At 62.7% G+C, this 230,686-nt stretch carries 193 protein-coding genes, 9 pseudogenes and 2 riboswitches (2 of these 204 only partly in view); of the genes and pseudogenes, 98 read left to right on the plus strand and 104 right to left on the minus strand.

The features are described 5' to 3' along the window. Positions 1-765 carry the 5' portion of a zinc-dependent alcohol dehydrogenase family protein gene (locus IEC33019_RS08795; protein ID WP_070094455.1) on the minus strand. 252 nt of this gene lie to the left of the window's left edge, so 765 of the gene's 1,017 nt are visible here — the first part of the coding sequence; it begins with the start codon at positions 763-765; its stop codon lies beyond the left edge, outside the window. Positions 766-971: 206 nt separating this feature from the next. Here IEC33019_RS08795 and IEC33019_RS08800 point away from each other — a divergent pair, with 206 nt between their 5' ends. From IEC33019_RS08800 to IEC33019_RS08810, 3 genes and pseudogenes are all read left to right on the plus strand, one after another. Continuing rightward, positions 972-1,886, plus strand: a complete 915-nt coding sequence (locus IEC33019_RS08800) for a LysR family transcriptional regulator (RefSeq protein WP_043211831.1) — start codon at positions 972-974, stop codon at positions 1,884-1,886. Positions 1,887-2,041: 155 nt separating this feature from the next. Then, positions 2,042-2,465: pseudogene (locus tag IEC33019_RS08805) on the plus strand (Arm DNA-binding domain-containing protein); the annotation flags it as partial. 69 nt (positions 2,466-2,534) lie between these two features. Beyond that, a pseudogene (locus IEC33019_RS08810) lies at positions 2,535-3,365 on the plus strand (IS5 family transposase); the annotation flags it as partial. 118 nt (positions 3,366-3,483) lie between these two features. Here IEC33019_RS08810 and IEC33019_RS08815 read toward each other — a convergent pair. After that, entirely contained in the window at positions 3,484-4,659 is a 1,176-nt protein-coding gene (locus tag IEC33019_RS08815; protein ID WP_081337533.1) for a CynX/NimT family MFS transporter, read from the minus strand. A gap of 71 nt (positions 4,660-4,730) precedes the next feature. Between IEC33019_RS08815 and IEC33019_RS08820 the strand changes: the two genes are divergently transcribed. Then, a protein-coding gene (locus IEC33019_RS08820) for an IS3 family transposase (RefSeq protein ID WP_437436776.1) occupies positions 4,731-6,259 on the plus strand; the annotation gives its coding sequence in 2 pieces (ribosomal slippage) (positions 4,731-5,187 and positions 5,187-6,259; 1,530 coding nt in all). 162 nt (positions 6,260-6,421) lie between these two features. On the opposite strand, the gene IEC33019_RS08825 is transcribed toward IEC33019_RS08820, so the two are convergent. From IEC33019_RS08825 to IEC33019_RS08850, 6 genes are all read right to left on the minus strand, one after another. After that, positions 6,422-7,633: a M24 family metallopeptidase gene (locus IEC33019_RS08825; protein WP_070094684.1), complete on the minus strand. Its 1,212-nt coding sequence runs from the start codon at positions 7,631-7,633 to the stop codon at positions 6,422-6,424. Between the two features lie 315 nt (positions 7,634-7,948). Beyond that, positions 7,949-8,341, minus strand: coding sequence for a hypothetical protein (locus IEC33019_RS08830; protein WP_070094685.1), 393 nt, complete (start codon positions 8,339-8,341; stop codon positions 7,949-7,951). Positions 8,342-8,427: 86 nt separating this feature from the next. Continuing rightward, positions 8,428-9,516, minus strand: coding sequence for an ABC transporter ATP-binding protein (locus IEC33019_RS08835; RefSeq protein WP_099593343.1), 1,089 nt, complete (start codon positions 9,514-9,516; stop codon positions 8,428-8,430). A 28-nt stretch (positions 9,517-9,544) separates the two neighbouring features. Next, positions 9,545-10,354 carry an ABC transporter permease gene (locus tag IEC33019_RS08840; RefSeq protein ID WP_070094687.1) on the minus strand — a complete coding sequence of 270 codons (810 nt, stop codon included), beginning with the start codon at positions 10,352-10,354 and terminating at the stop codon, positions 9,545-9,547. Then, entirely contained in the window at positions 10,351-11,268 is a 918-nt protein-coding gene (locus IEC33019_RS08845; protein ID WP_070094688.1) for an ABC transporter permease, read from the minus strand. The genes IEC33019_RS08840 and IEC33019_RS08845 overlap by 4 nt, the downstream gene beginning before the upstream one ends. A 24-nt stretch (positions 11,269-11,292) precedes the next feature. Further along, on the minus strand, positions 11,293-12,420 hold the full coding sequence (locus tag IEC33019_RS08850; RefSeq protein ID WP_070094689.1) for a polyamine ABC transporter substrate-binding protein: 1,128 nt from the start codon (positions 12,418-12,420) through the stop codon (positions 11,293-11,295). 316 nt (positions 12,421-12,736) lie between these two features. Here IEC33019_RS08850 and IEC33019_RS08855 point away from each other — a divergent pair, with 316 nt between their 5' ends. The 3 genes from IEC33019_RS08855 (at position 12,737) to IEC33019_RS08865 (ending at position 16,193) form a co-directional block, all read left to right on the plus strand. Next, on the plus strand, positions 12,737-13,519 hold the full coding sequence (locus IEC33019_RS08855) for a creatininase (RefSeq protein ID WP_070094690.1): 783 nt from the start codon (positions 12,737-12,739) through the stop codon (positions 13,517-13,519). Between the two features lie 73 nt (positions 13,520-13,592). Next, entirely contained in the window at positions 13,593-14,978 is a 1,386-nt protein-coding gene (gene gabP / locus IEC33019_RS08860; RefSeq protein WP_070094691.1) for a GABA permease, read from the plus strand. 195 nt (positions 14,979-15,173) lie between these two features. Next, positions 15,174-16,193 carry a GlxA family transcriptional regulator gene (locus IEC33019_RS08865; RefSeq protein ID WP_070094692.1) on the plus strand — a complete coding sequence of 340 codons (1,020 nt, stop codon included), beginning with the start codon at positions 15,174-15,176 and terminating at the stop codon, positions 16,191-16,193. A gap of 233 nt (positions 16,194-16,426) precedes the next feature. Here IEC33019_RS08865 and IEC33019_RS08870 read toward each other — a convergent pair. Both IEC33019_RS08870 and IEC33019_RS08875 read right to left on the minus strand, forming a co-directional pair. After that, positions 16,427-16,840 (minus strand): annotated as a pseudogene (locus tag IEC33019_RS08870) (PucR family transcriptional regulator ligand-binding domain-containing protein); the annotation flags it as partial. Between the two features lie 423 nt (positions 16,841-17,263). Further along, positions 17,264-18,120 (minus strand): IS5 family transposase gene (locus tag IEC33019_RS08875; RefSeq protein ID WP_099593345.1). Its coding sequence is split into 2 segments (ribosomal slippage): positions 17,264-17,766 and positions 17,766-18,120, totalling 858 coding nucleotides; the frame shifts between segments, so codons are not numbered across the junction. A gap of 561 nt (positions 18,121-18,681) precedes the next feature. On the opposite strand from IEC33019_RS08875, the gene IEC33019_RS08880 reads away from it, so the two are divergent. The 5 genes from IEC33019_RS08880 to IEC33019_RS08900 all read left to right on the plus strand — a co-directional run bounded on the left by IEC33019_RS08880 (position 18,682) and on the right by IEC33019_RS08900 (position 23,617). Next, positions 18,682-19,350, plus strand: a complete 669-nt coding sequence (locus IEC33019_RS08880) for a glycine betaine ABC transporter substrate-binding protein (RefSeq protein WP_244509674.1) — start codon at positions 18,682-18,684, stop codon at positions 19,348-19,350. 347 nt (positions 19,351-19,697) lie between these two features. Further along, positions 19,698-20,528, plus strand: a complete 831-nt coding sequence (locus IEC33019_RS08885; protein WP_070091058.1) for an ABC transporter substrate-binding protein — start codon at positions 19,698-19,700, stop codon at positions 20,526-20,528. A 15-nt stretch (positions 20,529-20,543) separates the two neighbouring features. After that, complete coding sequence (locus tag IEC33019_RS27975; protein WP_070091059.1) at positions 20,544-22,043, plus strand: amino acid ABC transporter permease/ATP-binding protein; 1,500 nt, start codon at positions 20,544-20,546, stop codon at positions 22,041-22,043. Next, positions 22,040-22,711, plus strand: coding sequence for a GntR family transcriptional regulator (locus IEC33019_RS08895; protein WP_070091060.1), 672 nt, complete (start codon positions 22,040-22,042; stop codon positions 22,709-22,711). The genes IEC33019_RS27975 and IEC33019_RS08895 overlap by 4 nt, the downstream gene beginning before the upstream one ends. A gap of 39 nt (positions 22,712-22,750) precedes the next feature. Then, positions 22,751-23,617, plus strand: coding sequence for an urea carboxylase-associated family protein (locus tag IEC33019_RS08900; RefSeq protein WP_070091061.1), 867 nt, complete (start codon positions 22,751-22,753; stop codon positions 23,615-23,617). 297 nt (positions 23,618-23,914) lie between these two features. Here the strand turns inward: IEC33019_RS08900 and IEC33019_RS28165 are convergent. Beyond that, positions 23,915-24,187: pseudogene (locus tag IEC33019_RS28165) on the minus strand (methyl-accepting chemotaxis protein); the annotation flags it as partial. After that, positions 24,161-24,970 (minus strand): annotated as a pseudogene (locus IEC33019_RS27980) (PAS domain-containing protein); the annotation flags it as partial. The pseudogenes IEC33019_RS27980 and IEC33019_RS28165, both read right to left, overlap by 27 nt. A gap of 328 nt (positions 24,971-25,298) precedes the next feature. On the opposite strand from IEC33019_RS27980, the gene IEC33019_RS08910 reads away from it, so the two are divergent. Continuing rightward, a complete protein-coding gene (locus IEC33019_RS08910; protein ID WP_070091063.1) occupies positions 25,299-28,646 on the plus strand; it encodes a trypsin-like peptidase domain-containing protein in 3,348 nt (1,115 codons plus the stop codon). A gap of 364 nt (positions 28,647-29,010) precedes the next feature. On the opposite strand, the gene IEC33019_RS08915 is transcribed toward IEC33019_RS08910, so the two are convergent. The 4 genes from IEC33019_RS08915 to IEC33019_RS08930 form a co-directional block, all read right to left on the minus strand. Beyond that, positions 29,011-29,748 (minus strand): HvfC family RiPP maturation protein, encoded by a 738-nt coding sequence (locus tag IEC33019_RS08915; RefSeq protein WP_070091064.1) that lies wholly within the window; start codon positions 29,746-29,748, stop codon positions 29,011-29,013. Further along, positions 29,741-30,586 carry an HvfB family MNIO-type RiPP peptide maturase gene (locus IEC33019_RS08920; protein WP_070091065.1) on the minus strand — a complete coding sequence of 282 codons (846 nt, stop codon included), beginning with the start codon at positions 30,584-30,586 and terminating at the stop codon, positions 29,741-29,743. The genes IEC33019_RS08915 and IEC33019_RS08920 overlap by 8 nt, the downstream gene beginning before the upstream one ends. Before the next feature lie 64 nt (positions 30,587-30,650). Further along, the gene (locus tag IEC33019_RS08925; protein WP_070091066.1) at positions 30,651-31,241 is read right to left on the minus strand and encodes an HvfA family oxazolone/thioamide-modified RiPP metallophore; all 591 of its coding nucleotides are present in this window, start codon (positions 31,239-31,241) and stop codon (positions 30,651-30,653) included. 218 nt (positions 31,242-31,459) lie between these two features. Beyond that, complete coding sequence (locus tag IEC33019_RS08930; RefSeq protein WP_070091067.1) at positions 31,460-34,309, minus strand: HD domain-containing phosphohydrolase; 2,850 nt, start codon at positions 34,307-34,309, stop codon at positions 31,460-31,462. Positions 34,310-34,510: 201 nt separating this feature from the next. Between IEC33019_RS08930 and IEC33019_RS27335 the strand changes: the two genes are divergently transcribed. Then, positions 34,511-34,666 carry a TonB-dependent receptor gene (locus IEC33019_RS27335; protein ID WP_139139857.1) on the plus strand — a complete coding sequence of 52 codons (156 nt, stop codon included), beginning with the start codon at positions 34,511-34,513 and terminating at the stop codon, positions 34,664-34,666. A gap of 53 nt (positions 34,667-34,719) precedes the next feature. Here the strand turns inward: IEC33019_RS27335 and IEC33019_RS08935 are convergent, their stop codons facing one another. From IEC33019_RS08935 to moaB, 5 genes are all read right to left on the minus strand, one after another. Next, complete coding sequence (locus IEC33019_RS08935) at positions 34,720-35,658, minus strand: Dyp-type peroxidase (protein WP_070091068.1); 939 nt, start codon at positions 35,656-35,658, stop codon at positions 34,720-34,722. A 151-nt stretch (positions 35,659-35,809) separates the two neighbouring features. Beyond that, positions 35,810-36,826, minus strand: a complete 1,017-nt coding sequence (gene cydB / locus IEC33019_RS08940; protein WP_070091069.1) for a cytochrome d ubiquinol oxidase subunit II — start codon at positions 36,824-36,826, stop codon at positions 35,810-35,812. Positions 36,827-36,840: 14 nt separating this feature from the next. Further along, positions 36,841-38,232 (minus strand): cytochrome ubiquinol oxidase subunit I, encoded by a 1,392-nt coding sequence (locus IEC33019_RS08945; RefSeq protein WP_070091070.1) that lies wholly within the window; start codon positions 38,230-38,232, stop codon positions 36,841-36,843. A 66-nt stretch (positions 38,233-38,298) separates the two neighbouring features. Further along, positions 38,299-40,623, minus strand: coding sequence for an FdhF/YdeP family oxidoreductase (locus tag IEC33019_RS08950; RefSeq protein WP_099593347.1), 2,325 nt, complete (start codon positions 40,621-40,623; stop codon positions 38,299-38,301). A 465-nt stretch (positions 40,624-41,088) separates the two neighbouring features. Continuing rightward, complete coding sequence (moaB, locus tag IEC33019_RS08955; RefSeq protein WP_070091072.1) at positions 41,089-41,628, minus strand: molybdenum cofactor biosynthesis protein B; 540 nt, start codon at positions 41,626-41,628, stop codon at positions 41,089-41,091. A 295-nt stretch (positions 41,629-41,923) separates the two neighbouring features. On the opposite strand from moaB, the gene IEC33019_RS08960 reads away from it, so the two are divergent. From IEC33019_RS08960 to IEC33019_RS08970, 3 genes are all read left to right on the plus strand, one after another. Next, entirely contained in the window at positions 41,924-42,838 is a 915-nt protein-coding gene (locus IEC33019_RS08960; protein ID WP_070091073.1) for a LysR family transcriptional regulator, read from the plus strand. Between the two features lie 67 nt (positions 42,839-42,905). Continuing rightward, positions 42,906-43,409: a cyclic pyranopterin monophosphate synthase MoaC gene (moaC, locus tag IEC33019_RS08965; protein ID WP_070091074.1), complete on the plus strand. Its 504-nt coding sequence runs from the start codon at positions 42,906-42,908 to the stop codon at positions 43,407-43,409. After that, complete coding sequence (locus IEC33019_RS08970; protein WP_070091075.1) at positions 43,406-43,657, plus strand: MoaD/ThiS family protein; 252 nt, start codon at positions 43,406-43,408, stop codon at positions 43,655-43,657. Before moaC ends, IEC33019_RS08970 begins: the two co-directional genes overlap by 4 nt. A gap of 58 nt (positions 43,658-43,715) precedes the next feature. Here IEC33019_RS08970 and IEC33019_RS08975 read toward each other — a convergent pair whose 3' ends face one another. The 4 genes from IEC33019_RS08975 to IEC33019_RS08990 all read right to left on the minus strand — a co-directional run bounded on the left by IEC33019_RS08975 (position 43,716) and on the right by IEC33019_RS08990 (position 48,487). Then, on the minus strand, positions 43,716-45,989 hold the full coding sequence (locus IEC33019_RS08975) for an FdhF/YdeP family oxidoreductase (protein WP_070091076.1): 2,274 nt from the start codon (positions 45,987-45,989) through the stop codon (positions 43,716-43,718). A 180-nt stretch (positions 45,990-46,169) separates the two neighbouring features. Beyond that, the gene (locus tag IEC33019_RS08980) at positions 46,170-47,396 is read right to left on the minus strand and encodes an NADH:flavin oxidoreductase/NADH oxidase family protein (protein WP_070091077.1); all 1,227 of its coding nucleotides are present in this window, start codon (positions 47,394-47,396) and stop codon (positions 46,170-46,172) included. 112 nt (positions 47,397-47,508) lie between these two features. Continuing rightward, the gene (locus tag IEC33019_RS08985; protein ID WP_070091078.1) at positions 47,509-47,943 is read right to left on the minus strand and encodes a MerR family transcriptional regulator; all 435 of its coding nucleotides are present in this window, start codon (positions 47,941-47,943) and stop codon (positions 47,509-47,511) included. Positions 47,944-47,995: 52 nt separating this feature from the next. Then, positions 47,996-48,487, minus strand: a complete 492-nt coding sequence (locus tag IEC33019_RS08990; RefSeq protein ID WP_070091079.1) for an isochorismatase family protein — start codon at positions 48,485-48,487, stop codon at positions 47,996-47,998. 285 nt (positions 48,488-48,772) lie between these two features. On the opposite strand from IEC33019_RS08990, the gene mrdA reads away from it, so the two are divergent. Then, a complete protein-coding gene (gene mrdA, locus IEC33019_RS08995) occupies positions 48,773-50,665 on the plus strand; it encodes a penicillin-binding protein 2 (RefSeq protein WP_070091080.1) in 1,893 nt (630 codons plus the stop codon). A 4-nt stretch (positions 50,666-50,669) separates the two neighbouring features. On the opposite strand, the gene IEC33019_RS09000 is transcribed toward mrdA, so the two are convergent. Next, positions 50,670-51,995, minus strand: coding sequence for a sigma-54 dependent transcriptional regulator (locus IEC33019_RS09000; protein ID WP_070091081.1), 1,326 nt, complete (start codon positions 51,993-51,995; stop codon positions 50,670-50,672). 334 nt (positions 51,996-52,329) lie between these two features. On the opposite strand from IEC33019_RS09000, the gene IEC33019_RS09005 reads away from it, so the two are divergent. Then, a complete protein-coding gene (locus IEC33019_RS09005) occupies positions 52,330-52,596 on the plus strand; it encodes a hypothetical protein (RefSeq protein ID WP_013972506.1) in 267 nt (88 codons plus the stop codon). Between the two features lie 114 nt (positions 52,597-52,710). On the opposite strand, the gene IEC33019_RS09010 is transcribed toward IEC33019_RS09005, so the two are convergent. The 4 genes from IEC33019_RS09010 to cobW are packed head-to-tail and all read right to left on the minus strand — an operon-like array spanning position 52,711 to position 59,229. Then, positions 52,711-53,325 carry a vWA domain-containing protein gene (locus IEC33019_RS09010; protein WP_070091229.1) on the minus strand — a complete coding sequence of 205 codons (615 nt, stop codon included), beginning with the start codon at positions 53,323-53,325 and terminating at the stop codon, positions 52,711-52,713. A gap of 53 nt (positions 53,326-53,378) precedes the next feature. Then, entirely contained in the window at positions 53,379-54,395 is a 1,017-nt protein-coding gene (locus IEC33019_RS09015) for an ATP-binding protein (protein ID WP_070091082.1), read from the minus strand. Between the two features lies 1 nt (position 54,396). Further along, on the minus strand, positions 54,397-58,158 hold the full coding sequence (cobN, locus tag IEC33019_RS09020; RefSeq protein WP_099593349.1) for a cobaltochelatase subunit CobN: 3,762 nt from the start codon (positions 58,156-58,158) through the stop codon (positions 54,397-54,399). Between the two features lie 3 nt (positions 58,159-58,161). Continuing rightward, positions 58,162-59,229, minus strand: coding sequence for a cobalamin biosynthesis protein CobW (gene cobW / locus IEC33019_RS09025; RefSeq protein ID WP_070091084.1), 1,068 nt, complete (start codon positions 59,227-59,229; stop codon positions 58,162-58,164). 100 nt (positions 59,230-59,329) lie between these two features. Further along, positions 59,330-59,528: riboswitch (cobalamin riboswitch) on the minus strand. A gap of 106 nt (positions 59,529-59,634) precedes the next feature. Next, positions 59,635-59,832, plus strand: a riboswitch (cobalamin riboswitch). A gap of 93 nt (positions 59,833-59,925) precedes the next feature. Here cobW and IEC33019_RS09030 point away from each other — a divergent pair. The 7 genes from IEC33019_RS09030 (at position 59,926) to IEC33019_RS09060 (ending at position 66,430) form a co-directional block, all read left to right on the plus strand. Next, a complete protein-coding gene (locus IEC33019_RS09030) occupies positions 59,926-60,111 on the plus strand; it encodes a CbtB domain-containing protein (RefSeq protein ID WP_070091085.1) in 186 nt (61 codons plus the stop codon). Between the two features lie 10 nt (positions 60,112-60,121). Further along, positions 60,122-60,805, plus strand: coding sequence for a CbtA family protein (locus IEC33019_RS09035; protein WP_070091086.1), 684 nt, complete (start codon positions 60,122-60,124; stop codon positions 60,803-60,805). Beyond that, positions 60,805-61,215: a cobalamin biosynthesis protein gene (locus IEC33019_RS09040; RefSeq protein WP_099593351.1), complete on the plus strand. Its 411-nt coding sequence runs from the start codon at positions 60,805-60,807 to the stop codon at positions 61,213-61,215. The genes IEC33019_RS09035 and IEC33019_RS09040 overlap by 1 nt, the downstream gene beginning before the upstream one ends. 36 nt (positions 61,216-61,251) lie before the next feature. After that, positions 61,252-62,004 (plus strand): precorrin-4 C(11)-methyltransferase, encoded by a 753-nt coding sequence (cobM, locus tag IEC33019_RS09045; protein ID WP_070091088.1) that lies wholly within the window; start codon positions 61,252-61,254, stop codon positions 62,002-62,004. Between the two features lie 34 nt (positions 62,005-62,038). Further along, on the plus strand, positions 62,039-62,281 hold the full coding sequence (locus tag IEC33019_RS09050) for a DUF1272 domain-containing protein (protein WP_081337390.1): 243 nt from the start codon (positions 62,039-62,041) through the stop codon (positions 62,279-62,281). A gap of 224 nt (positions 62,282-62,505) precedes the next feature. Next, positions 62,506-63,120, plus strand: a complete 615-nt coding sequence (locus tag IEC33019_RS09055) for a response regulator transcription factor (protein WP_070091090.1) — start codon at positions 62,506-62,508, stop codon at positions 63,118-63,120. A gap of 13 nt (positions 63,121-63,133) precedes the next feature. Next, on the plus strand, positions 63,134-66,430 hold the full coding sequence (locus tag IEC33019_RS09060; RefSeq protein ID WP_070091091.1) for a transporter substrate-binding domain-containing protein: 3,297 nt from the start codon (positions 63,134-63,136) through the stop codon (positions 66,428-66,430). 26 nt (positions 66,431-66,456) lie between these two features. Here IEC33019_RS09060 and IEC33019_RS09065 read toward each other — a convergent pair whose 3' ends face one another. Beyond that, positions 66,457-67,476, minus strand: coding sequence for a LacI family DNA-binding transcriptional regulator (locus IEC33019_RS09065; protein ID WP_070091092.1), 1,020 nt, complete (start codon positions 67,474-67,476; stop codon positions 66,457-66,459). Between the two features lie 208 nt (positions 67,477-67,684). Here IEC33019_RS09065 and IEC33019_RS09070 point away from each other — a divergent pair, with 208 nt between their 5' ends. The 3 genes from IEC33019_RS09070 (at position 67,685) to IEC33019_RS09080 (ending at position 70,072) form a co-directional block, all read left to right on the plus strand. Further along, positions 67,685-68,224 carry a gluconokinase gene (locus IEC33019_RS09070; RefSeq protein ID WP_070091093.1) on the plus strand — a complete coding sequence of 180 codons (540 nt, stop codon included), beginning with the start codon at positions 67,685-67,687 and terminating at the stop codon, positions 68,222-68,224. Positions 68,225-68,322: 98 nt separating this feature from the next. Beyond that, positions 68,323-69,675, plus strand: a complete 1,353-nt coding sequence (locus IEC33019_RS09075; RefSeq protein ID WP_070091094.1) for a GntP family permease — start codon at positions 68,323-68,325, stop codon at positions 69,673-69,675. An 88-nt stretch (positions 69,676-69,763) separates the two neighbouring features. Continuing rightward, positions 69,764-70,072 (plus strand): hypothetical protein, encoded by a 309-nt coding sequence (locus tag IEC33019_RS09080; RefSeq protein WP_070091095.1) that lies wholly within the window; start codon positions 69,764-69,766, stop codon positions 70,070-70,072. Positions 70,073-70,186: 114 nt separating this feature from the next. Here the strand turns inward: IEC33019_RS09080 and IEC33019_RS09085 are convergent, their stop codons facing one another. The 4 genes from IEC33019_RS09085 to IEC33019_RS09100 form a co-directional block, all read right to left on the minus strand. Further along, entirely contained in the window at positions 70,187-71,611 is a 1,425-nt protein-coding gene (locus tag IEC33019_RS09085) for a sigma-54-dependent transcriptional regulator (protein ID WP_099593353.1), read from the minus strand. Next, positions 71,580-73,073, minus strand: coding sequence for a sensor histidine kinase (locus IEC33019_RS09090; RefSeq protein ID WP_070091096.1), 1,494 nt, complete (start codon positions 73,071-73,073; stop codon positions 71,580-71,582). Before IEC33019_RS09090 ends, IEC33019_RS09085 begins: the two co-directional genes overlap by 32 nt. A gap of 294 nt (positions 73,074-73,367) precedes the next feature. After that, positions 73,368-74,822, minus strand: a complete 1,455-nt coding sequence (locus IEC33019_RS09095; RefSeq protein ID WP_070091097.1) for a sensor histidine kinase — start codon at positions 74,820-74,822, stop codon at positions 73,368-73,370. A gap of 101 nt (positions 74,823-74,923) precedes the next feature. Further along, entirely contained in the window at positions 74,924-75,520 is a 597-nt protein-coding gene (locus IEC33019_RS09100) for a lytic transglycosylase domain-containing protein (protein ID WP_070091098.1), read from the minus strand. A 182-nt stretch (positions 75,521-75,702) separates the two neighbouring features. Here IEC33019_RS09100 and gspG point away from each other — a divergent pair, with 182 nt between their 5' ends. Next, on the plus strand, positions 75,703-76,128 hold the full coding sequence (gspG, locus tag IEC33019_RS09105; protein WP_070091099.1) for a type II secretion system major pseudopilin GspG: 426 nt from the start codon (positions 75,703-75,705) through the stop codon (positions 76,126-76,128). An 11-nt stretch (positions 76,129-76,139) separates the two neighbouring features. Next, the gene (locus IEC33019_RS09110) at positions 76,140-77,330 is read left to right on the plus strand and encodes a type II secretion system F family protein (protein ID WP_099593356.1); all 1,191 of its coding nucleotides are present in this window, start codon (positions 76,140-76,142) and stop codon (positions 77,328-77,330) included. A gap of 288 nt (positions 77,331-77,618) precedes the next feature. On the opposite strand, the gene IEC33019_RS09115 is transcribed toward IEC33019_RS09110, so the two are convergent. Continuing rightward, positions 77,619-78,533, minus strand: coding sequence for a site-specific integrase (locus IEC33019_RS09115; RefSeq protein WP_070091101.1), 915 nt, complete (start codon positions 78,531-78,533; stop codon positions 77,619-77,621). 316 nt (positions 78,534-78,849) lie between these two features. Here IEC33019_RS09115 and IEC33019_RS09120 point away from each other — a divergent pair, with 316 nt between their 5' ends. Together IEC33019_RS09120 and IEC33019_RS09125 are read left to right on the plus strand one after the other, a co-directional pair. Continuing rightward, on the plus strand, positions 78,850-79,497 hold the full coding sequence (locus IEC33019_RS09120) for a DUF1345 domain-containing protein (protein WP_070091102.1): 648 nt from the start codon (positions 78,850-78,852) through the stop codon (positions 79,495-79,497). A 266-nt stretch (positions 79,498-79,763) separates the two neighbouring features. Further along, positions 79,764-80,024 (plus strand): DUF1652 domain-containing protein, encoded by a 261-nt coding sequence (locus IEC33019_RS09125; RefSeq protein ID WP_070091103.1) that lies wholly within the window; start codon positions 79,764-79,766, stop codon positions 80,022-80,024. Here the strand turns inward: IEC33019_RS09125 and IEC33019_RS09130 are convergent, their stop codons facing one another. From IEC33019_RS09130 to IEC33019_RS09180, 11 genes are all read right to left on the minus strand, one after another. Then, positions 80,025-82,106, minus strand: coding sequence for a putative bifunctional diguanylate cyclase/phosphodiesterase (locus IEC33019_RS09130; protein WP_070091104.1), 2,082 nt, complete (start codon positions 82,104-82,106; stop codon positions 80,025-80,027). It abuts the gene before it with no gap. 145 nt (positions 82,107-82,251) lie between these two features. Then, positions 82,252-86,598: a SpvB/TcaC N-terminal domain-containing protein gene (locus tag IEC33019_RS09135; protein ID WP_070091105.1), complete on the minus strand. Its 4,347-nt coding sequence runs from the start codon at positions 86,596-86,598 to the stop codon at positions 82,252-82,254. A 245-nt stretch (positions 86,599-86,843) separates the two neighbouring features. After that, a complete protein-coding gene (locus tag IEC33019_RS09140; protein ID WP_070091106.1) occupies positions 86,844-88,340 on the minus strand; it encodes an efflux transporter outer membrane subunit in 1,497 nt (498 codons plus the stop codon). Continuing rightward, positions 88,337-91,444: an efflux RND transporter permease subunit gene (locus IEC33019_RS09145; RefSeq protein ID WP_070091107.1), complete on the minus strand. Its 3,108-nt coding sequence runs from the start codon at positions 91,442-91,444 to the stop codon at positions 88,337-88,339. Before IEC33019_RS09145 ends, IEC33019_RS09140 begins: the two co-directional genes overlap by 4 nt. Next, positions 91,441-94,539 (minus strand): MdtB/MuxB family multidrug efflux RND transporter permease subunit, encoded by a 3,099-nt coding sequence (locus IEC33019_RS09150; RefSeq protein WP_070091108.1) that lies wholly within the window; start codon positions 94,537-94,539, stop codon positions 91,441-91,443. Before IEC33019_RS09150 ends, IEC33019_RS09145 begins: the two co-directional genes overlap by 4 nt. Further along, entirely contained in the window at positions 94,536-95,822 is a 1,287-nt protein-coding gene (locus IEC33019_RS09155) for an MdtA/MuxA family multidrug efflux RND transporter periplasmic adaptor subunit (RefSeq protein WP_070091109.1), read from the minus strand. Before IEC33019_RS09155 ends, IEC33019_RS09150 begins: the two co-directional genes overlap by 4 nt. Positions 95,823-96,026: 204 nt before the next feature. After that, the gene (gene tpx / locus IEC33019_RS09160; protein WP_070091110.1) at positions 96,027-96,527 is read right to left on the minus strand and encodes a thiol peroxidase; all 501 of its coding nucleotides are present in this window, start codon (positions 96,525-96,527) and stop codon (positions 96,027-96,029) included. Between the two features lie 172 nt (positions 96,528-96,699). Continuing rightward, on the minus strand, positions 96,700-97,989 hold the full coding sequence (locus tag IEC33019_RS09165) for a serine/threonine transporter (protein ID WP_070091111.1): 1,290 nt from the start codon (positions 97,987-97,989) through the stop codon (positions 96,700-96,702). A gap of 355 nt (positions 97,990-98,344) precedes the next feature. Further along, the gene (locus IEC33019_RS09170; RefSeq protein ID WP_070091112.1) at positions 98,345-99,850 is read right to left on the minus strand and encodes an MFS transporter; all 1,506 of its coding nucleotides are present in this window, start codon (positions 99,848-99,850) and stop codon (positions 98,345-98,347) included. Positions 99,851-100,669: 819 nt separating this feature from the next. Then, complete coding sequence (locus IEC33019_RS09175; RefSeq protein ID WP_070091113.1) at positions 100,670-101,869, minus strand: aromatic amino acid transaminase; 1,200 nt, start codon at positions 101,867-101,869, stop codon at positions 100,670-100,672. A 237-nt stretch (positions 101,870-102,106) separates the two neighbouring features. Continuing rightward, positions 102,107-103,132 (minus strand): Ldh family oxidoreductase, encoded by a 1,026-nt coding sequence (locus IEC33019_RS09180; protein WP_070091114.1) that lies wholly within the window; start codon positions 103,130-103,132, stop codon positions 102,107-102,109. A gap of 156 nt (positions 103,133-103,288) precedes the next feature. Here IEC33019_RS09180 and IEC33019_RS09185 point away from each other — a divergent pair, with 156 nt between their 5' ends. The 7 genes from IEC33019_RS09185 (at position 103,289) to IEC33019_RS09215 (ending at position 109,787) form a co-directional block, all read left to right on the plus strand. Next, positions 103,289-104,161 (plus strand): MurR/RpiR family transcriptional regulator, encoded by an 873-nt coding sequence (locus IEC33019_RS09185; RefSeq protein ID WP_070091115.1) that lies wholly within the window; start codon positions 103,289-103,291, stop codon positions 104,159-104,161. A gap of 26 nt (positions 104,162-104,187) precedes the next feature. After that, complete coding sequence (locus IEC33019_RS09190; protein WP_070091116.1) at positions 104,188-104,940, plus strand: transporter substrate-binding domain-containing protein; 753 nt, start codon at positions 104,188-104,190, stop codon at positions 104,938-104,940. A gap of 84 nt (positions 104,941-105,024) precedes the next feature. Further along, positions 105,025-105,744 (plus strand): ABC transporter permease, encoded by a 720-nt coding sequence (locus IEC33019_RS09195; protein WP_070091117.1) that lies wholly within the window; start codon positions 105,025-105,027, stop codon positions 105,742-105,744. Next, positions 105,741-106,451 (plus strand): ABC transporter permease, encoded by a 711-nt coding sequence (locus IEC33019_RS09200; protein WP_070091118.1) that lies wholly within the window; start codon positions 105,741-105,743, stop codon positions 106,449-106,451. Before IEC33019_RS09195 ends, IEC33019_RS09200 begins: the two co-directional genes overlap by 4 nt. A 16-nt stretch (positions 106,452-106,467) precedes the next feature. After that, complete coding sequence (locus IEC33019_RS09205) at positions 106,468-107,712, plus strand: NAD(P)/FAD-dependent oxidoreductase (protein ID WP_070091119.1); 1,245 nt, start codon at positions 106,468-106,470, stop codon at positions 107,710-107,712. A 22-nt stretch (positions 107,713-107,734) separates the two neighbouring features. Continuing rightward, a complete protein-coding gene (locus tag IEC33019_RS09210) occupies positions 107,735-108,520 on the plus strand; it encodes an amino acid ABC transporter ATP-binding protein (protein WP_070091120.1) in 786 nt (261 codons plus the stop codon). A 457-nt stretch (positions 108,521-108,977) separates the two neighbouring features. Continuing rightward, positions 108,978-109,787 carry a gamma-glutamyl-gamma-aminobutyrate hydrolase family protein gene (locus tag IEC33019_RS09215; RefSeq protein WP_070091121.1) on the plus strand — a complete coding sequence of 270 codons (810 nt, stop codon included), beginning with the start codon at positions 108,978-108,980 and terminating at the stop codon, positions 109,785-109,787. Positions 109,788-109,923: 136 nt separating this feature from the next. Here IEC33019_RS09215 and IEC33019_RS09220 read toward each other — a convergent pair whose 3' ends face one another. After that, complete coding sequence (locus IEC33019_RS09220) at positions 109,924-110,694, minus strand: AraC family transcriptional regulator (RefSeq protein ID WP_070091230.1); 771 nt, start codon at positions 110,692-110,694, stop codon at positions 109,924-109,926. 105 nt (positions 110,695-110,799) lie between these two features. Between IEC33019_RS09220 and IEC33019_RS09225 the strand changes: the two genes are divergently transcribed. Together IEC33019_RS09225 and IEC33019_RS09230 are read left to right on the plus strand one after the other, a co-directional pair. Further along, a complete protein-coding gene (locus tag IEC33019_RS09225; RefSeq protein WP_070091122.1) occupies positions 110,800-111,615 on the plus strand; it encodes a sulfite exporter TauE/SafE family protein in 816 nt (271 codons plus the stop codon). Positions 111,616-111,689: 74 nt separating this feature from the next. Next, positions 111,690-112,019 (plus strand): hypothetical protein, encoded by a 330-nt coding sequence (locus IEC33019_RS09230; protein ID WP_070091123.1) that lies wholly within the window; start codon positions 111,690-111,692, stop codon positions 112,017-112,019. A gap of 102 nt (positions 112,020-112,121) precedes the next feature. On the opposite strand, the gene IEC33019_RS09235 is transcribed toward IEC33019_RS09230, so the two are convergent. Next, a complete protein-coding gene (locus IEC33019_RS09235) occupies positions 112,122-113,282 on the minus strand; it encodes an MFS transporter (RefSeq protein WP_070091124.1) in 1,161 nt (386 codons plus the stop codon). A 388-nt stretch (positions 113,283-113,670) separates the two neighbouring features. Between IEC33019_RS09235 and IEC33019_RS09240 the strand changes: the two genes are divergently transcribed. After that, positions 113,671-114,888: an amidohydrolase family protein gene (locus tag IEC33019_RS09240; protein ID WP_070091125.1), complete on the plus strand. Its 1,218-nt coding sequence runs from the start codon at positions 113,671-113,673 to the stop codon at positions 114,886-114,888. 36 nt (positions 114,889-114,924) lie between these two features. Here IEC33019_RS09240 and IEC33019_RS09245 read toward each other — a convergent pair whose 3' ends face one another. After that, positions 114,925-115,812, minus strand: coding sequence for a LysR substrate-binding domain-containing protein (locus tag IEC33019_RS09245; protein ID WP_070091126.1), 888 nt, complete (start codon positions 115,810-115,812; stop codon positions 114,925-114,927). Between the two features lie 117 nt (positions 115,813-115,929). On the opposite strand from IEC33019_RS09245, the gene IEC33019_RS09250 reads away from it, so the two are divergent. Both IEC33019_RS09250 and IEC33019_RS09255 read left to right on the plus strand, forming a co-directional pair. Further along, positions 115,930-116,604, plus strand: coding sequence for a class I SAM-dependent methyltransferase (locus IEC33019_RS09250; RefSeq protein ID WP_070091127.1), 675 nt, complete (start codon positions 115,930-115,932; stop codon positions 116,602-116,604). 224 nt (positions 116,605-116,828) lie between these two features. Next, entirely contained in the window at positions 116,829-117,713 is an 885-nt protein-coding gene (locus IEC33019_RS09255; protein WP_099593358.1) for a DMT family transporter, read from the plus strand. Here the strand turns inward: IEC33019_RS09255 and IEC33019_RS09260 are convergent, their stop codons facing one another. After that, complete coding sequence (locus tag IEC33019_RS09260) at positions 117,714-118,625, minus strand: hypothetical protein (RefSeq protein ID WP_070091129.1); 912 nt, start codon at positions 118,623-118,625, stop codon at positions 117,714-117,716. A gap of 205 nt (positions 118,626-118,830) precedes the next feature. On the opposite strand from IEC33019_RS09260, the gene IEC33019_RS09265 reads away from it, so the two are divergent. The 7 genes from IEC33019_RS09265 to IEC33019_RS09295 all read left to right on the plus strand — a co-directional run bounded on the left by IEC33019_RS09265 (position 118,831) and on the right by IEC33019_RS09295 (position 129,040). Next, positions 118,831-119,811, plus strand: coding sequence for an aliphatic sulfonate ABC transporter substrate-binding protein (locus IEC33019_RS09265; RefSeq protein WP_070091130.1), 981 nt, complete (start codon positions 118,831-118,833; stop codon positions 119,809-119,811). A 16-nt stretch (positions 119,812-119,827) separates the two neighbouring features. Beyond that, complete coding sequence (locus IEC33019_RS09270; RefSeq protein ID WP_070091131.1) at positions 119,828-121,192, plus strand: LLM class flavin-dependent oxidoreductase; 1,365 nt, start codon at positions 119,828-119,830, stop codon at positions 121,190-121,192. Between the two features lie 134 nt (positions 121,193-121,326). Next, the gene (locus IEC33019_RS09275) at positions 121,327-122,163 is read left to right on the plus strand and encodes a bifunctional allantoicase/(S)-ureidoglycine aminohydrolase (protein ID WP_070091132.1); all 837 of its coding nucleotides are present in this window, start codon (positions 121,327-121,329) and stop codon (positions 122,161-122,163) included. Between the two features lie 95 nt (positions 122,164-122,258). Beyond that, on the plus strand, positions 122,259-122,858 hold the full coding sequence (locus IEC33019_RS09280) for an START domain-containing protein (protein WP_070091231.1): 600 nt from the start codon (positions 122,259-122,261) through the stop codon (positions 122,856-122,858). A 327-nt stretch (positions 122,859-123,185) separates the two neighbouring features. Further along, the gene (gene mexE, locus IEC33019_RS09285; RefSeq protein WP_070091133.1) at positions 123,186-124,430 is read left to right on the plus strand and encodes a multidrug efflux RND transporter periplasmic adaptor subunit MexE; all 1,245 of its coding nucleotides are present in this window, start codon (positions 123,186-123,188) and stop codon (positions 124,428-124,430) included. Positions 124,431-124,442: 12 nt separating this feature from the next. Next, entirely contained in the window at positions 124,443-127,622 is a 3,180-nt protein-coding gene (locus tag IEC33019_RS09290) for an efflux RND transporter permease subunit (protein WP_070091134.1), read from the plus strand. Next, entirely contained in the window at positions 127,619-129,040 is a 1,422-nt protein-coding gene (locus IEC33019_RS09295; RefSeq protein WP_070091135.1) for an efflux transporter outer membrane subunit, read from the plus strand. The genes IEC33019_RS09290 and IEC33019_RS09295 overlap by 4 nt, the downstream gene beginning before the upstream one ends. A 229-nt stretch (positions 129,041-129,269) precedes the next feature. Here IEC33019_RS09295 and IEC33019_RS09300 read toward each other — a convergent pair whose 3' ends face one another. Next, the gene (locus tag IEC33019_RS09300) at positions 129,270-130,256 is read right to left on the minus strand and encodes a bile acid:sodium symporter family protein (protein WP_099593362.1); all 987 of its coding nucleotides are present in this window, start codon (positions 130,254-130,256) and stop codon (positions 129,270-129,272) included. Positions 130,257-130,336: 80 nt separating this feature from the next. On the opposite strand from IEC33019_RS09300, the gene IEC33019_RS09305 reads away from it, so the two are divergent. From IEC33019_RS09305 to IEC33019_RS09320, 4 genes are all read left to right on the plus strand, one after another. Beyond that, positions 130,337-131,131 carry an AraC family transcriptional regulator gene (locus IEC33019_RS09305; protein ID WP_070091137.1) on the plus strand — a complete coding sequence of 265 codons (795 nt, stop codon included), beginning with the start codon at positions 130,337-130,339 and terminating at the stop codon, positions 131,129-131,131. A 20-nt stretch (positions 131,132-131,151) separates the two neighbouring features. Beyond that, positions 131,152-132,297, plus strand: a complete 1,146-nt coding sequence (gene ampC, locus IEC33019_RS09310) for a class C beta-lactamase (protein WP_070091138.1) — start codon at positions 131,152-131,154, stop codon at positions 132,295-132,297. A 335-nt stretch (positions 132,298-132,632) separates the two neighbouring features. Then, complete coding sequence (locus IEC33019_RS09315; RefSeq protein WP_070091139.1) at positions 132,633-132,965, plus strand: hypothetical protein; 333 nt, start codon at positions 132,633-132,635, stop codon at positions 132,963-132,965. A gap of 87 nt (positions 132,966-133,052) precedes the next feature. Next, positions 133,053-133,475: a group II truncated hemoglobin gene (locus IEC33019_RS09320; protein ID WP_070091140.1), complete on the plus strand. Its 423-nt coding sequence runs from the start codon at positions 133,053-133,055 to the stop codon at positions 133,473-133,475. Here IEC33019_RS09320 and IEC33019_RS09325 read toward each other — a convergent pair. The 3 genes from IEC33019_RS09325 to IEC33019_RS09335 form a co-directional block, all read right to left on the minus strand. Then, positions 133,466-133,771 (minus strand): hypothetical protein, encoded by a 306-nt coding sequence (locus tag IEC33019_RS09325; RefSeq protein ID WP_070091141.1) that lies wholly within the window; start codon positions 133,769-133,771, stop codon positions 133,466-133,468. The genes IEC33019_RS09320 and IEC33019_RS09325 overlap by 10 nt on opposite strands. Positions 133,772-134,005: 234 nt before the next feature. Next, positions 134,006-134,194, minus strand: coding sequence for a hypothetical protein (locus IEC33019_RS09330; RefSeq protein ID WP_070091142.1), 189 nt, complete (start codon positions 134,192-134,194; stop codon positions 134,006-134,008). A 138-nt stretch (positions 134,195-134,332) separates the two neighbouring features. Continuing rightward, a complete protein-coding gene (locus tag IEC33019_RS09335) occupies positions 134,333-134,653 on the minus strand; it encodes a YbjQ family protein (RefSeq protein WP_099593364.1) in 321 nt (106 codons plus the stop codon). A gap of 145 nt (positions 134,654-134,798) precedes the next feature. Between IEC33019_RS09335 and IEC33019_RS09340 the strand changes: the two genes are divergently transcribed. Together IEC33019_RS09340 and IEC33019_RS09345 are read left to right on the plus strand one after the other, a co-directional pair. Then, entirely contained in the window at positions 134,799-135,854 is a 1,056-nt protein-coding gene (locus IEC33019_RS09340; protein ID WP_070091144.1) for a tetratricopeptide repeat protein, read from the plus strand. Between the two features lie 84 nt (positions 135,855-135,938). Next, positions 135,939-137,543 (plus strand): ATP-binding protein, encoded by a 1,605-nt coding sequence (locus IEC33019_RS09345; protein WP_070091145.1) that lies wholly within the window; start codon positions 135,939-135,941, stop codon positions 137,541-137,543. Here the strand turns inward: IEC33019_RS09345 and IEC33019_RS09350 are convergent, their stop codons facing one another. Continuing rightward, positions 137,544-137,981 (minus strand): nucleoside deaminase, encoded by a 438-nt coding sequence (locus tag IEC33019_RS09350; protein WP_070091146.1) that lies wholly within the window; start codon positions 137,979-137,981, stop codon positions 137,544-137,546. It abuts the gene before it with no gap. Between the two features lie 153 nt (positions 137,982-138,134). Between IEC33019_RS09350 and IEC33019_RS09355 the strand changes: the two genes are divergently transcribed. Together IEC33019_RS09355 and IEC33019_RS09360 are read left to right on the plus strand one after the other, a co-directional pair. Then, complete coding sequence (locus tag IEC33019_RS09355) at positions 138,135-138,824, plus strand: type 1 glutamine amidotransferase domain-containing protein (protein ID WP_070091147.1); 690 nt, start codon at positions 138,135-138,137, stop codon at positions 138,822-138,824. 129 nt (positions 138,825-138,953) lie between these two features. Next, on the plus strand, positions 138,954-139,760 hold the full coding sequence (locus IEC33019_RS09360) for a CSS-motif domain-containing protein (RefSeq protein ID WP_070091148.1): 807 nt from the start codon (positions 138,954-138,956) through the stop codon (positions 139,758-139,760). An 18-nt stretch (positions 139,761-139,778) separates the two neighbouring features. Here IEC33019_RS09360 and hppD read toward each other — a convergent pair whose 3' ends face one another. Then, positions 139,779-140,855 (minus strand): 4-hydroxyphenylpyruvate dioxygenase, encoded by a 1,077-nt coding sequence (hppD, locus tag IEC33019_RS09365; RefSeq protein ID WP_070091149.1) that lies wholly within the window; start codon positions 140,853-140,855, stop codon positions 139,779-139,781. A 308-nt stretch (positions 140,856-141,163) separates the two neighbouring features. Here hppD and IEC33019_RS09375 point away from each other — a divergent pair, with 308 nt between their 5' ends. Then, positions 141,164-142,750, plus strand: coding sequence for an EAL domain-containing protein (locus IEC33019_RS09375; protein ID WP_070091151.1), 1,587 nt, complete (start codon positions 141,164-141,166; stop codon positions 142,748-142,750). A gap of 34 nt (positions 142,751-142,784) precedes the next feature. Then, positions 142,785-143,672: an EamA family transporter RarD gene (rarD, locus tag IEC33019_RS09380; protein WP_070091152.1), complete on the plus strand. Its 888-nt coding sequence runs from the start codon at positions 142,785-142,787 to the stop codon at positions 143,670-143,672. Here the strand turns inward: rarD and IEC33019_RS09385 are convergent. Then, positions 143,635-145,206 (minus strand): TerC family protein, encoded by a 1,572-nt coding sequence (locus IEC33019_RS09385; protein WP_070091153.1) that lies wholly within the window; start codon positions 145,204-145,206, stop codon positions 143,635-143,637. The genes rarD and IEC33019_RS09385 overlap by 38 nt on opposite strands. Before the next feature lie 257 nt (positions 145,207-145,463). Between IEC33019_RS09385 and IEC33019_RS09390 the strand changes: the two genes are divergently transcribed. Further along, positions 145,464-146,048 carry a LysE family translocator gene (locus IEC33019_RS09390; RefSeq protein ID WP_070091154.1) on the plus strand — a complete coding sequence of 195 codons (585 nt, stop codon included), beginning with the start codon at positions 145,464-145,466 and terminating at the stop codon, positions 146,046-146,048. Between the two features lie 3 nt (positions 146,049-146,051). Here IEC33019_RS09390 and IEC33019_RS09395 read toward each other — a convergent pair whose 3' ends face one another. The 5 genes from IEC33019_RS09395 to IEC33019_RS09420 all read right to left on the minus strand — a co-directional run bounded on the left by IEC33019_RS09395 (position 146,052) and on the right by IEC33019_RS09420 (position 151,022). After that, positions 146,052-146,831 (minus strand): AraC family transcriptional regulator, encoded by a 780-nt coding sequence (locus IEC33019_RS09395; RefSeq protein WP_070091155.1) that lies wholly within the window; start codon positions 146,829-146,831, stop codon positions 146,052-146,054. A gap of 30 nt (positions 146,832-146,861) precedes the next feature. Then, positions 146,862-147,899, minus strand: a complete 1,038-nt coding sequence (locus IEC33019_RS09400; RefSeq protein ID WP_070091156.1) for a lectin MOA-related protein — start codon at positions 147,897-147,899, stop codon at positions 146,862-146,864. 155 nt (positions 147,900-148,054) lie between these two features. Further along, entirely contained in the window at positions 148,055-149,473 is a 1,419-nt protein-coding gene (locus tag IEC33019_RS09410) for a short-chain fatty acid transporter (protein ID WP_070091157.1), read from the minus strand. 158 nt (positions 149,474-149,631) lie between these two features. Then, positions 149,632-150,288 carry a CoA transferase subunit B gene (locus tag IEC33019_RS09415; RefSeq protein WP_070091158.1) on the minus strand — a complete coding sequence of 219 codons (657 nt, stop codon included), beginning with the start codon at positions 150,286-150,288 and terminating at the stop codon, positions 149,632-149,634. Positions 150,289-150,323: 35 nt separating this feature from the next. Next, a complete protein-coding gene (locus IEC33019_RS09420; RefSeq protein ID WP_099593372.1) occupies positions 150,324-151,022 on the minus strand; it encodes a CoA transferase subunit A in 699 nt (232 codons plus the stop codon). A gap of 119 nt (positions 151,023-151,141) precedes the next feature. On the opposite strand from IEC33019_RS09420, the gene IEC33019_RS09425 reads away from it, so the two are divergent. Further along, entirely contained in the window at positions 151,142-152,047 is a 906-nt protein-coding gene (locus IEC33019_RS09425) for a LysR family transcriptional regulator (RefSeq protein ID WP_070091160.1), read from the plus strand. Continuing rightward, positions 152,035-152,856 (plus strand): aldo/keto reductase, encoded by an 822-nt coding sequence (locus IEC33019_RS09430; RefSeq protein WP_070091161.1) that lies wholly within the window; start codon positions 152,035-152,037, stop codon positions 152,854-152,856. Before IEC33019_RS09425 ends, IEC33019_RS09430 begins: the two co-directional genes overlap by 13 nt. 46 nt (positions 152,857-152,902) lie before the next feature. On the opposite strand, the gene IEC33019_RS09435 is transcribed toward IEC33019_RS09430, so the two are convergent. The 4 genes from IEC33019_RS09435 to lexA are packed head-to-tail and all read right to left on the minus strand — an operon-like array spanning position 152,903 to position 158,642. Continuing rightward, positions 152,903-156,004 (minus strand): error-prone DNA polymerase, encoded by a 3,102-nt coding sequence (locus tag IEC33019_RS09435; protein ID WP_212632828.1) that lies wholly within the window; start codon positions 156,002-156,004, stop codon positions 152,903-152,905. Beyond that, positions 155,980-157,398 (minus strand): Y-family DNA polymerase, encoded by a 1,419-nt coding sequence (locus IEC33019_RS09440; protein ID WP_070091163.1) that lies wholly within the window; start codon positions 157,396-157,398, stop codon positions 155,980-155,982. The genes IEC33019_RS09435 and IEC33019_RS09440 overlap by 25 nt, the downstream gene beginning before the upstream one ends. Positions 157,399-157,404: 6 nt before the next feature. Next, complete coding sequence (gene imuA, locus IEC33019_RS09445; RefSeq protein ID WP_070091164.1) at positions 157,405-158,025, minus strand: translesion DNA synthesis-associated protein ImuA; 621 nt, start codon at positions 158,023-158,025, stop codon at positions 157,405-157,407. Continuing rightward, positions 158,025-158,642, minus strand: coding sequence for a transcriptional repressor LexA (lexA, locus tag IEC33019_RS09450; RefSeq protein WP_070091165.1), 618 nt, complete (start codon positions 158,640-158,642; stop codon positions 158,025-158,027). Before lexA ends, imuA begins: the two co-directional genes overlap by 1 nt. 91 nt (positions 158,643-158,733) lie before the next feature. On the opposite strand from lexA, the pseudogene IEC33019_RS09455 reads away from it, so the two are divergent. Next, a pseudogene (locus IEC33019_RS09455) lies at positions 158,734-159,097 on the plus strand (hypothetical protein). 110 nt (positions 159,098-159,207) lie between these two features. Then, positions 159,208-159,935: pseudogene (locus IEC33019_RS09460) on the plus strand (DUF899 domain-containing protein). A gap of 91 nt (positions 159,936-160,026) precedes the next feature. Here IEC33019_RS09460 and IEC33019_RS09465 read toward each other — a convergent pair. The 3 genes from IEC33019_RS09465 to ggt all read right to left on the minus strand — a co-directional run bounded on the left by IEC33019_RS09465 (position 160,027) and on the right by ggt (position 165,086). Further along, positions 160,027-161,582 (minus strand): IS3 family transposase gene (locus IEC33019_RS09465; RefSeq protein WP_099593264.1). Its coding sequence is split into 2 segments (ribosomal slippage): positions 160,027-161,117 and positions 161,117-161,582, totalling 1,557 coding nucleotides; the frame shifts between segments, so codons are not numbered across the junction. A gap of 712 nt (positions 161,583-162,294) precedes the next feature. Continuing rightward, the gene (locus IEC33019_RS09470; RefSeq protein WP_070091167.1) at positions 162,295-163,176 is read right to left on the minus strand and encodes a LysR family transcriptional regulator; all 882 of its coding nucleotides are present in this window, start codon (positions 163,174-163,176) and stop codon (positions 162,295-162,297) included. Positions 163,177-163,256: 80 nt separating this feature from the next. Then, positions 163,257-165,086 carry a gamma-glutamyltransferase gene (ggt, locus tag IEC33019_RS09475; protein ID WP_170831714.1) on the minus strand — a complete coding sequence of 610 codons (1,830 nt, stop codon included), beginning with the start codon at positions 165,084-165,086 and terminating at the stop codon, positions 163,257-163,259. A 176-nt stretch (positions 165,087-165,262) separates the two neighbouring features. Here ggt and IEC33019_RS09480 point away from each other — a divergent pair, with 176 nt between their 5' ends. Beyond that, entirely contained in the window at positions 165,263-165,910 is a 648-nt protein-coding gene (locus IEC33019_RS09480) for an ankyrin repeat domain-containing protein (RefSeq protein WP_070091169.1), read from the plus strand. 33 nt (positions 165,911-165,943) lie between these two features. Here IEC33019_RS09480 and pobA read toward each other — a convergent pair whose 3' ends face one another. Then, on the minus strand, positions 165,944-167,131 hold the full coding sequence (pobA, locus tag IEC33019_RS09485; protein ID WP_070091170.1) for a 4-hydroxybenzoate 3-monooxygenase: 1,188 nt from the start codon (positions 167,129-167,131) through the stop codon (positions 165,944-165,946). Positions 167,132-167,300: 169 nt separating this feature from the next. Between pobA and IEC33019_RS09490 the strand changes: the two genes are divergently transcribed. From IEC33019_RS09490 to IEC33019_RS09500, 3 genes are read left to right on the plus strand one after another with little or no spacing between them, the layout of a single operon-like run. Continuing rightward, the gene (locus tag IEC33019_RS09490) at positions 167,301-168,197 is read left to right on the plus strand and encodes a helix-turn-helix domain-containing protein (RefSeq protein WP_070091171.1); all 897 of its coding nucleotides are present in this window, start codon (positions 167,301-167,303) and stop codon (positions 168,195-168,197) included. A gap of 54 nt (positions 168,198-168,251) precedes the next feature. Next, a complete protein-coding gene (locus tag IEC33019_RS09495; RefSeq protein ID WP_070091172.1) occupies positions 168,252-168,656 on the plus strand; it encodes a MerR family transcriptional regulator in 405 nt (134 codons plus the stop codon). A 20-nt stretch (positions 168,657-168,676) separates the two neighbouring features. Then, the gene (locus IEC33019_RS09500) at positions 168,677-169,576 is read left to right on the plus strand and encodes a hydroxymethylglutaryl-CoA lyase (RefSeq protein ID WP_070091173.1); all 900 of its coding nucleotides are present in this window, start codon (positions 168,677-168,679) and stop codon (positions 169,574-169,576) included. A gap of 538 nt (positions 169,577-170,114) precedes the next feature. On the opposite strand, the gene IEC33019_RS09505 is transcribed toward IEC33019_RS09500, so the two are convergent. Next, on the minus strand, positions 170,115-170,645 hold the full coding sequence (locus IEC33019_RS09505) for an MgtC/SapB family protein (protein WP_070091174.1): 531 nt from the start codon (positions 170,643-170,645) through the stop codon (positions 170,115-170,117). A 190-nt stretch (positions 170,646-170,835) separates the two neighbouring features. Here IEC33019_RS09505 and IEC33019_RS09510 point away from each other — a divergent pair, with 190 nt between their 5' ends. The 3 genes from IEC33019_RS09510 to mapR all read left to right on the plus strand — a co-directional run bounded on the left by IEC33019_RS09510 (position 170,836) and on the right by mapR (position 174,050). Continuing rightward, a complete protein-coding gene (locus IEC33019_RS09510; protein ID WP_070091232.1) occupies positions 170,836-171,075 on the plus strand; it encodes a DUF3203 family protein in 240 nt (79 codons plus the stop codon). A gap of 119 nt (positions 171,076-171,194) precedes the next feature. Next, a complete protein-coding gene (gene ccoG, locus IEC33019_RS09515; protein ID WP_070091175.1) occupies positions 171,195-172,601 on the plus strand; it encodes a cytochrome c oxidase accessory protein CcoG in 1,407 nt (468 codons plus the stop codon). A gap of 39 nt (positions 172,602-172,640) precedes the next feature. Then, positions 172,641-174,050, plus strand: a complete 1,410-nt coding sequence (gene mapR / locus IEC33019_RS09520) for a GntR family transcriptional regulator MpaR (RefSeq protein WP_070091176.1) — start codon at positions 172,641-172,643, stop codon at positions 174,048-174,050. Between the two features lie 135 nt (positions 174,051-174,185). On the opposite strand, the gene IEC33019_RS09525 is transcribed toward mapR, so the two are convergent. The 6 genes from IEC33019_RS09525 to IEC33019_RS09550 all read right to left on the minus strand — a co-directional run bounded on the left by IEC33019_RS09525 (position 174,186) and on the right by IEC33019_RS09550 (position 180,443). Continuing rightward, on the minus strand, positions 174,186-174,932 hold the full coding sequence (locus IEC33019_RS09525; protein WP_070091177.1) for an SDR family oxidoreductase: 747 nt from the start codon (positions 174,930-174,932) through the stop codon (positions 174,186-174,188). A gap of 142 nt (positions 174,933-175,074) precedes the next feature. Then, the gene (locus IEC33019_RS09530) at positions 175,075-176,610 is read right to left on the minus strand and encodes a DHA2 family efflux MFS transporter permease subunit (protein ID WP_070091178.1); all 1,536 of its coding nucleotides are present in this window, start codon (positions 176,608-176,610) and stop codon (positions 175,075-175,077) included. Next, positions 176,607-177,800, minus strand: a complete 1,194-nt coding sequence (locus IEC33019_RS09535) for an HlyD family secretion protein (RefSeq protein WP_070091179.1) — start codon at positions 177,798-177,800, stop codon at positions 176,607-176,609. Before IEC33019_RS09535 ends, IEC33019_RS09530 begins: the two co-directional genes overlap by 4 nt. A 28-nt stretch (positions 177,801-177,828) precedes the next feature. Continuing rightward, entirely contained in the window at positions 177,829-178,302 is a 474-nt protein-coding gene (locus IEC33019_RS09540; protein ID WP_070091180.1) for a MarR family winged helix-turn-helix transcriptional regulator, read from the minus strand. A gap of 98 nt (positions 178,303-178,400) precedes the next feature. Next, the gene (locus tag IEC33019_RS09545) at positions 178,401-179,033 is read right to left on the minus strand and encodes a response regulator transcription factor (RefSeq protein WP_070091181.1); all 633 of its coding nucleotides are present in this window, start codon (positions 179,031-179,033) and stop codon (positions 178,401-178,403) included. Positions 179,034-179,045: 12 nt separating this feature from the next. Continuing rightward, on the minus strand, positions 179,046-180,443 hold the full coding sequence (locus IEC33019_RS09550; protein WP_070091182.1) for a sensor histidine kinase: 1,398 nt from the start codon (positions 180,441-180,443) through the stop codon (positions 179,046-179,048). Between the two features lie 189 nt (positions 180,444-180,632). On the opposite strand from IEC33019_RS09550, the gene IEC33019_RS09555 reads away from it, so the two are divergent. The 3 genes from IEC33019_RS09555 to IEC33019_RS09565 all read left to right on the plus strand — a co-directional run bounded on the left by IEC33019_RS09555 (position 180,633) and on the right by IEC33019_RS09565 (position 185,197). After that, a complete protein-coding gene (locus IEC33019_RS09555) occupies positions 180,633-182,255 on the plus strand; it encodes an acyl-CoA synthetase (RefSeq protein WP_070091183.1) in 1,623 nt (540 codons plus the stop codon). Between the two features lie 19 nt (positions 182,256-182,274). Continuing rightward, entirely contained in the window at positions 182,275-184,044 is a 1,770-nt protein-coding gene (locus IEC33019_RS09560) for an acyl-CoA dehydrogenase C-terminal domain-containing protein (protein WP_070091184.1), read from the plus strand. Between the two features lie 151 nt (positions 184,045-184,195). Continuing rightward, positions 184,196-185,197, plus strand: a complete 1,002-nt coding sequence (locus tag IEC33019_RS09565) for a FecR family protein (protein WP_070091185.1) — start codon at positions 184,196-184,198, stop codon at positions 185,195-185,197. A 59-nt stretch (positions 185,198-185,256) separates the two neighbouring features. Here the strand turns inward: IEC33019_RS09565 and IEC33019_RS09570 are convergent, their stop codons facing one another. Continuing rightward, a complete protein-coding gene (locus IEC33019_RS09570; RefSeq protein WP_070091186.1) occupies positions 185,257-186,576 on the minus strand; it encodes a Na+/H+ antiporter family protein in 1,320 nt (439 codons plus the stop codon). Positions 186,577-187,162: 586 nt separating this feature from the next. Here IEC33019_RS09570 and IEC33019_RS28170 point away from each other — a divergent pair. The 4 genes and pseudogenes from IEC33019_RS28170 to IEC33019_RS09585 form a co-directional block, all read left to right on the plus strand. Then, positions 187,163-188,128: pseudogene (locus tag IEC33019_RS28170) on the plus strand (PDC sensor domain-containing protein); the annotation flags it as partial. Between the two features lie 102 nt (positions 188,129-188,230). Continuing rightward, positions 188,231-188,986, plus strand: a complete 756-nt coding sequence (locus IEC33019_RS28175) for a methyl-accepting chemotaxis protein (protein WP_372340661.1) — start codon at positions 188,231-188,233, stop codon at positions 188,984-188,986. Between the two features lie 200 nt (positions 188,987-189,186). Further along, a complete protein-coding gene (locus IEC33019_RS09580; RefSeq protein WP_070091188.1) occupies positions 189,187-190,200 on the plus strand; it encodes an ABC transporter substrate-binding protein in 1,014 nt (337 codons plus the stop codon). After that, a complete protein-coding gene (locus IEC33019_RS09585) occupies positions 190,197-191,045 on the plus strand; it encodes an ABC transporter permease (protein WP_070091189.1) in 849 nt (282 codons plus the stop codon). The genes IEC33019_RS09580 and IEC33019_RS09585 overlap by 4 nt, the downstream gene beginning before the upstream one ends. 36 nt (positions 191,046-191,081) lie before the next feature. Here the strand turns inward: IEC33019_RS09585 and IEC33019_RS09590 are convergent, their stop codons facing one another. From IEC33019_RS09590 to IEC33019_RS09605, 4 genes are all read right to left on the minus strand, one after another. Then, positions 191,082-192,185 carry a DUF1615 domain-containing protein gene (locus tag IEC33019_RS09590; RefSeq protein WP_437436777.1) on the minus strand — a complete coding sequence of 368 codons (1,104 nt, stop codon included), beginning with the start codon at positions 192,183-192,185 and terminating at the stop codon, positions 191,082-191,084. Beyond that, the gene (locus tag IEC33019_RS09595; RefSeq protein WP_070091190.1) at positions 192,182-192,733 is read right to left on the minus strand and encodes a hydrolase; all 552 of its coding nucleotides are present in this window, start codon (positions 192,731-192,733) and stop codon (positions 192,182-192,184) included. Before IEC33019_RS09595 ends, IEC33019_RS09590 begins: the two co-directional genes overlap by 4 nt. Positions 192,734-192,817: 84 nt before the next feature. Next, positions 192,818-193,537, minus strand: a complete 720-nt coding sequence (locus tag IEC33019_RS09600) for a thioesterase II family protein (RefSeq protein WP_081337392.1) — start codon at positions 193,535-193,537, stop codon at positions 192,818-192,820. A gap of 10 nt (positions 193,538-193,547) precedes the next feature. Then, positions 193,548-193,769, minus strand: a complete 222-nt coding sequence (locus tag IEC33019_RS09605; protein ID WP_070091191.1) for an MbtH family protein — start codon at positions 193,767-193,769, stop codon at positions 193,548-193,550. A 165-nt stretch (positions 193,770-193,934) separates the two neighbouring features. Here IEC33019_RS09605 and IEC33019_RS09610 point away from each other — a divergent pair, with 165 nt between their 5' ends. Then, the gene (locus IEC33019_RS09610) at positions 193,935-194,552 is read left to right on the plus strand and encodes a LysE family transporter (protein WP_070091192.1); all 618 of its coding nucleotides are present in this window, start codon (positions 193,935-193,937) and stop codon (positions 194,550-194,552) included. Between the two features lie 3 nt (positions 194,553-194,555). On the opposite strand, the gene IEC33019_RS09615 is transcribed toward IEC33019_RS09610, so the two are convergent. Continuing rightward, positions 194,556-194,960: a hypothetical protein gene (locus IEC33019_RS09615; protein ID WP_070091193.1), complete on the minus strand. Its 405-nt coding sequence runs from the start codon at positions 194,958-194,960 to the stop codon at positions 194,556-194,558. A 220-nt stretch (positions 194,961-195,180) separates the two neighbouring features. Here IEC33019_RS09615 and IEC33019_RS09620 point away from each other — a divergent pair, with 220 nt between their 5' ends. After that, entirely contained in the window at positions 195,181-196,041 is an 861-nt protein-coding gene (locus tag IEC33019_RS09620) for a CAP domain-containing protein (protein WP_070091194.1), read from the plus strand. Positions 196,042-196,075: 34 nt separating this feature from the next. Here the strand turns inward: IEC33019_RS09620 and IEC33019_RS09625 are convergent, their stop codons facing one another. After that, positions 196,076-197,053: a GlxA family transcriptional regulator gene (locus tag IEC33019_RS09625; RefSeq protein WP_070091195.1), complete on the minus strand. Its 978-nt coding sequence runs from the start codon at positions 197,051-197,053 to the stop codon at positions 196,076-196,078. A gap of 101 nt (positions 197,054-197,154) precedes the next feature. Here IEC33019_RS09625 and IEC33019_RS09630 point away from each other — a divergent pair, with 101 nt between their 5' ends. Next, entirely contained in the window at positions 197,155-197,766 is a 612-nt protein-coding gene (locus IEC33019_RS09630; RefSeq protein ID WP_070091196.1) for a LysE family translocator, read from the plus strand. Positions 197,767-197,814: 48 nt separating this feature from the next. After that, positions 197,815-198,144, plus strand: coding sequence for a cupin (locus IEC33019_RS09635; RefSeq protein ID WP_070091197.1), 330 nt, complete (start codon positions 197,815-197,817; stop codon positions 198,142-198,144). On the opposite strand, the gene IEC33019_RS09640 is transcribed toward IEC33019_RS09635, so the two are convergent. Continuing rightward, positions 198,132-199,502 carry an MATE family efflux transporter gene (locus IEC33019_RS09640; protein ID WP_070091198.1) on the minus strand — a complete coding sequence of 457 codons (1,371 nt, stop codon included), beginning with the start codon at positions 199,500-199,502 and terminating at the stop codon, positions 198,132-198,134. The genes IEC33019_RS09635 and IEC33019_RS09640 overlap by 13 nt on opposite strands. A 103-nt stretch (positions 199,503-199,605) precedes the next feature. Here IEC33019_RS09640 and IEC33019_RS09645 point away from each other — a divergent pair, with 103 nt between their 5' ends. The 3 genes from IEC33019_RS09645 to IEC33019_RS09655 all read left to right on the plus strand — a co-directional run bounded on the left by IEC33019_RS09645 (position 199,606) and on the right by IEC33019_RS09655 (position 204,240). Beyond that, positions 199,606-200,214 carry a TetR/AcrR family transcriptional regulator gene (locus IEC33019_RS09645; RefSeq protein WP_070091199.1) on the plus strand — a complete coding sequence of 203 codons (609 nt, stop codon included), beginning with the start codon at positions 199,606-199,608 and terminating at the stop codon, positions 200,212-200,214. A gap of 188 nt (positions 200,215-200,402) precedes the next feature. Then, entirely contained in the window at positions 200,403-202,820 is a 2,418-nt protein-coding gene (locus IEC33019_RS09650) for a glucose/quinate/shikimate family membrane-bound PQQ-dependent dehydrogenase (protein WP_070091200.1), read from the plus strand. 151 nt (positions 202,821-202,971) lie between these two features. Beyond that, positions 202,972-204,240, plus strand: a complete 1,269-nt coding sequence (locus tag IEC33019_RS09655) for a carbohydrate porin (RefSeq protein WP_070091201.1) — start codon at positions 202,972-202,974, stop codon at positions 204,238-204,240. A gap of 47 nt (positions 204,241-204,287) precedes the next feature. Here the strand turns inward: IEC33019_RS09655 and argE are convergent, their stop codons facing one another. Both argE and IEC33019_RS09665 read right to left on the minus strand, forming a co-directional pair. Beyond that, positions 204,288-205,451 (minus strand): acetylornithine deacetylase, encoded by a 1,164-nt coding sequence (gene argE / locus IEC33019_RS09660; RefSeq protein WP_070091202.1) that lies wholly within the window; start codon positions 205,449-205,451, stop codon positions 204,288-204,290. Further along, a complete protein-coding gene (locus tag IEC33019_RS09665) occupies positions 205,444-206,118 on the minus strand; it encodes a DUF1028 domain-containing protein (RefSeq protein ID WP_070091203.1) in 675 nt (224 codons plus the stop codon). The genes argE and IEC33019_RS09665 overlap by 8 nt, the downstream gene beginning before the upstream one ends. 302 nt (positions 206,119-206,420) lie before the next feature. Here IEC33019_RS09665 and IEC33019_RS09670 point away from each other — a divergent pair. Both IEC33019_RS09670 and IEC33019_RS09675 read left to right on the plus strand, forming a co-directional pair. Then, positions 206,421-207,777: pseudogene (locus IEC33019_RS09670) on the plus strand (flavin-containing monooxygenase). Then, a complete protein-coding gene (locus IEC33019_RS09675) occupies positions 207,778-208,194 on the plus strand; it encodes a RidA family protein (RefSeq protein ID WP_070091205.1) in 417 nt (138 codons plus the stop codon). A gap of 106 nt (positions 208,195-208,300) precedes the next feature. Here IEC33019_RS09675 and IEC33019_RS09680 read toward each other — a convergent pair whose 3' ends face one another. Next, positions 208,301-209,206, minus strand: a complete 906-nt coding sequence (locus IEC33019_RS09680; protein ID WP_070091235.1) for a LysR substrate-binding domain-containing protein — start codon at positions 209,204-209,206, stop codon at positions 208,301-208,303. Between the two features lie 209 nt (positions 209,207-209,415). Beyond that, the gene (sodC, locus tag IEC33019_RS09685) at positions 209,416-209,931 is read right to left on the minus strand and encodes a superoxide dismutase family protein (RefSeq protein ID WP_070091206.1); all 516 of its coding nucleotides are present in this window, start codon (positions 209,929-209,931) and stop codon (positions 209,416-209,418) included. A gap of 182 nt (positions 209,932-210,113) precedes the next feature. Between sodC and IEC33019_RS09690 the strand changes: the two genes are divergently transcribed. Beyond that, the gene (locus IEC33019_RS09690) at positions 210,114-210,425 is read left to right on the plus strand and encodes a hypothetical protein (protein ID WP_070091207.1); all 312 of its coding nucleotides are present in this window, start codon (positions 210,114-210,116) and stop codon (positions 210,423-210,425) included. 238 nt (positions 210,426-210,663) lie between these two features. Here the strand turns inward: IEC33019_RS09690 and IEC33019_RS09695 are convergent, their stop codons facing one another. The 9 genes from IEC33019_RS09695 to IEC33019_RS09735 form a co-directional block, all read right to left on the minus strand. Beyond that, positions 210,664-210,882, minus strand: coding sequence for a hypothetical protein (locus tag IEC33019_RS09695; RefSeq protein ID WP_070091208.1), 219 nt, complete (start codon positions 210,880-210,882; stop codon positions 210,664-210,666). Between the two features lie 217 nt (positions 210,883-211,099). Further along, positions 211,100-211,759, minus strand: a complete 660-nt coding sequence (gene ureG, locus IEC33019_RS09700; protein ID WP_070091209.1) for an urease accessory protein UreG — start codon at positions 211,757-211,759, stop codon at positions 211,100-211,102. An 11-nt stretch (positions 211,760-211,770) separates the two neighbouring features. Next, complete coding sequence (locus IEC33019_RS09705) at positions 211,771-212,445, minus strand: urease accessory protein UreF (protein WP_070091210.1); 675 nt, start codon at positions 212,443-212,445, stop codon at positions 211,771-211,773. Then, the gene (locus tag IEC33019_RS09710) at positions 212,445-212,990 is read right to left on the minus strand and encodes a HupE/UreJ family protein (RefSeq protein WP_070091211.1); all 546 of its coding nucleotides are present in this window, start codon (positions 212,988-212,990) and stop codon (positions 212,445-212,447) included. The genes IEC33019_RS09705 and IEC33019_RS09710 overlap by 1 nt, the downstream gene beginning before the upstream one ends. Positions 212,991-213,009: 19 nt before the next feature. Continuing rightward, entirely contained in the window at positions 213,010-213,489 is a 480-nt protein-coding gene (ureE, locus tag IEC33019_RS09715) for an urease accessory protein UreE (RefSeq protein WP_070091212.1), read from the minus strand. Positions 213,490-213,498: 9 nt separating this feature from the next. Beyond that, positions 213,499-215,202: an urease subunit alpha gene (ureC, locus tag IEC33019_RS09720; protein WP_070091213.1), complete on the minus strand. Its 1,704-nt coding sequence runs from the start codon at positions 215,200-215,202 to the stop codon at positions 213,499-213,501. Beyond that, a complete protein-coding gene (locus tag IEC33019_RS09725; RefSeq protein ID WP_070091214.1) occupies positions 215,199-215,516 on the minus strand; it encodes an urease subunit beta in 318 nt (105 codons plus the stop codon). The genes ureC and IEC33019_RS09725 overlap by 4 nt, the downstream gene beginning before the upstream one ends. A 10-nt stretch (positions 215,517-215,526) precedes the next feature. Next, positions 215,527-215,829: an urease subunit gamma gene (locus IEC33019_RS09730; protein ID WP_070091215.1), complete on the minus strand. Its 303-nt coding sequence runs from the start codon at positions 215,827-215,829 to the stop codon at positions 215,527-215,529. 11 nt (positions 215,830-215,840) lie between these two features. Next, positions 215,841-216,674: an urease accessory protein UreD gene (locus IEC33019_RS09735; protein ID WP_070091216.1), complete on the minus strand. Its 834-nt coding sequence runs from the start codon at positions 216,672-216,674 to the stop codon at positions 215,841-215,843. Positions 216,675-216,985: 311 nt separating this feature from the next. On the opposite strand from IEC33019_RS09735, the gene IEC33019_RS09740 reads away from it, so the two are divergent. The 3 genes from IEC33019_RS09740 (at position 216,986) to IEC33019_RS09750 (ending at position 220,356) form a co-directional block, all read left to right on the plus strand. Further along, entirely contained in the window at positions 216,986-218,005 is a 1,020-nt protein-coding gene (locus tag IEC33019_RS09740; protein ID WP_070091217.1) for a branched-chain amino acid aminotransferase, read from the plus strand. Between the two features lie 301 nt (positions 218,006-218,306). After that, complete coding sequence (locus IEC33019_RS09745) at positions 218,307-218,987, plus strand: response regulator transcription factor (protein WP_070091218.1); 681 nt, start codon at positions 218,307-218,309, stop codon at positions 218,985-218,987. Next, complete coding sequence (locus IEC33019_RS09750) at positions 218,965-220,356, plus strand: sensor histidine kinase (protein ID WP_070091219.1); 1,392 nt, start codon at positions 218,965-218,967, stop codon at positions 220,354-220,356. The genes IEC33019_RS09745 and IEC33019_RS09750 overlap by 23 nt, the downstream gene beginning before the upstream one ends. Before the next feature lie 129 nt (positions 220,357-220,485). On the opposite strand, the gene cysS is transcribed toward IEC33019_RS09750, so the two are convergent. Together cysS and IEC33019_RS09760 are read right to left on the minus strand one after the other, a co-directional pair. Further along, the gene (gene cysS, locus IEC33019_RS09755; RefSeq protein ID WP_070091220.1) at positions 220,486-221,868 is read right to left on the minus strand and encodes a cysteine--tRNA ligase; all 1,383 of its coding nucleotides are present in this window, start codon (positions 221,866-221,868) and stop codon (positions 220,486-220,488) included. A 9-nt stretch (positions 221,869-221,877) separates the two neighbouring features. Further along, the gene (locus IEC33019_RS09760) at positions 221,878-223,581 is read right to left on the minus strand and encodes a glutamine--tRNA ligase/YqeY domain fusion protein (RefSeq protein ID WP_070091221.1); all 1,704 of its coding nucleotides are present in this window, start codon (positions 223,579-223,581) and stop codon (positions 221,878-221,880) included. 236 nt (positions 223,582-223,817) lie between these two features. On the opposite strand from IEC33019_RS09760, the gene IEC33019_RS09765 reads away from it, so the two are divergent. After that, positions 223,818-224,318, plus strand: a complete 501-nt coding sequence (locus IEC33019_RS09765) for a peptidylprolyl isomerase (protein ID WP_099593377.1) — start codon at positions 223,818-223,820, stop codon at positions 224,316-224,318. Continuing rightward, entirely contained in the window at positions 224,315-225,037 is a 723-nt protein-coding gene (locus IEC33019_RS09770) for a UDP-2,3-diacylglucosamine diphosphatase (RefSeq protein ID WP_070091223.1), read from the plus strand. The genes IEC33019_RS09765 and IEC33019_RS09770 overlap by 4 nt, the downstream gene beginning before the upstream one ends. Positions 225,038-225,080: 43 nt before the next feature. Here the strand turns inward: IEC33019_RS09770 and pvdQ are convergent, their stop codons facing one another. Beyond that, positions 225,081-227,375, minus strand: a complete 2,295-nt coding sequence (pvdQ, locus tag IEC33019_RS09775; protein WP_070091224.1) for a bifunctional acylase PvdQ — start codon at positions 227,373-227,375, stop codon at positions 225,081-225,083. A gap of 219 nt (positions 227,376-227,594) precedes the next feature. On the opposite strand from pvdQ, the gene IEC33019_RS09780 reads away from it, so the two are divergent. Then, positions 227,595-227,969, plus strand: coding sequence for a fe2+ zn2+ uptake regulation protein (locus tag IEC33019_RS09780; protein ID WP_070091225.1), 375 nt, complete (start codon positions 227,595-227,597; stop codon positions 227,967-227,969). A 36-nt stretch (positions 227,970-228,005) separates the two neighbouring features. Here the strand turns inward: IEC33019_RS09780 and IEC33019_RS09785 are convergent, their stop codons facing one another. After that, positions 228,006-228,200 (minus strand): hypothetical protein, encoded by a 195-nt coding sequence (locus IEC33019_RS09785; RefSeq protein WP_070091226.1) that lies wholly within the window; start codon positions 228,198-228,200, stop codon positions 228,006-228,008. Between the two features lie 409 nt (positions 228,201-228,609). On the opposite strand from IEC33019_RS09785, the gene IEC33019_RS09790 reads away from it, so the two are divergent. Beyond that, complete coding sequence (locus IEC33019_RS09790) at positions 228,610-228,990, plus strand: Mor transcription activator family protein (RefSeq protein WP_070091227.1); 381 nt, start codon at positions 228,610-228,612, stop codon at positions 228,988-228,990. Positions 228,991-229,079: 89 nt separating this feature from the next. Here IEC33019_RS09790 and IEC33019_RS09795 read toward each other — a convergent pair whose 3' ends face one another. Continuing rightward, positions 229,080-230,686, minus strand: partial view of a translocation/assembly module TamB domain-containing protein gene (locus IEC33019_RS09795; protein ID WP_070091228.1) — the final stretch only. Its footprint extends 2,068 nt past the window's final position; only the last 1,607 of its 3,675 coding nucleotides appear in the window; the start codon falls outside the window, past its right edge; its stop codon occupies positions 229,080-229,082.

Here is a 230,686-nt window from a genome sequence, read left to right on the forward strand (position 1 = left end):
GGCCGGGAATGGCGTCTGGTTGCCGCCCTGCAAACCGTACAGCACTAGGCTGCCGCGCGGTGCCAGGACATCGCCCAGCAGTGACATCTGCGGCCCGCCCATACCATCCAGTACCATGTCGACACCGCGGCCATCGGTGTACTTGGCCACCTGCATGACCAGGTCCTGCTCTTCGGTGACGATCACCTTTTCGGCACCAAGGCTCAACAGGTACTCGCGCTGCTCTGGGTCCTTGGTGGCCGCGAACACCTTCAAACCCAAAGCTTTGCCCAGCTGCACGAAGGCAGGCCCCGCGCAATGGCTCGCATCAGTGACCAATGCGGTCTGGCCGGCCTTCGCACGGGCCAGGTCGACATAGGCAAAGTAGGCAATCAGAAGCGGCGTGTAATGCACACTGGCTTCGATCGGCGTCAGGATGTCTGGGTAGCGGGTGATCGCGGTGCGCGGCAGGACGATGACATCGCCATAGACCGGGTGTTCGTTGGCGCTGGTGGCGGGGAAGCTGGCTACTCGATCGCCCACGGCGATGTCCTCGACGCCCTCGCCGACCGCTGTCACCACCCCGGCCATTTCATGGCCGATGCCTGCTGGCAGGCGTGCCTGGGATGGCGCCAGGTTCTGCCGCCAGAGCACATCGTACCAACTGACGCCGATGGCCTCGACGCGGATCTGCACCTCGCCCATCGCAGGGGATGGCTCGGTCTGCTCTTCGCAGCGCAGAACGTCGGCAGCGCCGAACTTGTGGAAACGAATCATGCGGGACATCACATACCTCGCCTTCGTGAATCTCGTATTACCACGGACTTTATCCGGGCTTTTGCCGTTAGACCATCAGTGGCTATTAATAGTTGACATGCCTGTCATCGATTGGGCTCCTGGCAAATCCGTGCATTGGCCCCCGGAAATCGGTGCAGGGTACCAGCCTTTGGCCTTAAGATTCATCCCTGACCTACTTTAGGCCGAGCACTTCGATGAACCGTAACGACCTGCGCCGCGTAGACCTCAACCTGCTGATCGTGTTCGAGACACTCATGCACGAACGCAGCGTGACCCGTGCCGCCGAGAAGCTGTTCCTCGGCCAGCCGGCGATCAGTGCCGCCCTGTCGCGTCTGCGCACCCTCTTCGATGACCCGCTGTTCGTGCGTACCGGGCGCAGCATGGAGCCCTCGGCTCGAGCCCATGAGATCTTCGCTCTGCTCTCGCCGGCCCTGGACTCGATCTCCACGGCCGTCAGCCGCGCCGCCGACTTCGATCCGGCCACCAGTACCTCGGTGTTTCGCATAGGCCTCTCCGACGACGCCGAATTCGCGCTGCTGCCGCTGTTGCTCAAGCGAATTCGCGCCGAAGCGCCGGGCATCGTGCTGGTGGTGCGTCGGGTGAACTACCTGCTGATGCCTACGTTGCTCGCCTCCGGTGAGATCTCGGTGGGTGTGAGCTACACCAATGAATTGCCCGCCAACGCCAAACGCAAGATCCTGCGCCGCAGCCAACCCAAATTGCTGCGCGCCGACAGCATGCCGGGCAGCCTGAGCCTCGACGATTTCTGCGCACGGCCCCATGCCCTGGTGTCGTTCGCAGGCGATCTGTCCGGATTCATCGACGAAGCCCTCGAGCAGATCGGCCGCAAGCGTCATGTGGTCCTGGCCGTACCGCAGTTCAACGGCCTCGGCAGCCTGCTTGCCGGCACCGATATCGTCGCCACGGTCCCCGACTACACCGCCGACGCCCTGACCGCCGCCGGCGGCCTGCGCGCCGAAGACCTGCCTCTGGACGTGCGCACCTTCGAGCTGCACATGGCCTGGCGCGGCGCACAGGACAACGACCCAGCCGAGCGGTGGTTAAGGTCGCGGATACAGATGTTCTTCGGAGACCCAGATAGCCTGTGAGCGACTTCCACTCAGCTCCAATAAATCCAGCAAATTCAGCTAGATAGTCGAATTTTCAGTCCGTTGCCATCCGTCGCATTCCACTCATTTCCAACGTACCTGGGGGTATCGTTTGGGGTACTTTTCATTTGACTGAAAAACGATACCCCCAGATTATGCCTATCGATCCTGCGCCAGCCTTCCGGCGAAAACTCAGCGATGCCTTCCTCCGCACCGTGAGCGAACCTGGCAAGTATGCCGACGGCGAAGTGCCCGGCCTCTACTTGCAGGTCCAGGCCTCGCTCAAGCCGCACAAGCCCGCTTCCAAGTACTGGCGGATGAAGTACCGCCTGCACGGCAAAGAAAACGTGTACGCGATTGGCCGCTATCCCGACATCGGGTTGAAGGACGCGCGCGAACTGGCCCGCGCTGCACGCCGCGACGTGGCCAATCACACGGCCCCCCCTAAAGACGAAACGGGCCAAACTTCAGGCTCAGTTACTCAATGAAGAACGCACCTTCAGCTACGTCGCCGAACAATGGCTGGCCTTCAAATCCCCTGACCTGGTGAGCAAGTCCCTAAGGATTCTCCGGTCAAGTCAGCACAGGCCGTCTGACCTGTGCTGAAATAGCCCCCCGTACCACTGCCCTCTACAAGCCCTCCATCCCATGAGTCAGATGAGCTTTTCCGATTTCGAGTACGCCGGTAAGCGCAAGCAAACCCGTCGCGAGCGTTTCCTGGCCGAGATGGAACAGGTGGTGCAGTGGAGCGGTTTGGTGGCATTGATCGAGCCGCATTACCCAAAGGCCGGCGGTGGCCGCAGGCCGTACCCACTGGAAACTATGCTGCGTGTTCACCTGCTGCATAACTGGTTCTCGTTGAGCGACCCCGCCATGGAAGAGGCGCTGTACGAGATCACTTCGATGCGCCAGTTTGCTCACCTTACGCTCAGCGCTCCGATCCCCGAAGACACCACCATCATGAATTTCCGGCACCTGCTGGAGAAGCACCAACTGGCGTCGGGCATTCTGGAAACCATCAACAACTACCTGCGAGACAAGGGCCTGTCTTTGCGCCAGGGCACCATCGTCGACGCCACCATCATCCACGCGCCCAGTTCGACCAAGAACAAGGAAGGCAAGCGCGATCCTGAAATGCATCAAACGAAGAAGGGCAACCAATACTATTTCGGCATGAAGGCCCACATCGGCGCGGATGCTGAATCGGGTCTGGTGCATCACGTTCATGGCACCGCCGCGAACGTGGCCGACGTAACGGAAGTTGCACAACTGCTGCATGGCGCAGAGAACGTCGTCTGTGCCGACGCGGGCTACACCGGCGTTGAGAAAAGGCCAGAGCATGAAGGGCGGTCAGTGATCTGGCAGATTGCTGCGCGACGCAGCACCTACACGCACTTGAGCAAACGCAGCGTGCTTTACAAAGCCAAGCGCAAGATCGAAAAGGCCAAGGCGCAAGTGCGTGCGAAGGTGGAGCACCCGTGAGGGCAGAAAACCAAGGCTTTGCCTTGGTCATCCAATAATCAGCGGCTGGAAATCGGGCTTTTCGGCATCCCTAACCGCCCATTTCCGGTTGGTGAGCAACTTATTCGGAGTTTCCCTAATGGCGGGCTGCCACGAGTCGGCGTCGACCTGAGGCATATCCGAAATACAGCATCGCTACGCCTACCCCGCTAAGAAATATCTCAACGTGCGCATAGCCAATGACCGGCGTATAAAGCACCCCGACCAGCAACGGCCCGAGTGCGCCCAGGCCATAGCCGACGCCTTGCACCATGCTCGAAAGTTCTGCCGCAACCTGTGCGTTTGCCGAGCGCAGCACAATCATGGTGATGGCAATGGAAGTCAAGGCACCTTGCCCGATGCCTTGTACCCCGCCCCACAGCCATACCGTGTCGAGCGGCGCGGACAGGCAGCCGAGAAAACCGACCGTGGTGAGCACCACCACAACCACATTGAACCAGGATTGATTCGGCAAGCGTGTGGCTATCAGCGGCCCGAACAGACAAGCGACCATTTGTAGCAGGATTGAACTGGAGACGATAACGCTGGACTCCAGCGGTGTCATCCCCCGCCCATTCAGAAACGGGGCGAGCCAGCCGAACACGGTAAACGAATACATCGATTGCAGCACCATGAACAGCGTGAGTTGCCAGGCCAGCGCGCAGCGCCACACCCCTCGTACGCGCGGCGCAGCCTTGGGTGCCAGCGCACTGCCCTTGGGCAGTTGGAAAAGCCAGCAGGCACAGGCTGCCGCTGCCGGCACTGACCACAGCGCCAACGCCGTCGTCCAGCCACCGCCCAAGGTGCTTTGCAGCGCCAGGGTGAACCCTGCGGCAGTCGCCGCACCGCTCAACAGCGCCATGGAGTAGAGGCCGGCCATCAGCCCGGTGATCTTGGCGAAGTCGCGTTTGATAAGCCCAGGGAGCAATACGTTGATGATGGCGATGGCGCTGCCAATGACGATCGAACCGACCACCAGGCCGCTGACGTTCCCGGCGCCACGTATCAATAGCCCTACGGACAACGCCACCATCAATACCAATATCGTGCGCTCTGTGCCTATTTTGCGGGCAAGCCAGGGCGCCACGGGCGCGAACAACCCCAGGCAAAGTACAGGCAGCGTGGTAATTGCACTGGCGACGGCAGGCGTCAGGCCTAGGTCGCTGGATATATCGGCAAGCACAGCGCCGAGGCTTGGGTATGCAGTGCGAAGGTTGAAGGCTACGAGAATGATGCTGCAGGCGAAATAAAAAAGCCGCGAACCTTTGGCAATTTTGCCAGGTTGCCCTCCATGTCAGGATAGTTGTCGCCCGTCTCATTCGATGGAGGGCGTAGGACTGTCTCATGAAACAACGCCGTTATACCGCTGAGGAGAAAGCCTGGGCGTTGCAGCAAATGTCGGCGCCTTTCAGCCGTCCGGTCACAGAGTTGGCTAAGCAAACAGGCATTACTACTGTCACACTTCGGGCTTGGCGTAATGAAGCCAAGACCCAGGGAGTGCAAATGGCAGGAACAGGTAAACGCAATGGGCGCTGGAGCAGCGCTGACAAGTTCAGAGCTGTGCTTCAGACGGCTGCAATGAGCGAAGCAGAGATTTCAGAATACTGCCGAAGTGCAGGAATTCTGCCGTCGGATCTGGTGCTGTGGCGTACAGCTTGTGAGCAGGCGAATACTCCAACCCAGCAAGAACCCGTCAAAGATATCGCGTCGGTCAAGCGTATCGAGCAACTGGAGCGTGAGTTACGGCGTAAAGAAGCGGCTTTGGCAGAAACGGCGGCGTTGTTGGTACTGCGAAAAAAGGCCGATGCGATCTGGGGCAAGGACGAGGACGAATGACCAGTGCTGCAGATCGCACAACTGCCCTTCAGTTGATTGACGCCGCTGTAAGAGCAGGCGCTCGTCAAAGTGCTGCCTGTGAAGAGTTGGGACTCACTGAGCGCACGGTGCAACGATGGCGCCATCAACCTGAAGATGGGCGGCCTGGCGCAGCCCGCCCTGAGCCAGCCAACAAGCTCAGCGAACGTGAGCGCTTGGCCCTTTTGGATGCAGCCAATCGCCCTGATTGCGCCGACCTCACACCGCATGAAATCGTGCCGAAGTTGGCAGATGAAGGCCTCTACCTAGCCTCGGAATCGACATTTTACCGAGTGCTCAAGTCAGCGGGCCAAGCACACAGGCGTGGGCGTAGTCGAAGACCAAAGGCCAGACCACTCACGACCCATAGGGCGAGTGGGCCCAATCAGGTTTGGTGTTGGGACATCACTTGGTTACCGAGTACTGTCAAAGGACGTTTTTTCTATTGGTATATGGTCAAAGATATCTACAGCCGCAAGCTGGTCATGAATGAAGTACACGAGGCAGAAAGTGCTGAACATGCCAGTATCCTGCTGGAGCGCGCCTGCCTACGTGAAGGGATTCGCCCGGATACATTAGTGCTTCATTCAGACAATGGCAGTGCGATGAAGGGCGCGACAATGCTCGCTGCGCTACGTGACCTTGGTGTTCTGCCATCTTTCAGCCGCCCGCGGGTCAGCAACGACAACGCCTATGCCGAGGCTCTATTTCGAACAGCTAAGTACTGCTCACGGTGGCCCAGCGTGCCTTTTGGATCGCTCGATGAAGCTCGTATGTGGGTAATGCGGTTTGCTGCCTGGTACAACAATGAACATCGCCATAGCGCGCTCAAATATGTCACCCCCTCGCAGCGACATCATGGTCAAGATGGCGCTTCGCTGAGGCAGCGTGAACAGTTATACGAAGCAGCGCGGCGTCAGAATCCAGGACGATGGGCCCGAGATGTCCGTAACTGGAAATTGCCTAACCATGTGTACTTGAATCGCGAGCGAGATCCAGAGCAAAAGCGCACCGGTTAAACCAGGCACGACAACTACCTTGACGCGCACCGGTTGCGGCAGCCCCCGTTCATTGCGAGCGTGCGCTGTAGTGTACTCCACACATGTCCTCCTTGAACCTTGGGCATGGACAACGACATACTGATAAAAAAAGCCGCACAGTTTCCTGTGCGGCTTGCTCGGTTACTTCTTGATGATGTTGTGTTCTGGGCCGTATGGGAACTTGGTAATGTTTTCAGCGCCGTTTTCGTTGACGATCAGAATATCATGCTCGCGGTAACCACCCGCACCCGGCAGCCCTTCGGGCAGCATGATCATCGGCTCGATGGACACGACCATGCCAGGTTCCAGCACGGTGTCGATGTCTTCGCGCAGCTCAAGACCAGCTTCACGGCCGTAATAATGGCTCAGGGTGCCGAACGAATGGCCATAACCGAAGGTGCGGTATTGCAGCAGGTCGTGCTCGAGGAAAATCTCGTTCAACTGATGGGCAATATCGCTGCAACGCATGCCTGGCTTGATAAGCTTCAGGCCGGCCTCGTGGACCTTGACGTTGACCTCCCACAGGCGCAGGTGCTCATCGGAGCAATGGTCGAGGAACAACGTGCGCTCCAGCGCGGTGTAGTAACCGGCGATCATCGGGAAGCAGTTGAGGCTCAGAATGTCGCCCTTATTGACCTTGCGAGAGGTTACCGGGTTATGCGCGCCATCGGTGTTGATACCAGACTGGAACCAGGTCCAGGTGTCCATCAGTTCGGAATCGGGGAAAGTGCGGGCAATTTCACGGACCATGGCCTGGGTGGCATGCAGCGCCACTTCGTACTCAGGCACCTGGTCACGCAGAGCCTCAACCACCGCAGCACCACCGATATCGGCAACGCGGGCACCGTGACGAATGATGGCGTGTTCTTCAGCCGACTTGATCATGCGCATGCGCATGCATGGCGCGGCGACGTCCACCAGCTCGGCCTGGGGATAACGGCTGCCCAATTTGTCGCGGTTGGCCAGGTTCAAGTGGTCGAACTCGATCCCGATACGTCCGGCCTTGGGCAAGGCTTGTTGAATCGCGACAAAGTAGTTATCGCGCTGCCAGTCAGTGTAAATGATGTTTTCGGTGCCCACGGTACGCCGCCATGGCTGGCCACCGTCGATGTTAGCGCTGATCGACACCACGGCGTCCTGAGTCACCACCAGGGCATAAGGACGGCCAAACGAGCAATACAGGAAATCGCTGTAGTAGTTGATGTTGTGATAAGACGTGAAGACGGCGGCGTCGATATTGTTCTGGGCCAGATAGCTGCGCAACTTGGATTGGCGGTTGGCGTATTCCTGGTGCGAGAACGTCGGCTTAACTTTTTCGCCGTTTTGAATCTGTATTGTTTTCGGCATTTGCATGTCTTCACTCCTTGGTAGGTGATCAGTAGAGAGGCCCTGTTTTGGGTGCCACTGGAGATCATTCGAACAGATAAAAGGCGGCCTTTTTTGCGCGATTCCGACCCCTAGATGATCAGATCCGCCTTGCTGTAAACGCCGCTGTGGAAAGGACAATATTGCCCGCCACTGCCGTACAGGCCTCGCTGCGGCAAGAACAGGCAGCGGTATAGATGAGGGGGAATGAAGGAGAGGAAACGCGCGATGTCGCGCCCATTGCAGGCGCGGATCAAGATAATTATCGAGGCAGGTTCAGCTCTGGTAGCGGCTGAACACGCGCTACGGGGACAACCGGGCAACGCCGATCAATTCGGCCAATTCGCCGAAATCGAGCGTGCGGCAGGTCGGTTTGGTCAGCAGCGCCAGCGATTCGCGGACACTGTCGTCGGTACACAACTGCAATTCACTGCCAAGGCACAGAATCAGCACATCGAGGGGCTTGGCCTGGCTCAGTTGCACGGTGGCCGCCACGATGCCATTGTTGGCCTTCAGCGGCCGGCCCTCAAGGCTCAGTATCTGCCACTCGCAGACCACGCAGCGGGCCACGTCGTTGGCTTGGCGCAAGGGTTCCAGCGCAGCGGCCAAGGCATAGAAATCGAACCCTTCGGCCAGCAGGAAGCCAATACGCACGGCGCTGGCCAGGTTTTCGCTGGTTTCAGTCAATTGCTGCATATACTGCCTCCTTCGGGTCAACTGGGCGTGGGTACGTCTACAATTGTCCACGCTGCCGCCCCTGCGCAGATGTCAGATATCGACCTCTAATTGCCACGTAAAATCAGCGCCCGCGCATCGTCCCACCCGACATGCACCGTCTGCCCGCTCTTGAGCCCAAGTAGGTCGTAATCCTCGTACGGCTTCTGCACTTGCAGTTCCAGCCCGTTGGCGGCTTCCAGGTATATGTTGACCATTGACCCAATGAACTCCTCCCCCATCACGGCACACGCCAGGCGGCTGGCTGTGGTCGGTTGCGCGGCGAGGTTGATATGTTCGGCACTGATGCACAGGGTGACCTCTTCCCCTACCGCAACAGATCGGTCTTCGGGCAAGCGTGCCAGAAAGCGACCATGCGCCGAGTCCAGTTGCACCAGCCCGGTGTCGTCGAAGCCAAGCACAACGCCGCCAAGCATGTTCTTGCCGCCAATGAATTCAGCGACAAAACGGTTGTGCGGTTCGAAGAAAATATCCTTGGGCGTGCCAATCTGCTCAACCCGGCCACGGCTCATGATCACCACGCGGTCAGCCATGGCGAAGGCTTCGGATTGGCTGTGGGTAACATAGACGAAGGTGATGCCAAGGTCCTTCTGCAACCCAGTCAACACCGCCTGCATGCGCACGCTCAAGTGCGCATCGAGGGCACTGAGCGGTTCGTCCAGCAGCAGTATCGGGGGCTCGGTGACCAGTGAACGCGCCAGCGCCACCCGCTGCCGTTGCCCGCCAGAAAGCATGCTGATATCACGGTTGGAAAACTCGCCCAGGTCCAGGCGCTCTAGCCAGTGCAGGGCTTTTTTGCGCCGTTCAGCTTTGCCCATGCCGCGCATGCGCAAACCAAACTCGACGTTTTCAAGCACGCTCAGAAAGGGGAACAGCGCCAGGTTCTGCCACACCAGCGGGGTGTCCCTTTGCCAGGAATACAGGTCGTTGATGCGCTCGCCGTTCAAGCGAATTTCACCGCTGCTGGGCTTGTCGAGCCCGGCAAGCATGCGCAGCGTGGTGGTTTTACCACAGCCACTAGAGCCCATGATCGCGACGAACTCGCCCTTGTAGATTTCCAGGTTCATCGGTTCGACAGCGACGTAACTGCCGAAGTGTTTGGTCACGTTATCAAATACCACTAACGGTTGAGTCATGGGGAGCTCCTGCGTCGGCATGGGATGTTCAGCTTTTTTTGCCGTCAGCCGGTTTCTTCTGCCGGCGCATGAGCAAAACCTGGGCAACGATCGTCAGCGTGATCGTGGTGATGAAAACGATCGTGCCTATCGCATTGATGGTCGGGCTGACCTGCCCTTGCAAAGTATTGAGGATGCGTACCGGGACTGTTTCGTTAAGGCCCGAAACGAACCAGGCCACCGCGAACTCGTCGAACGACACGGCCATGGTCACGAACAGTGCGGCGAAAATGCTCGGGGCGGTGAACGGCAGGATCACGTAGCGCATGGCCTGCCATTGGCTGGCGCTCAGGTTCCAGGCGGCGGCCTCCAGTTGCGGGTCCATCTGCGCCAGGCGCATGCGAATCACCGCCATGGCGAAGGGTGAGCACATGACGATGTGGCAGATCATGACGGCATACAGCTCGCCGGACAGGCCGATTCGCGACAAGAAAGCTAGCATCGCCAGGCCCAGAATCACCACCGGAATGGTAGGAGGCAGCAGTGCCAATGCCATGTACACCGACTTGCCAAAAAAGTGATAACGAAAGTCGGTATAGGCGGCAGTGAAGCCCAGCAGCGTGGAAACCAGCGATACCACCACACCGACGACCAGGCTGTTGTTGAAGGCTTGCCAGACTTGCGGGTCGACGGCAATCGCTTCGTACCAGCGCAAACTGAAGCCACCCAGGGGCAAGGATGGGAAGCGGTCGACGTTGAAGGAAAACACGAAGCTGCCAATGATCGGCGTGAGGATGAACAAGAACACCAGCACGACAAAGCTGCGCAACATGAAGTTGATGACACGGTGTTCGTTCATGCGCGCCTCCTGTAGGCGTAGCGAACCATCAGGAACGCCGTGGCCAGTAAGGTCACGATCATCGTCGTGGCAATAACCGCCGCGCGTGGCCATTGCTGCCCCGATTTGGTCGTGTCGGTAATCAGGGTGCTCAAGGTTGGTGGTTGGCCGCCCCCCAGATAGAGCGGGCTGACAAAGTCACCGAAGGTCATGATGAAACAGAACAGTGCGGCGATGACGATGCCGACCCGCGCCGATGGAATCACCACCCCAAATACCGTGCGCAGACGGCCCGCGCGCAAGTTGTGGGCAGCTTCGATCAGCGTGCGGTCGATGTACATGAGGCTGAACAACTGCAGCAACACCACCAGCGGCAGGCACAGGGTGAAGTAACCCACATAGCTACCAAAGCTGGTATTGAGCAAGGGCAACGGCCCAATCCCCAGCAACGCCAGGGCGCTATTGAGCAGCCCCTGGTCACTGAGAAAGACTTGCCAGGAATAGGTGCGCACCAGGTAACTGGTAAAAAATGGCGTGATCAACAACAGCACCAACCATTGCCGGGTCGATTCGCGGAACTTGAAGGCAATGGTATAGGCGCACGGAAAGGCTACGGCACTGATCAGCACACTGGCCCCCGCCGCCATCGCCCAGGTGTGCAAGTAGGCATCCCAGAAGTACTCGCGGCTGAACAGGTACTTCCAGTTCAGCCACTCGAACGCAGGGACCATGCGAAAGTTGCGCACCAGCCAAAAACTGATGGTCAGGAGAAACAGCAAGGGCGCTACAAAAAACAGTAACTGCCAGACCAGTATCGGCAGCGACAGGATCAGCCCATACCCCGGTAAGCGCCAGGTGCGCTTGCCGAGCTGCCCACGCGTGCGTGCAGGCTCCTCACTGGCGGGTAGTGGGGGCGATAGCTTGTTCGAAATCATTACGCCGCTCCTGTGTTGGCGCCATCAAGCGCCCTTGTACTGCGACCAGAAGTCGTTCCAGTCCTCCAGGCTCTGCTGCACGGGGAGCGCGCGATACTGAATACGCCCCTCGCGGATGTCGTCCATGACATTGCGCTGGCCTAGTACCATGCCTTGGCGTCTGGCTTCGGCAAGGTCGGTCTTGTTCAGCAACTCCCAGCCGCGCTTATTGGGAATCAGCGCCGGGTAAGCCTCCATCTTCGCCGACTTCACCTGGCCTTCAGGGGAGGTGATGTATTGAATGAACTTCTTCGCAAGTTCCGGGCTGCGGGCTTTCTTGGCGATGCAATACGACTCGGTCCATTGCAGGCCGCCCTCCTCGGGTATCACTGTTTTTACCGGTGCCCCGGCACGCTGCAAGACCCCGGTAATCCAGTCGCCAATGCCACACATCGCGTGGATCTGGCCGTTTTTCAGGGAGGAGAAGGTACCGCCATAATCGAAGAACCCGGCCACTTGTCCGCGTAGGCTCATGGTTTTGTCCTGGAGCCTCTTCCAGTGCGCCGCGTCGATGTCGTAGGGCAGCCTGTTGCCATTGAGCAAACTGATCTGCCCCAGGTTTGGCAGGTGCCAGTCGAAGTGGCCGACCTTGCCCTTGAGGCTATCGTCCCAGAACACCTGGTAGCTTTTCGCCTTGGACTCCGGCAGCAACTGGGTATTGAAGGCGATACCGAGAAAGCCGAAGCGGACCATGACCGAATACAGTTCATCGCCCTGCCAGTGCCCTGGAAAGTGCTGAAACTCTGGGTAGAAGTCATCGAAGGGATAATCGGCAGGGTCCAGTCGCTCGATATAGTTGGCGGCGTTGAGTTGTTGCACATACTCGGCATCCGACAGGATCAGGTCGAAGGTGCCCGGTGGTGACTGCGAAATGAGCCCCAGCATGTTATCGCCGCCGGTGTAGTACTTGGCCCGCACCTTGACCCCATGCTCGCGCTCGAAATCCGCGACGATGTCGGGCGCGGCGTGGCCTGCCCACGCCAGTATCACCAGTTCTTTTTCGGCTGCGCCAAAGGTTCTGTTCGGAAGTACCCCGGAGAGCGCTGCCACACCGGCCAAAATGCTGCTGTTCTTGATGAATGTACGGCGTGAAAAATCGGCGCGACGCGTCATGAAGATACCCTCGGTAATCAAAAGTGCCTTGGCTCAGCCGCGCTTTCGCCTCGCTTCCCCAAGGTTTTCACCGCCTGTGTGATTACCGATTGCAGCAGATTGCCATCAGGGCAAGTTGCGTTTTTCCGACCTGTAATTTGTCAAATTCGCCCCCTGCCCCAGCCGACCCACCTGGATCGCAGGTCCGTCAGCATTTGTCAAATTCAGGTCGGGAACTGACAAGTGAATGTCGTTGTGATCTGATCAAATCGTTGCAGGTATTGGCTCACTGCAAACGGACTACTTCAACGAATACAAGAATATAGAGAGATAACCGATGAACGAAAGCGTAGTGGTTGGCGAACTCACCTGGCCTGAGTACGCACAGAAGGTAGCTTCCGGCAGCACGATTTTCTTGCCGGTGGGCGCCTTGGAGCAGCACGGTCATCACATGTGCATGGAGGTGGATGTGCTATTGCCTACCGCCCTGTGCAAGGCAGTAGCGCGAGAAGTCGACGGCTTGGTGTTGCCCGCCTTGGCCTATGGCTACAAGTCACAGCAGAAGTCGGGAGGCGGTAACCACTTTCCCGGCACCACCAGCCTGGATGGCGCAACGCTGACCCATACCATCCAGGACATCATCCGCGAACTCGCTCGGCATGGGGCGCGCAAGCTGGTCTTGATGAATGGCCATTATGAAAACTCGATGTTCATCGTCGAAGGCATCGACCTGGCGCTGCGCGAACTGCGTTATGGCGGTATCACCGATTTCAAGGTGGTCGTTCTGTCCTACTGGGACTTCGTCAATGCGCCGGCGGTCATCCAAGAGCTCTACCCCGAAGGTTTCCTAGGCTGGGACATCGAACACGGTGGCGTTTTCGAAACTTCACTGATGCTGGCCTTGCACCCTGAAAAGGTCGACCTGAGCCGCGCCGTCGACCACCCTCCGGCAAAATTCCCACCTTACGATGTCTTCCCCATCATCCCTGAACGCACTCCCACCTGCGGAACGCTTTCCTCACCCAAGGGCGCCAGCCGAGAAAAAGGCGAGTTGATTCTGCGGGTTTGCGTTGAGGGCATCAGCAGCGCTGTGCGGGAGGCCTTCGACCTGCAGAAATAGCACCAGCCTCCAGCCCAGAGCACCACCGCCGTTCGCAGTTCACCCTCCTTCAAGAATAAAAAGGGTAATTAGCATGTCCAGCAACTCAACTCTGGCCCCCGGCCTCAAGCAGCGCCACGTCACCATGTTGTCAATCGCCGGCGCTATTGGCGCCGGCCTCTTCATCGGCTCGGGGCATGCCATTGCTGCAGCCGGTCCTGCGGCAATTCTCGCGTACATCATGTCTGGCACACTGGTCGTTCTGGTCATGCGCATGCTCGGAGAAATGGCGGTGGCCTCGCCCGATACGGGCTCATTCTCCACCTACGCCGAGCGGGCAATGGGACGTACGGCAGGCTTTACCATCGGTTGGCTGTACTGGTGGTTCTGGGTGCTGGTCATTCCAATCGAAGCCATTGCGGCAGCGGCCATTCTGCATGCCTGGTTCCCCGCGATAGAAACCTGGGAATTCGCACTGGCGGTGACCGGTTTGCTGACCGTGACCAACCTGTTCAGTGTGGCGCGCTACGGTGAATTCGAGTTCTGGTTTGCGATGCTCAAGGTTATCGCGGTGCTGGGGTTCATTGCTCTGGGTGCATTGGCACTGACAGGCGCGTTGCCCGATGTTTCAGTCAGCGGCGTGGTCAACCTGAGCAATGAGTTCGGTGGTTTCATGCCCAACGGCATGACCGCTGTCATCGGTGCCATGCTCACCACCGTGTTCAGTTTCATGGGAACCGAAATTGTCACCATTGCCGCCGCCGAGTCGAAAAACCCCTCCAAGCAAATCACCCGTGCCACCAATTCCGTGGTGTGGCGAATGGGGATCTTCTACATCATCTCGGTGTTCCTGATCATCTCCATCGTGCCCTGGAACGACCCCATGCTGGTGCAGGTCGGCTCCTATCAACGGGCCCTTGAGCTGATGAACATCCCGCACGCCAAGATGATCGTCGATATCGTCGTGCTGATTGCCGTTGCCAGTTGCCTCAACTCGGCCATCTACACCGCATCGCGCATGGTCTATTCGCTGAGCAAGCGCGGCGACGGCCCTCGCGTTCTGCAGCGCACCTCAGCGGCGGGCGTGCCAGTGATTGCAGTGCTGGCCAGTACCGCAGTGGGCTTCTTGACCACAGCACTCAATTACTTTGCTCCCGACGAGGTGTTTTCCTTCCTGCTGGCAAGTTCGGGGGCGGTAGCGCTTCTGGTCTATCTGGCAATCGCTGTTTCGCAATTGGTTCTGCGTAAACGGATGGATAGCCAAGGTACTGCGCTGGACTTCAAGATGTGGCTGTTCCCCTGGCTCAGCTACCTGGTCATCTTCTCCATCATCAGTATCTTGACGATGATGCTGATGATGCCAGGGCATCGAATGGAAGTGGTGGCAACCGGTGCGCTGGCGTTGTCCATCGTCTGCATGAGCGCCATTTTCTCGTCTAGAAAGAGCACTTCGGCCACGGTGGCGAGCAAGCCTGCCTGACCAGGCCAACTCATTACCTACCCTGCGAAGGCGTTACTTTCGCAGGGTTTTTTGCTTTTCGCCGGGCACCTCCCAATGCTAAGGCACTGCGTGTACTATCACTCGGATAAATGCATCAACCTAAACATAATGAATTGCCGATTTACGACAAACAGACGCAGAGCACGTCATTTTTGCATTCAAGGAGTCATATTGATGGGTACGTTGAAATCCTCGCCGTCGGCACCGGCATACCCTGTCAATGATGCCCCGCCGCTGAAGGTCGTCGGTTTCCTGGTCATTCCCAATTTCACCACCATTGGCTTCGCCTCGGCGGTGGAAACCTTGCGCATGGCCAACCTGGCAGCACGCAAAACCATGTTCCAGACCCTGATCATTGCAGCCGACATGGAGCCAGTGAGTGCCAGCAACGGCATGCGAATCCTGCCCGATTTCAGTATCAAGGATGCCCCAAAGCTGGACATGCTGTTCGTGGTGGGCCCAAACCCGATAGTCTCCGACCACAATACCCGCCCCATCCTCAACTGGCTTCGCAAGTTGGCACATGACCAGGTACCATTGGGCGGAATTTGCACAGGCAGCCATTTGCTAGCGCGCGCCAATCTGCTCACGGGTTATCGATGCACCATCCACTGGGAAGATATCGAGGCGCTAAAAGAGCGATTTCCCGGCATTATCATTTCCAACCAACTGTTCGAGCTTGACCGTGACCGTTTCACGAGCTCCGGCGGCGTGGCCTCCATGGACATGATCCTACAACTGATTGCCCGAGAACCTGGCGGACGGGACATTGCCAGTCATGCGGCTGAACTGCTGTTATGTGATCGAGTACGTGGTTCGCAAGAGCGCCAGCGCGTGCCTTTGCGGCAAAAGCTCGGCACTTCTCAGCCAAAACTCAGTCAGATTGTTACAATCATGGAAGCCAACCTTGAAGACCCGATGACCTTGGAAGAGCTTGCAGAACTGAATGAGATCTCGGTTCGGCAAATGGAGCGTTTATTCCACAAGCATCTTCAAAACACACCGAGTCAGTATTACTTGGAACTACGCCTGACACGGGCTAGGCAACTATTGCTACACAGTGAATCCCAAGTGCGTGATATCGCCCTCGCCTGTGGTTTCATTTCGCCAGCACACTTCTCAAAGTGCTACAGTCGTTTCTTTGGTGTCTCACCAATCGGCGAACGGAAAAAGGTAGTCTCTTCACTTCACTGAACAACCCTGTCGTTAGTTTTCGTGGCGCGGTCCAGGATTTCCTCGCCATGCTCCCCTCAGCTAGCCCGCAATGTGAGGGCATCCAAGTGTATGTGCGCTCCACGAGGGCGCCACCACAATTCTGCAGGGGAATCTCGGTCATTCCGCACAGTTTTGGACCATCACTTGGATCTGGCTAGATGTCATGCCATTCAGGACGAAGCGGACTACGCTTGCTACGCAGGCGCGCATTGATTACGTGAGCGCCGCACTTGAGTCATATGCATCAGGGCCGTGTCGATCAGGTGGGTCACAAACACCAACTTCAGCGGAGAGGGCTGCTCGATCAGCGACAAGCCTAACTGTTCAGCACGAGCGATCACTGCAGACGAGATGCACTGGGGAAACGGGCCTCCAGTAAGAACCACCATCCCGGCAATACCCAACACAGCACCAGTCTCGACTAAAGTGAGTAGCTTGCGTTCGTCACATAGGTAATTGATTTCCGAAATAAATACTAGTTCGCCGCCCATTTTACACGCGGTGATACCCTCATTTCCCGCCACGTAGGACCAGCATACTCGCCGTTGCAAGTAAAGCTCGCCTGCGCGGACCCTCATGTCTTCCAAGCCGGGCAGGTTCAAGACCTCACTCAGAGTCAAGCTCATGGCTCGACACCCGCCAGGCTCTGCATCTGACGCCCTCTAACTGGCTCGCACATGAGAATGTCGGGCTGTACCACGGCGTCACTGCTCGCCGAAGATATCAACTTTAGAAATTGAAAGGACATGCCAGTACTGCTCCTACGCCATGACCGAATTGCGCATGCGGTTAAGTCTCAGCAAGTTCATCGACGACCATGCCGGGGACTGGTAATAGAGATGCTACCTGAAATCGTTCATGATCACTCCCTCAAACGGCGAGATGACTGCGATCAACAGCACCAAGTATCGAGATGCCCTCCCGTACATTCCATCTACTCTCACGACTTTGGAGATAATCCCATCAAGCTTCATGCACTCGACGACCACGCGGACGTATGACCAAGTTTCCGGTGGAGTGATGCTCACCCCCTATCCAAACGTTACAGCTTAGGTTCTGTCTGAAAAAAGGTGTCGTAGACACCGCATGACACAAGCCAGCGACACCATCGCGCTATAGCTTTTTGCGAGCTTGTCGAAACGAGTCACGACTCGGCGGTTCTCTTTCAACCAACCGAACATGCGCTCGATCACATTACGCTGGCGGTACTTGGGACGATCAAACAGTCGGGATAGTCCAGGCTTGGGTTTACGCTTCATTGAACGCAAAGGAATAACCGGTCGCATGCGATACCGGTCACAAAAACGTCGCAGCGCATCAGCGTCGTAGCCCTTGTCGGCCAAAAGCCAGCGGCAGCGCTTGCGAGGTCGCCCACGTTTGCTCGTCGGGATGCAGACATCGTCCAGCAATGGCTGCGCGTAGCTAATATCGCTGGCTTGACCGCCAGAAAGGAGAAAGCGCAGTGGTACGCCGTTGGCGTCGCAGAGCATATGAATCTTGGTGGTGAGGCCACCACGACTGCGGCCTAGAGCGTGATCGGCGGGTTCATCATGGCCCCTTTTTTACCTGCACCTGCTGAAGCGCGGGTAGCACGAACAGCAGCCGAATCGATCATCCAGGTCTGTAGGTCAATGGGCCCTTGATCATTGAGTTTGAGATGTAACCGCTTGAGCATCTGATCAAATGTTCCCCGATTTCGCCAAACTCGGAATCGGTGATACACCGTCCGCCAAGGCCCAAAACACTCGGGCATGTCACGCCAGGCAGCGCCTGAGCGCAACAACCACAGCACGCCATCGAGCATCAGGCGATCACTTGCTCGCGGTCTGCCTCTGGTGTGGGTTGGGGTGAAGAGATCCGCAACCACATCCCATGCTTCATCCGAAAGTTCGTAGCGCTTGGCCATCACAGGATTCCTTTCCATAGATGGCTGAAAACCTTACAAAATCTCAGCGTTCGTGGCTCGGGAGTTGGGTTTCTCCGAATTTCAGACAGAACCTAGTACGCGAATAGATCATTTGTCCGCCCCCGCCAGGCCGCAGTCTTGGTCTGCACTCGGCCTGGGCCGAGTGCCCTTTATGGACGGTCAGGTTTCATTTCCAACGATGCTCTTAAGCACAGAGACCCGGTGACTGCCAGCTGGGTCGTGATCAGCACACCCGCCACACCCTAAACTTTCCGAGATCACAACAATGAAAAGAAAGAATCGTATTGCTTTGGTGGCTCTTGCATTGACACTCGGCACCACCTCGTCCTGGGCCAAGGAAGCACCGTCATGCCAGACCCTGCGCATGGCTGACGTCGGCTGGGTGGACAATGCTGCGGTCAACGGCCTGTCCATGGCGGTGGCCAAGGGGCTGGGCTACCAGACGAAGGTCTCCACCCTGAGTCTGCCGATCATCCTGGCTTCCTGCAGGATAAGAGTATCGATGTCTTCCTTGACTACTGGTCGCCGGCTTCTGATCCGATGTTCCAGCCGGCGATCACCAAGAAAAGCGTCACCCTGGTGGAGGAACCCAACCTGGTCGGCGCCAAGTTCACCCTGGCGGTGCCGAGCTACCTGGCCGCAGACGGTCTCAAGGACATGAGCGACGTCGCCCGCTACAAGAGTCAGCTCAAGGGCAAGATCTACGGCATCGAGTCCGGCGCTGGCGGCAACAAGTTGATCAAGACCATGATCAAAGAGAACCGCTACAACCTCGGTGACTTCGAACTGGTGGAGTCCAGCGAGGCGGCCATGCGCCTGCAAGTCGCGCGGGCGATCCGTAATAAGGATCCGATCATTTTCCTCGGCTGGGCGCCGCACCCGATGAACCTGCAGTTCGAGATGACCTACCTCAGCGGTGCCGACGACCTGTGGGGCCCGAATGGGGGCGCAGCCAAGGTGTACACGGTGATGGCCAACGACTACCAGACGCGCTGCCCGAACGCCGCCAAGCTGGTGAGCAATATGAGGTTCGACATCGAGATGGCGTCTCACATGATGGAGAAGATTATGGACAAGGAGCTGGCCGTGGACGCGGCCAAGGAGCTGATCGCCAAGAACCTGCAGTGGCTGGACACCTGGCTGGAGGGCGTGACCACTTTTGACGGTAAAGATGCCAAGGCTGCGGTCATGAGCTACCTGCAGCAGTGACCGGCTGAGCGCCACTGATCTTGCAATCGAAAACGCCGGCGCACTCGGCGCCGGTTTTCCATACCCCAAGATCTTATTGCCCATAGAGGCCCCCTCTATTGATTGAGGCACGGTGACAGGTCGGTGGGGGGGCAGTGGCGCAGCTGGAAATAGAAGGCCGCCTTTTCATAGGCCTCTGCGAAACGACACGCGCCCCACTTTGTTTCTGCACGTAACACCTCTGGGCTTTTTTTGGTGCAGGTCGTAAGGCGAAGCAGGTTTACGCGCCACAAATTACGATATTGGCACGGATATTGTAATAACCACTTGCATCGATTGTTGAACAATCATCAGTGGAGCGTCCCCCTATGTCACGCGCAGCAGCCTTCACCCTCGCCCTCGTTCTTGTCACTACCGCACACGCCGCCGACGGCACCTTGCAGCCCGAGCACCTGAGTATCGGCTCGGACTTGACCTACCCACCTTACACGTACCTTGCCCAGGGTAAGCCAGCCGGCTTCGACCCTGAGTTCATGACCCTGCTCGGTCGGCAGCTCAAGCTCACGCCGCAATTCCATGACACCCGCTTCGCCAACCTTGTAATGGGTGTGAATGCACGCCGTTTCGATGTGGTCGCCTCAGCCCTGTACGTCACCCCCGAGCGCGCCGCCCAAGTTGACTTCGTGCCCTACCTGAAAAGTGGCGCCTCGCTGATGGTGCGTACCGACGATAGTTTCCGCCCGCAAAGCCCCGAAGACCTGTGCGGCAAACGCGTCGGCTCGATCAAGGGCGGTTCGTGGATTCCCAAGCTGATGGCTCTGTCCAAAAACTACTGCCAAGCCAACGGCCAGGCGCCGATCGACTCCCGCGAGTTCCCGACCTCCCCTGAAGCCGCTCAGGCTCTGCTAGCTAAGGCCGTGGACGTGCAGTTCGAAGACGCCGCCGTGGCCGCCATCACCGCTGACAAACTCAAGGGCCGTGTCACCCTCAGCTCACAGACGCTGATCTACCCAGTGGTCATCGGCCTTGCCGTACGTAAGGGCAACGACGCGCTGCTCAAGCAAATCGATCACGGCCTGGCCGCCATGAAAGCAAGCGGCGACTACCAGGCTTTGCTCAGCCGGTACAACCTGGGCGAACCCACCCCAACCGACATTGCCCAAGCCCTGGGCAAAGCCCCTGAAGCGGTTTCGCAGTAATCCGGAGTACACAGCATGCAATTTGATTGGCATTACACCGCAAGCCTGCTGGTCAACGGTGACTTCTGGAAGGCGGTCGGCACGGTCGTCGAACTGAGCGTCGAAACCTGGCTGGCAGGCATCGTGCTTGGCTTTATCCTGGCCCTGGCCCGACAGTCGCGCCACCGCGCCGTCAACCGCGCCGCAGCGCTGTACATCTGGTTCTTCCGCAGCCTTCCGCTGTTGGTGCTGTTGATCTTCGTCTACAACCTGCCCCAGGTTTTCCCAGCGACCAGCGTGCTGCTCTCCAATCCCTATGCGGCAGGCCTTATCGCCTTGGTGCTGAGCGAAGCGGCGTATATCGCGGAAATTCATCGGGGCGGACTGATGGCCGTGGCCAAAGGCCAACTCGAGGCTGGAAAGGCACTGGGTATTGGCTACACAGGCACTCAGCGATTGATCGTGATCCCTCAGGCGCTTCGGGTGGCGCTGCCGACCCTGGCCAATGAATACATCACCATCGTCAAGCTGACGTCACTGGTATCGGTGATCTCGCTGTCGGAGATCCTGCTGGTGGGCCAACAGCTCTATACCCAGAATTTTCTGGTAATGGAAACCATGCTGGCGGTCGCGTTCTACTACGTGCTGATCGTTACGGTGTTCAGCTACCTGCTCAAACGCCTGGAACGCCACTTGGACGTCAGCCAGCGTACCCCTCGCCCCGTCCCGGACAGCCACGCCCTCCTGCCGTCCACCCCTACAGCCCCGTGCCAAGGCGATTTCGCACTGCGCGTATTGGGAGCACGCAAGCACTACGGCGAGCTGGAGGTGCTCAAGGGTATCGACCTGGACATCCGCTTCGGCGAGGTAGTGTCTATCATCGGCCCGTCAGGCTCCGGCAAGACCACTCTCATCCGCACCCTCAACGGCTTGGAAAGCCTCGACCGCGGCCAGGTCGAACTGTGCGGTGCGCCGTTCCTGCGCGGTCGCCTGGAAGACGGCGGCAGCTTGTCCAGCCGCTTGCACTTGGAAGGCATCGTCCAGGTCGGAATGGTGTTCCAGGGGTTCAACCTGTTCCCGCACAAGACGGTACTTGAGAATGTCGTGCTCGCGCCCCGCCATCACGGCCACGCCAATGAGGCCGAACTGCGCACCCTGGGCCTCTCGCTGCTCGCCAAGGTGGGATTGCGGGATCACGCTGGCAAGTACCCACACCAACTCTCCGGCGGCCAGCAACAGCGCGTGGCCATTGCACGGGCGCTGGCCATGCGCCCGCGAGTGATGCTGTTCGACGAGCCCACCTCGGCCCTCGATCCGGAACTGGTAGGCGACGTGCTCAAGGTGATCGAAGAGCTGGCCCGCGAAGGCATGACCATGGTTATCGTCACTCACGAAATGAAGTTTGCCTTCCAAGTCTCCGACCGCGTGGTGTTCATGGAGCGCGGGCAAATCGTCCAGGCCGGTGCCCCGCGCGACCTGCTCGACAACCGCAGCGAACGCATGGGTCGCTTCTTGAAGGACGTACAGCTGGCATGAACAACAAACTCCCCACAGAGCAAGTACTTTCGCTGGCGGACCAGGTGGCCTGCGAACTGCGCGAGGACATCATCGGTGGGCGCTTGCTGCCCGGTATGGCCCTGATTGAGGCCGATCTGACTCACCGTTACAGCGCTTCGCGTAACACCGTGCGAGAGGCCCTGCACCAACTCGGCAGGGAGGGACTGACTAGCTACGTGCGCAACAAGGGCGTGATGGTCCGCCGCATGGGTCTGGCTGAAGTGCGCGACCTGTTCCTGGTGCGCCGCACTCTGGAGATCCAGGCCATCCTGGGCAGCAAGCCGCTGCGGGAGTACCAGTCCGACTCGATGCTCGGCGCTATCGAGGCAGCCGAGCTGGCCCGCGACCGCGAAGATTGGCAGGCTTTTGGCACCCACAGCCTGCGCTTTCACCAGCACATCGTCGGGCTGTTACGCAGCCCGCTGCTGGACGCTTTCTTCACCAACATCGCCGCACAGATGCGCCTGGTATTCGCCGTCGCCCCTAACGAAGAAAACTTCCAGCGCCCATGGCTGGAACGAGACTGCGAGATCCACGACCTACTTGCTGCTGGCCGCCGCCATGAGGCAGCCGAAGCCATGACTCGTTACTTAGACGATTCCGAGCATGCCCTGCTCGACCTACTGAGCCACCCTGCCCGTGACTAACCCGCGGACATGGCCACGCACACCCCAAAGGAGAAGCGCATGAAGCCCACACCTCTATCCAAAGCCCCGAATGACGCTGCACAGCGCAAGTCAATCAAGCCGGTACTCTGCTACCCGGTCGAGACGTTACCCCGTCCGGACATTAGTACTTATCGCGCGTTGCGCGACGGACTCAAGCATGTCAGAACCGTCATCGTGCCGGCCCGCGATGCAGCGACCTTCACCGTTCCAGCAGGATGTTTTTTCCGCATTGTCTCGACCGAGGGGCCGCAGGTCGGCGACCTGAACCTCTTTAACCAACATGACCTCACAGAGCGGTTTTATACAGGCAAGACCCGAGCATTGAATGGCACACACTTGGGCGTCGGCGATCAATTGTTCTCCAGCTTTCCCTATCTGCGCCCCATGGCGACAATCACCCATGACACGCTCGACTGGTATGGGTTTGATGAATATGGCGGTTCAGTCCACGACGTGATCGGTACCCGCTGCGATCCTTACACCCACAATCTGCTCAGTCATGGAGGCCAGTATCACCACTGCTGCCATTCCAACCTGACCCGCGCACTCTCTGCATCAACAGGACTGGCGCCGCATGACGCCGAGCCACATGTGCATGATGTTCTGAACGTGTTCATGTGCACCGGCTTCACCCGAGACACGGGCCAATACTTCATGAAGGCCAGCCCAGTGCAGCCTGGCGATTATCTCGAGTTTTTTGCAGAAATCGACCTGCTCGGCTGCCTCTCGGCCTGTCCAGGCGGCGACTGCTCAGCCGAACACTCGTCAGACACCGCGAAATGCTATCCACTACTGGTGGAAATCTACGAAGCAGAGCAGCGGCCTGAAGGGTGGATCGCGCCAGAAGTCAGTGGATACGATCGAACCCATGGGATCGGTCAATAGCGACAAGTTATCCTCCACGAGGAGAGCAGATCTAACTCAGTGGGCCATGCGTGGCCTGTGCTATCTGGGCCGCGGCAGCGGCCCAGAAGGCTCATCTCGGGACTTACCCTCGGTAGGGTTTTGGCATGCTCCAATCGGTGTAGATGACGTCCTGCTTGCCGAATCTGCCTTCCGCTTTGCTGCTTGATGTCAGCGGCTTCGGGACAAAAGTGGTGATCCCGGCCTGCCCGCAAGCAAGGGTTCCCGAGCCTGTGTGATCGCTCGGTCAGCGACTCAACGCCGCAGCGCTCTTCATGCCAGTCCATCCAGCATCGATTGAATTTGCTGTGTTGCTTGTCGCGTGCTCTGGGCAAGCTTCTTTACTTCGTCAGCGACGACAGAAAATCCTCGCCCCACCTCGCCAGCCCTGGCAGCTTCTATGGCCGCATTCAATGCCAGCAAATTGGTCTGATCGGCTATCGAGCGGATCACACTCACCATTTGAGCAATCTGGTTGTAGATCGCCTGGTTCTGCTGCCGCATCTGCTCGTGATTTTCCTGGACGCTGCGTTCATCGCTGATGTCCCGCACCGCACCGAGCACCCGCATCAGCTCCCCTCGCCCATCGCGCACCGCCCGTCCCCGCTCGCGACACCAGATGTAGCCGCGAGCCTTATGACGCATGCGGTACTCAAACACGTACTCGCCTCGGCCGGTCGGTACCAGAATCTCTGAGTCGAAAGCTGCCATGATGCCGGGCAGATCGTCTGGATGCGTGATGTCGACCTGGGATTGCCAGCCGTCAGGCAACTCCTCGGCGCTATAACCCATCAGTGTTCTGAACTGATCGGAAAACCGCAGAAGGCTCTCTCGATGACGGATGTCGCCCTGGACAACCTCAATGTCCCACGTCCCTTCTGTCAGGGTGGTCTGCAATAGCGCCCAGACCTGATGCTGACTCGAAAGTGACGCTGCCCGCTGTTTAAGGGTGAGCAGGCAAGTCTCCAACTCACGGTTACATTCCAGAAGTTGTGCCTCGTGCGTCTCCATTTTCGCCAAGCGCACTTGAGCCGCGTGCAACTCTGACTCCCGAGCCTCCAATAGCTCCCGCACCCTCTGCGACTCCCGCGCATCGCGGTGTTGGTTGGCGACCAGCTCATTCAAGACGCACTGCACCTTGGGGTGGCGCTTGAGGACAGGAAGCTCCAGCGCCTGATGCATTTGATTGGCGAGTACCAGTTCCAGAACCCGCACGACCTCATGGGCCCAGTGATCTTTTTTGAACAACATGCTCCCACCGCCTGAACTTCTTCTCCAGCCAGTGAGTTGACGCCAATTGCAAAACCGCGTCTTGCTTTGCGCTGACAGGTTCATTGACGCTCACTGCCATGCAAGCTGGCGGATAACGTCCTGGTGCTGCCCGATGGGCGCATTAGCGCATGGCGGAGTTGGGCCCTGTGACTATGATGGATAGGTACAGACCTTGCCCTATTCGCGGAAGTCATCACACTCAAGACATAGGCTCTGTACGGAAAGCTTTGTTACTCGGTGATGCTGCGTTGAAAACAGCCTCGGAATGCTCATTTACAACCCATGAAGTCGAGCGCGACTCCGACCGTTCCTCGGCTGTTTTCGCCTTGCCTGACCTTCGTCTCAAGACTTTTCATACAGACCCTAAGGCACTCGTTAGGGAAGCCTGAACATGTCCGCCACGAAATCCCGACTTCAGCACTTTCGGCCGTCAGGTGTGGCTACCGTCTTTTTCCTACTTACGTTATGGGCCTTTTTTCCATTCGCTCCCGCCTATGCCGGCTTGGAGGAAGGGATAGAGGCATACGACGCCGATCGTTACAGCGAGGCGTTCCAGCAATTGCTGCCCTTGGCCGAACAGGGCAACGCGACAGCGCAACGCTACATTGGCGACATGTATCGGTACGGATCGGGCACCCCATCCGATATTCCGCAGGCTGTGCAATGGCTGAAGAAGGCCGCGACGCAAGGTGATGCCCAGGCCCAAACCGATCTTGGCCTGTTGCAGACAGGAATGTCCTCCGATTCAAGCCCGAAGTTACTTGAGAAGAAACAAGGGGTGAAGTGGCTGGAAACGGCCGCGCAGGCTGGCGATTCAAAGGCCCAATATGCCCTGGGTTTGATTTACTTGGGCGAGACCAAAGACACCCATATCGTCGCGCTCGATAAGCAGCGAGGCATCGAATGGATAAGCCGTGCGGCGCAGTCGTCCGACCCTCAATACCGGACGAAGGCTGCCATGCTGCTGCGCATTCTTTATTCGGATGTCGGCGAACAGTCTTACGATTTCAATAAAGCACTGCATTGGCTGCAGGTGCAATTCGATCTGCTCGAAACCCGAAAAGCTGCAGAGGCAGGCGACGCCATGGCGGCGAAGACGCTCGCCTACGCACTGTCGCAAAAGGGCTGGAACCCCCATGACGTCAATCTGCAAACCGAAATTCTCAAATGGTATGAGCAAGCGATAGCCGGCGGGGCGCTGGAGGGCAAGGCCGCCGAGGATTATGGTTGTCTGTTCATCTATGGGAATGGCGGCGTTACCAAGGATTATGACAAGGCCAGGCATTGGGTAGAGATCGGCAATCAAGCCTCGAAATTGCAAGCGGCCGCCGATGCCGGTGATCGGGAAGCCATGGCGAAAATGGGCGATATCTACGCAACGACCTGCCTGAAGGACTCGGAGGAGACCTTTGAAAAGGCGCGTGCGCAAGCCGCGCAATGGTACGAGAAAGCCGTGGCCAAGGGTGACACCGCTAAAGCCTGGGAACTGTACGATTTCGCGTCCACGCCCGAACAAGAAATGCACTGGGCACAAATCGCCGCCGGCATCACCACGGCGGACGGCAAACCCATCAATACCCGCTATGGGGGCGATGTGCTGTTTGAAAACCTGCCTCGGCGTGACCTGCCCGTGGAGTTCCGGCATGCACCCGGCGCGTCCTGGCTCTCCCTCCATCCGATGAGCGTGCATGCCAAGCCCGATGCATCCTCCCCGGTGACTGCCGAAATAGGGCGCTTCTACCAGATTTACGCAAGACCCTCGCCGACACCCGGCTGGGCCGCCCTGATTGCCGTGAGTCGAGGCCCCTATCCCGATCCTTTTCAGTACCTGAGCCCTAGCTCGGTCAAGGATGGCAAGTTCGTACCGAGAAGAGGCATGAACCGGCAATCTTTCGATCCTTATGTCGGTTATGTGCCACTGGAGCTGCTGGGCAACCTGGATGAAGTACCCGCCCCCTTGCCACTGTCCCAGCAGGGCCTGGTGCCAGTCCCGGCCTATTGGGCACCGATCGGCATTGAGGAAAACCGACGTTTCGTCACGGACTTCAGCCAGCCTCCCTATGACGCGCTAGTGCGGGTCGCTCACAGCTTTGGAAGCTGTTCCGGCGCCATCGTGCTCAAACCCACTATCGTCGTGACGTCCGGGCACTGCTTCAAGAACGATAAGGACGACGCACTTGTCATCATCGAGCGTGGCCCGAACCAGGTCGAAAAAATCCCCGCTCGAATCGTGCGTCGGGCGCTGAGTCGGGGCAATTACCAAGATTGGGCGGTGCTACGGCTCAAGCATGCCCCGCAATCAGCAGTGACACCGCTGAATTTCGCCGACAGTGTCGATTGGTCGCGCGTGACCCGTTTCCGCGCGGTGCTGGCGGGCTATCCAGGTGACCTGCTGCACACTGCCTCGACAAAGGCGCTTGGCTTCGATGCACCCTCCATCAGCGAATGCGTGGTGGATGTGGCACGTCATGACCATGACAAGGATGCATTCCAGATTGGCCATTCGTGCAACCAATGGTTCGGAGCCTCAGGGGGACCGTTCATGGTTTGGAATCCCGAGACCAGACGCTTTGAACTGTTAGCGCTCAATACCTTCCTGGCGCAAGGCTTCACAACCGCTGACGAAGTCCTGAAGGACCTTTTCGCCGAGAAAATCTTCAAGGACCAGGCCGCCCGAGTGGTGCAACCATTCGAAATGAAAAATACACCCGCATTGCTGGATGTAAAAAAAGACGCATACAAATCGATACCTGGCTTGGCCAGTGTGTTCGAGGCTTATCAGAACTGGACGAGCAGCCTGTTCAGTGAAAAGGCTACGTTGAGTGCGAAGATGATTGAAGTGGCGCGCGCCGAGGCAGGCCTCAAGCCGGCAGCTAGCCCCTACCTGGATGATCCGCAGCGTCTCGGATTCTGGCTTTACGACGAGGTCGAGTGGAGCAGCAGGCTGCCCACCACTGAGGCACGCGCGAACTGTGCGCAACAATGCGATGAAAGCATCGTCCGGCCTCATGGCTGGACTCTGCAGTTGGGGCAAAAAATCCATTGGGATGAATTGGCCGGTCGTGACGACACCCTGGCCAACAGGAGGGCTGGCTGGATAGTGGTGGGGGGCGATCTTTTCTATATCAATAAAGACAGTGGGACAGTCACCGGCGTCGTGCGCCACTTCCTCAACCTGAAAGACTATGGCACTGCCTTCAACCGGCAATTCGAGCTTTGGCAACGGTACAAGCACTTGACGGACGAATACAGCGACGCGTTTGTCTGGAACGAAGAGGCCGACTCCAGCGCGCTCCCGACAACTCAGTTGCGCCGCGACAACTTCGGCGATGACACACCCCGGCAAATACCCGGCGGCACTGTCATCAAGGCAGACGACCTGGCTCTTGAGCTGGGCTCTGAGCACCCTCCTGTTGTCATCGCTTCAATCGGCGGCCCATTGGGGTTACCCGGTTCGGTGGATCTTTCCTATTCAGCGAAAGGCGCAAGCTACAGCGACGCGGTCCAGCAGCGATTCGAGCATGACCTGATCAAACTCACAGACAACGATAAATCCCGTGAACTGGTGTTTTACTGCCATCACTCCAGATGCTGGCTGTCGTACAACAGCGCACTCAGAGCCATTAAACTTGGTTATTCAAATGTGCATTGGTTCCGGGGCGGGCTCAATACGTGGGCCATGCTCGGATTGCCCATGGATTGGGTGAAGAGGTTGGAGAGCCAGACGGTCACGCAGTGAGCCGTGCTTCAGACTTTGCATGAAGCCTTCGATTCGCAAGGCTGTCATGGCGTGAACCCGATGAACCGGGATGGTTCATTCACCCCGGTGCCGGTGAAGGCAAATCAGCGGTTCTGGCCACCTTGTCGACCGGCTCCGGTTGTTGTGCCGCCTTGGTCGCCACGGTTGTCTTGATTGTTAGCCATGATCGCTTACCTCAAGTCGAACACAGGAAGATCTGTGTTCAGTTATGAGTGAGCGGCACGATCCGGGGAGGCATTTTTTGCGGCCATTTCGGACCAAACGCCTTAACAGCCGCAGGCCAGCATTTATGGCTCAAAACGCCACGGCCCTCTGCCCCACAGCCCGCCGGCGAATACCAGGCCTAACCGCGAACGGTGCCGAGTACTACACCTTGGGCTTTGAGGCCGCTCAACAAGGCACTGCCTTGGGGTTCCAAGGCACTTCGTTCGACGCCTGCCCTCTCTGCCAGCACGTCGAGGTGTTCGCGGCCGGTGAGCAGCTGTTGCTGCAGCGACACCAACAGGGCGTGGGCCAAGGGCGCCAATCGCGCGAAGTGGATTTTTTGGTCCGCGCCGCGGCGGGCCAGCAGCAGCGTGGGCTCGAGGGGGGCTTCCAGCGGCAGGTGATCCGGCCCGATATGACTGACCGGCCAGGTGTAGGCCAAGGGCATGGCGAGACTCGACAGCAGCGGTACGCCATCAAGCAAATCGCCTTCTGGGTCATGGGCCGGGTCGGTGCTGTCGCTGAGCAGCAACACGGTCTCGATCCATTCATAGTGGGCAAGCTCAGCCACCCAGCCTGGCAGGTCGCCGCGGGTTTCCAGGTAGCTGACCCACTCCCCGGCCACTTCGGTGAACAACGGTGTCTTGCAGCGGTGGGAGGCGTAGAACTCCGTGGTCAGTGACTGCCACTGGGTCTGGGCCAAGGTGGCGCTCAGTACGGGGAAACTACCGGCCAGCAACGACTGCATGTTGCCCAGAAACAGCCGTCTGTACACCGCCAGACGTCGCGCCTCGATGCCGGGCGGCGCCGGGTTGTTGTGCGGATCGCGAATGAAGCGGCTCAGACACAGCTGCTGCTCACGCAAGGTTTCAGCCATGGCGCACCTGCGGCGCTTGCGCGCGGGCCTGCAGCGCCCGAATGTAGCCCACCTCGCCGAGCAGCTCGTCAAGGGGCGGGAAATTGAAGTCGCGCTCCAGCAAGGTCGGCACCGCCCCGAAGTACTGGTAGGTACTGCGCAACAGTTGCCAGACGTCCTGCTGCACCGCCGCACCGTGGGTATCGATCTTCAGGTCCGGCGCTTCATCGTAGTGTCCGGCCACGTGCAGGCAAGCCACCCGTTGGGCCGGTACGCGGGCAAGGAAAGCGTCAGCGTCGTAGCCGTGGTTGCAGGCATTGACGATCAGGTTGTTGACGTCCAACAACAGATCGCAGTCGGCCTCGTCCAAGACCGCGCACAAGAAATCGATCTCGCTCATCGCCTGGTACGGCGCCGCGTAGTAGGAAATGTTCTCCACCGCGATGCGTCGGCCAAGCGCATCCTGGACCTGACGGATACGCCGGGCGGTATGGCGCACAGCTTCGGTGGTGAACGGCATGGGCATCAGGTCATACAGGTGGCCGTCATCGCTGCAGTAGCTCAAGTGCTCGCTGAATAGCGGGACATCGTACCGGTCGAGAAAAGCGCGGATACGCCGAAGGAACACATGATCCAGCGGTTCGGGGCCGCCAAGGGACAGCGAAAGGCCGTGACACGACAGCGGGAACCGCTCGGCCAGGCGCGCCAGGCTCTCACCGTAGGCGCCGCCGACGCCGATCCAGTTGTCCGGCGCACACTCGAGAAAGTCCACCGCATCGGCATCCATGCTCAGCAGCTCAGGCAACAGCGACCGACGCAGACCAAGCCCGGCACCGTGCAAGTCAAACGAAGTACTCATGGTGATCTCCTGTGAGTCCTGCTCCCTCCCCCGGCCAAAGGCCCGGGGAGGCGATCAGCGAAGGTCAGTTGCTGGCCTGACTCAACTTGCTGTACAGATCGGCGGGAAATGGCTTGCCGTTGGCGTCGAACTGGTTTTTGCGGAATTGGTACACCTCGCCTTCGGAAAGGAAGCTGTCGTGGTTGGCGTCGATGGCGTCGAACTCGGCATTGGCCTTGGGCGCGACCGCCAACAGTTCAGCGCGCGAGACACGGCCATCATGGTCGGCGTCGGTACGGGCGAAGGACGCATCGCCGCACTTGCCCTCCCCGCACTTGCCTTCGGCCTGGGCCGCTTTGGCCTTGGCATCCTCGGCACCGCATTTGCCTTCGCCGCACTTGCCTTCAGCATGGGTCGCCTTGGCCTTGGCACCCTCGGCACCACACTTGCCCTCGCCGCATTTGCCTTCAGCCTGGGCCGCCTTGGCCTTGGCACCACTGGCGCCGCATTTGCCTTCGCCACATTTGCCCTCGCCGGCCTTTTGCGCGGAAGCAAGCTGGTAGCCCTGGGGTAAAGCGTCCACGGCAAAGGCAGCGGACGTCATGTTGATACCACCAATCAAGGCGATGCTGAGCAGGCCAAGGCGGGTCTTGCTGGGGAACTGGGAACGGGTCATGGAGATTCTCCGAAATGTCTATGCGAGTGGGCCGCTAGGGCGAACGAGCCGGGGAACTTGGCCTAGGGCCGTTTCGTTCAGGCAGGTTCATTTGGCCTGAGGCTTGTATCGCGCACGTATCCGGAGGCCGTGGCATTTGTAAGCGAAGCCGTGCAAACGGGCGTTGTGATACACAGAGATACATTCAACCCTGGCACAGCCGACCCGCTTCGGCGCAGCTAAAGCTGCGCCACCCAGTACGCCACATCCACCTCGTCGATCTGCTCGGGTCGCAAGAACTGCTGCGCATAGTCCCGATACACCCCGCTGCTCAGGAACAACCGCAACAGTTGCCCATCGAGGTGATTGTCGCGGGCCATCATGACCAGGATCTTCACCGACTCGGACAGGGTCTTGGCCGGTTTGTACGGTCGGTCGGCAGCGGTCAAGGCCTCGAAGACATCGGCAATGGCCATGACGCGCTCAGGAATACCCAGGTCATCCTTGCCCTGCCGACGCGGATAACCCGCGCCGTCCATCCGCTCGTGATGGCTGCCGGCAATGGCTGACACACGCTTGAGGTGACGCGGGAACGGCAATGAGTCGAGCATGATGATGGTCTGCACGATGTGCTCGTTGATCTTGAAACGTTCCTCCTCATTGAGCGTGCCGCGCCGGATCGACAGGTTGTACAACTCGCCGGCATTGCTGGCATGGGCCGGCAGGCGCATGTCGAAGCCCCAGATGTTGCGCGGGTCATCCTTGGCCACAGGCGGCTTGCGCGCGCCCCAGGCCACCCGTTGATCGTCGCGGTCGGCCAGCAGTGGTTCATCGGCGGGCAACGGCACTGGGGGGACGCCCGCCAAACGCTCCTCCTCGTCGCGCGAGAGCCCCAGACGGTTGTCGAAGTGCCGCTGCCAACGACGCTGGCCGATACGCTGCAGCTGCGCGATGTCCTGCTCCTGCATGAACTCGCCCCCGATGTTGGCCTTGGCAACGAAGGCAAACGCCTCCTGCAGCTCGGCCTTTGCGCTCTGGAGCGTGCGCTGCAGCGCCGACGGGTCCGCACCGCTGGCAAGCCCCTGCCAGTAGTCGAGCTCGGCATCGCGCCAGAGCACTTCGAAGCGCATGCGTACTTCGTGGATGCGGTTGTAAAGGGTTTCCAGCTTGGTCGCCTTGTCCACCACATATTCGGGGCTGGTGACCTTGCCACAGTCGTGCAACCAGGCGGCGACATGGAACTCATAGCGCTCGGCATCGCTCATGGTGAAATCGGCATAGGGGCCGCTGTCGGCCTGCACGGCTTTGTCCAGCAGCATCTGGGCCAGTTGCGGCACCCGCTCGCAATGGCCGCCCGTGTAGGGGCTCTTGGCGTCGATGGCATCGGCCAGCAGCTTGATCATCGCATCGAGCAGGCGTTGCTGGGCCTCGACCAACTGACGCGTCTCGATGGCCACCGCCGCAGCGCCAGACAGCTCTTCGACGAAGCGCCGGAACGGCTGCCCCACCCCTTCGTCCGCTTGCTCAGCCTCCAATTGCAGCACCAGGATGCCGAGCAGCGCCTGACTGCGGTCATTGAGCACCACCGCCAGGCTGCGCCCGCGCAGTTCAAGGGCGTGGGTGACGACTGCCGCCAAGTCCAGGTGCTCGTCGTGGTGAATCTCGAGCTGTCCCGGATAGCCATCGCTTCCACAGCAAGTGGCCAGGCGCAATTGTGCGTGGTCTACGTCGAACAGGTACACCGCGCCAGCATGCACCCCGGCGGCATTGACCAAATGGGTCAACACCCCCTCGAGCATCCGCTCAAGCTGGCTCTCGCGGCTGAGCGTGAGGGTGATCGCCTGAAAGCTGCGGATCGTCCCGGACATGCGACTGAGCACCTGGCTGAGCTCACTTACCTCCGACACCCGCGAGCTGACCCCCACCTCGCGGCTGAAATCAAAACCTGCCAGGCCTCGCACCTGATCGGCCAGCAGGCGCAACGGGCGGCCGATACGCTGGCCGAGCAAGCCGCCAAGCACCAGCAGCACGGCCATCAGCGCCGCGGCCCAGAGCAGTTGCTCGAACAATACCTGACGCGCTCCCGCCAACAGTTCGCGGGCAGGGACGGCGATCAGCACCTGTAACTCCTGCCCGGCCAAACTACTGAGCGGAACACGCATGCCGTACCACGCGTCCCCGTCCACCTGGTAACGCATGGGCCGAGCTCCCTGGGGCAAGTCGGCATAGAGCTGCGCAAGGCTGGGAATGCCGAGCTCGGTGATGCGCGACAGGCGCACCGTATCGCCCTCGTGCACGATGAGCCGCTCAAGGTCCGGATACGCCACCACGTTGCCTTGACCGTCGATCACCGCAAGCTCGGTGCCAGGCGTCATGCGTAGGTCTCGGCTTTCACTGGCCAGATCGTCGACCGAGACATCCATGCCGATCACCGATCCACCCTGGATACTGCGCTGGGCCATGGTCATGCCGACCTCCCGGGTGGTGAAGAACACATACGGGCGGGTCAGCACGGTAGTGCCCTGCCCCGCGGCATCGACGAACCAGGGACGCTCGCGCGGATCGAAGCGGTAGTCCGGCTTGGCCTGGATCTGGAGCAGGTTGAGTTGGCGATCGTAGAAGCGCCATTGGCCCGACATTGCCCCACCCGCCTGCTGACTGACGCTCTGCACCAGGAAGACCGTGCCAGGTGGCGCCGCAAAACGTTCGAGCAACTGTGGATCCCTAAGCCTGCGCACGAGCAGGAACTCACCGTTGGCGTAACCAACGTAGGCTGCACTGAGCATCTTGTTGGCGTTCAGGCTCTCGACCAGTTGCGGGAGCCGTTCCAGGCGTTGGGCCAAGTCGCCGGCGAGCGGATCGGAGGCCAGCAGCCGCAGACTGCTCTGCACCGGATCGACCAAACGGCGGGCGCGCTCATCGATCGTCTTGCCCGCCTGCTGGGCGGTATCTCCTGCGGCAGCCACCAGGGTCTGTCGGACTGCGCTGTAGCCCTGCCAGGCCAGCCCCGTGCCCAGCAGCAGCATGCCCAGCATGATCGCCAGCGCCACCAACAGTTGCAAAGAGATGCCACGTCCGGGGCTGTTCATCGCCGCACGCTCCCTGAACGCCTGGCTACACAGACCCCGAACACACAGCCCGCCGACAGGCGAGCGACAACAATCAGCACACAGCCCATCCCAGGTACTCCATGTGTGGCGTTTCCAACAGTGTAATCAGCCAACGCATGACCTGTTGCTCAGTGCAGGCCGCGTGCGGGCGGTCGCGGCAACGGCCCGCGTGTCAGCGCGGTGGACCTGCCGGCCCGTTACCCGATCACCCGGCAGCTGAGCGCCACGGTCAAGGTCAATAACCTGTTCGACAAGGCGTACTACACCAATACCGCCGGCAACAGCTACTACGGCGCGCCGCGTAATGCCACCGTTGGCTTGAAGTACGACTTCTAAGCAGCCCCGGATACGACAGCGCCCACGTCTTCACGTGGGCGCTGTCGTTTCGGTTAGTCCTCGCAAGCCGCCAGGAAAGTGGCCGACGGCACGTAGAACAACCCGCCCGTCACCGCCCGGCTGTAGTCGAGCAACCGGTCGTAGTTACCGGGCGGCTTGCCGATGAACATGTTCTGGAGCATTTCCTCGATCGGTGCCGGCGAGCGGGCATACCCGATGAAATAGGTGCCGAACTCCCCTGCCCCGGGACGCCCAAAGGGCATGTTGTCGCGCAGGATCTTCACCTCTTGGCCATTCTTTTCCAGGGTGGTCAGCGAGCTGTGCGAACAACTGGGCTTTACCGACTCGTCCAGTTCGATGTCCGACAGCTTGGTGCGCCCGATGATGTTTTCCTGCTCCGACGTGGACAGCCCGTTCCAGCCGGTCATGTCGTGCAGGTACTTCTGCACCAGGACGTAGCTTCCCCCCGTGAACGACGGGTCCTCGTCGCCGACGAGTGTGAACTTGCCGACCTCGCGGCCAGTGGGGTTCTCGGTGCCGTCGACGAAACCGATGATGCTGCGCATGTCGAAGTAACGGAAACCCTGGACCTCGTCGACCACCGTCACTGCGGCTTCCAGGCGCTTCATGACCTGCGCGGCCAACTCGAAGCACAGGTCCATCTGTTCGGCGCGGATGTGCAGCAGGATGTCTCCAGGGGTGGCCACCGCCATACGATCGCCACTGCCGATCTCCCGGAAAGGATGCAACGACGCCGGACGCGGCGCGCCAAACAGCGTCTCCCACACGCCAGCGCCAAAGCCCACCACGCAGGAAAGATTGCCCGACGGCACGCGCTTGCCGACTGACCGGACCAGCCCGGCGAGGTCGCCACAGAGCGCACGAACGCGATCGCGGCTGTCGTCACCGGGGCTCAAAGTGGCCACGATGAAAATGGCGCTGCGGGTAATCGGGGTATCGACAGCCTGGGGCTCGATCTCGGAAATGTTCATGTTCACGGGCTTCGCCTTATAGACAGTCAGCAATTACGAGCCCGCGCCAGCACGCCAGCGGGGCTCGGTTTAAGGGTATAGCACACTGCAAACCCACGAACGGGCCGCAGGCGATGACGCCCGGCTCACACCGGGCGTCATCCAGGCAGCCTCAATGGTAGGCGTCCCCGGCTTTGACCTTGCCGCGGAACACGTGGTAGCTCCAGAAGGTGTAGCCCAGGATGATCGGGATGATGAACAGCGCGCCGATCAAGGCGAACAGCTGGCTCGTCAGCGGCGCGGCGGCCTGCCACAGATCGATCGAAGGCGGCACGATGTTCGGCCAGATGCTGATCGCAAGGGCCAGGTAACCGAGGAACACCAACGCGACCACGCCCATGAACGGCAGGTGCGAATGGCGCTTGCGCAGGCTCTTCTGGATCACCACCACCGCCAGTACCGCCAACCCGGCGATCAGCGCGCAGCGGATCCAGTGGCTACCGGCGAACCAGCGCTGGGCGATGTCGGCGTGTAGCCAGGCCGTCCAGGCACAGATCACCGCGATCACCACCGCCAGCAGGTACAGCAGCGGACGGCTGTAGTGACGCATGCGCGCCTCCAGCATGCCGTCGGTCTTGATCAGCAACCAGGTGCTGCCCAGCAGCGCATAGGCCAGGATCAACCCCACACCACAGAACAGCGGAAACGGCGCCAGCCAATCCAGCGCGCTGCCGGCAAACTGGCGGTTCTGCACAGGGATGCCCGAGATATAGGTGCCAATGGCTACACCCTGGAAGAACGTGGCCAGCACCGAGCCACCGATGAACGCCTTGTCCCAGAGATGGCGCTTGCGCGGGTGCGCCTTGAAGCGGAATTCGAACGCGACGCCGCGGAAGATCAGTCCGGCCAACACCAGCACCAGCGGCAAGTACAGCGCTTCGAGAATCACCGAGTAGGCCAGCGGGAACGCGCCATACAGCGCCGCCGCACCCAATACCGCCCAGGTCTCGTTGCCATCCCAGACCGGCGCGACGGTATTCATCATCACATCACGCTCGCTGGAGTCGCTGATCAGGGGAAACAGAATCCCCAAGCCTAAGTCGAAACCATCCATGATCACGTACATCATCAGGCCAAAAGCGATGATCACGCCCCAGATGATCGACAAGTCGATACCTTGAATTGCCATGGTTCAGTCCCCTTTCAATCCGCTACCGACAGCGGACGACGCGCTGTCGCAAGTTGGCCCGGTTGCTCAGGCGATACGTGCTCCTCATGTGCCTTCGGCCCCTTGCGCACCAGGCGCATCATGTAGCCGATACCCACCGTGAACACCGAGAAGTAGATCAGGACGAACAGCGCCAGGGTCACGCTCATCTGCGTCGCGCTGTGATTGGACGCCGCCTGCGTGGTGCGCAACATGCCGTAGACCACCCACGGCTGGCGGCCGACCTCGGTGGTGAACCAACCCGCGAGCAAGGCGATCAGGCCCGAGGGCCCCATGAGCAGCGCAAACCACAGGAAGAGTCGGTTGCGGTAAAGGGCGCCGCCTCGGCGCAATACCAGCGCCAGCAGTGCACAGGCCAGCATCAACATGCCCAGGCCCGCCATGACCCGGAAGCTCCAGAAGATGATCGTGGAATTGGGCCGGTCCTCTTTGGCGAAGCTCTTGAGCGCCGGGATCTGCTTGTCCAGGCTGTGGGTCAGGATCAGGCTGCCCAGGCAAGGCACCTCCAGGCTGTAGCGGGTCTTCTCGGCGTCCATGTCCGGCAGGCCGAACAGCACCAGCGGCGAGGCCTCACCGGGCACGTTCTCCCAATGGCCCTCGATGGCCGCGATCTTCGCCGGTTGATGTTCCAGGGTGTTCAGGCCATGGGCATCACCCACCACGACTTGCACGGGCGTGGCCACCAAAATCATCCACATGGCCATCGACAGCATCTTGCGCACCTGTGGCGTGTTGCGACCCCGTAGCAAGTGCCAGGCAGCGCAGGCCCCCACGAACAGGGCGGTCGACAGGAATGCGGCCAGCGCCATGTGCGCCAGGCGGTAAGGGAACGACGGATTGAAGACGATCTTGAACCAGTCCATCGGCGCGACACGACCATCGATGATCTCGATGCCTTGTGGCGTCTGCATCCAGCTGTTGGACGAGAGGATCCAGAACATCGAGATGAGCGTGCCGATGGCGACCATGATGGTGGCGAAAAAGTGCAGCTTGCGCCCTACCCGGTCCCAGCCGAACAGCATCACACCCAAGAAGCCTGCTTCCAGGAAGAACGCCGTCAGCACCTCGTACGTGAGCAAGGGCCCGGTCACGCTACCGGCGAAATCGGAGAAGCGCGCCCAGTTGGTGCCAAACTCATAGGCCATGACCAGGCCCGAGACGACGCCCATGCCGAAGTTGACCGCGAAGATCTTCGACCAGAAGTGGTACAGGTCCTTGTAGACCACGTTGCTGGTCTTGAGCCAGCAGCCTTCGAGCACCGCAAGAAAGCTTGCCAGGCCAATGGTGATGGCCGGGAAGATGATGTGAAACGAGACCGTGAAGGCGAACTGAATCCGCGCCAGGTCCAACGCACCTAGATTCGACATGACAATTTCCTTGTAGGCCGTAGCCGGTTGCCCGGCCAGGGCCTACCCACAGAGGGAACGTGAGGGTTATTCGGCGACGGTGTGGATCAGGTTGTCGGGACGTGCCTTTTCCAGCTTGATGGCGACGAACTTCGACGTAGGTGTGTAGGTCCGGTCGCCGTAGCTTTCCAAAGGCACCAGCGGGTTGGTTTCCGGGTAGTACGCCGCGGCCTGGCCCTCGGGCAGGTCGTAGGGCACCAACTGAAAGCCCGATACGCGCCGCTCACGACCGTCCTCCCAGAGCGACACCATGTCCACGCGCTCGCCAGGTTCGAAGCCCAGGCGGCGGATGTCCGCTTCGTTGACGAACACCACCTCGCGCAGACCGAACACGCCCCGGTAGCGGTCGTCCAGGCCGTACAGGGTGGTGTTGTACTGATCGTGCGAACGCAGGGTCTGCAGGATCAGGTCTGGCCGCTCGCCGCGCTCCAGAACGGTCTCGTTGACCAGTTGCGCCGGCAGCTCGCTGGGCGTGAACTGCGCCTTGCCGGTGGCGGTATTCCATTCGCGCTCGGCTGCGGCGTTGCCCAGATGGAAGCCACCCGGTTGCTGCAGACGGACATTGAAGTTCTCGAAGCCTGCAATGGTATCGGCGATCAGATCACGGATACGGGCGTAGTCGCCGATCACCCATTCCCAATCGATGGGATGGTTGCCCAGGGTCGCCTTGGCCATGCCGGCAATGATCGCCGGCTCCGAGCGCAGGTGCGGCGAGCGGGGTTTGAGCTGGCCGTGGGAGAGATGCACCATGCTGAAGGTGTCCTCGACCGTGACGCCTTGCGGGCCTTCGGCTTGCAGGTCGATCTCGGTACGGCCCAGGCACGGCAGGATCAGCGCATCGCGACCGGTCACCAGGTGCGAGCGGTTGAGCTTGGTGGCGATGTGCACGGTCAGTTCACACTTGCGCAGCGCGGCATGGGTGCGCGGGGTGTCGGGTGTGGCCTGGGCGAAGTTGCCGCCCAGTGCGATGAACACCTTGGCGCGCGCTTCTTCCATGGCCTTGATGGCGAGGACCGCGTTATGCCCGTGCTCGCGCGGCACTTCGAGCTGAAAGCGCCACTCGATCGCATCGAGCAGGCGTGCCGGTGGCTGCTCGTCGATGCCCATGGTGCGGTCGCCCTGCACGTTGCTGTGGCCACGCACCGGTGACAGGCCCGCGCCTGGCTTGCCGACGTTGCCGCGCAGCAGTTGCAGGTTGATGATCTCCTGCACGGTCGGCACCGAATGGCGATGCTGGGTCACGCCCATGGCCCAGCACATGATCACCCGCTCGGCCTTGCGGTACATCCGCGCGGCCAATTCGATCTCGGCCAGGCTCAGGCCGGACTGCTCGACGATATGTTCCCAGGACGTGGCATCCAAGGACGCCAAATAGGCCTCCACACCCGAGGTGTGCGCCTCGATGAAGGCATGGTCGAACACCGCCGGCTCGCCCTTGGCCTGGGCCTCGCGCTCCCACAGCAGCAGGAACTTGGCAATGCCGCGCATGGCCGCCATGTCACCGCCCAAGGCCGGGCGGAAATACGCGGTGTTGGTCGGCTCCGAGCCGTTGCTGAGCATCTCGAACGGGTGCTGAGGGTGTTGGAAACGCTCAAGGCCCCGCTCCTTGAGCGGGTTGAAGCACACCACCTGGGCGCCACGCTTGACCGCCTCGCGCAGCGGTTCGAGCATGCGCGGGTGGTTGGTGCCAGGGTTCTGGCCGATGACGAAGATCGCGTCAGCTTCTTCCAGGTCGTGGAAGACCACGGTGCCCTTGCCCACGCCGAGGGATTCGCCCATGCCCACGCCACTGGCTTCGTGACACATGTTCGAGCAGTCGGGGAAGTTGTTGGTGCCGAAGGCGCGCACGAACAGCTGGTACAGGAACGCCGCCTCATTGCTCGCCCGGCCGGAGGTATAGAACTCGGCCTGGTTGGGCGACTCGAGTGCGTGCAGGTGCTGGGCGATCAACGCGAAGGCCTCGTCCCAGGAGGTTTCCACGTAGTGGTCGGTCGCCTCGTCGTAGCGCATGGGGTGGGTCAGGCGACCTTGGTACTCAAGCCAGTAGTCACTTTGCTCGGCCAGGGCGCTGACGCTGTACTGGGCGAAGAACGCAGGGTCCACCGAACGCCCGGTGGCCTCCCAGTTGACGGCCTTGGCGCCGTTCTCGCAGAACTTGACCATGTCGCTTTCCGGCGACTCGCCCCAGGCGCAACCGGGGCAGTCAAAACCACTGTTCTGATTGGTCTTGAGCATCATGCGCAGGTTCTTGAAGGCGTTCTCGCTACCCAGCCAGGCCTTGGTCACGCTCTTGAGCGCGCCCCAACCCGCGGCCGGCCCATTGTAACTTCTAATATGTTCTTCTTCGCTCATCGGGGGACCCTTTGATTGATACTCGGCGGGAGATCAAATTGAAACGCCAACTTCCAACACACGTACAGACGTTGAAGAACACGCTTCAAACTTTTACAGCGGCAGACTATTTTTGCCGCCACCCTCCGTCAAATCAAAAGTAATGACGATGTGATCGGTATTATCTATCACACCGCCAAGCTCTTTATTTCAGCGCACTTCTCCGCCGTGATCGACCACACTTATCAAGTATTAACAAAAAACAATTGGACAACATGAGCCCTTGTCTTTCGTTCAAGAATGACTCATTAATCCCGAGCGCATGCCATCTTGAAAGCACTGGTTGCTGTGTTGCTTGTCCAGGCCTATTCGCGGGTAGCGCTACGGTTAAGCCTGTACCCAACCTGTGACCCGCGAACACCGTCGCAGCCGGTGACATACACCTTATTGCCCGGTTGGTGGGCAAACCGTTCTACAGGCTCGAACTTACTGCCGCGACCCGCAGCGCTCGATGGCTTTGAGGTGCGGCACGAAATTGCACGGTCGATGCCGTGAATCCAGTTGCTCCACCAAAATGCCCTCCCAGGCCGTGCGACAGGCGCCGGTCGAACCCGGCAGGCAACACACCAGCGTGCCATTGGCCAACCCGGCCAGTGCGCGGCTTTGCACCGTCGAGGTGCCGATATCCAGGATGGACAAGGCCCTGAACAGCTCGCCAAAGCCCTCGATGTGTTTGTCCAGCAAGCAGGCCACCGCCTCTGGCGTGCTGTCACGCCCGGTGAACCCAGTACCACCGGTGATCAGCACGACCTGTACTTCATCGTCGGCAATCCAGCCTGCGACCTGGGCACGAATCCGATAGAGATCGTCCTTGAGCAAGGCACGAGCCACCAGGCGATGCCCCATTTCCACGGCGCGAGAGGCCAACAACTCGCCTGACGTGTCTGTTTCGAAAGTCCGGGTATCGCTGACCGTCAACACGGCGACGTTCAGGGGTATGAATTGCACAGCGGGTTTTGAACTCATCTTCAACGCTCTACATAAACAGGGACGGTTATTCGCGAGAATCTAAAGCGCCCTGCCCTGTACGTCCAATCGATAATACATACCCCGTTATCGATATCGCCTATCACGATTGCTTGATCAGCGAAATCTATCAGGTGTTCGTAAATTCCCATTGGACACTGTTGCTCTTTCACTTTACGTTTCGCCGCCACAGGGTTTCGACTCTCTCAATACACTTACTGCCGGCGTCAGCATGTAAACGATCGGTTCAATGCAGCACACCTCCGATACGACTCATGTGTTTGCAGGGCGAGCGATGGATATCAAACAACTTAAGTTTCTGATTGCGTTGGACCAGACCCGGCACTTTGGCCAGGCTGCCGCGTTGTGCCATATCACCCAACCGACCCTCTCGATGCGCCTGCGCAACCTGGAGGACGAGCTTGGCCTGATGCTGGTGACCCGTAGCCAGCGATTCGAAGGGTTCACCGAGGCGGGTGAACGGATCCTGGCCTGGACGCGCACACTGCTGGCCGCCTATGACGGCCTGCAGTCCGAAGCCGCCAATTGCCGCGGGCAGACCGTCGGCAGCTTGCGCATCGGCATGGTGCCGCTGTCGAGCTTCAACGCCATGCAGTTGCTCAAGCCACTGCTCACGCAGTACACGGAACTCACCGTACAGCTGTCATCGCTCAGTTCCGAACAGGTGATCGACGGCCTGAGCCGTAACCAGATTGACCTGGGCATCTGCTACCTCGATCGGGTCAACAGCAGCTATTTCGAGATCATCGAGCTGGGCGCCACCCGCATGGGCCTGCTGTACGACACCCGGCACTTTCGCTTCGACGAGACCGAACTGCCTTGGGAAACGCTCGCCGAGCTGCCGCTGGGCCTGCTCTCCCAAGGCATGCACTACCGCCAGTCGCTGGACCTGAGCCTGCGCAGCCGCGGCCTGCATCCCACACCGGTACTCGAAAGCGATTCGACCTACCAGTTGATCCAGGCCGTCTGCGCCGGGATGTGCTGCGCCATCATGCCGCTCGACGATGGGCTGGAAGAGCTCAGCGAACATATCAGCATCCTGCCCATCGCCAGCGCCAATATCCACGCACCGGTTGGCCTGCTGCTGCGCCGCAACGAACCACGTTCGGCACTGGCAGAAAAATGCTTCGCCCAAGCCCGCGCCTTGCTCACGCCAGGCCCGCACCCGGTCGTGGGCCAGACCGCCTGAGCACCCGACAGACAGCGCCCTTTTGAACCCGCACTCAGCCGGCATGACGCCATGCCCTGGAGCCCCCATGACCTCCTCCGTCGACTCGCCCTCCCCCTTGACCCACCTGGACATACGCGGCAACGCCCAGATGGTCGATGTCACCGACAAAGCCGAAACACACCGCCAGGCAACCGCCGAAGCCTGGGTGCGGATGAAGCCTGAAACCCTCAACCTGATCGTTACTGCCGGTCATCCCAAGGGCGATGTCTTCGCGGTATCGCGCATTGCCGGCATCATGGCCGCCAAACGCACCCATGAGTTGATCCCGCTGTGCCACCCACTGCTGTTGACGGCAATCAACGTGGAGATGAAGGCGGTCACCCCGGACTCTGTGCGCATCATCGCCACCTGCAGCCTCAAGGGCGTGACCGGCGTTGAGATGGAAGCCCTCACCGCAGCGAGCGTCGCGGCGCTCACCCTGTATGACATGTGCAAGGCCGTCGATCGCAGCATGCAGATCGACTGGGTGCGCCTGCTCAGAAAATCCGGCGGACGCTCCGGCGCCTATCGCCTGGGGGAACTGCCGTGATCCGACTTCAGTACTTCGCAAGCTTCAGGGAGCGACTGGGCCTGGACGCCGAATCGCTGCCCTGGACGCCCGCGCTCATCAGCCTGCGGGCAGTGCGGGACCTGCTGGCCGAGCGCGGTGAGCCCTGGGCGACCACGCTGAGCCATTCAGGCCTGATGTGCGCACGCAACGAGGTGCTGTGCGACCTGGACGAACCGCTGCACGACGGCGACGATATCGCGTTCTTCCCACCAGTCACTGGGGGCTAGGCCCTGCCACCAGAGCCCGGCCATGCTCGTTTTGTTCAGGCCCTGAGAACGCGACGACTCAGCTGAACTCCGAGCGCATCACCCGCACCGGCACGGATTTGTAGGACGGCGTACCGCTGTCCACATCGATGTAGTCCAGTGGCACCAACTGGTTCGCCTCCGGGTAGTACGCCCCCACCGAGCCAGGGGAGATCTTGTACTCGATGGCCGTGATCCGCTCATAGCGCATCTTCCTGCCATGGGAGACCGTCTCGATGTCCACCAGATCGCCATGGGCCAGACCGCGCGCCTTGAGGTCCATCGGGTTCATGAACAGGACATCGCGTCTACCGAACACACCGCGATAGCGGTCGTCCAGGGCATAGATGGTGGTGTTGTATTGATCGTGGCTGCGCAGGGTGATCAGGCGCAGCACGTCATCTCCGTCCACCTCTTTGTCTTCATGCAGCCCAGGGAAGACGAAGAATTCAGCCTTGCCGGACGGCGTCATCCAGATACGTTCGGTCGCCGGTAATGGCATACGGAACCCGCCGGGGACACGGATGCGCGCGTTGTAGTCGTCAAAACCTGGAATGGTCTTCTCGATCAGGTCACGGATCTTGTCGTAGTCAGCGGCAAGCTCCAGCCAGGGCACCGGGCTGCCCGGCAAGGTCGCATGGGCCATGCCAGCGACAATGGCCGGCTCCGAGCGCAGGAACTGCGACGCCGGGGTCAGCTTGCCGGCCGATGCATGGACCATCGACATGGAATCCTCGACGGTGATCGACTGACGCACGCCCGCTTGCTCATCCAGTTCGGTACGGCCCAGGCATGGGAACAGGAATGTTTCCTTGGCCACCAGCAGGTGAGTCCGGTTGAGCTTGGTGCCGATGTGTACGCCCAGCTCCAGCGTGCCCATCGCGGGGAAGCATTGACCGGGGTCGGGCAATGCCACGGCGAAGTTGCCGCCCAGGCAGAGAAGCGCCTTGGCGGTGCCAGCAATCATCGCCTGCATGGCCTGTACGGCGTCGTGGCCATGGTCGGTCGGCGGCTTGAAGCCCAGCACCTCTTCGATCTTCTGCAAGAAGCTGGCAGACGGTTTTTCGGTGATACCCACGGTCCGGTTGCCCTGGACGTTGGAGTGGCCACGCAGCGGGCAAATCCCCGCACCCGGCTTGCCAAGGTTGCCCCGCAACATCAACAAGTCGCAGATCAGCCGTACGTTGGACGTGCCTTCATTATGCTGGGTGATGCCCATGCCATAGGTGACGATGGTCGCATTGGACTTGGCATAGGCTCCGGCCACCTGCTCGATCTGGGCCTTGCTCAAGCCACTGGCATGCTCGATGTCTGGCCATGCGGTGGCCAGCAGATCGGCTTTCAGCGCGTCGAAACCATTGGTGTGTTCTGCGATGAACGCGTGGTCGAGTACCTGCCCAACGGACTCTTCGAGCTCCAGCAACGATTTCATCACGCCCTTGATCGCTGCCGCGTCGCCGCCCGCCTTCACCTGCAGGTAGGTAGAGGCGATACGCGTGGAGCCATACGTCGCCATCTCGACCATGTTCTGCGGGTCGGCGAAACGCTCCAGCGCCCGCTCGCGCAGTGGATTGAAGACCATGATCGGGACCTTGCGCCGCGATACCTCATGCAAGGTCCCCATCATGCGTGGATGGTTCGTTCCAGGGTTGTGGCCGATCGAGATCACCAACTCGCAGGACTCGAAATCGTCCAGCGACACCGACCCCTTGCCCATGCCAATGGAGCGTGGCAAGCCCACGCTGGTAGGCTCATGACACATGTTGGAGCAGTCAGGGAAATTGTTGGTGCCCAGGGACCTGGCAAACAACTGGTAGAGATAGGCTGCCTCGTTGGAGGCCCTGCCGGAGGTGTAGAACTCGACCTGGTTGGGTTCCAGGTTGCGCAGGATCTCGCCGATCCTGGCAAATGCAGCCTCCCACTCGATCGGCTGGTAGGTATCGCTGGCTCGGTCGTAGACCATCGGGTGGGTCAGTCGCCCGAGGTCTTCGAGTTCGTAATCCGAGCGGTGGAGCAAGGTCGCCACCGGATGGCTGGCGAAAAACTCAGGCGTCACCCGCTTGTTGGTCGCCTCCCAAGTCACGGCCTTGGCGCCGTTTTCGCAGAACTGGAACGTCGAGCGGTGCTCTTTGTCCGGCCAGGCACACCCAGGGCAATCGAAGCCGTCGGGCTGGTTGGTGCGCATCAGCGTGACGGGCGCCTTCAAGGTGTCCATCTGCTCTCGCACCGCCGTCGCCGTTGCCTTCAGTGCACCCCAGCCTCCTGCCGGGCCATCATAGTTACGAACACCTGGAACCTTGCGTCGATTGGCCATGGTCGCTCCATACACGATTCATGTTCATCGCCATGAACCGAGGGTTGCGTAATGGGCCGCTGCTGTAGCGGGCCGTGGGGAACGTTGTGCTTCAGGGCTACGGCAAAGCGTAATTCGCCTTTGACGATTGCTCAATGCAGGTCCGGCCCACACCTGCTGTTGTGCCCAAGACAGCCCCCATCAACGCCTCGCCATCCTGCGCCGATACTGGCGAGCGCGCAGGGCATCGGCCAACTGCTGCACGACCAATGCCCATCCCGGCGCGACCGTGGGTCGGGACGCCTTGCCTCGGGCAAGCTTGTTCAACTGGTACTTGACCACCGCCATGTTGGCGAGCGAGGCGAGCGCTTTGTTCTTCCAGGTGATCGCCGGCAGTTGCGCAGCGTTGAGCTGTCCCGCCTGCCAGTCACAGGGCAACGCGGGATTGATCGCCAGCGCGGTGCCAATGCCGACCATTTCCACACCACTGTCGATCACCTGCTCGGCCACCGGCAACCGCCGGATACCACCGGTCACCATGACTGGCATGGTCGCCACTTCGCGAATCTCTCGGGCAAACGCTAAAAAATAGGCCTCCCGCGCCAAAGTGCGGCCATCCCGCGCCTGGCCTTGCATGGCGGGCGCTTCATAGCTGCCGCCAGAAAGCTCGACGAGATCGATGCCCAGTGGGTTGAGCAGCCCCACGACCTCTTTGGCATCGTCAGCACTGAAGCCGCCCCGCTGGAAGTCAGCCGAATTGAGCTTTACCGCGACGGCAAAGGCTGGCGACACAGCCGCTCGCACAGCCTTGACGATCTCCAGCAGCAGGCGCGCGCGGTTCTCCAGGGAGCCGCCCCAATGGTCGGTGCGCAGGTTGGTCAACGGCGAAAGGAACTGGCTGAGCAGATAGCCATGGGCTGCATGGATCTGCACGCCGGTAAAGCCCGCCTGCTCTGCCAACTGCGCGCTTCGGGCAAAACGCCGGATGACGTCCTCGATGACCTGCGTCGTCATGGCCTGTGGCGTCCTGAAATGCCGGGACATCGAGCCCAGCTCCAGAGACACCGCCGACGGCGCCCACGTCGCCTGGCCAAGATTGGCCGGCATCTGTCTGCCGGGGTGGTTGATCTGCAGCCAGAACTGCGCGCCCTGCGCACGCCCGACCTGAGCCCACTGCCGGAACCGCTCCAAGTGCAGGGCATCTTCCAGAACGATACCGCCCGGGCCGGTCATGGCGCGGGCGTCGACCATCACATTGCCGCTGATGAGCAACCCCGCGCCGCCCTGCGCCCACGCCTTATAAAGGCGCATCAATCGAGCAGATGGCGCATGGTCGGCGTCGGCCATGTTTTCTTCCATGGCCGCCTTGGCAATGCGGTTTACGAGGGTGGAACCGTTTGGCAGTACAAGGGGGGTGAAGGGGTTCATGGCGGCACCTCATTGAACGGTGCCAGCGACGATATCCTTAAAGTCAACTTGAAGGTCAACACCCGCTTCGCGATGTTCTGGCGACCTCCCGTTTGCGCGACCTACGTGGATGCTAGCGGTCGACGTCCGTCTTGTTCGCGGCCATGTCTTCACGTAACTGATTCAGTACACGCTGCGTATTGTCTGCGCATGGCATGCCTTCGGGCTTGCTCTGGATGCCATCGATCACCAGCAGCAGTTGCTCCTTGTTGCGCGCCAGCCGTTGCTGCAGCGCGTCGATTTCCTCGACCTTGCGTTTGAGCCCATCGAGCAGTTCATCATGGCGCCAGCCGTTGGCGTTGACGGGCAGCAGATGGCGGATCTGCTCCAAGGTGAAGCCCGCCGCCTGGGCACTGGTGATCATCTCCAGTACCCAGACGGCGTCATCGGCGTAGTCGCGGTAACCGTTGGCCTTGCGTTCGACCGAGTGGATCAACCCGCTCGCCTCGTAGAAACGAATGCGCGACGGCGCCAGGCCGGTGATCTTCGCCAGCTCGCCAATTTTCATGAATCACCTTGTGATGAATTGACCTTGAAGGTCACTTTAATCCTCAGGCGGGTCACCGGCCAGCCGTACCTTCGAGGCCGGCGATCACCTCGGCTGCGGTAATCACCTTACCAAAGTGGTGCTTCCAGAGATCGATGCCCAGTTGGCCGGATCTGTCGAGGGAGGAGCCAACGGTCAGATCGGTGATCAAGGTGGGGTTCAGCCCTGCGTCGAACAGCGCGAAGCCTGCGGCCAGCACGCAGGTTTCGGTCTGCAGGCCGCAGACCAGCACCCGGTCGACGCCCAGGCGCTTGAGGTAGTCGATCGTGGCGGGCGTCTGCCCGTAGCCGTGCTTGACGAAGACCTCATCGGCCTCGATCAGGTTTTCGTCCTCCGCTGCGGGGTGCCAGCCGAGCTGGCGGTGAAACGGCGTGACCCGCTCGTCATGCAGCTCGATGGAGGCAACCGTGGGAATCTTCGCAGACAGATGCCGGACGCGGTCGATAAGCCATTCCGGCGGGTTGAAGGTGGACTGGACGTCGACGATGAGCAGCACCTGCTCCATGGGCATTTCCTAGCGCGATGTGAAAGGTGCGGAGTATATCGTCCGAAGGTGCTCGGGGGCTGTCCTGCAGCCAGTGGTGACTGCGCCAACGTATCAGCATCTGGTTCGGCCAGGGCACCACCGGTCATGTGAAGGAATCTTCATGTTCCGCGCAGGCGCCTGACACTGGGGGGATCAGCGGTTTCGTCGCGGTTCGGCCCCCGTGGGTGTCTTGAGCGTCCGTCCCCCCTTTGCGTAGCATCGCCGGCCCTCGGCGCAGCCCTCCCCTCATCACCAGAGCTTCCGATGCCCCAACCAATTCCCTTGAAGGACCACGAAAAGGAAAAGCACCTGGTCAATCGCAGGCTGCTCGCCTGCGCGGCCCTGGTGATGAGCCTGGTAGTGGTGCTGGTGGGCCGGCTCTATGTGCTGCAGGTGGTGCAACATGAACAGCAGAGCGCGGTGTCGGAAAACAACCGCGTGCACGTGCTGCCCATCCCGCCCGAGCGCGGACTGATCTACGACCGCAATGGCGTCGTGCTGGCCGACAACAAACCCAGCTTCAACCTCACCATGACCCGCGAGCGCGCCGGCGACAGCGCCCAGGTGCTCGACACCCTGGCCCAGGTGCTGGGCCTGGGCGAGGACGAGCGCAAGCAATTCGACAAGGACCTGCGTCGGGGGCGCAAACCGTTCGAGCCGGTGACGTTGATGTTCGGCCTGTCCGAAGAGCAGATCGCGCTGATCGCGGTCAACCAGTTCCGCCTGCCGGGGCTGGATGTCGAGGCGCAGTTCATCCGCGAGTATCCGTTGGGCGAGCATTTCGCCCATTCGGTGGGTTATGTCGGGCGCATCAACGAAAAAGAAGCCAAGACCCTCGACAACACCGAGTACCGGGGCACCCAGTCAATCGGCAAGACCGGCATCGAGCGCTTCTACGAAGACCAGCTCCATGGCCATGTGGGCTACGAAGAGGTCGAGACCAACGCCCAGGGCCGGGTCATGCGGGTGCTGCGCCACCAGGATCCGATACCCGGCAAGGACCTGGTGCTGACCTTGGATGCTCATCTGCAGCAAGCTGCCGAAAAAGCACTGGGCGAGCGTCGTGGCGCCGTGGTGGCGCTGGACCCGGCCACGGGCGATGTCCTGGCGATGGTCAGCAACCCCGCCTTCGACCCCAACCTGTTCGTCAAGGGCATCAGCTTCAAGCAGTATGCCGCGCTGCGCGACTCGATCGACCGACCGCTGTTCAACCGGGTGCTGCGCGGCCTCTATGCGCCGGGCTCCACCGTCAAGCCGGAGGTGGCCATCGCCGGCCTGGACAGCGGCGTGATCACCCCCGGCAGCCGGGTCTTCGACCCGGGCTACTACACCCTGCCCAACTACGACCACAAGTACCGCAACTGGAACCACAGCGGCGATGGCTGGGTGGACATGTACAGCGCGATCATGCGCTCCAACGACACCTACTTCTACGACCTGGCACACAAGCTGGGCATCGAGCGGCTGCATGACTACATGGCCGAGTTCGGCCTGGGCCAGAAGGTCTCCCTGGACATGTTCGAGGAGGCGCCGGGCCTGATGCCTTCCCCGGCCTGGAAGCGCGCCACCCGCCGCCAGGCCTGGTTTCCTGGCGAGACGTTGATCCTCGGGATCGGCCAGGGCTACATGCAGGTCACCCCGCTGCAACTGGCACAGGCCACCAGCCTGCTGGCCAGCAAAGGCGTCTGGCATCGTCCGCACCTGGCGCTCAGCGTCGGTGGCCAGGCGCCCGTGGACCCGCACCCGATGCCAGACATCGTGTTGCACGACAAGCACGCCTGGGACCAGGTCAACGTCGGCATGCAGATGGTCATGCACGACCCGCGCGGAATCGCCCGCGCCGCAGCGGCCGGGGCCCAGTACCGCATCGCGGGCAAAAGCGGCACCGCGCAGGTGGTGGCCATCCGTCAGGGCGAGCGCTACAACCGCGACAAGACCCTCGAACGGCACCGCGACAATGCCTTGTTCGTCGGTTTCGCCCCGGCCGATCACCCAAGCATCGTGGTGGCGGTGATGATCGAGAACGGCGAAGCCGGCGGCCGAGTGGCCGGGCCTGTGGTGCGCGACGTCATGGACGCCTGGCTGCTCGACGACCAGGGGCATCTGAAGACGCAATATGCGGGCGGCACAGGCCAGGCAGCGGTGCCCCACGCCTGAAGGGTCAGCGGATCTGATGCTTGTGCAGCAAGCGGTAGAACGTAGGCCGGGAAATCCCCAGCACTTTGGCCGCGACACTGAGGTTGTCGCTGTGCCGGTCGAGCACATCGGAAAGCGCCTGGCGCTCGGCCCGGTGCTTGTAGTCCTCCAGGGTGCCCAATAGCTGCTCGTCCTGCTCGATCATCTGCAGCCCCAGATCCTGCGCTTCGATCTGACGGCCTTCGGCCAGCACCAGGCCGCGACGCACCCGATTGGCCAGTTCCCGGACGTTCCCCGGCCAGTCGTGCCGCCCCATGGCCGCCAGGGCGCGGTCGCTGAACGAGCGAGGCCTGCGCCCGGTCTCCAGGCTGTAGAAATGTGCGAAATGACTGGCCAGCATCGACAAGTCGCCATGGCGGTCACGCAGGGGCGCGGTGATCACTTGCAGGACGTTGAGCCGGTAATAGAGATCCTCGCGAAAACGCCCCTGCACGATGGCCTTTTCCAGGTCCACGTGAGTTGCAGCCAGTACGCGCACATCCACCGGGATCGGTTGGTCGCCCCCGACCCGCTCGATGTGCTTTTCCTGCAGAAAGCGCAGCAGGTTGGCCTGCAGCTCCAATGGCAGATCGCCGATTTCGTCGAGGAACAACGTCCCGCCGTTGGCAGCCTCGATACGTCCCACCTTGCGTTGGTGGGCACCGGTGAAAGCGCCTTTTTCATGGCCGAACAGTTCGGATTGGATCAAATGCTCAGGGATCGCGCCGCAATTGATCGCGACGAACGGTTTGTCGCAGCGCTGGGACTGCCGGTGCAGGGTACGCGCCACCAACTCCTTGCCCGTACCGCTTTCGCCACGGATCAGCACCGGCGACTCGGTGGGCGCCAGCTTGCCCAGCAACTTGCGCAGTTCGCGGATCGGCCGGCTCTCGCCCAGCAGCTCATGGGCGGGCTCATCCACCCGCACAGGGCCCTTGCCGCGCAAGCGCGCCATGCCGAAGGCCCGCCCGAGCGTGACCTGCACGCGGGACACGTCGAACGGCAGGGTGTGGAAATCGAAGAACCACTCACAGACGAAGTCACCGACGTTCTGCATGCGCAGCTCCTGAGGGCTGAGCACGGCGATCCATTCGGTATTGCTGCGGGCGATCAGATCCTTGACGGCATCCGGATGGCGCAAATGCGTGGCCTGCAAGCGCAACAGGCCGACATCGCACGGATACTCCAGCGCCGAGGCAAGCAAGCAGCTATGCACATCCCAGCCGACGCTACGCAGGCCTGGTAGTAGACGGTGGCAATCGTCGCAGGGGTCGACGATCAGCAGACGGCGTTGGGTGGTCGGTTCGAGCATGACTGTTCCTTGGCGCCAAAAGTTGGTTTTTCATGTAGAAACAGTAAGTTGCAACGTCCGAATTAACAGTAGCAATGAACCTGAATTGGCCCAGTACCGTTTGTCCGCCAATTGCGTTCGACGCGGGGGCACTCGGGAATCTTTCAAAGTTTCAAGCGTCACAGGCCGCACAGGTCGCGGTAATACTTTTTTGCCGACTTGAAAAAAATTCGACGCCCGTGTGACTTCCCCCATGACTTGGAGCATCAGTACGAATAACCCCGCGCTGCGCCTCCTTGAATATGAAGCAACGCGGACATCATTTCGCTGTTTGGGACCATAGAGAGACCGAACCATGAACGCCCCGCTCCGTGTCAACGAAGCACTGCTGATTGCCGACCACGCCTTCGAACCTTTCCAGTGCGTAGCCTGGGATGCACCCAACGGCACCGGTGAGCTAAGCCTGGCAGTGATCGACCGGACCAGCACGCGTATCGGCAGCAAGCAAGTATCCTCGCGTATCTATTCCGACCCTGCGCAATGGGCCAGCCTGATCGAGGAAGTGCGTGCCGAACTTTGCGAAAAAGGTTACGACCTGCAACCCTGGTCGATGCCGAAATAAAATCGGTGCCCTGCAAGTGCGTGCCAAGCCACGCACTTGTACAACTTCCTTTTTGCCCTGCTGACAACTTTTGTCATTGCGACATATCGTCGCAGCATGGACTTTCAGCGTTGATCAATTCAATTCCCTGAACTGCTGGATATGCCGATATTCGGCCTGCAGCTGTTCGGCCAATTGCCATCCTCGCCCTAGGCGCACCGCCGCCAGCTCCATATCCACCAGCAACGTCGCACAAGGCATCGGACGCAGTGCGTTCCAGCGCTGCAGGCGACCATCGGTCAGCACCAGGCACCGCTGTGTTTCATGGGGGTAACGCTTGGCGCGCGCCAGCAACCAGTGCCGCGCCTCTTCGAGCGCCGCGATCAACGGCGTACCGCCCCCCGCCCCCAGTGTCTGCAACCAAGGTTGCAGGGCCGCCGATGCCTTGAGCCCGTGGCGTTGCCAACGTGGAGCCCCGCCACTGGCAGTGAGCAGCGCCAGGCGTGCGCGTTGGCGATAGGCTTGATCGAACAATTCCGCCAGCAGCCCTTTGGCCTGGGCCAGCGCCTGATGGCGACGGGTCGAGGCCGAGGCGTCAACGATCACCAGCCATAATTCCGACGCCTGGGCCTGGCGCTGCTGCCAGCACAGGTCATTGCGATGCCTTGGCCGCCCTTTGAGCAACGTCGCCAGCCAGGCAACGCGCGCAGCGCCTCCCGCTCGCGCGCGACCACGGGGCGTACCGCTCAAGGTGCCTGCCTGGGGCTTGGCATCCGCCGCCAAGGCGGCGGGCTTGCGGATGCTCAGGGCTTTTTTGCCCAGTTCGGCACCTCGCGTCGTGCCCCGGTAGCGACCGTGTGCGGGGGCAATGCGCCCCAATCACCCTGCCCGCCTTTGGCGTCAGTGTGTGCTTCGGAGTGAGGCAGTGGTGGCGTGGAAGGGGCGCTGACCGGGGGCATCTCCCTGCGTCGATGGCGCAAGGCGAACTCCGCCACGGCCTGCACGTCAGCCTCTTCTATCGCATTACCGCCGCGCCAGGCGGCATGGGCGCGGGCAGCCCGCAACCAGACCAGGTCGGCGCGCATGCCATCGACCCCAGCGCTGAAACAACCCTCGGTGATCCAGGTCAGGGCGCGATCATCCAGCGGGATGCTGTCCAAGCGCTGACGTGCAGCCTGGCAACGTTCGCGCAAGCGTGCCTGGGCTTCGGCCCACTGGGCGCAGAACGCCTGCGGATCGCTGTCGAAGGCCAGGCGCCGGCGAATGATCTGCTGCCGCGCCTGCGGCGGCGGCAGCCCTTCAAGCAGCACGTTGAGGCCGAAACGGTCGAGCAATTGCGGACGCAGCTCGCCCTCTTCCGGGTTCATGGTACCGATCAGTACGAATCGGGCATCGTGGCGGTGGGAAATACCGTCGCGCTCGATGCGGTTGGTGCCACTGGCGGCCACATCCAGCAGCAGATCCACCAGTGGATCAGGCAGCAGGTTGACCTCATCCACATAAAGCACGCCGCCATTGGCCTGGGCCAGTACGCCGGGGGAGAACTGGGCCTTGCCCTGCCCCAGCGCGGCATCCAGGTCGAGGGTGCCGACCAGGCGCTCCTCGGTGGCGCCCAGCGGCAGGGTCACGAAAGGTGGTGTATGCCCGGGCGCGCCCAGCAGGTCGGCCAGCCCACGGGCCAAGGTGCTCTTGGCCATGCCTCTCGGGCCTTCGATCAGCACGCCGCCGATCTTCGGGTCGATGGCAGTCAGGCACAAGGCCAGCTTGAGGTCGTCGGCACCGACTACGGCAGCCAGGGGGAATTGCACGGGTTCGCTCATTTCAGGCCTGTTCCTCGCCGTCGAGCAGTTGCTCTTCAAGGGCTTCCCGGTACGTCCCTGGCGACGCCCAGAGGCCGCGCTGCTGAGCCTCCAGCAGGCGTTCGGTAAGGTCGCGCAGGGCTTCGGGGTTGTGCTGTTGTAGAAAGTCTCGGGTCGCCGGGTCCAGTACATAGGCATCGGCCAGCGACTCGTAGTGGTGATCGTCGATCAGGTGCGTGGTGGCGTCGAAGGCGAACAGGTTGTCGACCGTCGCCGCCAGCTCGAAGGCACCTTTGTAGCCATGGCGCTTGGCCCCCTCGATCCACTTTGGGTTAAGGGCGCGGGCGCGGATCACCCGGTTGAGCTCTTCCTTGAGGGTGCGGATGCGTGGCCGGTCGGTCTGGCTGTGATCGCCGTGATAACTGGCTCGGGTTGTGCCGGCCAGGGTTTCGGCCGCTGCCAGCATGCCGCCTTGGAACTGGTAGTAGTCGTTGGAATCGAGCAGGTCATGCTCGTGATTGTCCTGGTTTTGCAGCACCGCCTGGACCTGGCCCAAGCGCCGGGCGAACGCGGCGCGGGCCGGTGTGCCCTCGTCGCTGCCACCGTAGGCGTAACCGCCATGGTTGAGGTAGACATCGGCCAGGTCGTCGCGGCTGTGCCACAAACGCCCGTCGATCGCATTCTGCACCCCGGCCCCGTAGCTCCCGGGCTTGGCCCCGAAGACACGCCAGCCAGCATGACGCGCCGCCTGGTCGGCATCCATGCCCTCGGCCAGCAAGGTCTCGCGCTCGGCACGCACGCGGGCGGCCAGCGGGTTGAGGTCGTCGGGCTCATCCAGAGCCGCCACCGCTTGTACCGCTGCATCGAACAGTCGAATGAGATTGCCGAAGGCATCCCGGAAAAAGCCCGAGACCCGCAAGGTGACGTCGACCCTTGGGCGATCGAGCAGGCTCAGGGGCAGGATCTCGAAATCATCGACCCGCTGACTGCCGGTGGCCCATACCGGTCTCACGCCCATCAGCGCCATGGCCTGGGCGATGTCGTCGCCGCCGGTGCGCATGGTCGCGGTGCCCCAGACCGACAGCCCCAGCTGACGCAGGTGGTCGCCATGGTCCTGCAGGTGACGCTCGAGGATCAGGTTGGCCGAAGCGAACCCCAGGCGCCAGGCGGTGGTGGTCGGCAGGTTGCGTACATCCACGGTATAGAAGTTGCGCCCAGTGGGCAGCACGTCCAGGCGCCCCCGGCTGGGGGCGCCGCTGGGGCCGGCCGGAACGAAGCGCCCGGCCAGCGCCGCCAGCAGGCCTTCCGTTTCAGCCGCGCCGCAGGCGTCCAGGCTCGGGGCGATGGTCTCGACCAATGCCTGCAGCACCATGGCAACCGGTTGCCAGGCGCTATCCTCGGGCAACGCCAGGCGGCCCGTCAGCGCATGCTCGATCAGGTCCAAAGCCAGGTGTTCCAGGCGCTCGCGGGTATCACCCTGATTACGCCACGGCGAGGTATCGAGTGCTTGCAGCAGCGCCGGGCGCGGCCCTTGCCAAGGCTCGCCGAACTCACAGTCCAGCGGGTCGAAGCCCAATGCCAAGGCTTTGGCCAGCGCACGGATCAGGCTGGCATTGGCGCCTTTACCATCCCCACGCTCCACACGCAACAAGGCCAGCAAGGTGTCGCTACGCAGGCGCCCTTCGGGGGACTGGCCGAATACATGCAGGCCGTCGCGGATCTGCGATTCCTTGAGGTCGCACAGGTAGGTGTCCAGGCGTGGCAGCCAGATGGCCGCATCGTCCAGCTGGCCTTCGAGCTGCAGTTCACGGTCGATGTGGTTGGCCTTGACCAATTCGAGAATGTCGCGCTGCAACTCGCGTGCCCGACGCGGGTCGAGCAGTTGCGCTTCGTAGTACTCGTCGGCCAGGCGCTCCAGGTGACGCAGCGGGCCGTAGGTTTCGGCGCGGGTCAAAGGCGGCATCAGGTGATCGATGATCACCGCCTGCGTGCGACGCTTGGCCTGGGCACCTTCGCCGGGGTCATTGACGATAAAGGGGTAGATATTGGGTAACGGGCCAAGCAGTGCGTCTGGCCAGCATTGCTCAGACAACCCGACACCTTTGCCAGGCAGCCATTCGAGGTTGCCATGCTTGCCCACATGGATCACCGCGTCGGCGGCAAAGCCGTTGCGCAACCAGAAGTGAAACGCCAGATAGCCGTGGGGCGGCACCAGGTCCGGGTCGTGATAGACCGCGCTGGGGTCCACCTGGTACCCCCGGGCCGGCTGGATACCGACGAAGGTCAGGCCGTAGCGCAGGCCGGCGATCATCATCCGCCCACTGCGGAACATCGGGTCTTGCTCGGGTGGGCCCCAACGCTCGAGTACCGCGCGCTGGTTGGCTGCGGGCAGCGTGGCGAAGGCTTGATGGTAATCGGCCAGGCTCAGGCTCTGGGCGCACGGGCGCTGATCGAGATGATCGAGGTCGTTGGTCACCCCTCCCAACAGTTGATGGATCAGCGCGGTACCGCTGTCAGGCAGGCCCTGCACCGGATACCCCTGCCCTTGCAGTGCCCGGAGAATGTTCAGCGCTGCACCTGGGGTGTCCAGGCCTACACCGTTGCCGATGCGCCCATCGCGGGTCGGGTAGTTGGCCAGCACCAGGGCCACGCGTTTCTGGGCGTTGGGCAGGCGCGCCAACTCCACCCAACGGCGAGCGAGTTCGGCGACGAAATCCATGCGTTCAGGGTGGGCGCGATAGCAAACCACGTCGGACTGGCTGCGCTCGCTGCGCCAAGCCAGGTCCTTGAAGCTCACGGGCCGAGTGATGATGCGCCCGTCCAGCTCCGGCAGGACGATGTGCATGGCCAGATCCCGGGCGCCCAGGCCTTGCTCATTGGCCTCCCAGGCCGGTTGATTGTCCTGGGCGCAGATCGCCTGCAACACCGGGATGTCTCGGCGCAGCGGGCGCAGGTTGGGTTGTTCCGGGCTGGACAAGGCAAAACCGGTGGTATTGAGCACCACTTCGGCCTCGACTTCGTCCAGCCAGGCCTCGACCTGAGCCAGACAGGCCGCCTCCTTGAGGCTGGCCACGGCGATCGGCAGCGGATTGAGCCCCGCTGCCTGCAAGCGCAGACAAAAGGTATCGATAAAGGCCGTGTTTGCCGCCTGCAGGTGCGAGCGGTAGAACAGAATGGGGGCCACAGGCCAGTCGGCCTGCCATTCGGGGTACCACTCCTGCAGCACCGCGCTGGGCTTGGCCGGGTGGTACACCGTGGTGCGCGGCAAAGGCTGTGGTTCTTCCCAAGGGTAATCGCGCCCGAGCCACAGGCTGGCCAGGCAATTGAACAGGTTCGCGGCATTGGCCTTGCCGCCCTGGCGCAGGTAGTGCCAAAGGCGCTCGGCCTGGGCGCCGGTCACCGTGCCCAACTGGGTCAGCTCCGGGTCCGGGCGGTCATCGCCAGGCACCAGGATCAACTGCACACCCCGGGCACTCAGCTCGACCAGTTGCTCGACGCCATAGCGCCAGTAATCGACGCCGCCATGCAAGGACAGCAGGATCACCTTGGCGTGGCGCAACACCTGATCGACATACAGATCGACCGAGGCGTGGTTCTGCACCTGCATGGGGTTGGCCAGGCGCAGGCTCGGAAAACCCTCTGGCAACTGCTCGGCGGTTTCGGCGAGCAATGCCAGGTGCGAATCACCGCTGCAGAGGATCACCAGCTCGGCGGGAGTTTGGCCGAGGTCGGCAATGCTGTCGTCCGGCACGAAGCCGCCGGGCTGGGTCCGCAGCAGGTGCATGGGTCAGGCGCCCAAGGCCTGGCGCAGGCGCGCTTCAAGCTGAACAGCGTCCAGCGCCTGGCCGATCAGCACCAAGCGGGTGATGCGCGGCTCGTCGGCGCGCCAGGCGCGATCGAAGTGCTTGTCGAAACGGGTGCCCACACCTTGGATCAGCAGGCGCATCGGCTTGCCAGGGATGGCGGCGAAGCCCTTGGCACGCAGGATGCCGAATTCGACCACCAGTTGGGTGAGCGCATCGAGCAGCAGGCTTTCGTCCGCTTCTGGCAGGTCGATGGAAATGGAGTCGAAGGCGTCATGGTCATGATCGTCGTGGTCATCGCCGTCATGGTGCGCATCGTGGTGGGTGCGCCGACCATCAATGTGCACCTCGGCCTCGGCGCCCACGCCCAGCAATACGTCCAACGGCAGACGCCCGCTGCTGGCTTCGATCACCTTGACCGCCGGCGGCAGCTCTTCGGTGACTTCGGCGCGGACCTTGGCCAGGCCCTGAGCATCGATCAGATCAGCTTTGTTCAGCACAACCAAGTCGGCGCTGGCCAGTTGGTCGGCAAACAGCTCGTGCAGGGGCGACTCGTGGTCAAGGTTAGGGTCGAGCTTGCGCTGGGCATCCACCTGGTCCGGGTACGCCGCGAAGGTGCCCGCGGCCACAGCCGGGCTGTCAACCACGGTGATGACCGCATCCACGGTGCAGGCATTGCGGATTTCCGGCCACTGGAAGGCCTGCACCAACGGTTTGGGCAGCGCCAGGCCGCTGGTCTCGATGAGGATGTGGTCCAGGTCGCCACGGCGAGCCACCAGTTCGCGCATCACCGGGAAGAACTCTTCCTGCACGGTGCAGCACAGGCAACCGTTGGCCAGTTCGTAGACGCGGCCACTGGCTTCTTCCTCGGTGCAGCCGATGCTGCACTGCTTGAGGATTTCGCCATCGATGCCCAGTTCACCGAATTCGTTGACGATCACCGCGATGCGGCGGCCTTGGGCGTTGTCCAGCATGTGGCGCAGCAAGGTAGTCTTGCCCGAGCCGAGAAAGCCAGTGACGATGGTGACGGGGAGCTTGGCCAGTGTTTTCATGTCGCGATGCCCTTGGCAGGATGGCGCGGGCATGCAGGACGAGTGCCGCGAGCCTTGCTGCTCGGGCCTGTTCGCCACCGGATCACCCCGCCCGGTTGAAAGTCGAAAACGTCACGAGGCAGGTCTCCTGGCTTGCACCTTACCGACCGGGGCCGGTGGAGCGACGCCTTCCCGCGCCTGGACGCAGTGGCTGTGTCGATCCTGTTCGGTGCCTACAGTTGCGGGGGCAGCCGTGGCTTGGACCACGTTCCCGTCTTAGCTCCGGCCAACGCCGGAGAACCTCGAAGCGGCAAGGCTACGCAGTGGTTGGCGGGCGGTCAACCGTGGCGCATCAGTGTTTGGGGGCAGGCTCCCCGGAACGGCGCCGCCACCTTGCCGATTGACGCCACGTCGCCCCCATGCTTTGCTTGCACCTTGCGTTCAGGTGCCCCATCAAGGGGTGAAACGGGAAATCGGTAACCAAGCCGATGCTGCCCCCGCAACGGTAAGCGAGCGAAGCGTCTTGACCACTGTGCCGCGTCGTATGGCATGGGAAGGTGATGCTTTCCAGGAGCCCTGCTCCTCCTCGTAAGCCCGGAGACCGGCCTGGCGTCAACAGAACACCCCGCGGTGGGCGGGCGCTGTCATCTCTCCTGGGTCAATCGTGCTCGGGATGACGCGCGTGTCCACCGCCTATAAAAAGCAGAGGAACGCACCATGCCGATTACCAGCGCCAAACACAGCATCGCCACCCCTGTCAGCCTCAGCCAGCGCGTCGTCATTGCGGTCGGCGCCAGCCTGCTGGGCCTGTGCCTGGTCTATTTCGCAGGTTTCTCGCACATCGAGGCGGTGCACAACGCCGCCCACGACACCCGCCACAGCGCCGCCTTCCCTTGCCACTGAGTAAGCCTGCATGATCAAGCGCATCGCCCGTACCGCAGGCTTCAGCGGGCTGCTCGCCGCCCTGTTGCTGACCTTGTTGCAAAGCCTGTGGGTCAGCCCATTGATCCTTCAGGCCGAAACCTTCGAGAGCGCCGTCCCCGAGCATCATGAACACGACGGTGCCGTCGCTGCGCACACCCATGACGCAGAGGCCTGGGCACCTGAGGATGGCTGGCAGCGCCTGCTCGCCACCACCGGCGGCAACCTCGTGGTGGCGGTCGGTTTCGCGCTGATCCTCGCGGCGCTGTACAGCCTGCGCGAGCCGAACCGAGTGACGACCGGCGCCTTGTGGGGGTTGGCGGGCTTTGCCGTATTCTGCCTTGCGCCGACACTGGGACTGCCACCGGAGCTGCCAGGTACGGCCGCCGCCGACTTGGAGCAACGCCAGAGCTGGTGGATCGGCACAGCGGCCGCCACAGGCACAGGCTTGGCCTTGCTGGTGTTTGCCCACCATTGGCTGCTCAAGGTGCTGGGCGTTGCCTTGCTGGTGGTTCCGCACCTGATCGGCGCGCCACAACCAGCGGTGCATGAAAGCCTGGCTCCCGAAGCCCTGGTGACCCAGTTCAAACTCGCCTCCTGGCTGACCAACGCTACATTCTGGCTCGCTCTCGGCCTGCTCAGCGCGTGGCTTTACCGTCGCGCCAGCCAGGCCTGATGCGCGACGCCCCCGCCGAGCCGGTGTTCTATGCCGGCTTCGGCTGCCGCAAGGGTTGCCCGGTCGATGCCTTGGAGCAACTGTTGCGCAAGACCCTGGCCACACACGGTCTGTCCGTCGATCAACTGGGCGGCCTCGCGAGCATCGACCTCAAAATGGATGAGCCCGGGCTGCGCACCCTGGCCGACCGGCTGGGTGTCCCTCTGATGATGTTCTCGGCCACTCACCTGCACCCCTTCGAGCCGCAGCTCAGCCACCGCTCTACCGTTGCCTACGCGCACAGCGGCTGCTGGGGCGTCGCCGAAAGTGCGGCCTTGGCCTTGGCTGCACGCGCGCAGGGCGCCTCGCGTTTGTTGGTGACACGCCAGGTGCTCGGCCAGGCTACCCTCGCCCTGGCCCTTGGCCGATAATCGCGTCCAATTACTGCCTATCTGCGAGGATTTCCCATGACGGTCTATTTCATCGGTGCCGGGCCCGGCGACCCGGAGCTGATCACAGTCAAGGGCCAACGCCTGATCCGCCAATGCCCGGTGATCATCTACGCCGGCTCCCTGGTACCGCCGGCCGTGCTGGAAGGGCACACCGCCAAGACGGTGATCAACAGTGCCGAACTGAACCTCGGGCAGATCATCGAGGCCCTGCGCAGCGCCCACGAAAACGGCCAGGATGTAGCCCGCGTCCACAGTGGCGATCCCAGCCTTTATGGCGCCATTGGCGAACAGATTCGCCACTTGCGCGAACTGGGCATCGACTATCAGATCATTCCGGGCGTCACTGCCACCGCGGCCAGTGCCGCCTTGCTCGGCTGCGAGCTGACCCTGCCGGAACTCGCCCAGACAGTGATCCTCACCCGCTACGGCGACAGCTCGCCCATGCCGGCTGGCGAACAACTGGCAGACCTGGCCCGTCACCGCAGCACCTTGGCGATTCACCTGGGCGTGAAGCACCTCGAGCGTATCGTCACCGAACTGTTGCCGCACTATGGGCCAGACTGCCCGATCGCCGTCATTCATCGCGCCACCTGGCCGAACCAGGACTGGGTGCGTGGTACCTTGCGGGACATCGTTGAACTCACGGCGGCCAAAGACTTCCGACGCACTGCGCTGATCCTGGTGGGCCACGTGCTGGGCGATGCACCTTTCGCTGAATCGGCGCTGTACCGAGCAGGGCACGCCCATCTCTACCGCCCTGCGAGTTGACTGGGCACTTTCCTACGGATCGAGGAACCAACCGATGCTCGAACTACGCCCCAATTGCGAATGCTGCGACCGCGACCTGCCAGGCGACAGCGCGGACGCACTGATCTGCTCGTTCGAATGCACCTTCTGTCGTCCATGCAATGAACAGCACTTCCAGGGACGCTGCCCGAACTGTGGCGGCCAGTTGCTGCCTCGTCCTACACGGGTCGGGGGGGCGCTGAGCCGAAACCCTGCCTCGCCCCTGCGTGTCCTTAAACCACATCCAGGATGTTCCTGAACTATTCTATGCAGGGCCCGTTCCTGGCGCCTCGGACAGGCTTAACCACGGATGTTTATTTTGTAGGCCTTTTCAACAATAATCTTCGCTTTTTCAACAAACCTACGTATCCCATTACCGAACGAGAGGAATCTACGTAATCTTGCGCGCTGCTGCGCAGGCACCCTTTCACGTATTCCTGCGGGACTTCAGGAAACGGACCAAATTCCTACAGGAGTTATCCAATGACAACCGTTTTAATGGTTGACGACCATCCAACCGTTCGACTAGCTGTGCGCATGCTGCTCGAACGTGAACGCTTTCAGGTCATCGGTGAAGCCGGTGACGGCATCGACGCCGTGCAACAGGCTCGCCTGCTACGCCCTGATGTGGTTATCCTCGACATCGGCCTACCTGGCCTCGATGGCATGGAGGTCATCAAACGTCTGCAACTGTTGGAGCCAGCCCCGAAGATCATGGTGCTTACCGGTCAACCTGCCGACCTGTATGTCCGTCGCTGTCTGGATGCCGGTATCGCCGCCTTCGTCAACAAGGACGAGGATCTCGATGCCCTGGTGTTCGCCCTCAAAGCGCTGGTCAAAGGCTACTCCACCTTTCCGCAGATGTCGGTCAACAGCAGTTCGCTCGAAAGCGAGTGCAGTCGCCTTGAAAGCCTCTCCAACCGCGAGATGGAGGTGTTGCGCCGGCTCACCCGCGGCGAGAACAACAAGTTCATCGGTGAATGCATGAACCTCAGCGCCAAGACCATCAGCACCTACCGTGGACGCATCATGGACAAGCTCAAGACCGAATCGCTGGTCGAAATGGTCGACCTGGCCAAACGCAACAACGTCAGCTGAACACCCCACCGTCATGAGAGGCGCGGTGTTCACTCTCCTGCTGGGCGCGCTCCTGGCCTTCAGCGCTGCGGCGCATGCCGACAGCGAAGTCCGGCATCTGCTCGCCCGCTCATTGAGCGCCTCGCCGCCCTTGTCGCTCCAACAGGACGACCGGCAATGGCTCGAGCGCCGCAAAGCCCTTGTGCTGGGTAGCTCGCGCCCCGACTACCCGCCGTTCGAGATCAACACCAGCCCCACCGACTTCGAAGGCCTCAGTGCCGACTACGCCGGCCTGATCGGCGAACAGCTCGGCATCCCGGTCGAGGTTCGTCGCTTCCCCAACCGTCAGGCGGCTATCGATGCGCTGCACGCTGGCAGCATCGACCTGCTGGGCAGCTCCAACGCCTTCGAGGCCGGCGATGCTCAGTTGGTCCTCAGCCAGCCCTATGCTGACGACCTCCCGGTCATCGTCAGCGATCAAGATCGTATGCTCGGCCGCCACGGCAAGGACCTGGCGGGCCTACGCCTGGCCATGGTCGATCATTACCTGCCCGAAAAGCTGGTGCGCAAGCAGTACCCCGATGCCCAAGTGACCTTGTACCGATCGACGCTGGCCGGGCTGTCGGCGGTGACGATGGGTGAGGCAGACGCCTATCTGGGAGATGCCATCAGTACTGACTACGCGATCGGTAAAAGCTTCCAGGGCCTGGTGAAAATCGATCATTTCAGCCCCCTGCCCGCCGATATCTTCGCCTTTGCCCTGGCCCGCGACAATCCGCGCCTGCAACGCCTGGTCAATGAGGCCCTGGCCAGGATCAGCGACAGCGAGCGACTGAACATCCTGCGGCGCTGGAACAGCGGCAATACCAGTTTGCTGATGAAAAACCCAGTCGGCGCACTCACGCCCGAGGAGCGGGACTGGATTACACAGCATCCGAAGGTCAGGGTCTTGATCAACTCATCCCTGGCCCCGCTGACCTTCAACGATGCCCAACAGCATCCTACCGGGATCACGCTGGACCTTCTCAAGCGCATCCGTCTGCAAACTGGCCTACGCTTCGAGATCGTCGAGGTGGACTCGATCCAGGACATGGTCGACCAGGTCGCCAAGGGACAAGCGCAGATGATCGGCGCCCTGGGCTACGGTGCCGAACGTGCGAAACGCCTGCGCTATACCCGGCCCTATGTGGTCAGCCCAAGGGTCCTGGTTACCCGCCGTGACACGCCCTGGACCGGCGCGCCAATGTCGCTCGACGGGCTACGTGTCGCCTTGCTGCGCGGCTCCCCTCAGCGTGAAGCCTTGCAGCGTCAATATCCCCGCGCCCGTCTGGTCGAGGTCGAAACCCACCTGGAGCTGATGGAAACCGTCGCCAATGGCAAGGCCGATGTGGCCTTGAGCAGCCAGATCAATGCCGGCTATTACATCAACCATGTGTTCAACAAGGGCTTGCGTATCGCCGGACTGCAAAGCGACGAGCCTGCCAGTGCCGCCTTCGCGATCGCGCCGGATCTACCCGTGCTGCAGTCGATCCTGGACAAGGCGCTGCTCAGCATTCCCCCTGAGGAGCTGGACCAACTGGTCAACCGATGGCACACCAACACGCTGGTCAGTGACAGCCCCTGGCGCAACTACCGCACCTTGGCATTGCAGGTGCTGGTGCTGGCCGCCGTGCTGTTGGCCGGTGTCGTGTTCTGGAACACCTACCTACGCAAACTCATCAACCAGCGCACCGAGGCCCAGCGTGCCCTGCAGGCGCAACTGGCGCTCAGCCGCGGGCTGCTGGAGCAGTTGCGCCAGGCCAAGGATGACGCTGAGCAGGCCAGTCAGGCCAAGAGCACCTTCCTGGCGATCATGAGCCATGAAATCCGCACGCCGATGAACGCGGTGATCGGACTGCTGGAGCTGGCCCTGGAGGACAGCCGCCGGGGCCACAGCGACCCGCAGACCTTGCATACCGCCCATGATTCGGCCATCGGCCTGCTCGAGCTGATCGGCGACATCCTCGATATTTCCCGCATCGAATCCGGCCATATGTCCCTGCAACCGGTCCCGATCGACCTGGTCGAGCTGGTGCGCGCAACCCTTCGCGTGTTCGACGGCAATGCCCGGATCAAGGGCTTGTATCTCCATGCAGATCTGCCCCAGGCACCGGCCTGGGTGCTGGCGGACCCCGTGCGCCTCAAGCAGGTCCTGTCCAATCTGATCAGCAACGCCCTCAAGTTCACCGACCGTGGTGGCGTCCAGGTGAGCCTGAAACTCGCCCCACCCAACGCCAGTGGCGATATCCAGACCTCGCTGTGCGTCCAGGACAGCGGTATCGGCATCAGCCCCAGCGACCAGGCCCGCCTCTTCAATACCTTCGCCCAGGTCAATGGCCCTCAGGCGGGAAAAGGCGCAGGCCTGGGCCTGGTGATCAGCCGCACCTTGGCCGAACTGATGGGCGGATCGCTCGAGCTGCAAAGCGTCGAAGGCATGGGCACCAAGGTGAGTGTGGACCTGACTCTACCAGGCACCACGGCGCCGGCCCAGGCCGAACAGAGCGAGCCGGTCCAAGACAAGACCAGCGGTCCGCTGGATATCCTGGTAGTCGATGACTACCCCGCCAACCTGCTGCTGCTGGACAAACAACTGACCACCCTCGGCCACAAGGTGACCCTGGCCGAGCATGGCGAGGCGGCTCTGGCCCTGTGGCAAGCAGGCCAGTTCAATGTCGTGATCACCGATTGCAGCATGCCGGTGATGGATGGCCACGAACTCACTCGGCGTATCCGTGCCCTGGAGCAGGAGCGCGACCTGCCCGCCTGCCTGATCCTGGGGGTCACCGCCAATGCCCAGGCCGAGGAGAAAGCGCGTTGCCTGGCCAATGGCATGGATGAGTGCCTGTTCAAACCGATCGGCCTGAAGGCCCTCAAGGCCCATCTGCCCAGTGCCCCTCCAGCGGAGCAGGCACCGCCACCCGCACCGGAGCCGGAGCCTGCCAGCACAAGTGGATTCAATCTCAATGAGCTGCGTCACCTGACCCAGGACGACGACCAACTGATCCGACGCCTACTCGAGCAACTCGCGCACAGCGCCAGCGAAGACCTTACCGCCCTGCGCGCCCTCGGCGAGGCGCCGCAAAGCGAGGCTGTACATGCCTTGGCCCATCGCATCAAGGGGGGCGCGAAGATGTTGAAGGTCCGGGGGGTGGTGCGTGATTGCGAAGCGGTCGAACAGGCCGTCGCCCAGGACCAGCCAACCGCGGACTTGCTCAAATGCCTGGAAGGCAGCCTGGAGACCCTGCAACGCGAACTGCGCGAAGGGCTCGCGGCACTCAGCGCAGCCAACTGAGCCCTGCCCCTTGCCTTATGGGGCGCTCATGAACTCTCGCGCACCATCAACTCGAACCCCAGGTCCTGCTGCGCGGTGGCCACGTGCTTGCCGTCGAGCAACGCCAACAGCGCCTGGGCAGCACCGCGCCCGACAGCGGCCCGGGGGGTGCGGATCGAGGTCAGGCGCGGCACCATGTGCGCCGATGCCGGCAGATCGTTGAAGCCGACCATCGCCACCTGGCGCGGCACCTCGACGCCCTGGCGCAAGGCCTGCAATACCGCGCCCTGGGCCAAGTCATCGTTACAGAAGAACACGCCATCGACATCCGGCGCCTGCGCAAGCAAACGACTGAAAAGCTCGCTGCCCAGGCCGATGGATGACGGTTGTGGCGCCAACAGTTCCAACTCTGGCGCCTGCAGACCGGCCTCGGCCAGCGCCTGGCGAAAGCCCTCGGCGCGCTGCATCACGCGTGGGTCGAGTTGCGCAGCGATGAACGCCAGGCGCCGCCGCCCACGTTCGATCAGATGACGAGCTGCAGCGCGCCCGGCCTGCTGCTGGGAGAATCCTACCGACAACTGCCCCGCCTCGCCCCCTAGCTCCATCATATGAACACAGGGCACCCCGCTGGCAGCCAACATCTGACGGGACGCCTCGCTGCGCTCGAAACCGGTGAGCAAGATGCCGCAAGGCTGATACGCCAGGTAGTTGCGGATGAGGTTTTCTTCTTCGGCCAGATCGTAATGGTAGTTGCCGATCAGCACTTCCAGCCCTCTCGGGCGCATCACGTCGTGGATGGCCTCCAGGGTGTCGATGAACAGCTGGTTGGACAATGACGGGATCAACACCACCACCGACTGGCTACGCGCCGAGGCCAATGCCCGGGCAGCCGGGTTGGCGACGTAGCCCAGGCTCGCCGCGGCGGCCACGACCTTTTCCACCAATTCAGGGGCCACGGTGCTTACACCGCGCAAGGCGCGGGAAGCGGTAATGGGGGAAACCCCCGAAAGTCTGGCGACTTCAGCCAGGGTGGGACGACCAGTGGTACGCGAGCCTGTACGGGACATGGGTGTTGTAATTTTACTACTTGCCAGAAGAAGGAACGGCCACTAAGGTAGCGCTGTCTCAGGATACAGGCAATGTATCTTTGGTAGCGGCTATGCGCCTAGCGTCCATACTGCGTAAAGACAAGACCAATAACACCCGGGAGGGTGGCGCTCGCAACTGTTTTCAACGGCACCGAGACAGCGCTATCTCACCCCGCAGGAGGTACTGATGAACTCTCCCCAGACCGCGATCGTGGTGATGGGCGTGGCAGGCTGCGGCAAGAGCTGCGTGGGCGCTGCCATTGCCAGCACGAGCGGTGGCCGCCTGATCGAAGGCGATGCCTTTCACCCTGCCGAAAACATCCAGAAGATGAGCGCTGGCATCCCCCTGAACGATGACGACCGCGCCGGTTGGCTGGTCCGACTGGGTCAGGAATTGCAGGCCGTGCTCAAGGCCGGCGAACGCCCTATCCTCACCTGCTCCGCGCTCAAGCGCCGGTATCGCGAGACCTTGCGCCAGGCCGTGCCGGGCCTTGGCTTCGTGTTTCTCGAACTGTGCCCTGACGAAGCGGAAAAGCGCGTGCTCGCCCGCCCCGGGCATTTCATGCCAGCCAGCCTTATCGACAGCCAGTTTGCCGCCCTGGAACCGCCCCATGGCGAGCCGCTCACCCTAACGCTGGATGCCACGCAACCCATCCAAGCGCTGGCCGTGGCGGTAGATACCTGGCTAAAGCCTCAAGGTGACCGGAGCCTGGCGCGTACCGCCTGAGTCGGCGGTTTTCCGGCTCACCAAAGACAGCGCTATCTCGGCATCCGTGGATGCCGAACGTTTCGCCAAAACAATGATAAGACAGAGGCACATGAACCATGTTCGGACTGGCTACTGATACCTACCTGCTACTCGACGCTCTGGTCACCATCGTCGGACTCATCCTGCTGATCACCCATTTCAAGGTCCATCCCTTCGTCGCCCTGACCCTGGCCGCCGGCTTTCTCGGCCTGACCTCCGGCATGCCGGTGGCCAAGGTCATGAAATCCTTCCAGGACGGCTTTGGCGGCGTGCTCGGCTTCGTCGGCATCGTTCTGGCCTTGGGGACCATGCTGGGCAAGCTGATGGCCGACTCCGGCGGCGCCGACCAGATCGCCCAAACGCTGATCCGCGCATTCGGTAAACAGAAAGTGCACTGGGCCATGATGTTCGCCGCCTTCCTGGTGGGCATCCCACTGTTCTTCGAGATCGGCTTCGTGCTGCTGATCCCGCTGGTGTTCATCGTCGCCCGCCGCTCCGGGGTTTCGCTGATCAAGATCGGCATCCCGCTGCTGGCCGGCCTTTCTGTGGTCCACGGCCTGGTGCCACCGCACCCAGGCCCGCTGCTGGCGATCGGCATTTTCCACGCCGACATCGGCAAGACCATCTTCTACGGCCTGCTGGTGGCCCTGCCCACTGCAGTGATCGCGGGCCCGCTGTTCGGTAATTTCATCGCCCGCTACATTCCGGGCAATCCCTCCCAGGAACTGATGGACCAAATTGCCCGGGAGACCAATCAGAACAACCTGCCAGGCTTCGGCATCACGCTGCTCACCGTGCTGCTGCCGGTGGTCCTTATGCTGCTCAAGACCTTCGCCGACGTGGTGCTGCCCGCCGAGCACATCGTGCGCCAGTGGATGGACCTGATCGGCCACCCCATCACCGCGCTGCTCGCCGCACTGCTGCTGGCGTTCTACACCTTCGGTTCGGCACGTGGTTTCTCTCGCCAGCAGATCATGAAGATGCTCGATCAGAGCCTCGCCCCGACCGCCGCTATCGTGCTGATCGTCGGTGCCGGTGGTGGCTTCAAGCAGATGTTGGTGGATACCGGTGTGGGTAATGTCATCGGCCAGATGGCGGTACAAGCCGAGATTTCGCCGATCCTGCTGGCCTGGCTGGTCGCTGCGGTGATCCGCATCGCGACCGGTTCAGCGACCGTGGCCACGATCACCGGGGCCGGCATCGTCGCACCGGTGATCGATCTGGTTCCGGGCGTGAACCGTGAATTGCTGGTGCTGGCCACCGGTGCAGGCTCGTTGATTCTGTCCCATGTCAACGACGCCGGTTTCTGGCTGGTCAAACAGTACTTCAACATGACCGTGGCCGAGACGTTCAAGACCTGGAGCATGATGGAAACCATCCTTTCGGTGGTCGGCATCATCTTCATCATGCTGTTGTCGCTGGCGGTCTGACCGTTCGTCGCAGTGGTGGCACCTTGCTTTGCGGGTTGCAGCCCAACCCAGGTACAGGCAACGCGCCTTTACCCGCAAGGAGCCACCCATGAAACGATCCCGCACCTGGCTGCTCGCCGCCCTGCTGGCCTCTCCCCTGGCCCTGGCGGTGGGCACCGGCCCAACCCACCCAGACGACCCGCACAACACCGCGCCCAAGCCGGGCGCCGACAGCACCCTCAACCCCATCGAGAAGCCTGTGCCCCGGGATACCGACCCGCGCATCCAGGGCAATGATCCAGACAGCCCGCCTGCTGAGCAGAACGATAATCGCAACCTGCCGGGAATGGACGGCGGCGGTTCGGAGGGCATGCGTGGGCATGGCGATGGCGGCACCCGCGGCCAGGGGCAGCCCTGAAGATCCTGGGGCTGCTGCAGCCCACCGCAGGTTACGCCACCTCCTGCAACGGCTTGCCCGCTGCCCGTGGGAGGTAGCGAAGCCTGCGAGGGGGCGCAAACCGCGCCCCAAGGCTCACCACTGTCGCTTGTCGGGCCGGGTCAGCCCTAGCTTTTCGATGCGATAGCGCAGCATGTCCCGCGACAGGCCCAGCAGGCGCGCCGACTTGGTGACGTTCCAGTCCGTGCGATCCAGGGTCCGGCACACCAGATCGCGCTCCATGTCCGGCAGGCTGGTCCCGGGTTCCGGCTCATGGCGCGGCGGCTCGAAGGCGATCGGCGTGGGCAGGGTCATGGGTTCGTCGACCAGGGTCATGCACAGGTTCAACTGGTGCGCGGCCACGACATCATTGGGCGCCAGCAGCACCGTCTGCTCGAGCATGTTGCGCAGCTCCCGCACATTGCCCGGCCAGCTGTAGCCCAGCATCAACGCCTCAGCCTCGGCAGAGAACCGCAGGTTGGGCTTGCCATATCGGCGCCCATGATGGGCCAGGAAGTGCCTGGCCAGCAGCAGGATGTCCTGGCCTCGCGCATACAGCCGCGGCACCTTCAGCGCGATGATACGCAGGCGGAAGAACAAATCCCGCCGGAACTTGCCCTGTTGCACCATCTGCTCCAGGTTGCAGTTGGTGGCGCTGATGACCCGCAGGTCCACCTTGCGCTCCTTGACCGCCCCGATCCGACGGATGCTGCGGTCCTCCAGCAGCTTGAGCAGCTTGGCCTGCAGCACCAGATCCATTTCGCCGATTTCGTCGAGGAACAACGTCCCGCCATCGGCCGCCTCGACCAGCCCCACGCGGCGCTCCTTGGCGTCGGTGAAGGCCCCCTTCTCGTGACCGAACAGCTCGGCCTCCAGCAAGTTGGCAGGAATCGAGGCACAGTTGAATTCAATGAACGGCCCCTTGCTGCGTGAGCCGTCGAAATGCAGAGCGCGCGCCACCAGCTCCTTGCCGGTGCCCGTTTCCCCTTCGATCAGCACCGGCGGCAGGTCGTCGCTGGCCATGCGCTGCTCGGCGTCGAGCAACTGGCGCAACGTGTGCTTGAGGTTGAGCATCGCCGAAGATTCGCCGATCAGCGCCTGCAAGCCAGACTTCTGCGCCTCACGCTCCTGGTAGAACGACAAGGTGCGCTCCATGCGCTCGGCCGCCAGGGCTTTGTCGAGCATCAGCTTGAGCTCGGCCAGTACCACCGGCTTGGTCAGGTAATGGAATGCGCCTTCCTTCATGGCCAGCACGGCGTCTTCGACATTGCCGTATCCGGTCATCATGATCACCTTGAGCTCCGGCGCCTGGGTGATCAGTGCGCGCAACAGCTCATGGCCGCTCATGCCGGGCAGGGAGTTGTCGGTCAGCACCGCATCAGGCAGACCTTGCTTGATGTGCTCCAATGCAAGCTCCGCGCTATGGCAGACCGTGACTTCGAACCCCTTCAACCCAAGGTAGGTGCGTATGTTGTCGGCGAGGATCTCGTCATCCTCGACTACCAGAATGCTGGGCCCCATGGTCCCCTCCCGCTGCAATATTGAATACAAGGCTCACGCGGGTTCCTTCCTCTTCACGGCTGGTCAGGCTGACCGAGCCGCCAAAGCGTTCCATGATGCGCTTGACCAGGGCCAGGCCCACACCGAGGCCGCCCTGCTTGGTGGTGAAGAACGGTTTGAACACCATCCGCTCCTGTTGCTGGCTCATGCCTCTGCCCGTATCGCTAAGCACCAGCCGCACCTGTTGACCTTCCAGGCAACTGACCTCGGCGCACAACAGGCCGCCCTTGGGCATCGCCTCCAGGGCGTTGGCGAACAGGCTGTTGAGGATCTGGGTCAGTTGCAGCGGCTGGCTGACCACCCACTGCTGGGCCGGCCCTTCGAAGCTGAACTGCACGCCATTGCGCTCGATCTGCTGCTGGAACGCCAGCCGGGTATCCTCGATTGCCTCCACCAGATCCACCGGTTCGGCCTCGTCGCTGGCCGGGCGCAGCGACGCCAGCAAATCACGCACCCAGCGTGACATCCGATCGACTTGGCTGATGATGTCAGCGATGTTCTTGCGCGCCGGATCGCTGGCGATCTCCTGGGCGAGTTCTGCGCTGGAGCGAATGTTGGCCAGGGGATTGCGCAGGCTGTGGGCCACGGCCGAGGACATCTCGCCCAGCGCCACGTAGGTTTCGCTGGCCACCAGGCGATCCTGCTGATGGTGCAGCATCCCCGCAGCACGGCGCACGATCCAGAACAGGCCGAAATAGATCAGCACCCCGCCCACCAGGGTCGAGCACCAGATCAGCACATAGCCACGCTGGATGCGCCGCACCAGATCCTGAGGCTCTTTGTAGATCTCGACCATCGACAGCACCTTTTCACCCTGGCTGTCGAACAGCGGAATGTAGTTCTCGATGAACAGGTAGCGGGGTTCGCGTTGGAATTTCTGTTCCTCCCGATCATCCTCCGCCTTGTGATAGCTCGCTGACACCGGCTTGCGCGAGTCGAAGGCCTCCTCCAGGTCGTCATCTTCGACAATGCGTTTACCCAGCAGGTCCGGATTGGTGGACCAGACAACGGTACGGTCATAGGCGTAGACGTTGGCCAATAGGATGTCGGGCAAATGTGCCACGTGGTCGAGGAATTCTCCGCGGGTCGATTGCACCAGGCCCGGAGCGACCTGCAGATGCTGGTTGTCCAGACGCGGGTCGAGCAGTTCACCCATGGTGGTGCCCGGTGGTAATTGAGAATGGCGAACCTCAGCCTGGGCCATGGCCTGGATGAACTGGGCGGTGAGCATGGCATCGCGCTCGACGCTGTCGCGCACCACGAAACGGGTCGAGAAGTACCCCAGCGCACCAGCCACCGCCGCAATGATCAACAGACTGATCACCGAGAACCAGCGCAGCAGGTTGAATTCACGCAGTGGCGCCGCGAGCCCGCTAGAGGGGCCGGCAGCCTTGTCCGGAATATCGTGTTCCAGCATCTGCATCGCATCGTTCCCGTTCGAAGACGTCGGGGTGACGGTGTATCAAGGGAGTGCTACCGCCTGTAGCAACGTGATAGCACTTGGCCTGAAAAGCTGCCGCCACCATTGGTCGCACTCAGCATGCTGCAAGAACTCAGCCAGTCGCTAATGAAAGGCAATATTCATTTAAAATCAATAACTTATGAAAATATTAAAATCTTGATTCGAGATAAATACCCCACAAATGGGTAACACCACCCAAACATCACACATTTCTTTTAAAAACAGTGATGTACGAAATATTTATCATGTAAAAAATCAATATATCGCCAAGCGGAAATTCAGTGAAACACGGGTGCCTTGCCCTTCCCGACTGCTCAACCGAACCGAACCGCCGTAGCGCTCCATGATCCGCCTAACCAGCACCAGCCCTACCCCCAGACCACCCTGTTTGGTGGTGAAGAACGGCCGAAAGGCCATGCGCTGCTGCTGATCGCTCATGCCCCGCCCGGTATCCGACAGGCACAAGGTCAGGCTGCGCCGGTCGTGGCGCATCACTTCCGCGCGCAACTGACCACCCTGCTCCATGGACTCCAGCGCATTGGCAATCAAGCTGTTGAAGATCTGTCCCAGCAATACCGGATGCCCCACCACCCGCACTGGCGGCAGCGGCTTGACGTCCAGGGTCACGCCGCTTCGCGCCAGCGGCACGGCAAATGCCTGTAGGCTCTCCTGCAGCACCTGGGAAAGGTCCACCGGCACGGCCTCATCGTTGAGCGGGCGCAGCGACTGCAGTAGCTGGCGAACCCATAGGGACATACGGTCCACCTGGCTGATGATGTCGCTGATGTTCTTCTGCGCCGGCCCTGCATCGAACGCCTGGGCCAGCTCGGCACTGGAGCGGATGCTGGCCAAGGGGTTGCGCAGGCTGTGGGCGACCGCCGAGGACATCTCCCCCAGGGCCACATAGGTCTCGTTGCTGATCAGCCGCTTCTGCTGCACGGCCATCACCCGTTCCGCGCGGCGCATGATGCCGTAGAGGCCGAAATACACCAGGCCCGCACCTACGGCGATGGCGAGCCAGATCAGCAGCAGACCATGCTCGATGCGTACGATGAGGTCATGGGGCTCTTTATAGATTTCCACCATGGCGGTGACCCGTTCACCATCGGCATCGAACAAAGGAATGTAGTTCTCGACGAACAGCTGCTGGGGCGGGGTCACGAACTTCTGCTCGCTGCGCGCATCATCGAAGTCGTGATAGCTGGCCGACACCCGCATCTTGTACTCGAAGGCCTGCTCCAAGTCTTCGTCGGACTCGATCGATTTGCCGGTCAGCGCCGGGTTGCTCGACCAGATCACCGTCCGGTCCGGGGCATAGATATTGGCCAGCAGAATATCGGGCAAATGGGCGATGTGGTCGAGGAACTCGCCGCGGGCCCGGCGCCGGGCATCGGGGTCGACGTCAGGCATGGCCTGGTCAGTGCGCGGGTCAAGCAGTTCACCCATGGTGCGCACATTGGGGATCGACACATGACGCACTTCGGCATCGGCGATGGCCTGGATGAACTGCGCCGAGAGCAAGGCGTCGCGTTCGACACTCTCATTGATGATGAAACGGCTGGAGATCAGCCCTAGCCCAACGGCGATCGAGACGATGATCGCCAGGCTCACCCAGGCGTACCAACGTAGCAAATCGAACGGTTTATGGGCCGCGCTACTGTCGCCGCCAACGGGCACTTCGAGTGTGGCGCAACGCGGGGCGAGGTCCATGGTCGACTCCAACGGCTGGGCACCTTCAAAAGGTTATAGCCCAGAGTTGGGGAAGTGAGCACACCCGGCGCGACAATTGAACTGCGAAGCTGCGCTCGCGACTACAACGGCGCATCTTCGGCCAGGCCCTGCAACTTGCGGTAGTCGCGCAAGACGTTGGGCACGTAGCGACGCGTCTCGGCAAAGGGCGGGACCACACCACCGCGGCTGATCACCGCATCGGGCCCGGCGTTGTATGCCGCCACGGCCAAGGTGATGTCATTGTCGAACAGCGTCAGCATGCGTTTGAGATAGCGCGCCCCACCTTGCAGGTTGGACGCGGGGTCCAGCACGTCCTTGACGCCCATCTCCTTCGCCGTGTCAGGCATCAGCTGCATCAGGCCAGCCGCCCCACGAGGTGAACGCGCCTTGGGGTTGTAGCCGGACTCAGCCTTGATCAGGGCGTGCAGCAATGCCTGGGGAACGCCGTGGGCCTCGGCCGCCTTGGCCACCAACTCGGCATAGGGCCGCCCGGTGATCAACTGGGCATCGGCCGGCCCGGCATGGGCCACCGGCTCAGTGATGACCCGTTCGTAATGCCGTCCTGGCCGGTGCACGTTGGACAGCACATAGCCGCCCTTGGCATCGATGGAGATGTACATGTCGGCCTCTGCGGCACCCGCCGCCAACCAGATCAATCCCAAGATGATTCCACGCATGTCGGCTGCCTCCCCGTCGTGGCCCCCGATGTGGGGGAAATGCCCCGGAAAACCCGAGGTTTTCAGCTACGACGCAAGCACTGTGCCGCTTGCTGCGCCCCATGGCGCAAGGGCCCGAGCCAGACGTGCACGGCTGTTGCATGGCAAGGCAAACCTGCCCGAACGCACTGGAGGATTTCACCATGCAACGCAGACCCATCACCCAGCGTGGCTTTACCCTGCTCGAACTGTTGGTGGTCCTGGTGGTGCTTGGCCTGTTGGCCGGCATCGTCGCGCCCAAGTACTTCAGCCAGCTCGGCCGCTCGGAAGCGAAAGTGGCGCGGGCGCAAATAGAAGGCCTGGGCAAGGCCCTTGACCTGTATCGCCTGGAAGTCGGTCACTACCCCAGCAGCGAGCAAGGCCTCCAAGCCTTGGTGGCGGCCCCTAGCGGTGAGCAGCGTTGGTCCGGGCCCTACCTGCAAAAGGCCGTGCCGCAGGACCCTTGGGGGCGTGCCTACATCTATCGCCAGCCCGGCGAAAATGGCGGCGAGTACGACCTGCTGTCGATGGGCAAGGACGGCCAACCCGGCGGAGACGGGGAAAATGCCGAAATCACCAGCTGGCAATGAGGAGAGCGGCCATGCGCTACAGCCTCAAGGCCCTGGGCCAGCAAGGCATCGTCCAGTTGCAGGTCGAGGCCGAGGATGCCGAGCACGCACGACGACAAGCCGAGAACCAGGGTCTGCGGGTCGTGAGCATTCGTGGCCAAGGAGGCGCCCTGCGTGCCCTGCCCTGGCGACGAGCGCCGCAGTTCGACCTGGTGCTGTTCAGCCAGGAGCTCGGCACCTTGCTCAGCGCCGGCCTGCCGTTGATCGACGCGTTGGAGAGCCTGGCCGAGAAAGCGCCCAATGCCTCCTCGCGCAAGGTGCTCGAGGCGTTGGTGCGCCAGCTCTACGAGGGGCGTTCGCTGTCCCAGGCCCTGGGCGAGCAGCCACGGGTGTTTCCGGCGCTGTACGTGGCCCTGGTGCAGTCGAGCGAACGCACCGGCGCCCTGGGGGATGCCCTGGGCCGTTACATCAGTTATCGACAACGCCTGGATGTGGTCCGGCAGAAGCTGGTCGGCGCTTCGGTCTACCCCATGCTGCTGCTGTTGGTGGGGGGTGGCGTGGTGCTCTTCCTGCTGGGCTACGTGGTGCCGCGCTTCAGCCTAGTGTTCGAAGGTATGGGCAACGAACTGCCGTGGCTTTCGCAGGTACTGATGAAAATCGGCCTGTTCCTCCACACGCAGCAGCTGCCCCTGGCATTGGCGGCACTGGGCAGCCTTTGCACATTGGCCTTGATGCGCAAAAACCCTGCCCTGCGCCGTTTTGCCAGCCGCCAGTTGCGCCGTTGGCCAGCGCTGCATCAGCGCCTGGTGATGTATGAACTGGCGCGCTTCTACCGCTCGCTGGGCATCCTCTTGCAGGGCGGCATCCCGATCCTTACCGCGATGAGCATGGCTCGCGGGCTGCTGGGCAGCGCTTCGGCGCAGGGCCTGGAGCAGGCCTGCCGCCGGGTGGGGGAAGGTTTGCCACTGTCCGATGCGCTGGAGCTGGGCCAATTGGTGACGCCGGTGTCCCTGCGCCTGCTGCGGGCGGGGGAACAGTCGGGGAACCTCGGAGAAATGCTCGAGCGCTGCGCCGATTTTCACGACCAGGAGATCGGCCGCTGGGTGGAATGGTTCGTGCGCTTGTTCGAGCCTTTGCTGATGACCTTCATCGGCCTGCTGATCGGGCTGATCGTGATCCTGATGTACATGCCGATCTTCGAGCTGGCCTCGAGCATTCACTAGCAATGGAAAGCGCTTTGCGGGCTCCACCGTTTGAGGACTTGGGGCTGCTTTGCAGCCCATCGCAGGCTCCCACCGGCATTGCGTCGCGCTTAAGACTTACGCAATCCCTGTGGGAGCGGGTTCACCCGCGAACACCGGCAAAGCCGGTGCCATCCACCGCGGAGTCTGCTTCGCGGCGATTCAACGACTCGATAAACCCCACAGGCATTGAGTAAGTCTTAAGCGCGACGCAATCCCGATTGGAGCCGGCGAAGCCTGGGATGGGCTGCGCAGCAGCCCCAGGCTCAATCAGTAGTCAAAGCGATCCACCGCCCGCCGCCGCTCGTTATCGTCACGCCGGTCATAGTTGGCGGTGGTCTGGATATTGGCGTGGTGCGCGAGCTTCTGGGCGATGGACAGGTCATGTTCTTCGATCACCCGAGTGATGAACGCCCGCCGAAAATCATGGGGCATGATCTTCACCCCCACCTGCGCCCCGCGCTGGCGGGCGATGTAGTAGATCGCATGCTTGGTGATGCGGGCCCGGGTGATGTGGTTGCCACGGCGAATGCGGTTGAACAGGAACACATCGTCGGCCTCTCCTGCCGGCAAGTGCTGGCGACGCAGGTCCAACCAGGCCTGTAGCCTCTCGAACGCCCAGACTGGGGCGTACTTGATCAGCTGGCGATTGCCCTTGCCCACCACGCGCAGGCTGCGCGCCTCGAAATCCACTTGGTCCAGATCGATGTCCACCGACTCGGACTTGCGCATGCCGGTGCCATATAGCAACGCGATGATCGCCGCGTCGCGTACGCCCTGGGGGCGTGGGTCTGCGGAGCAGACGTCCATCAATTCGCGTATCAGGCTGCGCCTTAGGTTGCGCCCCGCTGGCAACCTGCTGCCACCGGCGGGCTTGACCTCGCGGATGTGCAACAGTTTTTCATGGTCGATCAGCCCCTGGCGCCACGCTTCGTTCATCACACCGCGTACGGCATTGACGTACAGCGAAGACGTATTGGGGGCATAGCCGTCGGAGCGCAGCGCTGCCACCAGGGCCACCACATGACCTGGCTCTAGCCTGTGCCAGGGGACCTCGGCGATGTCGCAGTCGACAAACCCCAGGCGGTCGGCGGCGTCCTGGAGGATGTAGCGCATGGTCAGCTGGCTGGAGGGGGCCAGGCGAGCCAGGTACTGCAACAGTGGGTTATGCAAGAGATCGGACAAAACATGAATCCTGAAGCGGGTTATTCAGACTTTTTGGCAAGTCATGTCGACAACAAAACAAGGAGGTCAATACGACCCTACGCCGTGCCATCATCCTGACATACAAGGCATTTGCCGTTGGCACGGTTCGTGATAGTACCCGATTACCCCCTCCTGTTCGAACCAAGCACGCCCCAAGCTCGTGCAGCCCATCACCTCCCGTGCGCGCCAGGCCGTCTGGGCCCTGGGCTTTCGCCGATTCTGTTGCGCCCCCGGGGTGGATGGACTGCCAGTCTGAACTAGAGTGGTAGCCATGCCCTTCCACTGACGAGACCGCATGGCTTTCCACCGTCTTACCCGCACTCATCCTCGCCTGAGTATCGCCACGCTGACTGGCCTCGCTGGCGCCTGGCTGATTCCCGCCGACGATACCGTGCAGCGCATCCTTGCCGGTTGGAACCTGGGCGTCTGGCTCTACCTGGTGCTGGTGTTCTGGCTGACGTGGCGCGCCAAGGCCGACACTGTGCGCAAGGTGGCCCGTGTGGAAGACGAAAACGCAGGGCTGGTGCTGTTCACCGTGTGCTTCGCGGCCATTGCCAGCCTCGCCGCGGTCACGTTGCAATTGGCCGCCAGCCGAGGCCTGCAGGGGAGCGATCAGGCCTTGCACTATCTGTATACGGGTCTAACCGTGGCTGGCTCATGGCTGCTGATCGGCTGCATCTTCAGCCTGCATTACGCCCGCCTGTTCTACACTGCGGACCACCACGAGCCCCCGCTGCGTTTTCCCGATGGCGAGCGCGCGCCGGACTACTGGGACTTCCACTACTTCTCGTTCACCCTGAGCGTCGCCGTGCAGACCTCCGACATCGCCGTGGCCGGGCGCGGCATGCGTCGAGTGGTTCTGGCCCATTCGCTGGTGTGCTTCGTGTACAACACGGCGATCCTGGGCTTCACCATCAACATCGCCGCCGGATTGTTGGGCTGAAGCGCTGTGCACCGCTGGTCAGAAAAGCACCGTTCCAGGACCGTCGCCCGGAACCATCCCGACGGCCCGCTATCGCCCATGAAAAACGTTTGCCCTGGCCTTTGGACATTAGGTAGCAGGTTCCAGCCGGATGTGATGCGTATCAAGCAACCGTACATTTGTCATGCTTTGCGCAAGACACTGGCGTCACAGGTGCTATGGTTAGGATCCTACCGGCCGAATGAGCGGCCGATCACCGGGTCCAGGATCAGGACAAGGAGGCTGGCATGAACAAGATGACGTTCCCCAACGCCTGCCAGGTGATGCGCTGGCACTTCCATCCGTTGGGCTTCGAAGCCAGCATGGATGCGCCACGCAGCATGGTCGCCCGGCTGTTCGACCGCGCCACCGGCGAAACCTTGCTGGCGATCGCGGGCATCCCCTGCGCAGCGATCATGGCGGCTGCGGATGTAGAGCGGATCATCGAGGCCGTGGAGGCCGAAATGGACGCGTTCGACCCCTCGTGCGCCCTGCGCGATGCGGTGTAGTCAGAACTTCTCGGTCTGCTTCACAGCCTTCAGCCCCTCCATGAACTGTTCGGCCGGCATGGGCTGGCCGAGCAGATAGCCTTGCAGCGAATCACAACCCAGACGGGTCAGGAATTCCTGCTGGCGGCTCGTTTCTACCCCTTCTGCCACGATCCGCAGGCCCAGGGCCTGGCCCAGGGCGACGATCGCCGAGACGATCGCCGCATCGTCGCTGTCCTGCTCCAGATCACGGACAAAACCTCGGTCGATCTTGAGTTCGTTCGCCGGCAGGCGCTTCAAGTACATCAGACTTGAGTAACCGGTCCCGAAATCATCGATGGACAGGTCCACGCCCATATCGGAAAGCTTCTGCAGCACGGTCAGGCTGGCATCGGCATCGCGCATGGCCGTGGTCTCGGTGATCTCCAGCGTCAGGCGGTTGGCCGGCAATTGGTTGCTCGCCAGCGCGCGGGCCACGCTGTCGACCAGGCCGGCGTGACAGAACTGGATCGCTGACAGGTTCACCGCGATACGCCAGTCGTCATGCCCCTGTTCGAGCCAGTGGCGCATCTGCCGGCAGGCCTCGCCCAACACCCATTCGCCGATGGGGATGATCAGCCCGGTCTTCTCGGCAAGGCCGATGAACCGGTCCGGCAACAGCAGCCCGTGCTGCGGATGCTCCCAGCGCAGCAACGCCTCGGCGCCGATCGGCTGGCGAGCGAGCGCATCGAACTTGGGCTGGTAGTGCAAGCGGAACTGGCCATGCTCCAAGGCCGCACGCAGGTCCTGGAGCAGTTGCAACTGCTGGCGTGCGTTGCTGTTCATCGAAACATCGAAGAAGCTGTAGCCGTTCTTGCCGGCGCTTTTTGCGTGATACATGGCCGCATCGGCGTTGCGCAGCAGTTCCTGCTGGTCCAGGCCGTTGCCCGGGTAGAGCACGATCCCCAGGCTCGCCGAGAGCTGCAGGTCATGATCAGCCACCCGGTATGGCCGGGCGACCAGGTTGACCTGTTTGACGGCCACCTCCATGGCATCGGCCGGTTCCTGTAGTTCCACCAGCAGGACGAACTCGTCGCCGCCGATGCGCGCCAGGGTGTCCTGGCTGTGCAGATGCCCCCGCAGACGGGCCGCCACCGCCTTGAGCAGCAGGTCGCCCACATGATGGCCGAAGGCATCGTTGACGGGCTTGAAGCCGTCCAGATCGATGAACATCAGCGCGAAGCATCCGCCCTGCTCCGCCACCTTGCTGATGGCCTGGTCGATGCGCTCGGCCAACAGGGTGCGGTTGGGCAGGCCGGTCAGGGTGTCGTGCAGAGCAAGCTGAGTCAGCTCCTGGTTGGCCAGGGTCAAGGAGTGTGCAAGCTCCGAGGTGCGCGCCTCCAGGCGAGCATCGAGCACCGAAGTGAGCAGGGCCACCGCCAGCACCGCCAGGGTGGTGATCAACACCACTGAATCCAGGCCATCGCCGCGCAGGCCGTTGGCCAAGGCACCGCAGAAGCTGCCCTCGGGGAAATTGGCCGCCGCCATGCCGGTGTAGTGCATGCCAACGATGGCACCCCCCATCACCACTGCGGCCGCCCCGCGAATATGCCGCACATAGGGGGTGTGCTGACGCAGGCGGAACGCGATCCATAGGGCCGCCGCCGAGGCCCCTACGGCGATGGCCAGGGAGGCGCCGAACAGGGTCGGGTCGTAATCGATGCCAGGCACCATCTGCAGCGCAGCCATGCCGGTGTAGTGCATGCTGGCGATGCCGCCGCCCATGACCAGCGCCCCGAACCCCAGCTGCAGCAGCGGCAGGCTCGGCTGACTCACCAGCCACAGCGCGAAGCCCGACGACAACACCGCGATCAGCAGCGACAGCGCGGTGAGCGTCCAGTCATAACCCAGCTCGATCGGCAGGCTGAAAGCGAGCATGCCGATGAAATGCATCGACCAGATCCCAATGCCCAGGGCAAAGGCCCCGCCCCCCATCCACAGGTAAGCCGCGCGCCCCTTGGACGTGGCAATCCGGCCGGTGAGGTCCAGAGCGGTGTAGGAGGCAAGAATGGCGACGCACAGCGAGATCAACACCAGCGCGGAGGAGTAGCTACCGATCAGCATTTGGATTCCAGCAAAGGGGCTGAACAAGGGCCCGAAAAGCTGATTATTGTACTCAAGCGTTGGTGAAACGCACGGGCTTTTTGAGAATGGAAACGGTCCACCAAACCACTGCGCAGCCCCCTGCAGGGCTGCGCGGTCGCTGGCTTCAAGCCGTATCGTTTTCGTCTTCCGAGACCGTGAACCAGGGGTAGTACTGCGTGCGTCGCTCATAGCCCGCTGCAGTGATCACGCGACAAACTCGCCCCGTGGCATCGTACAGATGGGTGTCGGCATAAAGCCCGTCAGTCGTGCGCTGATCGTCCACCGGGCGCCAGTCGTTCAGGTAGAACGGTAGCCACGTGCGCACCGGCTGGCCTTTGTTGTCGTACTCGGTCTTCCCGCTCACCGCCCAACGTACGACGGCGTGGGCGATGACAGCCTTGCCCCCCTCATCCACCTCCAGCTCGCCCTCGTCAGTGCGGACCAGTGCATCGCCTGGTGCATGCAGTACCGCAGTCTGCAACGCGCGCCCGCCTCCATCGCTGTAGGTCACGCTGATGCGCACCTGCTGGTCTGGGTCGCCGTCGTAGCGGTCGGTCAGCAGGTTGATGATGTGTGGCGGCTCGCGTCCTTCGTTCAGATCGAGCTTTAGCCCATGCGTCCGGGCAAAACGCCTGTACGCCAGCTCGCCGACGCGCCCCGATTGGATACGCCCGTGCGCGTCGCGCCCAGGCGGCATCCAGCTGTCGGTCACCAACAGATGGGCCGTATGGACAGGCACTTCGCCGCCCTTGAGCGACAGCATGGCCGCCATCGATTTGGGCACATCGAAAGCCTGGGTGGGGTGATAACCCGCCATTTCGCCATTCTCGGTGCCATGGAATCGGCTCTGGACCACTCGCCCCAGCGCATCGAATGCCACCGATAGCACATTGTCGTTCGGGTCGATGAGCGACATCACCGTCATGAAACGCCAGTCATGGCTGAAGCGCGTGCACAAACCCGCTGCGTCAGTCACCTGCTGCACGGCCAGCCCATGAGGCGTCCATTGCACGACCGTTTCCCCCGTCAATTCGCTGTCCCGCGCACCGACCAGCCGATAGAACCCTTCGGCGCCGGTGTAACGTGCCAGCCCGTGACGAGCGAGGTAGACACGCTTGCCGTCCTCCGGTAGCTCACTGGCACGGTAGCCACCCTGTTTTAACAAACGCTCCAGCTCCGCCTCGGGAACATGGCCTTCGAAGGCCGCCAGCGACGCCTGCTCCAGCAGGGCCGTCTCGGTGTAGGCCACCAGTGCCTGACGCACCGGCACCTCCACGGGGTCCCCCGCCATGTCACACCACTGCACACGGCTGTAACCGCCCAGCGTGGCGTCGTCCAAACGCGCAAGCGGGCCCTGTGCGGCCAGCAGACTCTCCACGGTGAAGCCACCCTCAGGCACCTGTGCTGACTCCAGATGCAGCACGTCCGTGCGCCCTCCTTCGCTCAGGCCCGTCAGGTGAATGTGCCCGGCATGCAAGTTGCGCACACGCTGACGCGACAGCGTCAGCCATACCGCGTTCTGCTGCGCGTCGCGAGAAGCCGCTTCGAGGCCCTCAGGCAATGTGTCCGGGTAAGGCGATGGCGTGACGGCATCCCGTCGCGGGTAGCGGATGTCCACGCTTTTAAGGACGCTGCCATACAGGTCCTGCTCCAGGATGACCCTCTGCGAGACCACCGGATCCTGGGCGATCCGCTCGGTGGTCAGCGTCAGGCTCTCTACCGGCGTCACCAGCGCCGCCGGCTTTGCAGGGTGCGCCGTCTCATAGGCGCGCACCTGCCAGCGCTGGCGGGTGATGCTGTAGGGCACATCCGCCCGATCGCTGCCATCCAGACCATAGGTTTCCGTCCGCACCGGCATACCTTTCAGCGCGCGCAGCAACCAGCGCCGCGCCTCACCCTCCGGCGCGTAGGGGACTTCCTGGCCATCGGCCTGCAGTTGGGTGATACGCAGCGGGCTGACGGCAAAATCCGACTCCGCCGAGCCCGACCCCGCAAAAATGCCCTCCAGGGTCGCGTCATGAGCCTCGATTCCACTGAGGAACCAGGTGCGGACCTGAGCAGGTGGCGAACGCTCCGGCGCGGTGCCCTGGGCGTCAACCAGCGTGTCGGTCTGGATCAGACGGGTAAACCCGCGAAACTCACGCTCGATACCGTCCCAGATGCCGCGCAGGTACGTCATGCCACTGACCGTGCGCAAGCCGCTGATGTCATCGACCATGATCACTCGGCTGAGCATGTGCACCGGAAACGGCAGCAGGCTCACCGCCGGTTTGCCTTGCGCCTTCAGAACGGCCTTTTCATCCAGCCAGCCCTGGGCCGAACTGCGGTAGTCGAACAAGGTACGGCTACCGGTATTGGTGCAGACCTGAGCCAGCAACCAGGGGCGCCTGTCATTGAAGCGGTAGGTCCAGGTGCGCGGCGCCATGTGCGCCAACGTCAACACGAGTTCTGCGGTCCCTTGGCCACGCAGGTCCGTCACCTGCAGTACACAGGTGTCATCCAGCACCACGCCCTCGGGGGCCGGCACCGCTGCACGCTCCACGAAACGATTGCCCGATTCGCTCACGAACACCCGCACACGGTCGGCTTCCAGGTAGAGGATGTCAGTGGTGCCGCTGCCATCTGTATCGCCCAGAAGCACCCGCGAAGCCCTGAAGTCCTCGACGGCAAACCCGCTGATGCCGATCGCCTCGCCAAAGCGGCCATGGCCGAGTGATGGCCAATAGGTAACGCGTTCCCCCGTGATCTCCACCAAATGCTGTTGACCACTGCCGACCAGGTCGGCAAACGCCACCAGCCGGTCTTCACCACCCTCCACGGGCAACGGCGTCTTGCCCAGGTAAGCGGTTTCGACAGACTGTCGCCAGCCTTCGCTGGCCGCGCTGGCCCATAGGCGCACACTTCGCGGCCCGATCATGGCCACATCCAGCAAACCATCGCCGGTCAGGTCGACCCGTTGGGCACTGGGATGCAACAGCTCCGTGGGCAAGGCCTGGAGCGGGATGAAACGGCTCCATTGGCCATCTGGCGACAAGGTGAAGTGGCCATGCAAGCCTGGCTGAGCGACCAGCCATTCAGGACGGCCATCGCCGTCCAGGTCGGTCAAGGTCCCGCTCTCCAGCGCAGGAGCGAAAGGCAGCGGCTGGGGTTCGCCCCACGTCACTGCATCGATCTCGTCACTGTCCTTGCGTTCCGGCGCACGGTATCGCCACGCGCCCTGCTCTTGGTACAGCAGCCCTGCCAGTCCCTCGCCATGCAGGTCGGCCATCTGCCAGCGTGGCGGGCTGAAACCGTCGAGATCCGGCAGCGCTTCCCAGCTAGCGGCTTCCCGGCCTGGGCGGCTCAATTCGAACTCCATCGGTGGCAGGATCAGCGGCGTGCCGTCCGGTTCATACGCCACCTGCTGCGCAGACTCCAGCACGGTGGCCACGGGTGACTGCTGGTGTGTCAGGTGCAGGCGCGAGACCAGCACAGGCGTCGAGTCTTTCTCGCCGGCCATCATCGCGGTGCGGTGCCAGAGCAGCACGTCCCGGCACAGGCGACGCATGCGCACGTTGAAACCCCAGCGCCAGAAACCAAAGCGGTCCAGGCGAGCCGGCCAGCGTGCACTGGTCTGGAACGGTGGAGGCTCATCCACAGGCGTGTCGCGCTCGCCATAATCGAGCAGCATCACGCTCATGAAGTCTTCAGGGCGAAATGCCCCTTCCGGTACCAGTAGCGCCTGCGACGGCGTCGCGTTCAAGGCATGCACGCCGGCCAGGTATACGTTCGCCGCACGTGAATGGGCGGCCAGCTCCTGAGCGTCGCAGTTGGCATCGTCCTCGGTACGGTAGGTGTATACCAGGTGCTCGCCCTTGGCGCTGACCGTCTCTTCGGGGTACCACGTGGCTACGTGCGAAGGGTCGTCCGGGTCGCTCAAACGGGCGCTGGCAGACCAGCCGAGCAACGTCAGGCTGCCGTCCGCGTGGTAGTGCAGCCAGAAGCCGGGAGCGTCCGGTGTGGCATCGGCGCGCCAATGCTCAAGGCGTTCGCCGCGCCCGCCGCTTCGCGACACCCACGGCGTGACGGTGTGCGGGGCGTTGACGGTGGAAAAGGGCAACGTGCTCTCGGTACGCGAGCCAGCGTTGTCACGCAGGATCTCCTCGCCGTCAGGGCCGGCCAAACGGTCGCAGTCGGTATACCGCGGGATGCCGAAACGGCTCATGCGCGACACCACGGGCAGTGAGCAGATCCAGCCGGCGCCAAAAGCATCGTTGCCGCCACCTGAGCTGTAGTTCAGCGCCAACTCCGGTGATAGCTCGCGTCCGCTGGGCAGTGGCAACGGCAACGACCAACCGGCCGCACCATCGGCGCTGCCGACAGACAGCATGCCGCCGCCGACGGAGACAGTGCCGCCGCCTTTGGGCAGCGACGGCGGGGTAAACAAAGGGTCGCGGCGAGTGTCCGCGGACGTAGAGGATGAATCGGGCATGTTGGGCTCCTGCGCGCCCTCCCGCATGGCACGGGAACGGCACAGACTACTGATGGCATGGAAGGAGCGCCCCCGCCAGCACCGACCGCCGTGGGCGGATGATCGAACGCATAGGCAGGACGAAAGCGCTCAAGCTTTGAACAGCTTATCCATCAGTCCAACAGGGCAGAACTGCCCGAAACACGAGGTGGCGCCGAGCGGAAAAACGTGCCTGATCGCCGCACACCTGGCCCGACTGCTGGCCGCTATTGAGTTTTATCCGCTTCGGCAAACGCCTGCTGGGCATCCCAGCCGCCGCCCAACGCGGCAATCAGCTGCACGCTGGCCACCAGCCTGCCCTGAAGCAAGGTCAGGACACTGCGCTCGTTGCTCAGCGCCGTAGTCTGGACGTTGACCACATCCAGATAGCCGATCAGCCCGGCGCGGTACTGGTTCTCGGTCAGGCGCAGCGACTCACGGGCCGCCTCCAGGGCTTGCTGGCGCACCACGGCCTCATCCCCATACACCTTGAGCTGCACCAGGTAGTTCTCGACTTCCTTGAAGCCATCGAGCACGGTCTGTCGGTACTGCGCCACGGTCTGGTCGTACACCGCCACGGTGCGATCCACCTCGGCACTGCGTCGACCGGCATCGAACAGCGTCATGGCCAGCGACGGCCCTACCGACCAGTAGCGGTTGGGCAGCTCGATCCAGTTGCTGAAGCTGCTGCTGGAGTAACCACCGCTCATGCTCAGGCTCAGGTCCGGGAAATACGCCGCGCGAGCCACGCCAATGTTGGCGTTGGCGGCCATCACATTGCGCTCGGCCGAAGCAATGTCAGGCCGACGCTCCAGCAATTGCGAAGGTAGCGACACCGGGATCTGTGGCAAGCCCGGGATACGCTTGCTGTCGGCCAGGGCGAAGTCCGCCGGCGCCTTGCCCAACAGCACGGCGATGGCGTTCTCGTACTGGGCGCGCTGCCAGGCCAGGTCGATCAAGTCGGCCTCCGTACTCTTGAGCTGGGTACGCGCCTGCGCCACGGCATCGGGCCCGGCAACGCCTGCGCGGTACTGGTTTTCGTTCATTCGCAGCGAACGTGCGTAGGCAGCCACGGTGGCCTCCAGCAGGCGCTTCTGCTCGTCGATCACCCGCAGTTGCAGGTAGTTCTGCACCAGCTCCGACTGCAGGCTCAGGCGGATCGCCGCCAGGTCTGCAAGGCTGGCCTGGGCACTGGCCTCATTGGCATTGAGCGTCTCGCGCAACTTGCCCCACAGATCGATCTCCCAGCTCACGCCAAGCTGGGCGTTGTAGGTATCGCGGATACCGCTGCTGTTGTTCGACAGGCTCGAACTGCTGCTGCCGGTGCCCTGGGCCGAGCGGGTCTTGCCCACCGAAAGGTCCAGGCTTGGGAACAAGGCGCCACGGCTGCTGCGCACCAAGGCCTGGGCCTGGCGGTACTGGGCCGCGTACTGGGCCACCGTTTGGTTGTTGCGGTTGAGTTCCTCGACCAGCGCGTTGAGCCCCGTGTCGCCGTAGATTTCCCACCAGGCGCCACGGGCGATGGCATCGGACGGGTTGGCCTGGGTCCAGCCCTCGGCCTGCTTGAACTGCGTTGGCGTGGCGAGCGTCGGGCGGTGGTAGTCCGGGCTCAGGGTACAGGCGCTGAGCAGCGCCACGCACAGGCCGGCGCCGACCAGGCGCGAGCCGCGCCCACGGGTCAGCAGCTTCAGGGCGCGGTGGAGTGGGGTCTGGGCAAAGTTCATAGCGGGGTATCCAGTGCGGCGTCGGTGCGCACGCCACGCCAGCGGTTGAACCGGTGGCGCAGGCGGTCGAGGTACAGGTAGACCACAGGCGTGGTGTAGAGGGTCAGGACCTGGCTGAACACCAGACCACCGATAATCGTCAGGCCCAGAGGCTGACGCATCTCGGCGCCCTCGGCGCGACTGAGCAACAGCGGCAGCGCACCAAGGATGGCGGCCAGCGTGGTCATCAGGATCGGGCGCAAGCGCAGCAGGCAGGCACGGCGGATGGACTCCTCCGGGCTAAGGCCATCGTTGCGCTCCAGTTGCAGGGCCAGGTCGATCATCAGGATCGCGTTCTTCTTCACCACCCCGATCAGCAGGAACAAGCCCAGCAATGAGATCAGGCTGAACTCGCCGCCGGTGGCATACAACGCCAGCAAGGCACCGACCCCGGCCGACGGCAGGGTGGAAAGAATGGTCAGCGGATGGATGTAGCTCTCATAGAGAATCCCCAGCACCAGGTAAACCAGCACCAGGGCGCCGAGGATCATCAACGGCTGGCCCTGGGTAGTCTTGGCGAAAGCATCGGCGGTGCCGCCGAGCTTGGCGATCACTTCCTCCGGCAGGCCGAGCTTGGCCACCGTGCGCTCCACGGCGGCCATGGCCTGGTCGGGGCTGTAACCTTCTGCGACATCGAAGGCGATATCCTCGGAGGCGAACTGCCCTTCGTGGCTGACACGGTCATTGGCCAGGCTGTTCTCGTAGCGGGCGAAGCTCGACAGCGGTACCCGCGCACCGTCGGCGGTGATCACCTGGACCTGCTCCAGGGTGCTGGGGTCCCAAGCATACCTGGGGTTGATCTCAAGCACTACCTGGTACTGGTTGAGGCTGTCGTAGATCGTCGAGATCTGCCGTTGACTGTAGGCGTTGTTGAGCACCGTGGTGACCATGTCCATGTCGATGCCCAAGCGCTTGGCCTGGTCGCGATCCACCACCAGGGTCACCTGCTGGGTACCCGCACCGTCCCTGGCATCGATCGCAGTCAGCTCAGGCAGCGCGCGCAAAGCTGCGACCACCTTGGGGAACCACTCACGCAAGGCACCCAGGTCACCACTTTGCAGGGTGTAGAGGTATTGGGAGGTGGACTGGTCGCGCCCGCCTCCGCCCAGTTGCAGGTCCTGGTCGGCCATCAGGAACAGCCGCCCACCGGGCACCTTGGGCATTTCCTTGCGCAGGCGCTCGATCACCTGCTGGGCCGACAGCTTGCGCTCGCCGATGGGCTTGAGGCGCACCAGCACGAAGGCGTTGTTGGTGCCGCTGTTGCCGCCGATGAAACCTGCCACGCTCTCCACCGCCGGGTCGGCCAGCAAAGCGCGGCGGTAGGTCTCCATCTTAGGCTGCATTACGCTGAACGACAGGCCGTCGTCGCCACGGATGAAGCCTTGCAACTGCCCGGTATCCTGCTGGGGCATGAGGGTCTTGGGTACCACCACGTACAGGGCGATATTGACGCCGATGGTCACCAGCAGGCTGATCAGCGTGAGACGCTTGTGACGCAGCGCCCAGCCCAGGCTGCGGTCGTAGGCCGCGACCATGCGCTGATGCACCTGGTCGCTCCAGCGTTGCAGGCGGTTCTGCTCCTGGGCATGGGGCTTGAGCCAGCGTGAGCAGAGCATGGGCGTGAGGGTCAGCGACACCAGCAACGACACCAGGATCGCCGCAGCCAGGGTAATGGAGAACTCCTGGAACAGGCCACGCACGATGCCGCCCATGAACAGGATCGAGACGAACACCGCCACCAGCGAGACGTTCATCGACAGCAGGGTGAAGCCCACCTCCTTGGCGCCCAAGAAGGCTGCGCGCATGGGCGGTTGGCCGTCCTCGATGTGCCGGGAGATGTTCTCCAGCACCACGATGGCATCGTCCACCACCAGCCCGGTGGCGAGGATCAACGCCATCAACGACAGGTTGTTCAACGAGAACCCACACAGGTACATGACCGCGAAGGTCCCCACCAGCGAGACCGGCACGGCCAGACTGGGGATCAGCGAAGCACGCACGTTGCCCAGGAACAGGTACACCACCAGGATGACCAGCACCACCGCGATCAGCAGGGTGTGCTCGGCCTCCTTCAGCGTGGCCTTGATCACCGGAGAGCGGTCCATGGCCACGTTCAGCTTGACGCTGGCCGGCAGCAGCGATTGCAAGGCCGGCAACTGGGCCTTGATCTCGTCGACGGTCTGGATGATGTTGGCGCCGGTCTGGCGATTGACCACCAGCAGCACCGCGGCCTGATCATTGAAAAAGCCACTGTTGTAGCGGTTTTCGACGCCATCGGTGACGCTCGCCACATCGGATAGGCGCAAAATCGCGCCGTCCTGCTGACGGATGACCAGCGGCTCGTAGTCTTTGGCGGTCTCCAGTTGGTCATTGGCACGCACCTGCCAGTTGCGCTCGGCATCTTCGACGAAGCCCATGGGCCGACGCTGGTTGGCATTGGCCACCGCGGTGCGGACCTCGTCCAGAGACAGGCCGTATTGGTTGAGCAGTTGGGGCTCCACGGAGATGCGCACCGCCGGCAACGAGCTGCCTCCGATCTGCACTTCCCCTACCCCGCTGACCTGGGCCAGGCTCTGGGCCAGGATGGTGTCGGCCATGTCGTAAAGTTGGCCTTTGGAGAGCACATCCGAGGTCAGCGACAGCACCATGATCGGTGCCTGGGACGGGTTGATCTTCTTGTAGGTGGGCATGCTGCGCATGCCGCTGGGCAGCAGGTTGCGAGTGGCGTTGATCGCCGCCTGGACCTCCCGCGCCGCGCCATCGATGTCGCGGCCCATGTCGAAGCCGATGATCACCCGGGTCGAGCCCTGGCTGGAGCTGCTGGTCAACGTGGTGACCCCGGCGATGCTGCCGAGCTTGCGCTCCAGCGGCGTGGCCACGGTGGCGGCCATCACCTCAGGGCTGGCGCCCGGTAGGTTGGCCTGTACCACGATCACCGGGAAGTCCATTTGCGGCAATGGCGACACTGGCAACAAGCCAAAGCTCACCCCACCCAGGAGCATGATCGCCAGGCTTAGCAACATGGTCGCCACTGGCCGGCGGATGAACGGGCCGGACAGGTTCATGCCTGGGCCTGCTGCGCATCAGTGGCCGGACGCCAGCGGCGCGCCAGGCGGTCGAAGTACAGGTAGATGACCGGCGTGGTGAACAGCGTCAGTACCTGGCTGACCAACAGGCCACCCACCATCACCAGGCCCAGCGGCTGGCGCAGCTCTGCGCCGGAGCCGGTGGCGAGCATCAGCGGCACAGCACCGAACAAGGCCGCCAGGGTAGTCATCAGGATGGGCCGGAAGCGCAGCAGTGCCGCCTGGTAGATGGCATCGCGCGGGGTCATGCCCTGATGACGCTCGGCCTCCAGGGCGAAGTCGATCATCATGATGGCGTTCTTCTTGACGATACCGATCAGCAGGATGATGCCGATGATGGCAATCATCCCCAGGTCGTTGCCGCTCAGGATCAAGGCCAGCAAGGCACCGACCGCCGCCGATGGCAGGGTCGAGAGAATGGTCACGGGGTGGATGTAGCTCTCGTACAGCACGCCTAGCACGATGTACATCGTGACCACGGCGGCAAGAATCAGCAGCAAGGTGCTCGACAGCGACGCCTGGAAGGCCTCGGCGGCACCCTGGAAGCGCGTCTGCACGCCCAGCGGCATGCCTATCTCCTGCTGCACTTGCTCGATGACCTTGACCGCCTCGCCCAGGGAAGCGCCATGGGCCAGGTTGAACGACATCATCACCGCCGGGAACTGGCCGATATGCGAAATCGCCAGTTGCGCCTGGCGCTGCTCGATCCTTGCCAGGGCCGACAAGCGGACCTGCCCGCCGTCGGTGGACTTGACGTGGATCGACTCCAGCGCCTGCGGGCCGATGCTCGAGGCCGTCTGGGACTGCAATACCACGCGGTACTGGCTGGCCTGGGTATAGATGGTGGAGATCTGTCGCTGGCCAAAGGCGTCATACAAGGCGTTGGTGATCTGCGACACGCTGATCCCCAGGCGACTGGCCATGTCGCGGTCGATCACCAGGTACACCTGCAGGCCTTTGTCCTGCAGGTCGCTGGCCACATCCTGCAGTTCGGGGCGCTGCTGCAGGGCCTGAACCAGCTTGCCGCTCCATTCGGCGAGCAGGTCGGCATCAGGCGACGACAGGCTGAACTGGTACTGGGTACGGCTGACCCGGTCTTCGATGCTCAGGTCCTGCACCGGCTGCATGAACAGGCGGATCCCCACCAGCTTGTCGAGCTGCGGCTGCAGGCGGTTGATGACCTCGCTGGCCGTAACGTCCCGCTCGCCATGCGGCTTGAGGTTGATCAGCAGACGGCCGCTGTTGAGCGTGGCGTTATCGCCATCGACGCCAATGTAGGACGACAGGCTCTGCACCGCCGGATCCTTGAGGATCACCTTGCTCAGCGCTTGCTGACGCTCGCTCATGGCGGCGAAGGAGGTGGACTGGGGCGCCTCGGAGATCCCCTGGATCACGCCGGTATCCTGCGCCGGGAAGAACCCCTTGGGCACGATGATGTACAGGAACACCGTCAGCACCAGGCTGGCCACCGCCACCAGCAAGGTCAGTGGCTGATGCTTGAGCACCCACTGCAGACCCCGACCATAGTGCTCGATCAGCCAGTCGATCCAGGCCCCGCTGGCACGGTAGAAGCGCCCCTGCTCTTGCTCTTTGGGTTCGCGCTTGAGCAGCCGCGCGCACATCATCGGGGTCAGGGTCAGGGACACCACCAGGGAAATCAGGATCGCCACCGCCAGGGTGATGGCGAACTCGCGGAACAGCCGACCGACCACGTCGGCCATGAACAACAGCGGGATCAGCACCGCGATCAGCGAGAAGGTCAGCGAGACCAGGGTGAAACCGATCTGACGGGCGCCCTTGAGGGCCGCCTGCATCGGCGTTTCGCCCTCCTCGATATGCCGGGAGATGTTCTCCAACATGACGATGGCATCGTCCACCACGAAGCCCGTGGCAATGGTCAAGGCCATCAGCGTGAGGTTGTTGACCGAGAAACCGGCCAGGTACATCACGCCGAAGGTGCCGATCAGCGACAGCGGCACGGCGATCGACGGAATGATAGTGGCGCTGAATCGGCGCAGGAACACGAACGTCACCATCACCACCAGTGCGATGGCGATCAACAGCTCGTGCTGCACGTCCTTGACCGCCGCACGAATGGTCTGGGTACGATCGGTGAGGACGGTGACATCCAGGCCCGCCGGCAGGTTGTCGGTGATCGAGGGCAGCATCTCTTTGATCAGGTCGACCACTTCGATGACGTTGGCCCCCGGCTGGCGCTGAATGTTCAGCAATACCGCCTGGTTCTCGTTGGCCCAGGCCGCCAGGCGCTCGTTCTCGGCACCGTCGACGATCTCGGCGACATCCTTCAGGCGCAGGGGCGCGCCGTTGTTGTAGGCGAGGATAAGGTTGGCGTACTCGGCGGGCGAGCGCAGTTGGTCGTTGGCGTCGAGCATCGAGACCCGCGTCGGACCATCGAAGTTGCCTTTAGGCTGGTTGACGTTGGAAGCGCCGATCAGGCTGCGCACGTCGTCCAGGTTCAGGCCGTTGGCGGCCAACGCATCGACGTTGACCTTGATGCGCACCGCCTGGCGCTGACCGCCGGCGATGCTGACCATGCCCACCCCGCTGATCTGGGCGATCTTCTGCGCCACCCGGGTATCGACCAGGTCATTGAGCTTGGGCAGCGGCATGGTCTTGGAGGAAATGGCCAGGGTCAGCACCGGGGTATCGGCCGGGTTGACCTTGTTGTACACCGGTGGCGCCGGCAGGTCGCTGGGCAGCAGGTTGGTGGCGGCGTTGATCGCTGCCTGGACCTGTTGCTCGGCGACATCCATGTTCATGTCGAGGTTGAAACGCAGGGTCAGTACCGAAGCGCCGCCGGAGCTGGTCGATGCCATCTGGGTCAGACCTGGCATCTGCCCGAACTGACGCTCCAGGGGCGCGGTGACCGCACTGGTCATGACTTGGGGGCTGGCGCCGGGATACAGGGTCATGACGCGGATCGTTGGGTAATCGACCTGGGGCAAGGCCGCGACCGGCAGCAGCTTGTAGGCGATCAGGCCGGCCAGCACGATGGCCAGCATGCTCAGCGTGGTGGCGACCGGGCGGAGGATGAACAGGCGCGAGAGGTTCATGCGCCCGCCTTGCCCGACTCACCGGCCTGGGCCGAACCCTTGGCGTCTTGACCCTGGAGTTGCTGGCCAGGGGTGGTCGGCACCTGGGAGCTGTCCTCCACCACGTCCACCTTGCTGCCTTCGCGCAGGCGGTCGGTGCCTTCGAGGACCAGACGATCGCCTGCGGCCAGGCCGTCGAGCACCACGCTCTGCTCGCCGTCGGTGGCACCGACCTTGAGCTTGCGGATGTTGACCGTGTTCTGGGCGTTGACCACATAGGCGAAGGTGCCGTCATTGCCGAACTGGATGGCCGCGGCCGGCGCCAACAGCACCTGCTTGAGGGTGTCGGCCAGAAGGCGCACGTTGACGAACTGGTTGGGGAACAGGGCCTGGTCCTTGTTATCGAAGCGGGCCTTGAACTTCAGGGTGCCGGTGGTGGTGTCGATCTGGTTGTCCAGGCTGCCCAGCACACCGGTGGACTGCAGCTTGCTGTCGCTGCGATCCCAGGCTTCAACCGGCAGGCTCGCGCCGCTGCGGTAGCGCTCGAGCACGGTGGACAGCTCGGTTTCCGGCAGAGTGAAAGCCACGCTGATCGGCTCGGTCTGGGTGATCACCACCAGGGCGGTGGTGTCGTTGGCGGCCACCAGGTTGCCCAGGTCGAGCTGGCGCAGGCCGACCCGGCCACTGATGGGCGCGCGGATCTGGGTGAAGTCGAGGTTCAGACGGGCGTCGTTGACCTGCGCCTGGTTGGTCTTGACCAACCCCTGGAATTGCGCGACCTGAGCCTCGGCGGTGTCCAGGGTCTGCTTGGCGATGCTGTCTTCGGCATACAGGCCTTTGTAACGGGCCAGATCGACCTGGGCGTTCTTCAACTGGGCCTGGTTCTGCGCCAAGGTGCCTTCTGCCTGCTGCAAGGCAATGCGATAAGGGCGAGGGTCGATTTCGGCGAGCAGGTCGCCGGCCTTGACCTGCTGGCCTTCCTTGAAGTGGATCTTGACCAGCTCACCGGCCACCCGACTGCGGACGTTGACGGTATTGGTCGCCGTCACTGTGCCCAAGGCCTTGTAGTACAGCGGGAAATCGCCGACATGCACTGGCTCGACGCGCACTGGTACCGGATCGCTGGAGCCACCGAACCCTGGCCGTCCCATGCCCATACCCATGCCTTTGCCGGGCCGCCCGCCTGGCTTCGCCGTGTGGGGCGTGGCTGCAGGCCACAGCCACCAGGCCAGCAGGGCCACCAGCAGCAGGATCAGCAGGCCGACGAGCCAGCGACGAGGGGAACGAGAAACGGAAGATTGCATGGGTTGAACGAACCTTGTTCAGGAAATGACGACTGGGGAGGATGAACGATAAGCACTGACACCGTATTAGCAAAGGACCTTTACCAGGCATTTACCTTAGCCTTACGCAGGCAAGATGCTGAACTTTAAATGAAAACGGCCTGGAGATCGCTCCAGGCCGTTACAGCGTGTGACCGAGGGAGCCGCGTCGCGGCCCCGACACACTTATTTCAGGACAGCCAGCGCCGCCTCGTAGTTCGGCTCATCGGCGATTTCGCCAACCAGCTCGCTGTGCAGGACCTTGTCGTTCTCATCCAGCACCACCACCGCGCGGGCAGCCAGGCCGGCCAGCGGGCCGTCGGCGATGGCCACGCCGTAGTTCTCGAGGAACTCGCGACCACGCAGGGTCGACAGGTTCTTCACGTTCTCCAGGCCTTCGGCACCGCAGAAACGCGCCTGGGCGAACGGCAGGTCAGCCGAGATGCACAGCACCACAGTATTGGCCACGTCGTTGGCCTGGGCATTGAACTTGCGCACGGAGGTGGCGCAGGTCGGGGTGTCGACGCTTGGGAAGATGTTCAGCACCTTGCGCTTGCCGGCGTAGTTCTGCAGCGACGTGTCGGCCAGGCCTTCACCGACCAGAGAGAACGCCGGTGCCTGTGCGCCGACCTGCGGCAGATTGCCTTTGACCTGGACCGGGTTGCCTTTGAGAGTCACTTGAGCCATGACGAAATCCTTATGCGGGGTTTTGAAAAGGACACTGAGTTAAGCATGAAGGCGCGCAAGTGCCTATGGGAAAAGTTAAATTGTTCTATTTCCAGGCATTTATTGTGGACAAAAAAAAGACCCGAATGGCGACAAACTATTCGGGCCTTTCTCTTTATGCAACGTCGTCGGATCAGCCCAGCAGGCTATCGACCACCGAATAAACCACCGAGGACATGGCCACCAGGCCCAGCACCACGACGAAGACGTTGGACATCGCCCCGCTGTACTTGCGCATCGATGGCACGCGGCGAATGGCGTACATCGGCATCAGGAACAGCAGCGCGGCGATGATCGGACCGCCGAGGGACTCGATCATACCCAGGATGCTCGGGTTCAGGGTCGCGACGACCCAGCACACCACCAGCATCAGGGCTGCGACCACGCGATCCATGGTCTTGGCACCCGGGCGCAGTCCGGTCTTGCCGATGATGCCCTTGAGGCCTTCGCTGGCACCGATGTAATGGCCCAGGAACGACTTGGCGATAGCAATGAAGGCGATCAGCGGTGCGGCGAAGGCGATGGCCGGGTTGCTGAAGTGGTTGGCCAGGTACGACAGGATCGACAGGTTCTGCGCCTTCGCCTCGGCGAGCTGAGCGCTGCTGAGGGTCAGCACACAGCTGAACACGAAGAACAGCACCATCGCCACCATCAGCAGGTGCGCGCGGGCCAAGATCTGACCGCTGCGCTCATCGGCATGCTCGCCGTAGCGGCGCTTCTGGTCGACCGCGAAGGCCGAGATGATCGGCGAGTGGTTGAAGGAGAACACCATCACCGGGATCGCCAGCCACATGGTGTGCAGGAAGGCAGAGCCCGATGGCAGTTGGCCGGCGCTGTCGAGGATGCCACCGTTCCAGTGCGGCACCAGGTACAGGGCCAGCAGCGCCAGGGCGACGATGAACGGGTACACCAACAGGCTCATGACCTTGACCGTCGCCTGTTCGCCACAGCGCACGATCAGCAGCAACCCGAAGATCAGCAGGAACGACAGCAACGCCCGCGGTGGCGGGGTCATGTGCAGCTGATGCTCCATGAAGCTGCTGACGGTGTTGGTCAGGGCGACGCTGTAGATGAGCAGGATCGGGAAGATGGCGAAGAAGTACAGCACGGTGATCAGCGCGCCGGCCTTGATGCCGAAGTGCTCCTCGACCACCTCGGTGATGTCACCACTGCGCCCGGAGAGAACGAAACGGGTCAGCCCGCGGTGGGCGTAGTAGGTCATCGGGAAGGCCAGCACGGCCAGGATCAGCAGCGGCCAGAAGCCGCCAAGGCCGGCATTGATCGGCAGGAACAAGGTTCCGGCGCCAATCGCCGTGCCGAACAGGCCCAGCATCCAGGTGGTGTCTTGTCGCGACCAGCTGCCGAGGGTGGCGGGGGTCGATTCTTCGAAGCGTTGTTCAACGCTTGGGGCCTGCTCATTCATTCCGGGTGCAACTCCACTCGCAAGACTGCAACAGGCTGAGAGTGGCGAAACAGAAGGCTTCGCACACCTCAACCGAAAAGAGGGGCGCGATTGTGCGCTGATTGGGTTGCACTTGCATAGCCCCGCCCTACGGACGGTTGCACCCAACAGATAGGAATTTCTCGAAATAGGTATTACCCAGCAAGCCTCACGGTTGCACCCTCTCAAAAAATAATCGCGAAATACGATGTATCGCTACGCGGTGACCAGGCCTCCGATATCGACATACTCGAAGCTCGCGGCGCCAAGACACCCGTAAATACCGCCAAGCTGCGTGTGGCAGCGAACATCGAGGCGATCAAACAGAAGCAGGCCCCTACCTTACTCGCAGCGTCCAACGGGCAATGGCAATGGCCATCACTGCCAGGGCGAATGTCACCCATGACATCAAGCCAATGCCTCCTTCAAATGCGTTCCCGGCGATGCGCATAAGCTCGCTTGCCTGATCGCCTGTCAGCGCTGCTGCCACGCTGTGAGCGCCGGCCAACGTTTCGCTGGCGAGACGCTCTTGTGCCGGAGTAAGAAACGACGGCAAATGTAAAGCTCCGCGATAGTGGGCGGTAACCAAACCGCCTAACACCGCAGTCCCCAGCACCACACCCACTTCATAGGCCGTTTCGCTAATCGCTGAGGCAGCTCCTGCCTTCGCGGGCGGGGCTGCCGACAGAATCACGTCATTGGAAACCGTGGCAATCGCCCCCACGCCAATATTCAATAAGGCAAAGGCGACAACCACGACCGCCAGACTGCTTCCAAGGGTGGCAACCAGTAAAAACGCGGCGCCGGTAAACGCTAGCAGAATGGGCACCAACACAGGCACCGGCACGCGTTGAACAACGGGTACCACCAGCATCCCCACGATAATCGCCAAGACTTGTCCAGGCACCAAGGCCAAGCTGGCATTGAGCGCAGGCATACGCAAAACGATTTGCAAGAACTGCGTGGCGAAAAAGACAAAGCCGATCAAAAAGGCCAAACTCATCAGGTTGATGGCGACAGAGCCGCTGAAGGTTTTGTTGCGAAATAGCGCCAGGTCCATCACGGGAACCGGCAGTCGCAGTTGGCGCCGCACAAACAACCAGCCACTGGCCGCGCCGACGACAAAGGCTGTCATGGCCAGACTGTCCACGCCTTCGCCGGCTACGTGCTTGATGCCATAAACCAACGCCCCCAGGGCAATCATTGATTGCAGGATACTCAAAGGATCGAGCGGGCCGGACGCATCTGGCTCCGACTCGGGCAATAACCATGGCCCGAGGATCAGCAGCGGCATCAGTATCGGCACCGCCAGCAAGAAGATCGCCCCCCAACTGAAAAACTCCAGCAGCACGCCACCAATCAAAGGGCCAAGTGCCGAACCCACCGTCAAGGTGGTTGCCCAGATGGCGACGGCCAGGCGCCGCTCTTCTCTGTCCTCGAAGACCGACCGGATCAATGCCAATGTCGAAGGCATCAGCATGGCGCCAAAGATCCCCATGCAGGCTCGCCCGCCAATCAACTGCGGGGCACTGCTGGAGTAAGCGGTCATGATGGAAGTGATGGCAAAACCCAATGAGCCAACCAGTAGCAGTTTACGATGGCCTATCCGGTCTCCCAGGCTGCCCATGGATACCAGCAAACCGGCCAGAACCAACGAGTAGGCATCGATCATCCATAATTGCTGGCTGGCAGTGGGGTGAAGCGCCTCGGCAATCTTGGGCAACGCGAACCCCAAAACGGTGTTATCCACCGTCACCAGTAATACCGGCAGCATCAATACTGCCAGCCCCAGCCAGCGATTGGGCCGAGGCCCCGACTGCGTTACTTCAGTTGTCAATGACATTTAAAGAGTTCCGTAATCAGGCAGAAAATCACAAACCTGCACAGGCGCTGTGATGCTCACTTAAAGCGATGTCCCATTAGTTTCGGACGCGACGTTTCAGCTCAGCAGAGAAAAAATCTGCTGACAGTCCACGGCCCCGGCATCAAGGCGTTTGCCCAAAGCGTTAGAAATAACTTGCAAGTCACCTTTGAAACACTCGTAGTCTCGACTTCCGACATTGGTCATCAAACGCCCCGCCTCTACTAATTTGCTTTGACGTCATACACCACGCCTGACCCCATCCAATAACAGCAATGGCGAAAATGCAACTTACAGAAATAGCCCGCACCTCACCCCCCGATCTAAGTCGCCCCATTCATAGTAGGCATCAGCCTCCGGCGCTCAATAAGCGAAGCTTCCTATTATCGAGCAAGTAACGCCCCACACATTACAGGCTGAAACAAACATTATGTGTAACCCGCAACCCAAAAAGCATTTAAGCGCGATTAAACATCGCCCCCAAAAACCAAATGCATTAAAGGCTTTCGATGGAGAAAAGCTTCTGTTTCCAGTGACCGGAGAGTGAGGCAGCGAGCGGGAGCTGCCTAGGCTGAGTACATTCTATTGCCTGCGGATTGGACATCCTGATGGGCGCGCACGACTTCCTCGACATCGCACCCTTGGGGCACCAAGGGGAATCATGGACTGGGGCGCCACCAGGGCCTCTTTGGCGATCGTCCAGACGGACCAGTGCTGCCATGAGTGAACGAACAAGGGGCCTGACGTGCAGGCCCCTTGCCAGATGAACAGCCGAAGACCACGCGGGGGCGTGGCAGTGTCTCAACCCTGCTGCACAGCCGCAAACGCCTCTGCCACCTGGCGCAGGTTGGCCGGGCGCAGGCCCGACATGCACACCCGACCGCTGTCGATCAGGTACACGCCGAACTCATTGCGCAGACGTCGTACCTGGGCAACGCTGAACCCGGTGTAGCTGAACATGCCACGCTGGCGCAGGAAGAACTGGAAGTCCTGGCCCGGTAACAGCTCGCCCAGCAGGTCAACCAAGCCCTGGCGCATGTCGAGGATACGCTTGCGCATCACCTCGACCTCGGCCACCCATTGGGCGTTGAGTTCGGCGTCGCCCAGCACGCCGGCCACCAGTTGCGCACCATGGCAGGGTGGGCTGGAGTAGTTGCGACGCACGGTGGCCTTGAGCTGGCCCAGCACGCTTGCGGTGGTGGCCGCGTCATCGCAGACCACCGACAGGCCCCCTACTCGCTCGCCGTACAGCGAGAAGATCTTCGAGAACGAGTTGCTGACCAGGCACGGCACGCCGGCCCGGGCCATCTCGCGGATCGCGTAGGCGTCTTCCACCAGACCTTCGCCGAAGCCCTGGTAGGCGATGTCGAGGAATGGAATCAGCTGACGTGCCTTGACCACTTCCACCACTTGCTGCCACTGGTTCTGGTCCAGGTCGACGCCGGTGGGGTTGTGGCAGCACGGGTGCAGCAGGACGATGCTGTTCTGCGCCAGGCCTTGCAGGCACGCCAGCATGCCGGCGAAGTCCACGCCACGGGTGGCCGAGTCGAAGTACGGATAGGTATGGACCTTGAAGCCCGCGCCTTCGAAGATCGCGCGATGGTTGTCCCAGGTCGGGTTGCTCACCCAGACCTCGGACTGCGGGAAGTAACGCTTGAGGAAGTCGGCGCCGACCTTCAGGGCGCCGGAGCCGCCGACGGTCTGTACGGTGGCCACACGTCCGCCGGTCACGGCCGGGTGGTCTGCGCCGAACAGCAGCGTCTGGATGGCTTGGCGATAGCTGTCCAGGCCTTCCATCGGCAGGTACAGCGAGGCTTCGTGGGGCTGGTCGGCCAGGCGCTTTTCCACCTCGCCCACTGCCGCCAGTTGCGGCACCACGCCGGCTTCATCGTAGTACAGGCCGATACTCAGGTTGACCTTGTCGGCACGGGGGTCGGCCTTGAAGGTCTCCATCAGCGAGAGAATCGGGTCGCCGGCATAGGCATCGACATGTTTGAACACAGCGCACAGCTCCTTGGATCAGGACAGTTCGGGAAATGCTGCCCCGAGGATACCCGCAGTGGCGCCGAAGGAACATCACTGATCTGCAAGGTGTTCAATGCAGCCCTGCACGGAGGCCTGGCCATAAGGTCGCCGCCATTCCTTTCGCGGGTAAACCCGCTCCCACCGGATCAGCTCAAGCCCTGTGGGAGCGGGTTCACCCGCGAAGGCCGCACCGCGAAACCTCACCCAGACGCGTCAGTCAGCCAAGGCCCTGAGCCCCAGCAATTCCTGCTCGGTCAACGCCACCCCTTCACGCTGCGCCACCTCCCGCTCACGGTAGCGCCGCTCACCGGGCATGCGGGTCAGCCCCACTTCCTGCATATGCTCCACCAGCGCCCGACTGCGCTGGGCAAAGCGCTCACCCTCAGCCTTGCTCGGGTCGATGACGATGATCAGTTGCCCGGTCCACGGCGTCTTCGCCCCCGGATGCCCGGACCAGTCGAACTCCCAAGAGAAATGCCCACCCGTGAGTGCCGCGGCCAACAACTCGACCATCATCGACAGCGCCGAGCCCTTGTGCCCGCCAAACGGCAGCAGTGCGCCGCCTTCGAGAATCGCCTTGGGGTCGCAGGTCGGCTGGCCGTGGGCATCCACGCCCATGCCCGGCGGCAGTTGCTCCCCCGCCCGCGCGGCGATCTGTACATCGCCGTGGGCCATGGCGCTGGTGGCCATGTCGAAGACGATCGGGTCATGCCCGGCGCACGGCGCGGCAAAGGCGATCGGGTTGGTGCCGAACAGCGGCTTGCGTGCGCCATGGGGCACCACGCAGGTCATGCTATTGACCACGCTCAAGGCCACCAGCCCCTCGTCGGCGAAGGGCTCCACATCCGGCCAGAGGGCCGCTAAGTGGTGCGAGTTATGAATCGCCAGCACGGCGATGCCAGCGTTCCGCGCTTTCTCCACCAGCAATGGTCGGGCCGCGGCCAAGGCCGGCTGGGCAAAGCCGCCGCCGGCGTCGACCCGGACATAGCCCGGGGCTACATCGCTCACTTGGGGCTCGGCACGCCCATTGACCCAACCACTGGCCAGGGTCGAGACATAACCGGGAATACGAAACACGCCATGGCTATGGGCGCCATCACGCTGGGCGCTGGCGCAGTTGTAGGCCAGCGCCGCGGCGACCGGCTCGGCACAGCCGTGACGTTGCAGGATGCATTGCAACAGCGCCTGCAGCTCGGCGAAAGGCACGCGCACGACAGGGCTTGTGGAAGGTGCGGACATCTGGAGCTCCTGTTCTTGTACTTCTTGGAAGTGGAATGGCTACAGCAAGCAAGGGCAAAACTTATCCCGCGAATGACAGCTATCTGTCAATTGTTGACTTGATGACAGAAAACATTCATTTTCTATCGCAAGCCTCACCCCACCCCGGAGTCGACCATGAGCCAACCGATCAAGCAACGCCTGGAGATCAGCCTGCAGAGCACTGCAGCCTCGGGCCGTAAGATCGCCAGCTACATGCTCGCCAACCTGCACGAGCTGCCCTTCCAGACCTCCGCCAGCATCGCGACCAAGCTCGGTGTCAGCGAATCCAGCGTCGGCCGTTTCTGTCGCTCCCTGGGTTATGCCCACCTCAAGGCGCTCAAGCAGGACCTGCAGAACGACCTGGGTGATGGCCCCTGGCTGGTGGGGGATCGTCTGCAAGAGTACCGCCAAGGCGAGGACGACAGCGAGAGCTCCGGCAGCCTGGATCTTGAAATCGCCGCCCTGGTGCGTGTTCATGAATACCGCCGCAGCCAGGCCTGGCAACAGGTGGCCCAGCGCCTGGCGAGCAAGCGCCGGGTGTTCATCGCAGGTTTCCAGACCGAGCGCGGCGTGGCCATGTGCATGAGCCACCTGCTGCAGTACCTGCGCGATGGCGTGCACCTGGTCGATGGCAGCGCCGGGCATTTTGGCGATGTGCTGCTGGGCCGTGCCGAAGACAGCGCCTTGGTGGTGTTCGAGGCGCGCCGTTACTCCCGCCATGCCCTGCTGCTGTGCAGCAAGGCACGCCAGGCGGGCATCCCGGTCACCCTGGTGACCGACACCTTCTGTGACTGGGCCGATGCCAACACCGACGAGGTGTTCCGCATCCCCACCGAATTCAACCTCTTCTGGGAGTCCACCTCGGCGATGCTGTCGTGGGTGCACCTGATGGTCAACGAGGTCTGCAGGAAGCTGGGGCCTGATGTTGAAAGACGCTTGGAAGCAACTGCCGCTCTACATAACGAATTCGTCGGCTACACCTCGTGGCCAACGGGAAAACAACAATAGCAAGAGTGCAAGTACAGAGGTGTTAGATGAAAAAGACCATGTTCGTGGTGGGTGCGTGTGCCCTGTTGCTGGCCGGCGCGGCCAGCGCCGAGACCCTGCGCTTCGCGACCGAGGGCGCCTACCCTCCCTTCAACTATGTCGATGCCGATAACAAGCTGCATGGTTTCGATATCGACATCACCAACGCCCTGTGCGCGCAGATGAAAGTCGAATGCACCCTGGTTGCCCAAGACTGGGAAGGCATCATCCCGGCCCTGATGGCCCGCAAGTACGACGCCGTGGTCGCCTCGATGATCGACACCGAGGAGCGACGCAAGAAGATCGCTTTCACCAACCACTACTACCGCACTCCGTTGACCGTCGCAGTGGCCAAGGACAGCCCGATCAAGGACGCCCAGGCCGACTTCAAAGGCTACACCGTCGGCGCCCAGTCCTCCTCCACCCAAGCGATCTATGCCGAGGATGTCTATGCCAAGGCCGGTGCCGACGTGAAGCTCTACCCGACCATGGACGAAGCCAACGCCGACCTGGCCGCCGGCCGCCTGGACGGGGTGATCGCCGACAAATTCCCGCTGCACGAGTGGATGAACAAGAACGGCCAGGACTGCTGCAAGGTCCTGGGCGACGTCAACGGCACCAAGGCCGACGCCGCCATCGCTGTGCGCAAGGATGACGAGGCCCTGCGCGAGCGCCTGAACAAGGCGCTGGGCGAGATCGTCGCCAACGGCACCTACCAGAAGATCGCCAGCAAATACTTCGCCTTCGACATCTACAACTGACCTGACGCCAGTGGAAGCGGGGTGGCCCGCTTCCACTGGGTCACTGTTGCCTTCCGATATCGATGTAGCTGAGGAGCCTCCTCCATGCTCGATCAACTGTCTCTGCTGTCCTTCGCCAGCGGGGGCTGGGGCCAGGCGTTGCTCGCCGGCGCCCTGGTGACCCTGTCGCTGGCGCTGGCCTGCCTGCCCATCGGCCTGCCTCTGGGCCTGCTCGTGGCCCTCGCCGCGCGCTCGCGCAAACGGGCCGCACGTGCCTGGGCGACCAGCTTCTCCACGGTGTTTCGCGGCCTACCGGAATTGCTGACACTGCTGATCATCTATTACGGCTGCCAGATCGCCGCACAGAAGCTGCTGGCGGCAATGGGCTATGAAGGCGAGGTGCTGATCAACACCTTCCTTGCCGCGATGGTCGCCTTCAGCCTGGTGTTCGCCGCGTTTTCCAGCGAAATCTGGCTGGCCGCCTTCAAGACCCTGCCCAAGGGTCAGCTGGAAGCCTGCTCGGCCCTGGGCCTTAGCAAGCGCACCGGATTCTTCAAGGTTGTGCTGCCACAACTGACCCGCATCGCCCTACCTGGGCTGTCCAACAACTGGCTGTCCTTGCTCAAGGACACCTCGCTGGTATCGACCATCTCGTTGGTCGACCTGATGCGCCAGACCAACCTGGCGGTCAGCGTCACCAAAGAACCCATGTTCTTCTATGGCGTCGCCTGCCTGGGCTACCTGCTGTTCTCGGCGCTCTCGGGCCGGGTGTTCGCCTTCATCGAACGGCGCTGCAACCGTCACCTGCAAGGAGCACGGGCATGAGCTTCGAACAATTGCTGGCCATGGTGCTCGACCCCGACCTGCTCGACCGCTACGGCGCACGCTTCATCGACGGCCTGCTGGTGACCGCCAAGCTGGTGGCGATCTCCTTCAGCCTGGGCGCGGTGCTCGGGCTGCTGCTGGCCTTGGCGCGCATGTCGCAAAGCCGAGTGCTACAGCGCCTGTCGGCAGGCTACGTGTACTTCTTCCGCGGCTCCCCACTGCTCGCACAGCTGTTCTTGCTGTACTACGGCCTGGGCTCGCTCAAAGGCTTCTGGCAGGAAGTAGGCCTGTGGTGGTTCTTCCGCGAAGCCTGGTACTGCACGTTGCTGGCCTTCACCTTGAACACCGCCGCCTACCAGGCGGAGATCTTCCGCGGCAGCCTGATGGCCGTCGCCCCAGGCCAGTACGAAGCGGCGCGGGCATTGAGCCTCAAGCGCTCGACCACTTTCTTCAAAGTGATCCTGCCGCAATCGCTGCTGGTGGCCATCGGCCCGCTGGGCAATGAACTGATCCTGATGATCAAGGCCAGCGCCATCGCCTCGCTGGTGACCATCTATGACCTGATGGGAGTGACCAAGCTGGCCTTCTCGCGCAGCTTCGACTTCCAGATCTACCTGTGGGCCGCGGTGCTCTACCTGGTGATCGTCGAGATCGTCCGCCGAGCCCTGAAACACCTGGAGGCCCGCCTGGGCCGCCACCTGAACTGACCGAAGGATACGCTCCATGCATTGCCAAACCATCGTCCTGGGCGCCGGCATCGTCGGCGTCAGTACCGCCCTGCACCTGCAGGCCCGTGGCCGCCAGGTGATCCTGATCGACCGCGATGAGCCCGGCAGCGGTACCAGCCACGGCAACGCCGGGTTGATCGAGCGCTCCAGCGTCATCCCCTACGCCTTCCCACGCAGCCTGGGCGCCCTGCTGCGCTACGGCCTGAACCGCCAGCCGGATGTGCGCTATAGCCTGCTGCACCTACCCAAGGCCGCGCCTTGGCTGCTGCGCTACTGGCAACAGTCCGCCCCCGGGCGCCTGGCCAGTGCCGCCGCCGACATGCTGCCGCTGGTGCAGCGCTGCGTCGAAGAGCACGACGCCCTGATCGACGCCGCCGGCCTCGGTGCGCTGGTGCAGGCCAAGGGTTGGATCGAGGTGTACCGCGACCCAGGCCTGTTCGCCCAGGCCAAGGCCGACCTCAAGGGCCTTGCCCGCTACAACCTGCAATACGAGATTCTCGAACGCGATCAACTGCAAGCCCGGGAACACCAGCTCGACGGCGACGTGATCGGCGGCATCCACTGGCTGGACCCGAAGACCGTCAACAACCCCGGTGGCCTGACCCGAGGCTACGCTGCCCTGTTCACCCAGCGGGGTGGCCAGTTCATCCATGGTGACGCCCGCAGCCTGCGTCAGGTCGGCGCCCAGTGGCAGTTGGACAGCCGCCGTGGCCCAATCACCGCCGACGAGGTGGTGGCCTGCCTCGGCCCACAGTCAGCCGAGCTGTTCGAGCCACTGGGCTACCACTTCCCGCTGGCGATCAAGCGTGGCTATCACATGCACTACAGCACCCGGGACGGCGCCGAACTGGCCCACTCGATCTGCGACACCCAAGGCGGCTACGTTCTGGCACCGATGGCCCGGGGGGTGCGCCTGACCACCGGCATCGAGTTCGCCGCCCAGGATGCTCCGGGCAACGAAATCCAGCTGGGCCGCTGCGAAGCACTGGCCCGCAAGCTGTTCCCGGCCTTGGGCGAGCGCCTGGACGACCGCCCGTGGCTGGGCCGGCGCCCGTGCCTGCCGGACATGCGCCCGGTAATCGGCCCGGCACCACGGCACAAGCACCTGTGGTTCAACTTCGGCCATGCCCACCACGGCCTGACCTTGGGCCCGGTCAGCGGCCGCTTGCTGGCCGAACTGGTCACAGGCCAGGCCCCGTTCACCGATCCATCGCCCTACAGCGCCGCACGCTTCGACTAAAACCACGCGGGAGAACAACAAGATGACCGCCGCCTCTCTGAGCCTTGCCAGCGTCACCCCCGAACCCGACCCGCGCTCGGTGCTGATCCGCATCGAGGGCCTGAACAAGCACTACGGCGACTTCCATGTACTGCACGACATCGACCTGCAGGTCCGCGAAGGCGAGCGCATCGTACTCTGCGGCCCCTCAGGCTCAGGCAAGTCGACGTTGATTCGCTGCATCAACCGTCTGGAGATCGCCGAACAGGGCAGCATCCATGTAGCCGGCACGGACCTGGCCGCCACCAGCCGCCAGGCCGCCCAGGTGCGCAGCGAGATCGGCATGGTGTTCCAGCACTTCAACCTGTTCCCGCACATGAGCGTGCTGGACAACTGCCTGCTGGCTCCCACCACCGTGCGCGGCCTGTCGCGCAAGGACGCCGAAGAGCGGGCGCGCATGTACCTGAACAAGGTCGGCATCGAGAGCCAGGCCCACAAGTACCCCAGCCAGCTCTCCGGCGGCCAGCAGCAGCGGGTGGCCATTGCCCGGGCGCTGTGCATGAAGCCGCGCATCATGCTGTTCGACGAACCCACCTCGGCGCTGGACCCTGAGATGGTCGCCGAAGTGCTGGATGTGCTGGTGCAACTGGCCGGCACCGGCATGACCATGCTCTGCGTCACCCATGAAATGGGCTTTGCCCGCCAGGTGGCCGAGCGCGTGCTGTTCCTGGAAGGTGGGCAGATCATCGAAGACAGCCCGCCAGAGGTGTTCTTCAATCATCCGAAAACCCAACGGGCACAAGCGTTCCTCAAACAAATCCTGCACTAGAGCGCGGCAACGCCCCTTTCTGGATAACCACCGCCCCTGTGGGAGCCGGTTCACCCGCGAATGCGATAGTGAATTCACCGTCGTATTCGCGGGTGAACCCGCTCCCAGCGCGTTTGCATTGCCCGGATGTTGATCGGGCGGGAGCCGGCTCACCAGTCCTTATCCACGCTCATTGCAGCCACGCAAAGACCCAACTGCATCGTTAAATATTATTGACCTAAGCATGCGCCAAACCCTTGTCGCTTCAGGCCTCCAAGCCCTACAGCCCCCGAAAAACGGCGCCTGCGCCCCTCGTCACTCGTTTGACATATCGAACGGCTCTGGCAAGCTATGAGTAAGCCCCGACCGGAATCGCCTGCCAGGCGAGCCGGCAGTGCTCGGGGCTTCAGGACGTACTCAAGGCCGAGCCCGTGCGCCTGCACAACAACGACAGGTAGAACCTGTCCCAAGGTGACATATGTCCAACAGCAACATTGGCAACAAGCAACCCTCCCTGCGCAAACCCGTCGTCCTGATGACCATGGGCAGCCAAGAGCGCAAAGGCCATGACTATCAGGTCATGACCCACAAATACATCACTCCGCTGGTCGAATTCGCCGGTTGCGTCCCGGTCCTCGTACCCACCTGCTGTGGCGTCGAAGACCTCGAGACCTACCTGGACATGGCCGACGGCGTCTACCTGACCGGCGCAGGCAGCAACATCGACCCAGCCCTCTATGGCCAGGAAAACGAAACCCCGGGCAAGGCCCAGGACAAAGATCGCGACCTGTTCGACATCCCACTGGTGAAAATGGCCATCGCTCGCGGCCTGCCGATCTTCGGTATCTGCCGTGGCATGCAGGAAATCAACGTAGCCCTGGGCGGCGACATCTACCAGAAGGTCTACGCCGAGCCAGGCTTCAACGACCACCGGGAAAACCCGGAAGATCCGGTCGAAGTCCAGTACCAGGCCGTGCACAGCGTCAAGGTCCAACCCGGCAGCTGGCTGCGCGAGAAACTCGGCACCGACGAGATCCGCGTCAACTCCCTGCATGGCCAGGGCCTGAACAAGCTGGGCAAGGGCATCGAGCCGATCGCCCACGCCGAAGACGGCCTGGTCGAAGCGATCCACGCCCCAAGCCTCTCGCCGTTCCTGTTCGCCGTGCAGTGGCACCCGGAATGGCAAGCCGCGAAGAACCCTGACTCGATCAAGATCTTCGAAGCCTTCGGCGACGCCTGCCGCACCCAGGTGCGCAAGTCCCAGGGCAAGCGCAACCAGGCTGCCTGATTCCTCTTCGTTAGTTTTGATCGCGGGGCGGCGCAATGTCGCCCCCGTTTCCCCGGTCACCCTCTGCTGGTCCCAGAACACTTCCCGTGGAAGCGGGCGGCTGGCTTGTGCCTGTCTCCGCGATCATTTTTTTGCCTCACTTCACCGTCTGCCGTAGCGCCGAAGGTGCCTCCCCCATCATCCGCTTGTACATGCTGGAAAACGCACTCGGGCTTTCATAGCCCAGATCCAACGCCACCCGTGTCACCGACTGCCCCGCTGCCAGGCGCGCCACCGCCGCCATCAGGCACGCCTGTTGCCGCCATTGGATGAACGACAACCCCGTGAGCGTTCGAAAGCGCCGGGTAAAGCTACGAAGGCTCCAGTTCAACCGCTGCGCCCAATCCTGGGGCGTGACGCGGATATCCGGTTGGGCGAGAAACGCCTGGCACAACTGGGCAACGCGCGGCTCCTGCGGGATCGGCGCAAACAGTGGCAATGGCCGGGCGCGGCGTAACTCTGCCAGCATCAAGCCGACCAGTAGGCCGTCGCGCCCTTGGGGATCGTACAACGCCGGGACCTCGACACTGGCCAGCAGCAGTTCATGAAGCAAGGGGCTGACCAGCAACGCCTCGCACTGCTCGCCCTCCCTTGGCACCACTTCGGGTTCGATGTAAAGGCTACGGGTGCTGACGCCGCGCATGCGCACCTGATGGCGCTTGCCCGGCGGGATCCAGACGCCATTGTAGGGCGGGACCACCCAAGCGCCGTCATCGGTCAGCACATCCATCAGACCACTCATCCCGTAGAGAAACTGCGCCCGTCGATGGCTGTGGGCCGCCAGCAGCGTGCCGGGCGGGTAATCGGTGCCGATGGCCAGCACGGGGCGGGGTGTTGCGTCCACCGTCTGCAAAGGGATATTGCGCATGCTGATCGCCTTGGCCGAAAAACAACGATTATTGGCCAAGGCGCGTATGCCGGCCAACCCCGCGTCCTTTATCGTGCAGCCCTCATCGGTTCTGGAGGGCCTTGCATGTTCTACGCCTTGCTCGTTGCGTTCGGCCTGTGCGCTGGCGTCACCACCTTGTTGTTCGGCTTTGGCGGCGGATTCTTCGCCGTGCCCTTGCTCTATGCGCTGCTGGTGGCTGGCCAAGAGCCCGGCACCCTGGCCAGCCACCACGCCATGCAGATCGCCGTGGCCACCTCAGCGGCGGTGATGGTCGTCAGCAGCGCCCTGGCCAGTTGGCGGCATCATCGTGCCGGGAGCCTGCACTGGGGCTTGGTGCGCCGGCTGGTCCCAGGCATCAGTCTTGGCGCCCTGCTCGGCGCTGCTGCAGCGCTCTGGCTGCACAGCGACTGGCTGCGATGGCTGTTCATCGCCTACTTGGTGGCGAGCCTGCTCGACGGCTGGCTGCGCCCAGGCTTCGTGGCGACGAGCCACTCACAGGTCTCCCCGTTGGGCCGAGGGCAAGCGACCTTGCTGGGTGTGCCGATCGGCGCGGTGGCGGCCTTGCTGGGCGTAGGCGGCAGCGTCATGACCGTGCCGCTGATGCGTCGGCGCGGCGCAAGCATGCTGACCGCCACGGCCATGGCCAACCCGCTGTCGTTGCCCATGGCGCTGGTGGCCACACTGACCTATGCCCTGTTGCCCCAGGCGCAATTGGCGCTGGGTGCAGGCTATCTGGGCCTGGTCAATCTGTATGCCGCCGCCGCGTTGGTGGCCGGCGCCTGGCTGGGCATGGCGCTGGCTGCACCGTTGGTCGGCCGCATCAACGATACCCTCCACGCCCGCGCTTACCTGATATTGCTGGGCGGCGTGCTCCTGACGATGCTTGGGGTACGTGCTTGACGGCAAATTGCTGGCCCCCAGCCCTGTGAAGCGAAGGCAAACTCCCTTCTCCTTCATAAGCTTAGGACAGCATCATGCGGGTATTTCTAGCAACGATCGCCGGCGGTGTGATGGCCACAGTCGCCTTCGGAGCCCATGCCAAGGCCTTGAACCAGAACGACCGCCAGGTGTGCCACTGGGGTTCGCAGATCGCCGCCGATGCGCAGCAGGCCAAGCTTTCCGGCGTCACGCTGTACGCCACGCGCAAGCGGCTGCAGACACGCAAATTCCCCAAGCCCTGGATGCGCATGACGGCCTTTGGCATCACCGAGCAGACCTACAATAGCCAGTCCCGACTCAAGCCCGCAGCGATCAAGCAGACCTACTACGAGCAGTGCGTACAGCATGCCATTGCAAAACGTTAATACTTACAAATCATAGAGTTATAAAGACAATCTAACGTTTTAACTTAAATCCGAACCTACAGATACATCGACGAGGGGCCGCAACGGCCCCTTCTGGCCCATTCAAGCCGATGCCGACAACCGCTCCTGTGCCCCCTTGAGCCACCCACCCAGGCAGGTGATAGCAAAGGCGACCACCAGCGCACTGGTGCCCAACAGGAAGATCAACTGCTGATTCGACCCCTCCACCAGCAGGGCAATCAAGGCCGGGGTCACCGCCGCTGCGCCCATCAGGGTGATACTCACCAAGGGCGTGAGCTTTCCGGTCGGGTCGTTGGTGGTGATCAGTGCCATGTAGTACGACAACGACAACACCCATCCGAAGTTGATCAGCAGCAGCGCGACGCACAACTGCATCGGCGTGCGGGTATGTCCAGTGAGCATGGCGATCGACACGAAGATCGCCACCAGGCCCACGGCGATCATCAGCTGGCGGTTGACCCGAGCGCCCAGCAAGGCGGGCAGCCCCGCCCCTGGCAAGCCGCCAATGGCCGACAGGCCGAACGCCCAACCGATATCCACCCCGTCGATACCCTGGTCACGCGCCAGTTGGTCGATAAAGCCCCACACGCAATAGATGGCGATCTGCATGAACAGCATGCCCACCAGCGCGCTGCGCCCTGTGCGCGACGATCCGCCCTGAGCGGGCGTCCCCTCGCCGCTGCCGATCAGCACTGCAGGCTTGCGTGGCAGTGCAAGGCTCGCGCCGCAGATCAGCAGGTACCACAGGCCAAAGGAACACAGCGCCGTCACCGTGCCGCTCTGGGCCGCGAGCAGCGGCAAGGCGGCGGAAAACAACGAGTACTCCGGGGTCTGCAGCAACAGCATCAGGCCGAACGAGCGGTCCTGGTTGGGCAAGCGTCCCAGCGTGGACACCGCATAGGCATACACCAGCCCGGCGCAGGTCCCCGCAGCCAGGCGCACGAGCAGCAGCATGGCGTTGGTCGAGGCGAAGGCCGTGGCGATGCTCAACGCAACGCACAGCAGGCCCACGAACAGACACAGGCTGCGCCCGCCCTGGCGCTTCATCAGGATCGGACACAGCAAGGTGCCCAGGGTCATGCCGATCATCTCCACCGAGACGACCCAGCCCTGTTGATCGAGCGACAAGCTCAGTTGTTCGGTGACCAACCCCATGAAGATAGGCTGTACACCGCAGACGATGAATGAAGTGCAGGCAATGAAGATAAGGGCGGCACGCAGTAGCTTGGAATCTTTGATCATGGATGGACCCTGACACGCTGCACAGCGTCACCTGCCACATCAGGTAACCCTGCCCACAGCAGTTGTTTTTATTGTTTGGGGGACTGGGCCCAAAGCGCTGCGATAGGCGCCTTCGCTTGCCCAGTCCAGCAGCGGCGAAACTGCTCTGGAGTGCCATCCTGGCCCTTGCCTGAAGGCTTTGAAAGTTAAATATCGGAATCGACTTCAGTGGGCTTTTTAATGCAGCCGATACCGGTGCCTGTATCCAGAAACACACTGCAATCGATGCCGATATTTAATTTGTGAGGCCCCTGGAGATTCCCTACCGTGTGGCGCTACATCCAACCCAGGGGCCATCGCCCGCCACCGTGCGTTTCGTCGATCCGGCCCCGATGAGAAAAGGCCTGCCATGAACGACCGTGAGTTCATCAATGCCATCGATGCAGATGGCCTGCCCCTGAACATCGCCGTGAAGAACGGACGCATCACCCACATCGGCCCGCAACGCGCCGCCGTGGCGTCGGTCGAGACCGTCGACCTGGAAGGTCTGCTGGCCCTGCCCGGCTTCGTCGATGGCCATATCCACCTGGACAAGAGCTTCGTCGGCGACCGCTGGCGCCCCCACCAAAGCGTCGCCACCCTGCGCGAGCGCCTGGCGGTGGAAAAACGCGAACTGGCCAGCGCCCCGGCCATCTTCGACCGCGCCGATGCATTGATCCGCCAGGCCGCCTGCTACGGCACCCTCGCCATGCGCTGTCACGTGGATGTCGATGCCACGACCGGGCTGAGCCACCTGAGCGCCATTCTTGAGGCGCGGGAGAAGTGGAAGGACCTGATCGACATCGAATTGGTGGCCTTCCCCCAGGCCGGTGTGGTGTCCTGCCCCGGTACCGCCGACGTCCTGGAGTCCGCCATCCGCGAGGGTGTGCAGGTGGTCGGTGGCATCGACCCGACGACCCTCGACGGCAACGCCGAGGCCCAGCTCGATATCGTGTTCGGTATCGCCGAGCGCCACGGCGTGAAAGCCGACATCCACCTTCACGAACCGGGCGAGACCTGCATTGCCCAGCTCGAACGCATTGCCGCACGCACCCGCGCGTTGGGCATGCAGGGCTACGTGGCGGTCAGCCATGCCTATGGGCTGGGCGATGTGTCCGACCTTGTGGTCGACCGGACCGCCGAGGTGCTGGCCGATGCGGGCGTGTCGATCATGACCAACGCGCCTGGCGAGCATGCCTTCCCGCCGATATTGCGCCTGCGCGCGGGAGGTGTGCGGGTGTTCACTGGCAACGACAATATCCAAGACGCCTGGTGGCCCTACGGCAATGGCGACATGCTGCAGCGGGCGATGTTGGTCAGCTATCGCTCGGGCTTCAATACCGACGAGGAGTTGCGGATCGCGCTGGACATGGCCACCGAGGCCAGTGCCGCCGTGATGGGTAAGACGGACTATGGCCTGAAGGTGGGCAACGAGGCGAGTTTCGTGCTTTTCAAGGCTCCGAACGCGGCTGCGGCGGTAGCGGCCGCCCTGCATGAGCGGCTGATCGTGCGCCATGGGGCGTTCTGGAGCGGGCCTGCCACCTTGCAGCTTCAGGCTGCCCAGTTCGCTCGCGAGATGCGCCGCTGAGCTGCCGCCGGGGCGCGCCTTGCGCCCCAGGCGGCATCAGGCCGGTTCGGGTGCTTCGTCGCGCAGGATCCCGATCAGGATGTCCGCCAGTGCCTTGACCATCGGGTCGGCCGTGGGCCGATAGAAGACCGCCGCCTCGAACACCTTGATCGGCTTGAACCCCTCCTCGCTCCCCAACACCCGGTGCCCCGGCGTGACCACCCGCGACGGCAACAGGCTGACACCGAGCCCATTGGCCACCGCCTCCTGGATGCCGGCCAGGCTCGAACTGGTAAACCCGATGCGCCAGCTACGGCCCATGGCCTCGATGGCACTGATCATGTCATCGCGGTACAGGCCGCGCGCAGGGAAGGTCACCAGCGGGATCGGGTCCTGGGCAAAACAGGGGTATTGCGCGCTGTCGATCCATTCGATGCGCTCGGGCTGGCAGGCATTGGCCTCGCGGCTGTGGCGGCGCTGCTTGATCAGCACCAGATCCAGCTCGCCGCGGTCGTAGCTGCTCATCAGGTCGCGGCTCAGGCCCCCAGTGATCTCAAGCTTCACCTTGGGGTGCTTGCGGTTGAACGCGGCCAGCGCCGCCATGGTCTTGCCCGCGACAAAATCGTCCGGCAAACCGATACGCGCCGTCACCGTCACGCCGCCGGACAACGCCTCGCTCAGTTGATTACTCACCGCAAGCAGATGTCGCGCATAACCCAACAGCATCTCGCCAGCGTCGGTCGGATGCACTTCGCGATTGCTGCGATCGAGCAGTTGATGCCCCACCATCTCCTCCAACCGCCGGACCTTCTGGCTGACGGTGGACTGGGTGGAGTGAAGCCTGGCGGCCGCCGTGGTGAAACTGCCGCAATCTGCCACCATCACCACGGCCCGGAGCAGGTCCAGGTCGTAGATCGATCTATTGGGTTTCGCACTGTCTGTCATACGCAAGATTCAGCTTTCGAATACATAGGCATCTGCGCATGATGCCAGAAGCCTTCTACCTTGGCTTGCACGATCAGGCCTATCCTTGTGCTTGACCATTCCAAAGGGACACTGCCGATGCCCACACCTGAAGCCTCGCTGCTGCACAGTTGGCAGCACAACGCCCAAGCCTGGATCGAGGCCGTGCGCAGCGGTGCCATCGAAAGCAGGCGGCAGGTCACTGACCAGGCCATCCTGCTGGCGGTGTTGGGCCGCCAACCTGAGCACGTGCTGGACCTGGGCTGCGGCGAGGGCTGGTTGTTGCGCGCCTTGACCGAGCGCGGGGTCGCAGTGACGGGCGTGGACGGTGATGCAAGGCTGGTGCAGGCCGCGCAAGCGGCTGGGTCGCCTCATGTGTTCCAGGCGACCTACGAACAATTAGTTCAAAGGCAGGTAGACGTGGGCCATGAATACGACGTGGTGTGCGCCAACTTCGCCTTGCTGCACCAGGACATCATCCCGTTGCTCGACGCCATGCGCGCCCTGCTCGCCCCTGGCGGCGCTCTGGTGATCCAGACCCTGCATCCCTGGACGATGGCCAATGGTGACTACCAGGATGGCTGGCGCGAAGAGACGTTCACCGGATTCGCCGGGCAATGGGCTCCGATGCCCTGGTATTTCCGCACCCTCTCCAGCTGGTTGAATGCCCTGGACATGGCCGGGCTGCGTCTGGTCAGCCTGCAGGAGCCGCAGCACCCCCAAAGCCCGGTACCGCAGTCGCTGCTGCTGGTCGCGCAGCGCCAAGTCTTGTAGTGCCCTCTTCGCGGGTAAACCCGCTCCCACCGGGATTGCGCAAGTCTTCAGGGCGGTGCAATCCCGCGAGGGCTGGCGAAGCTGCAAAGCAGCCCCTCAATCCCTGAACAACCGCTTGGTTACGACACGACCCACACCAGACACGCCAATCACACCCCTCCCCCTTGCTCCCTTGCTCACCCACCCGCTAGCCTGCCTTCCTCTCCCGGATGGACCCCACCCCCATGCAACCGCGCGACCTTGCCGCCTATTCGTTCCTGGCCATCACCTGGGGGCTGTCGTTTCTGGTGGTGCTCAAGGTCGTGCATGCCTTCGGCTGGGTGGGCGCGGTCAGTCTGCGCTCGCTGATCGCCGGCGGCACGCTGGCCGTGCTGGCGGCGCTGCTGGGGCGGGCGCTGCGCCTGCGGCCCTTGCTCAAGCCGCTGCTGGTCGTGGGCGCCACCACGGTAGCCGGGCAACTGATCGGTCTGTCCTACGCCACACCGCGGATCGGCACCGCCATGTCGGCGATCCTGGTGGCGACCATCCCGCTGTTCTCGATGATCATCGGCCGCGTCTGGGGCCTCGAGAAGATCACCCCCCAGGGCCTGGCTGGTCTGCTGCTGGGCGTACTTGGCATCGTGATGCTGGTGGGGTTCCCGGCGCAGGCCGTGACCGAAGACTTCATCCACGGCTGCATCGCTTCGGTCTTTGGCTGTCTGTGCGCTGCGTTCGGCAGCAACTATGCGAGCCTGCGCCTGCGCGGCCAGGACCCGTGGACGGTCACCGGTGGCGCCTTTCTCGCTGGCGGCCTGCTGACATTGCCCTTGCTGTGGGTAGTGCCGGTTCCCACCGTGCCCCAAGCCAGCGACTGGCTGCTGCTGGCCATCAGTGGCGCGGTGATGAGCGCCACCACCTACGTGCTGTACTTCGGCCTGGTCGCGCGCATCGGTGCCACCCGCACCATCAGCGTGGAGTTCGTGGTGACCTTGGTGGCCGTGCTGATCGGCGCACTGTTCCTCGGCGAAGCCCTGAGCCTTCTGCAGATGGTGGGCGGTGGGGTGATCCTGCTGGGCTGCATGTTGGTGCTCGGCGTGCTGCCGGGGCACGCCAAGCGTCTACCCAGCTGATCAGGCCCCTGGCACGTCCGGGGCCACATCCTGCGCCTGGGCGGTGCTGGTATCGATCGGTGGCGTCAGGCGCAGCACCCGGTTGCGCCCGCCTTCGGCGAGCAGATAGCCGCCCTTGCCGTCGGGGACAATGGCCTGGGGCGCCTTGAGGAACGTCAGCACCGTATGACGCTGACCGTCGGCGTCGATGCGCAACAGCCGTGCGCGGTGGGTGGAGTCTTCGCTGATCCATAGCCCACGCTGATCGCAGAGCAGGAAGGTGGGGTTGCGCAGGCCGCTGGCCACCACCGGGTCCTGGCCATCCTCGCTCAGCGCACGGATCTGCCCGGCGCTTTTTTCGGTGTAGAGCAGGCGCCCATCGCTGCAGCGGGTCAGACCCTCGGTTTCGGTCAGGCCTGAACGCAGGACGTCGAGCTGGCCGCTGTGCCAGTCGTAACGCATCAACCGGCCATTGCCCTTGCGGTCTTCGATGGCATAGAGGTAATCGCCGTCGTTCCACAGGCCCTGCACGCTTTCGCCGTCGAACAGCCGGGTGACCTGACCGTCCCGGGCAAGGCTGACCGGCGCCTTGCCGCCTTCCTGGCTGAATACCCAACCGCCTTGGGCGGCCACCATGCCATCAGGCTTGGACAACCCCTCGATCAGCACCACTCGATCGCCTTCGGCGGTGATCTTCAGGATGCTGCCACGGCCATCGTCCAGCTCGCGGCTCACCAGCAGGCTACCATCGGCCTGGGGCAGCAGGGAGGCGGCCTTGTCCACCGAACGGTGGAGTACCTGAACGTCCCAGCCGTCCGCAGCCTGAACCGGGTAGAAACTCTGCCAGGCAAAGAACCCCAAGGCGCTGGCAAGCACTCCGGCGGTGCTGGCCACCAACACTTTTGCAATACGTGCGCGCAGGGCTCGTGCCATTGATCGTCTCCTTGAAAGAGGCAAAATCCTAGCAAGTGGATGTGAAAAAAATGTTGTCTGCCCTCTCCGACCCATCGCCCATAAAAAACAAAACGATATATAAAGAACAAAACAATCTAACTAAATGGAATTAAAAAATTGAAAGGCCCCACGCGCCTCCTTAGGCTGGAGATCACCTACCCAAGCCTTTCAAGGAGCGTTTCCCGTGCCTGCCCGTGCCTTTTCTCCCCTTCGCCGCCTGCTGCTCGGCGGCCTGCTGGCCAGTGTCGCCAGCACTTTGTTGCCGTGGTCCAACGCCTTGGCTGAAGACGCCAAGACCTTGCGTATCGGTTACCAGAAGTTCAACAGCATCAACATCCTCAAAGGCAGCGGTGCCCTGGAAAAGGCACTGGCCCCTCAAGGCGTGAAGGTCAGCTGGCACGAGTTCGCCGCCGGCCCACAGTTGCTCGAGGCCCTGAGCACAGGCGCCATCGACCTGGGTCATGCCGCCGACGCGCCCTCGGTATTCGCCCAGGCGGCCGGCAAACCGGTGGTCTACCTGGCAGCTGAACAGCCCTACCCCCGCGGCATCGGGCTGGTGGTACGCGAGCAGGACCACATCGAGGGCGTCCAGGGGCTCAAGGGCAAGCGCGTGGCCACCGGTCGCGGCTGGAACGCCCAGTACCTCCTGGCCGTGGCCCTGGAGCAGGCGGGTCTGAGCTACAAAGACATCACCCCCGCCTACGTCAACAACGCCGCCGACGCCGTGGCCGCCCTGCAATCAGGCAGCGTGCAGGCCGTCACGTTGTGGGACCCATTCCTGGCCGCCGCTGAACGGCAACCGGGCCTGAAGAACCTGCGCGATGGCAGCGGGCTTTCCAACAACCGCACCTTCTATCTCTCCACCGCCGCCTTCGCCGACCAGCACCGCGCGCTGCTCAAGACCTTCTTCAGCGAACTGGCCAAGGTCAGCCAGTGGGCCAACGCCAAGCCCGCCGAGGTGGCCAACCTGCTGGCGCCGCAACTGGGCATCGGTGCCGACGTGCTGGAGGTGGCCAGTGAGCGGCGCAACTACAACGCGGTGCCCATCACCCCACAGATTGTCGCCGAACAGCAGAAGCTGGCCGACACCTTCCAGGGCCTGGGCCTGATTCCTCGCAAGCTGCAGGTGGCCGATGCGGTCTACCCGGCTTCCGTCCTGCCCTGACGCCAAGGAGCTGCGCATGCCGCGTCCCATTCGCTTCAACGCCTTCAGCATGAACGCTGCCAGCCACCAGTCACCGGGCCTCTGGCGTCATCCGCGCAACACCAGCGTGGATTTCAACCGCTTGGACTACTGGACCGATCTGGCCCGTCTGCTTGAGCGCGGGCTGTTCGACGCCCTGTTCATCGCCGATGTGCTGGGCATTTACGATGTCTATCAGGGCGGGCCGGACGCGGCCCTGCGCGGCGGTGTGCAGGTCCCGGTCAACGACCCGTTGCTGCTGGTGCCGGCCATGGCCGGGGTGACCGAACACCTGGGGTTCGGCGTGACCTTCTCGCTGACCTACGAGCACCCCTACCCCTTCGCCCGGCGCATGTCGACCCTGGACCACCTGAGTAATGGTCGGGTCGGCTGGAACATCGTCACCGGCTACCTCGACAGCGCCGCACGCAACCTGGGCCTGGCCCGGCAACTGGGCCATGACCAACGCTACGACCTGGCCGAGGAGTACCTCGACGTGCTGTACAAGCTCTGGGAAAAGAGCTGGGACGACGACGCCGTGGTGCTTGAGCGCGAAACAGGCCGCTATATCGATCCGTCACGCGTGCATCCCATTGCCCATACCGGCGAGCACTTTCAGGTGCCCGGCATGCACCTGTGCCAGCCCTCACCCCAGCGCACCCCGGTGCTGTTCCAGGCCGGCGCCTCCGCGCGCGGGCAGCAATTCGCCGCGCGGCATGCCGAATGCGTATTCATCAGTGGCCCGACACCCACCGTGCTGCGTCGCTACGCCGAAGGTATCCGCCAGGCCAGCGAAGCGGCCGGTCGCGGTCGCGACGAGGTGCTTATCTATGCCCAGGCCCTGCTGATCGTTGGCCACACCGGCGAGCAAGCCCAGGCTCGCTTTGCCGACTATCGCCACCATGTTGATCTTGAAGCGGCCCTGGCCCTGCTGTCGGGCTGGACCGGCATCGACTTCGCAGGCCTCGAACCCGACGCGCCCATCGAATATGTGGAGAACGACGCCGGCCGCGCCGCGCTGGCGGCCTTCACCGCCGCCGACCCCAACCGGCGCTGGACCGTACGCGAGGCGGCGCAGTTCGTAGGGCTGGGCGGTCGGGGCCCGGTGCTGGTGGGCTCGGCGCAAGAAGTCGCCGACCAGCTGGAAACCTGGCTAGACCAGACCGGCATCGACGGTTTCAACCTCACCTATGCGGTGCAACCGGACGATCTGGCCAACGTGGTCGAGCTGTTGATACCCGAACTGCAACGCCGCGGTCGCTACCCGCTGGCCTATGAAGACGGCACCCTGCGCCACAAGCTGTTCGGCCAGGGCGATCGTCTGCCAGAAGCCCATCACGGGCGCCGCGTCGACATTCACTGAATAAATACCGGACATTTCAACATTTAATTTGTGGATGCCACGGAAAGGCTCATATCCTGTCCGTGCATCCCCTGCGGCGCACCGGCCGGTGCGGTTCAACGGCACGGGGACAGAACAACAAGTCGAGACTCTCCATGTCGAATCATTCGTACTTCGCCCCTCACGGTGGGCACCCAGGCCAAACCGAGCTGCTGACTGACCGTGCCATGTTCACCGAAGCCTATGCCGTCATCCCCAAGGGCGTGATGCGTGACATCGTCACCAGCCACCTGCCGTTCTGGGACAAGATGCGCATGTGGGTCATCGCCCGCCCGCTGACCGGCTTCGCCGAAACCTTCTCCCAGTACATCGTCGAAGTCGCCCCGGAAGGCGGCAGCGAGCGTCCTGAGCTGGACCCGAACGCCGAAGCGGTCGTATTCGTGGTCGAAGGCGAGATCGACATCACCGTCGAAGGCAAGCACCACACCTTGGTCCCAGGCGGCTACGCCTTCCTGGCCCCGGGCGCCGACTGGAGCCTGCGCAACAACAGCAAGTCCAACGTCACCTTCCACTGGCTGCGCAAGCACTACCAGAAGGTAGAAGGCCTGGCTGTTCCAGAATCCTTCGTCACCCACCGCAAGGACGCCACCGTCATCGAGATGCCGGGCACCGAAGGCCGTTGGGTCACTACCCGCTTCGTCGACATGGCCGACATGCGCCATGACATGCACGTCAACATCGTGACCTTCCAGCCAGGCGGCGTGATTCCGTTCGCTGAAACCCACGTCATGGAACACGGCCTGTACGTGCTGGAAGGCAAGGCGGTGTACCGCCTGAACCAGGACTGGGTCGAAGTCGAAGCCGGTGACTTCATGTGGCTGCGCGCCTTCTGCCCGCAAGCCTGCTACGCCGGCGGCCCAGGCCCGTTCAGCTACCTGCTGTACAAAGACGTCAACCGCCACGTGCACCTGACCCTCAACCCACAGCGTTGAGTCCAGGCTGATGTCAGCAAGCCCGCCTTCATGGCGGGCTTGTCGTTTGTGTCCATACTTTTTGGATCCCCAGCCTTGGGCCTGCGGCCATGCCCTTGTATCGCCTGTTGCTCACTCTGCTGCTCCTGTTGCCCGCCCCTGTGCTGCTGGCAGACGACTGGCGCCTTGCGCAACAGGAGGATGGCGTTGACGTCTACCTGCGTGCTGTCGAGGGCTCGTCGTACCAGGCGTTTCGCGGCATTACCCACATCAAGGCGAGCGTGCGCACCCTCACCGACCTGCAGGAAAACCTGCGGGTAGCCTGCAAGTGGCTGTATGCCTGCGCCGAAATGCGTCTGCTGGAAGTCGATGGCGACAGCACCTGGGTCTACCTGGTCACTGACCTGCCCTGGCCGGCCCGCCCACGGGACATCGTGCTGCGCGTGCGCACCGAACGCCTGGACGACGGCACCCTGGTGCGCCACCTGAGCGCCGAGCCGAGCCGGGTACCTGCGGCGCCTGGGCTGATCCGCGTGCGCCGGCTGCGCGGGGAATGGACCATGCGCCCCCTGGGCGAAAAAGAAACTGAAGTGACCTACCAACTGCAAGCCGACCCCGCAGGCGACGTGCCAGGATGGCTGGCCAACCAGTTCGTGGTGGATGCTCCGCTGGTGACCTTGCGTACCCTCAAGGCCGTGGCCGAGCGCCAACCTTGATACAGCGTTCGCGGGTAAGGCCGTTCTCCCACAACGCCCGCGCTGATTCGCAAGGCACCACTGAACCTTACGCAGTAGCTCTCAAGGGCCCTGCTAAACCCGCCTGGAGTGTATTGTCCTTCGGGGCTGCACTGTCGTTGCGGGAGGCGCCTGCGACGGGCCGCAAGGCGTCCCTCTGTCCAGGCCGCCTGGCTTTCATGTGTCCTGATCGATGATGCCGGGCGACATATCATTCCGCTTGATATTAACCTTCGCGTCGTTCGATTCGTTCCCCGCGCGCAAGACTCGCAGAATCCGCCCACTATCCAATCATTGGCGGAGTTCTCCATGGAACAATCACTCAAACCCTTGCGCTTTCCCCTCGCTGCCCTGGCAGTGCTGGTGATCGCCGCGTGCGGTCGTACTCCGGAGGCTGTACAGGCTCCCGCCGCGCCCAAGGTCAGCGTGGCCAAGGTGATCGAACAGCCGATCAACGAATGGGACGAGTTCACCGGTCGCCTGGAAGCGCCGGAAACCGTCGAGGTACGCCCGCGGGTCTCCGGCCAGATCGACCTGGTGGCCTTCACTGAAGGCGCCCAGGTGCAAAAGGGCGACCTGTTGTTCCAGATCGACCCTCGCCCGTTCCAGGCCGAGGTGCGCCGTCTGGAGGCACAACTGCAACAGGCCCGCGCCACAGCGCTGCGCAGCGAGAACGAAGCCCGTCGTGGTGAACGCCTGCGTGACAGCAATGCGATCTCCGCAGAGCTGGCCGAGTCCCGCAGTAGCGCCGCCGCCGAGGCTCGCGCCGGGGTCGCAGCGATCCAGGCGCAACTGGACCTGGCCCGCCTGAACCTGAGCTTCACCCGGGTGACCGCCCCGATCAGCGGCCGCGTCAGCCGCGCCCAGTTCACTGCCGGCAACATCGTCACCGCCGACGTCACGCCGCTCACCTCGGTGGTCTCCACCGACAAGGTGTACGCCTACTTCGACGCCGACGAGCGGGTCTATCTCAAGTACACCCAGCTGGCCCGCGACGGCCAGCGCGGCCAGAGCACCCCGGTGTACCTGGGCCTGACCAACGAAACCGGCAACCCGCACCTGGGCCAGATGAACTTCGTCGACAACCAGGTCAACCCGCGCACCGGCACCATCCGTGGCCGCGCGGTGTTCGACAACCGCGACGGCCAGTTCACCCCCGGCCTGTATGCCCGTCTGAAGCTGGTCGGCAGCGCCAAGTACGACGCCGTACTGATCAATGACGAGGCCGTGGGCACCGACCTGGGCAAGAAGTTCGTGCTGGTCATGGACAAGGACAACAAGGCCGCCTACCGCGCCGTCGAACTGGGGCCCAAGCTCGAAGGCCTGCGCATCGTGCGCAGCGGTCTGAGCAAGGAAGACCGCATCGTGGTCAAGGGCCTGCAGCGCGTGCGCCCTGGTTCGCCGGTCACGCCAGAGGAAACGCCGATGGCCAGCGAAGAGACCCTCGCCACGTTGGCCCGCCAGCGCCAGGCCCTGGAAGCCAGCAACAAGGCAGCACCGGCTGTGGCCGGTGCCCGTGAGAATGTCGCCAGTGCCCAGGCACCGCGCGGTTAAGGGACCCCTCCGATGAACTTTTCGAAATTCTTCATCACCCGCCCGATCTTCGCCGCCGTGCTCTCGCTGGTGCTACTGATCGCAGGCTCCATCGCGCTGTTCAAGCTGCCGATCAGCGAATACCCGGAAGTGGTACCGCCCACCGTGGTGGTGCGTGCCAACTTCCCCGGCGCCAACCCCAAGGTGATCGGCGAAACCGTCGCCGCCCCGCTGGAACAGGCGATCACAGGGGTAGAGAACATGCTGTACATGTCCTCGCAGTCCACCGCCGACGGCAAGCTGACCCTGACCATCACCTTCGCCCTGGGCACCGACCTGGACAATGCCCAGGTGCAGGTGCAGAACCGCGTCACCCGGACCCAGCCGAAGCTGCCGGAAGAAGTGACGCGCATCGGTATCACCGTCGACAAGGCCTCGCCCGACCTGACCATGGTCGTGCACCTGACCTCGCCGGATAACCGCTACGACATGCTGTACCTGTCCAACTACGCCATCCTCAACATCAAGGATGAGCTGGCGCGCCTGGGCGGCGTGGGCGATGTACAGCTGTTCGGCATGGGTGACTACTCCCTGCGCGTCTGGCTCGATCCGAACAAGACCGCCTCGCGTAACCTGACCGCCAGCGACGTGGTAGCAGCCATCCGCGAGCAGAACCGTCAGGTCGCCGCCGGCCAACTGGGCGCCCCGCCCGCGCCGGGCTCGACCAGCTTCCAGTTGTCGATCAACACCCAAGGCCGCCTGGTCAATGAGGAAGAGTTCGAGAACATCATTATCCGCGCCGGCGAGAATGGCGAGATCACGCGCCTGAAAGACATCGCCCGGGTCGAGCTGGGCTCCAGCCAGTACGCCCTGCGCTCGCTGCTGAACAACCAACCGGCGGTGGCAATCCCGATCTTCCAGCGTCCAGGCTCCAATGCCATCGAAATCTCGGACGAAGTCCGCGCGAAAATGGCGGAGCTGAAGAAGGACTTCCCCGAAGGCATGGACTACAGCATCGTCTATGACCCGACCGTGTTCGTTCGCGGCTCCATCGAGGCCGTGGTGCATACCCTGTTCGAGGCACTGGTGCTGGTGGTGCTGGTGGTGATCCTGTTCCTGCAGACCTGGCGCGCCTCGATCATCCCGCTGATGGCCGTGCCGGTCTCGCTGATCGGTACCTTCGCGGTGATGCACCTGTTCGGTTTCTCGCTCAACGCGCTGTCGTTGTTCGGCCTGGTGCTGGCCATCGGGATCGTGGTGGACGATGCCATCGTGGTGGTGGAAAACGTCGAACGCAACATCGGCCTGGGCCTCAAGCCCATGGAAGCGACGCAAAAGGCCATGAGCGAAGTGACCGGGCCGATCATCGCCACCGCCTTGGTACTGTGCGCGGTGTTCGTGCCGGCGGCGTTCATCTCCGGCCTAACCGGGCAGTTCTACAAGCAGTTCGCCCTGACCATCGCCATCTCGACCGTGATCTCGGCGTTCAACTCGCTGACCCTGTCGCCGGCCCTGGCCGCGGTGCTGCTCAAGGACCACCATGCGCCCAAGGACCGCTTCTCGCGGTTCCTGGAAAAACTGCTGGGCAGTTGGCTGTTCACCCCATTCAACCGCTTCTTCGACCGCGCCAGCCATCGCTATGTCGGCGGCGTGCGCCGGGTCATCCGCTCCAGCGGTATCGCCCTGTTCGTCTATGCCGGCCTGATGGGCCTGACCTACCTGGGCTTCTCGTCCACCCCGACCGGTTTCGTCCCGGCCCAGGACAAGCAGTACCTGGTGGCCTTCGCCCAACTGCCGGACGCGGCCAGCCTCGACCGCACCGAGGCGGTCATCAAGAAGATGAGCGAGATCGCCCTGGAACAGCCTGGCGTGGCCGATTCGGTGGCCTTCCCTGGCCTGTCGATCAACGGTTTCACCAACAGCCCCAACAGCGGCATCGTGTTCACCCCGCTCAAGCCATTCGACGAGCGCAAGGACCCGAGCCAGTCGGCAGCGGCCATCGCCGCGGCGCTGAACGCCAAGTTCGCTGACATCCAGGACGCCTACATCGCGATCTTCCCACCACCCCCCGTGCAGGGCCTGGGCACCATCGGCGGCTTCCGCCTGCAGATCGAGGACCGGGGCAACCTGGGCTACGAGGCGCTGTACAAGGAAACCCAAAACATCATCGCCAAGAGCCACAACGTACCGGAGCTGGCTGGCCTGTTCACCAGCTACCAGGTCAACGTGCCTCAGGTCGATGCCGCCATCGACCGGGAAAAAGCCAAGACCCATGGCGTTGCCATCAACGACATCTTCGAGACGCTGCAGATCTACCTGGGTTCGTTGTACACCAACGACTTCAACCGCTTTGGCCGCACGTACCAGGTCAACGTCCAGGCTGAACAGCAGTTCCGCCTCGACGCCGAGCAGATCGGCCAGTTGAAGGTGCGCAACAATCTGGGCGAGATGATCCCGCTGGCGACGTTCCTCAAGGTCAGCGACACCTCCGGGCCGGATCGGGTGATGCACTACAACGGCTTCATCACCGCCGAGATCAACGGCGGTGCAGCGCCCGGCTACAGCTCAGGCCAAGCCGAGGCTGCCATGGACAAGCTGCTCAAGGAAGAACTGCCCAACGGCATGACCTACGAATGGACCGACCTGACCTATCAGCAGATCCTGGCGGGCAACACCGCACTGTTCGTCTTCCCGCTGTGCGTGCTGCTGGCCTTCCTGGTGCTGGCGGCCCAGTACGAGAGCTGGAGCCTGCCACTGGCGGTGATCCTGATCGTGCCCATGACCCTGCTGTCGGCGATCACCGGCGTGATCATCTCCGGCGGTGACAACAACATCTTCACCCAGATCGGCCTGATCGTGCTGGTGGGCCTGGCGTGCAAGAACGCCATCCTCATCGTCGAGTTCGCCAAGGACAAGCAGGCCGAGGGCCTGGACCCGCTGGCTGCGGTGCTGGAGGCCTGCCGCCTGCGTCTGCGCCCGATCCTGATGACCTCCATCGCCTTCATCATGGGCGTGGTGCCGCTGGTGTTCTCCTCCGGTGCCGGTGCCGAAATGCGCCATGCCATGGGCGTCGCGGTGTTCTCGGGGATGATTGGCGTGACCGTGTTCGGCCTGTTCCTGACGCCGGTGTTCTTCTTCCTGATCCGCCGTTTCGTCGAACGTCGCCAGGCCCGCAAGGCCGCGCGCGTCCACTCGCTGGAGAGCCATGCATGAACCTGCTCAAACCCCTGACCCCGAGCCTGCTGGCATTGGCCCTGGCGGCCTGCGCGGTGGGCCCGGACTACCAAGCGCCGGCAACCGAGCCTGCGCACCTGGACACCGCACTGCAGGCCAAGGCGTTGGACCGCAGCCGCTTCGAAAGCATCTGGTGGAAGCAGTTCGACGACCCGGTGCTCAATGAACTGGTACAGGCATCGCTGGAAGGCAACCGCGACCTGCGCGTGGCCTTCGCCCGGCTCAAGTCAGCCCGTGCGATTCGTGAGGACGCCGAGAACGACCAACTCCCGGTGGTGACCAGCCGCGTCAGCAGCGACATCGGCAAGGGCCAGATTCCCGGCCAGACCGAGCACCGGGTCAACAGCGAACGCTATGACCTGGGCCTGGACATGGCCTGGGAGCTGGACCTGTTCGGACGGATCCAGCGACAGATCGAGGCCAGCGAAGCGCAGGAGGCCGTCGCCGCGGCGGACCTTCAGCAACTGCAGGTCAGCCTGATCGCAGAATTGGTGGACGCCTACGGTCAACTGCGTGGCGCGCAACTGCGCGAAAAGATCGCATTGGCCAACCTTAAGACCCAGCAGGAGTCGCGCAGCATCACCGAGACCCTGCGCGATGCCGGGGTCGGCAATGACCTGGACGTGGTCCGCGCCGATGCCCGCCTGGCCGCCGTGGAGGCGACCGTGCCGCAGCTGCAGGCCGAACAGGTGCGCGCACGCAACCGCATCGCCACGCTGCTCGGCCAGCGCCCGGATGCCCTGAGCGTGGACCTGTCGCCCAAAGCCTTGCCGGCGATTGCCAAGGCCTTGCCCGTGGGTGACCCCGGTGAGCTGCTGCGCCGCCGTCCAGACATCCGCAGCGCCGAGCGCCAGCTGGCGGCGGCCACGGCCAATGTCGGCGTGGCCACGGCTGACCTGTTTCCGCGGGTGAGCTTGAGTGGGTTCCTTGGCTTTACCGCAGCGCGTGGGTCGCAGATCGGCTCGTCGGCGGCCAATGCCTGGGCCTTGGGGCCGAGCATTACCTGGGCGGCGTTCGACCTGGGCAGCGTGCGGGCGCGCCTGCGCGGGGCCAAGGCCGATGCCGAAGGCGCTTTGGCCAACTATGAACAGCAGGTGCTGCTGGCTTTGGAAGAATCGGCCAATGCCTTCAGTGATTACGGCAAGCGTCAGCAGCGGCTGCTGGCATTGATTCGCCAGAGCGATGCCAGTCGCAAGGCGGCTGAGTTGGCGTCGGTGCGGTATCGGGAAGGGACGGCTGATTACCTGGTGCTGCTCGATGCGGAGCGGGAACGGCTGAGTGCGGAGGATGCACAGGCGCAGGGTGAGGTTGAGCTTTATCAGGGCATCGTGGCGATCTACAAGGCTCTGGGGGGCGGGTGGCAGCCTGAGGGACAGGCGGTGGCCAGCGTTCGCTGAGGTTTTTTCAAAGACTCCTTTGGTTGGTTCCTCCCCCAACCGTTTGCCCCGCTGGCCCTTGGTTTGCGGGGCTTTTTTTGGGGCTTGGGCTTGGGCTTTCAGATTGGGTGAATATCCGGTGTTGGCGGTGGCGCCACCGGCGCTTTTCGCCTTTACGGAGTGACCCGCCGTAAAGGCGGAAAGGTGACTAAGCGTCGACAAATCAAACCATCAAACACCCACCCAACCATCAGGACACCGCCGAAACCCCCTCAATATCCCGCGCAGCGTACTTCTGAGCCAACACCGCACACACCATCAACTGAATCTGATGAAACAACATCAAAGGTAAAATCATCGCCCCAATCCCACCGCCCACGAACAACACCTGAGCCATGGGCACCCCCGTCGCCAAGCTCTTCTTCGATCCGGCAAAAAGAATGGTAATGCGATCTTCCACGCTGAACCCCAGCACCCGCCCCAACAACCGAGTCCCGAACAAGACCGCCGCCAGCAAAATCCCACAGACGACGAACAACCCCGCCAGATGCTGCGCCGAGACGGTATGCCAAAGCCCGGTCACCACCGCATCACTGAACGCCGTATAGACCACCAGCAAGATCGAACCCTGATCGACGATCTTCAGCCACCGTGCATTGCGTCTGACCCATTCCCCGATCCAGCGACGCGCAATCTGCCCTGCCACGAACGGCACCAGCAACTGCAGCGTGATCTTCAACACCGCATCCAACCCCGACCCACTGTCCCCCTCGGCGCCAAGCAACAGCATCACCAGCAGCGGCGTCAGGAAGATGCCCAGCAAGCTGGACGCCGCCGCACTGCAGATCGCCGCAGGAATGTTGCCGCGCGCCAGCGAGGTGAAGGCAATCGCCGACTGCACCGTGGCCGGCAAGGCGCACAGATAGAGCACGCCCAAGTACAGCTCGTTGCCCACCAGTGGCACGAACAGAGGCTTGAAGGCCATCCCCAGCAACGGGAACATCACGAACGTGCAGGTGAACACCAGCAGGTGCAACCGCCAATGACTGGCACCGGCGATGATCGCCTCGCGCGACAGCTTGGCGCCGTGCAGGAAGAACAGCAGGCCGATCGCCAGGTTCGTCAGCCAACCAAAGAACACCGCGCCGTCTCCTGAACACGGCAGCAACGTGGCAATCAACACGACCCCAAGCAAGGCCAAGGTGAAGTTATCGAAGATTTTTCTGACGTACTTCATGGATTTTTCCGAGTTGTATTTGTGCTGGAGCAAACGATAAGGTCTCGCCTCCCCTACCGCTAACGCCGGAACCCCCGCCAGTGTCGCTGAACGGACATCCCGAGGCCCGCCTCGACCAGCTCGAATACCTACCACGGCCTGTCTATGGCCAGGCCGAAAGCCTCCCCAACATTGCCCTGGGCTATCGCCACCGGCATCCCTGGGGACAACTCTCCCACGCGCGCAACGGCATCCTGCGCGTGCACACACCGCAAGGCTTGTACCTGGTGCCGCCACAACGGGCCGTATGGATCGCCGCACACGTTCCTCATCGTGTGGTCTGCGAGCCCAGCACCTGTATCCGCAGCCTGTACATCGACCCTGCCGCCCTACCCTGGCCAGCCACCGCCTGCCGGGTCGTGGTGGTGGAACCCCTGCTGGGCGAACTGATCCAGGCGTTCTCGCAACTGCCCGTGCGCTACGACGCGTCAGGGGCCGATGGGCGCCTGGTGCAGGTGCTACTCGACCGTCTGGCCAGCGCCCGCGAAGAACAGCTACTGCTGCCGCTACCCCAGGATCGCCAACTACGCCAGATATGCCGTCGCCTGCAGGCCGCGCCGGACGATACACGCAGCCTGGGCGACTGGGCGCTGCGTCTGGGCGTCTCGGAAAAGACCCTCAGCCGGCGCTTCCTGCGAGAGACGGGCCTGACCTTCCGCTTATGGCGTCAACGGGTGCGCCTGCTCAGTGCCTTGCCAGCCCTGGAGCGCGCAGAACGGGTCACCGATGTGGCGTTGGCCTGCGGCTACGCCTCGCTTTCCGCATTCATCGCCGCCTTTGGCGAACAGTTCGGCCAATCGCCAGGTGAGTTCCTGCGACGCCACACACCCTCCTGAACCTGAACAAGGACCTTTGCATGAAGCCGCTCCCGTACGTGCGCTTTGCCCTCGCCCTGAGCCTCGTCGCCGCGACGGGGCAAAGCCTGGCCGACACATTGCACACACAGATAGATGAGATTATTCAGCCCTTGATGCGCGAGCACGACATCGCCGGCATGGCCGTGGCGGTGATCGCCGATGGCAAGGAGCACTACTTCACCTACGGTGTGGCCGACAAGGCCAAGGCAAAGCCAGTGGACCGCGACACGTTGTTCGAAGTCGGCTCGCTCAGCAAGACCTACACCGCCACACTCGTCGCGCTTGCCAGTGCCCAAGGCAAACTGGCGCTGGATGCCCCCGCCAAACGCTACTATCCCGCCCTTGAAGGCACGCCCCTGGGCGAGGCCAGCGTGCTGGAGCTGGGTGCCTACAGCGCCGATTGCCTGCCACTGCAATTCCCCGACAAGGTGCAGACCGAGGCGCAGGTACTGGCCTTCTATCAGCATTGGAAACCCCGTGCTGCGCGCGCCACCCAGCGCTGCTACTCCAACCCCAGCCTGGGCCTGTTTGGTGATCTGGCGGCGCGTGCGCAGAACAAGCCGTTCGCTCAGATCATGACCAAGCAGCTCTTGCCTGAACTGGGCCTGAGCGATACCTACCTTGCCGTGCCAGGCGCTGCACAACAGCGTTACGCCCAGGGCTACAACGCCAACAACCAGCCGGTGCGGGTCAACCCAGGGCCGCTGGCGGACGAGGCCTATGGGATCAAGACCACCGTGAGCGATGCCGCGCGTTATGTGCGCCTGCAGTTGAATGCCGACTCGCTGGCACCATCGCTACAAAAGGCGATCGCTCTCACCCAGACAGGCTACTTCAAGGTCGGACAAATGACCCAGGGCCTAGGCTGGGAGCGCTACCCGTACCCGGTCGTCCTGAATACCCTGCTCAAGGGCAACAGTTCTGAGGTAGCCCTTAAACCCCAAGCCACCCTGCGCCTGAAACCTGCCCTGCCACCCGAACCAGCAGCCTGGTATAACAAGACCGGTGCCACCGCGGGCTTCGGTGCCTACTACGCCTTCATCCCGGCCAAAGGGCTGGGCATTGTCCTGCTCGCCAACCGCAACTACCCCAATGAAGCCCGCGTGCGCGCGGCTTATCAGATCCTGTCGGCCTTGAATCATTGATGTCGGGAAGCAATTCGACAGTCCCCTGGGCATACGCGATCGCTTGTTGGTGATGGATTGTCGGACAACATGTAGTGCCAAAAAATATTCACTACAAACCTGTTGACGCCGTTCATCTGCCTTGGGCATGATGAAGCCGTCTCCCTGATCGGGAGCGGTGGCAAGGGTGTTCCAGACGGTCTGCGCGGTAACGCAGGCCGTCCGTGGAGAGGGAAACTGTCCAAAAGGCAGCGTGAGAAGGCCCCTGTTGCAATGCTGCTGTAGCAGCCGTGTTAGTGCGCTACATGTCGTGGCGCCGAGTGAAAAATCACTAACTGATGGGTAATGGGGGCTTTATGATGAACTTGAACAACAATCCTACGATCGACCAATTGGCCCAGCTGTTCGCCGCGCGCAAGGACAGCCTCGATGACCACCTGCTGTGGGTCAGCCAGACTGGCGAGGTACGCCTCGACCGTCTGCCACCCAACACGGTCGAAGATGAATTTGAATCGCACATGCCCAGCATGCGCGCCCGTTTCAAGGTCTACCGTCGTGGCCAAGGCTACGTCGGCAAGAAGGCCGCCGCCGACACCGAATTCGTCGGTCGCGTCCTGCAGACCCTGCAACAAGAATGGCCTACCGCCCGTGAGCGGGAGGCAGTCAAGGTGATAGACCCGTTGAACTGAGTCGTACCACCCTTATTGAGCCCGGCCCGCAAGGCCGGGCTTTTTCATGCCTGTTACACTGTGCGCTCCTGTTCCTTGGAGCCTGAGATGAACACCCCTGCATACGGCACCGGCGACGCGTCCTATCAAGCCGCTGGCGGCATCGACGGCCTGCGCCGCCTGGTCGATGACTTTTACCGACTGATGGACCAGTGTCCTGAAGCGTCCAGCATACGCCGCATGCACCCTGACAATCTGGAGGGTTCTCGGGACAAGCTGGCATGCTTTCTCAGCGGCTGGCTCGGTGGACCACGTCTGTACAGCGAGCGCTATGGCCCGATCGCAATTCCCTCGTTCCACGCACAATGGCCAATCGATGAAGAACACGCCAACCTCTGGCTGAGCTGCATGGCTCAGGCCATTGCCTTGCAACCTTGGGCGGCGGATTTTGCCGAGTACCTACTGCGCCAGTTGCGAGTGCCGGCCGAACGCATCGTCCAGGCCAGCCGCAACCGCCGCGCTCAGGCCTGAAGTCGCCTAGCCCTGACCACCGGCAATGGCAAGGCGCCGGTGGCCAGGGCCCGAGCGCGCTCGACGCCCCAGACCAGGGCGCGGGTCATGGTCTCACCGGGGCGCGCGGGATAGTACTCCTCCAGCAAGGCTTTGCCGCTTCCGGCATACAGCCCAAGAAACAATTGCGTGGCGCCCAGCCGCGACAAACGCACCTGAATGTCGAGCACCGTGCCGTCGCTCAGGACTTCGTCATGGCTGCGGCTATGTAAGTGGGCATCGGCCCATTCCCAGTAAGTCTGTTCCCTGACACGCATGCATTCACCTCCTTGTGCTGAAAATCGGCGCAAGAAAAGCACAGCCGCGACCGCCCGGCGAGTGCCAACCACCGATGCCATGAGCAGGATCAAGAAAGAGGATAAAAAGCTGCCGGCGATCGTGATGCAGTTCTCCGATCGATCAGGCAAGCGCACGCGCACGCGCACGCGCAGGAACGATATGGCCCTCACCTGACTCGTGCATTGCTGGCCAGGCGAGAACCTTGGGCGGGATTACTTCCGGGTCCGGAACCGGGGCGTGAAACGGCCCTTCTTGACGCGCTGCAGATGTGCAGGCTTAAGTTGCTCCGATTCATCCAGGGTCATGTTGGCGAACCCCAGGCGCAAGAACGCCTGGCCGCACCACACCTGGCTGTTGATCGGGAACGCATCGTTCATGTCTTCGAAAAAGGATTCGCTCATGCCCTGCTCCCTCCAATGATGGCTACGCCAGCAAGCACTCTGCTTGCCCAGAAGCGACAGCCCGTTGAAATGGAGACTAGCCGGTCATTTGCAGACCTTCCGGACAATCCCGCACCACCCGACCAGTGGCAAAGTGCCCTACTTCAGACGGACAGCCGTGCCGGTTGCGAACACCACGACCATGCCGCCCTGAACCGACGGCATGCTGATCTCGAAGTCCACGCCCAGCACTGCATCGGCCTGCAATTGACGTGCCCGGGCCTTGAGTTCCTCGGTGGCCTGCTCACGCGCCTCGCGCAGGGCGCTTTCCAGGGTCTGTGAGCGCCCCCCGAAGAAGTCACGAAAACGAGCAAAGAAATCGCGCACGAAGTTGATGCCTTGCACCGATTCGGCGCTGACCACACCCAGGTATTCGGCAACGGGACGGCCTTCGAGCTGGCTGGTGGTGGTGATGATCATGAAACGGCTCCTTGGCCACGCTTGAAAAAGGGCGAATCTTAACAGACCTTTCCACCCGACCAGACTTGGCCAGCTGCCGCGCGGGCGTTGCAATTAGTGCCCGGCTGTCCCAAGCTCTGCCATTCCCGACGCCACGGAACACCCGATGCCCAACCGCCGCCGTTACCTGATCGCCCTGCTCTTGCTGGTCCTGGTATCGGGCGTCGTCGGCTACCTGAGGCGTGAACCACAACCCACTGCCCCAGCAATGCCCGCCCAAAGCTATGCCAAAGCCTTGCGTCAGGCCCATGACGGCGAGCCAGGTGCGGCGCGGGTGCTTTATCAGCAGTTGCAACGCAACGACCTGACGCCCATACGCCGGGCTGCGCTTCATGCAGAGTTGCCCAACTATCCTTCGCCCCAAGCGCTGAAACTCGCTCGCCAGGACCTGGAGCACGACGACCCATTGGTACGTCGCGCCGCCATCACCAGTATCCGCCGCCTGTTGCCCGCGGCTCAGCGTAGTCTGGCCCTGGGCCCGCTGCTGGAGGACGAGGAACAAAGCGTGCGCTTTGCCGCCGTGGATGCCCTGCTGGGCCTAGACCCGGATGCCATTGGTTTGTACTTCGGCCCCTTGCAGGACACCTTGGAACAATACCAGCAGGCACTGGAGGCCCAGCCCGATGATGCCGCGGCACAGGTACATCTGGCGCGCCTGTACCTGCATGAAGATGCCTACGACCAGGCCAGTGTCGCCCTACAGCGCAGCCTCAAGATCGCACCCGACGGGCTCGATGCATTGGCCACGCAGGTTCGCCTGCTCGAACGCCAAGGCCAGCACGATGCCTCCCGTCAGGTGCTGGCCAAAGCGTTGGCGCTGCGCCCGGATTCGGCCTTCCTGCAGCATCAGCTGGGCCTTTGGCTGACGCGCCATGATCAAGAAGAGTACGCCCTGCTGGCCTTTTCCCGCGCTGTCGAGCTGGAACCAGACAACGTCGATTACCGTTACATCCTGGCCGTCACGCTGCACGACCTGGAACAGGTCGAGGCCGCACAGAAACAATTGGAGACCGTGCTCAGCCGCGAACCTGCGAACCGGCGCGCACGGGTGCTCTTGATTCAGTATTGGAAAGAAACCGGGCAACTGCAGAACGTGCAGGTTCTATTGGCCGAACTCGAGCGGCAAAACCCTGACGACCCATTGCTCCAGCAGGGCTTGTAGAGCGCACATCTTCTGAGGCGGAACCCCCGCCGCCTGCTCGTGGTCCAGTGGGTATCGGTGGATCACAGCCACAGGAGAATCACTTTGGCCGCTGCGGTGCTCGTGGACGAACGCGCCCTGATTCTGGGCCCCCCGCAGATCGGTGCGCAGATGTCTCGCCTGCTGACAGGCGCCGGGTTCGTTTGCCTGTGCACCGACGATGCCACGCGCCTGGGTGAATGGCTGGCCGAAGGTGTAGGCCTTTTGATTGCCGCCGACAGCACGCTGCCGACTGACCCCCAGTCACCCGTGCAACTGTTCATCGATCAACAGCCGGAGTGGTCGGATCTGCCGGTTCTGCTTTTGCTCGATCCACTCCTTCCGGCCACCGGCTCCCCCTCGTCACGACTGGGCAATCTGTTGCAATTGCAGTTACCCATTGACGACGCCCTGTTGATTCGAATGAGCCAGGTCGCCCTGCATACTCGGCGGCGCCAGTATCTTGCGCGGGATCGACTGTGGGAGCTGCAACAGCGTCTCGAAGACCAGTTGCAACAGCATCAGGCGGAGGATAAAGCCTGGCGTCAGACCCGAAAGATGGACGCCGTTGGCCAGCTGGCGGGTGGCATCGCCCATGATTTCAACAACCTGCTCACCAGCATTGGCGGCAGCTTCGAGCTGATCGACAAACGCTTGCGCCAAGGACGCACCGAACAGTTGGAGGCTTTGCTGCGCATGGGACGCGAGGCCGTGGCCCGAGCCATCCGCCTGACCCATCAGCTTCTGGCGTTCTCTTCCCGGCAGTCCTTGCAACGAAAGATCGTCGATCTGCACAGCCTGCTCAAGCCACAGACGCTGCAAGCCAAACTGAGCGCATCGGTGACCTTGCGGGTCAACCTGCCAGCCAACCTCTGGCTGGCGGAGGCGGACGACAAGCAACTGCGCGAAGTGCTCGACAATGTGGTACTCAATGCCTGCGAAGCCATGCCAAGTGGTGGCCAGCTGAGCATCGAGGCCAGCAACGAGCATATCGATGACACTTGTTTCAGTGGTGGCGGGCTGGCCCGTGGTGACTACCTGCGCCTGAGCATCCGTGACAACGGCCAGGGCATGTCGCAAAGCACCCTGGAACATGCCTTCGAGCCGTTCTTCAGCACCAAGCCGACCGGTCAGGGCATAGGGCTGGGCTTGTCGATGGTCTATGGCTTCAGCAAGCAGTCTCACGGCCATGTGGCGCTGCACAGCCAGATTGGCCAAGGCACCCAGGTCGACCTCTACCTGCCACGCTATCGGGGCCAGCCAAAACCGAAAACGGATGCTCACCCTGCGAAGGCCGCCAGTGGCAATCGCAATGTGTTGATCGTCGAGGACGATCCTCATGTACGAGACTTGGTTTCCCAGGCGCTGCGCGAAGAAGGTTTCCCCTGCCAGGCCGCCTGTAACGCCGATGAAGCCCTGCAATTGCTGAACTCGCCAAGGCCCTACGCCTTGTTGGTCAGCGATGTAGGGCTACCGGGAATGAACGGCCGACAACTTGCACAGATCGCCCGCAAACGTCGGCCGGGTCTGCAGGTGCTGTTCATCACCGGCTATGCCGAGACCGCCATGGCCCGCGACGACTTCCTGGACCCCGGCATGCAGTTGATTTGCAAACCCTTCGAGCTGAGCCAGTTGCAGGCACGGGTCGCGCAAATGCTCGGCGAAGCCTGATCAACGGCCGATATCTTCATCCCAGAGCGCTGGGTGGCTATCGATGAAGTCGCGCATCATCTGCTCGCACGCCGCATCCTGCAGCACCTCTATGCGCACACCCCGGCTTTGCAGTAATTGCTCTTCACCCATGAACGTACGGTTTTCCCCCACCACGACATGGCCAATGCCATAGAGCAAGATGGCGCCACTGCACATCGGGCAAGGCGATAGCGTGGTGTACAGCGTGGCCTCGCGATATACCTGTGCACTCTGGCGACCGGCCCGCTCCAGGGCATCCATCTCGCCGTGCAAAATGGCACTGCCGCATTGTACGCGGCGGTTATGCCCTCGCCCGATGATCCGTCCCTCGTGAACCAGCACCGAGCCGATGGGAATCCCCCCTTCGGCAAGCCCCTGGCGCGCCTCATCGATGGCCGCCTGCATGAATGTGTCCATACCCCCTCCTGTCATGCCGTCATGCTCGACGGTCTGCCGAGCAGGCTAGCACAGGCACCAGGCCGTGGCTTTCCCGCCATGGACGGCTATCCTCATTAGGTTTGCGCTGCCCCGGGCAGATCCGGGCCCTTTCCTGGCGCTGGGAGTGTGGTCATGAGCAAGAAAATCCTGGTTGTACTGACCAATACGGCGAAGTATCCAACGCTGCGGCGCGCCACCGGTCTGTGGCTGGGCGAGGTAGTGCATTTTGTCGACGAGGTCCAGAAGGCCGGCTATGCCGTCGACTATGTCAGCCCTGCAGGGGGCTATGTACCAATCGATCCCCACAGCCTGCAAATGGCCCCCGAACTCGACTGGCAGTGGTATGACGACAAGGCCTTCATGAACCGCCTCGGCAACACCCTTACGCCCGGTCAGGTCAAGGTCGACAACTACTGCGCCATCTACTACGCCGGTGGTCATGGTGTGGTCTGGGACCTGCCCGAGAACGCACCGCTGCAGGAATTGGCTCGACGTATCTACGAGGCCGGTGGCGTGGTGGCTGCGGTGTGTCATGGTGTGGTCGGCCTGCTCAACATCAAGCTCAGCGACAACAGCTTGTTGGTCAGGGGACGTCAGGTCACCGGGTTTTCCAACACCGAAGAGAAACTGGCCGAGCTGGACAAGGTCGTCCCCTTCCTGACCGAAAACGAGCTGGTCGCCCGTGGCGGCAAATACAGCAAGCATGAAGACCCTTGGGCCACCTATGTCGTCAGCGACGACCGGCTGGTTACAGGGCAGAACCCTGCCTCTAGCCGACGGGTAGCGCAGCAGGTGTTGGACCGGCTGAAAAAGCCGGCATGACTCCGACAACGTCTCTTGCCATCTACCGCTGCGCAAACGGATCGCAGCTACAGTCCAGCGGACACCCGCCCCGTTAATCTCTTCGACTTCTGTCCATTCAGGGCAGTCTGGTCGGAGGATTGCATTTCGATGTCGAGATTCACTCACGCAGGCCGCAGCCTGCTCGAGATACTGCTGGTCCTGACGATCGGCATGGTCCCTGTGGTCTCAGGGCTGCTGGTGATGGTGTACCAGCTGGAAAGAAAGCTCGAAGAAAACGCCCTGGTCTCCGTTCAGGAAGCCATCTTCAGCGTCGACAGAGTGTTGGACCATCTGCAAACGGCCGCCTCCACTGCTCTGCCGCTGGCCGGACAACCCTGTGTGAAGGTCATGGGGACGCTCGAACGACTGGTCGCGGGCGACCCGCGCATTCGCTCGCTGGTCCTGACCCAGGATGGACACGCCTATTGCAGCACGATCGGTACCAGCTCGTCCTATAGCCCATCCTTCAATCATCCCAGTGACCATGTGCAACTCAACTTCAACTCGCCGGTGACGCCCAATGATGTCGTCGTCGAACTGCGTCTGACCTATGCCAATCCAGGGGTGATCGCCACCGCCTATGGCCTGGAGCTGCGTAACGAACTGCGCGGATTCCAGGATGGCCTGGTGCTGCTACTGGAGTTTGGGGAGACGTACCTATGGAGCGCAGGTGACAGCCGCGAAGCGCAACGCCCTTCGCAAACGGAGTTCTTCCGCAGCGCGATGTCGAGCAAGCATGGGTACACGGTCAAGGGTGGTTACCGGCAGGGTCATACCAGCCAGGAAATTCGCCAATCGATGATGAGGATACTTCCGTCGCTCGCCCTGATAGGGCTGCTGACCGGAGCAATAATGTATTGGGGGATTTTCAGGAACCGTGCCAATGGCAGGCACGCTGCGTCATCCAGAGGATGACCCAGCGTGCCTTGGGACTTACTCGACGTTCAGGACGCCGCGGCGAACCTGGTCACGCTCGATGGATTCGAACAGCGCCTTGAAGTTGCCCTCACCGAAGCCATCGTCACCCTTACGCTGGATGAACTCGAAGAAGACCGGGCCCATCAACGTCTCGGAGAAGATCTGCAGCAGCAGACGCTTGTCACCCGACTCGGAGGAACCGTCGAGCAGGATGCCGCGGGCTTGGAGCTCGTCAACCGGCTCGCCATGACCTGGCAGGCGCTCTTCGAGCATTTCGTAGTAGGTCTGTGGCGGTGCGGTCATGAAGCGCATGCCATAACCCTTCAGGGCATCCCAGGTCTTGATCAGGTCATCGGTGAAGAAGGCGACGTGTTGGATGCCTTCGCCGTTGTACTGCATCAGGAACTCTTCGATCTGCCCCGAGCCCTTGGACGACTCTTCGTTCAGCGGGATACGGATCATGCCATCGGGCGCCGTCATGGCACGCGACGTCAGGCCGGTGTACTCGCCTTTGATGTCGAAGTAACGAATTTCGCGGAAGTTGAACAGCTTCTCGTAGAAGCCAGCCCAGTAGGACATCCGGCCGCGATAGACATTGTGGGTCAGATGGTCGATGACCTTGAGGCCCGCGCCTTTCGGGTTGCGGTCCACGCCTTCGATGAACTTGAAGTCGATGTCATAGATCGAGCTGCCTTCTTCGAAGCGGTCGATAAGATACAGCGGCGCGCCGCCAATGCCTTTGATCGCTGGCAGGCGCAGCTCCATCGGACCGGTCTCGATCTCGACCGGCTGGGCACCCAGTTCCAGGGCGCGAGCGTAGGCTTCGTGGGCATTGCGAACACGAAACGCCATGCCGCAAACAGACGGACCATGCTCGGCGGCAAAGTACGAGGCGATGCTCTTGGGCTCGTTGTTCAGGATCAGGTTGATGCCGCCCTGACGATACAGGTGCACATCCTTGGAGCGGTGGGTGGCCACCTTGGTGAAACCGAGCATCTGGAAGACCGGTTCCAGCACGCCGGGGGTGGGCGATGCGAATTCGATGAACTCAAAGCCCATCAGACCCATTGGGTTGTCGAAGATATCAGCCATGTTGGTGTCCTCATCTATAAGCGAAAAACAGGTGGAATCAGGTGCTTTGGATGTCGGACAGGCGTGGTGGCGAGCAGGGTATGCCGCGCACGCTGCGGGCAAGGAAGTCACCAATGATGAGTTTGAACCCTTGGTATGTCATATGGACCCATTCTCGGCGGGCTTGATCCTCCGGAATGCGGAGAACCTTATTCTTGTATTCGTAAACGGATTCTACAGTGCGTAAAATCATTTGTCGCGCTTTAGTTCACCGCTTTGGCCGACAAACGGCTATCCTCTGGCCATTGTCTTTATCAGATTAGATCAGCATGCCCTTCAAGGTTAAACGCTCCGCCCGTCGGGGCTGGCGAGCCCTGCTTCCCTGGGCCATTGGTGCCCTGCCGCTGCTGTGTGGCATGGCAATCATGCACTGGCAGGCCCAACGCGAACTGCAAACCGCCAGTCAGGCCACCACCCGACAAGTGGTGGAGCAGGTCGAACATATCCTCGACAACATCTCCCGAGCCGCCCAGGAACTACTGCCACTGGTCGGTCGTCCCTGCGACCAGATCGACCTGGCACTGCGAAGCCAGGTCACCCGCAATGCCTTCGTCCGCTCCACCAACCTCTTCCACGAAAACACCCTCTATTGCTCCTCGCTGTTCGGCAACTTCGACGAGCCGGTAGATGCACGTGACTACACCGACGGTCGCCTCTGGCTGATGGCCGGCAACTCGGTCACCCCTGGCCATCCCTTGCTGGCCTATCGCGTCAGCAACGCTGGCAGTGGTGCGATCACCACCGTCGACGGCGACCACCTGACCAGCGCATTGCAGTGGGTCAGTTCCGGAGAAGTGCTTCAACTTCAAGTCGGCAACCATTGGATGGGCAAGGACGGCGTGGTGCACGAAGGCGCAGCACCGGTGGCCGCCATTGCGCCGTCGGTACAGGCATCGACCCGCTACCCGTTCAGTGTTCACGGCGGCTATGGGGCAGGCAAAAAAGTCGAGTTCATCTCCGAACACTACGCAGCCCTACTCAGCCTGCTGCTATTGATCGGGGTCCTCGCTGGCGTCGTCTGCCACTGGCAGATCCGGCGCGCCTCGTCACCCCGAGCCGAACTCAACCGCGCCCTGGAGGCCGATGAGTTCCTGCCATACTTCCAACCCGTGGTGCGCAAGGACGACTACCGCTGGGCCGGTGTCGAAGTCCTGATGCGCTGGAATCACCCACGTGAAGGCCTGGTGCGCCCCGACCTCTTCATTCCCTATGCCGAGCACAGCGGCCAGATCGTCCCCATGACCCGGGCGTTGATGCTGCATACCGCCCAGGCCTTGGCGCCGTATGCCGCACTGCTGGAAGATGGCTTTCACATCGGCATCAACATTACCGCCGACCACTGCCGCGACCTGGAGTTGCTGGATGACTGCCGCACCTTCCTCCAGCACTTCCCTCCTGGACGCGTGGTGCTGACCTTGGAACTGACCGAACGCAAGCTGATCGAAGCCACGCCCATTACCCTGGAGCTGTTCGAGAAACTTCACGAGATGGGGGTAATGATCGCTCTGGACGATTTCGGCACAGGCCAGTCGAGCCTCAATTACCTGCGCCAGTTCAAGGTCGACTACCTGAAGATCGACCAGAGCTTCGTGGGCATGATCGGCGGCGACGCGCTGTCCCAGCACATTCTCGATACCATCATCGAACTGTCGGGCAAACTGGGCCTGGGCCTCGTGGCCGAAGGGGTCGAGACCGAGGTCCAGCGCGATTATCTGGCACGGCACCATGTGGACTTCCAGCAAGGCTACCTGTTCGGCCGCCCGATGCCTGTAAACGACTTCCTCCAAGCCCTGGCCGCCCGCCCGGGCAGCTCGCGGTTGCCGCACAACATACGCCCTGAGATCATGCCCAACTGATACACCCGCTCATATCCCATTAACAGAGGCATTCGTGTCAAAAGGCATTGTTTCGTCCGTCATGGCGTCCTGTCTGTTCGCCGTGATGTATTTCTATACCTCCCTGATGGCTCCGCTGGACGGCGAAGAGATTTTCGGGTGGCGCACGCTGCTCACGCTCCCCTGTCTCACTTTGTTCATGCTGGCCACCAAGGACTGGAAGCTAGTCGGTGCCTTGCTGGCACGAGTCAAAAAGACACCGACATTGTTGCTAGGCATGATCGGCACCTCCTGGCTCATGGGCGTGCAGCTGTGGCTGTTCCTCTGGGCACCTCTGCATGGGCGCAGCCTGGAGGTTTCCATGGGCTATTTCCTGCTGCCGCTGGCCATGGTCCTGACCGGGCGACTGGTCTATGGCGAGCGCTTGTCGCGCTTGCAGAAAGTTGCGGTGGCATGCGCTGTTCTGGGCGTGGGGCATGAGCTGTACCAGAACGGCAGCTTTGCCTGGGAAACCTTGGTGGTGACCATCGGCTACCCGATCTACTTCGTCCTGCGTCGGCGCTGCCGCACCGATAACCTGGGCGGTCTGTGGTGCGACATGTGCCTGTTGCTGCCGTGGGCGCTGTACTTCGTGATGCAGGGCCCACTGACCCCTGCCGACCTGGCCGAACATCCGGGTCTCTACGGCTTGATACCGTTGCTCGGTGTGATCAGCGCCTCAGCCCTGATCGCCTACGTGCTGGCCAGCCGCTTGTTGCCGTTCAGCCTGTTCGGGCTGCTCAGCTACGTGGAACCTGTGCTGTTGGTCGGCGTCGCCTTACTGCTGGGCGAGACCATCGGCCCGGACCAGTGGCTGACCTACCTGCCGATCTGGGCCGCAGTGCTGGTGCTGGTGCTTGAAGGTTTCAAGCACCTGCTACGCCAGCGTCGTCGCTCGGTGTAAGGCGAACCTGACGCACCCTGCGTTCCTCCACCGCCATCACCGTCAGCGTCCAGCCATTGAAGGCCAGGCGATCCCCCACCACCGGCAGACGATCCAGCAAACTCATCACCAGACCCGCGAGGGTCTGGTAATCCTCGGTGGCGCGAGCGCTGAAACCAGTCCTTGCCTGCACCTGGCTCAGGTTCAGTGCGCCACTGACGACGAATGCTCCCGCCTCTTCGACAATGCCCGGACCGGTCACTTCACTGGCGTCTGGCAGTTCCCCAGCGATCGATTCGAGGATGTCGGTCATGGTCAGCAAGCCCGTAAAATCACCGAACTCATTGACCACGAAGGCGATGTGCGTCGATTGGGCGCGCATCTGCTCCAGGGCATTGAGAATGCTGAAGCTTTCCAGCAGGTTCAGCGGTGCACGCGCCAGGCGCTCCAGGTCAGGGTGCCCACCCGACAACAACTCCTTGAGCAGCTCCTTTTTGTGCACGAAGCCCAACGGCTCCTCGATCCGCCCATCGCGAATCAGCGGCAGACGTGAATACGGCGAATGGGCCAAAGCCTGGGCGATGGCATCGGCGGGTTGGCCCAGATCGATGGCATCGACCTTCACGCGAACCGTCATTACCGTGCGGATCGGTCGCTCGGCCAGGTTCAGCACGCCACTGATCATCACCCGCTCGCGACGGTCGAAGACCACCTGCTCGCCACTGCCTTCGACCAGGTCGGCGATCTCATCACCCACTTCGTCAGCCTCCACCCGACGCCCGCCCATCAGCCGCAATACGGCATGGGCAGTGCGCTCGCGCAGCGGCCGATGCTGTTGCAAGCTGCGCTTGCGGCGCGCCCGCGCCAACTGGTTGAACAGTTCGATCAGCAACGAAAAGCCAATGGCCGCGTACAAGTAGCCTTTCGGGATGTGGAAGCCCAGGCCCTCGGCAGTCAGGCTGAAGCCGATCATCATCAGGAAGCCCAGGCACAGCATGATCACTGTGGGGTGGGCATTGACGAAGCGAGTCAGCGGCTTGCTGGCGACGATCATGATGCCGATGGAGAAGATCACCGCGATCATCATCACAGACAAATGCTCGACCATGCCCACCGCGGTGATCACCGCGTCCAGAGAAAACACCGCATCCAGCACCACGATCTGCGCCACGATGGGCCAGAACGCCGCATGTCGGGTCGCACCGCTGGCCTGGGCCACATGCCCCTCCAAGCGCTCGTGCAGTTCCATGGTGGCCTTGAACAGCAGGAACACACCACCGAACAGCATGATCAGGTCGCGCCCCGAGAAGCTCTTGCCAAGCACCTCGAACAGCGGCGCAGTCAAGGTGACCATCCAGGAAATACTGGCCAGTAGGCCCAGGCGCATGATCAACGCCAGACTCAGGCCGATGACCCGTGCACGGTCGCGCTGATGGGGTGGCAGCTTGTCGGCCAGGATGGCGATGAACACCAGGTTGTCGATGCCCAGCACCAACTCGAGCACGATAAGCGTGGCAAGGCCCAGCCAGGCCGTAGGATCGGCTAGCCATTCCATTGCGAGGTACTCATACAGGAAGCGTCACAGGGACGAGGGAAGGATGGCCGATACGGCCAGAGACTGGGGGGCTCCGAGAAGGTGCTCATGGTGACCTTGATGGCTAATTGGGATGCTGATCCTACAATCGTTGTGGCTTTTTCTGACAGCACGGAACTATTACAAAAGCTGTAACAGGCCACAGGGGACTTTTCTTCAATACCCTGTCCGCCTCTTGAACCAGGATGGTGTTTCTCTCACTTCAAGGAATGTTTCTCATGAGCCTGTCTCTGTCCATGGCTGCTTTCGCCTTGGCGGCATCCATTTCACCCGGCCCGGTCAACATCGTCGCGTTAGGCAGTGGTGTTCGCCACGGTCTGCGCGCAAGCCTCGGCCATGTCGCCGGGGCGACCCTGGGTTTTTGCCTGTTGCTGGTGCTGGTTGGCCTGGGCCTGCACGAACTGCTGATCCGCTGGCCGCTGCTGGGCCGCTTGCTGCATGGCGGCGGGGTCATGTTCTTGCTGTACATGGCCTGGAAGCTGGCCAGTGACAACGGCCAGTTGACTACTGAGCATCAGGACGGCGCGCCTTCAGCCTGGCATGGCGCGGTCATGCAGTGGCTCAATCCCAAGGCCTGGCTGGCCGCTGTGGCAGGCATTGGTGCCTACACAGGAGGTGAGCAACATTTATTGTGGCTGTTTACGTGGATCTATGGGCCGATCTGCTTTGTCTCGATTGCCAGTTGGGCCTGGGCTGGCAGTGTGATTCGCCAATACCTGGGCAACCCGCGGCATCTGCGGGTGTTCAACCGCGCCTTGGCAGCGCTGTTGCTGGCCAGCGCGCTGTACCTGGCCTTGGGCTGACCCCTACCGGCCCAACCGATAATGCCCGGGAGTCGCCGCCAAGTGCTGCTTGAATGCCCGTTGCAGATGCGCCTGATCGGCAAAGCCCGCCTCCACTGCCACCTCGGCAATCGCCCGGCCCTGACGCAACTGCGCTCGGGCGTGCTGCACGCGCTGGTCCAGCAGGTAGCCATGGGGGGTCAGGCCGAAACGCTGGCCAAAGGCGCGGATCAGGTAGGCCCGCGACAGGCCGACGGCAGCGCAGATGTCCTCGATCGTCAACGGATCAAGCCGATGGGCACGAATGAACGCAGCAGCGGCATCCAGCCGTGGATTAGCCTGTATCGGCAGGAAGGGCGCATCGTCGAGGTAGCCCGGCAACGCCCTGAAAAACGCGCCCAGGCAGGCTTGACGGTCAGTACGCTGATCATCGAACAGTGCGGCAAAGACTTCCAGCAGCCGGCCGTAGAGCACCGGTGAGGTGCTGTACGTCGCCACGGGCAGCTCGAAGCCCTGGGCCTGCAACCACGGCAGATCGACGAACAGCATCAGGTAGGACCAAGGCTCGCCCTTGAGAGGGTTGCAGGTATGCACCACGCCGGGGTTCATCAGCACGGTGGTCCCCGCGCTGACCTCCCTTTGTGTGGTGCCAGTCACATAGGTGCTGCGCCCCCCGGTGATCACGCCAATCGAAAAGCTCTCGTGGGAATGGGGCGCATAGCACACCTGACGCCCATCCCCTACTCGCCGAGCCTCGACGAAGGGCAAAGCCGGATCCCGCCAGAACCGCGACACCTCGATCATCGCTCTGCCCTCATCGCCCCTCCAGGGAAATCAAAACATGATGTGGTACGGCGTATAGGCCCACTCTGATGCCCGCTGCACGGCCCCTGTCTGTGGCTCGAGCAATTGCAGACGCAGCCATTGGTCGATGAATAGATTCGCCGCATGAGCACCTTTTGCATTCTGCCCGAACACGATGCCCACCGAGTAGGGATACAGATTGTTTTCCAAGTAGGCAGTTCTGGCGGCCTTGGTTTTGTAGGCCAAGGCGAAATCATCGCAATCGAACACCTCTGGCTTGTATTTAAAGGACTTGAGGCCTGACTCAACCCAGATGCCATGCGCTTGTTGCGCGGAAATAGCCTCGTAGTACGCATCCACGGACGTCTGATACGTCAGGGTCGTATCGGGCCAGGTCGCTTTGATCAAATCTCTTACCCTGCCAAACGGAATGGACAGCTTGTGCAAAGAGAACCGAATCTCGTGATCGTCGGAGATGTCGCTTTCAGGCATTAGCTTGACCCACCCCCACTTGCCAGCAGGCGCCTGCAGGACCATACGCGTGCCGCCGATTTCACAGCTCAGCGTGAAAGCAAATGTTTGTCGATGGTTGACGATTGTGGTCCCACTTCGCTTTATCCTGAAGCGCAGACGTGGATAGTCCCGCCAAACCTTGAAGCCCGCGAAGACATAATCCCCGTCGGTCGAGTTGCCATCAGCAAAGAATGACCAGCCCACCATCTTCTTTTCCGCTGACATCGACAGGTTTTGACTGGTGGGATCCAGATGAACCACCAACGGCACTAACTCGGCGCCGTAGCGTTCCGGCTCACCAAGATACACCCAACCCCAGTCATCGGATTTTGCATGAATGCACAGGACACGCCCATATTGATCACGCAGCACCATGCGATCGGTGGCCTTGATCTGCTTAAGGCCCATGGCACGGGTCAGCTCTGCCGTGAAATCCGGCTTGGTGGTGACAGGCTCCGGTGGCGGCTCGACGGGTTCAGGGCGCGGCAGTACCTGGCCAACGAGTGGGCTATTCGCGTCGTGGGGTTGATTAGGGACAAGTTTGTGAATGGGCATGGGTCATTGCTCGTCGAGTTGAAATGAACCGACACCATGCGCGATACCCAAACCACCCTATCAGCAGGTAAACATTCCAAAGAGCACCGACAAGGCGCAATCGACAGGCAGAAAAAGGACGGTTTTCACCGCCCTCTCCCGGCCTTTTGCGCACCTTACGGCATGACTGGTGGCACGTATTGCAAGGTCGTGCCCAGGGCCCACAGCAACACCAGCACCAACGGCACGTGAACCAGCAATTGCACGAACGAGAAGCCGATCAGATCCCGCGCCTTGAGCCCCAACACACCCAGCAGGGGCAGCATGTAGAACGGGTTGATCAGATTGGGCAAGGCCTCGGCGGCGTTGTAGATTTGCACCGCCCACCCCAGGTGGTACTGCAGGTCATTGGCCACCAGCATCACATAGGGCGCCTCGATGATCCATTTGCCGCCGCCTGACGGGATGAAAAAGCCCAGTACCGCCGAATACACGCCCATGAGCACGGCATAGGTGTCGTGGGAAGCGATCTGCACGAAGAACGTGGAGATGTGATGAGCCAGGGTCTGTTCATCCACGCCCTTGACCTGGGTGAGGATCGCGGCGATCGAGCCGTACAGCGGGAACTGGATCAGCACCCCAGTAGTGGTCGGCACGGCGCGGGTCACAGCATCGAGGAAACTGCGCGGGCGCCAATGGAGCAAGGCGCCGAGCATGATGAACAGAAAATTGTAGGTGTTCAGGCCAGAAATAGCGGTGATCGCAGGTTTGGTGGCGAACTCGTGGTGTAGCCAGCCGCCGGCTAACGCCACCAAGAGCAAGGTCAGCACCGGGCTGTATTCCAGCCATTCGCCCGGACGGGTGCGCTGGGCCACAGGCGCTGCACTGAAGCTTGGGTCGACCCCGCATTGCTCGGCGGTGCGGGCACTGTTAGGCCCCGGGGCGGTGGCATAGGCAATCACCAGCGAAACGATCACCAAGGCCGCCAACATGACACCGGACTGCCAGAGAAAGATGGTCTCGGTGAACGGAATCACCCCGGTGATGGAGAGGATCGACGGCGGCAGGCTGGCCGGGTTGGCCTGCAATTGCGCAGCCGACGACGAAAGTCCCAGGGCCCAGACCGCACCCAGGCCCAGGTACGCAGCGGCGCCAGCGGCGCGATAGTCCATCTTCAGGTCCTGGCGACGGGCCAGGGCACGCACCAGCAAACCGCCGAATACCAGCGACAGCCCCCAGTTGAGCAAGGAAGCGAGCATCGAAATCAGCGCTACCCAGCAGACCGCCGAGCGGCCGTTCTTCGGCAGGCGCGCCAGGCGGTCGATCAGCCGCGCAGCGGGTGGCGAGCTGGCTACCACATAGCCGCCGATGACCACGAAGGCCATCTGCATGGTGAATGGGATCAGGCTCCAGAAGCCATCGCCGAATGCCTTGGCCGTGTCGGTGGGCTTGGCGCCCATGACCAGGGCGCCCAGGCACACCAGCACCACCGCCAGAGCGGCGAATACCCAGGAGTCAGGGAACCAGCGTTCAGCCCAGTTGGAGCAGCGCAAGGCAAAACGGGCGGAGCGGCTGTCTTGGATTTCAGCGGCCACGGGATTTTTCCTTTTATTTGTTTTTTTGATTTTCAAGCACTGAAGCAGCACAAAGCCCTGTGGAAACAGGTTGACCCGCGAAAACGCCCGCCAAGGCGATGATGTCGCCTCGACTGACGCATTCGCGGGTCAACCCGCTCCCACAGGGCCGATGTTCGTTAGAAAGTCATTTCCTTCACATCATCCGGCACGATCAGCTTGCCGGCGGTCTTTTCGATGATTTCCTCGACGCTGACCCCAGGCGCGGTCTCGCGCAGGATGAAGGCGCCGTCCTGGATTTCCAGGTAGGCCAGGTCGGTGAGCACCTTGCGGATGCACCCGGCACCGGTCAGCGGCAGGCTGCAGCGTGGCAGCAGCTTGGATTCACCATCCTTGGAGGCATGGGTCATGGTGACGATGATGTTTTCGGCACCGGCTACCAGGTCCATGGCGCCACCCATGCCCTTGACCAACTTGCCTGGGATCATCCACGAGGCGATGTTGCCCTCCACATCCACCTCGAAGGCCCCCAGTACGGTGAGGTCGACATGGCCACCACGGATCATGGCGAAGGATTGCGCGGAGTCGAAGATCGATGCACCGCGGCGGGCGGTGACTGTCTGCTTGCCGGCGTTGATCATGTCGGCGTCAATGGTGCCTTCGGTAGGGAATTCGCCCATGCCGAGCAGGCCGTTTTCCGATTGCAGCATCACGTCCATGTCGGCGGGCACGTAGTTGGCCACCAGCGTCGGGATGCCGATACCCAGGTTGACGTAGTAACCGTCCTTCAGTTCACGGGCGACGCGTTGCGCCATCTGTTCGCGGGTCAGTGCCATGGTCAGGATCTCTTTGTTGTTCTGTGGACGGCGCGTTAGGCCTTGACGGTGCGCTTCTCGATGCGCTTTTCGAAGGTGCCGACGATGACCCGGTCGACATAGATGCCCGGGGTGTGGATCTCACTGGGTAGCAACACGCCCGGTTCGACGATCTCCTCGACTTCGACCACGGTGATCTTGCCGGCGGTGGCGGCCAGCGGGTTGAAGTTTTGCGCGGTGTTGCGGTACACCACGTTGCCGTAGTGATCGGCCTTCCAACCTTTGACGATGGCGAAATCGCCGGTGATGGATTCTTCGAGGATGTACTTGCGACCCTTGAAGTCGCGCACTTCCTTGCCTTCAGCGACAGGGGTGCCGTAGCCAGTGGCGGTGTAGAAGGCCGGGATGCCGGCGCCGCCTGCGCGCATTTTCTCGGCCAAGGTGCCTTGGGGGGTCAGTTCGACCTCCAGCTCGCCGCTGAGCAATTGACGCTCGAACTCGGCGTTTTCGCCCACATAGGACGCGATCATCTTGCGAATCTGGCGGTCTTCCAAAAGTACGCCCAGGCCGAAGCCATCGACGCCACAGTTGTTGGAGACCACGGTCAGCCCCTTGACGCCGCGGCGCTTGATTTCAGCGATGAGGTTTTCGGGGATGCCGCACAAGCCGAAGCCGCCGGCCAGTACCGTCATGTTGTCGGTCAGGCCTGCGAGGGCCTCTTCATAGGTTGCTACGCGCTTGTCCAGTCCGGCCATGCTCAGTTGCCTTTTGTAGTTGTTGGAACCGTGGAGGCATCTTCACCGCTGTCGACTGATTTGTTAATTTTGTTTTCGTCATCGATTGATAATTTTTCCAAAACAAAATCGAGTTCGTCATGAACGTCAAGCAGTTACGCGCCTTCGTCACCGTGGCCAAGTACCAGAGCTTTGCCCAGGCTGGCGAACATCTGCATGTTTCCCAACCGGCCTTGAGCCTGACCATCAAAGCCCTGGAGGACAACCTCGGTGGTGCCCTGCTCACCCGCACCACCCGTAGCGTCAGTCTCACCCCCGAAGGGGAAGTACTGCTACCCCTGGCCCGGCGCCTGCTGGCCGACTGGGACGACACCGAGGAGATGCTGCGCCAGCGCTTCACCCTGCAGTTGGGGCGGGTCTCGGTAGCGGCCATGCCCGCCTTTGCCGGCAACCTGCTACCCCGCTCGCTGAAGGTGTTTCGCCAGCGCTACCCCAAGGTCAATGTCACCGTGCATGACGTGATCAATGAACAGGTGCTGGAGCTGGTGCGCCACCGTCGTGTCGAGCTGGGCATCGGTTTCGAACCGGAGAACCTCGACGGGCTGCGCTTTCACCCGCTGTACTTGGACCGTTTCGTGGCCGTGGTACCCGCTGATTCACCACTGGCAAGCCAGCCGCAGGTGGCCTGGCGGGACTTGCTGGCCCAGGACTTCATCGCCCTGCAACGGCCCTCGGCCGTGCGCCTGCTGATGGAGCAGAATGTCGCGGCCAGCCATGGCAAACTGACAGCAGCCTTCGAGAGCCATCAGCTTTCCACCATCGGTCGCATGGTCGCCAACGGCCTGGGCGTGAGCGCCGTGCCAGCGTTGTGCATCAACCAGATGCAGGAACTCGGCGCGCGCTGCGTGGCCCTGGTCGAGCCTCGCGTGGAGCGGCGCATCGGCGTCATTGCCCTGGCCGACCACAAGCTTTCCACCGCAGCGCAAGCGCTGCTCGACGTCGTGCTTTCCCACACTGATCCACAGGAGGTGACATGCGTTTCGTGAATCTGGCAGACGCCAGCGTCCCGGCCATCGGCCAAGGCACCTGGTACATGGGCGAGGACCCACGGCGCAAGGCCGCCGAGGTGGCCGCCCTGCAACAGGGCATCGAACGGGGCCTGACGCTGATCGACACAGCGGAGATGTATGCCGAGGGTGGCGCCGAGCACGTGGTCGGCCAGGCCATCGCCGGGCGCCGTGACCAGGTGTTCCTGGTCAGCAAGGTCTATCCGCACAATGCCAGCCGCCGCGGCATTCCCGCCGCCTGCGAGCGCAGCCTGACGCGCCTGGGTACCGACAGCATCGACCTGTACCTGCTGCACTGGCGCGGCCAGTACCCGCTGGAGGAAACCGTCGAAGCCTTCGAACGCCTGCGCGAGCAAGGCAAGATCCGTCGCTGGGGCGTGTCCAACTTCGACCTGGACGACCTGCTCGAACTCGACAACCCCGACTGCGCCACCAATCAGGTGCTGTACAACCCGGCTCAGCGTGGCATCGAGTTCGATCTGCTGCCATGGAGCCGAACGCACCAGTTGCCGACCATGGCCTACTGCCCGCTGGCCCAGGCCGGCCGCTTGCTGCGACACCCGGTATTGGCCGAGATCGCCGAGCGCCATGGGGCTACACCGGCCCAGGTGAGTCTGGCCTGGGTGACACGCAACGAAGGCGTCATTGCCATTCCCAAGGCGGTAGACCCGCTGCATGTGCGGCTCAATGCGGCCGCGGGCGAACTGGTGCTGACCGACGAGGACCTGCGCGCGATCGACGACGCGTTTCCGGCACCGACGCGCAAGCAGCACTTGGCGATGGTCTGACAGGCGACTGATAGGAGCGGCCTTGTGCCGCGATTGGCCTTCGGCTCTAGTGAAAATCCCGGCTGCGCACATCCAGCCCCTGCAACAAGGGGCTGATATCTTCCAGGCGTCTGGCAATCAGGTGCCGCACGCCCTTCTCCTGCTCCAGTCGCCCACTCACCTTGAGCAGTTGCGACCCTACCAATGCCCTGCGCTGGCGTTCGGCCAAGTCGCGCCAGACCACCACATTGACCATGCCGTGTTCATCCTCAAGGGTGACGAAGGTCACGCCGCTGGCGGTCTGCGGCCGCTGCCGCCCGACCACCACGCCAGCCACGGCGATGCTGTCACCATGCGCGACGTTCGCCAGCTCGGCAGAGCTGCGACACCCCAATGCCCGAAGGCGTCGCCGCAACAGCGCCAGGGGATGTGGCCCCAAGGTTGTGCCCAAGGTGGCGTAATCGGCGAACACGTCTTCGCCTACGGTCGGCACCGGCAACTCCACCGTCACTTCTGGCGTAGCCTCCACCTGAGCGAACAACGGCAGCTGTGCCTGTACCGCTGCCACCTGCCAGCGCGCCTGATGACGGTCGCTGGCCAAAGCACGCAGGGCGCCGGCATCGGCCAGGCGTGCACGGGCGCGGCTGTCGAGTTCGGCGCGCAAGCACAGGTCCTGGACATCGCGCCAGGGCCGCTGCGCCCTCGCCTGCTCGAGGCGCCGGGCATCGACCTCGCTGAACCCACGAATCTGCCGCAACCCCAAGCGGATCGCCAATGCGCCCTCCCCGTGCGGCTCCAGGGTGCAATCCCAGGCGCTGTGGCACACGTCCACCGGGCGCACCTCGATACCTTGGCGACGCGCCTCCTGCAACAGCTGGTCAGGACTGTAGAAGCCCATGGGCCAGCTGTTGATCAGCGCGCAGGTGAAGATCGCCGGCTCATGGCACTTGAGCCAACTGCTGGCGTAGCACAGCAAAGCGAAGCTCGCGGCATGGGACTCAGGGAAGCCATAGCTGCCAAAGCCCTTGATCTGCTCGAAGATCCGTTCGGCGAACGCCTGCTCGTAGCCATTGCGCCGCATGCCGTTGATCAGCCGCTCGCGATGCGGCTCCAGGCCGCCATGGCGTTTCCAGGCGGCCATGCTGCGGCGCAATTGGTCCGCCTCGCCCGGGGTGTAGTCAGCGGCGACCATGGCCAGTTCCATCACCTGCTCCTGGAACAACGGCACACCCAGGGTGCGTTCGAACACCGCTTCCAGTTCGGGTGAGGGATAGGTCACCTTTTCCTCTTTCAGGCGTCGGCGCAGATAGGGGTGGACCATGTCGCCCTGTATCGGCCCTGGCCGGACGATGGCCACCTCGATCACCAGGTCGTAGAACTTTTCCGGTTTCAGGCGCGGCAGCATGGCCATCTGCGCCCGTGATTCGATCTGGAACACGCCCATGGTCTCGGCGCGGCTGATCATGGCGTAGGTGGCGGCGTCTTCCTTGGGGAGGGTCGCCAAGGTCAGGTGCCGGTCTCGGTGAAGGGCCAGTAGGTCGAAGCAGCGGCGCAAGGCGCTGAGCATGCCCAGGGCCAGCACATCGACCTTGAGCAGGCCGACCAGGTCGAGGTCGTCCTTGTCCCACTGGATCACCGTGCGCTGCGCCATGGTGGCGTTCTCCACCGGCACCAGGCGGTCCAGCGGCTGCTGGCAGATCACGAAGCCTCCTGGGTGCTGTGACAGGTGCCGGGGAAAGCCAATCAACTGGCCAGCCAGCACCAGGATGCGTTGCAGCGATGGACTCTGCGCCTCGAAACCCGCCTCGGCCAAGCGTTGGGCATCGGGGATCCGGTCGCTCCAGCGTCCGCAGCACTTGGCCAGGGCATCCACCTGGTCGGCCGGCAGCCCCAGGGCGCGCGCCACGTCGCGCACTGCGCCAGCGGCATGGTAGGTGTTGACCACCGCCGTGAGGGCCGCCCGGTCGCGGCCATAACGGCGAAACACATACTGGATGACCTCTTCCCGGCGATCGTGCTCGAAGTCCACGTCGATGTCCGGCGGCTCGTTGCGCTCGCGGGACAGAAAGCGCTCGAACAGCAAGCGGTGCACCATCGGGTCCAGCTCGGTGATGCCCAGCACGAAGCACACCACCGAGTTGGCGGCCGAGCCCCGTCCCTGACAGAGGATGCCCTGTTTGCGAGCGAAATCGACGATGTCGTAGACGGTGAGAAAGTAGCTTTCGTAGCCCAGTTCGGTGATCAGTTGCAGCTCGCTTTCCAGGGTTTCCAGCGCCTCGCTGCTGGCGCCCTGGGGCCAACGCTCGGGCAGGCGCGACTGGCACAGATGGCGCAACCAGCTGGCCGGTGTTTGCCCTTGCGGTACCACTTCGCTGGGGTACTGATATTTCAGCTCATCCAGGCTGAAGTGGCAGCGGTCGGCGATAGCCTGGGTCTCGGTCAGCAGGTCGCCAGGGTACAGCTCGCCAAGCTCGGTCAAGGTGCGCAAGTGGCGCTCGCCATTGGGGTACAGGTAGCGACCGGCCTCGGTCAGGGTGCAATGCTGGCGAATCGCGGTCATGCAGTCCTGCAAGGCGCGGCGGCCACGGACATGCATGTGCACATCGCCGCACGCCACTGCGCGAATCCCCACCTGGCCCGCCAGGATGTTCAGTTGCTGCAGACGCCGGGCATCGTCGCATCCTCGATGCAGGTGCACCGCCAGCCACAGGCGCTCGCCGAACAGCGACTTCAGCCATAAGCCATTGGCCGGGGTATCGTCAGGCTCGGCAATCCACAGTGCCAGCAGACCCTGGCAATGGGCTTGCATGTCCTCGGGGAGCAATTGGTAAGTGCCTTTTTCCGCCCGGCGTCGCGCCCGGGTGATCAGGGTGCAGAGGTTCTGGTAGCCCTCGAGGTTTTCGACCAGCAGTACCAGCTTGGCACCCTCATGAAGCTGTACCTCACTCCCGACGATAAGCTGCATCTCCTGTTGCTGGGCCGCCTGCCAGGCGCGGACGATGCCGGCCAAGGTACATTCGTCGGTGATGGCCAGGGCCTTGTAACCCAAAGCCTTGGCCCGCTTGAACAGCTCGTCGGCACTGGAAGCTCCGCGCTGGAAGCTGAAGTTCGACAGGCAGTGCAGCTCGGCGTAATCCAGCAGGCTCATGCGAACCACCCTTGCAGCCATAATTGCCCAGGTTTGCTCAGGTCGTCATAGGCCCACCCCCGCAACCCGTCACGGGTCTCGATGCGGTAGTAGTCACGGCGCACGTCACCACCGTCCCACCAGCCCGACTCGATACGCTCGGCCTGTCCCAACCGGCGCAAGCCAGCTTCGCTCAGAGGCTGGGGTTCAGGCAGCAGCCAGCCCGGCCGGCTGCCGGGCGCGACCGGCAATAGGCCCAAGGCCCCTTGCTCCACCGGCAGCCAAGCACATTCGGGGCGGTGATCGGCTTCGGCGCTCAGCGCCTTGACCGCCTCATCGCCCAGGCGCGCACGCAGGCGTTCACGCAGTTGTTCCCAGGGTTGGGCCTGTTGTGCCCGCGGGTCGAACAGCACCTGATGCTGGGGCACGAAAGGTGGCAAGTCCTCGGCCAGCAAGCGCAGATTGCGCACCGGCGCAGGGATGCGCAGCGCCTCCAGGCGCCCACGGGCCAGCTCGAACAGCCTGGCGGCATCGCGCTCGGCGGCCAGCAGGCCGACCTTGAGTTCGGTGGCCGGCCCTTGGGCATGCTCCAGATACAGACTGAAGCGCTGTACCCCGCAGTCCCGCCCCGCGAGAAAGACTGCCAGGTCGCTCAGCAGGCGGCGCAGGGGAAACAACAGCGCCTGGTGCGATTCGACATCGAAGTTCAGCTCCAGCCGCTCCTCGAAGCGCTCCGCCGGTTGGTGGAAGGCCAGGCCCAGACTGCGCAGGCCGAGCAACTGGTCCAAGTGCACCTGCACCTGAGCAGCAAAGCGCCGGGCCAGGGCATCGCGTGGCAGGGCCAGGACTTCACCGAGTCGGCGCAGCCCCATGCGGGCAAACGCCGTTGCCGCCTCTGGGGGTAGGCCAACCTTGTGGACAGGCATGCATGCCAGCGCAGTTCGGGTGACCTCGATCGTTGTCACCGCCAGACCGTCATGGCCATTGGCGAGCATGCGCGCCGCCACCGGGTTGGTGGCCAGGACGATACGGTGGCGTAACCCCAGTGCATCCAGCTCTTGGCGCAATCGTGCCTGGAACACCGGCCAAGGCCCGAACAGCCCGAGGCTGGAGCCGACCTCCAGAAGCAAAGCCCGTGGATAGTGCCGACTGACCTGCGCGCTGAAGCGATAGGCCCAGGCGGCAAGCAACTGCTGGAGCTGCTCGATGCGCGCAGGGTCGGTCTCCACGCATGTGAAGCCGTCAGCCAGGGCACGGGCAGCTGTGAGGGTCTGCCCGGCTCGCAGGCCCAATGCCGCAGCCGCCGTATTGACCGACTGCAACACCCGCCGCTGCTGCGGCCCACCGATCAACACCAGGGGTGCATCAGGGTTGTCGCGCTCACGCAGAACGCTGTCCAGCGCCAGTTGCGGAAAAACGATACAGGCCCAAAGCATGCTGCATCAGCTCCGCACCGGGCAGGCGATAGGCGCTGCCGGCGGCAAGCCGCCACGGCATTTGAGTACCCGCCATTGAGCAGGCTGGGTGTCGATGGCGATGCGCAAGGCCGCTGGCGAAGGATTGTGCGAAGCCTGCTGCGGGCGACAGACGAACGCCAAGGCCTGACCCGTTTCGGCGGCCACCTGCAAACGCCGCAGAGCACGGTCATCGGCACGCCCGGGCCAGCACAGCACGGCCGCGCAACTGCCAGACCGCAGGCACTGCTCGGCAGCCCACAAGGCCTCGGCCGGCGGCGCCTCGACGTGGGCCAACCAGCGCAGATCGACCCCAGCGGCCTGCCAGGCCGGCGCATAGGGAATGAACGGTGGCGCCACCAGCACCACCCGACCGCCTTCACCGCTCAGGCGCGCCAGGCTTGGCCAGAGTAACTGCAGCTCACCACAACCGGGGCTGGCCAGCAGCAGTTCCGTAAGGGCGGCAGCCGGCCAGCCGCCTTCGGGCAGCCGATCGTCAAGCGAGGCATGACCGGTGGGCTGCAGCCCCTGAGGCCGTGCCTGGACCTGGCGCCCGCGCCATATCCTGCGCTGGTCGAGCAGGTGATCGAGGTCGACTACCGCGCCCATCAGTCACGCCTCAGCAGGCCACAGAACACACCCTCGATGACAAAATCCCGGCCCGGCGCCACGTCGATGGGCGCATAGGCAGGATTGCGCGGCAACAGGCGGTAGCCACCGGGGATGCGCTGCAGGCGCTTGATGGTCACCTCGCCATCCAGGCGGGCGACCACGATCTGACCATCGCGAGCCTCGCCCTGCTGGCGGATACCGACCAGGTCACCATCGAAGATACCGTCGTCGATCATCGAATCACCACGCACCTTGAGCAGGTAATCAGGGGTGCGACGGAACAGGCTGGGGTCGAGCAGCAATTGCTCGTGGATGTCCAGGTCTGGACCAATCGGTGCGCCCGCCGCCACCTGGCCGAGTACCGGAATCTCGAGGATCTCGGGCCGACGCAGCGGCTCGGCCAGGCGGATGCCGCGTGCCTGGTTGGGGGTCACGTCGATGAAACCGGCCTGGCTCAGGGCGGTGATGTGCTTGCGCGCCACGCTGCGCGAGGCAAAACCGAAGCGCTGGGCGATATCGGCCAGGCTCGGGGGCTGGCCGTGATCGGCGATGCGCTCGCGGATGAATTCGAGAATGGCGCGGCGTTTGGGGGTCATGTTTTCCATGGAGTACATTTGTACTCTTTTCGACGTACAGTGAACAGCCCCCTTCGTCGTCGGGTTGGCTATCATGGCCGAGATTGACGTTTCCCGTTCTGGATACCCGATGCTGACCGCCCTGCTGCTCGACCTCGACGGAACCTCACCGATACCGACACCCTGCATTTGCAGGCCTTCCGCCAGTTGCTGCGCGAGCACGACGGCCGGGAACTGAGCCAGGCGCAGTTCGATGCCCACATCAGCGGACGAGCCAATGGTGAACTGTTCGCCGAGCTTTTCCCCCTGAGCAGCCAGGCCCTGGCCTTCGAGGATTCACTGCCAGGCGTGAAAGCCGCCAGCGATGCTGGCATCTTCACCGTGGGTATCGCCACCACCCAGACCACCGAGCGGTTGCTGGCTGCAGGAGCGCGATGGGTGATCGAGGAAACGACTCACGGTTGTGGGCGTTGATAGACGAGATGGCCGGTTAGTCGATTAACCGGCAAGCCATCGAGCCGTTCGTCGTGAGGAGGCAAGTCGTTGTCGAATCCCACAACCACCATTCGACCATTCGCTGAATCCCTCACGTGGAGCCAGCGTCATGAGCAATTCAGATATCAAGCACGAGGTGGTCACCCGAAGCGAATGGCTCGCGGCCAGGCGCCAGCTATGGCTGCATGAAAAAGCCCTCACCCACCAGCGTGACGAAGTGGCCGCGGCCAGGCGGGCTTTGCCGTGGGTCAGGGTCGAACGGACTTATCGCTTCCAGGGGCCCGATGGCGAACTGGGGCTGGCGGATCTGTTTGCAGGGCGCAGCCAACTGCTGGTCTATCACTTCATGTTCGCCGAAGGTTGGAGCGAAGGCTGCCCGGGGTGCTCGTTCCTGGCCGACCATTTCGATGGAGCCAACTTGCACCTGGCACATCATGACGTTTCGCTGGTCGCGGTGTCGCGGGCGCCTTATGAGCAGTTTCAGGGTTTTCGGCGGCGGATGGGGTGGCGGTTTCCCTGGTTCTCGTCACATGGAGGCAGCTTCAACGAGGACTTTGGGGTGAGTGTCGCTACGGATGGGTCTGGGCAGTACAACTACGAGGCCTATGCGGGGAGTGAGCCGGAGTTGCCCGGGCTGAGTGCGTTCTATCGGGATGGGAATGGGGAGGTCTATCACACCTATTCTACGTATGCTCGGGGATTGGACATTTTGGTGGGGGCTTACAGTTTTCTCGATATTGCGCCGTTGGGGAGGAATGAGGGGGGGACGATGGATTGGGTGCGGCATCATGATCGGTATGAGGGGGGGAACGGGCTGGGCATTGTTGTCATGAGTGAGGGCTTGGGCTTTCAGGTTGTGTGTATATCCGGTGTTGGGCCTTTACGGCGACCGGCGTTTTTCAAGGTAGTTGTCGCGTCAACCATCCAGCTATGCAGCTTGCTTCTCGTGCTGTTGATCCCGATCAGGGTTCAACAGCACCGTCCCAATTGGCTCCCAGTTACGGGTGCGTCCTGACCATCGCTCTGGATTCCTGCATCGAGCCTGCTCATACAGCTCATGGCGCAGGGCAAGGATTTGCCTATCCTGACCACGATGACGCTCTGCCGGTGTGACGAAGCGGATCCGGCTGTGCCGGTGTTCGTGGTTGTACCAACGGATAAAATCACGCACCCAACATCTTGCAGCATCCAGGGTCTCGAAACCCTTGGCCGGCCATTGCGGACAGTACTTCAGCGTTCTAAAAAGAGCCTCCGAATACGGATTGTCATTGCTGACACGCGGCCTGCCCCTCGATGGCGTAATGCCTAACTCATACATCTTGCTCAGCAAAGTGGTCGACTTCATTGGCGCGCCGTTGTCCGAGTGCAGTACCAAGGGCTCTCTCAGGCATTGTTCGCTGATCACGCTCCTTTGCAGCAACACTGCGGCCTTGGCGCCGTCCTCATCCTCATGCACCTCCCAGCCGACGCTCTTGCGGCTGTAAATATCCTCGATCAGGTACAGGTAGTAGTACTTTCCACGCACCGAAGACGGCAGGTACGTGATATCCCACGACCACACACGATTCGGCGCATGAGCCGCATGCGTTGTTGGCTCGGCATTACGTCCAGGGCGCTGAGCGCGTCCTCGGTGCTGCCTCTGCCCGGCAGCTCGAAGCACACGATAGAACGTTGACTCCGAGCCTACGTAGATCTGCCTATCGGCCAGCCTCGGCACGATCTGGCTGGGTGGCAAGTGAGCATATTCGGCGCTGTTGCACAGGTTGAGAATTACTTTCCGTTCATGCTCGTCCAGCGCATTGGCCGGGGCTGCACGAGCGGTGGTAGTGCGAGCATCCGCCAGTATTTCCTGGGTTTCAGTCCAGCGCTGCAACGTTCTGAGCGTCAATCCAACTTCTTGGCACGCCACCGATTTTCGAGCGCCGGCATTGATCGCTTCTGTCAGCCACGCCACTAGCAGTTGCCGTTCCGGCAGAGCGGTCAATTGTCCTCGTCGTCTACTCCCCAGTAGTCGTTGAGCTTTTTTCGCAGCACCAGTAACGCGGCTGTTTCAGCCAGCGCCTTATCCTTGCGGCGCAGTTCGCGCTCAAGCTGCTTGATGCGTTTCTGATCTTGGCGGGCCTGCTCCCGATCGACCTTGGGCTGCGCTTTTTGAGAGGCCATCCCACTCAGGAAGGCTTGCCGCCAGGCAGCAATCTGCTCGGGATATAAGCCTTTGCGGCGGCAGTATTCACCCAGTTCAATCTCGGACAAGCTGGCACATTCGGCGACAGCCGCGAATTTCATTTCTGCCGACCAACTCTCGGTCGGGTGTTTGGGATCGGTCACCACCACACATCCTTCGGCACTGGCTCGTTTGCGCCAGGTATACAGCGACATTTCAGTAACGCCCTCGCGCCTGGCGACTTCGGCCATCGTCAGGTTGAGTGGAGGGCCCAGCATCTTGAGCAGTTCGGTTTTGCGCTCAGAGGAATAGTACGGCACAACGGCTCTCTTGCCGCCCCCGGGGTATGGTTTCAGGTAAGTCTGGTGAGGCGACAACTATCCTGACACCGGGGGCGACCTACTTTGCTCTTGGGCAAAAGTAGGCAAAAACCACAGGCTCCCACATACGGCCCGGCGCTTCGCACCGGGGTCCCTCGCTGCGGTCGCGATTGGTGGTGTCTGAACCATCTCGCATCAAAGGCAACGGCAACGGCAACGGCAACGGCAACGGCAACGGCAACGGCAAACAAGCTAATTATTTGTTGGCAGTTCCGGCCTATTCGCGGGTAAACCCACAGGCTCACCGCTGTCCTTGAGAACGGCGCTGTACCTGTGGGGTTTACCCGCGAATGGGCCAAAAAGCTCACCATAAAACCACTGAATGAAACAACGCCAGCCCAGGCACCGCCTGTAACTTGCGCCCCATCAGCAGGCCGAGTGGAGGTGTCTGGAGGGGCAGGCGCGCAGCGCCCTTCGGCGATCGCCGAAGTCGCGATATGGAGGCTGGCGCAGCCAGCCGGAGGCCGCGAGGCCCCGTAAGGCAATGAAGAGGGAACCCCGCCACGGGCGGGGCGTATGCGGGGGCGCAGCGGCTTTGGTTACTTTGGCCAAGACCAAAGTGACCCGCCGTAAAGGCGGAAAGGTGACTAACCGTCGACAAATCAAAGGGATAAGCCCACAACCTCAAAACCAACCAACAACCAACGCCAAATCAAATCTCATGCGCCGCGAGCAACTCCATGAGCACCTCAGCCAACGCCCGCACCATCCCATCCGCTGTCGGACGATGCACCACCACGATCTCGTAGCTATCCACCTCAGGCAGCCCCTGCTCCCCCCCCAACACCCGATGCTCCCCCGTCGCAGCCCGTGGCGGTAGCAGACTGACCCCCATGCCATCGGCCACCGCCGCCTGTATCCCGCTCAAGCTGGAACTGGTGAAACTGATACGCCAACGCCGCCCCATCCCCTCGATCGCGGTAATCATGTCTTCGCGATACAACCCCCGCGGCGGAAAGGTCACCAGTGGGATCGGGTCGAGCTCGAAGGCCGGTGTCCGGGCGCTGTCGATCCACTGCAGTCGTTCAGGCCAACATGCCACCCCCTCTCTCGCATTACGCCGCTGCTTGAGCAATACCAGGTCCAGCTCGCCATTGTCATAGGCCTGGCTGAGATCCCGGCACAACCCGCTGGTGACTTCCAGCTTGACCTGCGGATGGCGCCGGCTGAATGCCGACAAAGCATTGGTGGTGCGCCCGCCGACGAAGTCCTCAGGCACCCCCAGGCGTACCGTCACGCCAACCATCGCCCCGGCCAGGGCCTCGAGCATCTGATCGTTCAGCGCCAGCATGTGCCGGGCATAGCCCAGCAACGTCTGTCCCGCGTCGGTCGGCAGCACGTCGCGGTTGCCGCGCACCAGCAGGCGATGCCCCACCATGTCCTCCAGCCGGCGTACCTTCTGGCTGATGGTCGACTGGGTGGAATGCAAGCGCGTCGCCGCCGTGGTGAAACTGCCGCAATCGGCCACCACGACAATGGCACGCAGCAGGTCGAGATCGAACAGGGCCCTATTCGGTTTAACGCTGATAGACATCGGTGTATTCAACTTCTGAATGACAGACCCGACTTCTAGCACGCCCACTCACAACCGGCAACCGCACACGCAGCCGTGCGTCAGTCGCCCAGCGCCACCCCTTCGCGCCGTGGGTCGGCGCCCGCCGACCAGCCGTCTGCGGTGCGCTGGATGATCTGCATTCCGCTGGTCATCGTCATCGGCGTCACCTCATGGCCGCGGGCTTGAAGCGCCTGTACCAAGGCGGGGCTGGCTAACCCGGCTTCCACTTCGGTGCCAAAGTTGCGACTGCCGAAGTTGGGCAGGTTGATGGCCGCCTGGGGATCGAGCTTCCAGTCCAGCAGGCCAATCAATGCCTTGTTCACATAGCCGATGATCTGCGAGCCTCCGGGTGACCCAAGGCTGGCCAGCAGTTCACCGGACTCACGCGTGAACACCAGTGTCGGCGACATCGAGGACAGCGGTCGCTTGCCGGGGGCGACAGCGTTGGCGACTGGCTTGCCGTCTGTGCTGGGCGCGAACGAGAAGTCGGTCAGGTGATTGTTCAGCAGAAAACCTTTGACGAACAGGTGCGAGCCAAAGGCGGCCTCCACCGAAGTGGTCATGGCAATCGCACCGCCCAGATCGTCGACGGCAGAGACATGGGAGGTGGCGATGCGCAAAGGGGAACGATCTGGCGAGAGCGCTAAATGGGTACCCGGCGGCGTGCCCGCCTCGGCGCGCTTCATGCTGATCGGGCCAATCAGTCGCGCGCGACTTGCCAGGTACGCCTTGTTGGTCAGCCCCTGGAGATTCACCGGTACATAATCGCTGTCAGCCAGGTACTGGGCACGATCGGCGTAGGCCAGGCGCTCGGCCTCGGCGATCAGATGAACCGCCATCGGTGCAGGCTCCAGACCGGCCACAGACGACACCTGCCTCGGAGCCATGCTGGCCAGGTCCAGCGACGGCGTGGCCGACTGCAGGGCTTCGAGGATGCCCAGGGTCTGCAATACCGCGACGCCACCGGAGGATGGCGGAGGCATGCCACAAATGCGCCAGGTCTTGTAAGGCCCACAGACCGGCGTGCGCTCCTTGGCCTGGTAGCGGCGTAGGTCTTCGAGCGACAGCAGGCCGGGGTTGGCATGGCCGCGCACGGCCTCGACCATCGCCTCGGCAATGTCGCCTGTGTAGAAGGCATCGGGCCCCTGCGTAGCGATCAGCTCCAGGGTCTGTGCAAGCTCGGGGTTCTTCAGTGGCGTGCCGACCGCCAGGGGCTTGCCCTGGGCATCGAGAAAATAACGGGCCATGCCGGGCGAGCCTGCGACATAAGTGTCCGATGCCAACAGCGTGTGCAGTCGCTTGGACATCGGGAAGCCGTCGCGGGCCAAGGCGATCGCCGGGGCGAAAAGATCACGCCAGGGTAGTCGGCCATGCTGTTCATGGGCCAGTTTCAAGGCGCGCAACACGCCTGGTACGGCCACCGAGCGACCGCCGATCTGAGCGTCCCGAAAGGCCATGGGCGTGCCATCAGACTTGAGGAACAGGTTCGGCGTAACGCCCAAGGGCGCGGTTTCACGACCGTCGAAGGCCTGGACCTGGTGGCCATCCCAATAGAGGATGAACGCCCCTCCACCAATACCGCTGGACTGCGGTTCGACCAAGGTGAGCACCGCCTGCATGGCGATGGCAGCGTCGATGGCGCTGCCACCTGCGCGCAGCATCGAGCGCCCTGCCTCACTGGCAAAAGGGTTGGCTGCGGCGGCCATGTAGCGGCTGGCATGGGTCGGCAGCAACCCGACGCGATAGCCGGAGTCGAGTTCGGGCGGCAACGGCAGGGTCGCGGGCGCCTGCGCCGCTCGCTCGCCCCAACCACAACTGGTCAAGGTCACCAGGCAACACAGCGCCGTGACGCGAGCCACAACGGGTAAAGGCCTTTTCAAGAAGGACATCCTGTAATTTGAAAGTAGGCGCATGACGCCAAAAACAGCGATTTTAGCCAAACCTACGGGAAAGTCCGAAAAACAGGGGTGCATCCAGAAATGCACTGATGGTCATGCGGAGAATTAACTTCAAGCATTGGCAGGTATTTCCTAGGCTTAAGCCCGGTCATTCTGGAGCCCTCACCATGCGCTTGCCGTTCGCCGCCCTTTTCGCCTTGTTCATCAGCGTTGTCGCCCACGCCGAGACCACTGCCATGGATACCCAACTGCTCGACGCCGCCCAGCGTGGCGATGCCCTCGCCATACGTCGTCTGCTCGATGAAGGCGCCACCGTCGATGCACGGGATTCCCAGCGCCGCACCGCGTTGCTGGTGGCCACCCATGGCAATCAGGTCGCAGCGTCCAAGGTGCTGATCGAAGCAGGCGCCGACGTCAACGCCAAGGACGACATCCAGGACAGCCCTTACCTGTACGCCGGCGCTCGTGGTCTGAACGAGATCCTGCGCCTGACCCTGGATCATGGCGCCGATCTCAAGAGCACCAACCGCTATGGCGGCACCGCGCTGATCCCTGCCGCCGAACGCGGCCATGTACAGACCGTGCAGATGCTGATCGACGCAGGCGTCGACGTGAACCACCTCAACCGCCTGCACTGGACCGCGCTGCTGGAGGCGGTGATTCTTGGCGATGGTGGCTCGCGCCATGTGGACATCGTCCGCCGGTTGCTCGCGGCCGGAGCAGACCCGACGATTGCCGACAAGGACGGCGTGACGGCACTGGAGCATGCGCAGCAGCGGGGATATCGGGAGATGGTGACGTTGTTGGAGAAATGAGGGTGTGTGTCTCCCAGTGAATGGCCGACCGCCCTACTCCACCGCCTCGAACGGCAACCCCACATAATTCTCGGCAATGTTCACCAACCCGGCCGGCGAGCTGAGGAAATACTCACGGTCGGCCTCCTGCATCTTGCGGTCCCAGTCATCGTGGTGCTCGCCAAAGTCATGCAGCAACTGGGTCATGAACCAACTGAACCGCTCGCCCTTCCACACCCGGCGCAAGGCCAGAGGCGAATACTGGGCCAGCAGATCGTTACGCCCCTCGCGGTAAACCTTGACCAGGATCCGGTACAGGTAATTGACATCCGATGCCGCCAGGTTCAGCCCCTTGGCTCCCGTGGGTGGGACGATGTGCGCGGCATCACCGACCAGGAACAGCCGGCCATATTGCATGGGCTCAACCACCTGGCTGCGCAGCGGCGCGATGCTTTTTTCCAGCGCCGCCCCGGTGACCAGTCGCGCGGCCACATCTTCTGGCAGCCGTGCCTTGAGCTCATCCCAGAAACGCTGGTCGCTCCAATCCTCCACCCGCTCTTGCAGCGGCACCTGCAGGTAATAGCGGCTGCGGGAATGGGAGCGCTGGCTGCACAGCACGAAGCCACGCTCATGATGGGCGTAGATCAGCTCGTGGTTGACCGGTGGCGTATCGGCCAAAAGGCCCAGCCAGCCGAACGGATAAACCCGTTCGTATTGCTTGAGCACACCTGCGGGGATGCTCTGGCGTGACACGCCATGGAAACCATCGCATCCGGCAATGTAGTCGCACTCCAGATGCTGGCGTTGCCCGTCCTTCTCGAAGGTGACAGAGGGCTGTGAGGTATCCAGCCCATGCACCTGAACATCACTGGCCGAGTAGATGATCGGCGCGCCACTGGCCTGGCGGGCCTGCATGAGGTCGCGGGTGACTTCGGTCTGGCCGTAGACCATGACTGTCTTGCCGCCGGTGAGGGCCTTGAGGTCCAGGCGTTGGCGACGACCGCCGACCAGCAGCTCGACGCCCTCGTGCACAAGTCCTTCACGGTCCATGCGTTCGGCGACACCCGCTTCGCGCAATAGATCGACCGTACCCTGCTCGAGCACGCCAGCGCGGATACGACCGAGCACATAGTCGGGCGTCTGGCGTTCGAGGATCACGGTGTCGATACCGGCCTTGTGCAGCAACTGGCCAAGCAGCAGGCCGGACGGACCGGCCCCGATGATTGCAACCTGAGTCTTCATTGTTGTTGTCTCTTGGTATCGATGCCGGTGCGTGCAACCTGCCCCCGGGCATCTGCTGATTTGGGTATGCACCTGCATTTTTACTGGCCGAAGCCTGGCAAAAAGTGTGAAATCCCATGCAATACCTGCACTTTTGAAAATTTCGTTCGATTAACGGACAGACATTGCCATGACCACCACACTTCCCGGGGTGCCCCTGTTCCAGCTCTACGGCGAGAATCAGGCCTGGCCCGGTACCGACTTGCTGCATTGCGAGTCGATCCCCGCGCGCAGCCGCTTGCACCACTGGGAAATCAAACCCCATCGCCATGCCGAGCTGTTCCAACTGCTCTATGTGCAGCGGGGCCAGGCGCAGGTACAGATAGAAGGCCAGCGCAGCGAAATCCGCGAAGCGGCCATCCAGGTGGTCCCACCGCTGACCGTGCATGGGTTCCGGTTCAGCGCCGACATCCAGGGGCATGTGCTGACCTTCGGCACCGCCTTGGTGGCGGACCTTGAGCAACGCCTGGGCGCGCCACTGTCGGTGCTGATGTCAGTGGGCTGCTACCCGCTGGGCAAGGACCGCATTCGTTTGCACAGCCTGATCGATACCTTGCAGCAGGAATATCAGGACCACGCGCCAGGGCGAGCGGCCATGCTGCAGGCGCTGCTCACCGCGCTGATGGTGTGGATCAGCCGCCGCCAGCAGATGGGCCAGGCCCCGCGCACCCGAGATGAACGCGACCGGCAACTGCTCAGCCGCTACCTGCGCCTGGTGGAGGCCCATTACCGCGATCACCTGTCGGTTGAAGATTTCGCGGCGAAGCTGGGCATCTCCAGCCTGCGGCTCAACCAACTGTGTAGGGATCTGGCCGGGCAGACCGCTCTGCAGGTCATCCATCAGCGCCTATTGTTGGAGGCCCGGCGCAACCTGGTGTACACGCGCATGAGCATCGGCCAGTTGTCTGACCGATTGGGCTTCACCGACCCGACCTACTTCGCGCGGTTCTTCAAGCGCCTGTCCGGCCAGACACCAAATGGCTTCCGGCGATCAGCCCAATCCCATGAGTCGTCAGCACCTGCTTGACGTTTACGTCAAGCAGCCTTTAGGTTAGCGCTATCACCTCTTCCGAGCCCAAGCATGAGCAGCCAGACCTACAGCATCTCCGACCTGTCCCGCGAGCTGGACATCACCACCCGCGCGATTCGCTTCTACGAGGAGCAGGGCCTGCTGAGCCCTGAGCGTCGAGGCCTGGAGCGTATCTATTCAGCACGGGACAAGGTCACCTTGAAGCTGATCTTGCGTGGCAAGCGCATCGGTTTCTCCCTGGCCGAATGCCGCGAACTGATCGAGCTGTACGACCCCAGCGGCGGCAACCTCAAGCAGCTCAACAGCATGCTGGGCAAGATCGCCGAGCGCCGCGCCCAGTTGGAACAGCAGATGCTCGATATCCAGCAGATGCACCTGGAGCTGGACACCGCCCAGGAGCGCTGCGAGCAGGCCTTGGCCGCCACCCTCTATCAGCACAATCACAACAACCGTTGACCGGACACAGGAACCCCGCCATGTCATTGCCCGAGAAAGTCCGCCTGGTCGAAGTCGGCCCACGCGACGGCCTGCAGAACGAAGCCCAGCCCATCAGCGTCGCCGACAAAGTGCGCCTGGTGGACGAGCTCACCGAGGCCGGGTTGTCCTATATCGAGGTGGGCAGCTTCGTCTCGCCCAAATGGGTACCGCAGATGGCCGGCTCGGCCGAGGTGTTCGCCGCCATCCAGCAACGCCCGGGGGTGACTTACGCAGCCCTGGCGCCCAACCTGCGCGGCTTCGAAGACGCCCTGGCGGCCGGGGTAAAAGAGGTGGCGGTGTTCGCCGCAGCCTCGGAGGCGTTCTCCCAGCGAAACATCAACTGCTCGATCAGCGAGAGCCTCGCGCGCTTCGAGCCGATCATGGAAGCGGCGCGCAGCCATGGCGTGCGCGTACGCGGTTATGTGTCGTGCGTGCTGGGCTGCCCTTACGAAGGCAAGGTCAGCGCCGAACAGGTCGCGCCGGTGGCCCGGGCCCTGCATGACATGGGCTGCTATGAAGTCTCGCTGGGCGACACTATCGGTACCGGTACCGCTGGCGAAACACGCCGGCTGTTCGAAGTGGTCTCGGCCCACGTGCCACGCGAGCAACTGGCCGGGCATTTCCATGACACCTATGGCCAGGCCCTGGCCAATGTCTATGCCAGCCTGCTCGAGGGCATCCAAGTCTTCGACAGCTCCGTGGCGGGATTGGGCGGCTGCCCCTATGCCAAGGGCGCGACCGGCAACGTCGCCACCGAGGACGTGGTGTACCTGATGCAAGGCTTGGGTATTGATACCGGGATCGATCTTGAGCGTTTGATCGCCGCGGGCCAGCGTATCAGCTCGGTACTGGGGCGCGTCACTGGGTCGCGGGTAGCACGGGCGCGTAGCGCCCAGTGAGTCACACGGGTGTCACACTTGTGTGGGTGAGTGTTACCTCACCCACGTTTGCCAGCAAAAAATCGGGTAACAGGGAAACAAATCGGCAGATTTTCAGGTGACCGGGTTTTCGCGGATTTACACAAGCCATTGATTTTAAAGGATTTTCAAAAGTTGGCACGGCATCTGCTTTATCTCTGGCATAACAAGAACAAAAACGTGACACCCAATAAAAACAACAGGTAACGGCTCTGACATAACAAGAACAACACGGCAGAGGCGTAGCAAGCAGATTTTTTTGGAGTAGGCATGCTTTTCAGAGGGTTCGCCCTCGCGGTCTGACACAGAACAATAAAACTACCTGCAAGGTAGCGGCAGTCAGCATCGGATCAGCAATGATGAAAGCAGGTCAGCGCTCAAAAAAATACGTTTGCTCTTGTGCCCCGAATGGGGGCCACCCGCGGTACAGAGACAACGGCTGACAAAAACAACAACACGCCAGTCTCCAATAATAAAAAAAGAGCAGGCAACAACGCTTTGAGGGGAGCTTCGGCTCCCCTCAGTGCTTCCTGTCCCCCTCCTCCTCCTGCTTCCCCTCATCCTCACCTTCGAGTTTTTCCACCAGCAACGGCATGCTGCCCAGCACCAGCAGCGCCAGCACCGTGCTGATCACAGCCGTGGCCTCGCGCCCCACGCCGGCAGCCGTACCGATGGCAGCAGTCATCCACAGTCCGGCAGCGGTGGTCAGGCCTTTCACATGACTGGTCTCCTGACCGTTCCCCTTGAGAATCGTCCCGGCGCCCAGAAAACCGATACCTGCGACGATCCCTTGGATTACCCGGCTAAGCGCTTGCTCGTCGGCGCCAGCCATGCTCGGCGCCAGGACGAACAGCGCCGCCCCCAGGCAGACCAGCATGTGCGTGCGCACACCGGCGGACTTGCCCTTGTGTTCGCGCTCGAAACCCAGCACAGCCCCCAGCACCGCGGCCATCAACAACCGCACCAGGATCTGCGTGACCTCGCGCAGGTCGGCAATGTCGGCGAACTCGGCTTGTATGGCCAGCCATACCGTGTGCCACCAGGGTTGCATGTCAGACCTCCGGGTCGTGTGCGTGCTGGTCGGACTCGACGCCGCGCCCACAGGAGCAGCGCTCAAACCTTTAAAGGGATGGACCGTTGGGCTTGCCGGGAGTGCCACTGAATCCGCTGAGCGCAGCGATGCAGCAACCGCTCGTTTGCCGCGGTCACAACTGATGACCGCCAACCACGAGGACATCGCCATGCCCGTTGAAATCGACGAAAGCACCCGCCGCTGCACCTTGATCGGCGAAGACCTGCGCCTTGAGGCCGAAGGGCCGGATATCGAGATCGTCACCGACGAACACTTGCGCATGTCCGTGGCCCTGCTCGCCAACCAGCGCGTGCCGATCACCGAAGCCGAGGCCGACGCGCTCACCGTGGCCGGCGCGGTGGATAGCCGCAGGCATCTGAAGGCAAGTACGCCAGGCTCCGTAATCTAAGGCCTGCGCGGTACCCCACGGTCATCTGATACGGTTTTTATCGTGCTACCTGAGTCTGTGCTGAAAACAGATCGCACCCCATAGTGAAGGGGCCTGATCGAGACTCAAGAGCACAAGCCATGAGCGATAGAATCCCGTACCGCGTGATTGATGTTGCCGTACCCGCAAGCCCGCGCAAAAGCCTGGGCGACACCGGCATCCACACCCGCAGCTTCACCGGCCTGTACCGCAACCTGCGTATTGGCTTTGCCGGTGCGCTGTTCGTATTGTTCTTCGGCACGGCCTGGTTGGACTGGAACGGTCGCCAGGCCGTGCTGTGGGATCTTGCTGAAAGCAAATTCCATATTTTCGGTGCCACCTTCTGGCCCCAGGACTTCATCCTGCTCTCGGCGCTGCTGATCATCTGCGCCTTCGGCCTGTTTGCCATCACGGTGTTCGCAGGCCGCGTCTGGTGCGGCTACAGCTGCCCGCAAAGCGTATGGACCTGGCTGTTCATGTGGTGCGAGAAAGTCAGCGAGGGTGACCGTAACCAGCGCATCAAGCTGTCCGCAGCGCCCTGGAGCGTCGAGAAAGTTGCGCGTCGTACCCTCAAGCACAGCCTGTGGCTCGCCATCGGCGTGCTCACCGGGCTGACCTTCGTGGGTTATTTCACGCCTATCCGCCCGCTCGCCGAAGCGCTCTTCACCCTGCAGCTGGGCGGTGTGGCGCTGTTCTGGGTAGTGTTCTTCACCGCCGCTACCTACCTCAACGCTGGCTGGCTGCGCGAAGCGGTGTGCATGCACATGTGCCCCTACGCGCGTTTTCAGAGCGTGATGTTCGACAAGGACACTCTGGCGGTGGCCTACGATCCCCGTCGTGGCGAGACCCGTGGTCCACGCAAGAAAGGCAGCGACCCACGCGCGCACAGCTTGGGCGATTGCATCGACTGCACCCTGTGCGTACAGGTGTGCCCCACCGGCATAGACATCCGTGACGGGCTGCAAATGGCCTGCATCGGCTGCGCCGCCTGCATCGATGCCTGCAACAACGTGATGGACAAAATGGGCTACGCCCGCGGCCTGATCGGCTACAAGTCCGAACACACCCTGCAAGGCGGCAAGACCCACTGGTTGCGCCCACGACTGCTGGGCTACGCCAGCGCCCTGGTGCTGATGATCGGCGCCCTGGCGGTGGCCCTGAACCTGCGCCCGATGGTGTCGCTGGATGTGATCAAGGACCGTGGCCTGTTCCGCGAGAACGCCCAAGGACAGATCGAGAACATCTATCTGCTCAAGGTCATCAACAAGACCCAGCAGCCCCAACACTACGAACTGCGTCTGGTGGACGCCGAGGGCCTCGCACTGCACGGCAAGACCGCCTTCGTCATTCCCGCCGGGGAGATGAGCGAACTGCCGGTGTCCGTGGCCTTGCTGGCCGACCGCCCGACCAGCAGCGCCCAGCAGATCACCTTCGAAGTCCGCGACAGCGATGAACCGGCGATCTACAACCGCGCCGACAGCCGCTTCGTCGCCCCTCTGAACCGTTGATCCCTTACACTGACTTGTCACCCTGACTGCCGAGCCACGATGAAACGCTACGAACGATTCGCCGACGACATTGCCGAACTGATCCGCTCTGGCGTGCTCGGGCCCGGCCAACGTGTACCTTCGGTGCGCTACGCCAGCCAGACCCACGGCGTCAGCCCGTCCACGGTATTCCAGGCCTACTACCTGCTCGAGCGTCGCGGGCTGATCCGCGCCCGACCGCGCTCGGGCTACTTCGTCAACGCCCACGCGCCTCGCCCGTTCAGCGAGCCCCAGGCCTTGGCGCCTGTCAGCGAGTCGACCCAGGTGGATGTCAGCGCCCTGGTGTTCTCCATCCTCGACTCAATCAAAGATCCCCACACCGTGCCGTTCGGCTCGGCCTTCCCCAGCCCGGAACTGTTCCCCTTGCAGCGCTTGTCGCGCTCGCTGGCCAGTGCCAGCCGATCCATGGATCCGCGCATGGTCGTCACCGACCTGTCGCCGGGCAACCCGCAGCTGCGCAGGCAGATCGCCCTGCGCTACATGGTCGGTGGGCTGATGCTGCCCATGGAGGAGCTGCTGATCACCAACGGCGCCCTGGAGGCCCTGAACCTCTGCCTGCAGGCAGTCACCGAGCCTGGCGATCTGGTCGCGATCGAAGCGCCGGCTTTCTATGCCTGCCTACAGGTGCTGGAACGCCTGAAGCTCAAGGCTGTGGAGATCCCAGTGCATCCGCGTGAAGGGATTGACCTGGGGGTACTGGCGCAGACCCTGGAGAAACACCCGGTCAAGGCCGTCTGGTGCATGACCAACTTCCAGAATCCGGTGGGCGCGAGCATGCCCGAGGCGAAGAAGCAGGAACTGGTCGAACTGTTGCGCCGTCACCAGGTGCCGCTGATCGAGGACGATGTCTACGCCGAGCTCTACTATTCCCAGCAAGCCCCAAAGCCGGCCAAGGCCTTCGACACCGACGGTCTGGTGATGCACTGTGGCTCCTTCGCCAAGAGCCTGGCACCGGGCTACCGCATTGGCTGGGTAGCGGCTGGGCGCTTTGCCCAGAAGATCGAGCGGCTCAAACTGATGACCTCGCTGTGCGCCTCGATGCCCGCTCAGGCCGCCATCGCCGACTATCTGCAACACGGCGGCTACGACCGCCACCTGCGCAAGCTGCGCTATGCCCTGGAAGGCCAGCAGTCGAGCATGCTGGCCGCCATCGCCCGGCACTTCCCGGCGCAGACCCGGGTCAGCCACCCCAGCGGGGGCTACTTCCTGTGGCTTGAACTGCCGGAACAGATGGACGCGCTCAAGTTGTTCCACATGGCCCTGGCCCAGGGCATCAGCATCGCCCCGGGGCCGATCTTCTCGCCGACACGGCGCTTTGGTAACTGCATCCGCCTGAACTACGGCAGCCCCTGGAACGAGGGTGCCGAGCAGGCCATGGAGACCTTGGGGCGGATCGTGAGGTCGTTCTGATTACCCAGCCATACAACGCACTCCAAGCGGGTTTACCTGCGAATCAGACTCCGCGGTAAATGGCACCGGCTTTTTGCCGGTGTTCGTGGGTAAACAGGAGCGGCCTCACATCGCGACAAGGACGTCTCCGGCTCGCTAACGCCCACCGCCAAGCTCAATGAAACTACCGGTCGAATAGGACGCCTTGTCCGACAGCAGCCACAAAATCGCCTCGGCCACTTCCTCTGGCCGTCCGCCCCGCCCCATGGGCAAGCCCGGTTCGAGTTTGGACACCCGGTCCGGGTCGCCACTCAATGCATGGAAACCCGTGTGGATGTAGCCTGGCCGCACGCCGTTGACCCGCACCCCCTCGCCCGCCACTTCCTTGGCCAGGCCCACAGTGAAGGTGTCCAGCGCGCCCTTGGAGGCGGCGTAGTCGACATACTCGTTCGGCGAGCCAAGCCGCGCCGCCACCGACGACACGTTGACGATCGCCCCACCCTGCCCGCCATGACGGCGTGCCATGCGCAGCAATGCATGCTTGGCGCATAGCATCGGGCCGACCACATTGGTCTTCATCACCTTGAGCAGGCGAAACTCGGACATCTCCTCCACCCGACTCTGCTGACCGATGGTGCCGGCGTTGTTGACCAGCGCGGTGACCGGGCCAAGCTCCTGGTCGACGCGATGAAACAGCTGCGCCACTTCATCCTCGACGCTGGCATCGGCCCGCACGGCGATGGCCGTGGCCCCCAACGCACGCACCTGGGCCAGCACCTGTTCGGCGGCCTGGTCGTCGGCATGGTAGTTGATACAGATGCGATAACCCTGCTGCGCCGCCAGCAACGCGGTGGCGGCGCCGATGCCACGGCTGGCACCGGTGATGACGATGACGTTCTCCATGAATCTGCCAATTGCCTGGAAATGAACGTTCGACAATAGAAGAAAAGCGCGTGGTTGTGAATGCCCGCATGAATGTCATGGGTTACGCGCTGCAGGGCCCTTTCGCAGGTAAACCCGCGCCCCCAGAAACCCGCCCTCGCGATCAATGTCCGGCCGACGCAGGCCCCGCCTTGGCAGTGAACGGCGGTCGTGCCAGCCATACCAGCAGGATCAACCCCGCGAACACCCAGGCCATCAGGGTGAAGTACTCCACCGTCGACATCATGTAGGCCTGGCCGTTGAGGATCCGCTCCAACTGCGCATAGCTCTGCGGGTTGGCCCCGCCCAACTGCTCCAGCATGTGCTGGGTGGAAGGGTCGTACTGACTGATGTGCTCGCTCAGGTAGGCGTGATGCTGGTCGGCGCGGCGGATCCAGATCCAGGTGGTGAGCGACGCGGCGAAACTGCCGCCGAGGGTGCGCAGGAAGGTCGCCAGCCCCGAGCCGTCGGCAATCTGGTGAGGCGGCAGGTCCGACAGCAGGATGCTCAGGGTCGGCATGAAGAACAAAGCCACGCCAATGCCCATGAACAGTTGCACCAGCGCCACATGCTGGAAGTCCACCTCGCTGGTGAACCCGGCGCGCATGTAGCAGCTGGCACCGATCGCCAAAAACGCCAGCCCCGCCAGCAAACGCAGGTCGACCCGGTGCGCATACTTGCCCACGAACGGCGAAAGGATCACCGGCAGCAAGCCGATCGGCGCCACCGCCAAGCCCGCCCAGGTCGCGGTGTAGCCCATCTGGGTCTGCAGCCATTGAGGCAGGATCAGGTTGATGCCAAAGAACCCCGCATAGCCGAGCACCATCACCAGGGTGCCGACGCGGAAGTTGCGGTGCACGAACAAGCGCAGGTTGACCACAGGATGACGGTCGGTGAGTTCCCAGATGATGAAGATCGCCAGGAATACCACCGAAATCAGGCTGCCGATGACGATGAACGAGGATTCGAACCAATCCAGGTCGTTGCCTTTGTCCAAGACCACCTGCAACGCGCCCACGCCGATGATCAGCGTCAGCAGGCCGATATAGTCCATCGGCTGCCGACTGGTGACCACCGGTCGCGTACGCATCTGCTGGCGCACCACGGCTGCGGCGAACAGGCCGATGGGCACATTGATGAAGAAGATCCAGGGCCAGCTGTAGCTGTCGGTTATCCAGCCGCCGAGGATCGGCCCGGCAATGGGCGCCACCACCGTGACCATGGCCAGCAAGGCCAGCGCCATTCCCCTTTTGGCGGGCGGGTACACGGCGATCAGCAAGGTCTGGGTCATCGGATACAACGGCCCGGCGACCACGCCCTGCAACACCCGGAAGGCCACCAGCTCCGGCATCGACTGGGCCACGCCACACAAGAACGAGGCCAGCACGAACAGCAAGGTGGCCCAGATGAACAGCTTCACCTCGCCAAAGCGCCGGCTCAGCCAGCCCGTCAGCGGCAAGGCGATGGCGTTGCTCACCGCGAACGAGGTGATCACCCAGGTGCCCTGCTCGTAGCTCACCCCCAGGTTGCCGGAGATGGTCGGCAGGGCCACGTTGGCAATGGTGGTGTCGAGCACCTGCATGAAAGTCGCCAGCGACAGGCCGATGGTGGTCAGCAGCAGGCTCGGCGGGGTGAATTGCGCGGGCGCGTCGTTGCTCATCGCTGGGCCGTCTTGCCGGTGGCGCTGTTCTCGTGGATCAGCCGGGCGATCAGGTTGTCGGCTTCGACCAGTTGGCGGTCATACACCTGGGTGGTGTAGCTGGCCTGCTGTGGCGGCTGCTGGGCCAGGGCCGGGCCGCTCTGGTCGTGCAGGTCGACCTCGACCACGGTGGACAGACCAATGCGCAACGGGTGGTCCTTGAGCTGTTCGGGGTTCAGATGGATACGCACCGGTACCCGCTGGACGATCTTGATCCAGTTGCCGGTGGCGTTCTGCGCCGGCAACAGGGCAAAGGCGCTGCCGGTACCGGCACCGAGGCTGTCGACGGTGCCACTGTACTTGACGTCGCTGCCATAGAGGTCGGCGGAGATCTCCACCGGTTGGCCGATGCGCATGTCGCGCAGCTGGGTTTCCTTGAAGTTGGCGTCGATCCACACCTGATCCAGCGGGATCACCGCCATGGTCGCCACACCCGGCTGCAGGCGCTGGCCCAACTGCACGGTGCGCTTGGCCACGTAGCCGGTGACCGGCGCCACCAAGGTGGTGCGGGCATTGTCGAGGTAGGCCTGGCGCAGATCGGCGGCGGCAGCCATGACCTCAGGGTGCGAGGAAACCACGGTATCGTCGACCAGCGCCGTGCTGGTGTTGAGCTGTTGGCGGGCGCTGTTCAGGGCACTCTGGGCGACGGTCAGGTCATCGCGAGCGTGGGAGATTTCCTCAGCGGCGATCGCCCCGCTGTCGGCCAGGACCTTGCGTCGGTTGTAGTTGTCCTGGGCTTTCTGCAGCTCGGCCTGGCGCGTCTGCAACTGGGCCTTGAGCGCATCGACGTTGCTGTAAAGGCCCCGAACCTGGCGCACGGTGCGCGCCAGCTTGGCCTCGGCGGCCTGCAAGGCAACCTCGCTGTCGGCCGGATCGAACCGCAGCAGCACCTGGCCTTCGTGCACCAGGTCGCCATCGTCGGCGCCGATGCTGGTGACAGTACCGGTCACCAGGGGCGTGATTTCCACCACATTGCCATTGACGTAGGCGTCGTCGGTGCTCTCATGCCAGCGCCCGACCAGGGTGTACCAGCCCCAGGCGGCGGCGCCGGCGAGCACCAGCACCAGTAGCAGGCCAAGCAGCCAGGCCTTGCGCTTGCCTGTGTTGTCCGGCGCAGGTGCTGGGGTGGAGGTGTCAGCGGAAGTGGCCATGACAATACCTTGGATGAGTCGTGAGGGATCAACGATCGGCGAAGCGGCTGATCGTCAGGGGGTCGCCGGCGCTGATCAGCACCTTGGCCAACAGGCTTTCGAGGGCCTTGAGTTCTTCAGGCGCCAGCACTCCGACCAGCTCGTTCATTGCCGCCGCGCCGATCTCCGGCAGCCGGTCAGCCAGACGCTGGCCCTCGGCAGTCAATGCAAGACGCACCTGGCGGCGGTCTTCGGGGCAGCGGTTACGCACGATCAGTTCCTTCTGCTCGAGGCGATCGAGCATGCGAGTCATCGAACCACTGTCCAGGCCCAGGTAGCGGCACAGTTCGGCCGGTGTATCCACCTGGTACTGAGTGACGATGATCAGCACCTTGAACTGCGCGGCAGTGACGCCGTCGGCTTCGAGATGAGAATCGAGGATGCGGTCCTTCAGGAGCGCGGCGCGACCGAGCAGCAAGCCGATGGTGCAGGCCTGGAAATTTTCCGGAGAGTAATGGGACATGGCTGGCTGCTCAGGCAATTGTTTAAAAATATTACTGCCTAGGCAGTGAATGTCAAAGCCTTAAATAGCCTGCTATGTAAATTTTCGTACAGAAGCCCTCAGGACTCCTGCAACCCCAAGGCCTCGACCTGTCCGCAGGCGATGGCCATGCCCACCAATTCAGGGAGACTCGCGGCCTGCAGGCGCTTCATCACCCGCCCGCGATACAGGTCCACGGTTTTGACGCTGACGCCCAGTTGTTCGGCGACTTCCCGGTTGCTCAGCCCTTGGACCAGAGGAATGAACACGTCGCGCTCACGTGGTGTGAGGCCGTCGATACGCGCCTGCACGGTGGCCAAGGCTTCGCTGTTCTGATGCCTGCGCCGTACCTGGTCCAGAGCGGCCTGCACGCTGTCGAGCAGCAGTTGGTCGTTGTAGGGCTTTTCGATGAAATCGCAGGCCCCCGCCTTGAAGGCCCGGACCACGATGGGCACATCGGCATGGCCGCTGACGAAGATCACCGGGATGTCCAGCCCGCGCTCACGCAATGCCGCCTGCACCGCCAGCCCACCAAGGCCTGGCATGCGCACGTCCAGCAGTACGCAGGCCGGCTCGCGGTCGTCGCACACCTCGAGAAACGCCTGACCACCTGTGAACGGCAGCGCCCGCAGGCCCACCGACTCCAGCAGCCAGACCGTCGAGTCGAGCATGCCTTGGTCGTCATCGACCACATATACCTTCGCTTGCACCACTGCGCCCTCTTCTTATCCATTGTTCGCCGGCAGACGACAGCACAGCACCAAGCCACCCGCCTCGCCTGGTCGCGCCTGCAGGCTGCCGCCAAAGCCCTCGACAATGCTCCGGCTCATGCTCAACCCCAGGCCCAGGCCATCGGCCTTGGTCGTGGTGAACGGCGTGAAGATCTTATCCAGGCGCTCGGCCGTCACGCCCGGACCTTGATCGCAGACCTCCACCAACAGCCCGTCGCCCAGAGCCTTGGCGGTGAGCAGGATACGCGAGGCCCGCGCGCCGTGCTGCTCGCGGTTGGCATCGATGGCATTGCGCAGCAGGTTGAGCAGCACCTGCTCAAGCAACACCCGATCGGCGTAAACCTTGGGCAACTGCGGGCCCAGGCGCTGCTCGATGCGCACCTGGGCCTGACCGGCTTCCCAGGCGCACAGGCGCAATGCCTCACCCACCACGTCGGCGATTTCCAAGGCCTGGAGGTGGCGCGGCCCCTTGCGCAGAAAGGCCCGCAGGCGACGAATCACCTGCGCCGCATGGGTTGCCTGGGCGTTGATCCGTTGCAGGCCCTGGCCGATGCGCTCCCGGGCCAGGGGGTCGTGATCGAGATTGTGCAGGTAGCGCAGGCTGGCGTTGCTGTAGTTGAGCACCGCCGCCAGCGGCTGGTTGATCTCGTGGGCAATGCCCGAGGCGAGTTCGCCCAAGGTGGCGACGCGGGCGCTGTGGGCCAGCGTCTCCTGGGCTTCGATGCGCAATGTGATGTCGCGCGAGACGGCGACGATTTCCACCACCGCTCCGGTATAGGTCTCGCGGATCGCCCGGCAGGCGATCTCGAACCAGCGGTAACGGCCATCGGCATGACGCACACGGCAGGTCAGGGTGTGATACCCCTCCACCTCCAGTGCCGCGCCGGCCTGCAGCAAAACCTGGCGCCGCTCGCTGGGGTGCAGCAAGGCATGCACGGCGCTACCGCGCAGTTGTTCCGGCCACCGGCCAAGCAAGCGGAAGGCCGCCGGCGTGGCATCGAGAAAGCGCCCGTCCGGGCTGTGCCGGGAAATCAAGTCCGTGGTGTTTTCGGTGATCAGCCGGTACAGGCGCCGGGCACGGCTGGCCTCACGGGCCTCGCGACGTTCATCGCTGGCGTCGCGGCAGCGGGCTACAACTTGCTGGCCGTTGTCATCGGGAATGAACGTCCAGAGCAGGATGCGCTCCCCTGCCTCGGCTTCCACCTCGGCGATGGCCCGGCGTTGGCGCAAACAGGCTCGCACCAGTGCCGCCGCGTTGGTGGGCAACGCCAGTGTGTTTTCGCCGAACAGCGCCTGGAACGCGGCGTTGAACGCCAACGGGCGTGCATCAGGGGCCAGCAATAGGCTGGGTTGCGGGTCCTTGGCCAGCAAGGGCGATAAGGTCTTGTCCACCGTAAAGGGCTCTTTTTATAGTAGTTTTACTATATTGCTATAGTCGATCTTCCAGCTACCATAGCGGTTCGCGTAAAAATGCGACAGGGGCAGCAGCCATCGGCAGCTCCCCTTCCCTGATCAGAGCTAACAATCAGCCACCGGGGGCCATGCGCACAGGCTGCGTCTGCCTCCTTACAGGAACACCGCATGTCGATCTATTCCCAGGGCCTGATGCCCACTGCCGTCAATCATGTCGCCCTCACCCCTTTGAGCTTCATCGAACGAACCGCCGCGGTGTATGGCCGCTATCCGGCGGTGATTCATGGTGCCATCCGCCGTGACTGGGCCCAGACCTACGAGCGCTGCCGGCGCCTGGCCAGTGCCTTGGCCGGTCGCGGTATTGGCCGAGGCGACACGGTTGCCGTGATGTTGCCGAACATTCCGGCGATGCTCGAAGCGCATTTTGCCGTGCCGATGATCGGTGCGGTGCTCAATACCCTCAACGTACGCCTGGACGCCGAAGCCATCGCCTTCATGCTGCAGCATGGCGAAGCCAAGGTGCTCATCACCGACCGTGAGTTCCACCATGTGATCGAAGGCGCCCTGGCCCTGCTCGAACATCCGCCACTGGTGGTGGATGTGGACGACCCGGAGTATGGCGAGGGCCGCGCCGTCAGCGACCTGGACTACGAGGCCCTGCTGGCCGAGGGCGACCCAGCGTTCGCCTGGGAGTGGCCCGATGACGAATGGCAGGCGATTTCCCTGAACTACACCTCCGGCACCACCGGCAATCCCAAAGGCGTGGTGTATCACCACCGCGGTGCCTACCTCAATGCGCTGGGCAACCAGATGACCTGGTCGATGGGCCAGCATCCGGTGTACCTGTGGACGCTGCCGATGTTCCACTGCAACGGCTGGTGCTACCCCTGGACCGTCACCGCGCTGGCGGGCACCCATGTATTCCTGCGCCGGGTCGACCCGCAGAAGATCCTCACCCTGATCCGCGAGCACCGCGTCAGCCACCTGTGCGGTGCGCCCATCGTGCTCAATGCCCTGGTGAACGTGCCCGACACCGACAAAGCTGCCATTGGCCATCCGGTGCAGGCCATGGTCGCAGGCGCCGCGCCACCGGCCAAAGTGATCGGTGCGGTCGAAGAGATGGGTATCCGCGTCACCCACACCTATGGCCTGACCGAGGTCTACGGCCCGGTCACCGTCTGCGCCTGGCACGCCGAGTGGGATGAACAGCCGCTGGAGCAGCGCGCGCGGATCAAATCCCGCCAGGGCGTGCGTTACCCGACCCTGGATGGGCTGATGGTGGCCGATCCCCAGACCCTGCAACCGGTGCCACAGGACGGCACGACCCTGGGCGAGATCTTCATGCGCGGCAATACCGTGATGAAGGGCTACCTGAAAAACCCCGAGGCCACCGCCGAGGCCTTCCGCGGCGGCTGGTTCCACACCGGCGATCTGGCCGTCTGGCATGCCGACGGCTATGTCGAGATCAAAGACCGGCTCAAGGACATCATCATCTCCGGCGGCGAGAACATCTCCACCATCGAAGTCGAAGACACCCTCTACAGGCACCCGGCCGTGCTCGAAGCCGCCGTGGTGGCACGCCCGGATGAAAAATGGGGCGAAACCCCCTGCGCGTTCGTGGCCCTCAAGCCAGGTCAAGGCAGTACCCGCGAGGCGGACATCATCCAGTGGTGCCGCGAGCACCTGGCCGGCTTCAAGGTGCCCAAGACCGTGATATTCGGCGAATTGCCGAAGACCTCCACGGGCAAGATCCAAAAATACGTCCTGCGCGACCAAGCCAAGGCCCTCTGACCCTCACACGAGCCCCGACATGACTGATTACAACGCGCCCCTTCGCGACATGCGCTTCGTCCTGCACGAGGTGTTCGACGCCCCGGCCCTGTGGGCACGGCTGCCCGCACTGGCCGAGCGTGTCGATGCCGACACCGCCGATGCCATCCTCGAAGAAGCGGCAAAGATCACCGGCCAGTTGATCGCCCCACTCAGCCGTAACGGCGATGAACAAGGCGTGCGCTTCGACGATGGCCAAGTCACCACCCCCAACGGCTTCCGCCAGGCCTGGCAAACCTACCGCGAAGGCGGCTGGGTCGGTCTGGGCGGCAATCCTGAACACGGCGGCATGGGCATGCCGAAGATGCTCGCCGTGCTGTTCGAAGAGATGCTCTATGCCGCCGATTGCAGTTTCAGCCTGTACTCGGCACTGAGCGCCGGCAGCTGCCTGGCCATCGACGCCCACGCCAGCGACGACCTCAAGACCACCTACCTGCCGCCGCTGTACAGCGGCCAATGGGCTGGCAGCATGTGCCTGACCGAGCCCCACGCCGGGACCGACCTGGGGCTGATCCGCACCCGCGCCGAACCCCAGGCCGACGGCACCTACCAGGTCAGCGGCAGCAAGATCTTCATCACCGGCGGCGACCAGGACCTGACCGAGAACATTATCCACCTGGTTCTGGCCAGACTGCCGGATGCCCCGGCAGGGCCCAAGGGCATCTCGCTGTTACTGGTCCCCAAGTTCCTGCTCAACGCGGACGGCTCGCTCGGTGCGCGCAACGCCGTGCAGTGCGGCTCGATCGAACACAAGATGGGCATCAAGGCTTCGGCGACCTGCGTGATGAACTTCGACGGCGCCATCGGCTATCTGGTCGGCGAACCGAACAAAGGCTTGGCGGCGATGTTCACGATGATGAACTACGAGCGCCTGTCCATCGGCATCCAGGGTATCGGGTGCGCCGAAGCCTCTTACCAGAGCGCCGCACGCTATGCCAATGAACGCCTGCAAAGCCGTGCGGCCAGCGGCCCGCAGGCCAAGGACAAGATCGCCGACCCGATCATCCATCACGGCGATGTACGCCGCATGCTGCTGACCATGCGCGCCCTTACCGAGGGTGGCCGGGCCTTTGCCACCTATGTAGGGCAGCAATTGGACCTGTCCCGCTACGCAGAGGATGCCAGTGAGCGCGAAAGGGCCTTGCGCTTGGTGGCGCTCCTGACGCCCGTGGCCAAGGCATTTTTCACCGACAACGGCCTGGAGAGTTGCGTACTGGGTCAGCAGGTCTTCGGCGGCCATGGCTATATCCGCGAATGGGGCCAGGAGCAACGCGTGCGGGATGTGCGCATCGCGCAGATCTACGAAGGCACCAATGGCATCCAGGCGCTGGACCTGCTCGGGCGCAAGGTGCTGGCCGATGGTGGGCAGGCACTGTCAGGCTTCGCGACCGAGGTGCGGGCATTCTGCGTGGATGCGCCTTTGCACCGGGAGGCCTTGCAGGATGCCCTGGCACGCCTGGAGCGCACCAGTCAATGGCTACGCGCCCAAGCGCCCGATGATGCCAACCTGGTCAGCGCCAGCGCCGTGGAATACCTGCACCTGTTCGGCCTCACCGCCTACGCCTACATGTGGGCGCGCATGGCCGCCGTGTCCTTGCGCAACACCGAACAGGACCCCACCTTCCATGGGGCCAAGCTGTCCTGTGCGCAGTTCTTCTTCCAACGCCTGCTACCTCGCACCCTGGCCCTGGAAGCCAGCATCAAGGCTGGCAGCGCAAGCCTGTACGGCATGACGCCCGAGCAGTTCTGACCCGGCTGGGGCGCCCTGCGCCCCCCGCTTTGCTGGGCAGCACATCAGCGGATGCGGACAAAAAAACCTGACATCTAATAGTCATTCGCCATTACCTCGGTTCTCGACCACCCCCAGTCGGGGGTAGAATGCCGCAAAACCGGGAGCCGCAATGAACCACGACCGCTTCAATCCAGACGATGCCCTTGCCGATGCCGCCGCGCACTGGTGCATGCGCTTGCATGCCGAAGACTGCACGCCGGCCGAGCGCGAGGCGTTCAATCGATGGCTGGCGGCCGACCCACGGCACCTGGAGGAATACCAGGCCATGCTGGAGATCTGGGATACCGCCGAGCTGTTGCCACGCACCGCTACGGTGGTGGACTTCAATCCCGATGCCCGTCGGACGCCACGTCCTCGCAACTGGCGTCCACTAGCCTGTGCGGCGACAATCGCCCTGATGGCCCTGCCCTTGGCGGGCTGGGTCGGCTGGGAACAGGGCTGGCTGCCCAATCACTACCAGCACGTTCAAAGCACCGACCAGATCCGTCAGGTCACCCTCAGCGACGGCAGCGTGGTCGAACTCAACCTGCACAGCGAACTGCGCTACCTGAACTTCAAAGACCAGCGCCAGGTCACGCTGCTCAAGGGCGAAGCGTTCTTCAAGGTCGAGCACGACACCCGCCATCCGTTCATCGTTCGCGCCGGCACGGGCCAGACCCAGGTCACCGGAACCCAGTTCAACGTCTGGAAGTATGAAGATCAGGTCAAGGTGACCCTGGTGGAGGGTTCGGTGCTGGTCAGCAGCAACGGCAAGGGTGGCGGCTATCGCCTCGGCCCTGGCATGCAGGCCAGCTACCGCGCCGGTGACTTCGAGCCAGCGCTGGCCGAAGCTGACGATTCGGGCAACAGCCTGGCCTGGCGTAACGGCAAGCTGGTCCTCGACAACCTGAGCCTCGCCCAGGCCCTGCCGGTGATCAACCGCTACCTGGACGAGCCTCTGCAACTGGCCGACGACAGTACCGGCACAATCCGCGTCAGCGGCGTATACAGCACGCGCGATGTGGAGCAACTGGTGGACAACCTGCCCAAGGTGCTGCCGATCTACCTCACCCGCAGCAAGGACGGCAGCACCGTCCTCAATCGTATTTCCCCGCCGCCCGGGCGCGGCTGATAACGGGCACGGCGAGCTGCCAGACATTGCTGGGGGCCGCGACGCAGCCCCCCGGCTTTTCAGAGCACCATCGCCGCCAACCAGCCAAAGGCCAACAACGGTAGGTTGTAGTGAATGAAGGTCGGCACCACCGTGTCCCAGATATGGTGATGCTGGCCGTCCACATTGAGCCCCGAGGTCGGGCCCAGGGTCGAATCCGACGCAGGCGAGCCGGCATCGCCCAGCGCGCCAGCGGTGCCGACGATACACACCGTGGCGACCGGGTCGAAGCCCAGCTGTACGCACAGCGGTACGAAGATCGCCGCCAGGATCGGCACGGTGGAGAACGACGAACCGATACCCATGGTCACCAGCAGCCCTACCAACAGCATGAGCAAGGCGCCGATGCCTTTGCTGTGATCGATCCATTGCGCCGAGGCCTCCACCAGGCTGTGCACTTCACCGGTGGCCTTCATCACCTCGGCAAAGCCTGAAGCGGCAATCATGATGAAGCCGATCATGGCCATCATCTTCATGCCTTCGGTGAACAGATCGTCGGTGTCCTTCCAGCGCACGATGCCCGACAGCGAGAAGATCAAAAAGCCTACCATCGCCCCGATGATCATCGAGTCCAGCCACAGCTGGATGATGAAGGCCGCCGCGATGGCCGCACCTGCCACCAGCAGGGTCAAGGGGTTGTAGCTGACGCTGACCTGTTCGACCTGCTCGATGCGGCCAAGGTCATAGTCGCGCTTCTTGCGGTAGCTGAAGCACACGGCCAGGAACAGGCCGGCCAACATGCCGGCGGCCGGGATGGCCATGGCGTGGGTGACATTGACCCCACTGACATCCACCCCCGCGCGGCTGACGTTGGCCAGCAGGATCTCGTTGAGGAAGATGTTGCCAAAGCCCACCGGCAGGAACATGTATGGGGTGATCAAACCGAAGGTGATCACGCAGGCGATCAAACGGCGGTCGATACGCAGGCGTGTCAGCACGTACAGAAGCGGCGGCACCAGCAGCGGGATGAAAGCGATATGGATAGGCAGGATGTTCTGCGAAGAGATCGCCACCACCAGCATCAGGCCGATCAGCAGCCACTTGAGCCCACCGGCGTTGCCATGACCCTGGCGATCGACCATCGCCAGGGCGCGATCAGCCAGGGCATGGGCCAGGCCGGACTTGGCGATGGCCACGGCGAAGGCGCCGAGCAGCGCATAGGACAGCGCCACCGTCGCACCGCCGCCCAGGCCACTGTTGAAGGCCTTGAGCGTGCCTTCTGTGCCCAGGCCGCCAACCAGGCCACCGGTCAGGGCGCCGATGATCAGGGCGATGACCACATGCACGCGGGACAGGCTCAGGATCAGCATGATGCCGACCGCGGCAATGACAGCATTCATTGTGTGGATTACCTCGTTACGACAGACAAAAAGCGAGTGCGCCGGCGACAGGCTGCCTGCAGGCAGTGGCCGGGCCAGGGGATATTGTTATGAAGGGCGCACACTCTGAAGCACACCCAGGCGCTTGTCAAAGCGCTCAAGGTCGCGACCTGGGACAAACGACTTAGGCAATACGACTTTTTTATTGAACGCTTGAATAAAGAAAGCCTTCCCGACGCCGACACAGAAGCCAGCCCCCCGATTTATCACAAGGGATCCACCCCAAATGCCTCTGCGACAACTCTCCATCCAGTGGAAGATCACCCTGCTGGCCGGCCTCTGCCTGGCGACCATCGTCACCGTGCTGATCGGCCTTTCGCTGTACCGCATGGACCATAGTTCTGACCTGGTCAAGGCCAGCAGCATGCAGATGCTCACCGAGTCGGCCCAGGCGCGCATCGAGTCGCAAGGCGAGGTCCAGGCCTTGAACATCCGCCGCCAGTTCATGGACGCCTACCAATACGGCGCAGGCTTTGCCCGCCAGGTGCTGTTCCTGCGCGAACAGGCCGAAAAGCGTTTTTTGGACGCCTATGACCTGCGCGAAGACATGACCCGTCAGGTGCGCGCCGCCCTTCAGGCCAACCCCGACCTGCTGGGCCTGTCGCTGGTGTTCGAACACGACGCCCTCGATGGCAAGGACAAACTGTTCACCGGCCAAGCCGAGCTGGGCAGCAACGAGACCGGTCGTTTTGCCCTGTACTGGTCGCAACCGCATGCCGGTCAGCTGACGTCCATGGCCCTGCCGGAGCAGGACATGGCCAACACCGAGATCGGCCCCAGTGGCGAACCGAACAACACCTGGTGGGTGTGCCCGCGCAGCACAGGCAAGGTCTGTGTGAGCGAGCCGTACTTCTACACCATCGAAGGCCAGCAGGTGCTGATGACCAGCATCGTGTTCCCGTTGATCGTCGCCGACAAGGTGATCGCGACCCTGTCCATCGACATCAACCTCAACAGCCTGCAGGCCCTCAGCCAAGACGCCAGCCGCAACCTCTACGAAGGTCGCACCACCGTCGGCATCCTGAGCCCAGCAGGCCTGTTGGCCGGCTACAGTGCCGATGCCAGCAAGCTGGCCCATCGCTTCGACCAGGTCGACACCGCCCAAGGCGCGGATCTGGTGCGCAAGCTGCCCGAAGGCAAGCTGCAGATCCTGCGCAACGAACAACGCCTGAAAGTGCTGGCCGCGTTCGAGCCGATCCCGGGTGGCAAACCGTGGGGCGTACTGCTCGATGTGCCGGAAAGCGCCCTGACAGGCCCGGCCGAAGCGCTCAAGCAAGAGCTCGATACCCTCAACACCAGTGGCACGCTGCTGGAACTGGGCTTGGGGCTGGCCGTGGCGATTGCCGGCCTGTTGCTGGTGTGGCTGATGGCCCGCGGTGTCACCCGGCCGATCCTGGGCGTGGCCGCCATGCTCAAGGACATCGCCAGCGGTGAAGGCGACCTGACACGTCGCCTGACCTACGACAAGCGCGACGAACTGGGCGAGTTGGCCGGCTGGTTCAACCGCTTCCTCGACAAGCTGCAACCGACCATTGCCGAAGTGAAAACGTCGGTCCAGGCTGCCCGAGGCACCGCCGACCAGTCCGCAGCCATTGCCGCCGAGACCAGCTCAGGCATGGAGCAGCAGTACCGCCAGGTCGACCAGGTGGCCACCGCCTCCCACGAAATGAGCGCCACCGCCCAGGACGTCGCCCGCAGCGCGGCCCAGGCCGCCCAGGCCGCCCGCGATGCCGACCAGGCGACCCGCGAAGGCCTGGCGGTGATCGACCGCACCACCAGCAGCATCGACGCCTTGGCCGCCGACATGAGCGGCGCCATGGCCCAGGTCCAGGGCCTTGCGCAGAACAGCGAGAAGATCGGCTCGGTGTTGGAGGTGATCCGCTCGATCGCCGAACAGACCAACCTGCTGGCCCTCAACGCCGCCATCGAGGCCGCCCGCGCCGGCGAGGCCGGGCGAGGTTTCGCCGTGGTCGCCGACGAAGTGCGCAACTTGGCCCGTCGCACCCAGGAGTCGGTGGAGGAAACCCGACAGGTGATCGAAGCCCTGCAGGCCGGTACCCAGGAAGTAGTCGGTGCCATGGACAACAGCCACCGCCAGGCCCAGGGCGGCGTCGAGCAGGTAGGCCAGGCGGTCACTGCCTTGCAGCGCATCGGCCAGGCCGTGACGGTGATCACCGACATGAACCTGCAGATCGCCTCGGCCGCCGAGGAACAAAGCGCGGTGGCCGAAGAGATCAACAACAATGTCGCGACCATTCGTGACGTCACCGAGTCGCTGTCCGGCCAGGCCAACGAGTCGGCGCGGGTGAGCCAGTCGCTCAACGACCTGGCCAACCAGCAGCAGCGGTTGATGGACCAGTTCCGCGTCTGACCCCTCCAATGCCGGGGCCGCTCTGCGGCCCTTCGCGGCGGCTCGACGCTCCGATCGACCCGCGAACACCGGCAAAACCGGTGCCCTCCACCGTGGAGCCTGCTTCGTGAGTAAACCCACGAAAAGGCGAGCCACAGGGCCTTGCAACCTCGTCGTCTACACTTGCCCGAACTCAAGGACCGGCAACCGACGAGGCGCCAATGAAGAGAATTCCAACGCTGCTGGCCGGGCTGCTGCTCGCCGTGGGCCTGGCCAGCACCGACAGCGCGGCCGCCGAGGAGCGCACGCCTATCCACTTCGGCGCCATTGGCTGGGAAAGCGGCGCACTGACCACAGAGATCCTGCGGCTGATCGTCGAGCATGGGTTTGGCTACCCCACCGACACCCTCCCCGGCAGTACCGTCAGCATGGAAGTGGCCCTGGCGCGCAACGACCTGCAGGTGATCGCCGAAGAGTGGGCCGGGCGCAGTCCTGCCTGGGTCAAGGCCGAGCAGGCCGGCCAGGTGTTCGCCCTGGGCGATACCGTGAAAAATGCCGAAGAAGGCTGGTGGGTACCGGCCTATGTGATCAAGGGTGACCCGGCCCGCAACCTGAAGCCACTGGCGCCGGATCTTCGCAGCGTCGAGGACCTCAAGCGCTACCCCCAGGTGTTTCGCGATCCAGAAACACCGGAAAAGGGCCGCTTCCTCAACAGCCCCAGCGGCTGGACCTCCGAAACGGTCAACAGCCAGAAGCTCAAGGCCTATGGCCTGGACACGCTCTACAACAATTTCCGCAGTGGCTCAGGCGCCGCGCTGGACGCCGAAATCGGCTCGGCGATCCGCCGCGGCCAGCCGGTGCTGTTCTATTACTGGAGCCCTACGCCGTTGATGGGCCGCTACGATCTGGTCCGCCTCGAAGAACCACCGTTCGACGCGGCGGCCTGGGCCACCCTCACCGATGCGAAAAACCCGCACCCCAAAGGCAGCCGGTCATTGCCCGCCAAGCTGTCGATCGGGGTCTCAGCGTCCTTTCGTGAGCACTACCCAAACCTGGTGGCAGTGTTCGAGAAAGTCGAACTGCCCATCGACCGGCTGAACAAAGCCCTGGCCCACATGAGCGAAACCCGCCAGACGCCGCGTGACGCTGCCCTGATGTTCCTGCGTGACAACCCGGCGGTCTGGAAGGCTTGGCTGCCTGCCGAGGCCGCCGCCAAGGTTGAGGGTGCGCTGTGAGTGCAGGGTTTCCCGACGCCCTGCAATTCTCCTTCGCCGAATGGGTCAACCGCCTGGTCGATTGGCTGGTGTTGCGCTATGGCGATCAACTACGCAGCCTGTCCGAGCATTTGCTGCACGTGCTGGTGGGCCTGGAAAACCTGTTGCGCCTGCTGCCCTGGTGGCTGCTGCTCCTGCTGGTCGGCCTGCTCGCCTGGCACGCCAGCCGCAGCCTGACCCGGGCGCTGGTACTCTGTGCCCTGCTGGCGCTGATCGGTATGCTCGGTTTATGGGACAAACTGCTGCAGACGCTGGCCCTGGTGCTGGTCAGTACCGGTTTGTGCGTGCTGATCGGGGTGCCGCTGGGGGTGCTCCTGGCGACCCGCCCCTTGGCGCGGCGCCTGGTATTACCGGTGCTCGACGTGATGCAGACCCTGCCAGCATTCGTATACCTGATCCCGGTGTTGATGCTGTTCGGCCTGGGCAAGGTCCCGGCCGTGTTCGCCACCCTGGTCTATGCCTTGCCGCCGCTGGTGCGCCTGACCGAACTGGGCCTGGCCCAGATCGACCCGTCATTGCTGCAGGCAGCCCATGGCCTGGGCGCCAATCGCTGGCAACGGCTGCGCCGCATCGCCCTGCCCCTGGCGCTGCCGAGCATCATGGCCGGGCTCAACCAATCGGTGATGATGGCCTTGTCGATGGTGGTGCTGGCCTCGATGATCGGTGCCCGCGGCTTGGGCGAGGATGTACTGGCCGGGATCCAGACGCTCAATGTCGGCCAGGGTGTGGAAGCGGGGCTTGCGATCGTTGCGCTGGCAATGGTCATCGACCGCATCAGCCAGGCCTTTGGACAGCCGCGACGTTGAGCAGCGGGACCGCGCAGCGGCCCCAAGAAACGAAGCTCAACGCTTCATGCAGCGCTGATAACGCTCATCCACCCGCCCTGCGAACCATGCCGTGGTCAGCTTGCGGGTGATCTTCGGGCTCTTGAGCTCGATCCCCGGCAGCACCGCGCGTGGCAACGGTTTACCCGCCTTGGCGTCCGCCAGGGCGAACACGCCTTGATACAGGTTGGTGTCTTCGAACCCGAGGCTGTCGCCCTTCTCCAGCTGGCTGCGGATCTGCGGGTTGCGCAGCCCGAGCTTTGCGCCGAGCTTGCGCGCCGCCTGCTCCGTGGTGCCGGGCATGATCGAGCCCGGCGCAATCAGGTCGCCATCGAGCGCCAGGGTCACCCCGCTCACCCGGCTGAGTGCGGCCTGGAATGCCGCATTGCGGCTGGCGTACCACCCGGCGTTGAAATCCGCGAAACGATACAGCTGGCGCTGATAATGGCTCGGGTACCCCAGCAGGTGGGCGATGCCGAAGTACAGACCGCCGCGACGGGTGAACACCTCCTGGCGAATCGTGCCCTCGTAGCTGTAGGGATAATCCTTGGCATGGTGCTCGGCGAAATCGATGCTGACCTGCATCGGACCACCGGTCCGGACCGGATTCAGACCGCCCAGCAATGTACGCCCCAGCGGCAGACCGGCGATGAAGTCATCGAACAACCCGCTCAGTTGCTTCTCGCTGCGTACCGCCATCAAGCGCTGCTGGTAGGTCTGGCCATTGCCCGACGGGGTTTTCAGTGCCCCATCGACCAGCAACTTGGGGATGTGCAGTCGTGCAGCACGCCGATCGATCTCTTCACGAGCGATGCGACCCAGGTTCGGCACCTGCGGGTCGGCATTGAACGTCGATTCCTGCTCGGTCACCGCCAATACCGCGCATAGATTGCTCTTGCTCGGATGGATGCGCTGGGCATTGAAGGCGGTCTGGATGTCCCGCGCCCAGCCCTCCCTTTCCTTGATCGATGCCGGCAGCAGGCGCTTGACCTGGGCCTGCACCTGGGCCTGCACCTGGGCCGGATCGGCCTCGGAAACGTCAGGCGAAGTCGTACATCCCTGCAATACCCCAAGTACCACCAAACCCAGTGCCGCCAGCCTGCCACTCGTCCGAGCCGTCAAGGCTGTTCGCCCACCAGGTAGGTTTTGCTGAGGTGGCGGAACAACGGATGCCCGGCACTGCCCATCAGCTCGAACAGCACCATCTCACGGGTCACCACCTGCGCTCCGGCATCGCGCATGCGTGCCAGGCCCGCCGCCTTGCTGGCGGGGCTGCGGCTGTCGCAGGCATCCTCGACCACGAACACTTGCCTGCCCAGGGCCAGCAGGCCGAGGACGGTCTGCAACACGCAAACGTGGGTCTCCATACCGCAGACGATCACCTGCTCGCGCGCCATCAGGCTGGCCGGCAGACATTCGGCGGCCACACAGGAGAAATGCTGTTTTTCCACGATCTGCGCCGCCGGCGATGCGGCCTTGAGTTCGGCCAGGGTCGGGCCAAGGCCCTTGGGGTACTGTTCGGAAATCACCGTCGGCAGCTCCAGTTCGGCGGTCGCCGCCAACAGCCAGCGAGCCCGAGCACGGGTGCCTTCGGGGTCGCTCATGGCATTGATGAGTTTTTCCTGGATATCGACGACCAGCAGCGTGGCCTTGCGAGGATCGATCAGCATTGTCAGCCCCTTGCCTAGGAAAGTGGGCAGCCCAAGGTAGGCTGCAAAGCCCACTAGGCTGGCCGAGGCAAAGGGCGACGTCAATCAGGCGCAGCGTCGAAGCGGCGCCAAGGCCTCGGCCAGGACGCCAAGCACCCGGTCTTCGTGCTCGTGAATGAAGAAGTGCCCACCCGGAAACACGTCGAGGGTGAACGCCCCCTGCGTTTCCCGGCCCCAAGCCTGCAATTGTTCCTGGCTCGCCCGGTCGTCCTCACCGCACAGCACATGCAGCGGGCAGCTCAAGGCCGGACGCTGGCGGTAGGCATAACGCCCGCACAGCAGAAAATCTGCGCGCAGGATCGGCAAGGTCAGGCTCATCAGCTCTTGGTTGGCCAGCACCTCTTCGGGCGTGCCCTGCAGCTTGCGCAGCTCTGCGATCAGTTCATCATCGCGCCGCGGCTCACGCCATTGCACACCGTCGTAGTCCTCACGGCGGCTCGGCGCCGCGGTACCGCAGGCAAACAACGCAAGCGGCGGCGGGCAGCCCAAGGCCTGCAATTCGTGGGCAAGCTCGAAAGCCAGCAACGCGCCCAGGCTATGGCCCAACAAGGCATAAGGGGCAATGGCCGAGGCGCGGTGCTCGACGGCCAGTTGCCGCGCCAAGGCCTGCATGTCGGTCTGCAACGGCTCACCCAGACGCATGCCCCGACCAGGCAGTTCCACTGGACACACCTGCAACCAGGCCGGCACCTTTCGGCGCCAACGGCTATAGACCATGGCGCTGGCGCCGGAGTACGGCAGGCACAGCAGATTCACTGCATTCACAGACAACGCCTCATTGAGCCTGGGCTTGGGCCATTTTCTGGCGCAGGCTCAACGGCCGCATGTCGGTCCAGACCTCATCGATGTAGGCCAGGCAGTCTTTCTTCAGGCCACGCTTGCCTGCCGCGCGCCAACCGTTGGGAATCGCCTTGTAGTCAGGCCAGATGGAATATTGCTCTTCGTGGTTGACCACTACCTGGAACACGATATCGTCGCGATCGAATACGGACGTCATTGCCTGTCTCCTTGAATGATTGAGGCCGCTGCGCGAGGCGCAGGGTGGCTTCCCTTGAAACGAAGGACTCGCAGCGAAAATTAGTCGCCATCGAACCTTTGCAAGCGGCGCAGACAATGGCATAACTCCAGATCCCCCCGGCAAAGCCCACTGTGGAGATTCCCCATGCTCGGCGTAACCGACTACGGTGCATTCGTTGTAGCGTTTCTCATCCTCCTGGCCATCCCCGGGCCCGGCAACTTCGCGCTGATCACCGCCACCGGCAAGGGGGGTGTCAAGGGCGGGCTGGCCGCGACCCTGGGCGTGATCCTGGGTGATCAGGTGCTGATGTGGCTGGCGGTGGCCGGCGTCGCCACGCTGCTGGCGGCCTACCCGGCGGCCTTTCACGTGGTGCAGTGGGCAGGGGCGGCTTACCTGGCCTGGCTGGGCCTGCGCATGGTGCTGAGCAAACCGGGTACCGCTGCGCGCGAAAGCCGCATGGCCGGCGGGCACTATCTGCGCCAGACCATGATGATCACCCTGCTCAACCCCAAGGCGATCATGTTCTACATGGCGTTCTTCCCACTGTTCGTCGACCCGGTGCGCCACCAGGGCGTGGTGACATTTGCCTTCATGGCCGTGACCGTGGCCGCACTGACCTTCCTGTACGGCCTGATCGCCGTGCTGTTGACCCACTACCTGGCCGAACGCATGCGCGCCAACCCACGGGTGTCCAACCTGCTGGAGCGCCTGGCCGGCGCGTGTCTGGTGGGGTTCGGGATCAAGCTGGCGGCGATGCGCTGAAGATCAGGCGTCACGCAACAGGTCGTGGGCATCGAGCAGGCGGAAGGCCACCTGCGGGTTGCGCTCAAGGCCTCGTCGGATGGCGGCCGGAATGGCCTGGCGGGTCTTGCGGCACAGGCCGGGCTGTTCCTCCAGCTCGATGCTGATGCCGCGCATGGTACGGACCTCGTTGTAGCCGGGGGCGATACGCACGCGGATCCCCAACTGCTCGTACAGGCGCACCTGCAGGCGCTCGAGATCATCCAGGTCCTTCAGGTGCTCCAGGCGCTCTAGCAGGCGCTTTTCTTCCTGACGGGTCAGCAGCAGGATCCGCTGGGCCTGTGGCGGGCCTTCGTGCAGCCGCTCGCGCCCGCAATCGCAGAGTGCCGGTGGGCAGGGTTGTCGAAGTGGGCGCTCGTCGAAGGTCATGGAGCAAGCATAGATCTTTCCCTGTCCAACTTCATGAGCACCTTGCGATTGGCTTATTGCACCGACCACCGCACTTTTCGGGCAGGCAGGGGTCTACCCCCTCTTTTGCCGTCTGCAATCGATTGCCGGCCGTTTTTTTCGCCATGCACAAAGCGGGGCCAAACGCCGTGTGCTTGTGTAGGATGGGCAGCTAGGCGCTGCCAGTCATAGGGAGATTTTCATGCGCGTCCTGTCATCCGTTGCCCGCTTTGCCGCCCTGACGCTGGGCCTTGTCGCCTCGACCAGCGCCTTGGCCTTTACCGGTGAAGAAGGACAACTGATCGAGTCGATCAATGCCTACCGCAGCCAGGCCCAGCGCTGTGGTGGCGAGGCGTCGCTGGAACTGCCTCCGCTGAACAGCGACACCCGCCTTGCCCTTTCGCCGGAGGGCACCCGCGACCTGCAACAGGCCATGAGCCGCGCCGCCTACCCCATGGTCAATGTCCAGGCCATCAGCCTGTCCGGCCCGCGCGATGCCCGGGCGGCGATGAACGCCATCGAGGAAAGCTTCTGCCAGGTAGTGCTCGACCCACAGTTCGTCGATATCGGTGTCAGCCAGGAAGGTCGGGATTGGCGCATCGTTCTGGCCCGCCCCCTGCTCAGCGGGCGCCTGGGTGACTGGCAGGCCGAGGGCCAGAAATTGCTGCAAGCGATCAACGCCGCGCGCAAGGCGCCGCGCCAATGCGGTGGGCAACCCTTCGCCGCAGCCCCCGCCCTGAGCTGGAACAACACCCTGGCCGGCGTCGCTGCCAACCACACCCGGGCCATGGCCAACCAGAACTTCTTCGACCATATCGACCGCGATGGCCGCACCCCTGGCGACCGGGCAGAACTGGCCGGCTACCTGTACCGGCAGATCGGCGAGAACATCGCCGCCGGTCGCGACACAGCGAACAAGGTGGTCGATGGCTGGCTCGCCAGCCCCGGCCACTGTGCCACCCTGATGAACCCGGACTTCACCGAGCTGGGCGCGGCCTATGCGGTGGACCCCAAGAGCGATGCAGGGATCTACTGGACCGGGTTATTCGGGTCGCCGCAATGATTGCCGTGGGTGTGTTTGCAACGCCGGGGGAGACTCACTCCCCTAGCCTTCCCGAGGCGCGCAGCGCCAATGCCGTGCAGCCAAACCGGCGTCGTACGCACTTGCCCAAATAGCTGACATCCCCCAACCCAACCTCATCGGCGATCTGCGCCAAGCCGTGGCTTGAGTTGAGCAACCGCCAGCGCGCCTGCTGCAGGCGCATCTCAAGCCACCAGGCCTTGGCACTCATGCCGTGGCTGGCCTGAAACTGGCGGTCCAGCTGACGCCGACTGATCCCCAACTCCGCCGCCAGTTGTTCAAGCGTCAGCCGCGACCCCAGGTGATGGCGCATCAGCGCAGTCGCTCGCTGCACCCCACGTCCCTGCCCAGGCCCCTGCTCCAGCGAGCGCAAGGCGTGGCGGCTGTCACGGGTCTCGTCCACGAGCATGTCGGCCAAGCCCTTGAGTGCTCGCGTCCGGCCACAGGCGCGCGACAACAGCGCCACCGCCAGGTCGATGGCCGCCGTGCCCCCGGCGCAGGAGATCCGGGCGCCATCGATACAAAACAACTGCTCGCGCAGCACCTGCACAGAGGGAAACGAAGCGCGAAATTCCGCCTCGTGCCGCCAATGCACCACCACCTTGTGGCCTTCGAGCAAACCGCTGGCGGCCAACAGAAACACCGCATTGTCGACACACACCAGCTTCACCCCCGCCCGGGCGGCGCGCTTGAGCAGGGCTTGGTAGCGCGGAGCCAACGCCGCCGTGGCCGCCGCACTGCGCCCTCCGAACAGCACCAGATAGTCATAGCCTTTGAAATCCACCGATTGCGCCGTGGCCTGCACCTGAACCACAGCGCCACTGCTCGAAGGGACGGGATCGGCGGTCAGGCCCAGCAGCGTCCAGCTGCAATAGCGTTGGCGACTGTAGTCTTCGTCGTCGGCGCTGAAGCGCAGCTTGTCGAGGAAGGCACCGAACGGCAGCAAGGCGAATTCCGGCAAGGGCACGATCAACAGGCGGATGTCAGGGGTCATGCAAGGCGCGTCCATAAATAACCGCAGGATGTCCAGATACTACCTTATGAATCCCGACGCTTACCCTAGACTGGCGCTTTTCAGACCCAAAGGCATTCTCCATGGCACTGGATACCTGGCTCATCTACCTGCTGGCCAGCATCGGCTTGTCCCTGACCCCCGGTCCGAACAGCCTGCTGGCCCTGACTCACGGAGCACTCTACGGGGCCCGTCGCACTTTGTTCACCATCGTTGGCGGCGTATTCGGCTTCAGCGCACTGATCGCCTTGGCGATGTTTGGCCTCAGTGCGCTGTTGCACACCTCGGCCTCACTGCTGCAGGTGCTCAAATGGGTGGGCGGAGCCTATTTGCTGTGGCTGGGCATCCAGCTCTGGCGCAGCCCGGCGATGCGCCTGGAACTTGCCGAGGGCGCCGCGCGCCTGGGCAATGGCGGGCTGTTCCGCCAGGGCTTCCTGTCGGCCATGGCCAACCCCAAGGTGCTGTTGTTCTATGGAGCCTTTCTGCCGCAGTTCATCGACCCACAGCGCGGGCTGACGATGCAGTTCGTGATCATGGCGGCGACCTTTGCCAGCGTGGAGTTCGTGGTCGAGTACCTGCTGGCGCGCCTGGCCTTCCGCGTGCGGCCTTGGCTGGCGAAGGGTGGCCGCGGCTTCAATCGCTGCTGCGGGACCTTGTTCGCGCTGATCGGCGTGGCGCTGCCACTGGGCCGTTGAGCCGGGGCTACACTCAGGAGCCTGACGAGCGTAACGCGCGAGGCCCCTATGCCCGACAACCTGTTCACCGACCTTCCCCCCCTTGACCCACACGCTACCGAGCCGTTCGACGCATTACTCAATCGTCCGGGCTTGCGCATCGAACGCATCGTCTCCAGTGGCCAGGCCAGCCCACCTGGCTTCTGGTATGACCAGGCCGAAGGTGAATGGGTGCTGCTGCTCAGCGGCAGTGCCGGGCTCAGGCTCGAACACGAGCCACAAGCGCGGGTGCTGCGCCCCGGCGATCACCTGGACATCCCGGCCCATTGCCGGCATCGGGTAGAGTGGACCGAGGCCGGCGCGGCCACGGTATGGCTGGCGGTGTTCTACGGCAGCTGAGGCTGAACCACACCGATTGGCCCACCCTGCAACCGGTAGAAACGCCAAGGCAGCATCACTGCTGCCACCGCCAGGCCGCAGGCAAAACCGACCCAGACCCCGACCGGGCCCAACGGCGAATGAAACGCCAGGCCATAGCTGAGCGGCAGCGCCAGCAGCCAATAGCTGACCAAGGTCACGCCCACCGGCCAGCGGTAGTCCTGCAATCCACGCAAGGCGCCTAGGGCCGTGGACTGCAAACCATCGGCGATCTGCATGGTCGCGACCACCACGAACATCGGCACAGCGATGGCGATCACCTGAGGGTCGTCGCTCATGGCCTCGGCGATCGCCCGGCCAAACACCACCAGCAGCAAGGTACTGGCCACCATCCAGGCGCTGACGCTGATGAACGTGGCGCTGCCAATGGCTTTGATCCGCGCGGTTTCGCCACGTCCCTGAGCCTGGCTGATGCGGATGCTCACCGCCGCCGCCATGCCCAACGGCAACATGTACAGCAACGAGCCGATCGATTGCACCACCTGGTTGGCAGCCAGCGCCGCAGTGCCCAGCCAGCCCAGCATCCAGGCCGCGATCACCATGGCGCCAGCCTCGGCCAGGTAACCCAACCCCAGCGGCCACCCCTCCCCCATCAGCATGCGCCAGGCCAGGCGCGGGCCCAGGGGCGTTTGTCGGTAGGCCGACAGCGAAGGCGCCAGACGCCAATAGGCAAACGCCAGCAGCACCGCCAGGGACTCGGCCAGCACACTGGCGACACCAGCGCCCATCAAGCCCAGGGCTGGCAGCCCGAAGTGGCCGTGGATCAGGCCATAGCTCAAGGGGATGTTGAACACCACCGCACTCATCACCACCAGCACCGCCACCCACGGACGACCGATGGCTTCAAGCACGTCCTTGAACACCACGGCCAGGCAGAACGGGATCAAGAACACCGCCATGGCCTGCCAGTACGGCGTCAGCAGTTTTATGTCCGGCAACGGCACGCCGGCCCATTGCAGCACCGGCAGGATGCCGAGCATCGCCAGGCAGCCGAGGGTGCCGACCAACAGGCCGTAACCCAGCCCCGCGCGCAATGTACGTGCCACGGCGTCGGTATCGCCGGCACCGAAGGCATGGCCCACCCGCACGCTGAGGGTGGCGAGCATCCCGTAGAGCCCGGCGTGGAAGATCAACCCGGCACTGGCCGTAAGCGACACGCAGGCCAGCACCAGCGTCCCCAGCGAGGCCAGCATCAGCGTGTCTGTCAGGCTGATCAGCTCACTGGCCGAGAGGCCCAGCACCAGCGGCAAAGCCAGGCGCAGCAAGCCCGGAAGCTCGGCAAGCCAAGTGCGTTGAGGGTGCGACAAGGGCGCGGACATGGGACAAACCTCCAATTAGCATACGCCGCGTATGTTAATACACCCTTATTGACATACGCAACGTATGCTAATTTGCGCTCATCGTATTTCCCTGGAGTTGCCGATGCCTGCCCCTCGTCGTACCCGCGCCGCCATGAGCGCCGAAACCACCGAGCGACTGATCGCTGTGGCCCGCCGCCAGTTTGCCGAAAAAGGCTTCACCGCCGTGGTCATGGACGAACTCTGCGCCGAGGCCGATCTCACCCGGGGCGCCTTGCATCATCATTTCGGCGGCAAGGCCGGACTGTTCACCGCCGTGGTGACCCACCTGCTCGACGAGATCAACCAGGCGCTCGATGAGCGTTTCGCCACCCATACCGATCCGTGGGAGGGATACCTGGACACCTATCTGCACTACTACGACCTGCTCCACGACCCTGCCTTGCGCCGGATCCTGCTGCAGGATGCCCCCGCCGTGCTCGGCCCCCGCCTGCGTGAACTCGAAGAAGAAAGCTACATCGGCCCCATGGCCGCTGGATTGATGGACCTGCAGCAGGCCGGCGTACTGCGTGACTTCGACCCAGTGGCGATGGCGCATCTGATCAACGGAGCGATGGGCGACAGCGGCATGTGGGTGATTGCCCAGGATGACCCGCAACAGGCGGCTGAACGGGTCAAGACAGCCCTCAAGTGCTTGATGGAAGGCCTGCGCCGCCCCGAATCCATGGTTTGACGGCAAAAACCTTTTTGCGCTTTCAGAGGGCATTCTTTGGCGATTTTCGCCGCATGATCTAATCTTTTTATCGATATTTTGTTGATCAAGACCTGCGACAATCTGCCCTGAAAAATAATGTACCAACTTGTTAATTAGCTAGCTAAGGGCCTAAACTGCGCAGAGTCCCACCTGCGAGATCCCTGGCAATGACACAGACACCCCGCGCCTCTGGCGCCTCAACATTCATCTTGGTCGGGCTCGGCGTGATCATCGCCTTGCTCGGCCTGCTCCTGGCCGCTGGCGGCATCAAGCTGGTCGGTTTGGGAGGTTCCTGGTACTTCCTGCTCGGCGGCCTGGCCATGGCCGTTGCCGGCGTGCTCATCGCCCGCCGCAAGCCAGCCGGCGCCTGGCTGTTCGCCGCCTTCCTGGTCGCCACGGCGATCTGGGCCGTGCTCGATGCAGGCTTTACGTTCTGGCCGCTGTTCTCGCGGCTGTTCATGTTCTCGGCCATCGGCCTGGTGGTGGCGCTGGTCTATCCGATGCTGGTGCGCGCCAGCGGTGGCAGCGCCGGTCGTGGTGGCTACGCAGTGGCTGGGGTGCTGGCCATCGCCTTGGCAGTCGGCGTTGGCAACATGTTCGTCGCCCACCCCAGCGTCGCCCCCACCGGTAAAGGCCCGGGCATGACCCCGGTCGAGCCCGGCCAGGCACAGAAAGACTGGGCCCACTACGGCAACACCGAAGGCGGCAGCCGCTTCGCCGCGCTGGACCAGATCAACCGTGACAACGTCAACAAGCTCAAGGTCGCCTGGACCTACCACACCGGCGACATCGCCCTGAGCGACGGCAACGGTGCCGAAGACCAGCTGACCCCGCTGCAGGTGGGCGACAAGGTGTTCATCTGCACCCCGCACAACAACCTGATCGCGCTGGACGCGGACACCGGCAAGGAGCTGTGGAAAAACGCGATCAACGCCCAGTCCAAGGTCTGGCAACGTTGCCGGGGCATGGCCTATTTCGACGCCAGCGCCAAGATCGCCCAGCCCACCCAACCCAACAGCTCGCCGATCGTCGCCGCCAGCGTCCCGGCGGGTGCCAACTGCCAGCGCCGCCTGCTGACCAACACCATCGATGGCCGCCTGATCGCTGTCGATGCCGATACCGGCGCGTTCTGCGAGGGCTTTGGCAACAACGGCCAAGTCGACCTCAAGGCCGGCCTGGGCGATGTCCCAGACTCCTATTACCAACTGTCCTCCGCCCCATTGATGGCCGGCACCACCGTCGTGGTCGGCGGTCGGGTGGCCGACAACGTCCAGACTGACATGCCAGGTGGCGTGATCCGCGGCTTCGACGTGATCACCGGGCAGATGCGCTGGGCGTTCGATCCGGGCAACCCGCAGGACCGCAATGCCCCACAGGGTGACCGCACCTATGTGCGCAGCACGCCCAACAGCTGGGCCCCGATGTCCTATGACCCGGCGATGAACACGGTCTTCCTGCCGATGGGCAGCTCCTCCACCGACATCTACGGTGTCGAGCGCAGCGAACTGGACCACACCTATGGCGCCTCGGTGCTGGCCCTGGACGCCACTACCGGCAACCAGAAATGGGTGTTCCAGACCGTGCACAACGACCTGTGGGACTTCGACCTGCCCATGCAGCCGAGCCTGATCGACTTCACCCAGGACAACGGCAAGACCGTCCCGGCTGTGGTGATCGGCACCAAAGCCGGGCAGATCTATGTGCTCGATCGTGCCACCGGCAAGCCGCTGACCCAGGTCGACGAAGTGCCGGTCAAGCCGGGCAACATCCCCAACGAGCCGTATTCCCCGACCCAGCCCAAATCGGTCGGTATGCCGCAGATCGGCGCGCAGACCCTGACCGAATCGGACATGTGGGGCGCCACCCCGTATGACCAACTGCTGTGCCGCATCGACTTCAAGAAGATGCGCTACGACGGCCTGTACACCGCACCCGGCACCGATCTTTCGTTGAGCTTCCCAGGCTCGCTCGGTGGCATGAACTGGGGCAGCCTCTCCACCGACCCGGTGCATGGCTTCATCTTCGTCAACGACATGCGCCTGGGCCTGTGGATCCAGATGATCCCGTCGCAAAACAAAGGCCAGGCCACCTCCGGTGGTGAGGCGCTGAACACCGGCATGGGCGCTGTTCCCCTCAAGGGCACCCCCTATGCGGTGAACAAGAACCGCTTCCTGTCGGTGGCCGGCATCCCCTGCCAGGCACCGCCTTTCGGCACCCTGACCGCCATCGACATGAAGACCCGCCAGATCGCCTGGCAGGTACCGGTAGGAACTGTCGAAGACACCGGCCCCCTGGGCATCCGCATGCACCTGCCGATCAAGATCGGCCTGCCGACCCTCGGCGGCACGTTGTCCACCCAAGGTGGCCTGGTGTTCATCGCCGGCACCCAGGACTTCTACCTGCGCGCCTACGACAGCGGCAATGGCAACGAGATCTGGAAAGCCCGCCTGCCTGTCGGCAGCCAAGGCGGCCCGATGACCTACGTATCGCCCAAGACGGGCAAGCAGTATGTGGTGGTCACTGCGGGCGGGGCGCGGCAGTCCCCTGACCGGGGCGACTACGTGATGGCCTATGCCCTGCCTTAAACCGCGCCGTCTTCTTGGCGGGTAAAACCGCCTCACTGAGACCGCGTCGCACCCTTCGTGGGTGAACCCGCTGCCACAAAGGCTCGATGCAGCCTTTGTGGCAGCAGGTCTACCCGCGAATGGGCCCTCACTGACAACCCGAGACTCCGTAATGCCCCGCGTTATTCGCTTCACCTCCGCTCTTGCGCTGGCCCTGGCCAGCACCACCGCCCTGGCTGACGGCGACCTGATGACCCGCAGCACCCTGACCGGCGACTGGGGCGGCTTGCGCCACCAGCTCCAGGAAGACGGCATCACGTTCACCGGCGACTACAGCGGTGAGACCGCCTACAACGCCCACGGCGGCCTGCAGCGTTCGGCACGCTACTCGCAGAACCTCAAGCTCGGCGTGCAGTTCGACCTCTCGAAGCTGTACGGCCTGGACAACGCTGGCAAGGTCCAGCTGACAGTCAACGACCGACGCGGCAACAGCGCCTCCGAGGACCTGGTGGGCAACCGGCTGCCGATCCAGGAAAACTACGGCGGCCTCTACACTCGCCTGACCGAACTGAGTTACGAGCGCACCCTGTTCACCCCGGCACTGAACGTAAAGCTGGGCTACATGGCCATGGGCAACGACCTGGGCGGGCTGGACAGTGGGATCTTGTGCAACTTCATGAACGCCGGTTTCTGCGGCCACCCGTTGAACATGTCTGGCGGCAGCGGCTGGACCAACTACCCCAACGCCCACCTGGGCGTGCGGGTCAAATACGACCTGACGCCAGCCTGGCAATTGCGTCTCGCAGCGTTCAACGTCGATCCCGAGAGCAACGGCAACGCCAGCCGCGCCTGGCACCTGGGGCCCAAGCACACCACCGGCACCGTGGTACCGGTCGAGTTGGTGTACAAGCGCCAAGGCGAGCTGCCTGGCGAGTACAAGCTCGGCTACTACTACGACAGCTCCGACGCCAAACGCATCGGCAGCGATGACGAGGTGTCCGGCCGCGGCGGCCACTACCTGCTGATCGATCAGGCCGTGTGGAACGACGCGACCTTGCCGGGCCGCAGCCTGCATGCCTTCGGCCAGTACTCTGCCTCGAGCAAAGCAGCCTCGCCATTCACCAAGTGGTATGGCGCAGGCGTCGTGCTGTACAAGCCGTTCGAAGGCCGCCCGCGCGACACCCTGGCCCTGGGCTACGGTCGCGCTGTGCCCAACCCGCGTAGCCGCGATGTGCTCCAAGACGCCGCCCAAGCCGCCGGCCAGGACTTCCCCCACCTGGACAGCGCCGAGCAGTTGATCGAGCTGAGCTACGGCTACCAGGCCACACCCTGGCTGAACCTGCGCCCGGATGTGCAATACATCATCGAACCGGGCGCATTCTCCGGGCAGAGCATCGACAATGCGTTGGTGCTGGGATTGCAGGTCAAGGCCAGCTTCTGATCGTTTGCACTTTTGTCGCGAAAGGGGCGCATCGCGCCCCCAACGATCTATCGAGCCTCGCTCAGATGCTCGACCAGGCGAAGCAACATTGCATCGCACGCCTTCAACTGCTCGACACTGACGAACTCATCTGGCTTGTGCCCCTGGTCCATGCTGCCAGGCCCGCAGACGACCGTCGCAATACCCGCCTGATCGAACAGCCCGCCCTCGGTACCGAAGGCCACGGTGCCGAAGTCATCTGAGCCACTGAGCATCGCCACCAGTTGCGCCGCTTCGCTGTCCGCCGGGGTCGCCAGGCCAGGGTAGGCACTGAGCGGTTGTAGACGGATGTCACTGTCAGCACTGACCGCGCGCATGCGCGGCAACAGCTCGGCCTGGGCGTAGGTCTGCAACTGGTCGGCCACCGCCTGGGCCTCGAAGCCCGGCAAGGCACGCACTTCGAAGTCGAACTCGCATTCGGCCGGGACGATGTTCAACGCCCGCCCCCCTTTGATCACGCCGGTCTGCACCGTAGAGAACGGCGGGTCGAAGCGCTCGTCGTGATGCTCGGGACGCGCCAGGCCATCGCCGATCTCGCCGAGCTTGCCGATCAGGCGCGCGGCGTATTCGATCGCATTGACCCCATAGGGCGCGTACGCCGAATGGCACGCAGCGCCGTGCACCTGGCAGCGCATGGCCAGCTTGCCTTTGTGGCCTAGCACAGGCTTGAGTTCGGTGGGCTCGCCGATCAGGCACAGGCGCGGCTTGTGCGGGCGTTGCTGGAGGGCAGCCAGCATGGAACGCACGCCCAGGCAGCCGACTTCCTCATCGTAGGAAAACGCCAGGTGCACCGGCCATTTCAACGGCTGCGCCAGAAACGCCGGCACCGCCGCCAACACCGAGGCGATGAAGCCTTTCATGTCTGCCGTACCACGCCCGTACAGACGCCCATCACGTTCGGTCAACGCGAAAGGCTCGACGGTCCACGCCTGCCCCTCGACCGGCACCACGTCGGTGTGCCCGGACAACACCACCCCGCCACGGTCCGTGGGACCAATGGTGGCGAACAGGTTGGCCTTGGTGCCCTCTTCGTTGTGGAACAACTCGCAGTCCACACCCAGCCCGGCCAGGTAATCGCGAATGAAGCCGATCAGCTCCAGATTGGACTCGCGGCTGACGGTGGCAAACCCCACCAGCCGGGCCAACAGTTCGCGGCTGTTCAACTCACTCATCGCCGGGCACCCCATAGCTCGGCGCGGCCGTGGGGTTCAATGCGCGCGTCACGTAGTCCTGCATCTGTGGGCGATAGTCCTGCCACAGTTTGTCCAGGGCACCGATCGGGTCTTCATCCGCCCAGTCCACCCGCAGGTCCACCAGCGGCCAAGTTAGCTCACCGGCAATCTTCATCGCTGCCGAATGCACCGGCCCCGCTTCACCACCAGCGGCCATGGCCGCGTGCATCGCCGCCAGCAGACGATCGGCCAGGTGCCCGGCCGTTTGTTCGAAGGCCGCAACCATGGCCTCGATCACGTGGATCGACGACAACAGGTTGCCCGCCGCCGCGCACTGCTCACCCGCCACTGCGTTGTGCACGCCCAGTGCTTCCTTGCCGGTGAACAAGGCCACCTGCCCCTGGCTGTCGATCACCGTCACCTGGCGGTACTCGCTCCAGCCATTGGCCGTGAGCACCCGGTCCAGTGCCGCAGCCGGCAACTGCCCCTGCTCCAGGGCATCGAGGATCTGCGGGCCCAACGCGGGCAGGGTGATGTTCTGTGTGGCCACCGCACCGACGCCTGCCCGCACCCAAGGGCAACGAGCGCCGACCGCGATGCTCGACGAGCTGATGGCGATACCGAGCTGGCCGGTTTCCTGGCAACGGCCAATGATGGAGAAAGTCATGTTCTGGGGCTCCTGAGGGTCTGTCCAATACACTTGCGAAAACAAACTTTCGCGCGAATGGAGGCATTCTGGGCAGAAGCCATTGGCCCACGAAACCAACTTTTTCCTAGGACCAGAAAAGGAAAAAACTAAGGCAATAAAACATAAAGAAATATTGCACTTCCAAAGTGCCGAAAACCCAGCTCAAAGCCCCGTCGCTCAAGGCCTTCGGTAATTTATAGGCAAGCATTAGCTAAATAATATTTTCGCGATTCAAAGCACATCCCTAGTCTGGCCCCAGGCAAAGGCGGTACCCAACCGACCTGAATAAAACCGCCTTCCAAGAAGGGCTCAGACATGACATTGAACAATATAGAAATCGACACCCTCGTGGTCGGCGCCGGCCAGGCCGGCGTAGCCATGAGCGAACACCTGAGCAAACTCGGCGTGCCGCACCTGGTGCTGGAGCGCAAGCGCATCGCCGAGGCCTGGCGCACCGGGCGCTGGGATTCGCTGGTCGCCAACGGCCCGGTCTGGCATGACCGCTTCCCAGGCCTGGAATTCGACATGGACCCCGACGCCTTCGCCGGCAAGGACCAAGTCGCTGACTATTTCGAAACCTACGTACGCAAGTACAACCTGCCCGTGCGCACCGGCATCGACGTGAAGAAAGTGGTGCGCAACGCTGATCGCCCTGGCTTCACCATCGAAACCAACGAAGGCGTGATTTACGCCAACCGTGTGGTGGCCGCAACCGGCCCGTTCCAACGCCCGGTCATCCCGGCCATCGCACCCAAGGACGAGCGCCTGCACCAGATCCACTCGGCGGCCTACTACAACCCCGAGCAACTGCCCGAAGGCGCCGTGCTGGTAGTCGGTGCTGGTTCCTCCGGCGTGCAGATCGCAGAGGAACTGATGCGCGCCGGACGCCAGGTGTACCTGTCAGTGGGCGCCCACGACCGCCCGCCGCGCGCCTACCGCAACCGCGACTTCTGCTGGTGGCTGGGTGTGCTGGGTGAGTGGGACGCGGAAATCGCCAAACCCGGCCGTGAGCACGTGACCATCGCCGTCAGTGGCGCCCGCGGCGGCCATACCGTGGACTTCCGTGCCCTCGCCCACCAAGGCATGACCCTGGTCGGCCTGACCCAGTCGTTCGAAGAGGGCATGGTGCGTTTCCAGGCTGATCTTGCCGACAACATCCGGCGTGGCGACGAGAACTACCTGGCCCTGCTGGATGCCGCCGATGCCTATATCGAGCGCAACGGCCTGGACCTGCCGGAGGAGCCCGAAGCCCGCAAGCGCCTGCCCGATCCTGAGTGCATCAGCAACCCGCTGCGCGAACTCGACCTGGCCAAGGCCGGGGTCAACACCATCATCTGGGCCACCGGCTACGGCGTGGACTTCAGCTGGCTGCAGGTCGACACCTTCGATGCCAACGGCAAGCCACAGCATCAACGCGGCGTGTCCCGCGAGCCTGGCGTGTACTTCCTCGGCCTGCCCTGGCTGTCGCGCCGCGGCTCGTCGTTCATCTGGGGCGTATGGCACGACGCCAAGCATGTCGCCGGCCACATCGCCACCCAACGTACCTACCTGGCCTACCGCGATCGCGAGCAGCGTGAAACGGATGCCGAGCAGTCCTCAACCTCGATCAAAAAAGTCAGCACCCTCGGAGCGCACTGAATGCCTACACATACCCGTATTCGCATGTTCAACACCAAGGCGACCTACCCCAATCAGTCGCTGGACAATGACCTCTGCCAGGCAGTGCGCGCCGGCAACACGATCTATGTGCGCGGCCAGGTCGGCACCGACTTCGAAGGCCGCTTGGTGGGTCTGGGCGACCCTCGAGCCCAAGCCGAGCAAGCGATGAAAAACGTCAAGCAACTGCTTGAGGAAGCCGGCTCGGACATGTCGCACATCGTCAAGACCACCACCTACATCACCGACCCACGTTTCCGTGAGCCGGTGTACCAGGAAGTCGGCAAATGGCTCAAAGGGGTGTTCCCGATCTCCACCGGGCTGGTGGTAGCGGGCTTGGCCCAGCCTGAATGGCTGATGGAGATCGATATCATCGCCGTGGTACCGGATCAGGCGTAACACTCCGGCATCGCAGGGGCTGCTTGGCAGCCCCCTCGCGGGCATGCCCGCTCCCACTTGGATGACCTTGAGGGAGCGGGCTTGCCTGTTTAGGGCGGGTAAAAAATCAGAGTTTTGCCAGTTCTTCCCGGCAGAAATCGACGAACAACTGCGCAGGCTTGGTCAGTTGCACACGCTTCAAACGCGCCGCCGCCAGGCCCGACAGCGCTACCGGCTCGGCGATGTCCACCGTCACCAGCCGCTGCCCATCGTAGGTGTATTCGGAATGCGGCCGGGTCACCAGCAGCGAAAACCCGAACCCCTGCCCGACCATCCCCCGCACCATCTCGATCGATGGCGAACTGAAGACAATGTTCGGCGTCAGGTCCATCTCGTTGAACAGGCTGACGAAGTAGGTACGGCTCGGCGCCACGTCGAGCAGGATCATCGGCTCCGGGCATAGATCACGCAGCGATACCTGGGCCTGACTGGCGAAGCGGTGTTTCTCCGGCAGCAGCACATAGGGCTTTTGCGGTGGCATCAAGGGCTCGGCCTCAATGGTGCCGTCCAGATCATGATCGTAGAGAAAGGCCAGGTCGAAGGTGCCGGCGGTCAGGCCTTGGATCAGGTCCTGCTGCTCGCCATCGCGCAGACGGATGTCCACGCCTGGGTAGCGCTCGCGAAAGCCTGCGATCAACCTGGGCAGGTACAGCGGCGCCACGGTCTCGAAACAGCCGATATCGATCTGCCCCGCCACCGTATCATTGTCAGCCAAGGCGTTCTGCTCGAACTCATGGGTCATCTGCAGCAAGGCCTTGGTCTTGGCATAGAAGCGCTTGCCACTGGGCGTCAGCGAGACGCCCTGGGCGTGGTGGCGGATGAACAACTGAACGCCGAAGCTCTCTTCCAGGCTCTTGATGGCCGTGGAGATCGACGGCTGCGCGATGTACAACTGGCGCGATGCCTCGGCGACGCTGCCCGCCTCCACCGTGGTGACGAAATACTTGAGTTGACGCAAGGTATAGGAAGCCACAGGCACCTCTCTGACGCCGCGTGGCGGCGTAGCGGATTTTTCCTGCCACCTTACCTTAGCGCCGGCCCCCCTGGCGCCTAGGCGAACAAGGATTTGCCTATGGGTTGAACATACTTTTGATGTTTACCCGCGAAAGGGCCGCCTAGACGCCCCGGCCTACGACTCGCTCAACGCCGTTGCGATGTCACATTGCATACCCGGGGATGCACTCACTGCACCACCCCGCACGCGACGCGGGCGCCACCACCACCGAGTTTTTCAGGATGGTCGCTATGGTTGTCGCCACCGGCATGCACCATCAAGGCATGCCCCTTGAAATCGTCTGCCTTTAGCCGTGGCGCCAGTACCGGCGTCGTGGCCTTGCCGTCGGCACCGACATACAACGCTGGCAGGTCGCCGCGATGGCCACCCGCGTCATACGGCCCCTTGTGAGCGTTGGTCGCCGCAGGGTCCCAGTGGCCCCCGGCGGCACCGGCCGGCACAGGCTTGCCATTCTCCTCGGCCGGGTCGCACGTAGGGCGCTGGTGCAGGTGGAAGCCATGCACACCGGGCGGCAGACCGGCAAGATCCGGAGTGAGCAACGCGCCATAGGGCGTCTGCGCGAGGGTGATCGTCCCGATCGAGTTGCCTGGGCCGTCCGGGCCGGCAAGCTTCAATTCCACCTTTTGTTCGGCCTGGGCAAGGCCGGCGGTGACCAGCAAGGCGGTCATTACCAGTGCTTTCATGCGATTTCTCCTTGGTTTGGAACAACGGGCGTCGTACAGGTTGGACGCGCCACCTGACAGGTGGACTGCATACGCTGCCAGCGATTCCATCCGATCACAGTCAGAAGTACTTCTGTCTTGTGTAAGGAACCTCTACGAGAGCGGTGTTTTCTACCCAGCATCCACTCAAGGAGGGCTGCACCATGCTCGACTCTGCAACCGGCATGCAACCGGGCGAACGCTATACCGTCGACAACGAGGAGCGCACCTGGCAGTTCTCGGGCTTCTTCCTCGATGGCAAGTATTACCTCGACACCGATCTCAACAGCGCCGTCGGCTGGCTGGAAGGCACCCGGTTCTATTACGACGATGTCGACCCGGATGGCCAGCCGATCTTTCCAGACCGACTGGCCGGCACCGTCGAGGACCTGGTGTTGACCCTGGTCGATGGCGCGACGCTCAAGCTCGAAGGCTCGCTGCAGGGCCATCCGACCGACCAGCGCAAAGGCCTTTGAGCTAGGGTCTGTATGAAACGTCTTGAGACGAAAGTCAGGCAAGGCGAAAACAGCCGAGGAACGGTCGGAGTCGCGCTCGACTTTACGGGTTGTAAATGAGCATTCCGAGGCTGTTTTCAACGCAGCATCACCGAGTATCAAGGCTTTTCGTACAGAGCTAAGAGCGTCGGATCACACTCACCGCCTGAGAAGCACAGGCGGTGGCGTGGCCAAGATCAGTGCTGATCTACAACGACGATCAATCAAAGTCCCAGTAAGGCTGGCAGTGGCCCACCTCGGTCCACCCCGTACCCTCAGGGCACGACGGCTCGAGGGTCCAGTAACTCAGCAGCAGGTTGTCGGCGGCGTTGGCCTGGGCAAACGGTGAAGCCGTCGTTTCAGAAGCGGACTCGGTGCTGTTGGCAAACTGGGCCAGGCCCGCGGTCATCAACAGCGCAATTAAGGCAAGTTTTTTCATTTCGTTTTCTCAAGCATTTCTGACTTCAATGGAGCAGGCGAAGCCTCTCGACCCGCCTGCCGACTGGTGAGAGACCTTGGCCTTCACCCATGCCCACTGTCGTCTAGCCAGTGATCCCTCCGTAATCCGGAAATGCTCCCCCACAGAGCCCTGCATTCACCTGAGTCGCCCGCCTGTCTGCCCAGCCCATTCAGGGGTAGGAGCCCCGACCAGGTAGTCAGGCAGTGGTTTGGGTGAGGGCACACGGGACTGCGCATTCACCCCCCCTCAACATCCCACGCTCTACGACGAAATCGATCACCGCCTGCAACCCCTCCCCCTTCTTAAGATTGCTGAAAGTCCACGGCCGCTCAGGGCGCATGCGTCGGGTATCGCGCGCCATCACCTCCAGCGAGGCGCCGACATAAGGCGCCAGATCGGTCTTGTTGATCACCAGAAAATCCGACTTGGTGATGCCTGGCCCTCCCTTGCGGGGAATCTTCTCACCTTCGGCGACATCGATGACATAGATCGTCAGGTCAGCAAGCTCGGGGCTGAACGTCGCGCTGAGATTGTCGCCTCCGCTTTCGACGAAAATCACATCCAGATTGCCAAACTTGCGCGCCAGCGCCTCCACGGCAGCCAGGTTCATCGAGGCGTCTTCGCGGATTGCCGTGTGCGGGCAACCACCGGTCTCCACCCCGACGATACGCTCAGGCTCCAGGGCACCGGCCTCGGTGAGGATGCGCTGATCTTCCTTGGTATAGATGTCGTTGGTGACCACAGCGATCTGGTAATGGTCGCGCATGGCCTTGCACAGGGCTTCGAGCAATGCGGTCTTGCCGGAGCCGACCGGGCCGCCGACCCCAACGCGCAGGGGGTTTTGATGACTTTGCATGAACGTATTCCTCAAGAACGGAACAAACGGGTGTATTGGGTTTCGTGACGGGACGAGGCGATGGCGAGCAGCGGCAGGCTGCCACCGAGCTGGTCATCCTCAAGCGCCAGGGCACGCTCGAGCACGGCAGGCAGCGCCTCCCCCATGTCACGCAGCAGCGTCTGGGCGGCTTGCTGGCCGAACGGCACCAACTTGACCCCGGCCATCACCGCACTTTCGAGCCAGGCGAAACCATGGCCCAAGGCCAACTGACGCAACGGTATGGACCAGTGCACGCCAAGCCAGGCCATGCCGCTCAGTTGGCTGAGTTCGAGACTGGCCCGCCAGGCCGGGGCCTGCCCCAGCTGCCAGCCATCGAGCAGGCGCGCCAGTGCACTGCCACGCTGTTGTTCTTCCAGCCGCAGCTCGGCGGTCTCACGGTTAGCCAGCACGAAGCGGCTCCAATGAGCGAACGCGTCGGCATCATCGACCTGGCACGCATGATAGAGCCGCGCTAAAACAGGCCAATCGAGATAACCGAGGGTGTCGTGCACTTGCTCGCGCTGCCAGGCAGCGAAGGTTGCAATGTCGCGCACCCAACCGGCTTCCACAGCCCACTCCAACCCCTGGGAATAGGTGAACCCGCCCACGGGCAAACCTGGGCTGGCCAGTTGCAGCAGACGCAGCAGCGCCAAGTCGTGGTTCATCAACTGGCCAGTACCAGGGCCGCCCCCGCCAGCATCCCGCCACCTACGGCCTTTTGCAGCCCCCTGTGATGACGCAACAGGCAACCCACGGCAAAGCCCACGGCCAGCAGCAGCGTGCTGATCAGGATGAAGCCTGAGCCGAACAGCCAGAACCCGCTAGGCGTCGCCTCCACGCCATGGGCCCAGCCATGGAACAGCGCGAACATCGGCATGACCCATGCCAGCAACCTTTGCCGACGAGGCAGCAGCAAGGCGCCTGCGATCACCCATAGCGACACGCAGATCATCGTCTCCACGCCCAGCACATCACCGAAAAGGTGGCCCAATACCGCACCGCCGATCATCATCGCCAAGGTCGCCAGCGGCAGGCCCAGGCTCCGTCGGGTCAAGGCCGTCAGCACGCCGGTTCCCAGCAACATCAGCAAATGATCCAGACCGGTCAACGGATGCAGCAGGCCATCGCGCAAAGGGCTGGTGTCGTGGCCAGGGTGGGCGAAGGCTGGCAGGGCCACCAGCAGCAGGACAACAGCAAACATCTTTTTCATTGAAAACTCCCAGGATGGCTCAGCAATGGGCGGGCAGGCGCACGAATGGGTGATCGTGGTCGTGGCGATGGGGCGCGCTCTGGTAGGCGCCGGCTTCAGGTTCGAAAGGCGCCCGCTCGGTCACCACGCTCAGGCCCAAGCCGCGCAGCATGTCGTCCAGGACATGGTCGTGCTGGAAACGCAGCAGGCCAGGCTCGATCTGCAGAGGCACATGGCGGTTGCCCAGGTGATAGGCCGCGCGGGCCAGCAACAGTGGATCGGTGCAGTGCACCGTGGACACCTGCTCGGGCGCGGCCAGCACCCGCACTACATGGCGACCTTCAGCATCACCGAGCAGCTCGCCGCCACGCAGCAGGTGCCCTCGCTCAAGCATCAGACCGGCCTCGCGGCCATCGTCCAGAGTGATGCGCAGACGGCTCTTGATACGGCTGTCCACGTCCAGGGTAACGCTGCCAGTCTCAGGGCCGGCTTCGGTGAGCCGGCGGGTCAGGACAATCATGGGCTTTCCTCAGAACAGAAAATAACGCTGGGCCAGCGGCAGTTCGCAGGCCGGCTCGCACACCAGCAGTTCGCCGTCGGCGCGCACCTGATAGGTCTGGGCATCCACCTCGATGCGCGGTTGCAGGCTGTTGTGGACCATGTCGGCCTTGCGTACTCGCCGACAGCCATGGGCCACACCGATCAGGCTGCGCAGACCAAGCGTTTCCGCCAGGCCCCTGTCCATCGCCAATTGAGGCAGAAAGGTCATGCGCGTGGCCTGCCGGGCGGCGCCGAGGGCGCCGAACATCGGTCGGTAATGCACCGGTTGCGGCGTCGGAATCGAGCCGTTGATATCACCCATGGGCGCCATGACGATCATCCCGCCCTTGAGCACCAAAGCAGGCTTGACGGCGAAGAAAGCTGGCGACCAGAGCACCAGGTCAGCGAGCTTGCCCACCTCCACCGACCCCACCTCATGGGCGATGCCGTGGGTCAGTGCCGGATTGAGGGTGTACTTGGCGATGTAGCGCTTGACCCGGAAGTTGTCGCTGTAGTCGCTGTCAGGCGGCAGCGGCCCACGGCGCAGCTTCATCTGATGCGCCACCTGCCAGGTGCGCAGCACCACTTCGCCCACCCGGCCCATGGCCTGGGAGTCCGAGGAGGTCATGGCGAAGGCGCCCATGTCGTGCAGGATATCCTCGGCGGCGATGGTCTCCCGTCGTATGCGCGACTCGGCGAAGGCCACGTCCTCGGCGATGCTCGGGTCCAGGTGGTGGCAGACCATGAGCATGTCCAGGTGCTCATCGACGGTGTTCACGGTGTAGGGCAGCGTCGGGTTGGTCGAGGACGGCAGAACATTGGCCTGCCCGGCCGCGCGGATGATGTCCGGCGCATGACCACCACCGGCGCCCTCGGTGTGGAACGTATGGATGGTGCGATCACCAATGGCGGCCAGGGTGTCCTCGATACACCCGGACTCGTTGAGCGTGTCGGTGTGGATCGCCACCTGGATGTCCAGTGCCTCGGCCACGCCCAGGCAGCAGTCAATGGCTGCCGGCGTTGAGCCCCAGTCCTCGTGCAGTTTCAGGCCTACCGCACCGGCGGCGATCTGTTCCTGCAAGGCTTCGGGCCGCGAAGCATTGCCTTTGCCCAGCAGGCCGATATTGATCGGCAGGCTATCCGCGGCCTGGAGCATACGCGCCAGATACCACGGGCCGGGCGTACAGGTGGTGGCATTGGTACCGGTGGCCGGCCCAGTGCCGCCGCCAATGAATGTGGTAACGCCGCTGGTCAACGCCTCCTCCACCTGCTGCGGGCAGATGAAGTGGATGTGCGAGTCGATTCCGCCAGCCGTGACGATCTTGCCCTCGGCGGCGATCACCTCCGTGCCCGGCCCGATGGGGACGGTCACATTCGGCTGCACATCAGGGTTACCCGCCTTGCCGATCGCCGCGATACGCCCATGACGCACGCCGATATCGGCCTTGACGACGCCCCAGTGATCGATGATCAAGGCGTTGGTCAGCACCAGGTCCATCGCCTCGGCGGCGAGCATCTGGCCCTGGCCCATGCCATCGCGGATAACCTTGCCACCGCCGAACTTGACCTCTTCGCCATAGACCGTGAAGTCCTTTTCCACCTCGACCCACAAGGCGGTATCGGCCAAGCGCACACGGTCGCCGACGGTCGGGCCGAACATGTCCGCATAGGCCTGACGGGATATCCGACTCATGCCCTGCCCTCCAGTGCGCCCATTACCTTGCCTTGGAAACCATACACCTCCCGCTTGCCGGCATAGGCCACCAACCGCACGGTTCGGGCCTGCCCAGGCTCGAAACGCACGGCGGTGCCGGCCGGGATGTCCAGCCGATAGCCCCGGGCCATCTCACGCTCGAAGACCAGGCAATCATTGACCTCGTAGAAGTGATAGTGCGACCCGACCTGCACCGGTCGGTCGCCATGGTTGGCCACGCTGACGCTGACAGTCGGGCGGCCCTTGTTGAGCTCGATGTCGCCGTCAGCGACCTGGATTTCTCCGGGAATCATGTTCGGTTCCTCAGATGATGGGGTCATGCACGGTCACCAGTTTGGTACCGTCGGGGAAGGTCGCCTCGACCTGGACGTCATGGAGCATTTCGGGCACGCCCTCCATCACCTGTCCTCGGCCCAGCACTTCACGGCCCAGGCTCATCAGCTCGGCGACGCTACGCCCATCACGGGCGCCTTCGAGCACTGCGGCGCTGATCAGCGCCACCGCCTCTGGATAATTGAGCCTCAAGCCACGGGCCAATCGCCGCTCGGCCAGCAATGCCGCGGTGAACAGCAACAGTTTGTCTTTCTCTCTCGGGGTCAGCTCCATAGGCGCCTCTCTCAGGTGGCCCAGATGCGCGGCGGGCACGGCGTCAGGCCAAGAACAGCCGGACGCAGCAGGTACCAGAGGCGCTGCAGGGTGGATTGCAGGTGTTGGTTGTCGTGGTCGAGCAGGCGGATCACCAGCAACGGGCCCAGCAAGGTGGCGCCAGAAGGATTGCCCAGCCCCTCCAGAGCCTGGCGCACGCGCTCGAGCAGCGCCGGGTTGGCGGGCGCTGCGCAAAAGGTGGCGATCAGAGGGTGCCCACCAAGCTTCTCCAAACCACCGGCTTCAATGCGCAGGCGCTCGTGCAACCCTGGGGCGTCTGCCAGTTCGATACACAGGCGGCTGTCGAGCGCGCCCTGTTCGAAGCGCTCCCCCATCACAGGGCGGCCCAGGCACAGGGTTTCCCAGGCGAGCAACCGGGCACCAGGTTCGAGCGTGAAGCGGCTGTCGAGCTTGGCGCGAGCGCCGCTGAAGAAGATGCTGTCCTGGGGCAGCCACTCCAGGGTACTGCCCGCCGCCAGATGGAACCGCTGCTCGAGCCGCGCGGTTGGCCCGATGCTGCGGTAGAACTTGCTCGCCCCCGGCATCGTCAGCAGCGCGTGACTGCCAGGCTCGAGATGGACATCCAGCTCCAGTCGGTCACCTGCGACGATGCCACCTGGCGGATGCAGGACATAGACATGGCACGGCGCACCTTCGGGATGGAACGGGCGCTGCACCAAAAGAGGACCGAAGTGCCGTCGCGCACCAAGGCGGGTCACCCCCTCGCGCTGAATGAAGCGCAACTGAAGGCAGGCGCTCCAGCCGGGTTGTTGCTCCAGTTGCTCCTTGTGCTGCGCCAACGACATCCACCAGCCCCCGAAAACACGCGGCCTCATGGCCGCCACGCGGGTCAGGTGCAGCACTGAGCGTCCCGCAGGCCTGACCACTTGATCAAATTCTTTGGCAGGGACACAGCAGATAACGGGCCAACTCTGCGGATGAGGCTGAGTGAAAAGATTCAGCGCGCCGCATCTTCGCAAGTGCTGCCCCAGCCAGTCGCCCGTCCGGCCAATTCATGACTGGACGTTTCGGATCCGCGGCGGATGTATTATCGTGGCGAGGTGCGCATATAAAAGCAGCCTGAGCGATCAGGCCCTAGGCAATACAAGAGGGTGTCATGAGTAACGAGAGCATTAACTGGGACAAGCTGGGCTTCGACTATATCAAGACCGACAAGCGCTACCTGTCCGTATGGCGCAACGGCGAGTGGGACAAAGGCACCCTGACCGAAGACAACGTGCTGCACATCAGTGAAGGCTCCACCGCCCTGCACTATGGCCAGCAATGCTTCGAAGGCCTGAAGGCCTATCGTTGCAAGGACGGCTCGATCAACCTGTTCCGCCCTGACCAGAACGCCGCCCGCATGCAGCGCAGCTGCGCCCGCCTGCTGATGCCGCAGGTGCCGACCGATGTATTCATCGAAGCCTGCAAGCAAGTGGTCAAGGCCAACGAACGCTTCGTGCCGCCGCACGGCAAAGGCGCCCTTTACCTGCGTCCGTTCGTCATCGGCACTGGCGACAACATCGGCGTGCGCACCGCGCCGGAGTTCATCTTCTCGATCTTCGCCATCCCGGTCGGCTCGTACTTCAAGGGCGGCATGAAGCCGCACAACTTCACGATCTCCAGCTACGACCGCGCCGCCCCACAAGGCACCGGCGCCGCCAAGGTCGGTGGCAACTATGCGGCCAGCCTGATGCCAGGCGCCGAAGCGAAGAAGAACAACTTCGCTGACGCCATCTACCTGGACCCGCTGACCCACAGCAAGATCGAGGAAGTCGGTTCGGCAAACTTCTTCGGTATCACCAAGGACAACGAATTCGTCACCCCGAAATCGGCCTCCGTCCTGCCGGGCATCACCCGCCTGTCGCTGATGGAACTGGCTGCCTCGCGCCTGGGCCTGAAAGTGGTCGAAGGCGACGTCGAGATCAGCAAGCTCGATCGCTTCGTCGAAGCCGGTGCCTGCGGTACCGCCGCCGTCATCACCCCGATCGGCGGCATCGAGTACAACGGCAAGCTGCATGTGTTCCATGACCTGGAGAAAGTCGGCCCGGTCACCCAGAAGCTCTACAACGAGCTGACCGGTATCCAGAGCGGCGACGTTGAAGCGCCAGCAGGCTGGATCGTCAAGGTCGCCTGAGGCTTCGCCCTCCCCTGAAAACGGGGCATGCCAGCAATGGCATGCCCCGTTTTCATTAGCCACTCCCTCCTTTGCCGATGCGCCCTATGCGGGCAAACCCGCTCCCTCCCGGACCTCGCAAACCTTGCAGGAGCGGGTTCACCCGCGAATGCGCCCACCCGTTCACCGCAGCGCCAAAGGTGATCTTGCTCCCGCAGACACAGGCCTATCAGGTCTTGATGCAGCAGATGAATTTTTCTTAAATCGCACAGTGTCTATTCTTTGGCACAATCAAGTCTCCAATCGCTGCCCAGGTACTAGCATGCCCCGCGTACTGACCATCGAAGACGACGCCGTCACCGCCCAGGAGATCGTCGCCGAACTGTCCAGCCATGGCCTGGAAGTGGACTGGGCCGACAATGGCCGTGAAGGCCTGTCCAAGGCCATCGGTGGTGGCTACGACCTGATCACCCTGGACCGCATGTTGCCCGAGGTCGATGGCCTGACCATCGTCACCACCCTGCGCAACCTGAAGATCGCCACGCCCATCCTGATGATCAGCGCGCTGTCGGACGTCGATGAGCGCGTGCGTGGCCTGCGCGCCGGCGGCGACGACTACCTGACCAAACCGTTCGCCTCCGATGAGATGGCCGCACGGGTCGAGGTGCTGCTGCGGCGCAACAGCGTGCCCATGACCCAGACCCGTCTGCAGGTCGCCGACCTCGAGCTGGACCTGATCAGTCACGAAGCGCGCCGCGGCGAGCAGACCCTCAACCTGCTGCCCACCGAATACAAGCTGTTGGAGTACCTGATGCGCCATGCCGGCCAGGTCATCACCCGGATGATGATCTTCGAGGAGGTCTGGGGCTACCACTTCGACCCCGGCACCAACCTGATCGACGTCCACATCGGTCGCCTGCGCAAGAAGATCGATCCGCCCGGCCAGAACCCGCTCATCCGTACCGTGCGGGGCTCCGGCTATGCCATTGCCGAACCCGTCTAAGGGCTGGAGTTCCTCGACCAGCCGCCTGCTGGCGCTGTACAGCTTCCTCTTCGTGGCGTGGAGCAGCATCCTCATGGGGGTGCTGTACTTCGAGGTTTCCAGCTACCTGAACAAGCTCACCCGCCACTCCATGCTGCAACGCCAGCACCTGTTCTCTCACATGAGCGGCAAGCAGCTAGACGACGCGCTGATCGCAAGCCAGGCGTTCGAGGAGCGCGGCTTCGATGCCTACGGGCTGTTCGACGCCCAGCTCAACCCCATTGGAGGGCGTGTGCGCTTCATCCCGCCGGAGCTCGGGCTCGACGGCGAAGTCCACGAACTCAAACGGTGCCTGGACGCGGATGACCCGCACCTGCCCCGCGACAGCTGCGATGCCGTGGCGATCCGCATAAAGGATGGCCGTTGGCTAGTGCTGGTACGCGACAACGGTTCGTTGTTCGTGGTCACCCGAATCATTCTCCACGCCCTGCTCTGGGGCATCTCCCTGACCTTGATCCCCGGTTTCGCGGGGTGGTATCTGCTGCGCAGGCGACCGCTCAAACGTATCCGAGCGATCCAGGCCCAGGCCGAGCTGATCGTGGCCGGAGACCTGACCCATCGCCTGCCGCTCTCAGCGCGACGCGACGAACTGGACATGCTGGCGGCCATCGTCAACGCCATGCTCGACCGCATCGAGCGGCTGATGCACGAGGTCAAAGGCGTCTGCGACAACATCGCCCATGACCTGCGCACGCCTCTGACCCGTTTACGTGCACAGCTTTACCGGATTCGCCAGCAAAGCGGTGACAACGCGCCCGAAGCCCAGGCCCTGGAACAGGCGATTACCGAAACCGATACGCTGATGGCGCGCTTTCGCGGCCTGCTGCGCATCAGCGAACTGGAAGACCGTCAGCGTCGCGCCGGATTCGTCGAACTCGATCCCCATGCCTTGCTGATGGAGTTGCACGACTTCTACCTGCCACTGGCCGAAGATGGCGGTATTCGCCTGACCCTGGAGCAACCGGCGCAACTGCCGGCACTGCATGGAGACCGGGAACTGCTGTTCGAGGCGCTGGCCAATCTGGTGGGCAACGGCATCAAGTTCACTCCCCAGGGCGGGCAGGTACGGATCCAGGCGCGTGAGTATGCCAGCGGCCTGACCATTGCCATCGAAGACAGCGGGCCGGGGATTCCAGAGCAGGAGCGCGCAACGGTGTTGAAGCGTTTCTATCGCAGTGAGGAAGGCCATCGCCACCCCGGGTTCGGGCTGGGATTGTCGATCGTCGCGGCGATCGTCGACCTGCATGGGTTCCGCCTGGAGGTGGGAAGCAGCGAGCTGGGCGGGGCCAAATTAGTGTTGCATTGCCCGGTGGGCGCTACGTCTCGATAATCGAATGGGGCGCCGCTACGCGCCCCCTCGCAGGCTGTCGCCAGCCCCTACAGGTGTACAGCAGGTGCACAAGATGTAGGAGCGGCCTCGTGCCGCGAAAGGGCTGCGCAGCAGCCCCTCAGGCATCGGTCAGTCAGCCAGGCGCCAGGTGGTTGCGCCCTTGCTGTCTTCCAGCACCACACCCATGGCGGCCAGCTGGTCGCGAATGCGGTCGGACTCGCCCCAGTTCTTGTCCGCACGCGCCTGCAGGCGCGCCTGGATCAAAGCTTCCACCTCGGCGGCATCGACCTTGCCCTCTGCACCGGCACGCAGGAAGTCGTCCGCATCCAATTGCAGCACGCCCAGCACATCACCCAGTTCACGCAGGCGACCTGCCAGACCTGCAGCGGCCTCTGGATCGTTTTCACGCAGGCGGTTGATCTCGCGCACCAGATCGAACAGCACGGCGCAGGCTTCCGGCGTACCGAAGTCATCGTTCATCGCGACGCTGAAACGCTCGACGAACTCCTCGCCCCCTTTGGCTTCGACGCGCGGCAGACCGCGCAGCGCGTGATAGAAGCGCTCCAGGGCGCCCTTGGATTCACGCAGGCTGTCTTCGGAGTAGTTGATGGCGCTGCGGTAGTGACTGGCTACCAGCAGGTAGCGCACCACCTCCGGGTGATACTTGTCGAGCACATCGCGGATGGTGAAGAAGTTGTTCAACGACTTGGACATCTTCTCGCCATTGATACGGATCATGCCGCAGTGCATCCAGGCGTTGGCGTAGGGCTTGCCGGTGGCCGCCTCGCTCTGGGCGATCTCGTTCTCGTGGTGCGGGAACTCCAGGTCGCTGCCGCCGCCGTGGATATCGAAGCTCTCGCCCAGGCAGCAGGTGGACATCACCGAGCATTCGATGTGCCAACCCGGACGGCCAGGCCCCCAGGGCGACTCCCAGCTCGGCTCGCCCGGCTTGGCGGCTTTCCATAGGACGAAGTCCAGCGGGTCCTGCTTGGCCTCGCCGACTTCGATCCGCGCGCCGATGCGCAGGTCTTCGATCTTGCGCCGCGACAGCTTGCCGTAGCCGACGAACTTGCCGACCCGGTAGTACACGTCGCCATTGCCCGGTGCGTAGGCATAGCCCTTGTCGATCAGGGTCTGGATCATCGCGTGCATGCCGGGGATGTGATCGGTGGCTCGTGGCTCCTGATCGGGCGGCAGGATGTTCAGACGGCGCTCATCCTCGTGCATGGCATCGATCATGCGCGCGGTCAGTTCATCGAAGCGCTCGCCGTTGTCATTGGCGCGGTTGATGATCTTGTCGTCGATGTCGGTGATGTTGCGCACATAGGTCAGCTCGTAGCCGCTCTTGCGCAGCCAACGGGTGATCAGGTCGAAGGCGACCATGCTGCGACCATGGCCCAGGTGGCAGTAGTCGTACACGGTCATGCCGCACACGTACATGCGCACCTTGTTGCCGTCCAGGGGTTTGAAGGCTTCCTTGGTCTTGCTCAGGGTGTTGTAGATGGTAAGCACGGCGATTCCTTAGCTGCCCCAGGAGTCACGCAGGGTGACGGTGCGGTTGAACACCGGACGGCCCGGCTGGCTGTCCTTGAGGTCGGCGCAGAAGTAGCCTTCGCGCTCAAACTGGAAACGGTCCTCAGGCGCGGCCTGGGCCAACGACGGCTCGGCGCGGCAGCCGGTCAGCACCTGCAGCGAGTCCGGGTTGATGTTGTCCAGGAAGCTGCCGCCCTCCTCGGTCTTCTCTGGGTTCGCCGAGCGGAACAGACGGTCATAGAGACGCACTTCGCACTCGACGCTGCCCTCGGCCGGTACCCAGTGGATCACGCCCTTGACCTTGCGGCCCTCGGGGTTCTTGCCCAGGGTGTCCGGATCGTACGAGCAGCGCAGCTCGACGATGTTGCCGTCGGCGTCCTTGATGGCCTCGTCGGCGCGGATCACGTAGCTGCCGCGCAGGCGTACTTCACCGGCGGGTTCCAGACGCTTGTAGCCCTTCGGCGGCTCTTCCATGAAGTCGTCGCGATCGATATACAGCTCGCGGGAGAATGGCAGCACACGCACGCCCATGTCTTCCTTCGGGTGGCGCGGCAGCTCGAGCTGCTCGACCTTGCCTTCCGGGTAGTTGGTGATGACCACCTTAAGCGGACGCAGCACGCACATGGCGCGTGGCGCGGTACGGTCCAGGTCGTCACGGATGCTGAACTCGAGCATGGACATGTCGACCACGCCGTCGGAGCGGTTGGTGCCGATCATCTCGCAGAAGTTGCGGATCGAGGCCGGGGTGTAGCCGCGACGGCGGAAGCCCGACAGGGTCGACATGCGTGGGTCGTCCCAGGCGTCGACGTGCTTTTCGTCCACCAGTTGCTTGAGCTTGCGCTTGGAGGTGATGGTGTAGTTCAGGTTCAGGCGGCTGAACTCGTACTGGCGCGGGTGCGCCGGTACCGGCAGCTTGTCCAGGAACCAGTCGTACAACGGACGATGGCTTTCGAACTCCAGGGTGCAGATCGAGTGGGTGATGCCCTCGATCGCATCCGACTGACCGTGAGTGAAGTCGTAGTTGGGGTAGATGCACCACTTGTCGCCGGTCTGGTGGTGGTGGGCATGGCGGATGCGGTACAGGATGGGATCGCGCAGGTTCATGTTCGGCGACGCCATGTCGATCTTGGCGCGCAGCACGCGCTCGCCATCCTTGAATTCGCCGGCCTTCATGCGCGCGAACAGGTCGAGGTTCTCCTCGACGCTGCGGTCACGGAACGGGCTGTTGCGGCCTGGCTCGGTCAGGCTGCCGCGGTATTCCTTGGCCTGCTCGGGGGTGAGGTCGCAGACATAGGCATTGCCCGACTTGATCAGTTCCACGGCCCAGTCGTGCAATTGGTCGAAGTAGTCCGAGGCATAGCGCACCGGACCTGCCCACTCGAAGCCCAGCCATTTGACATCACGCTGGATGGAGTCGATGTACTCCTGGTCTTCCTTGGCCGGGTTGGTGTCGTCGAAACGCAGGTGGCAGACACCCCCGAACTCCTGGGCCAGACCAAAGTTCACACAGATCGACTTGGCGTGGCCAATGTGCAGGTAACCATTGGGCTCCGGCGGGAAACGGGTGACGATGCTGCTGTGCTTGCCCGAGTCCAGGTCGGCCTGGACGATCGGCCGCAGGAAGTTCGCAGGGACGGCGGGGGCGCCTTTGGCAGCGGCGTTGGGCGCGTTGTCGGCAGTGGGCTTGCTCATAGGATCCTTGAATGCTGGTGTTCGGCCTGGGTAGGCCGATTGAATCAAAGGGCCTATCATAGCCGAAGCAGTCAAGCTGCTGACAGCCGGGCACCGACAAACTGGCGCGATTTGTCGCAAGCCATGCAAAATGGCCGACGCGCGTCTTGTGTCGCGGTCGCCCGATCCTGCGTCAGGTGACAGTACGCGCCCTGCGCAGCCTATTTCCCGAATGCCTTTCAAAGAGCGAATTCAGCATGTCCAAAGTCAAACTGAGCACCAACCACGGCGACATCGTCCTGCAACTGGACGGCGAAAAGGCACCGAAAACCGTCGAAAACTTCGTCCAGTACGTCAAAGACGGCTACTACAACGGCACCGTGTTCCACCGTGTGATCAACAACTTCATGATCCAGGGTGGCGGTTTCGAAGCGGGCATGAAGCAAAAGCCAACCCGCTCGCCAATTCAGAACGAAGCCGACAACGGCCTGAAGAACGCCAAATACAGCATCGCCATGGCCCGCACCATGGAGCCGCACTCCGCCTCCGCGCAGTTCTTCATCAACGTGGCCGACAACGACTTCCTCAACCACAGCGGCAAGAACGTCCAGGGCTGGGGCTATGCCGTGTTCGGCGAAGTGATCGAAGGCCGTGATGTGGTCGACGTGATCAAAGGCGTCTCCACCGGTTCCAAGGCTGGCCACCAGGATGTGCCTAAAGACGACGTGATCATCGAGAAAGCCGAGATCATTGAGTGATCCTGCTGATCTCCGATCTGCATCTGCAAGAAGAACGCCCGGACATAACCCGGGCGTTTCTTGATCTGCTCGATGGCCGTGCCCGGCATGCCAAGGCGCTGTACATTCTTGGTGACTTCTTTGAAGCCTGGATCGGCGACGATGCCATGACGCCTTTCCAGCAGTCGATCTGCCAGGCCCTGCGCCGGCTGAGCGACAGCGGGACGGCGATCTACCTGATGCACGGCAACCGCGACTTCCTGATCGGTGAGGCTTTCTGCGAAGCGGCGGGCTGCACACTGCTGGCCGACCCCAGCGTGGTGCAACTCGGTGGCGAGCCGGTGTTGCTGATGCACGGCGACACCCTGTGCACCCGCGACCTGGCCTACATGAAACTACGTCGCTACCTGCGCAACCCGCTGAGCCTGTGGGTCCTACGTCATCTGCCGCTGTCCACCCGGCAGAAACTGGCGCGCAAGCTGCGCAGCGAAAGCCAGTCGCAAACCCGCATGAAGTCCACCGAGATCGTCGACGTCACGCCCGAGGAAGTCCCCAAGGTGATGGCGGCCCATGGCGTTCGCACCCTGGTGCACGGCCATACTCACCGACCAGCGCTTCACAAGTTGGTGGTCGACGGGGCACCGGCCCGACGCATCGTGCTGGGTGACTGGGACCGCCGTGGCTGGACGTTGCAAGTCGACGAACAGGGCTTCCAACTAGCCCCGTTCGACTTCCCCTGATTCGGGGTTGCCGCGATTGGGGCGCAAAGCGCCCCGTCTTGGCTCAGTGGCCTGTGCCCGCCACCACCGCCTTGTCCCCCTCCCTGATTACGTACTGTCGATACTGCGGATCAGCCTTGATCTGCGCCTCGGTGAACGGTATCGACGCCAATTGCTTGGCCGAAAAGGCACGCGTCTGGTCACTGCCATAAGGCGATGCGGCCTCGCTTGACTGAGAAAACGCGAGCAACCCGAACGCTTGCGGCCCCTGCCGGGTGAAACGGACCAACTGCAGGTAACTGGTACCACTGACGACCTGCTGCTTGCCCGCCCCCACTGGCACGCTGTACATCGCGTTGTACACGCCAAGCTCCTGAGGCCCACCCGACACTGGCGTGCCATCGGCAGCCTGCTGGATCTGCCCCCAGGTGTCTTTGGCGTTGATGCCAGCCTCACTCACCTGCTGCAATGAAGCCCGCGCCGCTTCGTGCACACGCTTGCTGACCGCCGCTTGCTCCACCGCCAGCCCCCGCGGTGTGTGCTGAGGGTCGGCGGCGTCGAATGACACGCGCCAGTTTTCAGGATGTTCAGCCAACGCCTGGGCGATATTGGCAAAGTGCACAAGGCCTATGCCGCTGTCGAGATCTGCCTTGCCATTCCAGGCGGCAAGGCTCGCACACACGGCCAGCACATCGACCGGGGCAGTTCTGCACCAGGCCAGCAGGTCTGGAAGCACAAGGTTTGCTGCGTACACCTCATTATCCAGCACCATGTGTTGTAGATCCGCCACCTCTAACTTGCCAGGCCCTTGCAGGCGTTGCAGGGCAAAGCGGCTGCGTAGGCCCAGGGGCTGGCCTTCGCGGCTGACCAACGGTGAGTAGCCGGTCAATGGCTGCGCAGGGTTGGCCAGCCAGGCCGGGTCGTTGGAGTTCTGCACGAAGTCGCGCCGCTCCAGGCTTGGCAGCAGCCGAGCAGGGAAGATACCCGGCTGGGCCGCCTGCGCATCGACCTTCCATTGGCACGCGCTGCGCGAACCGTCCAATACCACCAACGGCTCGATCGCCGCCGGATCGCCACAGAGCGCCAACAGCGCCTGATCCACGTAGGGCACCACTGACTGGTTCAGATACGCGGCACGGCCCGCTGCATCGACAGCCAACGTGTTGACCCACGGAATACCCTGAATCTGCCCCACCGCCTGCTCCAGGCGGTCCAGGCCGTCGGCACGGTTGATCGCCTCCCACTGCTGCAACACTCGGGTATTGTCCAGGTTCGCATCGCGCAAGCTGTAGGCATATTGCGAGTTCCAATCCAACCGACCGGGCCACTGCACCACGGGACCGAACGTCGAGGCATAGACCTGCCGCTGTACCTGTCGCAACTGGCCATCTTCATCCTTGACCGTCACGCTCAGGGTCTGGCGGGTCAGCGGCACGGACTTGCCATCGAGCAGGTAGCGCGTGGGGTCCTTCGGGTCGAGCTGCAGGCGGTATAGGGTGAAATGCTTGGATGTATCGACCGTGTGCGTCCAGGCCACGTGACGGTTAAAGCCGATGTTGATCAGTGGCAAGCCCGGCAACGCGGCGCCCATGACATCCAACTGCCCGGGAATGGTCAGTTGCATCTGATAGAAGCGCATGCCACCCACCCACGGGAAGTGTGGATTGGCCAGCAAGAGACCGCCGCCGGTGGCCGAACGCTCGGAGCCGACCGCAACCGCGTTGCTGCCTCGGGCCGAGGCGAACTGCGCCTGGCGCGCCAAGGCCGCGCTGAAGTCCCGCCCCTCCGGCCGCGTGGCCGCTTGCGGCGGCGTGGCCGCCACCAGCGCTTCGACGAACTGACCGATGCCCCCCTCCGCCAACAACCGGCGGGTGAGCTTGGCCAAATCCAGGCTGGAGATCGGCCGCACCCAGTCGCCGCGGCCACACTCGGCTGGCAAGCCTTGGACCTTGCGCTCGGTCAAAACTCGGTTGTAGCCCTCTGCATACCCCTCCAAGCGTTGGCGCATCGACACGGGCTGGGCCTGGAGGAAGGCCTTGATCGCTGAGTCGTCATTGAGCCAGGCGAAGAACATATCGTTGTCGAGGTTGTCGCGCTGCTCGATCGTCTTGCCCTGAACACCAAAGTAGCGGGCGCGCTCCCCATTGACGGTCAGCACTTGGTCGGCCAACAGGCAAAGGTTGTCCTGGGCATACGCATAGCCGATGCCATAGCCCAGGCCTCGTTCGTCCTTGGCCAGGATATGCGGCACGCCAAAGCTGGTCCGGCGGATCTGCGCCGACGCCTCGCCAGTCGCTTCGAGGGCTTGCGCGGCAGGGCCTGAAGTGAGCAGCACGGCTGCCAGGCCAAGGTGGGTCATGTGACGCGAACGTGTGGACACGGGCACTCCTGGATTGGAAGGGTCATCCCGGTCAGACGAACAGCCCGATGGAAATTTTACGCAAGGCAACCCAGTGCGACGTCTAGAACACAAAGCAGCGATTTTTTATCGCCCAAGGCTGCAGTTTTGCCCGGCTCATTCGTCCTAGTAAGTGAGGCACCCATGATTTCGGGACAGTCCACGAAAAGGAGCATTCACATGTACAACCCACAACCCGCGTTACAGCGCATCACCGGTCTGGATGCGGCCGGGGCCAGGGCAATCGCCGGCCCACAGGTGCGTGCCGGCAATGAGCAGATCCGCGAATTGCTGCGAACCTTTGGCCTGCGTACGAGCCTGATCCGCCTCAAAGTCATCGATGCACTGCACTGCGCCGACCGCGACGGGCGCAGCATCGGGGTGCGCGGCATCCATGCGCAGTTGGCGCAGTTGGACATCCCGCTGTCCTTTCTCAGCGTGCGCGAGGTACTCAAGCGGCTGTGCGCCGAAGGTGTGATCAGCCTGGGCAACGACAAGTGCTATAGCCTCAATCCCGAAGCCCGGGCCGTGCTGGAGCAAACCGCGCCCCGTTGAAGCCACGGCCGGCCCTACGCAGCCGGCCCGCCTGGGTCAAGGCTTGGGCCCGACCTTGCGACGCAGAATTGCATTGATCACCACCACGATCACCGCAATGGCGATGGCGATGTACTGGAAGGTCTGCTCGGTAATGGTCCCCTGCTTTTGCAGATAGGACAGACCCAGCATGATGCCCAGCACCACCAGGATGATCAGGATCGAATATTTCAGGCGTTGCACGTGTGTCATCGAAGGTTCCTTGCGACATCAGGGACATAAGGCTCGCGACGAGCCGAGGCCATGATACAACGTCCCCATCATAGGCGGCGCTTTTGCTTGTGACCGCTCCAGGACATCCGCCTTGTAGGGCTTGAAGGTAGGGCCACCCTTCAATGCGCAACGCAAATTAAAAACGAGTTACCAAGGCTTTTAGGGCTTTGTTGACGCCACGTCCTACGTACCAGACCCTCACTGCCTGCACATTCTCGCGCCAGAAGGCTACATCCACCGATCCGCTTGGCGCCTAGCGACCCCACTCGCGGCTGCCGGAGAATCAAGCTCAGGCCGACGATGACTTCGCCCAGAGCGGCAAAGCACGCCCGCCTATTCATCATGAACCCCATGCCCTGCGCTTGCTTATTTCTCCGAGGAATCATCAATGGAACTGCTAGACCTCAATCGTATCGATATCGCCCAACTGCCCCACTCCCTGCAATCGCTGATCGAATGCATCGGCATAGAGAACGCCTACCGGCTGACCTGCGCCTACGGCGGGCGCCCCAAATACATCCCCAAGCACCTTGAACGGACCAAGCTTGCCGATTTGTTGCCCCCAGAAGCCCTGCAAAGCTTGATCAAGCGCTTTGCCGGTGTCGCCCTGGAAATCCCGAAGCCGGATCACTTCCAACGCCAACTGCGAAACCTGCAGATCAAGCAGGAGAGCGCCGACGGTCTGTCGCGCAGCCTGTTGGCGGACAAGTACGGCTTGAGCTTGCGTCAGATCGGCAATATCCGCCGACAGGAAGACCACGCACACTAAGGCTTGCTTGAGCACTTTCCCCACAGCAAAGCGCCCCACCCCTTGATGGGATGAGGCACTCGAAATGTTTGCTGAAGGCTGTGAAGCGTTCAGAAGTCGCGCTTGTAGAAGATGTCCAAGGAACTGGCCAGACCGCTGGCCGCCTCCAGGAAGACTTTTCTACTCAACTTGTAGCGCAACGCGATGGTATTGGCCGGCTCGAACACCCCAACGCCGTAGCGCAGGCTCAGGCGCTCGGTGATGTTACCGCTGGCCACCACGCTGGTGGAGTTGCCCGAACCCTCCGAACCCAGTTGGAAGTCTTCAATGCCCAGGCTCGAGGCCAGCCCGCCCGTCAACTCCTCGCCACCCAGCAGACCCAACCCCAGGGCTGCCTGGGCCAGCATGTTGTTATCCTCGCCCGTAGCCGTGAGCGGGCGACCCAGTACCAGGTAGGACAACGCCTGTTCCTGACTCATGGCCGGTTCGGAGAACACCTTGGTGGTCGGCTGTTCGGCGTTGCCGCTGAGGCGAATGCCGGCGATGACATCGTCGACCCGCCGGATCGCTTCGATATCCAGGTACGGCTGGTCGATTGGTCCCGCGAACAGCAGGCGTGCCCGGCGGATGATCAGGTTCTGGCCGTATTTGCGATAACGGCCGTCAGCCAGGCTGAGCTCGCCGCGGGTATCCATGTTGTTGCCGATGTGCACATGCCCGAGCAAGTTGGCGGTCAGGCCGAAGCCTTTGAACGACAGCTTGTCCTGCCCCACTTCCACGTCGACGTCCATGGCGATCGCCATGGGCGGCGCACCCTCTTCGGTCTGGTGCCCGACAATCACCGTGTCATCCGACACCTTGACGGTCGATGGTGGCAACTCGCGCACGGTGATCTTGCCCTTGGGCACCTTCACCTTGCCCGCGACCGCCAGCTTGTCATCGACCAGCCGAATGGTCAGGTCCGGCGCGACTTCAAGGGCAGCGTAGGGCTCGACACTCACGGGTAACTGCTGGCCCTTCAGACGCAGGTCCATGGCCAGGGCCTGACCCCAGGTCAGATTGCCGTCCAGCTGGCCGCGCCCGGCCTCGCCGCTTTGCCAATTGCCGTTCAATTGCACCTGCTCACCGGCGATCAACGCCTGCAGTGAGAGATTCTTGAGGCTGACCGGCAGCTCCGCGCCACTGACCTCGCCACCACTGAGCGCCAGGTTGCCATTGACCTGCGGGTTCAACAGGGTGCCCGACAAACGACCGCTACCATTGAGCTGGCCAGTGAGGCGCTCGACCATCGGCACGAAGGGACGCGCAACGGACAGGTCCAGGCCTACCAGACGGAAGTCGCCTGACAACGGCTTGTTCTTGCCCAGCGGATCGATTCGAGTGGTCAGGCTCAGCTCACCCAGACGCTCGCCGCGAAAATCCAGGCGGGTGTCGACCCGACGCGGCGCGAGGGTGCTGTCCAGTCGCAGTACCTGGTACGGGAAATCGATCCAGCGATCCTGGTCGCGAACTCGCAGCGTGCCGCCGCTGGCATCGACTCGGATGTTGCCCTTGGGCCCCGCGTTGGGCATGTCCAGGTTGATGTCGGCATTGAGCAGGCCCTGCCATGCGAAGTCCTTGGGCAACCACTGCGCCAGGCTGTCCAGCGGGAACTGCTTGAGGTGATAGCGCAGCCGCGGCTCCGGCATCAGCCGCTGGTCCTCGCCACACAGGCTCG

The sequence above is a fragment of the Pseudomonas putida genome (genome assembly GCF_002741075.1).
GTDB lineage: Bacteria > Pseudomonadota > Gammaproteobacteria > Pseudomonadales > Pseudomonadaceae > Aquipseudomonas > Aquipseudomonas putida_T.

Bases quoted from the DNA above. Each gene is read 5' to 3' on its own strand.
- IEC33019_RS08800 (WP_043211831.1), top strand. From the start codon at position 972: ATGAACCGTAACGACCTGCGCCGCGTAGACCTCAACCTGCTGATCGTG.
- IEC33019_RS08825 (WP_070094684.1), bottom strand. From the start codon at position 7,633: ATGCAAATGCCGAAAACAATACAGATTCAAAACGGCGAAAAAGTTAAG.
- IEC33019_RS08830 (WP_070094685.1), bottom strand. From the start codon at position 8,341: ATGCAGCAATTGACTGAAACCAGCGAAAACCTGGCCAGCGCCGTGCGT.
- IEC33019_RS08835 (WP_099593343.1), bottom strand. From the start codon at position 9,516: ATGACTCAACCGTTAGTGGTATTTGATAACGTGACCAAACACTTCGGC.
- IEC33019_RS08840 (WP_070094687.1), bottom strand. From the start codon at position 10,354: ATGAACGAACACCGTGTCATCAACTTCATGTTGCGCAGCTTTGTCGTG.
- IEC33019_RS08845 (WP_070094688.1), bottom strand. From the start codon at position 11,268: ATGATTTCGAACAAGCTATCGCCCCCACTACCCGCCAGTGAGGAGCCT.
- IEC33019_RS08850 (WP_070094689.1), bottom strand. From the start codon at position 12,420: ATGACGCGTCGCGCCGATTTTTCACGCCGTACATTCATCAAGAACAGC.
- IEC33019_RS08855 (WP_070094690.1), top strand. From the start codon at position 12,737: ATGAACGAAAGCGTAGTGGTTGGCGAACTCACCTGGCCTGAGTACGCA.
- gabP (WP_070094691.1), top strand. From the start codon at position 13,593: ATGTCCAGCAACTCAACTCTGGCCCCCGGCCTCAAGCAGCGCCACGTC.
- IEC33019_RS08865 (WP_070094692.1), top strand. From the start codon at position 15,174: ATGGGTACGTTGAAATCCTCGCCGTCGGCACCGGCATACCCTGTCAAT.
- IEC33019_RS08880 (WP_244509674.1), top strand. From the start codon at position 18,682: ATGTTCCAGCCGGCGATCACCAAGAAAAGCGTCACCCTGGTGGAGGAA.
- IEC33019_RS08885 (WP_070091058.1), top strand. From the start codon at position 19,698: ATGTCACGCGCAGCAGCCTTCACCCTCGCCCTCGTTCTTGTCACTACC.
- IEC33019_RS27975 (WP_070091059.1), top strand. From the start codon at position 20,544: ATGCAATTTGATTGGCATTACACCGCAAGCCTGCTGGTCAACGGTGAC.
- IEC33019_RS08895 (WP_070091060.1), top strand. From the start codon at position 22,040: ATGAACAACAAACTCCCCACAGAGCAAGTACTTTCGCTGGCGGACCAG.
- IEC33019_RS08900 (WP_070091061.1), top strand. From the start codon at position 22,751: ATGAAGCCCACACCTCTATCCAAAGCCCCGAATGACGCTGCACAGCGC.
- IEC33019_RS08910 (WP_070091063.1), top strand. From the start codon at position 25,299: ATGTCCGCCACGAAATCCCGACTTCAGCACTTTCGGCCGTCAGGTGTG.
- IEC33019_RS08915 (WP_070091064.1), bottom strand. From the start codon at position 29,748: ATGGCTGAAACCTTGCGTGAGCAGCAGCTGTGTCTGAGCCGCTTCATT.
- IEC33019_RS08920 (WP_070091065.1), bottom strand. From the start codon at position 30,586: ATGAGTACTTCGTTTGACTTGCACGGTGCCGGGCTTGGTCTGCGTCGG.
- IEC33019_RS08925 (WP_070091066.1), bottom strand. From the start codon at position 31,241: ATGACCCGTTCCCAGTTCCCCAGCAAGACCCGCCTTGGCCTGCTCAGC.
- IEC33019_RS08930 (WP_070091067.1), bottom strand. From the start codon at position 34,309: ATGAACAGCCCCGGACGTGGCATCTCTTTGCAACTGTTGGTGGCGCTG.
- IEC33019_RS08935 (WP_070091068.1), bottom strand. From the start codon at position 35,658: ATGAACATTTCCGAGATCGAGCCCCAGGCTGTCGATACCCCGATTACC.
- cydB (WP_070091069.1), bottom strand. From the start codon at position 36,826: ATGGCAATTCAAGGTATCGACTTGTCGATCATCTGGGGCGTGATCATC.
- IEC33019_RS08945 (WP_070091070.1), bottom strand. From the start codon at position 38,232: ATGTCGAATCTAGGTGCGTTGGACCTGGCGCGGATTCAGTTCGCCTTC.
- IEC33019_RS08950 (WP_099593347.1), bottom strand. From the start codon at position 40,623: ATGAGCGAAGAAGAACATATTAGAAGTTACAATGGGCCGGCCGCGGGT.
- moaB (WP_070091072.1), bottom strand. From the start codon at position 41,628: ATGAGTTCAAAACCCGCTGTGCAATTCATACCCCTGAACGTCGCCGTG.
- IEC33019_RS08960 (WP_070091073.1), top strand. From the start codon at position 41,924: ATGGATATCAAACAACTTAAGTTTCTGATTGCGTTGGACCAGACCCGG.
- moaC (WP_070091074.1), top strand. From the start codon at position 42,906: ATGACCTCCTCCGTCGACTCGCCCTCCCCCTTGACCCACCTGGACATA.
- IEC33019_RS08975 (WP_070091076.1), bottom strand. From the start codon at position 45,989: ATGGCCAATCGACGCAAGGTTCCAGGTGTTCGTAACTATGATGGCCCG.
- IEC33019_RS08980 (WP_070091077.1), bottom strand. From the start codon at position 47,396: ATGAACCCCTTCACCCCCCTTGTACTGCCAAACGGTTCCACCCTCGTA.
- IEC33019_RS08985 (WP_070091078.1), bottom strand. From the start codon at position 47,943: ATGAAAATTGGCGAGCTGGCGAAGATCACCGGCCTGGCGCCGTCGCGC.
- IEC33019_RS08990 (WP_070091079.1), bottom strand. From the start codon at position 48,487: ATGGAGCAGGTGCTGCTCATCGTCGACGTCCAGTCCACCTTCAACCCG.
- mrdA (WP_070091080.1), top strand. From the start codon at position 48,773: ATGCCCCAACCAATTCCCTTGAAGGACCACGAAAAGGAAAAGCACCTG.
- IEC33019_RS09000 (WP_070091081.1), bottom strand. From the start codon at position 51,995: ATGCTCGAACCGACCACCCAACGCCGTCTGCTGATCGTCGACCCCTGC.
- IEC33019_RS09005 (WP_013972506.1), top strand. From the start codon at position 52,330: ATGAACGCCCCGCTCCGTGTCAACGAAGCACTGCTGATTGCCGACCAC.
- IEC33019_RS09015 (WP_070091082.1), bottom strand. From the start codon at position 54,395: ATGAGCGAACCCGTGCAATTCCCCCTGGCTGCCGTAGTCGGTGCCGAC.
- cobN (WP_099593349.1), bottom strand. From the start codon at position 58,158: ATGCACCTGCTGCGGACCCAGCCCGGCGGCTTCGTGCCGGACGACAGC.
- cobW (WP_070091084.1), bottom strand. From the start codon at position 59,229: ATGAAAACACTGGCCAAGCTCCCCGTCACCATCGTCACTGGCTTTCTC.
- IEC33019_RS09030 (WP_070091085.1), top strand. From the start codon at position 59,926: ATGCCGATTACCAGCGCCAAACACAGCATCGCCACCCCTGTCAGCCTC.
- IEC33019_RS09035 (WP_070091086.1), top strand. From the start codon at position 60,122: ATGATCAAGCGCATCGCCCGTACCGCAGGCTTCAGCGGGCTGCTCGCC.
- IEC33019_RS09040 (WP_099593351.1), top strand. From the start codon at position 60,805: ATGCGCGACGCCCCCGCCGAGCCGGTGTTCTATGCCGGCTTCGGCTGC.
- cobM (WP_070091088.1), top strand. From the start codon at position 61,252: ATGACGGTCTATTTCATCGGTGCCGGGCCCGGCGACCCGGAGCTGATC.
- IEC33019_RS09050 (WP_081337390.1), top strand. From the start codon at position 62,039: ATGCTCGAACTACGCCCCAATTGCGAATGCTGCGACCGCGACCTGCCA.
- IEC33019_RS09055 (WP_070091090.1), top strand. From the start codon at position 62,506: ATGACAACCGTTTTAATGGTTGACGACCATCCAACCGTTCGACTAGCT.
- IEC33019_RS09060 (WP_070091091.1), top strand. From the start codon at position 63,134: ATGAGAGGCGCGGTGTTCACTCTCCTGCTGGGCGCGCTCCTGGCCTTC.
- IEC33019_RS09065 (WP_070091092.1), bottom strand. From the start codon at position 67,476: ATGTCCCGTACAGGCTCGCGTACCACTGGTCGTCCCACCCTGGCTGAA.
- IEC33019_RS09070 (WP_070091093.1), top strand. From the start codon at position 67,685: ATGAACTCTCCCCAGACCGCGATCGTGGTGATGGGCGTGGCAGGCTGC.
- IEC33019_RS09075 (WP_070091094.1), top strand. From the start codon at position 68,323: ATGTTCGGACTGGCTACTGATACCTACCTGCTACTCGACGCTCTGGTC.
- IEC33019_RS09080 (WP_070091095.1), top strand. From the start codon at position 69,764: ATGAAACGATCCCGCACCTGGCTGCTCGCCGCCCTGCTGGCCTCTCCC.
- IEC33019_RS09085 (WP_099593353.1), bottom strand. From the start codon at position 71,611: ATGGGGCCCAGCATTCTGGTAGTCGAGGATGACGAGATCCTCGCCGAC.
- IEC33019_RS09090 (WP_070091096.1), bottom strand. From the start codon at position 73,073: ATGCAGATGCTGGAACACGATATTCCGGACAAGGCTGCCGGCCCCTCT.
- IEC33019_RS09095 (WP_070091097.1), bottom strand. From the start codon at position 74,822: ATGGACCTCGCCCCGCGTTGCGCCACACTCGAAGTGCCCGTTGGCGGC.
- IEC33019_RS09100 (WP_070091098.1), bottom strand. From the start codon at position 75,520: ATGCGTGGAATCATCTTGGGATTGATCTGGTTGGCGGCGGGTGCCGCA.
- gspG (WP_070091099.1), top strand. From the start codon at position 75,703: ATGCAACGCAGACCCATCACCCAGCGTGGCTTTACCCTGCTCGAACTG.
- IEC33019_RS09110 (WP_099593356.1), top strand. From the start codon at position 76,140: ATGCGCTACAGCCTCAAGGCCCTGGGCCAGCAAGGCATCGTCCAGTTG.
- IEC33019_RS09120 (WP_070091102.1), top strand. From the start codon at position 78,850: ATGGCTTTCCACCGTCTTACCCGCACTCATCCTCGCCTGAGTATCGCC.
- IEC33019_RS09125 (WP_070091103.1), top strand. From the start codon at position 79,764: ATGAACAAGATGACGTTCCCCAACGCCTGCCAGGTGATGCGCTGGCAC.
- IEC33019_RS09130 (WP_070091104.1), bottom strand. From the start codon at position 82,106: ATGCTGATCGGTAGCTACTCCTCCGCGCTGGTGTTGATCTCGCTGTGC.
- IEC33019_RS09135 (WP_070091105.1), bottom strand. From the start codon at position 86,598: ATGCCCGATTCATCCTCTACGTCCGCGGACACTCGCCGCGACCCTTTG.
- IEC33019_RS09140 (WP_070091106.1), bottom strand. From the start codon at position 88,340: ATGAACTTTGCCCAGACCCCACTCCACCGCGCCCTGAAGCTGCTGACC.
- IEC33019_RS09145 (WP_070091107.1), bottom strand. From the start codon at position 91,444: ATGAACCTGTCCGGCCCGTTCATCCGCCGGCCAGTGGCGACCATGTTG.
- IEC33019_RS09150 (WP_070091108.1), bottom strand. From the start codon at position 94,539: ATGAACCTCTCGCGCCTGTTCATCCTCCGCCCGGTCGCCACCACGCTG.
- IEC33019_RS09155 (WP_070091109.1), bottom strand. From the start codon at position 95,822: ATGCAATCTTCCGTTTCTCGTTCCCCTCGTCGCTGGCTCGTCGGCCTG.
- tpx (WP_070091110.1), bottom strand. From the start codon at position 96,527: ATGGCTCAAGTGACTCTCAAAGGCAACCCGGTCCAGGTCAAAGGCAAT.
- IEC33019_RS09165 (WP_070091111.1), bottom strand. From the start codon at position 97,989: ATGAATGAGCAGGCCCCAAGCGTTGAACAACGCTTCGAAGAATCGACC.
- IEC33019_RS09170 (WP_070091112.1), bottom strand. From the start codon at position 99,850: ATGTCATTGACAACTGAAGTAACGCAGTCGGGGCCTCGGCCCAATCGC.
- IEC33019_RS09180 (WP_070091114.1), bottom strand. From the start codon at position 103,132: ATGTCCGCACCTTCCACAAGCCCTGTCGTGCGCGTGCCTTTCGCCGAG.
- IEC33019_RS09185 (WP_070091115.1), top strand. From the start codon at position 103,289: ATGAGCCAACCGATCAAGCAACGCCTGGAGATCAGCCTGCAGAGCACT.
- IEC33019_RS09190 (WP_070091116.1), top strand. From the start codon at position 104,188: ATGAAAAAGACCATGTTCGTGGTGGGTGCGTGTGCCCTGTTGCTGGCC.
- IEC33019_RS09195 (WP_070091117.1), top strand. From the start codon at position 105,025: ATGCTCGATCAACTGTCTCTGCTGTCCTTCGCCAGCGGGGGCTGGGGC.
- IEC33019_RS09200 (WP_070091118.1), top strand. From the start codon at position 105,741: ATGAGCTTCGAACAATTGCTGGCCATGGTGCTCGACCCCGACCTGCTC.
- IEC33019_RS09205 (WP_070091119.1), top strand. From the start codon at position 106,468: ATGCATTGCCAAACCATCGTCCTGGGCGCCGGCATCGTCGGCGTCAGT.
- IEC33019_RS09210 (WP_070091120.1), top strand. From the start codon at position 107,735: ATGACCGCCGCCTCTCTGAGCCTTGCCAGCGTCACCCCCGAACCCGAC.
- IEC33019_RS09215 (WP_070091121.1), top strand. From the start codon at position 108,978: ATGTCCAACAGCAACATTGGCAACAAGCAACCCTCCCTGCGCAAACCC.
- IEC33019_RS09220 (WP_070091230.1), bottom strand. From the start codon at position 110,694: ATGCGCAATATCCCTTTGCAGACGGTGGACGCAACACCCCGCCCCGTG.
- IEC33019_RS09225 (WP_070091122.1), top strand. From the start codon at position 110,800: ATGTTCTACGCCTTGCTCGTTGCGTTCGGCCTGTGCGCTGGCGTCACC.
- IEC33019_RS09230 (WP_070091123.1), top strand. From the start codon at position 111,690: ATGCGGGTATTTCTAGCAACGATCGCCGGCGGTGTGATGGCCACAGTC.
- IEC33019_RS09235 (WP_070091124.1), bottom strand. From the start codon at position 113,282: ATGATCAAAGATTCCAAGCTACTGCGTGCCGCCCTTATCTTCATTGCC.
- IEC33019_RS09240 (WP_070091125.1), top strand. From the start codon at position 113,671: ATGAACGACCGTGAGTTCATCAATGCCATCGATGCAGATGGCCTGCCC.
- IEC33019_RS09245 (WP_070091126.1), bottom strand. From the start codon at position 115,812: ATGACAGACAGTGCGAAACCCAATAGATCGATCTACGACCTGGACCTG.
- IEC33019_RS09250 (WP_070091127.1), top strand. From the start codon at position 115,930: ATGCCCACACCTGAAGCCTCGCTGCTGCACAGTTGGCAGCACAACGCC.
- IEC33019_RS09255 (WP_099593358.1), top strand. From the start codon at position 116,829: ATGCAACCGCGCGACCTTGCCGCCTATTCGTTCCTGGCCATCACCTGG.
- IEC33019_RS09260 (WP_070091129.1), bottom strand. From the start codon at position 118,625: ATGGCACGAGCCCTGCGCGCACGTATTGCAAAAGTGTTGGTGGCCAGC.
- IEC33019_RS09270 (WP_070091131.1), top strand. From the start codon at position 119,828: ATGCCGCGTCCCATTCGCTTCAACGCCTTCAGCATGAACGCTGCCAGC.
- IEC33019_RS09275 (WP_070091132.1), top strand. From the start codon at position 121,327: ATGTCGAATCATTCGTACTTCGCCCCTCACGGTGGGCACCCAGGCCAA.
- mexE (WP_070091133.1), top strand. From the start codon at position 123,186: ATGGAACAATCACTCAAACCCTTGCGCTTTCCCCTCGCTGCCCTGGCA.
- IEC33019_RS09290 (WP_070091134.1), top strand. From the start codon at position 124,443: ATGAACTTTTCGAAATTCTTCATCACCCGCCCGATCTTCGCCGCCGTG.
- IEC33019_RS09295 (WP_070091135.1), top strand. From the start codon at position 127,619: ATGAACCTGCTCAAACCCCTGACCCCGAGCCTGCTGGCATTGGCCCTG.
- IEC33019_RS09300 (WP_099593362.1), bottom strand. From the start codon at position 130,256: ATGAAGTACGTCAGAAAAATCTTCGATAACTTCACCTTGGCCTTGCTT.
- ampC (WP_070091138.1), top strand. From the start codon at position 131,152: ATGAAGCCGCTCCCGTACGTGCGCTTTGCCCTCGCCCTGAGCCTCGTC.
- IEC33019_RS09315 (WP_070091139.1), top strand. From the start codon at position 132,633: ATGATGAACTTGAACAACAATCCTACGATCGACCAATTGGCCCAGCTG.
- IEC33019_RS09320 (WP_070091140.1), top strand. From the start codon at position 133,053: ATGAACACCCCTGCATACGGCACCGGCGACGCGTCCTATCAAGCCGCT.
- IEC33019_RS09325 (WP_070091141.1), bottom strand. From the start codon at position 133,771: ATGCGTGTCAGGGAACAGACTTACTGGGAATGGGCCGATGCCCACTTA.
- IEC33019_RS09330 (WP_070091142.1), bottom strand. From the start codon at position 134,194: ATGAGCGAATCCTTTTTCGAAGACATGAACGATGCGTTCCCGATCAAC.
- IEC33019_RS09335 (WP_099593364.1), bottom strand. From the start codon at position 134,653: ATGATCATCACCACCACCAGCCAGCTCGAAGGCCGTCCCGTTGCCGAA.
- IEC33019_RS09340 (WP_070091144.1), top strand. From the start codon at position 134,799: ATGCCCAACCGCCGCCGTTACCTGATCGCCCTGCTCTTGCTGGTCCTG.
- IEC33019_RS09350 (WP_070091146.1), bottom strand. From the start codon at position 137,981: ATGGACACATTCATGCAGGCGGCCATCGATGAGGCGCGCCAGGGGCTT.
- IEC33019_RS09355 (WP_070091147.1), top strand. From the start codon at position 138,135: ATGAGCAAGAAAATCCTGGTTGTACTGACCAATACGGCGAAGTATCCA.
- IEC33019_RS09360 (WP_070091148.1), top strand. From the start codon at position 138,954: ATGTCGAGATTCACTCACGCAGGCCGCAGCCTGCTCGAGATACTGCTG.
- hppD (WP_070091149.1), bottom strand. From the start codon at position 140,855: ATGGCTGATATCTTCGACAACCCAATGGGTCTGATGGGCTTTGAGTTC.
- IEC33019_RS09375 (WP_070091151.1), top strand. From the start codon at position 141,164: ATGCCCTTCAAGGTTAAACGCTCCGCCCGTCGGGGCTGGCGAGCCCTG.
- IEC33019_RS09385 (WP_070091153.1), bottom strand. From the start codon at position 145,206: ATGGAATGGCTAGCCGATCCTACGGCCTGGCTGGGCCTTGCCACGCTT.
- IEC33019_RS09390 (WP_070091154.1), top strand. From the start codon at position 145,464: ATGAGCCTGTCTCTGTCCATGGCTGCTTTCGCCTTGGCGGCATCCATT.
- IEC33019_RS09395 (WP_070091155.1), bottom strand. From the start codon at position 146,831: ATGATCGAGGTGTCGCGGTTCTGGCGGGATCCGGCTTTGCCCTTCGTC.
- IEC33019_RS09400 (WP_070091156.1), bottom strand. From the start codon at position 147,899: ATGCCCATTCACAAACTTGTCCCTAATCAACCCCACGACGCGAATAGC.
- IEC33019_RS09415 (WP_070091158.1), bottom strand. From the start codon at position 150,288: ATGGCACTGACCCGCGAACAGATGGCGCAACGCGTCGCCCGTGAACTG.
- IEC33019_RS09420 (WP_099593372.1), bottom strand. From the start codon at position 151,022: ATGGCCGGACTGGACAAGCGCGTAGCAACCTATGAAGAGGCCCTCGCA.
- IEC33019_RS09425 (WP_070091160.1), top strand. From the start codon at position 151,142: ATGAACGTCAAGCAGTTACGCGCCTTCGTCACCGTGGCCAAGTACCAG.
- IEC33019_RS09430 (WP_070091161.1), top strand. From the start codon at position 152,035: ATGCGTTTCGTGAATCTGGCAGACGCCAGCGTCCCGGCCATCGGCCAA.
- IEC33019_RS09435 (WP_212632828.1), bottom strand. From the start codon at position 156,004: ATGGCTGCAAGGGTGGTTCGCATGAGCCTGCTGGATTACGCCGAGCTG.
- IEC33019_RS09440 (WP_070091163.1), bottom strand. From the start codon at position 157,398: ATGCTTTGGGCCTGTATCGTTTTTCCGCAACTGGCGCTGGACAGCGTT.
- imuA (WP_070091164.1), bottom strand. From the start codon at position 158,025: ATGGGCGCGGTAGTCGACCTCGATCACCTGCTCGACCAGCGCAGGATA.
- lexA (WP_070091165.1), bottom strand. From the start codon at position 158,642: ATGTACTCCATGGAAAACATGACCCCCAAACGCCGCGCCATTCTCGAA.
- IEC33019_RS09470 (WP_070091167.1), bottom strand. From the start codon at position 163,176: ATGTCTATCAGCGTTAAACCGAATAGGGCCCTGTTCGATCTCGACCTG.
- ggt (WP_170831714.1), bottom strand. From the start codon at position 165,086: ATGTCCTTCTTGAAAAGGCCTTTACCCGTTGTGGCTCGCGTCACGGCG.
- IEC33019_RS09480 (WP_070091169.1), top strand. From the start codon at position 165,263: ATGCGCTTGCCGTTCGCCGCCCTTTTCGCCTTGTTCATCAGCGTTGTC.
- pobA (WP_070091170.1), bottom strand. From the start codon at position 167,131: ATGAAGACTCAGGTTGCAATCATCGGGGCCGGTCCGTCCGGCCTGCTG.
- IEC33019_RS09490 (WP_070091171.1), top strand. From the start codon at position 167,301: ATGACCACCACACTTCCCGGGGTGCCCCTGTTCCAGCTCTACGGCGAG.
- IEC33019_RS09495 (WP_070091172.1), top strand. From the start codon at position 168,252: ATGAGCAGCCAGACCTACAGCATCTCCGACCTGTCCCGCGAGCTGGAC.
- IEC33019_RS09500 (WP_070091173.1), top strand. From the start codon at position 168,677: ATGTCATTGCCCGAGAAAGTCCGCCTGGTCGAAGTCGGCCCACGCGAC.
- IEC33019_RS09505 (WP_070091174.1), bottom strand. From the start codon at position 170,645: ATGCAACCCTGGTGGCACACGGTATGGCTGGCCATACAAGCCGAGTTC.
- IEC33019_RS09510 (WP_070091232.1), top strand. From the start codon at position 170,836: ATGCCCGTTGAAATCGACGAAAGCACCCGCCGCTGCACCTTGATCGGC.
- ccoG (WP_070091175.1), top strand. From the start codon at position 171,195: ATGAGCGATAGAATCCCGTACCGCGTGATTGATGTTGCCGTACCCGCA.
- mapR (WP_070091176.1), top strand. From the start codon at position 172,641: ATGAAACGCTACGAACGATTCGCCGACGACATTGCCGAACTGATCCGC.
- IEC33019_RS09525 (WP_070091177.1), bottom strand. From the start codon at position 174,932: ATGGAGAACGTCATCGTCATCACCGGTGCCAGCCGTGGCATCGGCGCC.
- IEC33019_RS09530 (WP_070091178.1), bottom strand. From the start codon at position 176,610: ATGAGCAACGACGCGCCCGCGCAATTCACCCCGCCGAGCCTGCTGCTG.
- IEC33019_RS09535 (WP_070091179.1), bottom strand. From the start codon at position 177,800: ATGGCCACTTCCGCTGACACCTCCACCCCAGCACCTGCGCCGGACAAC.
- IEC33019_RS09540 (WP_070091180.1), bottom strand. From the start codon at position 178,302: ATGTCCCATTACTCTCCGGAAAATTTCCAGGCCTGCACCATCGGCTTG.
- IEC33019_RS09555 (WP_070091183.1), top strand. From the start codon at position 180,633: ATGTCGATCTATTCCCAGGGCCTGATGCCCACTGCCGTCAATCATGTC.
- IEC33019_RS09560 (WP_070091184.1), top strand. From the start codon at position 182,275: ATGACTGATTACAACGCGCCCCTTCGCGACATGCGCTTCGTCCTGCAC.
- IEC33019_RS09565 (WP_070091185.1), top strand. From the start codon at position 184,196: ATGAACCACGACCGCTTCAATCCAGACGATGCCCTTGCCGATGCCGCC.
- IEC33019_RS09570 (WP_070091186.1), bottom strand. From the start codon at position 186,576: ATGAATGCTGTCATTGCCGCGGTCGGCATCATGCTGATCCTGAGCCTG.
- IEC33019_RS28175 (WP_372340661.1), top strand. From the start codon at position 188,231: ATGGAGCAGCAGTACCGCCAGGTCGACCAGGTGGCCACCGCCTCCCAC.
- IEC33019_RS09580 (WP_070091188.1), top strand. From the start codon at position 189,187: ATGAAGAGAATTCCAACGCTGCTGGCCGGGCTGCTGCTCGCCGTGGGC.
- IEC33019_RS09595 (WP_070091190.1), bottom strand. From the start codon at position 192,733: ATGCTGATCGATCCTCGCAAGGCCACGCTGCTGGTCGTCGATATCCAG.
- IEC33019_RS09605 (WP_070091191.1), bottom strand. From the start codon at position 193,769: ATGACGTCCGTATTCGATCGCGACGATATCGTGTTCCAGGTAGTGGTC.
- IEC33019_RS09610 (WP_070091192.1), top strand. From the start codon at position 193,935: ATGCTCGGCGTAACCGACTACGGTGCATTCGTTGTAGCGTTTCTCATC.
- IEC33019_RS09615 (WP_070091193.1), bottom strand. From the start codon at position 194,960: ATGACCTTCGACGAGCGCCCACTTCGACAACCCTGCCCACCGGCACTC.
- IEC33019_RS09620 (WP_070091194.1), top strand. From the start codon at position 195,181: ATGCGCGTCCTGTCATCCGTTGCCCGCTTTGCCGCCCTGACGCTGGGC.
- IEC33019_RS09625 (WP_070091195.1), bottom strand. From the start codon at position 197,053: ATGACCCCTGACATCCGCCTGTTGATCGTGCCCTTGCCGGAATTCGCC.
- IEC33019_RS09630 (WP_070091196.1), top strand. From the start codon at position 197,155: ATGGCACTGGATACCTGGCTCATCTACCTGCTGGCCAGCATCGGCTTG.
- IEC33019_RS09635 (WP_070091197.1), top strand. From the start codon at position 197,815: ATGCCCGACAACCTGTTCACCGACCTTCCCCCCCTTGACCCACACGCT.
- IEC33019_RS09640 (WP_070091198.1), bottom strand. From the start codon at position 199,502: ATGTCCGCGCCCTTGTCGCACCCTCAACGCACTTGGCTTGCCGAGCTT.
- IEC33019_RS09645 (WP_070091199.1), top strand. From the start codon at position 199,606: ATGCCTGCCCCTCGTCGTACCCGCGCCGCCATGAGCGCCGAAACCACC.
- IEC33019_RS09650 (WP_070091200.1), top strand. From the start codon at position 200,403: ATGACACAGACACCCCGCGCCTCTGGCGCCTCAACATTCATCTTGGTC.
- IEC33019_RS09655 (WP_070091201.1), top strand. From the start codon at position 202,972: ATGCCCCGCGTTATTCGCTTCACCTCCGCTCTTGCGCTGGCCCTGGCC.
- argE (WP_070091202.1), bottom strand. From the start codon at position 205,451: ATGAGTGAGTTGAACAGCCGCGAACTGTTGGCCCGGCTGGTGGGGTTT.
- IEC33019_RS09665 (WP_070091203.1), bottom strand. From the start codon at position 206,118: ATGACTTTCTCCATCATTGGCCGTTGCCAGGAAACCGGCCAGCTCGGT.
- IEC33019_RS09675 (WP_070091205.1), top strand. From the start codon at position 207,778: ATGCCTACACATACCCGTATTCGCATGTTCAACACCAAGGCGACCTAC.
- sodC (WP_070091206.1), bottom strand. From the start codon at position 209,931: ATGAAAGCACTGGTAATGACCGCCTTGCTGGTCACCGCCGGCCTTGCC.
- IEC33019_RS09690 (WP_070091207.1), top strand. From the start codon at position 210,114: ATGCTCGACTCTGCAACCGGCATGCAACCGGGCGAACGCTATACCGTC.
- IEC33019_RS09695 (WP_070091208.1), bottom strand. From the start codon at position 210,882: ATGAAAAAACTTGCCTTAATTGCGCTGTTGATGACCGCGGGCCTGGCC.
- ureG (WP_070091209.1), bottom strand. From the start codon at position 211,759: ATGCAAAGTCATCAAAACCCCCTGCGCGTTGGGGTCGGCGGCCCGGTC.
- IEC33019_RS09705 (WP_070091210.1), bottom strand. From the start codon at position 212,445: ATGAACCACGACTTGGCGCTGCTGCGTCTGCTGCAACTGGCCAGCCCA.
- IEC33019_RS09710 (WP_070091211.1), bottom strand. From the start codon at position 212,990: ATGAAAAAGATGTTTGCTGTTGTCCTGCTGCTGGTGGCCCTGCCAGCC.
- ureE (WP_070091212.1), bottom strand. From the start codon at position 213,489: ATGATTGTCCTGACCCGCCGGCTCACCGAAGCCGGCCCTGAGACTGGC.
- ureC (WP_070091213.1), bottom strand. From the start codon at position 215,202: ATGAGTCGGATATCCCGTCAGGCCTATGCGGACATGTTCGGCCCGACC.
- IEC33019_RS09725 (WP_070091214.1), bottom strand. From the start codon at position 215,516: ATGATTCCCGGAGAAATCCAGGTCGCTGACGGCGACATCGAGCTCAAC.
- IEC33019_RS09730 (WP_070091215.1), bottom strand. From the start codon at position 215,829: ATGGAGCTGACCCCGAGAGAGAAAGACAAACTGTTGCTGTTCACCGCG.
- IEC33019_RS09735 (WP_070091216.1), bottom strand. From the start codon at position 216,674: ATGTCGTTGGCGCAGCACAAGGAGCAACTGGAGCAACAACCCGGCTGG.
- IEC33019_RS09740 (WP_070091217.1), top strand. From the start codon at position 216,986: ATGAGTAACGAGAGCATTAACTGGGACAAGCTGGGCTTCGACTATATC.
- IEC33019_RS09745 (WP_070091218.1), top strand. From the start codon at position 218,307: ATGCCCCGCGTACTGACCATCGAAGACGACGCCGTCACCGCCCAGGAG.
- IEC33019_RS09750 (WP_070091219.1), top strand. From the start codon at position 218,965: ATGCCATTGCCGAACCCGTCTAAGGGCTGGAGTTCCTCGACCAGCCGC.
- IEC33019_RS09760 (WP_070091221.1), bottom strand. From the start codon at position 223,581: ATGAGCAAGCCCACTGCCGACAACGCGCCCAACGCCGCTGCCAAAGGC.
- IEC33019_RS09765 (WP_099593377.1), top strand. From the start codon at position 223,818: ATGTCCAAAGTCAAACTGAGCACCAACCACGGCGACATCGTCCTGCAA.
- pvdQ (WP_070091224.1), bottom strand. From the start codon at position 227,375: ATGACCCACCTTGGCCTGGCAGCCGTGCTGCTCACTTCAGGCCCTGCC.
- IEC33019_RS09780 (WP_070091225.1), top strand. From the start codon at position 227,595: ATGTACAACCCACAACCCGCGTTACAGCGCATCACCGGTCTGGATGCG.
- IEC33019_RS09785 (WP_070091226.1), bottom strand. From the start codon at position 228,200: ATGACACACGTGCAACGCCTGAAATATTCGATCCTGATCATCCTGGTG.
- IEC33019_RS09790 (WP_070091227.1), top strand. From the start codon at position 228,610: ATGGAACTGCTAGACCTCAATCGTATCGATATCGCCCAACTGCCCCAC.